The organism is Thalassotalea agariperforans (genome assembly GCF_053470345.1).
Window position 1 is genome coordinate 1 of the sequence record NZ_JBQMWH010000005.1, and the last position, 230,686, is coordinate 230,686.

Consider the following 230,686-nt stretch of genomic DNA (forward strand, 5'->3'; position numbering starts at 1 on the left):
GGCTAAAATCGCTTTACTCGGCGTTAAAAATTATTGGTTTAGATGACTAAACGACATAATTTCAGCCTTGATTAAAACGATTTTATCTCTCAGCTGAATTATTAAACAAAGATAAACAGACCCTAGTTTGTCTGTCTTTTATCGATTGCATGGCTGATGTACAATAAAGTTTAAGTATCAGACTATTAAATGTTATCGCTTCAATGTTAAAATCCACCTTCATTGACTATTTTAATCTTTTGAACTTTATCTCCTAGGAAACTAAATGAGCGCCGAATTATTTTTTATCTATGACAGTCACTGCCCGTGGAGCTACGCGGCAACCCAACTGGTAAATGAAGTAGCAAAATCACTTCCCGATATTAAAATTCATTTTTGGCATGGTGCTTATTTTGAAGGTGATGAAGGCGTTAGTAACAAACAAATTGCTTCCGTTCAACAAATGACCAATTTGTCTTTTGCTAAAAGTTATGAAATTCAATGCGACAAACCAAAAGATTCAACACTAGCAGCAAATGTATTAGCTTGGGCAGATCAAAAAGCGCCACACAGCACTTTAGCGCTATTAAACGCGATGCAAGAAGCGCACTTCCAGCAAGGGAAAACATTAACTGAAAAAACCGATGTTGAAGCTATTTGTACGCAATTAAAATTATCACCACCCGCAAAAGCGTTAACCACAGAAAAGTTAACTAAAGATGCCGAGCATAACATTCATGAGATCTTTGAAATGCAAGACATTATTGGCACCAAAGCTATTCCAGCGTTATTACTCGCGGTTAATGATAATTTAATATTATTAAACCACAGTTTATATTTATTAGAGCCGAAAGCCATTATTGATGCGATTTCAGCAGAACTTAAATAAGCTGACGATAACGTCAACATTCTAAAATGGTTGCTATTACTCAATACCTATTGCTCATTTGGCTTAAATTACCATTATGTAATTAGTCATTGGGAAGCAATCAAAAAACATGTAAAATGCGGCTATTAATTTAACATATCAAACAATGACACTTAAAATTCATGACCATCACAATTAAAAGCGAAGCTGAAATAGAAAAAATGCGCGTAGCCGGTAAACTCGCCGCTGAGGTATTAGAAATGATCGAACCTCACGTTAAAGCTGGGGTTACTACCAATGAATTAGACGCTATTTGTGCTGAATATACCGAAAAAGTACAAAATGCTATTTCTGCGCCACTGAATTATCATGGTTTCCCAAAGTCTATTTGTACCTCAATAAATCATGTCGTTTGTCACGGTATTCCTGACGATACCGTTTTAAAAAACGGCGATATCATTAACATTGATGTCACAGTGATTAAAGATGGCTACCACGGTGATACCAGTAAAATGTTTTTGATCGGCAATGTTTCACCTGAAGATAGCCGCTTATGTCGCCTTACCCAAGAAGCGTTATATGTAGGTTTAAAAAAGGTAAAACCTGGTAATACCTTTGGTGAAATTGGCACGGCCATTAGCAAGTTTATTAAAAAAGCAGGCCGTTTTGGTATTGTTAAAGAATTTTGTGGTCATGGTATTGGTGCGGTTTTCCATGAGGAACCGCAAATTGTTCATTATAAAAATAATGACAAAACCAAAATGGAAGTTGGCATGTGTTTTACTGTTGAGCCAATGATCAACGCCGGCAAAGCGAATACCATTGTTGATAAAGAAGATGGTTGGACTGTTTATACTGTCGATAAGAAAAATTCAGCCCAATGGGAGCACACCATAGTGGTTACTCGCACTGGCTGTGAAATTCTGACTTTACGCAAAGAAGAAAGTATCCCGAGATTACTCAATAATTAAACACAAAACCCGTTGTGCTAAAGCGTTATTAATTAACAAACAGATAAAAGGTTAATAAACTAATTATTAACCTTTAAAAATAGTTAAAACCTATATTTTCATTACTCGAGCACCTGTTAACTATGCCTTTTATTATTCCAGAGCAGTTTCACGAAAAATTATCGATTACCTCAAAAAGTGTAACCAGCGCCGAAATTTGTCAGTTAACCCTCGAGTTTAATGAATGGTTAAAGTCATGTTTCCCTGACGCGGATATGGAAACTATTGTCGCTTCTCGGGCACAATACGTTGATTTAATCTTATCGAAGCTTTGGTGCCAACATCATCTTGATGAATATCAAATTAGCTTAATGGCTGTTGGTGGTTATGGCCGTGCTGAACTACACCCGCATTCAGATGTTGATATTTTAATATTAACTCAAGAAGAAATAGATAAAGCACAAGAAGATAAAATGTGTGCGTTTATCACCCAGCTTTGGGATGTAAAACTTGATATCGGCTCTAGTGTTCGTTCAATCAATGAATGTATAGAGCAAGGGAAAAATGACGTTACCATTGCCACCAATTTAATTGAAATGCGCTTAGTTTGTGGTAATAAAATGCTTGCTGAGCAGCTTTACCCATTAGTATTAGAAGAAAACTTTTGGAATTCAAAAGACTTCTTTATTGCAAAACGTGATGAACAAATTAATCGTCATGATCAATACCACGGAGCCTCGTATACCTTAGAGCCTAACTTAAAAGCGAACCCTGGTGGTTTGCGTGATATTCAAACCATCGGCTGGGTTGCCAAGCGTCATTTCCAAGCAGACTCATTAGAAGAGCTTGTCGATCATGGTTATTTAACCCGTAATGAATATTTTGAATTAGTTGAATGTCAAGATTACCTATGGCGCATGCGCTTTGCTTTACACTTTGTTGCTGGCCGTAGCGAAAACCGCTTATTGTTTGATTATCAAGCCGACGTTGCCAAAATGATGGGCTTTGGTGATCAAGGTAAAGCAGTTGTTGAGCGTATGATGAAACGCTTTTTCAGAATCATTGCACGGGTTAATGAATTAAACCGCATGTTGTTACAACATTTTGAAAAAGAAATTATTAATAAAGATGTACCCGCAGTAGAAATTAAAATTGATGATGATTTTGTTATCAGTGACGGCTTATTAAAAACTACCGACAAACAGATATTTTTACGTCCAACTAAACTGATGGAAGTTTTTTTGATTATTGCTGAACGTGAAGAAATCAAAGGTTTTCATTCTGAAACCTTACGATTGTTACGTAACACCCGCCGTCGTTTAGTGTCTTGCTTAAACGATTACGATGGCTGTCGTCAAATCTTCATGAAGATCATGCGTCATCCACGCGGTTTAGGCTTAGCTTTTTCATTAATGCATCGTCAAAGTATCTTAAGTGCTTATTTACCTGAGTGGCGACAAATTGTCGGTCAAATGCAATTTGATTTATTCCACGCCTATTCGGTTGACGAACACAGTTATCGCTTGATCAAAAACCTATACCGTTTTAGTTTACCTAAATACAACCATCAATTTCCGCAATGCAGTAAAATAGTTCAGCGTATGCGTAAACCTGAAATGTTGTATATTGCCGGTATTTTCCATGATATTGCCAAAGGTCGTGGTGGTGATCATGCAATACTAGGAGCAGAAGATGCGTTAGTTTTTGCTAAAATGCATAATTTAAGTGATCATGATGGCCGTCGTATTTCATGGTTAGTTCGCCACCATTTAACCATGTCGGTTACCGCTCAGCGTAAAGATATTTCCGATGAGCAAGTGATCAAAGAATTTGCTGAAATAGTGCGTGATGAAGATAGTTTAGATAGCTTATATTGTTTAACTGTCGCCGATATGCGCGCTACAAATGAAAGTTTATGGAATAGCTGGAAAGCAAACCTGTTAGAAGAATTATATAACGCCACCAAACGTGCTTTACGCAGAGGCTTAGAAAAACCTGTTGATTTACGCTCAAAAATTCGTGAAAACCAACAATTAGCTATTGAAGCGTTGCAAGCCAATAATATCAGTAAAGAGCAACTAAAACCTTTATGGCAGCACTTAAAAGCGGATTACTTTTTACGTTATACACCTGAGCAAATCGCTTGGCATGCAGATCACATTCTCGCCAAGCTTGCTAAAGGGGATCACAGCTCCATTGTGTTGATCAGTCCTAAGCCTTATCGTGGTGGTACCGAAGTATTTATTTACACCGAAGATAAAAAGAATTTATTTGCTTATACCGCTGCATTTTTAGGTGCGCGTAAATTATCAATTCATGATGCTAAAATCATTACCAGTAAAAATGGCTATACCTTAAATACCTTTGTTGTCTTAGATCATCAAAATAAAGCAATTAATGACGCAGCAAGAGCAAGTGAAATTGCCGCCTCATTAGCCATGGCGATTGACAACAACGCCTTTAATAACATTAAAACGCAGCCAATATCAAAACGTTTACGCCAGTTTGAACGCCCTATTGAAGTGAACTTTGGCAAAACCAATAGTCAAAAGCGTACCCTGTTACAGATCACTGCCATTGACCGTCCAGGGTTACTTGCCAGTATCGGACAAGTATTTAATGACTGTAATATTCATATACATTCAGCTAAAATTACCACTTTCGGTGAACGTGCAGAAGATGTTTTCACCGTATCAAACAGTGAATACCAATATTTAACCGAGCAAGAACAACAATTGCTTGCCCAGCGCTTAAGCGCAGAAATAGATTAATTAAATAAAGCCTCAAAATTTAACACTAGGAAAAATAACATGAGTGAATTACAAACCATCATTGAACAAGCGTTTGAAGACCGCGCAAACATTACACCAGCAACCGTTTCAGCTGACGTTAAACAAGCGGTATTAGATGCTTTAGCAGCATTAAATAACGGTTCAGCCCGTGTTGCAGAAAAAATTGATGGTGAGTGGGTTGTTCATCAATGGTTGAAAAAAGCGGTACTATTATCTTTCCGTATTTGGGATAACGAAACGTTAGACGGCGCTGAAAGCAAGTTCTACGACAAAGTTCCAATGAAATACGCTGACTACGGCAATGCAGAATTTAAAGCTGACGGTGTTCGTGTTGTTCCTGGCGCTTCTGTGCGCACCGGTAGCTACATAGGTAAAAACGTTGTGGTAATGCCATCATTTGTCAACATTGGTGCTTTTGTTGACGAAGGTACTATGGTTGATACTTGGGCTACTGTTGGTTCATGTGCTCAAATTGGTAAAAACGTTCACCTTTCTGGTGGTGTTGGTATCGGTGGTGTTTTAGAACCATTACAAGCTGGCCCTACGATCATTGAAGATGACTGTTTCATTGGCGCACGTTCAGAAATCGTTGAAGGTGTTGTTGTTGAAAAAGGCAGTGTTATTTCAATGGGTGTTTACATTGGTCAATCAACTAAAATTTTAGATCGTGAAACAGGTGAAGTATTCTACGGCCGCGTACCTGCTGGCTCAGTAGTTGTTTCTGGTAACATGCCTTCTAAGTGTGGTACTTACAGCTTATATTGTGCCGTGATCGTGAAAAAAGTTGATGCTAAAACCTTAGGTAAAACAGGCCTTAACGACTTATTACGTTCAATTGATTAATTAACTTTATTTAATCGCTAATAAACCTAAGTTCTTCTTTAGTACTTAGGTTTTTTTATGCGTTAATTATTTTAGCTATTTCTATGAAAAAACTCTCAAAAGTTACCCTTAAACTCAATACCGCTTTACTTGCTGTACTCGACGAACTTAATCATCAATTACTTACCGAGCTAAACGGCTTTGTTAAACTAAATCATGAGGTTAAATTTGATAATTTTCCGGCCAGTATTTTAGTATATGGTTATCTTGATAATGAACAAAACTTAGCCGCAGCTAAAGATTTAGAAAAAGCCTATCAAAAACAACTAAAAGCACTCTTACTGAAAAAAGGCATATTGTTAAAAACAGCCAACCCTTTACAGTTTGTTTTAATGCCAACCTAGCCAGAGCATTAAAAATTCACTCGCTAGGTTGTCGTATCTTATGATGTAAACGGCACTTTTAAGTTAATTGAAAAACCGCTAATTGTTGACTGACTTGGTTAGCTGAAGCTTTCATTTCTTCACTCTTACTATTTGAGGTATTAATGGTATCAGCATTTCGCTCAACGACAGATTTTATTGTATGCATATTATTACTGATCTCCTGTGCCACAACACTCTGCTCCTCTGCCGCCGAGGCTATTTCTTGAGATTGCAAACTTACTGCTGAAACTTTTTCTTGGATCTCGCGCATTAAGCCATTTGAAGCTTCAATACGTTCATTTAAATTATTGGCAATTTGGTTACTTTTAGTCATTTGCTCTGATGCTGTATCACCTGCTGCAACTAAGCTCGTTAACATAGTTTCAATTTCATTAACTGAATTTTGAGAACGCTGCGCTAGCTGCCTTACTTCATCAGCAACAACAGCAAACCCCCGTCCTTGCTCTCCTGCTCTAGCAGCTTCAATTGCTGCGTTTAATGCAAGCAAATTAGTTTGCTCAGAAATCGCCTTAATGACATCTAAAATTTTATTGATACTATCGGTTTGTGCTTTTAAATCTTCAACTGTATTTACCGTGCTTGTAAAAGATGCCAATAGCGTTTCTATTTCATTCACCGATTGATTCGAGATCTGTAATGACTGAATTGCTACTTGATCAATTTCTTCTGCGGAGCTTGCCGTATTAGTAATATTCTCGGCAATACTTTGGCTTGTGACAGACATTTGTTCAATCGCTGTAACCGCTTGGTTGGTATTATCGGTTACTTCATCTGAATTTGCTTTCACATCTCCATTGTAATGCATAACTTCATCACTGTTTTTCGCCACAATATCGCTAGAATGATTAATAGTACTAATGATGGTTCGTAAGCGCTCAATAGTACTATTAAGGGCGTCACCTAACTCACCAAGTTCATCTTTACTGGTAACAGCCGCTTTAGTCACTAAATTCCCTTCTGATAACTTTTGAGCGGTAGATTTAAGGGTTTGAATTCCACGATTGATACCACTTGCTATCAATTGGCTCAGGACAAGTGAAATAACAAAAGCAACCACCAGCCCAAGCCAAAAAACTAGCTCGGCTTGTTCTATTGCGCTCCCTATTTCAAGTTGAGTTTGCTGAGTTGATTCATTTAAATATATTTCATAATCATCAAAAAACGTTGTTAGTGCATCATAACTATCAACAAATGCTTTAAAAACACTAAAAGGTGCTTTATTGTCTGGCGCTTCGTTCATTGCCGCAACAAAGGTAACGGCTTTTTCCTGAAAGTCATTAACCAAGGTATCAAATTGAAGAAACCTTGCCATATTAGCTGCCGATGTCGATTTTTTTAATGAAGCTAATAAGTTAGGGGTAATTTTATGATTCGATTTAATAATCGATTGATACCCTTGTGATTGCTCGTTCAAATTCAACAAATAACTAATTTGTAAACCTCGAATATTAAGCATGGTATCAACTTGTACTTCTTTAACACGGCCAAACTTTAAAAATACTTGAAAGTCTTGTTCATTAAATTCCGTAAACCGATCAGCTACAGTGTTATTGGCGCTTCGCATCATCAACATCGCACACGCAAAAATTGTAACAATAACAAGAACAAGCACATACATTTTATGTAAAATTGTAAACTTGAACGCTTTTGAATCAGTCATAATTATCTTATCCCTCTATTGCCCCGATATAATCTACTCAACTCACGCTGCTAATTTTTAGCCTAACCAACAACGTAGTAAGTAAACATCATTAAACGTTTTAACGATTCATATCGTAAGGCTTATTATTGTTCTTTAGCGAATCAACGGTTCAGCCTTTTTAAGGGGAACATTGAGATATTCGCTAACACTTAAATCACTAAGATCATTTTTACAAAACAACCTAAGTTATTTTACTTTAATACAATTCATAAATTATGCCTATAAATAATCAATAAAACCCAAACTAACAATATGTTATACCAATCCGTATAAAGAAGTGATCGCTTAGCGAGAATTTATACGGAATGGTATTAACTTAAGTTTTAACAATAGCTTTGGAAAAGATAAAAACTTAACTTAGGGCAAGTAATAAAGAGAAATAAAACAATAAAAAGCAAAAAAGCGAGATAAACTCGCTTTTTATTCACTGATGTCCGGTGTTAAATTATGCCGGTATAAAGGTGATTTTATATTTATCTATCCCTTCATATTCAATTTCACATTCAGCATTTAAATCAACCTCAACAATGCCCGCAAATGATCCTGTGATGATCGCTTGGCCCTTGGTAAAGCTAATGCCACGTTTACTCATGGTATCAATAAACCAGTGTACCGGCTGATAAGGAAGTTCATTTGGATGAACACCAGCATAATCCGTGGTTTCTCCATTTTGTGTCACTTTAATATTAATTTTATTGCTATTGTAAGCTAGCTTTTTATCAATAATAGGACCAATAAACATGCCTTGGTTAACTAAACAATCTGCTAATTTTTCATAAAAATCGGCTTCCGCACTTTCAGCAAAACGACTTTTCATTAATTCTAGCGCCATATGACAATTACCGACAGCGGCATCAATTTGCTCAGCTGTGTAACCTTCTTTTCTAGCTGGTAAATCTTTTGCTAACACAAAGGCAATTTCAGGTTCAATACGAGCTAATCCTTTATCAGGAACTATCTCACACTTTTTATCGCGGCGAATGGTATTAGCAAAAATTGGTGCGGCAATCCATTTATCTTCTGCTAATGGCAATAAACATTTCCAACCACCAACAGTATCTTCACTTTGTTTAATAAGTTCATCATGGATAGCAAATGCCTCGTCTAAATTAGTTGGACGATATGATTCATTTAAACGACCAAGCTGTTGGTCATTTTGACGACGGTTTAAAAGCTCAGTTGCGGCTTCGGCTGCAGGAGAAGTAGACATAAATTTCTCTAATTAATTCAAGTGACAAGATTCTATCGCTTTTATAAAAATAAGCAAAATATTAAAATTTAATTCTTACTATTAATGATTAATATAGGAAAAAAAATCCCGTATGATAAGCTCACAAACCCATAATGATTATAATTAACAAACATATGCAAAGTTTTAATTTTCGAAAACAACAACACCTGACATTAAGCGGTAAACTCAAAACATTTGTCACTTTCATCAGCCTCGCTTTTATCATGGCCGGTTGTCAAACAACCACGCAAAGTAGCCCGAACAAGGTGAATGGAAAAGAATATTTTTTAATTGGTAATATGAGTCCAAATGAACAACATGGTGTTACGCTAATAAGTTTAGATCACCAAAAACGTACACTAAATAACGAAGGCATTATTGCCGACGCTCAGCTTGGCTCGTATATAACATTAACTAAAGATCATAAAAATTTGTTTACCGTCATCGCTGATAACGTTGGTGGTGTTAACCATTTTAAATGGCACTCTGAGCAACAAAAATATTTATTAGAGCAAACGGTTAAAGTGCCTGGTAAAGGTACTTGCCATGTCGCATTAAATCACGACGAAAGCCAGTTGGTTATTTCAAACTATCGTTCTGGCGATGTTCACCTCTTTGATATTAATAAAAACAACCAGCATTTAACTGAAGTTGGTTATTTCAAAAACATGCCAAAAGATCAAAAAGCTATTCATCAATACCCTCGTATGCACTACAGCAACTGGGATAACAGTGGCAAATATTTATATTCAGTTGATTTAGGTACCGATGAAATCAAAGTATTTAATAGTCAAAGTCGTGAGTTTACCCCGACAGTAGCAGCACATCTTATTGATGGCGACGGCCCTCGTCACTTAGCATTTCACCCTGATCAGAACATTGTTTATGCTCTAAATGAATTTTCTAGTGATGTTGTGGTTTATCAACAAGATATGGCAAATGGTCAATTAAAACCAAAGCAGCGATTAACAGCTTTACCGGCAACTTATAAAACCGGTGATGTGCCTAAAATTGCAGCATCGGCAATTAGAATTTCACCTGATGGCAAATTTTTATATGCAGGAGTACGTGGTATAAACGCCATTGCAGTGTTTAGCATTGCCGATGATGGCAGCCTTAACATGATCCAATCACAAAGCAGCTTAGCTGACTGGCCTAGAGACTTGAACTTTTCAGCGCAAGCTAACTATTTACTGGTGGCGAACAAACGTGCTAATACCGTGACTGTGTTAGCACGTGATGTAAAAACCGGCTTATTATCAGCAACAGATATGAAGCTGGAATTGCCGATCCCGTCAGTGATCACCAGCTTTAACATCTTAAAATAATCACCGATATCGTATAGGTAGCTAATTTAAAAGCAGTGCTGTTTTTAATAGTACTGCTTTTTAGGTCTTTCAAGCTAACCGTAGAAGAAAAATTAGCTAACAACTTAAATAAATGAATTTTATAATTCTACTTCAATTAATTTAGCGATAGTGCCATCAGCAAGTAATGAATCTAAAATAATAGACAGTTGATTAACATCAAGCTTCGCGGCTGATTTTTTAGAAATGGCGATATACGAGTCATTCTTTTTATTATAAATATAAGGAGTAACAGCTAATTGTACGTTATAAATATCTTCACTCACCTGTTTTTTAATCGATAATTCACGCCCTAAAAAAGTATCAATTCTATTTTTTAGCAACATCTCGATTAGTTGGCGATGAGTGGTAATTTCAACTTTATTTAACAACGGATCTTGGTCAAAACGCGGAAAATAAGCAGCCCCTCTCAAGACCCCGATATTCAAGCCTTGTAAATCTTCATATTGATTAATATTTATCTGACGCCCTTTTTTTATATAAAAGCGCACAGGAGTGATTTTACTAGAAAAAGGCTGAGTTAAATAATCTAGATATTCTTGTCTTTTAGGCGTTTTATTAATTGCTACCATCATGTCGGCTTTACCATCTTTGGTCATACTTAAACAGCGAGCAAATGGGCAATAAATAAAAGTGGCTTTTTTCCCGATTGCTGCCGCTAGCCTTTTAGCAACAGCAACATTAGTACCGCTAAACTCACCATTTTTTATATATACCAGTGGCGGCTCAATATGGGTAGCAATAACAATGGTGTCATTCTCACTAGCATGAACAAAGCTAAAGAATAAGCTCAGAGCACTTATCTTTAATAATATCAGTAGCTTTAATGCTGTTCTAACACCCGCTATCTTAAAATTAAAAATTATTACCACATTATTCTCACACCACAAAATTGTTAACCAACTGGTAATGCATAATTTATTACCAATATTTAAAATGTAACATACAATTGCTGAGTAATGTTGAAAAATTTAACTTTATCCGCCAATAAAATCCTAACTTGTTGTAATAATTAATAACTTATAATATCGCGATAATGGCAGCTACTTTAATCTATCTTGTAACCAAGCAGAAATATCGGCTAATTGCTCAGGTAAAACACTGTGCGGCATAACATAACTTTGCCACTGCGTTTGATAACCTTGCCCCTGTAATAAGTCATAGGCCATTTTACCCGCCGACATAGGCACAACCTCATCTTCGCTACCATGATGTTGTAAAATAGCGGTATTTTTGTTTGCGTCATGTAGCTGTGCTGGTAATTTATCAGCAGTAGGCAAATAACAAGACAAAGCCATAATGCCCGCTAATGTTTGTTCAAACCTAAGACCGGTAAATAAACTTAAAACACCACCTTGGCTAAAACCAGCAAGAATAATTTTATTGGCTGGAATACCTGAAGCTATTTGTTCTTGAATAAGTGCCCTAACTAACAACTCTGACGCTTCAACACCGGCCATATCAGCGCGATTATGTAGGTCCATACTTTTAATGTCGTACCAAGAGCGCATCACGTAGCCGTTATTAATAGTTACCGCCTGCTCAGGGGCGTGTGGAAAAACAAAACGAATAGCGTGATCATTTGGCAAATTTAATACCGGCACAATTGATGCAAATCCAGCACCTGAGTCACCTAAACCGTGTAACCAAATAACACAAGCTGTTGCTTGTGAACTCGGTTCAATCACTATTTTTTCAAGAGGAGAAGACATATAACACCGCAAATATAAATAAAAGCGCTATCATACCTAGCAAGAAGAAATCTTTCGAGAGTTCTTTTAAAAGTGGCTAACAACAATGTGCTTTAACTGTACTTAGCATCAATCGCTTTTAAAGAGCGTAAAAATAAACCTAGCCCTCCCACCGATAGTACTAAAATCACAATCAAATCAAATGATGTCATCGTACGCAAACTAAAACGAACAGTTGATATAACACCAAAAATTAATGCCGTTAATGAACCTAAAGTTAATAACCAAGCAATAATATTTTTGGCGTTGTAAAAAATCAGCCCGACACCAAAAATAAATGGGATCATGATCATGCCACCGGTTAAACCAAAACCGGTACCAAAACCACTAATATGATACAAACGAGAACCCATACCAAAACTTGACGTAACGGTGATAGCATTTAGTAATAAATAAAAACCACCACACATCATGATCAAACCTATGAAAAAATGCCCTATACCACCCGAACTTCCACCTGCACCTTTCATTATTACTCCTGTTATAACACTTTCTTCATTATTTTATAAAATTATCATCTTTAACAATTAGCACGATAAAGTCACTACTGATTATGACTTTGTTAAGGGGATAATTTCTGCTTTTAATCGCTTTAATGCCGCTAATTGCTCAATCGATGTTTGGCTTGGCGCTGGGCTGCCTTGACGATTATGAGAATAACTCACCATTTTTAACGCCATTTCAACTTTACCTAACAAGGTTTTAGCATCCTCAGGGAGCGGATTAACCCACTGAGCCACGGTCACAAGATCGTCTTTGGCAGTTGCTGATAAAAGCTTCATTATTTCGTCAGAGTTCATGATAAAACCTTTTAATTTCAGATAAATAAAACAAAATTTAGAACACCTTACATATGTTCGCTACGTTCTTCAATACATTCATATGAGCCCATTTCAAACTCGCGACATACCCAAGGTCTGTTTTCATAAATAGTGCACATTAAAGTATCTCGATCTAACGCAGAGCACCAACCATCACTGGTTCTTCGCATCGTTTCTTTACCCCAGTCATCAACAGTAATATGTTTTTCAGGTACACCAGTATCGGTTAAAATCATCACTTCTAAGCGACAACAACATGCCTCACAGTTAGCGCAAGTTATCTCCGGTTCAACGATGTTTTTTACAGGAATACTCATAAGCTAATGCACTAGGTGATAAATTTTAACCACAGGATACGCTAATTTAGCGATTTACTCACCGCTAAATTAGCGGCCATTAACCTTTAGCTAAAATTTTGTCTAACCAAGTTATTGGCAAAATACGTTTAAAAATGGCCATTAAGTAAGTCGGCGTAGTCACGTAATAACGCGCCTTAGCTTTTTTACTCATTAAAGCATGTACCAATTTTTTAGTCACTGCGCTGGCAGGTAAAGTAAAACGCGTGCTCGACTCTTCTCGTTCTAAGCGAGCTATTTGTGGTAAATACTCCGCTTTATGCGCCGAATGTTCAACATCAATATATTCTTGTATTTTAGCTAGCGCATTGGCACGAAAGCGAGTTTCTATTGGCCCAGGTTCAATTAAGCTCACTTGAATATTGGTATTGCTTAATTCTAACCTTAAAGTGTCAGTATAACCTTCAATCGCAAATTTTGATGCGTTATAAGCCCCACGGTATGGCATAGCAACAAAACCAAGCACTGAGCTATTTTGAATAATACGGCCAAAACCTTGTTCACGCATGATCGGGATCACTTTCTGAGTTAATGAGTGCCAACCAAAAAAGTTAGTGTCAAACTGTGCTTTTAAAGCTTCTAAAGGTAAGTCTTCCAATGCACCTGGTTGGCCGTAAGCGCCATTATTAAATAGCGCATAAAGCGTACCGCCTGTTTCAGACAAAACCCATTTCACCGCATTATCAATTGACGCTTCATCCGTTAGATCAAGTCGCTTTGCTTTTAACCCCAATTCACGGAGTTTCTCCACATCCTGTTGTTTACGTGCTGTGGCAAACACCTCAAAATTTAAACTTTGCAGCGTTACTGCCGCATCAAAACCGATACCGGTTGAACAACCCGTGATCAAAACACTGGGTTTATTCCCTGCAACTAGAGTCATAGCTTTTATCATTCCTTTTTAGTTATTTAACTACATTCATCAATGTGCAATTTTACTGGGCGACATTTTATTACGCCATATTAACGCTTAATAGCTGATTAATCAGTAAAAAACCTAACCTGTGCTCAATATTAACAATCAACTCTTACCTCGCTTTACTCTCGCTTTCTTTTTCAGTAACCTGCGCAATCAGCAAAAAACATCGGCAATGAACTTCTTTAGGAACAACCTGTGAAAAATTACTTATTTTGCTTATCAATATTAATCACGTTAGTGGCCTGCTCTGGCCAAGATCAAGCAATTACCGAAATTGAACATTTTATCAAGCAACAAAACATAGATAAAAGTCAGCCCTCATGGAAAACCCAATTAGCCAAACCTGAGCTAGTAAACTTTAGTACAAATAAACGCTATATTTGGCAATTAGAAACTTCCCACGGTAAATTATCCTTGCTGCTATTTCCAGATGTTGCACCTATGCATGTCACCAGTACAATATATTTAACGCAACTGGGATTTTACGATGATATTACTTTTCACCGAGTTATCCCTCAATTTATGGCTCAAGGAGGTGATCCGTTAGGAAATGGCCGCGGCGGCCCTGGTTATTTATATGCCGGTGAATTTAACCTAGCCACTGATAACAAAGATAAAAACCTTGCCAAGCACCATAAAGCGGGCATGTTAAGTATGGCTAATCGAGGCCCTAATACCGACGGTAGCCAATTTTTTATTACGTTTAACGCCACACCACACTTAGATGGACGTCATACCGTTTTTGGTGAAGTGATTAACGATGTCGACAATGTTTTAGCAACAATAGAAGCTTTAGGTAGTCGCAGTGGCCAAACTTCAGAAACAGTAAAAATACTCAAGGCAAGTATTCTAGTTGAAGCCTTATAAAAATAATGAAATGGGTAAGCAAAAATCAAGTTTAAAGCGCTCATCTTCCGACAAAAAATGATTTTTGTGATAATGAACATAAGCCGGTGTTGACTGCATTTTAAAACCAGACGCCGGCAACCAACGTTCCAATATATTACTCAATTGTGGTAACAGCTCACCATATTTGCCTTCTAATTTAAACACTGCATGTAAACCACCCGGTATCGTTAAACTATTAACAATACCACGATGCTGTAAGGGTTTATCAATCCCTAGGCAGGCGACATAACGACACTTAGCTAATTCCACCCAAGCAGGATTGGAATGATGTAAACCATATTGCTCGGTAAAATCTCGCTGCTCGGCATTCGCCCATGCTTTTAATACTTGCCAAGCTGAGCTAATAGAACGCCCATAACCTAAGTGACGAACATACGCGACATGGCGATCCGGTAATTCTAGAAATTGAGCCTGTGGTAAAGCACGTTGATGAATACGCTGATAAGCATGCGCTATTTCAGCATCGGCTAGATAAGGTTTACCTTGTTGCTGCTCGCCACGATTACGCCACTGCCCAGGCGACATGCCAAAGGTTGCCTTAAAAGCTCGACTAAACGACGATAATGATGAAAAACCAGATTTAGTCGCAATATCTAACACTGAGGCATTCATATCAAACATTAATTGATTAGCGGCAAACTCCATTCGAATACGGCGAATATAACCATGAACAGGCTCCCCTACTACCGCTTGAAATATGCGATGAAAATGTTGCTCCGAATAAGCTGCAATACTAGCAAGCTGTTTGGCCGGTAATGGTTGGTTGATGTCTTTATGGATCATCACTAAGACATCATTGATACGTGATATTTGTTGGCTAGTTGGCATAAAAATAAGGCATTAAATTGCCATAAAAAGCATAAATGGACATATAACAAATCATAAACGGACAATTATTAATTAGCAAGTTTAAGTAGAATTTTGCCACTTTTAAATTTGCTAACTTCTACCAGAGTCACTTATGGAACTTGCGCAATCGTTACAACAAATACAACCATCTTACATTCGTGAAATTTTAAGTGCAGCTCAAGCTGAAGGCGTTATTTCTTTAGCTGGTGGTTTGCCAGATGGTGATAAGTTTCCATTAGCGTTAATGACTGAATCTCTGTTAGCATTGCCAAACCGGCCTGATCTTTTTCAATATGGTAATACCGCGGGTTACGCGCCACTGTTAAACCATTTTAAAGAAAAGTATCAATTGCCTGAAAACCAAAGTGCTCTCGTTTGTACTGGCTCTCAGCAAGGTTTAGATTTAATTGCCCGCGCTTTTATTAATCCAAACGATAATATTGTGATGGAAGCACCTAGTTATTTAGGGGCTTTACAAGTATTTGGTTTAGCGCAAGCTAATATCATCAGTGTTTCGCAACAAGCCGATGGCCCAAATTTAGCCGAACTTGAGCAATGTTTTGCTAGTCAAAAAGTGTCGATATTTTACGCGGTTCCAGATTTTCATAACCCTACTGGCGTTTCTTGGTCATTAGCTGTACGTAAAAAAGTTGCCGAACTTTGCCAGCAATATAAGGTAACTTTAATTGAAGATGTACCTTACCGTGAACTCCGTTTTAATGGTGATTTTTTACCGTTAGTTTCAAGTTTTTGTCCTGATAATGCGTTAGTGCTTCGTTCGTTTTCCAAAATTGCCACACCTGGCATTCGTTTAGGTTTGGTAACAGGTAAAACAGAGTGGATCAATCCACTGATCAAAGTGAAACAATGTGCTGATTTACACTCAAGTATTCCAATGCAGGCCGTGCTATTAGATTTGTTAAGTCATGATGGTTTTGAACAGCATTTAACTGATCTTCGTGAGTTATATCAATCACGTTATCAAGCACTGACGGAGCAGTTAGAGAAAAAATTACCTGCCGGTTGTCACTTTAATCAAGTAGACGGTGGTATGTTTATTTGGCTTACCTTGCCTGAATGTGATGACTTTGCCTTGGCTAAAGCTGCAATTGATAATAACGTTGCAGTTGTTCCAAGTAGTGTGTTTTATCAAAAAGGTCAAAAAATTACACCGGCGCTAAGATTAAACTTTACTAATGCCAGTGTTGAAGATTTAGCCATTGCGGTTGATCGTTTAGTTGCCGTGATCAAATCAGAATGCAACATAAAATAAGCCTTTGAATAATGCCCCGCTTTTTAAATCCTGCCAAGTGCAGGATTTTTTTTACCTAACCAGACCTGACTTCGGGACAAAAAGTTAGCTAACTACTTGTAATAATGTAAACCTGCCCAATACTATATTCATAACGAGCAAATGAATGTTCCCTTACGGTATCAAGTTTATACGGATTGGTATTAGTTTTTAACTTGGCCTGATCAACACGGAGTACACTATGGCACAACTTAAAATCAGTTATTTTGATGTAAATGGCGGTCGTGCAGAGCCGATCCGCTTAGCGCTTCACCTTGCAGGCATTAACTTTGAAGATCATCGTTTTCCTTTTAGTGATTTTGCACAAGAGCGTGAACAAACCCCACTTGGACAAGTACCTATACTAACCCTTGATGGTAAAAAAATAACACAATCAAATGCTATTTTACGTTATGTAGGTAAACAAGCTGAGCTCTACCCTAGCGATATTTATCAAGCCTTGTTGTGTGACGAAATTCTCGATGCGGCAGAAGATTGTATTAATAAAATCGTCGCGACCTTTCCATTAACCGGAGACTATTTAAAAACAGCCAGAGACAATTTAATTACTGGCGATCTCACCAAATATTTACGTTTCATTGAAAGTAAATTAATTGAGCAAGGCGGTGAGTATTTTGTTGCTCAAAAACTATCAATAGCTGATCTTAAAATAGTTCCTATCGTCGGCTGGATAAACTCGGCCATGTTAGAACACATTCCAACCGACTTAGTTGCAAAAGTAGCGCCTAAATTAAATGAACATTTAACACGTATTAGTAGCTTACCGGCAATAAAATCATATTATGAAAAACGATAATTAGAGCTAAAATCACTCTGTTTTCTCACCTGCCCTATCGCTTACTGATATTAATAACAGCAGGCGATGGCGAAAATTAGCCCGAGTTCAGGTTAAGTAAAGACAAATTATTCACTCAAAAGTGATCCAAGCACATAGACCAATGGTGCGTTCCAATTGATCGTGACTTCATTGGTTGAAAAACTACACCATTCATCAAGATAAGAACGTGCTGGTTCCAAATGTTCATAGCTACAACCATCTTGACGACCACTGTGCGGACCACCAACTAACATACCAGGGATAGGCGCAACGATATCATCTGCGGCACTAATACGGTGATGAGGAAACATGGGGGTTTTATCACCATAGCCGGTAACAAAGGAATAATCGGTTGGATTACGGCCTAAAACATAGTTTACATGTTCTAAAGCAACCGCTTTGTAATTTTCATCGCCGGATAAACGATACGCTTGCAATAACACTATCGCTTTATTTAATACCTGACCATTACTGCCCCAAACAAAATCAGAGGCCACTATCGCCACCGCATAATGATTATTTTCATATTGTGAAATAATGCTATCCGCTAAGGCTAATTGCGCGGTTTTAACCGATTGATAATCACTGGCATTAAGATAAGTTTCACCTTGTAATAACAAAGTGCTTGTTCCTAAATAGGCAACATTTGCCCATGATGGTACAGATTGCGCACCTGATTTTTCAAAGTAAGTTGTCAGGTAACTTTCCTGTTGTGTTGTAATAAATAACTCTGCCGCCGCCCAAGCAAACTCATCATCAAAATGGTTATCGCCATACGCACCACTATTAACATCATCCGGTTGTTGATACGCTAAATTTGGGTTTTCTACCGCCCAACGCCAAGCCGACTCTGCCGCGGTTAGCCATTGTTCACTTTTACCGGGAAACTCATCTTCGAATGGCTGATAGATTCTACTGGCCATTGATAAAACCGCAGCAAAATTTAACGCGGCTGCTGTTGATTTACCGATAAAAAAACGCTCTCTAGTATCTATATTTGGCATTTCGATACCTGGCCAATCAAGTGTTGTTAACTTATGGTAAACACTGCCATCTTGGTCTTGCATAGTTGCCAACCACTCTATATTCCATAAAGCTTCATCAAGAATATCTGGGATCTTATTATTAGATTCTGGAATATTGAGATCACGGTTTTGATAAAACATTGAAAAATGCTCATAAGCAGCAAGTAAGGTATAAGTAGAAATACCTGAATTAACAACATATTTGCCATAATCACCGGCATCATACCAGCCTTTAGCTGATGGTAGCACGGTAAGCGCTGGTCTTTGTGTTGATGCCCCTGAAGCATGTACTTTCACTTGCTCATCACTATGCCCTGCAGCACGAGCCCACTCCCCGGCATAAGTGCTCTCTAACGCCATACTTGAACGATTAAAATAATAATATTTTAATGCTGCATCATGTAAAGAAGAATAAACATCGGCATTGATCTCAAATTCAGCTGAATCCTCAACCCCAGCAACGCTTAATTTATACGTTCCAGGTTGAACAAATGCCGAGAAATCAGCTTGTTTAAATTGCTCATTGCCCGCTAATGACCAAGTTAGAGCATTTGATAAAGTTCCTTCAAAAACAACTTGTGCTGTTGTCGTTGAAATCACCGAAAATGAGGCACTGTTAACATTAGGAACAATTGCTATTTTTTGGGCATTAGGTAAATAGCCAAGTTGATTTAACTTAATTTTTATCGTGCTTGATTCAACAACTATAGGTTCGTTCTCTGGCGTTTGATTTTCACTTGGTTTTGAAGTTGCTGTGTTATTCGCATTATTACTTCCTGAACTGCCACATGCGCTCAGCAATAACCACATCGTTACCATCATTATCGATTGAAAATATTTCATTTTTTTCTCCTGCTCATCTTTGCTAGCGTCAATAATAATGACGCTAGCTTTCGCATTATTTTTTGAACATTTTGCCGAAGAAAAAAAATAAAATCGTTCAACTACACGTAATAAGCGTATAACTTTACTCAATGTAAAGTATTTGAACGCGAAAAATTCAGCTGCTATTTAAACATATTGACCACAACTTAAATCAAATAACAGTAACAAATGACTTAGCTACAGAGCTAAGCTTAACTTAGCTTTTCTTTAAAAAAGGCTAAGGTACGTTGCCATGCAAGTTCTGCATTTTCAGGATCGTAACGCGCTGTTGAATCGTTATGAAACCCGTGATTAGCATTTTTATACATGTGCATCTGATAAGGAGCATTGATAGCTTTTAAATCTAGCTCATATTCAGGCCAAGTATTATTTACTCTTTTATCAAGTTCCCCTAATTGAATGAGTAAAGGTGCCTTAATGTTTTTTCTTAATTCTTTCGCCGCTGGTGTTCCATAAAAAGGGACACCGGCATTAAGTAAAGTGGGATCAACCGCCGCAAGGTAATTCACCATATAACCACCAAAACAAAAACCAACTGCACCTAACTTGCCGTTACTATTTTTATACCCCTTTAAAAAATTAGCCGCAGCAATAAAATCTTGTTCAATTTTAGAGCGATCTAACGTTTTTTGCATTGCTCTACCTTCATCGTCATTGCCTGGGTAGCCACCTAAGGGAAATAAAGCATCTGGTGCAAAAGCAATAAAGCCAGCTTTGGCTAAACGGCGCGCGACATCTTTAACATACGGATTCAAACCGCGATTTTCATGAATAACCAAGACAACGGGTAATTGGCCCACTTTATTTTGTGGTAAAACTAAATAACCTTGCCCTTTACCATGACCTAAGGGCGAGTCAAACGTTTGATAACTTGCTTTAATCTCAGGGTCGTTAAATGAAACTTGCTCAGCCAAGGCATAGTTAGGTAACAAAGCCGAAGTTAACACTGTCATCGAATAACCTACCGCAACTAAGGTTCCTAATTTTTTAATAAAGGTTCGCCGATCCATCCCACCATGAGCATATTCATCGTACCAATCAAAAGCTTCTGCAGGAATTTCAGGATTAATTGTTGTTGACTGTTTTGACATAAATTACCTCAATAATAACCTTTTGCTAAAGTATTACCGTTCCAGTATAGCGATAATTTCCTCTTTGTTGCCAAGTTTTAAATTTTGATAAAAAAAGGGCTGATATGGTATTACCAAATCAGCCCTTTGTATTTAAATAACTAACAATAATGTTGCTATTTAATTTTTATGAGAATGATTACATTCTGTATTTCAAACCTAAGAATACTTTAGGACCACTGTATTCAATTTGGTTGAAAGCACCAGGAGCAACACGATATTGCACAGCAGGTTCATTCGTTAAATTGAGCATTTGCGCTTTAATACTTAAGTTTTTAGTAAATTTATAACCTAAGCTTAAATCTAATGATTTTTGGTCTTCAACAAAACGGTTAGTTTGGCCAAAATTAGCACCAAAAGGTTTTAAATAATCTGAACGATATTTATATGATAAGCGCACTGAGGCATTATCTCCTTCCCAATACACTTGAGAATTAGCAACATGCTCAGATAAACCAGGCAAGTTACCTGGTGTCACATTTGCACTTACTTCTGCAGGAATACTACCACCAGCTTCTGGCGTTTTATAATCAGAATCCGCGTAGTTATAACTTGCTGAAATACCTAAACCATCAAACGGTGCCGGTAAACTAGAAAATTGATGCGTTAGAGTCAGCTCTAAACCATTTATGTCTGATTTATCATCAAAAATAGTTGGCGTACCGATAACCTCAGCTTCATACGCTTGACCATCAATAATAACATCTTCAACATTATTTTCTGAGCCCATACGTGCCGCAAACGACTTACTATATAAAGCTAATGAAAACATCGACTCTTCTGCAAAATACCAGTTAACACCTAACTCATAGTTATTAGACTCTAATAATTCCAAATAAGGGTTACCACTTGAAGCTACATTACCGTCTGATAATGCGGCTTCCACTGTGCGATATTCACCGTCATTAAAGTCTTTAACATCACGGCCTGCACCATAAAACCACATATCAGGTCGTGATACGGCTTTATAAGCAGCTAAACGAAGTTCAACATCATCAAGTAATTCTAAGGTCATGTTAATACTTGGTAATAAGTTACTGAAACTATTGGTTAATGTATAAGTGTCAATCTCACCTTTGGCATTAAGATCAACAAAACCAGCTTCATCAGTAGTCACCGTATAACCTTGTGAAACACCGTGTGATGTAATGTCAGTTTCAACATAACGCAAGCCAACATTACCAGATAAATACATGCCACTCACTTGAGTTTCGAAGTCTGACATAACATAAAATGAGGTAACTTCTTCAACCATGTTAATATCATTTTCACTCGGTGCTTTAGGATCAGGCATTAATACCTCTCCTTCAGTGATGACATTATGCGCACAGAAAGTATCAATATAGGCCCATTCTGAAACAGGGCTGTTGGCATCATCACCATAATCTTTTTGTCGGAAGTCACTACTACAATTAGCAAGTGTTGCAGCTAAATTAGCATCAACATCTGCACTTGCACTTCTGGCTGTAATGCTTTCTTCGGCATAGTTTTGATGAGAGCGTTCGGAGTAAGCAATACCCGTATTTAAGTACGTGAAAATACCTTTATCTAGTAAATATACCGCATCAAGTTTAGCGCTGCGAATGCGATCATCAATATCAAAACGATATTTTCTGGCTTCACTATCAGCATCAAAAAATGCTAAATCTTTAACCTCTTCACGCCAGTCAACCGCAGAGCCCGTAGGATCATCTAAATCAGTATAAACATTGGTAATATCTGGAAATTGTGACGTAGTTCCTTGCTTCCAATCAAACCAAACACGATCGCTTCGAAAACGAGCACGTGTTTGATTTTGCCAGCGATTAGTACCAGAATAAGCGGCATCAAATATCAAGGCTAAATCTTCATTTGCTTGCCATTTTACATTTAAGCCTAAGCCTTTATATTCTTCATTACGATCACGGAATTCATTCGAGATACCAAGACGAGAATTACCAGTATAACTTTGTAAAACATGGTTTTCGTCAGTTAGCCAATTAGTGATTCTACGGCGACCATCATCAAACGATAAATCGTGACGATCTTCAAAATAATAACGTTCTGACCATTGGCCATCAACATTAATATCAATAGTGTCAGTTTTCCATTGCAGCGCCACAATAGCAGCATCATTATCTTCAATAGATTCTAGCTGACGAAAACTTTGCAAATTAGGAATAAAGTAATAATCACCATCTATCTTACTGCCGTTAACTGCCGCCGCATTGTCATCATCAAAACTACAGTTACTACCGCCGTCTAATGCATAATCTGAATTACATGGACGCAAAGTAGAACTTGTTAAATAAGTATCTTCCGGACGAGATGTTTTACCACCAGCATAACCAACAGCAAAACCAAATTCCGCTTCACTGACATCAAAGCTATTTACATAACTGAATGATTTTTTATGTCCTAAGCCATCGTGATCATCAAATTTAGCTTGGTATTCGTTATAAAGTCCTTTAATTTCAGCTTGAAAGCGTTCTTTACCATAATCAACAGGGCGAATAGTGCCCAAATCAATCGTACCTGAAACACCACCTTCTAATAAATTAGCTGACTGTGATTTATATACGGTTACCCCATTAACTAATTCTGATGGAAACTGACTAAAAGCAACACTACGATTACCACTACCTGATGAAATAGCACGGCCATTAATAGTCGACATGCCTAAAAATGGCCCTAAACCACGAATTGAAATTTCACTGGCATTACCTTTAAAACGGTCAGCAGATACACCAGTAATACGTTCTAACGTTTCAGCAACTGAGTTATCAGGTAATGCGCCAATGTCTTTTAAAGAAATAGAGTCAACAATGTTAGCAGCACCACGTTTGTTATTAATCGCACTACGGTATGATTCTCGAATACCAGAAACCGTGATCACTTCAACGTTATCGGCATCATCCGCTGTTTTTTGTTCAACTTCTTGAGCGTTAACACCCATAATATTCATTACGATGATCGAACTTAGCACTGTTCTTTTAAAGCAAGGAAAAGGCTTTTTAAATTTATGATTTGGCATATAACTCCCCTTTAACACATTTTTTATTAATTTTAAAAATCGTAAATTAATATATCACCATGCGGACTTAAGGTATAGTGACCTAGCGGCCTTACCAATTAAATTCTATTACCAATTTATCTAAGTTTCTGAATATAAAGAAATTAAAATTTTAAAAAAATTTAAAAGTTAACTTGTATGCTTATTGAATAAATATGGTATAAATAAAGAGGTTGAATAGAAGCAGAATCGCTCTAGCTAAAGGCTATAAAAGACTTTAGCGTTATTTGTTTTCATCAATACGTAAATAATGCTCGGTAGCATAAATCTCGTTTAGCATTTTATTAAATAGCTCCTTATTTCTAACATGATCTTTCGTTATCAAAAAAAAGATGTTGTAAAACTATGTTTAAAAAATTAGTTAAATTTTTATTTCCGTCAGCAAATAAAGGCAATAAACAAAACTTTTATTATTTTGAAGAAAATAGAAATACACATGCGGAAGAACAAGAAAAATCAGTTGCTGAGTTACAAACAGCACTAGCATCAAAATCAATTAACTTATATTCAACCGAAGAAAAATATCAGAAATTGTTTTATGATTTTCTATTTGGACAGTCACCGCCTAGTGAAAAATATGACGAGCTTTCTTTATATATCGCTAACCAAGTAGAAAAATTGTTAAGTAATCCCAAACATATTTTGGCATCGCTACCAGCAATTCCACCTTCTTTGGCAGCTGTACTAGAACAATTAAATGATAAAGAGTTTGATGCTGATGTGTTAGTTGACTTGATCAAACAAGAACCTATTATTGCAGCCAAAGTGATAGAGCTTGCAAATTCTTCATTTTACAACCGCAGCAGCAAAGAAATATCTGATCTTAAAACCGCTTTTATGTTGCTTGGTGTCAATGGCTTAATGGAGGGAGTTATTAATGGTTTTGTTAGCAAGTTAGCACCTCAAACATTAATTTATTTTAAGCAATATGGTACCAAAATATGGCAGCACAGCCTTGCTACAGGCGTTGTCGCTAAAACTTTGTTAAGTAAGTCACCTTATAAATCAGAAAGTGCACAAGGCTATTTAATCGGCTTAATTTGTAACTTAGGTGATATGATCATTTACCAGTTATTGATCGAGTCATTTTCTTTCGTCAACCCTGATTGCCAGCCCAACTCATTTGCTTTTAAAGATTTAATGTTTAAAAACTCGAAAAAAATCACTTATTTTGTTGCTAAGCACTGGAACTTTCCAAGTTCGATTTTAGATGCGCTTGCCCTACAGGCTAAGCTAACCAAATCGTCAATGTTATCTCCTGCCTTTAACAAACGACCTGTTGCTTGCTATATTTATGAGGCTAATTTTATTAGCGAAATTGAGATGATGTTTCAGCAGCAAGTAATCAACAACGATGATATTCATGAGGTTATTGAAAGTTTAGTATTCAGTAATGAAGCTAAAAACTACTTATCAGATTTTTTAAACAGAGAAGCCCTAGAAAAAGTTTAATTAAATAAATCAGGTATATAACTAAACGTTCATTAAAGCTCAGACATTAAAGATAATAAATTTAAGCCCTAAATTAATTATTAACCTGCATTGTTAAAGCCATTAACGCATTTTGTTTGACCTGAATAAGCCCTCGTTTTGGTCGGTCTAAGTCAATAATAATAAAAACAATTAAGGTAATTAATAACGACACTAAGATCACCGGCGCAATAATACGTTTACCACTTAGCCCCGCAGAGTAGCCCATGATGCCACCTGATGAAATAAAAACAATAAACAGTAAAATTAACACCACTTCCGGCACGTGCATGTCAAGTAACGCATTTCGCTTACCTTGTCGTTCAATTGCATCGTTCAATGCTTTGATAAAAGTACCAGTAGTAACTGAACGCGGATCGTCATTGGTTGCTGCAATCGCTAAAGTCCATAACTGATGCTGCAACGCAGTTATTTTTTTATTGTACGCTTGGCGCTCCGTTTGCTTAGTTAAATCTATTTTGCTGATAGCAACACGTAAATCAATATACTCAGTTAACAAACGATCCGCGCTTGCTTGATATGCTTCAGGTAAAAGTTGCACTCTTAACAAGGCACTGCTTATTGCGTTGGCTTCGTCTATCAACGCCATGCTTCTATTATCATAACGCTGCATTGACATACTAAATGTAAAACCAAGTAACAATGCCAATAAACCTAAAATACTCGCTTGAATAGAGCCCGTTAGTGTTTTCACTTCACTATCAATACGCGCCTGAATAAAACGGCCAACTCTAAAGCCTAATTCATTACATAAAATAATGGTCACAAAAAGCGTTATCGCGATGGTGACGCTACTAAAACCATATAATAATTCACCTTCGTACATAATATTGCTCTTAATTTATCGAGGACATGTGAACGGCTCACTTAACATCTTAAAGCATATATCAAATCTCGCTTAAAACTACATTTAAATCTCTAAATCTTTTCAAATATCAGCGTTGAATTCAAACCACCAAAAGCAAAAGAATTACTCATAACTCTTGTAACTGGTGTTGTGATCACTTGATTAACAACCAAGTTTAAATCACATAAAGGATCGGCTTGCTTATAATTTACGGTTGCCGGAATTTTTTGATGTTTAATTGCAAGGATACTAGCAATTGCTTCTAACGCGGCTCCTGCACCTAACACATGACCATGTATTGATTTTGTGGAAGAAACAAAAGGTTGTTTTGACGAACATTCAAATACGCTCTGTATTGCCTTAGTTTCCGTTTGATCATTGATCACTGTACCTGAGCCATGCGCATTAACATAGTCAATTGTATTCGCCGCTAAATTGGCATCTAATAGTGCCGCATTCATAGCATCTTCTGCCCCTTCGGCTAAAGGCTGAACAATATTATGGGCATCTGAACTCATGCCAATACCAGACAATTTAGCATGAATTTTTGCCCCTCTTTGCTTCGCATAGTCAGCTCGTTCTAACACTAATGTTGCAGCCCCTTCACCTAAAACCAAACCACTTCTATCAGCGGAAAAAGGTCGGCAATTATCATTAGAAATGACTCTTAAGCCCTCCCAAGCAAAAAAATTCCCCTGGGTAAGGCAAGCCTCTGAACCACCAACCACGGCTATATCAATTAAATTACAACGTAACATTAGTACCGCCATAGAAATAGCATGCCCTGCAGAAGCACAAGCAGATGAAGTGGTAAACGTAGGGCCTTTAATGCCATATTTCATCGCTATATGACTTGCTGCGGAGCTAGGTAACAACTTGGGAACGGTAAAAGGATGAGTACGTGATTTACCATATTCAAACAATTGCGAGTAAGAAGCTTCAATTGTTTCTTGCCCACCAATACTTGTGCCATGCACAACACTGACCCGTTTAAGGTTACATGTTAGCAAATTTAATGAAGCGTCCTTGATGGCTTGCTCTGCAGAAATCAAGGCAAATTGCGCATAACGATCAAGTAACTTCAACTCTGCTTTGTTAAAATATTGTTCTGGAACGTAATCTTTTACTTGCGCAGCAACCACATTTCGTCCGTCACTTGCCTTAAAACCATCAGCGGATCCAATTGCGGAACCCGCAGGAACAGAAAATAACATTTGTTCAAAAGTACTAACATCATGCCCCGCAGCAGAAATACAACCTAAACCTGTTACAACTATTTCCGACATTAGCCATTATCCTTAGTGATAAGCTGAGTCACCAATGCTACTAAGTCGTTGAAACTCGATAAATCGATATTATTCTCTGATAGTTCATTATCTTGTGGGATTTTAATATCAAAAGCTTCTTCAATATCAAAAACAATTTCAACTAAAGATAAAGAATCAATACCAAGCTCGTCAAAACTAGTTACTTCATCAAATTCTTCTGGGCTAACATCGGTATATTCAGCCACAATCGCAATGATGTTTTGCTTAATCTCTTGCACGGTTTCTTCTCCTGAAGACAATAACGGCACTAATAAACCAACAAAAATATTTAAATGCTTGAGGGTATTGTTGATAAAAACTTAACTCGGCAGTATGTGATAAATTAACCACAGCATAACTTTGAGTATTTTCTTGAATTATAGAACTAGGTGACATTTGACCACCCGCCGTAATTAAAGCGCTTTGCCCTGTATTGGTCACTCTAATTAAAGGTCTTCTATATTCAATACTACGAAATAACGACAACGCCAAATGTATTTTTACACCAGCTGTATTCACAAACCAGCCATCATTAACGCTATTTAATAAAACCTCTCCACCTAAGCCAACCCCTTTAGCAACAAAATCACTAAATACCGATTCATAACAAATTAATGGCACCACATTTAGGTTATCTTGTTTATTTTTAAATTGAAGCAAAATATTTTTATCACCCGAAAAATAGTTAGGCGCATAAGGAAAAAGCTGTTTTAACCACGGAAAATAGTCAACAAACGGAAGGTATTCGGCAAAGGGTAATAATACCTGTTTACGATAAGTGCGGGTAACTTGCTGCTGTTCAATAAACTCAATTGTGTTATAAAAACCAGCGTCATTGCTTAATTCATCTCCTATCGGTTCGATTGATGTTAACATTAATGCTTTATTTTCTATCGCTGCATTAAATATTTCTGCATCTTCAGCAAAATATTGATATGAAATTGGCACTGGCAATTCTGGCATTAAAAATACATCAACATGCTGTTTTTGATTAATGTCGTTGATCATTCGTGCAACATTAACTGATGCCCTTAACCAATCTTCTCTTGTTCTATTATCGACAGTAATATTAGGCTGAATTAATGCTGCCGTGATTATGCCCTCTTCTGGTTTAGCGTGATACTTTTCTAATTGATGCTCACCATAAAACTGATTAGCCATAAAAATAAACACTGCAAAAGCAAAACATTGTAAACTTTGTAATGGTTTTTTCTTACATAGCAAAATCCCATTGGCTAATAACAAATTCACCGCATGAATAATAAAAAACACCAGAGGAACACCGCCAATATCAGCCAGCTGAATAAAACGAGTTTCTTGATATAAAGCGTGTGCCAAATTTCCAGGCAGTATTTGCGGAAGATAGTTAATTAGACAGGTAAAAATGATTGCCGATGAAAAAGCACCAACAACACTGGTTGAAAAGCGAAAATAACAATGCAGCCAACAAGCAATGGCATAAGGTAAAGCAAACAGCAAACAACAAATAAATACGAGTGGAATAATAATGTTGAACGGTGTTGATGTTATCTCAGCTAAACTACCAACCAGCCAAAAAACACTCACCATCCAGCCAAAGGTTGCGGCTATTAAACTTAATAAAAAGACATAACCTTTCGGTCGATGATTAATAGCCAGCAACAGTGGAACCATCACAAACCAAGCAGCATGCCCGTAACCACCACTTGGAAATGCTAAATAAAATAAAAAAACACTCAAGCATGCAAGTGATAAATCAGCGATTTGCTGTTTAAGTGATAGTTCGACCAACATCTATTGTTACATCACTTTAGTCGCAATAATTATTTATTTTTACGATATATAAAGGCAATTACAGCGATTAAACATATTTCGATAATAATATGTAAGGCAGGAACTCTAGCACCCGCGTCTGCGCCGGGATCAACACCACCAGGCGCAGCGAAGACATAAGGTGTAAATAAAAACATAATAATTATATAAAACAAAATGTTAAACATACTTTCCTATCTATAAGTTAAACGTTCTTTGTTCAACACTTTTTTTATACCCCAAAGAACAATGAGCGCAGTAATAAAATTGAGACATTGCCAAACATAAAGATGATAAAAATCAAAGGCATTATTTGGCTTTTGTATTTCATAAAACAAATGACAAATTCGAATAATATTTTCAAACTGTAAAATAAGAAAAGCTGAAAAAATCATCATTATTTTAAGCTTAAACGGTTTTACCACTACAACAATCAAAGCACAAACGCTAGCTAATAACATAAAGCCGGTACAGCTATTATCAACAATAACATAACGATTTGATATTGTGTGAATAATTCTGTTTTCAGCAACCGCTACATTAACATCAAAATAACTATAAAACCATGCTGAAACCTGAGCAATAGTCACTTGAATAAACTGTGCGGTTATAGGGAATGTTTGTAAAATAAAAACAGCACTTTGCAACACAATTAACGCCACAATAAAGCGAATAAAAAATGATATGTTCAAAGTAGCAACCTTGTCATTAATCCTAGAACGAGTGGCATTTTACCTCATATTATACAAAGCACAAAGATTAGGTGCATTGACCTTTCGTGTATGATTTTTGTTCTAATCACCTTCTTCTATACATGAATATATAAACAATGAGTAACGCAGTGCTGGAGTGCTCAGAACGCTCCCAAGGAGAACATCTGTAGGCTTTGCTAGAAGTTATCGCTCATTTGTGTAGAACAACTACACTTCAATTGCTCTACCTTGGATAAAACCCATACAGCATGTTGAAAAAATATGCAGTGAAGATCAACACGCTCAAATAAGCTTAAGTCAACTATTCGCTTAATTTGTAAAAAATATATCTGATTAACTTAGTTTTACACTTTTTTATTGTATTTAAGCATTCAGATCTTCTATGGTGTTAGTATATATTTTTGTTACTTTTTAAATAGATAAAACATTTTAATTCAGGTACCTCAAAACTCACATTCATTTTCATTCTTTCATCAAACATAAGGACAAGCATATGTTATTTAATGACTCGTTTTCCACCGACTGTCCCATTCGCCAGAAGATTCGTGACTTTTATCGTATTGATGAAAATATCGCTGTTGATCACATCCTGCCCTTAGCTGAAGTTAATGTTAGCGCCCGCAGCCGAGCTTGGGAGCGCGCCCGTAAAATGGTATTAAAAATACGCCATGATCAAATCGATAATGGCGCCATTGATGCCTTATTAAATGAATATTCACTATCAAGTGAAGAAGGCGTGGTTTTAATGTGTTTGGCTGAAGCACTATTGCGTGTGCCAGATAAAGAAACGCAAGATATTTTAATTCGCGACAAAATATCACAAGGTCAATGGAGCACTCATTTAGGCAGCAGCGAATCGTTATTTGTTAATGCTTCTTCGTGGGGCTTATTGATCACCGGTGCTATGGTCAATTATGCCGATAAACGTAAACAAGACAGCTTTGGTTTACTCAAAAAAACCATTGGCCGTTTAGGCGAACCGGTTATTCGTAAATCAATGAATTACGCCATGAAAATTATGGGTAATCAATTTGTCATGGGTGAAACCATTCAAGCGGCGACCGAGCGTGCCGCCAACAAAGAACAACAAGGTTATGTCTATTCCTACGATATGTTAGGCGAAGGTGCACGCACTAGCGCTGATGCCGAACGTTATTTTAAAGCCTATCAAGATGCTATTGATGTTATCGGCGGTGTTGCCCAAGCTTCCGGTAAAAATGATCCACGACGTGTACCCGGAATTTCAGTCAAACTTTCCGCAATTCATCCTCGGTATGAATTTAGCCATAAAACCCGAGTAATGAATGAAATTGTGCCAAAACTGAAAGCCCTTTGTTTACAAGCAAAGCACTTTAATATTGGTTTAACCGTTGACGCAGAAGAATCTGAACGCTTAGATATTTCACTTGATATAATTGAAGCCGTTTTCAGCGATGACGATTTAGGCAACTGGCAAGGATTTGGTATTGCCCTACAAGCCTATCAAAAACGCGCGATTTTTGTTGTTGATTGGTTGCGAGAACTCACCCTTAAAACCAACCGAAAAATGATGGTGCGTTTAGTAAAAGGTGCGTATTGGGATACTGAAATAAAAAACGCCCAAAAAGATGGCCTACAAGATTTCCCTGTTTTTACTCGGAAATCATCCACCGATGTTTCTTATCACGCTTGTGCCAATAAATTACTCGCCTATCGCGACACCATTTACCCACAATTCGCCACCCATAATGCCTATACCGCAGCCACTATTGTTGAATTAGCCGGTGATGATAAAGAAGGCTTTGAATTTCAGTGTTTACACGGCATGGGTGACTCGTTGTACGATCAAATAGTCACTAGTGAAAGCATACAATGTCGCATCTATGCACCTGTTGGTCAGCACGAAGATCTGTTAGCTTATTTAGTTCGTCGTTTGTTAGAAAATGGCGCAAATTCTTCCTTTGTTAATGCCATAGTTGACGAATCACAACCGGTGGAGTCGTTGTTAGAAGATCCAGTTGAAAAAACTCAACGTTTAAAAGATAAATACAATCAACAAATTACTAAACCTATCGCTTTATATCACGACAAAAATGGCTTAGGACGTGATAATTCCAAAGGGCTCGACTTAACGGATATTAATGAATTGACCCCATTAAAAGCGGCTTTAGATGATTGGTTAAATCGTCATTTAATTAATGAGCAAAATCGCCCCCAAGCAATTGCGGAACATATCGCTATTAAAAACCCGGCTGATCACCATGAAATTATTGGCTTTCACCAACATCATGAGCAAGCCGACATGCAATTGATGATCAAAACCGCAGAAACCACGTTTGCTACTTGGTCACAAACGCCTGTTACCGAACGTGCCGCTTTATTATGCCGTATTGCCGATATTTTAGAGCGCCATCGTGACGAGCTGATCGCTTTATGCATCAAAGAAGCTGGTAAAATTGCCCAAGACGGCATTGATGAAGTACGAGAAGCGGTAGATTTTTGTCGTTATTATGCAGAGCGTGCAATTGAACTAGCTGAAGATGAACGCTTAGAAGCCCGTGGGGTTATCTTATGTATTAGCCCGTGGAACTTCCCTTTAGCGATATTTTTAGGACAAGTGGCCGCCGCCATTGCTACAGGTAATACCGTATTAGCAAAACCGGCCGAGCAAACCAGTTTAATTGCCCTGCGCACCATAGAACTGATGCAATATGTTGGCTTGCCTCATGGTGTTGTGCAAGCAGTTATTGCCGAAGGTAGTGAAGTAGGACGAGTCATCATTCCTGATAGCCGTATTCAAACGGTTATGTTTACCGGCTCAACAGCCACAGGTACCAGAATATCACAAACATTAGCTGAGCGAGGTGGCGATCAAGTACCATTAATTGCTGAAACAGGCGGCCAAAACTGCATGATAGTAGACTCAACCGCATTGCCAGAACAAGTCGTTGATGATGTTATTTCATCAGGCTTTCAATCTGCAGGCCAGCGCTGCTCAGCTCTACGGGTATTATTTTTACAAGATGACATTGCCGATAATATTATTACCATGCTCAAAGGCGCATTAGCCGAGTTACATGTTGGTGATCCGGCAAAATTAAGTACCGACATAGGACCTGTCATCGATCAAAAAGCCCTTGATGCCCTCAATGCGCACAGCGACTATATGCAAACACATGGCAAACTGCTGTATCAATGCAAACTTGCTGAAGATATCGCTGGTAAGGAGCATTATTTCTTTGCACCACGCCTATATGAAATTGACAATATCAGCGTATTAACACAAGAAGTATTTGGCCCATGTGTTCATATTGTTCGCTTTCAAGGCAATAACATCGAACAAGTGATCGATGAAATCAACAGCACAGGTTTTGGTTTAACCATGGGTATTCATACCCGTATTGAACATAGAGCCTTTGAACTAGCTAAATTATCACGTGCCGGCAATGTTTATATTAACCGTAATATGATTGGTGCCATTGTTGGCGTTCAGCCCTTTGGTGGTCGAGGCCTTTCCGGTACCGGCCCGAAAGCTGGTGGGCCTAATTATTTAACTCGTTTAGTTAAAGAAAAAGCCACACCTGACGCTGAGCAATTTAACTTATTGCCATCACAAATTACCGCCTTAACCGGCGATAAAACATCACATATCGAAGCTGAACAATTCATGAAAAAAGCCAATGAAGCTGAAAAGCATTGGCGCTTAACGGAATTAAATACACGTATTTCTGCGGTCCGTCAGTTATTAGCAAAAATTGCCCATGTTGAAATTGTTGATGATTTAGCAGACGATTTAAACCGCACGTTAAAAGCCGCCCGTTCACAGTTAATTGATATTGAAAAACGGTTAAAAAAACCAACCTTTTTACCTGGGCCAACTGGTGAATCTAACGTGCTTTATTTAGAAAATCGCGGCAATATTATTTGTTTTGCTGATGGCAATGTTAGCTTTCACTTTTGGGTGCTTTCTATTGTTACCGCATTAGCAACGGGTAATACCGTAATAACCGTAGTGTCTGATCTGTATTATGAAGAAGCGCTTGCCTTTCGAGACAAATTTATTGCTACCGGCGAAGACGAAAATGTTTTTCAGGTTGCGCGCCTACGTCATTTATCAACCATGCTAGCACATCCTGCACTATCAGGGGTTGTGGTTGATAGTCATTGTGATCGTAAACATTATATCAGCGAAAAACTAGCAGAGCGTCAAGGCGCTATTTTGCCCGTGATCAGCTCTGAATATTATGATCATTTAATACAGCGATTAGTAACAGAAAAAACCGTGAGTATTGATACCACAGCATCGGGTGGTAATACTTCACTAATGACCTTGGTGGAAGAAGAGGCGTAAACACTAAAACGTGGCCATCAAGTAAACCTGCTTGATGGCCTTTTTAGCCTGTTAAACTCTCATTGCTTAAACAGTAAAATTAAAAATATACTGCTGCCATTTTATTATGCAAGTTATTCAAGCCAAGCTGCATCTCATCAATAAACGCATGTAGCATTTCTTGCTTTAATGTCTCCGGCTGCGCAATCGTTAACTGCTGTTGCACAATTTGCAATTCATTACTTACCGCTTGATGATTTGGTAAATCGCTTAAACAATATTCCACTTGCTGCAAAATATGTTTAACCGCCCGTGGGAATTTATTATCAAGCAATAAAAAGCGTAAAACATCAGGTCGGGTAATACGTAAGCGCATCTGCCGACGATACATTTGATAACCGGTTAGCGATTTTAAAACACTCATCCATTGGATATTTTCAAACGGGGTACTTTCATTATCAACATCGGGTAATAAATTGGCCGAGCGCACATCAATAATACGTGTTGTCATATCAGCGCGCTCAATATTACGACCAAGTCGTAAAAAACTGTAGCCTTCGTCATGGGTCATAGTACCCGCTAAATTACCGGTAATCGCCTGCTGCATTTGAATAATTTTATTCAAATAATTATGACGATAACGGCCATGATGTATTTGCGTTTGCTGCTCTTTAGCTAATAAATAAATTGAATTAATTTGCTCCCATGCTTCTCGCGGAATAATTTCTCGAATAGTACGGGCATTTTCTCGTGCGGCCACTAAAGAGCTAATAATTGAACTTGGATTACGTAAGTCAGTTATTAAAAAAGCAACCACACTAGCTTCATCAGGCTCTTGATAATATTCATCAAAAAGCTGACGTGATGACATGATCTCAAGTATCGGAGCCCAACCTAGGCGTACATGTTTAGGTAAGTCGAGTAATAAATTAGCATTCACATTCACAATGCGAGCGGTATTTTCAGCACGTTCTAAATAACGGCCTAACCAATAAATATTTTCGGCAACACGTGAAAGCATACTCATAATGACTCCATATCAACAATCCAAGTATCTTTACTACCACCACCTTGTGATGAATTAACCACGGTTGAACCTTTACGTAATGCCACACGAGTTAAGCCACCAGTAGTTACCGAAACATTTTTGCCGGTTAAAATAAATGGCCGTAAATCTAAATGCCTAGGTTCAACAGTTTCATCAACCATGGTTGGTGCCGTTGATAAAATTAACATGGGCTGAGCAATATAATTGCGTGGGTTCGCCTCAATTAGTTTTCTAAATTCATCATGTTCTTCTACCGAGGCATGCGGCCCAATTAACATACCATAACCGCCAGATTCATTAGCCGGTTTAACCACTAACTTTTCAATGTTCTTAATAACATAGTCACGTTCTGTTGGGTTAATGCATTTGTAAGTAGGTACATTGGGTAAAATTGCTTTTTCACCTAAATAATATTCAATAATTTCAGGCACAAACGCATAAACCACTTTATCATCAGAAACGCCAGAGCCAGGCGCATTCGCTAATGCTACATTACCCGCTTGCCATGCCCGCATTAATCCGGGCACCCCTAAGGTTGAATCCGGATTAAACACTTCAGGATCTAAAAATAAATCATCAATGCGACGATAAATCACATCAACACGTGATAACCCCTCAATGGTTCGCATATACACGCAGTTATCATCTTCAACCACTAAGTCATCACCCACCACTAATTCTGCGCCCATTTGTTGCGCAAGGTACGCATGTTCAAAATAAGCGGAGTTGTAAATTCCAGGGGTTAGCACCACAATTTCAGGTTCTTTGATATCACGAGGAGAAAGCTCCGCCAGCATGTTGTACAATTCAGAGGCATAATCATCTACAGGCAAAATATTGTATTTATCAAACATTTCAGGAAAAACACGCTTCATTACCTGACGGTTTTCTAACATATAAGAAACGCCTGAAGGTACGCGTAAGTTGTCTTCAAGCACATACACAGTTCCGTCATTATCTCGAACAAGGTCGGAGCCACAAATATGCGCCCAAACACCTAGAGGTGGAGAAAAACCTTTACATTGCGGTAGAAAATTTTTTGATTTTTCAAGTAAATGTGCGGGAAAAACACCATCTTTAATAATGTTCTGTTGATTGTATAAATCATCAATAAACAGGTTTAACGCTTTAACTCTTTGTTTAAGCCCTACTTCAATAGTTTGCCATTCAGCTTTGTCAATTAAACGTGGAATAATATCAAACGGCCAAGCGCGATCAATTGAGCCTTCTTCATCATTATAGACTCGAAATGTGATCCCCATGGTTTGAATCGCAAGATCAGCGGCGGTTTTGAATTCTTTAATATCATCATCAGATAATGCGGACAGGTATTCACAGAGATCATTGGCAAAATGCCTTGGCGTATTCGCTGTTTTGATCAATTCATCATGAAAGTTGGCAACTTTATAGCTATCCCAACGAATGGCCATCTAATATTCCTTAATGCAGTATGTGATTTAAGTATAGGCGCAAAACAAAATAACCACAGCTTTACGCGTTGAATACATAAGGATTATTTATTACTTGGCATATTTAATCGCTTGATGTACAAACCTCAGTTTATCTAATGCCGTGATCGAGATGACAAACGGATAAGCATCATCATGCCCCATACTACGATTAATGGCATTAATGGCTTTTGTTAAGCGACACCAGTCATTAAATAGCTGAGTAAAGCTAATGGCCGTGTAAGCTTCATCAACATTGTCAGATTTTAACAGCGGATTTTTTACCTGATTACCAGCAATACTGAGCTCGTAATTGTTAGCCGTTTCTAACGTCGACACCATATGTAAATAATGCGCCCATGTTTCTGCCCAGTCTTCCCAAGGATGCATACTGGCATAAGCACTGATCCATACATTTTGCCAATTTTCAGCCGGACCATTTTGGTAATAATGCTCTAACGCTTGGGTATAATTCAAACGTTCATCACCAAACAGAGCTCTAAAGGGTTCAAGTAACGATGAGTGTTTGATCAAACGATCCCAATAATAATGGCCAGACTCATGTCTAAAATGACCAATAAGCGTGCGATAACGCTCATTCATTTTTTCACGCATTTCAATACGTGCACTATCTTGGGCTTCACTCAAGTTTAAGGTAATAAGGCCAGCGCTATGACCGGTAACTACATAATCTTTTACCGTTAATTCATTACCATATTCATCTTCAACTTGATCTTCTAAAAAAGAAAAACCTAAACCACTTACTGGCTCAATACTACGCCCCACTACAGGTAAGTTTAATTTATATAAGGTATACAAAAGGCCACGTTTTGACAGCTCCATTCGATACCATAACTTGATATTACCCGGCTTGTTTAAGTTTGGAATGGTAACATTCAAGCGGCACGACTGGCATAACTCATTAGGATCGTCTGCGGGCACCATCCAATTACAAACATCATGTTGCCAATAATTTTTACACTGTCGATACAAGTTATCGTTTGTTGATACCTTATATAATTTTTCAGGAGTAATGGTTAATGCGGTTAATTGCAGATCTTCCGGTACAAATCCAAGCATAGCATTACAGTTAACACATTTGGTATTAACAAAATGTAGGGTGTTACCACATTGACAAGTAAAAGTTTTCAAATGATCTTCCAAACAAAAAGCGGCTTTGATCTTCAGCCGTAACGACTTAGCTCGATAATAACAAGTAATAGTAGAACTGCAATTAAGTTAATAACGAAATGCGCATTTAGTGACACAGCGTATCCCTTTAGCATAAAGATGTTATTAAGCGATTTAACTACTTAACAAGTATTACGGTTTAGTTTACTATGCGCCACCGAAAATACTTCCGCTCAATTTCAGGCTAAAATGTCCGCCAACGCTTTATATACCGACCTCTCCGGTTATTACGATTTAATGTGCGCCAATATTAATTATCATGCGCAAAGTTACAGTATTAATAGATTACATCAAATATTCGGCAACAAGGGTAAATTACACCTTGATTTAGCCTGCGGTACTGGTCCGCATGTTCGTCATTTTATTGATTTAGGTTATCAAAGTTATGGGCTTGATCTTAATCAGCCCATGTTAGAGATAGCAAAAACACGTTGTCCAGAGGCCCATTTTAGCGAGCAAAATATGAGCGAATTTACCGTCATTGAACCTGTAGATTTAATCACCTGTTTTTTATATTCATTGCATTACAATGATGGCACGGAAAACCTCAAAGCCTGTATTTCAAGAGTCTACAATGCGCTCAACCCACAGGGTGTTTTTTGTTTTAATGCGGTTGATAAAGATAAAATTAGCAATAATCTATTTGTAAAACATAGTGCTGAACAAAATGGCTGTTTATTTACTTTTCAATCCGAGTGGAATTACTCTGGCCTTGGTGACAAACAATCATTAAAACTCAGTATTCAAAAAACGACAAGTGAAGATAAGCAAGTTTGGCATGATGAACATCCGATGGTTGCTTTTAATTTCAAAGAACTAAACGATATTCTACAGCCATATTTTGAAGTTCATGTCTTTGAGCACGACTACGATAAAATCATGCCTTGGCAGAAAAATTCAGGCAACGCCCTTTTTGTTTGTGTGAAAATTTAATCACGCATAACAGCGTACTTTAAGTGCAAACCGCGCTAGTGAAGGCTAGCAACTTTCAATATTGGGCTTTTAAAGAAACAAGCGATAAAAAACCTGAGCTCATTAACCCGAGCTCAGGTTCATTATTCTTTAATATTTTCTGGTGGTTATTAACTCTCTCGCACTAAATAGTCAAATGCTGACAGTGACGCTTTTGCGCCTTCGCCCATTGAGATCACTATTTGCTTATAAGGAACCGTGGTAACATCACCGGCAGCAAAAATTCCCGGCGCTGATGTCTGACATTTTTCGTCAATAATAATTTCACCATGTTGAGTACGTTCAACCACGCCATTTAAAAAGGCACTGTTAGGTAATAATCCAATTTGCACAAAAATGCCGGATAAACGTTGTTGTTTTAACTCACCGGTGTCTCTATCTTCATAAGCCAATGCCACCACTTTCCCATTTTCAGCAATCACCTCTTTGGTGGCGGCATTTTTGATAATGGTTATTCTATCGTGCGCCAGCGCTTTTTCTACCAGCACTTGATCAGCTTTTAATTGAGGTAAAAATTCAAACACTGTGACATGATTAACCATACCAGCTAAATCTAATGCCGCTTCAATACCCGAATTACCACCACCAACAACCGCAACATCTTTGCCCTTAAAAAAAGGACCGTCACAATGTGGGCAGTACGCAACACCTGCACCAATATTCTCTTTTTCGCCTGGCACACCTAGCTCGCGCCATTTTGCCCCTGTGGCAATGATCACGGTTTTAGACTCAATCACTTCACCACTAGAAAGATGTAATTTTTTTGGTGTTTTATTAACTGTGTCGCCTTTATCTATGTGATCAACACGCAAAAATTCTTTTATGGTAATATCGTAATCACTCAAATGAGCTTGCATATTACCCGTTAGCTCAGCTCCTGTTGTTTTAGGCACCGATATTAAGTTTTCGATCCCTACCGTATCTTTAACCTGACCACCAATTCGATCAGCGATCATAGTAACATTTAAACCTTTACGTGCCGCATAAATAGCTGCTGCCACGCCAGCAGGACCCGCACCAACAACCGTAACATCTTGCAATGGTAATTGCTCGGTTTCAGCCGCATTAACTATGTACGGAAAACGCTCAATCAGCTTATCAACTAACTGCGCAGTATCTATTTTACCATTAGCGAATAATTTGCCATTCAAATAAACACTTGGTACACCTTGAATATTGCGTTCATCAATTAACGTTTTAAACAAACCTCCATCAATCATTTCAGTAGTAATATTGTCATTTAATAACGCAAACTGATTTAACGACTGCACAACATCAGGACAATTATGACAACTAAGCGATATGAACACTTCAAAATGTAGCGGGTCAGTTATTTTGCGCACCATGTTAGTTAACGTGCTATCAAGTTTAAGTTCCGTGCCTGATGATTGTAAAATAGCTAAAATAAGTGAATTGAACTCATGACCACTTGGGATCCCCGAAAAATGAACACCATTATTTTTTCCTGCCACTTCTAAATAAAAAGTGATCGGGCTGCGTAGTCCTTCATCACGCTCAATCAGCGCTAAATTTTCAGATACGGAACATAATTGAGTTAGAAATTCTACTAACTCTGCACGTTTGTCATGCTCACCCGTTTGTATAACAAGTGAAACTTTATGGTTCATGTTTTGGGTATAATTTTTTAATGCGTTTAAAATTTCGTTGCTTAACATAGGGCGACCTTATTTACTGCGAACACTTGATTAACATAAAATAAGTATTCTGGTTGAAGAATATTAATGCATTGGCGGAAACCTAAGTTATCCGCCAAGCTTTACGATGAAGGAAGCGTTTAGATTTTACCGACTAAGTCTAAACTTGGTGTTAACGTAGCCTCACCTTGTTCCCAAGCTGCTGGACATACTTCGCCATCATTTTCGCGAACATACTGCGCAGCTTTCACATTACGCACCATATCTTTTGCACTTCGGCCAATACCACCAGCATGAATATGAGCAACTTGAATAACGCCGTCAGGATCAGCTAAAAAAGTACCACGATGTGCCATGTGATCTTCTTCAATCATGACATCAAAGCCACGTGTGATAGTGCCTGTTTGGTCCCCTAACATTGGAAATTTAATTTTACCAATCGCCTCTGAAGAATCATGCCATGCTTTATGTGAAAAATGCGTGTCAGTTGATACGGCATAAACCTCTACTCCCAACTTTTGCAACTCTTCATACTGATTTGCCATGTCTTCTAGTTCAGTTGGACAAACAAAGGTAAAGTCTGCTGGGTAGAACAAAAATATTGACCACTTACCTTTAACACTGTCTGATGTTACTTCAACAAACTCACCGTTATGGAATGCTTGCGCTTTAAATTCTGGGATAGTTTTGCCTATTTGAGCCATGAGTATTTCCTCGTTTATTGTTAGGGTTAATGACCCTAATTACTATTGTCTTTGCTTTGTTTCAAAAGCTGCTTTGCTTTCGATGTTGGTATATTAAAACGGCGGTAACGATAAATAAATTTGATAAAATTGATATTTACATTCTAAAAAACAGAACGTTAATTAATAACCTTGCGCTTGATAATATTGAATGTTCATCTAAGTTTATTAAGTAACCTAAACTCGAGATAAGTAGCTATCTATAACAACTAAGGATGAGGTCGATAATGTCTAAGAAAAAATTAACAACCGCTGTCGGTTGTCCGGTTGCCGATAATCAAAATGTGATGACCGCTGGGCCAAGAGGCCCTCAACTTTTACAAGATGTCTGGTTTTTAGAAAAATTAGCGCACTTTGATCGGGAAGTTATTCCTGAGCGCCGTATGCATGCCAAAGGCTCTGGCGCTTTTGGTAAGTTCACCGTCACTCATGATATAAGCCAATATAGTCGCGCTAAAATTTTTTCAGAAATAGGCAAAGAAACTGAATTATTTGCCCGCTTTACAACAGTTGCAGGAGAACGAGGCGCTGCTGATGCCGAACGTGATATTAGAGGATTTGCCGTTAAATTTTATACCGAAGAAGGTAATTGGGATTTAGTGGGAAATAATACGCCGGTGTTTTTTTTACGAGACCCACTTAAATTTCCCGACCTCAACCATGCAGTAAAACGTGATCCTAAAACGAATATGCGTAGTGCCACCAATAACTGGGATTTCTGGACATCGTTACCCGAAGCATTACACCAAATTACTATTGTTATGAGTGATCGAGGTATTCCTGCAACCTATCGCCATATGCATGGTTTTGGTAGCCACACCTTTAGTTTTATTAATGCTAACAATGAACGTTTTTGGGTCAAGTTTCATTTAAAATCTCAACAAGGTATTAAAAACCTCACCGACGCAGAAGCAGAAGCTGTTATCGGTAAAGACCGTGAAAGCCATCAAAAGGATCTTTTTGAGTCGATTGAAAATAAGGATTTCCCAAAATGGACTTTAAAAGTGCAAATAATGCCGGAAGCTGATGCCAAAAAAGTTACTTACAACCCTTTCGATTTAACCAAAATCTGGCCACATAAAGATTACCCGTTAATTGAAGTTGGTGTAATGGAGTTAAATCGTAATCCAGAAAACTATTTTGCCGATGTTGAGCAATCAGCTTTTAACCCGGCAAGTGTTGTTCCTGGAATAGGCTTTTCACCCGATAAAATGCTCCAAGGACGTTTATTTTCATATGGTGATGCCCAGCGCTACCGCTTAGGGGTAAATCATAACCATATACCAGTCAATGCACCACGCTGCCCCGTCAATAGCTACCATAGAGACGGATTAATGAGAACAGATGGAAACCAAGGAGCAACCATTGGTTATCAACCCAATAGTCATGGCGAATGGGCTGAACAACCTGATTTTTCAGAACCACCACTTGACATCACAGGTTATGCTGACCGCTGGGATCATCGGGAAGATGACGATTATTTTTCCCAAGCGGGAAATTTATTTCGTTTAATGACACCTGTTCAACAACAAGCGTTATTTGATAATACCGCGGGTTCAATGGCTGGCGTTCCTGATGAAATCAAATTACGACATATTAAACATTGTACGGCGGCTGATCCTGATTATGGTGCTGGTATAAAAAAAGCCCTTGGCCTATAAATTATTTGTTAAGTAGATAAATAAAAAATAGCGAGTACGCCGATAGCTGTACTCGCTAATAATTAAAAGACATTGCATCGGCTACTCACATACTTTTTATCCCATCATCTAAAAAACATATCCTTTTAGATATACCCTATCAGCATAGCCCTTAAAGCTGAATTCAATTTGAGATATTTGGTTAAACAATGGGCTAAACTGTTTTCTACGAACAGGTTAGAAATTAGCTTGAAGATAACAAACGATTTTTATCGTGCTTAATTTAGCATAACTAACTAAAATGACATTTACGTTCAATAAAATTAATCGTTCAAGATATGATTTCATTCAAACAGCTGCACTACGCATTAGCTATTGAAAAAACCTTACACTTTAAAAAAGCCTCTGAAGCATGTAATGTTTCTCAATCTGCATTAAGTACAGCAATCAATGAACTCGAAAAACAGCTAGGCACCACGATATTTGAACGAAATAATAAACAAGTATTAGTCACTAATAATGGTCAAAAAATTCTCGATAAAGCCAAAAAAATTAAATTAGAGTTAGACGAACTAATACAAATATCACAAGTCAATAAAGCCCCTTTTACCAGTTCAATGACCATAGGGGTGATCCCAACCATAGGCCCTTACCTTTTACCTAAAGTATTACCAGAGGTACGCAAACAGTATCCACACTTTCAATTAAGGATCATGGAAGAACAATCACACGACTTAATCGATATGGTTAAAAATGGCGATATAGATGCTGCAATTCTTGCTTTGCCTTACCCCATTGAAGGCCTGATGAGTTTTGAATTTTGGCACGAAGATTTTTATTTGGTTTGTCATCAAGATCACTGTCCAAACAAGTTACAAGAAATTACCAGCGAAGAATTAGAAATTGAAAAGTTAATGTTATTAAAAGAGGGTCATTGTTTAAAAGACCATGCATTAGCTGCTTGCCGGTTACAAAATAAAAAACAAGACGCCGACTTTAATTCAGCAAGTTTACATACGTTAATTCAAATGGTGGCTGGTAAATTAGGGACAACACTCGTACCACAAATGGCATTAGATCAGCTGATCTATAATGACTCCGAACTTAGTGCTATTCATTTAAATGAACCCGGCCCACACCGAACAATTGCTTTTGTGATTCGGCCTAACTATGTCAGAACCAATGAATTAACCTTACTTAAGGAAATTTTCACCCAACAACTCGCCGATAAATGCAGCCAAAATAATTAAATTAGCATTTAATTAACCTTAGTCTTCAGCGCTAACATAAAACGTTCATTCTATTTTTTAGAATTACATTATTGATTTATTAAATTTTACTGAACCTTATAATCAAGCAACAATGAGTTTGTCTTAACAAAACAAGGTGAATAAAATGAAAAATATTATCAACAATCTAAAAGCAATGTTTACTTCAAACAAACAGCCAAAAGCAGCGTTTACTTGTAACTATGCAAATAATTATTATGGTGATCAATATTGCCAAGCAAACCATAAATTAAAAACTAAGTAATCATGGACTTACTTGTTATATGTCAAAATAATACCAAGCGAAAAAACACTAAAAGTGTATTAAGAGAAAACTTTATTACTCATTTATTAATAAGTTATTACTAAAAAAGTTCACCTCTAAATAGCATTGTTAAAAACGATAGCGGCTTTTTCGCTTGGTACTTTATGATATCAACTTGGCTAATTAACACACCATCATCAGCACCACACTCAAGAAAACCACTACCTCATGGTTTTAAACTCGCTGTTTATTAAACATAGTATTTCACTAACCTGTCGATAGCCTATACACAAAAGGCTAACAGCGCGGCTTAGGTTTAGGTTTAGGTTTAGGTTTAGCTACATTGTTATATCATCAAGGACAATTTATTGAAAAATTTAGTCTTTATTAAAACTAGAATGGTTATACTACAGCTATAGTCATAAATGTAAGTAACATTGAATATCAATGGTAAAGCCGTTGAACTATGCTATTTTTAAAATGACGATGGTACGTAGATATTGAAATTATTTATTCCAGATTGGATCGGAGAGTGAACACGTTGACATATCAAACCTTAGCGTTAACGCAAAAAGTAAAAATTCACACGAATAGGTATTATTATTTATTTCAAAAATGTCTACTTTTAAGTTTTTTATTGTTATGTAACTATTCTGCATCCGCCAGCCAAATTATCAACAAAGTGCCAGTACACGCGCTATATGTTCCTTTAGCTGATCATTACGCCGGTATTGTTGCATATGAACGCTACCGTAGCACTTTCAAACATGCCGACTTTTCGCTTGAACAAATGCCAAATTGGGATCTATTGAGGGCAAAGTTTCTTACCGATGACATTGATATGGCTTTTGTTATGAGCCCATTAGCAATGGATATGTTTATGCAGAAACCTGAATTTAGGTGGATAGGCTTAATGCACCGCGATGGTAACGCTCTAGCAGTAAACCGTGTTTTATTAAAACACATGAGCTTACCTGAACAACGGATAAACCGTAAACCAAACTCAGAACTGGCCCAAGCGTTAAAAATAACCGCTCATAAAAACAAAGAGCAAACGCTGATAGGAATGCCCCACCTACTCTCAACTCATACAGTTGTATTATATCAATACTTAAAAGCACATGGCCTGACCATGTCACTAATGCCAAATACCAACACAGATGTCCTTGCTATTACTGTAGCACCATCTAAATCACCGGTATTTTTAAAAAGCCAAGCCAATCGCGCTTTAACCGCAGCATTTGAGCAATCATTACCTTGGGCTGATATTGTTGAAACACAAGGTTACGGTAAAGTTGCTTGGTACTCTAAAGATGTTATGAACTGGCCCGGCGGACACGTTGAATGCATTACAATTGCTTCAGACAATGCCATAGCAGAAAAGTCCTTAGCAATTAAAGAAGTTATGACGGCAATTCATATTGCTGGCCAAGATATTGAAAGCGCTCGCATGTCTGGTGGTGCAGCTCTTGACGAGATAGTCACCATTATTCAAAAACATATGCCAGCACATACTGAAGCATCTATAAAAGCAAGCTTAGATATTAATTTACAAGTTATTAATTATAAAAACCTCAATATAGATATTGACGGATTACGCTTAATTATGGACACCGCCGTTGAAGGAAAAATTCTAAAAAAACCAATAAATATTAACGATTTTGCTAACCATCAATTTAGTTTTAGCGCTCCTATAGAGCACAACTCAACCCAGATTGGTGATCACTAATATGCCTCAGCCACGACAACATGCTATTTTTCGCTCACTTAAAACAGAGCTGACTTGTTGGTTCTTATTATTAGCACTCGTACCGTTAGTGGTTGTTTCTTCCATTGGCTATTGGCAAGCAAGAGCAAGTTTAATTGAATCAGCTGCCGAGCAGTTAAAGCAACAGTCAGAAAATAAAAAGCTTTTTATTAACAGCTGGTTTGACTATCGCTGGATGGATTTAAACCATTTAGTAGATACCGAGCTAAATGTGCACTTTTTAGAGATTTTAAGCCAAAAAAGTATTGAGTCGAAGCTACCAGCTATTGAATTTGTCCATAGTTACACTTGGGCTAAATTAGCACACACATATCAAGCTGACTTAATTGAATTTGCCCGCCGTTATGATTACATTTACGATCTTTTCCTAATTGACTCATCTGGCAATATACTTTTTTCAGTTGCTAAAGAAAGCGACTTAGGTACCAATTTAATCAATGGTGCTTACGCAAATACTTTGTTTTCATCAGCCGTGCAACGAAGTTTAGCCACGGGTGAAACTGTTTTTTCTGATTTTGAGCGTTATGCGCCCTCCGCTGGTTTAGAAGCTGGCTTTATTTCTGCGCCATTGATTAATAGCCAAGGTGAAAAAATTGGTGCCGTAGCAATACAAATTCGTCTTGATCGTATTCAAAGTGCTTTTAATGTTTTAACCAAGCACGACACCTTACATTATTTAACCGCAAGCGATGGCATACTTCGCACCACTATTGATGATGAAAATGAAGTGCTGATTCGAAATTTAGGTAATACCAATTCAGCATTAGAACCGGAGTTTACATCGGAAGGAGCAAATGTAGTAAAAAGCTATACAGGTGCACGAGGCAATAAAGTGATTGGCATTACTCACCACATAAAAGTATGGAATGTCGACTGGATACTAGTATCTGAAATTGATCAAGCTAGCGCACTAGCATCTGCAAACTGGTTAGGTAAATTTGTTTTATTTGCATTATTTATCACCGCAATCTTGGTGACCTATTTAGCTTTAATTATTTCGCGCAGAATTACTCATCCGATCAGAGAACTGGCTCAGGCAACGGAACTTATGGAAAACGGTGAATTAGATAAGCCCGTAGTATTAAACGCCAGCAACGAGATTGGCCGTTTAGTTGATGCTTTTAATAAAATGATGATATCCCGAAAAAGTCATGAAGAAGCTTTATTAACAGAAAAGCTAAATGCAGAACAAGCCAGCATAGCAAAAAGTGAATTTTTAGCTTGTATGAGTCATGAAATTCGTACCCCAATGAACGGCGTTTTGGGGATGATCTCATTAACCCTGAACAGTGAGATTAGTGCTGAGCAAAAACGAAAACTGCTGATCGCACAAAGCAGTGCGCAATCGCTACTAACCTTGATCAACGATATTTTAGATTATTCGAAAATAGAAGCAGGCAAATTAGAATTAGAAATTCTAGACTTCAACTTATCCGACTTACTCGGTGAAATAGCCACAGCAAGTGCCCTTAAATCGAACGAAAATGGCGTAGAACTTATCTTAGATATAGGACAAATACCACCGGATATGACGGTAAAAGGTGATCCTAGTCGATTACGACAAATACTCGTTAACCTACTTGGCAACGCAAATAAATTTACCAATAAAGGCGAGATCATATTAAGCGCCAATATTGAAACCTTAGGTGACTCTTTACGATTAACCTGTGCGGTTACAGATACTGGGATTGGTATACCTGAGGATAAAATTGACCATTTATTTGATTCTTTTTCACAAGTAGATGCCTCAACAACCCGAAAATTTGGCGGCACAGGTTTAGGACTAGCCATTTGTTTACGGTTAATAAAATTAACCGGGGGTGACATAAGAGTACAAAGTAAATATGGTGTTGGCTCGACCTTTGAATTTGATATGTTATTAGCGCCATCTTCTGTCATCCCAGATGTAAAACCGGCGATTTCAGCACTAAATGCCAATATACTTATTATTGATGATAACACCACTAACCGAGAAATATTTAAAGCACAAATTGAAGGCTGGGGCGGACAAGTAACCGAAGCGAATAGTGTTGATGACGCCCTTGCTATATGTCATTCGGGCTTACACTTTGATGCGGCAATTGTTGATATGCAAATGCCCGATAAAAGTGGGATTGATTTTGCTAAAACAGTAAAAGCCAACCCAACCTTAGCCAACATGAAATTATTATTGCTAAGTTCAATTGATGAGCCAGCTAAATTACCACACTTAAAGGAGCTAGGGTTTTCTGCCAGCTTAACTAAGCCTGTGATCCCCTTAGATCTCTATGAAAGTTTGTCATTTTTATTAAACTCAAAAATGACATTTAACGATCCAAAGCAAATAATAACACCAACATACTTACGCAGCTTAAAAACGGCACCAACCGAAAACTTAGCACAAACCGCTAATTGGGCTCCTACTGTCAAAATACTGTTAGTTGAAGATAATCGAATTAACCAAGAAGTGGTAAAAGGCATGTTAAAACATTTTAATTTAACCTGTGATTTTGCTAACAATGGGTTAGAAGCGCTTGAAACGCTTTTAAAATCGGTTGAAACCTCACCTTACACACTAATATTGATGGATTGCCAAATGCCAGAGATGGACGGTTATCAAGCAACTAAAAACATTCGACTTGGTAAAGCCGGTGAGCATAATAAAAACATTCCGATAATTGCAATGACCGCAAATGCAATGCAAGGTGATAGAGAAAAGTGCCTTGATGCGGGTATGAATGATTATTTATCCAAGCCTTTAGATCCTGAAAAAGTGTTAATCACATTACGCCAATGGTTAGATCATGCAGTAAACGTTAAAAGCCAAGTTGCCCCTGAAAAGACACCAGCAAAGCATCTCGGCACTCCTGAATTAGCAACAGTCAGCCAAGTTAAAATTCCTGATAACCTGAACACATTTGACTTACATAATGCACCACCAAAACTCATTAGTCGTAACCCTAAATTATTCTTAACAATATTAGCCATGTATTTAGAAGATAATCAGCAGTTTGCTGACAATTTATTACGCGAAACTAAGGCCGCTGATTTCAAAGCAGTACGGCATTTAGTTCATTCAATTAAAGGTAGTAGCGGAAATTTAGGCATAGTTAACGTTTATAAATTAGCACAAAACATGGAAGAACAACTTATTGCTAATAATGCTATTTCAATTACATCTGCCGAACAACTGATTGAAATGGTTGAACAATCATTTTACGATGCCCGCCAAATTCTGAATGAAAACGGCCAAGCAGACAAACAAAACTAAATTCACAAAAAGTTCATTGCCTACCCCGTAAACTGAATCATTTTTTTGCAACGATAAGGTATACTTAACGCTCAACATTTATCAGAGTTAACATTATCAATCTAACAGCGCAAACCGACAAAAATCAGATGTTATCTTCAACAGCAACATCATCTGCAATAACAAATAGTCAGCTTAAAATTGCAACTTTTAATTTGTTTAACTACCTTGAGCCACCAAACGCTTTTTATGAATTTGAACGTATTTATAGTGCTGAACAGTGGGCGAAAAAACAACGCTGGATCACAGACTACTTAACACAATACCAACCCGATATAATTGGTTTTCAAGAAGTATTCAGCCCTGATGCTCTAAAAGCTTTAGTACAAAGCCAAGGTTACCTTTATTTTGCGGTGGTTGATGAGCCACAAGTAATTGATGATTTTATTTATCAGCGCCCTGTCGTTGCCATTGCCTCACGTTATCCTATTGTAGAAAGCGCAGCGGTACCCGTTAATACTGAGCTAGCAACAACTTTAGGGTTAAGCAGTGATTTTTCCTTTAGCCGTAAAGTTGTAAGAGCAACTATTGATGTACCACACCTTGGTCATTGCGACTGTTATGTTGTGCATTTTAAATCTAAACGTTCAATGATTGAGTTAGACGAAACACAAACTCATCACTCACCGGAAAAGGCCATTATTGAAAACCTAAAAGCCCAAATTGCTGGTAGTTGGGGCTCAACAATACAAAGAGGCAGTGAAGCCACCTTATTAATGATTGAAATGATAGCGCGACGAGAAGCCACTAACCAGCCGATGATTTTAATGGGGGATTTTAACAACACCTTAACCGATGGTGTATTAAGTCATTTACTCACCAATACCTTACGCTTTGTTTCAACCATAGACAGTAACGCTTACTTAGCTAAATATTGTTTACAAGATGCTTGGCATTTATTTGATATGGCAATGAGCAATGAAAATAAAGCACTCGCTGAAAATAATAATGAATGTGAGCCTAAAACCACAGGCGAAGCTAACAAACCGCAGCGTGCCCCGACCCATTATTTTGGCACGAGTAGTTCAGTGCTTGATTATATTCTTTTATCTTGTGAGTTTGATGCCAGCTATCACGACAGCCTGTATCAAGTAACTGACTACCACACTTATGATCGGCATTTAATTAATCCTATTTTTGAACGAGATGGCGAAAGTACAGATCATGGGATTGTGTTAGTGACATTAACGTTAAGAGAGTAAGGTTATAAATTGAAATAACAAATCAGAAAGCATTTATTCATACAGATTAAACTTAATGTAAAAATACTTTTAAGCTTAGTTTTCAATTAAAGTCATATTGCGGCGGTGGCCGCGGCACGTAAGAGGGAAAAAACGACTGTTTCCCTCTTACAACTCCCTCGTCGCCCAACTCAGCGGAAACATTAATTTTAATTTCGTAATTTTGCTTATTCCTGATGATGGCACTTCCCTGTGCCAGCATCAGTGTTCGACTTCCTGTCTCACATAAGCAAAATTTTCACTCAATAAAAATTAATCCGCTTCAATGGGACTGGTGTTGAATTATAAGCTCATTTCCTTTTATGTATTAAAACAACGACAAATAGATAATAAGATTCAGCGAAATCAACCAGCAACAACACCAAACTAAAACGAAGCATGATCCTGCTTGAACAAACGCCTGAATCGAATTTATCATGTAAGATCAGCATTTGTTAGCAGCGCTGGGGAGTCCAGAGGGGCGCAGCGTACCTTTGGGTCGACGGTATGGATACCGGAGGTAGAGCAACGCAGGAGCAGTTGCCGAGCCGTCGCCACCGCGACAATATAATCGAAATAATTATTTAGGTTTAAAAGTATTTATCAGGAAAAATGCATTTTAAGTATGATAATTCTTTTACACTTACTGACCTATGTTCATAGCACACTCGTCAAATAACAAGCCGTGATAGTATAATTATAGGTATAGTAAAATTGCCTGCTATTGTTATTATCTCGTTATAACGCCACACTTTAATTAAATTGTTATTACCACTTATTTAGGACTTCCCATGTATAAATTACTCCTGATACCTTGCTTATTTTTATCTCTGATTAGCTGTGTTAGCCAAAAAACAGCTCCTGTTGATACCTTAGATTTCAGCACTGACAATCAACACACTTTTACCCATAATCTATGGCAAGTTGAGCGAATTAATGAAACTGAAGTACCTAACAACATTAAAGCTACTTTATTAGTCGGTAATAACAATGACATCAGTGGTAACAGTGGCTGTAATCAATATCATAGCCAAATAACCCTAGATAAAAATCAGCTCAATATTAATCAGGGCATTTCAACCAGAATGGCGTGTTTACCCGCATTAATGACAATAGAAAATAACTTCTTAAACGCACTTAATGCATCGAAAACATATAACATTGATAACCATGGCAAACTTAACTTTTACGATATTCAAGGAAATAACAACTTAACCTTTAGCCAAGTAACAAATGCATACCAAGCGCTTTCTGGCTCAGTATATTACCGTGAACGCATCGCTTTACCGCCAAATGCCATACTCTCCATAAAGTTATTAGATGTTTCAATAATGGACGCGCCAGCCAAAGTCATCGCAACAAAAACATATAACTTAAAGGGTCAGCAAGTACCGATTAATTTTACGATTAAATACTTAACCGAAAAAATTAATAGCCGACATACTTATAGCCTACAAGCGCAGATAAAGCAGGATGATACGTTATTATTTACCAGTACAAGCGCAACTCCCGTTATTACGCGAACAGGTAAACAGCCAGTTAATATTTTGCTTGAAAAAGTTCAGTCAACAACATCTTCAAAATCAACTTCCGTCAATTACCTTTGTGAAAGAAACACATCATTAGCGGTTACTTTTGTTGATCAAACGACGGCTCAAGGTGAACAACAAAAAGCAGTTATTAACCTTGGCGACAACCAACCTTTAATTTTGCCACAAGCTCAGAGTGCCTCTGGATTTTTATATAGCAATGGTAAGTTTAGTTTAAGAGGAAAAGGTGATGAGGCGATATGGACAGTTGGTAGAATGAGAGGGTTACAGTGTAAAGTGGAATAATTATTTAAGTTTGAGGGTGTTTTTATTTGAATAAATAAACGAGGCTGCAGTATTTATCAGGAAAAATACTTTCAAATATGGTGATTCTTTATGACTTTATTGCAGCGGTGGCCGCAGCACACAAGGGGGAAAGAACACCCATTTCCCCCTTGCATCCCCCTCGGTGCCCAACTCAGCGGAAGACTTTGATAATAAGCTAGCGTATCTCTCGATTCCTGCCGAATGCTCGTCCCTCCGCACGGCAGTCCTCGACATCCATGTCTCGGATCGAGTGCTACCTTTACTAGCTGATTATCAAACCGCTTCAATGGGACAAGTGTTGAATTTAAAGTTCATTTCTTTTTAGAGTAAAAACCAATACAGCGAAATAAACCAGCAACAACACCAAACTAAAACGAAGAATGATCCTGCTTGAACAAACGCCTGAAATGATAAATTCGATTCACGTATTGCCATCAGGGATGATGGCAAAAGCTGGTGGCACATGGATGTGCCTTCCAGCTGGTACGTCGAAAATCGAATTTATCATGCAAGGTCAGCGTTTGTTAGCAGCGCTGGGGAGTCCAGAGGGGCGCAGCGTAGCGTCCCTTTGGGTGCCGTCGCCACCGCGACAATAATCTCAAATAAATATATAGGTTTGATAGTATTTAATATAGCCCTATCATTTCTTTAAAAATTATATATTTACAGATAATCTTGAATAAGTAATTATTAAGCCTTAGAGAAAAGGAATCGCATGAAAATTACATATGAAACTTTAAATTTACTATTATTATTAATCCCTGGATTATTAAGTAGCCGTATTATTCAATTAATGGAAAGAAAAATTGATCAAAACAACCTAAGAATAATTGTTGATGTACTTATGTACTCATTTTTAATTTACTTAGCTGTTGAAGTACTTTATAAGTGGAGTCCTATATTTACAATTACTAAAAATAATGATGGTACATTTTCATATCAATCAATAGCTGATTTTACTTCAGTCAGTATAACTATAATATTGGCTATTATTTTTCCTATAACTGTAGGGGCAATAAAGCACCGTGATTTACACATGTTATTATTAAGAGCAATAAGAGTTACAAATAAAACCTCCAGAGAAACGGCATGGGATGATGTTTTTACAAATAGCAATAGATACATAACAGTTCATTTTAAAGATGAACGACGCTTAACTGGTTGGCCGATGTATTATTCAAACTCCCCTGATGAAGGATTTATTTATCTATACGACGCAGCTTGGTTAGATGACAATAATAATTATATTGAAACTAATTCACACGGTATATTAATTAATAAAGAAGACGCTTTATTAATAGAATTTTTAAAACACGATAAGGAAAGACAAAATGAAGGATAATGATTCAAATGGAAATCACCCTGTTAACCAAAATACCAACTCAGGTAGAGAACATCTAAATAATGGATATAAACCGCCTAGCAACCAATCTAGACCAGCCCCTGCATCTAAGCCACCACCATCAAATAATAAATAACAAAAAACCCGCTAGTTAGCGGGTTTTTAAAAAGTTCACAAGCTGTAAGCTACTCGCTTACCAACCCGTTTTCTCTTTAAGAGCAGAACCAATCTCAGCTAAAGAACGAACAGTTTTAACACCAGCCGCTTCTAACGCTGCAAATTTCTCATCAGCTGTACCTTTACCACCAGCGATAATCGCACCAGCGTGACCCATACGCTTACCAGCAGGTGCAGTAACACCAGCAATGTAAGAAACAACAGGCTTAGTAACGTTAGCTTTGATGTATTCAGCCGCTTCTTCTTCAGCCGTACCACCAATTTCACCAATCATTACGATTGCTTCAGTTTGAGGATCGTTTTGGAACATTTCTAAAACGTCGATGAAGTTAGTACCTGGGATTGGGTCACCACCAATACCTACACAAGTAGATTGGCCGAAACCTGCGTCAGTAGTTTGCTTAACCGCTTCGTACGTTAATGTACCAGAACGTGAAACAATACCAACTTTACCTGGTAAGTGGATGTGACCTGGCATGATACCGATCTTAGTTTCGCCCGGAGTGATAACACCTGGACAGTTAGGACCGATCATGCGAACGCCAGTTTCTTCAAGCTTAACTTTAACGTCAACCATGTCTAAAGTTGGGATACCTTCAGTGATAGTAACGATAAGTTCAATACCTGCGTCGATAGCTTCTAAAATAGCATCTTTACAGAATGGAGCAGGAACGTAGATAACTGTTGCTGTTGCGCCAGTTGCTTCTACTGCTTCACGTACTGTGTTAAATACTGGTAAACCAAGGTGAGTTTGACCACCTTTGCCTGGTGATACACCACCAACCATTTGTGTACCGTATTCAATGGCTTGCTCTGAGTGGAATGTACCTTGACCACCAGTGAAACCTTGACAGATAACTTTAGTATCTTTGTTAATTAATACAGACATTATTTGCCCTCCGCAGCTGCAACAACTTTAGTCGCTGCGTCAGTTAATGATTCAGCCGCAATGATGTTTACATCTGAGCTTGCTAATACTTCACGACCGGCTTCTGCGTTTGTACCTTCTAAACGTACAACTACTGGTACTTTAACGCCTACTTCTTTAACAGCAGCGATAATACCTTCAGCGATCATGTCACAACGAACGATACCACCAAAGATGTTAACTAAAACCGCTTTAACGTTGTCGTCTGATAAGATAATTTTGAATGCTTCAGCAACACGTTCTTTAGTAGCACCGCCACCAACATCTAAGAAGTTAGCTGGCTTGCCGCCGTGTAAGTTAACGATATCCATTGTACCCATTGCAAGGCCAGCACCGTTAACCATACAACCTACGTTACCGTCTAATGCTACGTAGTTTAATTCCCATTGTGCTGCATGTGCTTCACGCTCATCTTCTTGAGATGGATCGTGCATTTCACGGATTTTTGGTTGACGGTATAAAGCGTTACCATCTACACCAATTTTACCGTCAAGACATAATAAATCGCCTGAGCCAGTAACAACTAGTGGGTTGATTTCTAATAATGCGAAATCGAAATCTTCAAACATTTTCGCTAAACCTAAAAAGATTTTAACGAATTGCTTCATTTGAGTAGGGTTTAAACCTAATTTAAAACCTAATTCACGGCCTTGATAAGCTTGTGCGCCTACTAATGGGTCAATTTCAGCTTTGTGAATTAACTCAGGTGTTTCTTCAGCGATCTTTTCAATGTCAACACCGCCTTCTGTAGAGGCCATAAATACAATTTTACGGCTACCACGGTCAACAACAGCACCAAGGTATAATTCGTTAGCAATGTCACATGCGTCTTCAACTAAAATTTTAGAAACCGGTTGGCCGTTCTCATCTGTTTGATAAGTAACTAAGTTCTTACCTAACCATTTTTGAGCGAACTCTTTGATTTCGTCTTTAGATTTAACTACTGCTACACCGCCCGCTTTACCGCGGCCACCAGCGTGAACTTGAGTTTTAACAACCCATACGTCGCCGCCAAGTTTATCGGCAGCTTCTGCAGCTTCTCTAGGTGTATCGCAAGCGAAACCTCTTGAAGCTGGTAAACCATATTCAGCGAATAATTGTTTCGCTTGATACTCGTGCAAATTCATGGTGTTTTATCCATTTATCTGTTGGTGATAGCAACGCATTTTCTATAAAAATATAGACCGCCCTGCCAGTGAAAATCGGACAAAGTATAGTACAAAAGCTCTAATGGCGATAGTCATACACCCTATTCGAATTTGTGATAATCGCTATAACCTATTGTGATAACAATTATCGTTTACTGTAATAACAAAAAACCCCTGAAAACACGCGGCGTTCAGGGGTTTATTAACGAATATTAAATTTAGATTAAATATCTAATAATAAACGTGCTGGATCTTCTAATAACTCTTTAATTGTTACTAAGAAACCCACTGATTCTTTACCATCAATCAAACGATGATCGTAAGATAATGCTAAGTACATCATTGGTAAAATTTCAACTTTTCCGTTAACCGCCATTGGACGATCTTGGATTTTGTGCATACCTAAAATTGCCGCTTGCGGTAAGTTTAAGATAGGCGTTGAAAGTAATGACCCAAAGACACCACCGTTAGTGATAGTGAAGTTACCACCTTGCATATCAGCCATGGCTAATTTACCGTCACGACCTTTGATAGCTAAGTCACGAATACCGTTTTCAATACCCGCCATGCTTAGTTGGTCAGCATCACGTAATACTGGTGTTACTAAACCACGTGGTGTAGAAACCGCAATCGAGATATCAAAGAAGTTGTGATAAACAATGTCGTCACCGTCAATTGATGCATTAACCGCTGGATAGCGTTTTAAGGCTTCAGTTACCGCTTTCACGTAGAAAGACATAAAACCTAAACGTGTATCATGCGTTTTCTCAAATAAGTCTTTATATTGAGCACGTAAATCCATGATTGGCTTCATGTTAACTTCGTTAAACGTAGTTAACATAGCTGTAGAGTTTTTCGCTTCTAATAAACGTGTCGCAATCGTTTTACGTAAACGTGTCATCGGTACACGTTTTTGGCTACGCTCACCACTTGCTTGTACTGCTGGCGCTGCCGCCGCCGGAGCTGCTGGTGCTGCCGCAGGTTTGTTAGCTGCTGCTTCAACGTCTTCTTTAGAAATACGACCACCTTTACCCGTACCAATAACATCAGCAGCCGTTAAGCCTTTTTCTGTCATTAAACGACGAACAGATGGACTTGCTAATTCATCAGCGCTGATCGCTTCTTCAGCAGAAGCCGCTGGTGCTGCACTTGCAGAAGCTGATGCACCGGCTAATAACTCAGCAATTTTTTGCTGACCTAAAACAGTATCACCTTCGCCATGGATGATTTTACCCATTACGCCAGCATCAGTTGCTGGAACTTCTAACACTACTTTGTCAGTTTCAATTTCAACTAATACTTGGTCAACAGCAACTGTGTCACCTTCGGCAACATGCCAAGTAGCAACCGTTGCATCAGCAACTGATTCTGGTAATACCGGAACCACTACATCAACTACTTTACCTGAGCTTGCTGGTGCTTCGTCGGCAGCTGGAGCTGCTGGTGCAGACGCTTCAGCGGCACCTTCGGCTAAAATAGCAATTACTTGTGAACCTAATACAGTTGCACCTTCAGGTTGTGAAATTTCAGTGATCACACCATCAGCAGTTGCTGGCACTTCTAAAACCACTTTATCAGTTTCAATATCTACTAATACTTGGTCACGAGAAACTTTATCACCTACTTGAACATGCCAAGTAGCGACAGTTGCATCAGCAACTGATTCTGGTAAAACAGGAACCTTAATTTCGGTTGTCATTTACTTTATTCCTTACTCACAATCTATAACCACTTAGGGTTTATTCAACAGTTAACGCGTCGTTTACGAGCGCTTGTTGCTCTTTAACATGGACTGACATATATCCAACAGCTGGTGCTGCTGAGGCTTTACGGCCGGCATAAGTCAAATAAGTTCCCTCAGGAATACACGCTCTAAAATGATGCTGTGAACAATACCAAGCACCTTGGTTTTGCGGCTCTTCCTGACACCAGACAAATTGTTTAACGTGTTGGTATTGTTCCAACTCTTTAATCAATTCTTCTTCTGGGAATGGGTATAATTGCTCAACACGGATGATAGCAATATTGTTTTGTTCGTTCTTACGACGTTGTTCTAATAGTTCGTAGTACACTTTACCACTACAGAAAATAACACGTTCAACATCTTTCGGGTTGATATCATCAATTTCACCAATCACGTTGTGATAGATACCTGTTGATAATTCTTCTAATGAAGATACCGCTAATGGATGACGTAATAACGATTTAGGTGACATTACCACTAATGGACGACGCATTGGACGCACCACTTGACGACGTAACATGTTAAATACTTGTGCTGGTGTTGATGGCACACATACTTGCATGTTGTGGTCGGCACAAAGTTGTAAAAAGCGTTCTAGACGAGCCGATGAATGCTCTGGTCCTTGCCCTTCATAACCGTGCGGTAATAACATAGTTAAGCCACATAAACGGCCCCACTTTTGCTCACCTGATGAAATAAATTGGTCAAATACTACTTGTGCACAGTTAGCAAAGTCACCAAATTGAGCTTCCCAAATGGTTAAACCGGCCGGCTCTGCTGTGGTATAACCGTATTCAAACGCTAATACAGACACTTCTGATAATACCGAGTCATGAACATCAAAAGGCCCTTGACCTTCACGCACATGCTTTAACGGCATGTATTGTGATGCATCTTCTTGACTATGTAATACCGCATGGCGATGGAAGAAAGTACCACGACCAGCATCTTGACCAGTAATACGAACACGTTCACCTGCGTCAACAACAGTAGCATAAGCTAAGTTTTCAGCCATACCCCAATCAAGTAACTTTTCACCTGAAGCCATTTTTTGGCGATCGTCGTATATTTTTTGCACACGACCGTGAACTTTATGGTCACTTGGGAAGGTAGAAATTTTACCCGCAAGTTCTTTTAGCTTTTCAACTGAAATTTCTTTCTTGTAATCGTCATCCCAGTCATGACCAATGTAAGGAGTCCAATCAACTGAATGCTCAGTCATCGGGCGCCATTGCTCAACCGTACACTGACCTTCGTCAAGTAATTTACGGTAATAAGCGGTCATTTCATCTGACTTGGCTTTAGTAACACTGCTTTCAGTCGCTAATTTATCAGCATATAACTGGCGCGGTGTTGGATGTTTTTTAACAATTTTGTACATAAGAGGCTGTGTTGCACTTGGCTCATCAGCTTCGTTATGACCGTGACGGCGATAACAAACAAGATCAATGACGACATCGCGTTTAAATTTATTACGGAAGTCTAAAGCAACTTGCGTTGCAAAGATAACCGCTTCTGGATCATCACCATTAACATGGAGGATAGGTGCCGACACCATTTTGGCGATTTCAGTACAGTATTCACCAGAACGTGTATCTTGCGGATTCGAAGTGGTGAAACCAACTTGGTTATTAACCACAATACGAATAGTACCACCCACTTTAAATGCCCGTGCTTGTGACATGTTAAAGGTTTCTTGCACTACACCTTGGCCAGCAATTGCTGAGTCACCATGTATCGTGATAGGTAATACTAAATCACCTTGGCTACAGTTACGGCGATCTAAACGCGCTCTTACTGAACCAATAACTACAGGGTTAACAATTTCAAGATGTGACGGGTTAAACGCTAACGCCAAATGTACATTGCCACCTGGGGTAACAAAATCTGACGAATAACCTTGATGGTATTTAACATCACCTGATGATTTAATTTCATCGTGCTTGCCACCGAACTCGTCGAATAGCTTTGATGGATTTTTACCCATCACATTCACAAGTACGTTTAAGCGACCACGGTGAGCCATACCAATAACAACTTCTTTTGTGCCATGAGTACCAGCGCGAGTAATTAACTCTTTCATCATGGGTATTAACGAATCACCACCTTCAAGTGAGAAACGTTTAGCACCAGGAAACTTAGCGCCTAGGTATTTTTCAAGGCCATCAGCAGCAATTAAACCTTTTAGAATTTCTTCTTTTTCTTCAACAGAAAACTTAGGCTTAGAGTTAACAGATTCAAGACGTTGTTGTAACCAGCGTTTTTCTTCCGTATCAGTGATGTGCATATATTCAGCACCAACAGAGCCACAATAAGTTGCTCTTAGGGCTTTATACAAATCACCTAACTTCATAGATTCTTGGCCACTGGCGAAAGAACCAACGTGGTATTCGTTGTCAAAATCATTTTCCGATAACTCGTGATGTGAAAGTTGTAAATCACGAACACGATCACGTTGCCATAATCCTAATGGATCTAAATTGGCATTTTGGTGACCACGGAATCGAAATGCGTTTATTAATTGAAGAACCTTAACTTGTTTAGCGTCAGTACCACCAATAACTACACTACGTGCTGGTTGTTTGGCGAGTTCTCTAAACTCATCGCGAATGGCAGAATGTTTATGTTCAACTTCTACACCTTCAACTTTTGGTAAGTTTTCAAAAACAGTTCGCCATTCAGCGGGTACTGATTCTGAATTTTCCAAATATGATTCATATAGTTCTTCAATGTAAGCAGCGTTGGCACCGCTTAAATGGGAAGACTCTATCCAAGCCTTCATGACACCTTCGGGCATTGCTAGTTCCTATAATGGTGAAAGCAATTAATGTGTGTTTAAACTTAGCAGAGCAATCGTTAAATTGCTCTGCCGACTTAATGTTTTATTAAATAAAAGGGATTAAGTTAGTTAAACTGCTCTTTTTAATAACATCGACTTAATATGGCCGATCGCTTTTGTTGGGTTTAATCCTTTAGGACAAACATCAACACAGTTCATAATGCCATGACAACGGAATACGCTGTAAGCATCTTGTAACCCATCTAAACGCTCTTCAGTTGCAGTATCACGGCTATCAATTAAAAAGCGATAAGCGTGTAATAAACCTGCTGGCCCGATGAATTTATCTGGGTTCCACCAAAACGACGGACATGAAGTAGAACAACAAGCACATAAAATACACTCGTATAAACCATCTAAATGTTCACGTTCTTCTGGTGATTGTAAATGTTCACGTGCTGGTTCGTTTTTACCGTCGTTAATTAAGTAAGGCTTAACCTTCTCATATTGACTGTAAAATTGCGACATATCAATAATTAAGTCGCGAACAACGGGTAAACCTGGTAATGGGCGTAAAACGATTTTTTTCGCTTTCAGCTCTGACAAAGGTGTAATACACGCTAAGCCGTTTTTACCATTCATGTTTAAACCGTCTGAACCACAAACACCTTCACGACATGAACGACGGAAAGATAAGCTTGGATCTTGCTCTTTTAACAAGATTAACGCATCTAACACCATCATGTCTGAGCCATCTGGAATTTCTAGCTCGTAATCTTTCATGTACGGGGCATTATCAACGTCAGGGTTATAACGGTAAATCGAAAAAACTTGTTTCATCGTTAATGCTCCTAGTAAGTTCTAGCTTTCGGTGGGAAAGCGTCACGGTGAACTGGTGTCATGTTTACTGCACGCTTAGACATATCTTCCGTGTCTGGTGAGTAAATTGAGTGACATAACCAATTGTCATCATCACGTTCGGTGAAATCTTGACGCGCATGGGCACCACGAGATTCAGTACGGAAGTTAGCCGCTTTGGCTGAACAGAAAGCTGTTTCCATTAAGTTGTCTAGCTCTAAACACTCAATACGTTGGGTGTTGAACTCAGATGACTTATCGTCAAGACGTGCATGTTGTAAACGTTCACGAATTTCCGTTAACTCTTTCATACCTTGTGCCATAGCTTCACCTTCACGGAATACCGAGAAGTTAAGTTGCATACACTGTTGTAAGTCTTTACGGATTTGTACTGGATCTTCACCTTTATCTGAAGATTCCCAACGGTTAAAGCGCGCTAATGAAGCTTCTAAGTCAGAGTCTGACGCTTCTTTACCAAACTGAGTACCGTTTAAGTAAGTACCTAAGAAGTTACCCGCTGCACGACCAAATACCACTAAATCAAGTAATGAGTTACCACCTAAACGGTTAGCACCATGTACTGATACACAAGCAATTTCACCAACCGCGAATAAACCTTCAACGATAGTTTCTGTACCATCAGCAGCAATTGAAATAGCTTGACCGTTAACATTACAAGGTACACCACCCATTTGATAATGACAGGTAGGTATAACTGGAATCGGCTCTTCAGCAGGGTCAACGTGAGCAAAGGTTTTAGATAAGTCACAAACACCTGGTAAACGTTGATTTAACGTTTCACGGCCTAAGTGATCTAGTTTAAGTTTGATATGAGGACCCCAAGGACCGTCACAACCACGACCTTCACGAATTTCTGTCATCATTGAACGAGCAACAACATCACGACCAGCAAGATCTTTGGCATTTGGTGCATATCGTTCCATGAAGCGTTCGCCGTCTTTATTAAGAAGGTAACCACCTTCACCACGACAACCTTCAGTAACAAGTACACCCGCACCAGCAATACCGGTTGGGTGGAACTGCCACATTTCCATATCTTGCATTTGTACGCCAGCACGTAATGACATACCAACACCGTCACCGGTATTAATGTGAGCATTAGTTGTTGATGCAAAAATACGACCTGCACCACCTGTCGCTAAGACTGTAGCACGTGCTTTAAAATAATTAACTTCACCAGTTTCAATACAAATGGCAGTACAACCAACAACAGCGCCGTCTGAATTTTTAACAAGGTCTAAGGCATACCATTCAGAATACACGTTAGTTTTGTTTTTAACGTTTTGTTGGTATAAACAATGAAGTAAAGCATGGCCAGTACGGTCAGCTGCTGCTGCAGTACGTGCAGCTTGCTCACCACCAAAGTTTTTAGATTGGCCACCAAATGGACGTTGGTAAATTTTACCTTCTTCGGTACGAGAAAAAGGTAAACCCATTTTCTCTAATTCGATAATAGATTCAGGACCGGTTTTACACATGTATTCGATCGCATCTTGGTCACCGATATAATCAGAACCTTTTACGGTATCGTACATGTGTTGTTCCCAGTGATCTTCATGCGCGTTACCTAACGCAACAGTAATACCACCTTGAGCAGATACGGTATGAGAACGAGTTGGAAAAACTTTTGAAATCAAAGCACACGACTGGCCTGATTCAGAAATTGCTAAAGCCGCGCGCATACCGGCGCCGCCTGCGCCAATTACGATGGCGTCAAATTCACGAACTGGAACGCTCACTTACACACCCCACACAGTTAATAAACCACTTACGAAATATGCTAATAACATAAGGGCAAAAATAAATTGTAAACCGCCACGAAGTGTCGCGCATTTAACGTAATCAGATAAAACCTGCCAAATACCAATCCACGCATGAATCAATACTGCTAAAATAGCTAGAATAGTAAAGGTTTTAAAACATAAGCCTGAGAATAAACCTTGCCATATGTCATAGGTTACTTCTGGCGTAACAATAAAAAAGCCAGCTAAAAATAAAGTATAAAGCGCTAAAATAATTGCACTAGCTCTAAGTAGGATAAAGTCATGAACCCCACTACGGCCGACAGTTGCTACATTATTTACCATAACCAAACTCCTGCTGCGATAGTTGAAAGAATCCAAAGAACGATGACAATTTTAGCAGAAACGTTACCAGAGACTTTTTCTTCAAAATAACCGATATCCATAAATAAATGACGAATACCGCCAAATAAGTGATACGTAATGGCTGAAATAATGCCAAGAATAATCAATTTGAAGAATACGCCGTCTAGCATTGCTTTTACTTGTGCAAAGCCTTCAGCAGAAGATAAAGATAAAGAAAGTGTCCACAATAAAATACCAAGGGCAAATACCATAATCACACCAGAGATACGGTGTAATATTGATGCATTCGCTGCTGGATGCATTTTAATTGTAGTTAGATCAAGATTTACAGGACGTTGTTTTTTCACAATTGTGCCTAAGAGCTCATAGAGCCTTCTACATTTTTCTTGTTACTCCCGAATCACTCAATTTTTTAACTTGAGCAATCCCCCAAGCGATACTGAAAGTTATTATGTAACCATTCATAACGATTTACATAAACGGACATTTCAGAACGAATAGATTATATAGTCGATATTTAATAATTACAATTCACGAACTATTATAAAGGCTTGCGAATATTAGTGATTAACCCATTACACTTTCAAATGATAAATTGCAATACGCAAATAGCACTAAAATTTTAAATTGACTTTCCACAGTCATTTTAGGTTAGAATGACGGCCTGTTTTTATATTCAGGTATTCGGCTAATTCTTTTTTAGAGCAATTAGTCCAGTTCAATAAATAGGGGAATATTAGTATGGCTGATTCAAAAGCCTCTCTGAGCATTGACGGTAAAGTTATCGCTGACTTACCAATTCTTTCAGGTAGCGCTGGTAATGATGTTATCGACATCCGCACATTAGGTAGCGCAGGCTATTTCACATACGACCCAGGCTTTTTAGCCACTTCATCATGTGAATCTGCAATTACCTTTATTGATGGCGGCAAAGGCGTTTTACAACACCGCGGCTATCCAATTGACAGTTTAGCTAAACAAGCTGATTTCCTTGAAGTTTGCTACATCTTATTAAATGGTGAAGCACCAAGTAAGGAAGAATACGCAGAGTTCACTAACGTTATTACAATGCATACGTTAGTACATGAAAAAATTGCACATTTTTTCCACGGTTTCTTACCTGATGCACATCCAATGGCTATGCTTTGTGGTGTTGTAGGTGCACTTTCATCGTTTTATCATGATGATTTAGACATTACTGACCCAGCTCAACGTATGCGTTGTGCTCATCGTTTAATTGCTAAAATGCCAACGATTGCAGCAATGACTTACAAGTATACATGTGGCCAACCATTTGTTTACCCTCGTAATGATTTAACTTACGCGGAAAACTTCTTACACATGATGTTCTCAGTACCTGCTGAAGAATATGTAGTAAACCCTGTTGCTGCTAAAGCAATGGACCGTATCTTTACTTTACATGCGGATCACGAGCAAAACGCTTCAACATCTACAGTTCGTTTAGCCGGTTCTTCTGGCGCTAACCCTTACGCATGTATTGCAGCCGGTGTTGCGTCTTTATGGGGTCCTGCTCACGGTGGTGCTAACGAAGCTTGTTTAAATATGCTTGAAGAAATTGGTGACCTTTCTCGTGTTGATGAGTTTGTTGCTAAAGCAAAAGATAAGTCAGACCCATTCCGTTTAATGGGCTTTGGTCATCGTGTTTATAAAAACTTCGACCCACGTGCAACAGTAATGCGTGAAACTTGTCATGAAGTTTTAGCTGAATTAGGTATTAATGATCCATTGTTAGATGTTGCAATGGCACTTGAAAAAGTAGCGTTAGAAGACCCTTACTTTGTTGAGAAAAAATTATACCCTAACGTTGATTTCTACTCAGGTATCATCTTAAAAGCCTTAGGTATTCCAACAAGTATGTTCACGGTAATTTTTGCTATGTCTCGTACCGTTGGTTGGATTTCTCACTGGGATGAGATGTTATCTCAACCAGGCCAAAAAATTGGTCGTCCTCGTCAGTTATATACCGGCGAAATTAATCGTGAATTTACCCCATTAAAAGACAGATAAGCGTCTTTTAATTAACGATATGATAAAAGGCAGCAGTAGCTGCCTTTTTTATTTTCATGACGTTATTAGCGGCTGTTGAGCTGTCAATGATGTTGTTAATGCACCTAATATTCTTAACAGAATCATCGAAAATATTACACAAAACTGTCACCTTTATTACATAAACCGCTTTATTAATTTTTCCTATTTTTAATATTCATAAAATAGATAATTGATTGATTGGTTAAAATACAGACAAAAATAGTCTGATAATCTCCATAAACAACAAAATCCTTGCCCCTTTATTCACCTTATTTATTACCGTTATCTTCGATATAAAAACTACTTATACTTGTTATTCCGGCCTTCAACCCTATTTTGTTCAAAATTCACTCAACAATAATAGTGCTATTTTCAGGTCAAATATGAAGTAACAGTAGCATGCTGTGAGTCATGTGAGAATTGCTCTTAAGCTTTTATAGCCGTTAATAACAATTAAGGTATAATTAACCTGAACTCGGGATAACAACTTGCTTTCTAGCAGCTGTTTTTCCTTATTACTGCGTTAAATTTAATTGCAATACGCCCCCATGGATGGGGAAGGTAGAGCGACGTTTGAACCAAAGCCGAGGCTCGCTATTGACGCTTAAATTTGCCTTGTACTAAGAAAAAACATCAAGCTAGAATATGTGAAATATCATAAAGTATATTTATTTCATATTGTTAGCTAATTTCTTATCCCGAGATCAGGTTAATTAGCACGTTTAATTTTAAGGTCTTAGGAAATGCAATGTCGGATTATCAATTAAGGTTTGGTGGTATTACACGCTTATATGGCAAGTTTGGCGCCAGTGTCATTCAAAACGCGCACTTTTGTGTTATCGGCATTGGTGGTGTTGGCTCTTGGGTTGCCGAGGCCCTAGCAAGAACAGGCGTTGGCGCTATCACCTTAATTGATTTAGATGATATCTGTATAACCAACACCAACCGCCAAATTCATGCATTAGCTGACACCATTGGCGAAAGTAAAGTTGAGGTAATGGCTGAGCGTATTAAAGCAATAAATCCTGACTGCCAAGTTAATGTTATTGAAGACTTTGTCACTCAGGAGAACCTTAGAGCGCTATTAGAGCAACCTTATGACTATGTTATTGATGCGATAGATTCCGTCAAAATAAAGTCTGCTATCATCGCGCATTGTAAGCGTAACAAGTTACCAATAGTGACTATTGGTGGCGCTGGTGGCCAAATAGACCCAACCAAAATCACCATAGATGATTTAAGTCGTACCTACCAAGATCCGCTATTAGCCAAAGTACGCAATCAATTAAGACGTGACTTTAACTTTCCTCGTAACGTTAAGCGCAAATTTAGTATCGATGCCGTTTATTCTACAGAGCAGCTTATGTACCCAGATGCAGATGGCGAGGTTTGTTATGCCAAACAATCGAACGAAGGCAGCATGAGGTTAGATTGTAGTGGTGGCTTTGGTGCTGCCACACACGTTACCGCCTCGTTTGCTTTTTTTGCCGTGAGTAAAGCACTCGAAAAACTGATCAATAAAAAGAAAAATTTGGTTAACCACAATTAAAGAATTTATCATTTTTGCGCTAATTCAGTGCGAAAAACTTGAATCTTGCACCACTTTGGTTAACCAAAAATATAATAAGAATTTAAAAAATATTTTTAAGTTTTTCATTCGCTCGCTTATTTAGATCTTTTTATAATTTAAATTAACTAAAAGTAATAAAAACGAGCGAACTCATCCGTCCTCTTTTGCTTTATCTATGCCAATAAGAGCTAACTTATTAAATAAAGTATTAAAAAAGTCTAAAAAAATTTAAAATAAATCGATTAACAGCCTTTTTTAATAAAATATTATCTTATTAAACGTTCACTAACTGCCGAATTCTATCAACAATGGCATTTAAACCATTACTTCTTGATGGACTTAAATGTTGCGTTAAGCCTAATTTTTCAAAAAAAACGTGAATATCGAATGCTAAAATTTCAGCGCTCGTCAAATTTTGGTAAGCAGATGTGGTAATAAACATTAGTCCACGAATGACTCTGGCATCACTATCACAATGAAACTGATATCGGCCATCAGATTGCTGCTCAGCAACCAACCAAGCCTTGCTTTCACAACCGGAAATTAAACAAGAATCACTACGTAAATTTTTAGGTAATCGTTTCAGTGCTTTACCATAAAGCATAATAGCTCTGTGCTTGGCATCCCAAGATTTAGCTTGATTAAACTCGGCGACAATAGCCTCAACAGCAGCCCTATCATCTTGAGTTGCCACCATCGCTAAGTTATGGTCATTAGCAACATTGTTTAGCTGATGTTCGTTACTAATAAACGATTTAAGTGCTGTTACAAGCTGGTCAATTTCAGCAATTGTATTGTAAGCCGTTAACGAAACTCGAATACAACCATCGAGGTTTAAATAGCGCATTAACGGCATCGCACAATGGTGGCCGCACCGTACAGCAATGCCCTGTGTATCTAAAAATGCCGCTACATCTTGATTATGGTGAGCATTAATAGTGAATGAGAATATAGACATATCTGGTTGTTTTTCAACAATAAACTTCAGTTCATCAATTAAACTAAGTTGTTGAAAAGCATAACGTGTAAGGGTTTGCTCATACGCTTGAATACTTGCAATATCCCAACGTTGAAAACTTCCTAATGCGCTTTTAAAACCAATAACCGCGGCAATATTAGGTGTTCCGGCTTCAAACTTAAAAGGTAAACTATTATAGCTTGTGCCAGTAAAGCTAACTTGCGCAACCATTTCACCACCACCTTGATAAGGTGGCATTTCCGTTAACAAGCTCTCTTTGCCGTATAATACGCCCAGCCCTGTTGGGCCATAAAATTTATGGCTAGAAAAAACATAAAAATCGCAATCTAATGCTTGTACATCAACCGTCAAATGAGCAATTGCTTGCGCGCCATCTATTAAGGTTTTTGCATTAACCGTTTTTGCTTTAGCAATAATACTCGCAATATCGTTTACTTTACCGATAACATTCGAAATATGGCAGCAAGCAACCAGCTTTGTTTTCTCGGTAATGTATTGCTCTAAACAGGTGGTATCAATACAGCCGTCAGGCAATAAAGGTAATACCTTGATCACTGCCCCCGTTTGCTCAGCGATTATTTGCCAGCTAACAATATTTGCATGATGCTCAGACTGGCTAAGCACTATTTCATCACCCGGTAATAAGTTGGCTCTTCCCCACGCATTAGCCACTAAATTAATGGCTTCGGTTGTGCCTTTTGTCCAAATAATTTCTTTTTCACTATTAGCATTAAGATAATTTTTAACCTCAATACGAGCTTGCTCAAATAAGGTCGTTGCTCGTGCACTTAACGCATACGACCCTCGATGCACATTAGCGTTATCATATTGATAATATTCATTTATTGCGTCAATGGTTGCACTCATTTTTTGAGTTGTGGCGGCGTTATCAAAATAACACAAGGTTTTATTATTAACCTTTTGTTTTAAAAGCGGAAAATCATCTCGAAAAGCCGAGATTTGAAAAGGATGCATACGTAATAATTCAGCCATTAAATTAGCGTTAAGTTGTCATAATTATACAATATTATATAGCGATAAGTTCACATTTACGTGTTTTATAGCAACTATAAATATATAGGTATTTTGGCAAAATGGTCTATACCTATAACAGTAATCAAAAAGGATAGTAGTATGGCTTTATATTCTTGGTTTGTAGATACTAACAATAGCAATAATAATATTCCTCCACAAAAAAGCTCAATGTGGCCAATAGCAAAAACTAAAAAAACTAATACTTTATTGCAGCGACATTTATCTCAAACAACACCCTTAAAAATTAAACAGCTTAAAGTAATCAATAATAAAAGCTAAGCTTGACTGCCTTAGCGTTAAAGTAACGCTGTCAGGTTTGACACTTTCATCTTTTATAGATGGTGGTTAAGTAACTTTAAATAGAGCTTAGGTAGTGGCATATCATCATATTCTAACAAGGTCAGCTTGCTAGTTGGTTTAAATGCCGCGACATTATTATTTGAGCAGGTACGGGCAGGAAACACTCCAACCGCCTTATTATGACTAATAGGTGTTCCTAATAACCATGCTTTTTGCTGGTGAATATTATCTTGCCTCACCTGTTGTTTAGTAAAAATGGGTGTCTTATCATCAATCCACTCTCCCCAAGGTAAATCATTGATGATCTGCTGACGTAGCTTGCTTCTGTCGCCATAATACAAACGCTCTTTTACTACCACATTTAATGATGATTCAGTCGAGCCTGCTTGGCAAAACAAGTGACCTTTCCTTAAAGCATATTCATCAACAAAGCCTAATAAATGGCTAAGTTCATGGCGAAAAACGTCAATATCATCATCACTATCTAAATAAACAATCTTTCGATGAACATTAGCACCACCTTCTGGCAGCATGATCCCCAAATACTGAGATTTCGTGTTAGTTACCCAGCTTGGCCAATTTTGTTCATGGCATTGAATAGCCTCTTCTCCTTGGTGATAACAAGCTAACACGGGTTTGGGGATATAGGCCACTGGCGCAAAACAAAAATACTCAGCAAGGGCATGAGCACGAAAACCCTCGATCAAACGAGTGATATGCTGTAAATCAGACAACCTAGTCGCATAAAATTGAATACTATGAGGACACGTAGGAGTAATTACCGAAGGAGACCAAAGCGGTTTGTTAGCATTTTCAGCGACAGTAATGATGTTAAATGTCAGCAGCTGTTGATATAAAGTTGTTAAGCTTGGCTGTGCTGCCAGCAATGGTGCTAGCTCAATGATCGCTTCACTATCGCCATGTTCAACCGCAAGTTCAATTGCTAACGTTAATACTTGCGGATGATTTAAAAATTGCGCTAATAACTGCTTCGCTTGCAGATACTGATCGGTTTCTGCATAGTTTTTGGCTAATAAATTCACAGCCCTTGGCTGTTCTAATTCAACCGCTATTTCAAGCCAGCGCAGAGCCTGTTTACCTTGTTTTGTTTGCAGATAAAAATGCGCTAACTCAACCGCAACCTCACCATGGTATGGTGCTAAAAAAGACGCTTGTTGCAACCAAGCAAGTGAATACTTTTCATGTTGCTCAAGCTCATGTAACAAAACAGGAAGATACCTGAGTTGTTGTGCGATCTTTATTTCATGTGCCGTTAATAAGCCAAGTTTTTGCTGGCCGACAAGATACGTTGACCAAAAAAAAGAGCTTGATGGTATTAATACCACCAAGCTCAATATCAGATAACGTAAGGTAAACATTGAATGCAACTATAGGTTAATTAGACTGGGTTTCAACCTGAGTTTCATTAATCAGATCAAGGGCTAATTTAGCGTATCTATGCTCTACAAACTCATAAACTTTGGTCGCTAAGGCAAGCTTAAAGTAATTTTCTGCTACAGGTTTATTACCGTTAATTTCATTTAATTTACCCAGATAAAAATACGCTTCACATAACTTTTCAATCAATTCTTTATGATCATTCACATTATTAGACACCAATGCTAATAATTTATCTTCCGGTAGATGACCTAAAAATAAATCAACGATATGAATTCCCCAAACATTATTTGGTAACGCTGCTCGCCTCATTGATAAGTTTTGCATCGCCTGTGGGTCATTCATTGCTTGTTCAGCAAAGTATAACCAAATAACACGATAAGGGTCTTTTGGCTGTTTATTTAAAAAAGCCAATAAATCTTCTTTTGCTAAGCTCGGACGATCAGCAAAATATAACGCTATACCTCTATTTAAGTAGGCATATTCATGCTCAGGGTCAAGATCTAACGCTGAGTCAAAGGCATCAAAAGCTTGGGTAAATTGTTGTAACTGGGTGAAATGAATACCAATAAAATTATAGGCTTCAACTAAGTCAGGCTTTAATGTTAAGGCATGTTTGAAATCAAAAAAAGCCAGTGTTCTTAAACCTACTTTGTCGTAATAAGTACCACGTTGATAATAAAACTCGGCACGTTGGGCATTACTGACATCAGCCCGCAATATCGCTTGCGATAAACTAGCAATAGCAACTTCATGTTTGTAATTAACCGGTAATGGTTCGGTGATCATTAATTGCTGCATCGCTTGGCGATTACTGAACGTTGACAGGTTAGTACAGCCTTGTACTAAAAAAAAGGCAGATAAAAGTAAATAACGGAATATCACTAAACAAGAAACCAAATATTTGAATTTTTTAAATTATATAAAAAAGGGAGCTAATTAGCTCCCTTTTTATTCGACATTAATTGGCTAAAATAAAACCTTACTTCTAGCCATTAAAGAACCGTGATTATTCAGCAGATTCTGTTGCAGCTGGTGCTGCTTCTGCTGGCTTTTCAACGGCTTCTTTCATACTTAAACGAACGCGACCTTGACGGTCAACTTCTAGTACTTTAACCGTTACTTCTTGGCCTTCAGTTAATACGTCAGTTACTGCATTTACACGTTCTTCAGAGATTTGTGAAATGTGTACTAAACCGTCTTTACCTGGAAGTACATTAACAAAAGCACCAAAATCAACGATACGTACAACTTTACCTGTGTACACTGTACCCACTTCAATTTCAGCGGTTAATGCTTTAATACGGTTGATAGCATCTTCAGCTTGCTCACCTGAAGTAGCGGCAATTTTAACCGTACCATCATCTTCAATTTCAATGGTAGTGCCCGTTTCTTCAGTAAGTTGACGAATAGTTGCGCCACCTTTACCAATAACGTCACGAATTTTATCCGCTGAAATTTTCAATGTGTGAATACGTGGAGCAAAATCAGAAATCTCTTCACGAGCACCACTAATTGCTTCATCCATTACACTTAAGATATGAATACGTGCGCCTTTCGCTTGGTTAAGCGCTGTTTGCATAATATCTTGAGTAATACCTTCAATTTTAATGTCCATTTGCAGCGCTGTGATACCATCTTTAGTACCAGCTACTTTAAAGTCCATATCACCTAAGTGATCTTCATCACCTAAGATATCAGAAAGTACAACGTGGCTGTCACCTTCTTTAACAAGACCCATAGCAATACCAGCAACAGAATCTTTAATTGGTACACCCGCATCCATAAGTGCTAACGATGTACCACAAACAGAAGCCATTGAAGATGAACCATTTGATTCTGTAATTTCAGAAACCACACGTACAGAATACGGGAATTCTTCCATTGTTGGCATAACAGCTAACATACCACGCTTAGCTAAACGACCGTGACCAATTTCACGACGCTTTGGTGAGCCAACAAAACCTGTTTCACCAACAGAATAAGGAGGGAAGTTATAATGCAACATAAAGTTGTCAGTCTTCTCGCCTAAAATAGTTTCAATACGTTGTGCATCACGAGCAGTACCAAGTGTAGCTGTTACTAAAGCTTGGGTTTCACCACGAGTAAATACCGCTGAACCATGAGTTCTTGGTAATACACCTGTCATAACATCTAAAGCACGGATCATTTCAGGATCACGACCATCAATACGAGGGTGACCTTGAGTAATACGACCACGTACAACAGTTTTTTCTAAATCGTGGAATAAGTCTTTTGCTTCTTGAACATTAAGTTCTTCGTCTTCCGCTAATAAAGCTTCAACTACAGCATTTCTGATCTCAGCAACTTTTTCATAACGTGTTGCTTTTTCAGTAATTTGGTATGCTTCATTTACTTGGCTTTCAGCAAGCTCAGCAATTTTAGCAATTAAAGCAGCATTTTTAACTGGCGCTTCCCATTCCCATGAAGGAGTGTTTACTTCAGCAGCAAATTCTTTAATTGCATTAATTGCAATTTGAGATTGCTCATGACCATAAACAACCGCACCTAACATTACATCTTCAGAAAGCACATCAGCTTCTGATTCAACCATTAATACAGCAGCATCAGTACCAGCAACAACTAAATCTAATTGGCTTGTTTCTAACTCTGATTGTAATGGGTTAAGAATATATTTACCGTCAGTATAACCAACGCGCGCAGCACCTACTGGACCACTAAAAGGTGTACCTGTAATTGCTAACGCAGCAGATGTACCTAATAATGAAATAATATCTGGAGAAATTTCAGGGTTAGCTGAAACAACCGTAATAATAACTTGGATTTCGTTCGTAAACCCTTCTGGGAATAAAGGACGAATTGGACGGTCAATTAAACGTGCAATTAATGTTTCTTCTTCAGAAGGACGACCTTCACGCTTAAAGAAACCACCTGGGATTTTACCCGCTGCATACGTTTTTTCTTGATAGTTAACCGTTAAAGGGAAAAAATCTTGCCCTTCTTTTGATTCTTTTTTAGCTACAACTGACACTAATACGCAAGTATCGTCCATTGATGCCATAACAGCAGCAGTAGCTTGACGAGCGATAACGCCTGTTTCTAAAGTTACGGTATGTTGACCGTATTCAAATGTTTTAGTTACCGGAGTAAACATTTTTTTTCATTCCTTATTTGAGACACTAATTTACCTATTTAAATTAGCTCTATTACTTTTATTTAATTTTTGCACGCTAATTATACTGACAAAGTATCGCTTTGCTAGCTTAATGGTGAATAAAGATAAAAATGTTATAAATTTCTGCGTTTTTTCTACTAACAGGAGTGAATAATAGCGAGTTTTTATAAAAATTTGGCAAAAAAAAAGAGCCAGCCGGCTCTTTTTATCAATCAAGTTACATCTTAACGACGTAAACCTAATTTAGCGATTAATGCACTGTAACGTTCAGTGTTTTTACGCTTTAAGTAGTCAAGTAATTTACGACGTTGACTAACCATACGTAATAAACCACGACGTGAATGGTGATCATGGATGTGCTCTTTGAAGTGACCTTGTAAGTGGTTGATTTGTGTAGTTAACAAAGCAACTTGTACTTCTGGTGAACCTGTATCACCTTCTTGTTGAGCATATTCAGCAACGATAGCTGCTTTTTGTTCTGCATTTAAAGACATAATTAATACCTTAGTTAGTGTTTTCTTAAATACCCACCAAGCCAAACACTAATTCAGCAAGGAGGAAAGAGCGCGCATTCTATATAGCTAAGGCTATAAATGCAAGCTAAATAAACAGGTTGAAACTATTTGTTTAACTTAATCAGCTCTTCATTAGGAACAATAATCCGTTTTGGGGCAACTAAACCGTTGTCATCAATAACCCCAACACCTAAAAATTCATCGGTGTCATCTTGGTAAACTTGTACTAAACCATCAACAGGCGCGCCAGCAGCTTGTACTGGGTTACCGTGACGTAAATACACAGTTGACGCTTCATCAACGGTTACTTTAGGCATACCAACTAAAGCGGTGTTCAGTGGTAATAACAAGGGGTCTAAATAAACAGATGGCGATACATCTTCCGCCTTGGCTTTTTCTAATAAGCTTTCTAACAGCTCAAACGTCACCATTTTTTCACGCGGATAAGAACCAACTGCAACACGACGCAGCATTGAAACATGCGCGCCACAACCTAACAGCTCACCTAAATCATCAACAATAGTACGAATATAAGTGCCTTTAGAAACATGAATTTCCATATCCACTTCATCACCTTCAAAGCGTAATACTTCTAACCGAAAAACGGTGATATCACGCGCTTCTCTAGGAACTTCAATTCCCTCTCGGGCATACTTATATAAAGGCTGCCCTTGATACTTTAAGGCAGAATACATGGATGGTACTTGTTTTGTGTCACCGCGAAAAGTATCTACAGCTGCAGCTAACTGCGCTTGTGTTACCGTTACCGGTTTTTCACTCACTATGTCACCATCAGCATCACTGGTGGTGGTTCTAACGCCTAATTTTGCGGTTACAATATAGGTTTTGTCAGTATCAAGTAAGAACTGAGAAAATTTAGTACCTTCACCTAAACAAACAGGCAACATGCCGGTTGCTAACGGATCTAAAGCCCCGGTATGACCCGCTTTTTGAGCAAAATAAATGCGTTTTACTTTTTGTAAGGCTGAGTTAGATGATATTTCTAATGGTTTATCAAGTAACAAAATGCCATTAATTGCACGGCCTTTTCTTCTTTTTGCCATTGAGCTAGTCTGCCTTTGGTTCTGCGTTTTCTTCACTCACTGAGTCGCTACCAGGTTCTTTACCTGAACGGCGTTCATCTTCTGCAACCGCTTGATTAACTAACGATGTCATACGCACACCTTCACTCATTGATTTATCAAAAACAAATCTTAGCTCAGGCATAATACGCGCTTTAATACGCTTAGCTAATAACGTACGAATATAACCCGCCGCATCATTTAATATTTTGGCCGACTCTTCTTCACATTGCCCATCAAGGGTAAAAAAGGTGACAAAAATTTTGGCATAAGCAAGATCACGGGTTATTTCAACTTCATTGACCGTTACCATGCCTAAGCGTGGATCTTTTACTTCGCGCTGAATAATCATCGCGATTTCTTTTTGGATTTGCTGACCTACACGATCAGTACGAGCATAATCTCTCGCCATCATAATTCTCCAGAATGGCTATAATTAGAATACCAATAACTATAGCTAAAAATGGGGGCTAAGCCCCCATTCTACATAGTCTTATAAATGAAACTTATAACGTTCGTTGAATTTCAACCGTTTCAAATACTTCGATTTGGTCACCAACACGAACATCATTGTAGTTCTTAACACCAATACCACATTCGGTACCGCTACGAACTTCTTGAACGTCGTCTTTAAAGCGACGAAGTGACTCTAATTCACCTTCGTAGATTACGATGTTATCACGTAATACTCGAATAGGAGCGCTACGCTTGATGTTACCTTCAGTTACCATACAACCTGCAATAGCACCAATCTTAGGCGATTTGAATACATCACGAACTTGTGCAAGACCAATAATCTCTTGTTTAAATTCTGGCGCTAACATACCGCTCATCGCTTGTTTAACTTCGTCAATCAATGCGTAGATAACACTGTAATAACGTAAATCAATTTTCTCTGATTCAATCACTTTACGTGCAGCTGCATCAGCACGAACGTTAAAACCAACAACAATTGCATTTGATGCTGCGGCTAATGAAGCGTCAGTTTCAGTAATACCACCAACACCTGAGCCAATGATTTTCACTTTAACTTCATCAGTTGATAATTTAGTTAATGAATCAGAAATTGCTTCAAGTGAACCTTGTACGTCAGATTTTAATACCACGTTAACTTCAGACACTTCACCTTCAGCCATATCAGAGAACATGTTCTCTAATTTAGATTTTTGCTGACGCGCTAATTTAACATCGCGGAATTTACCTTGACGATATAAAGCTACTTCACGTGCTTTTTTCTCATCTTTAACAACGGTAGCTTCATCACCTGATTGTGGAACACCACTCAAGCCTAAAATTTCAACCGGAATTGATGGGCCTGCTGATTTAATATCGCGACCTAATTCATCACGCATCGCACGAACACGACCGTACTCTAAACCACAAAGTACGATATCACCTTGGTTCAAAGTACCTTCTTGTACAAGTACGGTTGCTACCGGTCCACGACCTTTATCAAGCTTAGACTCAACAACAACACCACTTGCCATTTTATCAACAACAGCTGTTAATTCTAAAACTTCCGCTTGTAACAAGATGGCATCTAATAATTCATCAATACCTAAACCAGTTTTTGCTGAAACATGAACAAACTGAATGTCACCGCCCCACTCTTCTGAAAGCACGTCGTGTTGTGATAATTCACTTTTAACACGTTCCGGATCAGCAGTTTCTTTATCCATTTTGTTAACAGCAATGATAATTGGCGCATCAGAAGCTTTCGCATGTTGAATTGCTTCAATTGTTTGTGGCATAACACCATCATCAGCGGCAACAACAATAATTACGATATCCGTTGCTTTAGCACCACGAGCACGCATAGCTGTAAACGCAGCATGGCCAGGAGTATCTAAGAAAGTGATCATACCATGACCCGTTTCTACGTGATAAGCACCAATATGCTGAGTAATACCACCAGCTTCGCCAGAAGCAACTTTAGCTTCACGAATATGATCAAGTAATGATGTTTTACCATGATCAACGTGACCCATAATAGTAACAACTGGTGCTCGAGTAATTTCTTCACCCGCATGACCACGATCAGAAAGTACCGCTTCTTCAAGGGCATTTTCTTTTACTAGAATCACTTCACGACCCATTTCTTCAGCAACTAAAGCTGCTGTTTCTTGGTCAATAACTTGGTTAATGGTCGCCATAGCGCCCATTTTAAACATTACTTTAACAACTTCTGCGCCTTTAACTGACATTTTGTTAGCTAGCTCAGCTACAGAAATAGTTTCACCAATGCGTACTTCACTTATTTTTGCTTCAACTGGTTTTTGGAAACCATGTTGTAAGCTTTGTGGCGCAGATAACGTTTGCTTGCCTTTACGACCACGTTGATTTCTATCTTGTGCCGCCGGCTTTTTCTTCTTACGACGACGTCCGCCTTCATCAGCAGCATCTACTTTATCTTCAGCTTCTTGTGCATACTTAGACGAAGTAACATGAACAACATCATTTTCATGTTTTTGACGTTCTTCTGCTTCTGCTTTCCAGCGAGCTTCATTTTCTTCAGCGAGTTTTTTCGCTTCTTCCGCACTTTTCTTCGCTTCAGCTTCAGCTTTTGCTGCCGCTTCTTTTTCAGCAATTAAGCGAATACGCTCAGCTTCATCAGATGCTGCACGTTCTTCTGGTGTTTGATTCGCTTTCGCTTTTTCAATTTCTAACGCTTTTAAGCGAGCAGCTTCTTTTGCTTTTGCATCAGCTTCTGCTTTCGCTTTAGCATCGGCTTCAGCTTTTGCTTTAGCCGCAAGTTCTGCTTCGGCTTTCGCTTTAGCGGCGGCTTCTTCTGCCGCTTTTGCTTCTGCTTCAGCCGCAGCTGCCGCTTCTGCAGCTGCTTTCGCTTCTGCTTCAGCGATTTGCTGTTCTTCAATATCGCTACGTTTTACATAAGTACGTTTTTTGCGTACTTCTACTTGTACCGATTTTGCTTTACTACCTGAACCTAAAACTAAGGTCGACTTTTTCTTACGATTAAGTGTCATTTTGCTTGGTTGTGCTGACGAGTCATCGCCATGTTGCTTTTTCAAGTGCTCAAGCAAGATTTCTTTTTCTTGCTCTGTTACTGAATCAGCAGCAGATTTTACAATACCCGCATCTGCTAACTGGCTAACCAAACGATCGACCGGCGTACCAATTTCATTGGCAAGTTGTTCAACTTTTACTTCTGCCATCTATACTGTTCTCCCGGCGTTCTTATTCTTCATTAAACCAACAAATGTTACGAGCAGCCATTATTAACTCACCCGCTTTGGTTTCATCTAATTCTTCAATATCAGCAAGGTCATCAATACCTTGCTCAGCTAAGTCTTCAAGTGTACGCACACCTTTACTTGCTAAGACATAAGCTAAATGTTTTTCTAAACCTTCAAGATTTAATAAATCTTCTGCTGGTTCAGAGCCTTCAAGCGATTCTTCACTTGCTAAGGCTTGAGTCGTTAATGCCGCTTTTGCACGTTCACGAAGTTCTTCAACGATGTCTTCGTTCATACCGTCAATTTCAAGTAATTCAGCAACAGGAACGTAAGCAATTTCTTCTAACGTGGCAAAACCTTCATCAGCTAATAACAAAGCAAAGTCTTCATCAATATCCAATTTTTCAGTGAATAGGTTTAGCACTTTGTCGTTTTCAGCTTGATGTTTTTCATTCATCGCTTCAACGGTCATTACGTTAAGTTCCCAGCCAGTTAACTGACTTGCTAAACGAACGTTTTGACCACTGCGGCCAATCGCCATCGCTAAATTGCCTTCTTCAACCGCGATATCCATAGTGCCTTTGTCTTCATCAACAATAATTGATGCAACTTCAGCTGGCGCCATGGCATTAATAACGTATTGTGCCGGGTTGTCGTCATATAAAACGATATCAACACGCTCACCGCCTAACTCACCAGATACGGCTTGTACACGTGAACCACGCATACCAACACATGCACCTACTGGGTCAATACGTTTGTCGTTAGATTTAACGGCAATTTTTGCACGTGAACCTGGGTCACGAGCAGCGCCTTTAATTTCTAACATTTCTTCGCCAATTTCCGGTACTTCAACACGGAAAAGTTCAATCAACATTTCTGGCTTAGTACGAGAAACAAATAATTGTGCTCCGCGAGCTTCTGGCTTAATGGCGTATAACAAACCACGTACACGATCACCTGGACGGAAAACTTCACGTGGTAACATGTCGTCACGATAAATAATCGCTTCGGCATTATTACCTAAATCAATGATAATGCTTTCACGGCTTGCTTTTTTAACAACACCGGTAATTAATTCACCTAATTGATCCTGATAAGCATCAACAATTAACGCACGCTCAGCTTCACGTACTTTTTGTACGATAACTTGTTTAGCGGTTTGTGTTGTTATACGGTCAAATTTAACTGACTCAATTTGTTCTTCTACATAAGAACCTATTGTTACTTCTGGCGCTTCATATGAAGCAGCAGAAAAACTCATTTCAGCATATGGATTTTCCATTTCTGCGTCATCGGCAATAACTAACCAACGTCGAAAAGTGTCAAACTCGCCCGTTTTACGATCAATTTCAACACGAACAACGATATCGCCTTCGTATTTTTTCTTAGTTGCTGTTTCAAGCGCAGTTTCCATCGCTTCAAAAATACTTTCACGCGGTAATGCTTTTTCGTTAGAAACGGCATCTACAACCAGTAATACTTCCTTAGTCATGCTACCTAGCCTTTTACTTATTAATCTTCAAAATTCGGAACAAGGTTTGCCTTGTCGATGTTAGTTATTATTAATTGATACTCTTCGCCGTCAACGACAACAAAAATCGTATCATTTTCTATTTTTTCCAATACACCTTTAAATTTACGACGCCCATTTAATGGCACCCCTAATTTAACTTGTATTGTTTCACCAATTACTTGTTCGTAATGTGCTTTAACAAATAATGGGCGATCTAAACCTGGCGATGAAACCTCTAAATTGTATTCGGTACTGATTGGGTCTTCGACATCAAGAATAGCACTAACTTGACGACTTACTTCCGCGCAATCGTCAACATCAATCCCATTTTCATGATCAATAAAAATACGTAAAACAGATTGCTTACCCGCACCAATAAATTCTAATCCGAGTAATGATTTACCCGTTTCTTCAACAGCGGGTCTTAACATTTCTGTTAATTTATCTTCAAATTTAGCCAATCACTTTTCTCCAAAAACAAAAAAAGGGCATAATGCCCAGCGAATTTTCAACTGCTGTATTTATAATTTCTAAAAATTATAAATAAAAAAACCCCAATTTGGGGCCTTATCCACTGAACCCGAAAAATTTAATTAATGTTGTTTCAGTCTTTACATTAATTACCTACATTAGGTGCAGCTATCATTTAAAACAACCGTCAGTGACAACCTAATATACTTAGACGGCGAAATTATATAGTTCTGTCTATGCAACCGCAAGGATAAATCTGGTTTTATTGCTAAAAATAAACGATTAATTTCTAAATTGATGCTCTGAAATAAAAATATCCCGTTATAATAGAGTTATAACCACTATATTTTTATTAAACATTCAAAGTTAGTAGAGTTAGTATCTTGATTTTATTCATGATATAAATACGACAAAGTTTTCATAGCAAATTAAGAAATGAAATAATCTATGTATACATATTCCCAATTACTAGCAAGAAACACACTATACGGTATTGGCATCTTTATCATCGTTGCTATCGCGACCGTTTTCACTTTTGAGGGTTTTGTCCACCAGCAACAAAGCCAGCATAGTAAAACGTTAACTGCGGTTAGTGAAAATGTGTTAATCGAAAGTGATGTGAAAACATTAGCCATGTTATTGCGTAAAAGTAATGATTACCAACTATTATCGATTTCAACCAATAATGGTGAAAACCTCTATAATTACCAAAATGAAGATACGCATTTATTAACAAGTTTAATTTCTCCTGCCATCTCTCAAGTTCGAGTTAACGACATTGTCATTAATTATCAATTAAGTAGCTCACTGGTAAATTCTTTAATCACAATGTTGGTTGTTAGCTTTTTAGGTTTTACCTTATTAGTTGTGATCTTTTTATCTCTGGCGAGTAAAAAGCATTACACCCAATTATTTAGTAATGTTTGTGCTTATATAAAAGACGAATTAAACAATATCCATGAACCGAAAGAAAACCAACGCACTAGCAATATTCATATCCCTGAATTAAAAGAAGGTTTAGCAAGTATACGAGAAACCCTAGCGAAAGCAGAACAGCAATCTTCGGTATTAAAAGAAGAAGCTTATGTTGATCACTTAACCCATTTAGCTAATCGCAATGGCTTTATTAAATTTTTCCAAGCTAAAATTAGCCAAGGTGACGAGATTAAATTTGGCGTCATGTTAATTAGCCGCTGCTCTGAATTACAAACGATTAATAAAATTCATGGTTATAAAGAAGGCGACAATTATATTTGCCAAGTGTCTGACATTATTAAAAAAGAAATTGCCCGTTATAAAGGTGGAGAGATATTCCGCTTAAACAGTTCAGACTTTGCCTCTGTTATTCCAAATATAACGTTAAAAGAAGCAGAAAATTATGCGCAAGCACTGACAAGTGGTTTTAATGATTATCAGCAATCATCCGATTTAGATTCTGTCGCATTTACTGGCTTAGTTTCTTTTGATAATAAAAAACCGTTAGGTGAATTATTAGCATTAATTGATACCGCCATCAGTGTCGCACAAACTCAACACATGAATTCTTGGTATTCACAAACAGACTCAAGCATTTTAAATAACCCTAGTGCTAATTACGGTAACCAAAATTGGCGTCAAGAAATAGAAAATGTTCTTGAAGCACAGCGAGTCAGTTTAGTCATTCAACCTATACAAACCAATAAAGCTACCAATCGTATGTATGGCGAAATATTAGCGCGTTTCTTAAATGCTGATGGCTCAGTATTACCAACCGCCTCTTTTATTGCGATGGCTGAAAAACTCGATAAAATCGTAGCGGTTGATCGTATGATCATCGAAAAAACCATACAAGAAATCATCAATAAAAATCTTCAAAAGCAAAGCTTTGGTATCAATATTAGTGCCCGAAGCATTCATGACGAGCATTTTTTAATTTGGTTAGAACGACGTTTATTAAGAGATCAGAATATTGCCAGTAAACTAGTTTTTGAAATCACCGAATTAGGTTTACAGCAAAATATTAAAACCTCTAAACGCTTTATAGATATGATCCACCGTGTTGGCGCTAGAATTACCGTTGAACGTTTTGGCGTTGGTTTAACATCATTTAAGTTCTTTAAAGAATTAAAGCCTGACTTCATCAAAATGGACAGCAGTTATACTCGCGATATTGACGAAGATAAAAACAACCAATATTTTATTCGCGTTATGGTAGATTTAGCTCATCGTTTAAGTATTAATGTATTAGCTGAAAGTGTCGAAACGTTAGAAGAAAAACATGCCTTAGAGCAATTATTTGTTGACGGTTTTCAAGGCTATTACATTGGCAAACCAGAACCAATTTAGCCTTGTGTAATCAGTAATAAATGTCAAAAATAAGAGCCAATAAAATAATTTGTTGGCTCTTTTCTTTTTTGTCTAAAAAATAAAGCCAATACCCTTACAATTCACCGGTTGTTAATTGCCGAATAAAAACGGATAATACCCTTAATTTTCTAAATAAAACATGAGCAAATGACCGACTATCTTCTACTGTTAGTCAGTACCGTTTTAGTAAATAACTTTGTACTGGTAAAATTTCTTGGCTTATGCCCCTTTATGGGCGTTTCATCTCGTACTGAAACGGCTATCGGCATGTCTTTCGCCACCACATTTGTAATGACCTTAGCGTCGTTATTAAGTTATTTGGTTAATACCTATTTATTAGCTCCCCTTGGCTTAGAATATCTAACCACCATGGCTTTTATTTTAGTTATTGCTGTCGTAGTACAATTTACTGAAATGGTTGTTCACAAAACCAGTGCTAATTTATACCGTTTATTGGGTATTTTCTTGCCATTAATTACTACTAATTGTGCCGTTTTAGGTGTTGCCTTATTAAGCATTTATGAACAGCACAGTTTCTTCGAATCCATTGTTTATGGCTTTGGTGCTGCGGTTGGTTTTTCATTAGTATTAATCATGTTTTCAGCAATGCGAGAAAAGCTCGCTAATGCTGATGTACCAAAAGCATTTCAAGGTTCAGCTATTGCCATGATCACAGCAGGTTTAATGTCATTGGCCTTTTTAGGTTTTACAGGGTTAGTGAAATAATGCTAGATATTCTCATTGCTATTGTTGCCCTTGGTACTATCGCCGGCATCTTTGGTGCTATTTTAGGTTTTGCCTCAATAAAATTTAAAGTTGAAGGTGATCCTTTAGTTGAACAACTGGATGATTTATTACCACAAACCCAATGTGGTCAGTGTGGTTACCCTGGCTGTAAACCTTATGCTGAAGCTGTTGCCAATGGTGAAGCTATTAATAAATGTGCCCCTGGTGGTGACGACACCATCAAAAAAATAGCCGATTTAATGGGGGTAGAAGTGTTACCACTTGATGGTAACCATGAACAAGATAACACCCCAAAAGTTGCCTACATTATTGAAGAAGATTGCATCGGCTGTACTAAGTGTATTCAAGCCTGCCCTGTTGACGCAATTATTGGTGCCGCCAAACAAATGCATACCGTGATTATTGATGAATGTACGGGCTGTGATTTATGTGTAGCCCCCTGTCCGGTTGATTGTATTGAAATGCGTCCAATTAAAGAAACACCACAAACATGGTCATGGGATTTAAATTCTATTCCTGTGGTTAATGTTGATAGTTGAGGTGATAATGAATCCAATTATTGAACGTATTGAAAAAGGCCAGTTTTGGCAATTTCATGGTGGGGTTCACCCACTAGAGCAAAAATTTCTCACTAATGATAAGCCTATTCGTCCGTTACCTATTCCCGAGACGTTAATTATTCCCGTGCATCAACACATCGGGCAAGCAGGCAAATTAATTGTTAATGTGGGTGATAAAGTCCTTAAAGGACAAGCTCTAACGGAACCGAATTCACCAATGGCTGTGCCAATTCACGCAGCAACGAGCGGTACGATTAGCGCAATTAAAAATGCAACCATTGCTCACCCATCAGGCATGGAAGAAGTTTGTGTCTTTTTAACCGCTGATGGTGAAGACAAATGGCGCGAACGTGAAGTATGTGACGACTTTTATAGTTTAAGCCGCGAAGATATTATTACTAAAATTGCTCATGCGGGTATTGCTGGTATGGGTGGCGCAGGTTTTCCAACGCATTTTAAAGTAAACACCAAACCGGTAATTAATTATTTAATTATTAACGCTGCTGAGTGTGAGCCTTATATTACCGCTGACGATTTATTAATGCGTGAGCACTGCGCAAGTATTGTTGACGGTATAAAAATACTCGATCATTTATTACTACCTGAATTTATACTTATTGGTATTGAAGACAATAAACCTGAAGCCATTAAAGCTCTTCAGAACGAAACTAAAAATCTTGAAAAAGTCCGCGTTTGTGTTTTACCAACCATCTACCCTACCGGTGGCGAAAAACAGCTTATTCAAGTACTAACAGGTCAAGAAGTCCCTTCAGGTGTTTACCCTGCACAGCTCGGTATTGTCATGCAAAACGTGGCAACTTGTTTTGCCATCGCAGAAGCTGTGATCAATGACACGCCATTAATTAAGCGAGTTGTGACAGTAACTGGCCAAGCCCTTGATAAACCACAAAACGTTTGGGCTAAACTCGGAACACCAATTTCATTCTTGTTAGAACAATGTGGTTACCAAGCCAACAATAATAAACATTTGATCATGGGTGGCCCAATGATGGGCTTTAGCTTGCCATCAGATCAAGTGCCAATTGTAAAAACCACAAACTGTCTGTTAGTACCTAGTAATAAAGAAATACCCAATGAGTCAAAAGAAGTAGAGTGTATTCGCTGTGGTCAATGTGCCGAAGTTTGCCCAAGCCAGCTGTTACCACAAGAGCTACAATGGAGCGCAAAAGCAAAAGATTACGAACAGTTAAACAAACTGAATTTATTTGACTGTATTGATTGTGGTGCATGTGCGTATGTCTGCCCAAGCCAAATTCCGTTGGTACAATATTATCGGGTTGCCAAAGCTGAGATCCGCCACTTACAAATACAAGAAATTAAAGCAGATAAAGCAAAAGCTAGATTCGAAGCCAGAAAAGCACGCCTAGAACGTGAAAAACGTGCCCGCGAAGAAAAGAACCGCTTAGCGGCAGAAGCTCGTCGTGCCAAAATGAATGCTAAAACACCGGAAGCTGAAAATGCTAAATCTGCAGTAGCAGCAGCCCTTGCTCGTGTAAAAGCCAAAAAGGCAGCAAGCCAAAATCCAGCATCAAATACCCCGCCAGCACCACAAACCATAGAAAACAGCAATATTAATGAACAAAGTGCTGAAAAAGCGGAGCAAAAATCGCAAGTTGCCGCAGCAATAGCTCGGGCTAAAGCCAAGAAGTTGGCCGCCAAACAAGCAGCTGAACAAGAAACCAAACCGGCATCAACTAAGCCAGAGCCAACAGTTTCAACAAATGATGCTTCTGAAAGCAAAGTCGCTGATACACCTCCCGTAGCATCAGAAGGCGATAGCAAAAAATCAAAAATTGCCGCAGCCGTTGCGAAAGCAAAAGCCAAAAAGCTGGCCGCCCAAAAAGCAGCAGGATCGGAAGTAACACCCGAAGCTGTAGAGCAAAAATCGACAGCATCAACAAATAATACTTCAGAAAGTGAAGTCGCTGATACACCTCCCGTAGCATCAGAAGCCGATAATAAAAAAGCGAAAATTGCCGCAGCCGTTGCAAAAGCTAAAGCTAAAAAACTGGCAGAGAAAAAAGCTGAAGTGGCTGAAGTGGCTGAAGTGGCTGAAGTGGCTGAAGTGGCTGAAGTGGCTGAAGTGGCTGAGCAACAAACTAACAGCTCAGAGCTTGATAAACAAACTAAAATCAAAGCGGCCATCGCCAAAGCGAAAGCAAAACAACAACAAAAAGCCCTCGCCGATAAAAATGTCGCCACCGCGGAGCCCATACAAGCAACAGTTGCCGACAACAGCTCAACAACTGATGATAAGAAAAAACGTATCGCTGCAGCTATTGCAAAAGCTAAAGCGAAAAAACAACTGCAAGTAGAGTCAAAATAACATGGCATTTTGGATAGCAAGTTCGCCCCATAATCATATTCAAAATAAAACTTCCGCTATTATGCGACTGGTTATTTATGCTGCCATTCCAGGCATTCTCGCCCAATGGTATTTTTTTGGCTGGGGAAATTTAATTCATTTAGCAATTGCATTAACAACTGCTTTTTTGGCGGAGTTTTTTGCTTTATCAATGCGAAAAAAGGATATTCGACATCAAGTGCTTGATGGCAGTGCGCTACTAACCGCACTATTAATTGCTGTCAGTTTACCCGCTATAGCACCGTGGTGGATCACAGTATTAGGTTGCTTGTTTGCTATTTTAATCGTTAAACAATTATATGGCGGCTTAGGCCATAATCCATTTAACCCCGCAATGGCCGCTTATGTGATGTTATTAGTGTCATTTCCATTACAAATGACCAGTTGGCAACCTCCACTGGCGTTAATGACTATTGACCTCGACTTTACTAATACCGCATGGGTTATTTTCACCGGTTTTACCCTAGATGGTTATTCTATTGAACAGTTAAGGTCTCACGTTGATGGTTTCACGATGGCGACCCCACTCGACACCTTAAAAACCGATTTAACCATGGGATTAACTGCCACAGAAAGTTTTAAAAAATCGATCTTTGGGGAGCAAATTTCTTTTGGCTGGGAATGGGTCAATGCTGGATTTTTACTTGGCGGCTTATTTTTAATTGCTAAAAAAACTATTGATTGGGTAACACCTGTTAGTTTTTTAACTAGCATTTTTATCTGCTCATTTATCGCCTATAGCATTAACCCTGATGGCAATGCTTCCACCTTTTTCCATTGGTTCTCAGGCGCCACCATGTTAGCCGCATTTTTTATTTTATCGGACCCAGTAACAGGGGCAACTAGCATTAAAGGTCGTATTGTTTTTGCAGCGCTGGCCGGCTTTTTAGTGTTTATTATTCGTAAGTTTGGCGGTTACCCAGATGCGGTCGCTTTTGCTGTTTTATTATGTAATATGGCCGCGCCATTAATTGATCAATATACACGTCCGCGTACTTATGGCCACAAGGTTCAAATGTCAGCCAAGCAGGAAGGTAAATAATGAAAGTTGCCATCACCAATAATGCCAAGTTATTAGCAATTTTTGCCATTGTTTGCACCCTTATTGTTGCTGTTGTTAATGAACTCACCAAAGAGAAAATTAACCAACAAGCCGAGCAATACTTATTAACAACACTACACAGTATTATTGAACCAGAACGTTTAAATAATGACATGTATCATGACTGTTTAATGGTTTCAGATCCCTTACTCGGGAATAAAACTCAACAAACCATTTACCTAGCTCGATTAAATGAAACCCCCGTTGCCGCCGCAATTACAGCAACAGCACCCGATGGTTACAATGGCAATATAGAATTATTAGTGGCGATTAATGCTGATGGTAGCATTAGCGGTGTTCGAACCTTACAACACAACGAAACCCCCGGTTTGGGTGATAAAGTAGAATTGAGAAAATCGTCATGGATCACCTCATTTTCTGGCAATGTACTAGATGGTGAAAACGATAGCCGCTGGGCCGTTAAAAAAGACGGTGGTATGTTTGATCAATTCACTGGCGCTACCATTACCCCACGAGCCGTTGTTAAAGCGGTTCGTAAAGCGGTGATCTATTTTGAAAAAAATAAAACCTTCTTATTTAGCAACTCAAGCGCTGACAACAGCGCGTCTTGTCGAGGTTAAACGTGACAACTTCATTAACATCTGCCGATAACGCAGCTGAAAACTCAGTGACCACAACCGTAGAAAACGATAATACAACCGATCACAAACCCAAATTAAGTGATTACGAAAAGTTAGCCCAAAAAGAAGCCTTTAACAAAGAACTAAAAGAACTCGCCTTTCAGGGCTTATGGAAAAATAACCCCGGTTTAGTACAACTTTTAGGTTTATGTCCTTTACTGGCTGTAACTAGCACAGTTGCTAATGCGTTAGGCTTAGGTATCGCCACCATGCTGGTATTAATTGGCTCAAACTTAACCGTATCGTTAATTCGCCAATGGGTACCAAAAGAAATTCGCATTCCAATTTTTGTTATGATCATTGCAACCTTTGTAACCTGCGTACAATTATTAATGAATGCATACACTTACGGCATCTATCAATCGTTAGGTATATTCTTGCCATTAATTGTTACCAACTGCGCAATTATCGGCCGAGCAGAAGCTTATGCTTCAAAAAATCCCGCAAAACAAGCGGCCTTCGACGGTTTAATGATGGGCATTGGCTTTGCTCTGGTTTTACTCGCGTTAGGCGCGATCAGAGAACTACTCGGCCAAGGTACTTTATTTGACGGCGCTGAATTATTACTCGGAGAGTGGGCAACCATTTTACGCATTGAAGTGATGACCTTAGATAGTCAATTCTTATTAGCCATTTTACCGCCCGGTGCGTTTATCGCCATGGGCTTTTTAATTGCCATTAAAAATGCCATCGACAATCACTTAAAAGAACAAGCCCCAAAAGTTGAACAAAAAAGCATTGAGCGTGTTCGAGTGAACTTTGAGCAGTCTTAATTACGAAATGCTAAATACGATAAGTGAGTTAAAAAATACTGCTAAAATGGCCTATTTTCCCAACAAAAACTATAAAAATTAAAATGAATAAACAAAAGCGCTTAGAAATATTAACAAGGTTACGTGAGAATAACCCTCACCCAACCACAGAATTAAACTTCTCCTCGCCGTTTGAATTATTAATTGCCGTGCTGCTGTCAGCACAAGCAACCGATGTCAGCGTTAATAAAGCCACCGATAAACTATATCCGGTAGCAAATACACCGCAAGCAATCTTAGATTTAGGCTTAGACAAATTAAAAGATTACATCAAAACCATAGGTTTATTTAATACTAAGGCCGTTAACACCATTAAAACTTGCCAAATGTTAGTTGATTTACATGGCGGTGAAGTACCAGAAAACAGAGCAGCATTAGAAGCGCTTCCGGGTGTTGGTAGAAAAACCGCTAACGTAGTACTAAATACAGCTTTTGGCTGGCTAAAAGATAATGAAGGTAGATATTTTCTAGCTGTAGATACCCACATACAACGCCTCGCTAATCGTACTGGCTACGCCAAAGGAGCGACGGTTGAGCAAACTGAACAAGCCATAATCAAGAATACGCCTAACAAAACGGAATTCATGTTCAACCTGCATCACTGGTTTATCTTACACGGTAGATATACTTGTACCGCACGTAAACCAAAATGTGGTTCATGTATAATCGAAGACCTATGTGAATTCAAAGATAAAAGTGAATAAAGTGAACAAATGACTTTATAAGTCACTTGTTTTAACATTGAGAATAAACACCATCAAGAACCATACTTAACCCTTCGGAACTATCACCAGTATCATCAACCGTAAAACCTAAATTTGATAAGCCAATTCTCAAGCTTCGTCTTAATGATGTTGAGTCTACAATAATTAAAATTTTCAATGAAAAACCCCCTCTAAAAATATCAAAATAACAGATGAAACTTAAGATTTACTGATTTTACACTTAAGATATACTCTGAATGACTTAAAACATCTAAAAATTAAAATGATCTTTAAATGACATCCATAAAATAGAGTCTTAATCCGTTTTGTATTTTATTTGGTTTAAAATAAATCATATAGATACAATTCTAATATAGCTTAAATGAGAAGTTTCCAATTCATCTACATGAAAATTGAAAACTTCTGTTTAAAGTTAACTATTGTGATAACGCTTCAATTTTTGCTTTAGAAAACCACCTATACAAAACAGGTAATACAAATAAAGTGAGTAAGGTTGCCGTTATTAAACCTCCTACAATAACGCTGGCTAGTGGCCTTTGTATTTCAGCCCCTACTCCGTTGGACATTAACATCGGAATCAACCCTAAAGCCGAGGTTATTGCCGTCATCAAAACAGGTCTTAATCTTGATGTTGCCCCTTCAAAAACAGCGCTAGATGCATCTATGCCATCTTGGATGCGTTGGTTAATACTTTCCACCATGACAACACCGTTTAATACTGCGACGCCGAACAAGGTAATAAAACCGACAGAGCTTGGTACAGATAGGTACTGTCCTGAGATATACAAAGAAAAGATACCGCCAATCATCGCAAGTGGCACATTAATTAATATCAAGAAAGCCTGACCTACTGAGCCAAATGCAAAGTAAAGTAATAATGCAATTAGCGCCAATGACAGTGGCACGACAATCAATAACCTTTTTTGAGCACGTTCTTGGCTTTCAAATTGTCCACCTATTGAAATTGAATATCCCGCAGGCAAATCAACTTTATCAGCAATAACCTTTCTAATATCGGCAACAACACTGCCCATATCACGACCCTGAACATTAGCTTGAATAACTACGCGCCTTTGCACATCATCTCTTCTCACTTGTGGCGGACCTGACTCAAATGAAACTGTCGCAACATCACCTAATCGAACCCAAGCTCCCGTTGGAGATTGAATGCGAATGTCTGCAATAGCTTCTTGGTTATCTCTATAGGCTTCTTCAATACGAACATAAATATCATAGCGTTCATTGCCATTAATAATTTGTCCTGCTGCAATACCACCTATACCGTCTTGAACAACTTCCATTATGTCACCTACTGAAAGACCAAAGCGTGAAAGCTCTTGTCTGTTAGGCTTAACCACTAATTGAGCTTCACCTGCAATTTGCTCAAGTGCAACATCTCTTGCTCCATCAACCTCTTTAATTACCGCTTCAATTTCTTGGCCTTTTAAAGCCAATTGCGCTAAATCAGGACCAAATAGCTTTATCGCTAATTGTGCTTTAACACCTGATAAAAGTTCATCAACACGGGTTGCAATGGGTTGCGAGAAGTTCAACAAAAGACCAGGGAACTCTTCTAAGGATTGTTCCATTTTGTTTTGCAGCTCATAGCGGTTTGATGCACTTGTCCATTGTGATACTGGCTTGAGTCCAATATAGATTTCAACATTGTTGACCGGCTCTGGATCACCACCTATTTCAGCGCGTCCAATACGGCTAAGTGCATAGGTCACCTCAGGGAATTCCATTAACTTTCTTTCCAAAATAGGCGTGACCGATAGCGCGGTATCTAAGCTAGATGATGGTGCCAGCGTAGCCCTTAAGTTTATTGTTCCTTCTTCTAGCTCAGGCACAAATTCAGTACCTATATGTGGGATTAATGCGAAGGCTGATACAACTAATAATAAAGATATAGAAATAACTAACTTAGTTCGCTTAAGGGCAAAGCCTAGGCTATTTCTATAGAGTTTATCTAAAGGTTTTAAGACAAAACTTTCTCTTTCTCTGATACCTTTTTTAAACATGAACGTCGCAAGCGCAGGCACAATAAAAAGCGCGACTACGATGGCAGAGATCACAGCCAAAATGATACTAATCGCCATGGGTTGAAATAATTTAGCTTCAACACCTTCAAAGCTAAATAAAGGTAAGAAAACAACTAAAATAACAGACGCTGCAAAGAAAACAGGACGAGCCACTTCTTTACCCGCTTCTTTTAAACGTAACTCTATGCCGTGGTCATCACTTTCTACGTTATATGGATCAACATCATCAGCCGGCAGTCTTGACTGAACATCTTTGTTGTGGAGAGCATCAGGTTTGTTCAAATGTTTGAACATATTTTCAACCATTACCACAGAGCCATCAACTAACATACCAATTGCCACAGCAATGCCACCAAGTGACATTAAGTTTGCTGAAATCCCTGCCCAGGCCATTATCATTAGTGCTATACCTACAGATATTGGGATTGAAATAAGTACAAGAAACGTTGCTCTTAAGTTCATTAAAAACAGCGCAAGCACGATACAGATAAAGATAAATGCTAATACCAAAGCATTTACAACTGTATTGACAGCCTGTTCGATTAAATCAGCTTGATCATAAAAAGGTTCAAAGCTAACACCCTTTGGCAGCGCTTGGTTAATGAGTGGAATTCGAGCATTAATTCCATCAATGGTTGCTTTAGTATTTGATCCCATACGTTTAAGTACAATACCTGATACTACTTCCCCTAAGTTTTCAACTTTTCCATCAGCGGTTTTCCGTGTCATGGTGACAGCGCCTTGACGAATGTCACTGCCAATTTCAACGTTAGCAATATCAGAGACAGTGACAACTGTACCTTCTACTGTTTTAACAGGTACTTGTTTAATATTGCCAATACCTGCTTCACCACTTTCAAACCAGCCTGTACCTCTTATAACAAGCTGTTCTTGCCCACGATTCATATACCAGCCACCCACATTGGTATTATTGCTTTCTAGGGCTTTAACGATATCTTCTTGGGTTAACCCATAAGCTAATAACTTAGAAGGATCGACATTCACTTGGTACTGCTTCACATCACCACCAAAAGATAAAACATCCGTAACGCCATCAACAGGCATTAGCAGTAGTTTGATAATCCAGTCATTAAGACTTCTAAGTGCCATTGCGTCATAACCAGCCTCTTTATCAGACACTAATAGATATTGAAATACCTGACCTAAACCAGAAGTATTTGGTCCCATTTCGGGTGTGCCAACACCTTCTGGTATTAGTTCTTTGGCTGCTTGCAAGCGTTCAAAAACCAATTGCCGAGCAAAATAGATGTCGGTGCCTTCTTTGAAGACAACGGTTACACCCGATAAACCGGTCTTTGAAATAGAGCGAACCTGCTCTACATCAGGTAAAGCATACATTACTGCTTCAATTGGGTAGGTAATAAGCTGTTCAACTTCTTCAGCAGCAAGACCAGGTGCTTCAGTATTTACAGCAACTTGAACATTGGTTACATCAGGGAAAGCATCTAAGTTTAATTTTGGGATAACTAACGTTGCCCCAATAATGGTGGCAACAAGCGCAATCAGTATTAGCAGTCTATTGTTAACAGACCAATCTATAATTCGATTAAACATCATAGCGCTCCTAGTGGTTATGCGGATCAAATCCGCCTTTAGCTATTTCTGAGGCGACAAAAAATGCGCCCTTGGTAACCACACGAGTACCACTTTCTAAGCCAGAAATTTCTCTAAACTCTCCTAAAGAACGGCCTAATTCAACTTCTACAGCTTTAAACTCACCAGGGTGATCTTCTACAAATACAGTCCAGTCACCATCCGCGCTTCTAATTAAGGCATCTTCAGGAACTGCTAATATTTTATGCTGAGTTTTAAATTGAAATAAGACTTTTACAAACATGCCAGAATGAAGTTTATGCTCTTTATTATTCACCGATAATCTAATGATCCGAGTTCTCGTGGTGGGATCTATGGTGTGGGCTTCCTGAATCACTTTTGCTTGGTAATTCTCACCATTAAAGACAACAAGTGCAGGAGAATTAATGGCTAAATTGAGTTTTTTATTCGGTGATACTTTTGCTTCAATCCACAGCTGCTTTTCATCAGCTAAAAGCATAATCGTATCACCCGCATTAACACCTTGTCCTTGTATGAAATCATCCTGTAAGACAACTCCTTCTCTGTGTGCTGTTAATGAATACTGCCCAAATGCCGTAACATCTTTATTTGAAATCTCAGCGATAGCCTGCTTTGTTAAACCAAAAGCGATTAATTTACCATAAGAAGCATTAAATGCCGTTTGGGCTTGCAGTAAGCGACTTTCACTGACGGTGTTTTTACCTAGCTTTTTAATTCGCTGCCACTCTGTTGATGCAACGAGGTAATCTGCTTGTGCTTGCGCAACAGCTTCACTAAATAAGGTCACTAACTTTTGACCTTCTTCAACATGCTCACCTAGGGTGGCGTGTCTATTTATAACAACGGACTCTGTGCGAGGTGATACCACATAACTCTTGTACCCATTCGCTTTAACCTCTCCAGGTGCATAAATTGTACTGAATTGATATCCAGGTATTATTGTTGATACTTGGATGTTTGCCAGTGACATTTTTTTGGGGCTGAGGGTAATACCTTCTTCATGTTCTTCTTCAGCGGCATTACTTTCATTGCCGTGATCATGATCGTCATGTTCATCATGTCGCTCAGAAGAGTCTTCCGAGTGGTCACTATGTTCTACACCTTCTTCAGAGTGTTCACCTTCGTGATGCTCTTCTGTACCATGATTTTTACTGTCATGGTCGTGGTTGTGTTCATTATCCCCATGTTCGGCATGCACCTTTTCAGTGGTACTTGTATCAAGTGATTGAGCGTACAGGTCATTGCTTATAGCTCCACTTAAAAAAAGTCCACTAATTATCATTACTGATATCTTTTTGCTTAATAATGTATTCATGTTAATACCTATAAATTTTGGATATTAAGATTTAACTGGCAGTGATGCCTGTTTAAATCTCAAACTTAGATAATTGTCCGATACTCCAAATGAAGGATATTTCGGAAAGTCTAAAATCTTTTTCTAGTTGAATGCCTGAATGCAGCCCTTCAGCTTGTTGGCTCAAGGCTAATAAATAATCTGCTGTGTTAATATCACCAGCCTCCCATCGAGCGTTTATCAGCTTTGTACTCTTCTCAACTCGTTTTTGAATAAGCTGCTTCCATCGCTGATAATATTTCTGACTAATAAGAAGCGACTCATAGTTAGCTTGAGCTTCAAAAGACTGCTTCCGATATACAGAGCGAAAATTTGCTTCGGCAGCAATTGACTTTGAGTAGGCGGCATTGGTCGCATCTGAATAGTTATTTCGGATGTTTAAAGGGATTGAGAAGGTTAAGCCGACCGCACTTTCACCACCATCTTGTCCTGCACTCACCCCAAAAGAGGGGTTAGATTTATACTCTATAGTGGTTAATTCTGCTTTGGCTTGTTGCGCTTTCCATTGCGCTTTTGCTAGCTGCACAATTGGATGTTGCTCAACCCACTGAGCTTGATACTCATAGCTTGTTAAGCCAAATTCATATGAAGCTTTATTGGCAAATTCAGGTGTCCAATCAGGCAATAACTCACGTACCTTTAATTCAGCATTTTTGAGCTCAATTTGGTCGTTTGCTATTTCACTAAAAACTTGTGAAAGGTTTAAGTAAACTAGCTCAGTATCTAAAGGCTCAAGTAATCCGGCTGCTTGCTTTTCTTCTGTAATACTCAGTAAAGTTTGCAGTTGTTTTTCTCTCTCAATAGATAGTTGTGCTGTCTCCTTTGCACTTTTCCATATGGCTAAAGCTGTTAATACATCTGCTTTTTTTGAATCAAGCAATACTAATAATTGCTGTTCACTCGCATACACACCGATTTCACCTAGTGATGTATTGGTAGCTCTTTTATCCCAAAAATCGATTGTTTGCGATATACCGATAGAGTAATTATTGAAATTTCCGTTTCTCTCATAACTCGCTTCTAGTTCAGGGTTATAGACGGCTTTAGTTAAGTTCTTAGCCTCAAAGTTACTTGCTTTTAATAAGGCTTTAGCCTCGATAACTTCAGGATCTTTATTTACTTGGGCATCAAGCCACGAAATAGCTTTCTGCTTGCTGTAAGCGGGGGTTGAAATACTTACAGCTAAGCAAAAAGACAGGAGCACACCTGTATTTTTAATATATTTATACATAAGACTTCTTAATTTTTTTAATTAATATCAGCCAAATTCATCTTTATTGGTATGAATTGGCGGTAAAAAGAATTAAATAAAATAAGAAATAGGAGGACGCAAAATAGCGTCTAGTAATGCTTTAGATTGTACAAACTGATATGGAGTTTTGTTAAGTTCGAATGGCGAGGTTGCAGTATTACTTTTATTAAAGACAATCCATGATAAATGACTTCCATTACAATGCCCGCAATGGTGACAGTCTTTAATATCATGTTCCGCTTCTTCTAAATTATCATTTGAATGATGGAAATCACTTTTGTGATCATGTTGGGTTTGTATGTGCTCTATATCTAATTGGTGACTTTGTGATGTTGCGGAGACAACGGCAGTTAGTGACTGTAAAACAATCGAAACTAATAAAAGCATTTTAAGTACAACTGAAAATTTCAATTTAACCACCGAATAAAATTTGAGTAATAAGAATAACAGAATGTAAATTTTTGAGCTAGCCATCAATATTCTTTATTGGCTCATCCCTACATAATTCATCAGGAAACTCAAATTCGATAGTTGTATGGGATAAATGATAACAACTTAATTTAATTGCAATATTACGTTTTAACGTCATCAGGTCTTCAATAGATAGTTTTTCCTTTAATTCTAAATGAACCGTTAATACATGGCTTTCTCCATCAAGCGACCAGAAGTGCATATGATGAATTCCTCTTATTTCGGCAAAACTAAGTAATGCATTTTTTATGTCACCTTGCGTCTCTTGTTCAGGTGTAGCCTGTAGAAATAATGCCAATGTAGTTTTAAGATTTTTTAAGACATTAAATAATATAAACAAAGTGAACCCCACTGATAGCAGAGGATCTAGTATGGGTAATTCCACAAAAAACAATACGATTGACACGATAAGTACGGCTACCCAGCCTAAAACATCTTCCAGTAAGTGCCAAGTTAGAACCTTTTCATTTAAGGTGTTGCCCGCTTTTAATTTAAAGACTGCATATCCGTTTACGGCTACTCCTAATATCGCTAAACCGAACATTCCTTCAACCATCGGCATTTCTGGCTCTGATAATCTTGGTATTGCTTCAATCAAAACCCAAATAGAACCGACGATTAATACAATACTATTAATCAAAGCGCCAAAAAGCGTTAAACGTCTGTAGCCATAACTAAACTTAGCAGACGGTTTCTTATCTGAAAAATGACTTAATATCCAAGCAAAGCCTATTGAAAGACTGTCACCAAGGTCGTGTACTGCATCAGCCATAATTGCTGTACTGTTAGTTAACCATCCACCAATAAATTCAATGATAGTAAAAGATACATTAAGAAAAAATGTCCAGCCAATTCGATTATTCTTATCGTCTGTATTAACATGATTGTGTAAATGGTTGTGATTATGCATTGATTTACCTTTAGAGTTTATTGTTTCGGATCTTAACTACATTTCTATTAATCAAATGACGGATAACTTTTCGATATAAGCAGCGTTTTAATCCAGACAGATTAGTACCCTTTTCTTGATAGAATTCATCGGGTGAATCGTAAATACCAAAGTCATCATGAATTCCTTCTTTTTGGATATAAGTATCTTGCCCTTGCCACTCAGTATTAGGTGATGATAAACATTGTGTGGCAACACCATAACCACAGAACTCATTTTTAATTTGGCTAAATTTAATCTGTAAAGCGTTTAAGTATTGACGATCTAGAATAAACCCTTCTAAATTTACCCAACGTCCATTAAAATAAACTTCAACCCAACTATGTATAATATATTTAGGTGCTAACCAAAAAACATAGGCCGGAATAGCTCCTTTTTGTAACTGTTGTTCAATAGTAAACCCATGAAATCGACACTTAATTCCTAAACCTCTTAATAGCGCCATCAACAAATTGCTTTTGGTATTACATTGCCCATAACCATCTGCAAGTACCTCACTTGCAGGAATATCATCACTGTTGTTGTAGCCAAATTTAATTTCATCTTTAACGAAATCGTAAGCAGCACCAATTTTGTTAAACTCATCTAGCTCTTGCCAGCAGCGTCCTGAAATTAATGATTGTATTTCAGGATGATCAAAGTTAAGGATATTTGTACGTATCAATAGTTTTTCTTTCATAATAAAAACGTTATTTTGAACAACATGATGTTGATTTTTCATCTTTACTTTTTTGAACGCATGGCGACTTAGTTGCTGCTAATTCTTGTTTAGCATCAACTAATATCCTATAAGCCCCACGAAGAATTAATGCGGAAATGATGCTACCAATAACAATATCAGGCCAACGTTGCTGAAGCACCATGACCAAGACACCTGCGATAACAACACCAAGGTTTGCAATAACGTCATTAGCGGAAAATATCCAACTAGCTCGCATGTGTACTTCGTCATTATTGTGTTTACGAATTAAAATTAAGCAAATGATGTTAGCGACTAAAGCAACCATACCAACACTAATCATAAACCAGGAATGAGGCTCGCTTTCTCCGAATAACCGTCGTGCAATATCAAGCAAAATCAGTACACCTAGTATCAATTGAAAATAACCGCTTACTAAAGCTGCATTTGCTTTGTGTTGAATTGACTTACCTACTGCATATAAGGCAATTGCGTAGACAATAGCATCAGCTAACATATCTAAAGAATCGGCGATAAGCGCGGTTGATTCCGACAACCAACCAAAACCAATCTCAAAGACAAACATCACCGAGTTAATCGCTAACAACCAATAAAGTACCGTTTTTTGTTGGTTATTTTTTAATTCAACTTCGCATCCACAACCACTCATTTTTTTAACTCCTACCTACTTGTATATAATAACTATAAAACCTATAGTAACTATAGAGTCAAGCAATTAAGTGATTGTATGAAAATAGGTGAACTGTCGAAGGTTTCAGGCGCTTCAATACAAACGATCAGATACTATGAACGTGAAGGTTTAGTATCTGCGCCTGAAAGAACGGAAGGAAATTTTAGGTTCTATAATTCAAAATCAATAAAAGAATTAGAGTTTGTAAAACACTGCCGAAGCCTTGATATATCATTAGCTGATATTAAACGCCTAATTGAACTCAAAAATAAACCCGAAGAAAGTTGCTCCAGTGTTAATGCCCTGATTAATCGACAATTAATGTTAGTTAATCAACGAATGAAAGAATTAAAAGCATTAAGAAAGGAACTTCAGAACATGGCAAAATCATGTCCAAGCGACAATACTGTCGATGCTTGTAATATTATGAAATCACTTGATGGTTAAATTTCGATTGTGGTATTGAAATGCAACGCCCAGACTGAATAAAGTTATATATAAGCTTAAACGGCCAAGAAAAGTTATTGATTTGGGATAAAAACACTTTGAATCTATCATAGCCTCACAAATATATATGGCCGCTTTAAGCTCTGAGTTGTCGTTAGATGATGATTATTCTTTAAGGCAACAGCTAGCCAATAGTCGACATTGGCTTTTTGTGAATTCATGTTCAAACTCATGACAATTTCAACCAAATTTTACTGCTTGTTTGTGGGACTGGTTTAAGTTCACTGCGGTCGTTGAAATTATTGTTGATTGCCTGATAATAATAAAGTGTACCTGATCCCACTTAATATAAAGACCTATTTGATAATAAAAGTGTATTTCCGTGAAACCCATCCTGTCACCGACATATTATCACTATCGTACTCTACAAATAGCCAAGACTTATTTGATTTATCAAGAACTTCAACAAGAGAACCTATTTTTAATTTTGTAATTACTTCCCCTTTCATCGATGGCAGCTTGCGTATATATAAATTATCTCCTGATATTACTCTATAATCTTGTAATGCTGACTTATCAAAGTTTTTTGCTTTTCGAATTAATGATTTAACTTCTTGTTTATTTGTTGCTTGTTTCAGTTCGTTTTGTGCCGATATATAGTTTTCATATACATATGAAGAAACTAGGTTTAGAAACACTGTAAAAAACGCCATTAGTAATATGTTAGCTATTTTGCTTTCTAAAGCACTCAGAAATAACTCATAAAAGCCGTTAAGAATTATCGGGTTAGAATTTTCACCTTTACATTGATCTTCAATAGAAATAGATTCTGCAATTAATGGCTCTAGCCCACTAAACTTATCTAGTTGGACCCCTTGTTTGGATAGGTGTTCTTTAATATCTATAACATTCGAAATTCCGTGACTTTGTGTTTTTAAAATTTCACGAACATCATTAATTCTCTCCAGAGCTTGTTTTTGCTCTTTATACATTTCAGCAATAGATTGAAAGCCTGTCATCGAAGTGATTTGTTCTGACAGTTTTATGGCTGAGTTAGAATTGAATACCTTCATCTGCTCTTGCGCTAGTTTTAAAGCAGGACTGGTATCGTATGCCTTCATTTGCGCTTGCATTTGTTTCAAAGCAGAACTGGTATCGTATGCCTTCATTTGCGCTTGCATTTGTTTCAAAGCAGGACTGGTATCGTATACCTTCATTTGCGCTTGCATTTGTTTCAATGCGGGATTGGTATCAAATACCTTCATTTGTGCTTGCATTTGTTTCAATGCGGGATTGGTATCAAATACCTTCATTTGCGCTTGCATTTGTTTCAAAGCAGAACTGGTATCGTATGCCTTCATTTGTGCTTGCATTTGTTTCAATGCGGGATTGGTATCAAATAGCTTCATTTTCGCTTGCATTTGTTTCAATGCGGGATTGGTATCAAATACCTTCATTTGCGCTTGCATTTGTTTCAAAGCAGGGCTGATTTCGTATGCCTTTATTTGTGCCTGCATTTGTTTCAAAGCAGGGCTGATATCGTATGCCTTTATTTGTGCTTGTGCGAGTTCTATGGCTGACTTTTTTTCAATACCTAATTCTTTTTTTTTATTTTTTTTGGATGTCATTTATAGGCTCGCAATTAAAACTAGTTATTCCCTTATATAACAAGGTTTATATCATATTTTGAAGTAATTAATACTTTCAAATTGAGATAAAAACCTTGAATACAGATAACCAGCAATGGCTTTAATGGGAATAAAAGGGTGGTTTTAAAAAAACCTCGTTGAGGTAACTTATCGCTACCTCAATGAGTAAAGCTAATTCACACGCTATTTAACGCTTCAACTTTCGTATAAAGCTGATATAAATGTTGCGCTGACATATCTAATATAGGCTCATACATAAAGGAATTTAAGTGTATGTTTTCAGGCGTCATAAGATTTACCTGGTCTAAAATTTCAATGGATGTCGTCTCTGCACCAAAATCATTTATAAAGCGTTCAAATAAAGCATTAGTTTGATTTTTAGTGATACTGCCATAAAAATCTTGGTCATTAATTTTTTGAATCATAAACTCTTCTGCATGAAGCCTTATTGCAATAGATATAATAATTTTATCTTCAAGCTCTGCCTTATCGTTATTAGCTACAACTATCTCATTACTTACTTCAAACAGCTTATTTTTAATAGAATCTTGCCCATCAGGCAGTATTACTTCAGATTTATCCGCAAATACCCCTCTATATACCAACTGCAAGTCAGATAACAATAGATCACCAGTTTCAGGCTTCATATGAAGTAAAGCTGTCAATTTATTATATTGTTCTTCTCCCCCACAATACTCTGCTAAATTACGAGCAAATGGAATACAAGCCAGCACACACTTAATGTCTACAGATAACTGAGACTTCCAAAAAGTAAGGACATCTCGTTGGTAGCGCTCCTGCTCAAGAAGTATTTCTGTATCCGTTTTTAATGCAAATAAACGCTTAGCGCCATAAATGCCTATTCGACTACAAATTGTTCTATGAAAATCAAAGTTATGAGTTAAAAATAGAATCTTAAAATTTGGTCTTTCGGATAACTCTTTTAAGTATTCTATTATTGAGTATTTATTTTTGTAATCAAAAGAATCTGCAATATCATCAATGACAAATAAAACGTCACCTTCTTGTCGTTTCCTTACTTCAATTTCGAACAATAAATTAAGTATATATAAAGCACGTCGTTCTCCTTGACTAAGAACATCCATTAAGATTGCTTTACCAACATTTTTAACGTCTCTTCCGTCATCAAAGTCAAAGCTAATTGTTGGTGTAGCACTATTAAGAATTACATCTTCTTGATTCTTAACACTTAGGCTAAAAGGAACATTAAAACGTTTATTAAACACTTTAACTACTTCTTCCCAAGTCGTTTGTTCTTCTTTTGCTTTTTGAGTAATATCTAAAATCAGCTTTTTATTTGTGTCGTATATCTCAACGAGTTCGTTCGACATCCCTTTGTGCTGTTGTAGATAAGCTAACCACAACTTGTTCTGCAATGTTTTATAATCAGCCAATTCAGGCAATAACCATTTATGTTCGGTTAAGTAATCTCTTAGTTTTTTAGTATCAACATTACTTAATTTTTTATCTATTGCTGCAAACTTCTTTGCCAAGCCAGCATCACTTAGGACTTTAGCTTGCTCACCATCAATTAGCTGTTGTAACTCTTTATGAGTAAAAACCTCTTGTTTATTTCCATCTAGAGTCAAATTGACAGTATGTTTAGCACCAAAAAAACCAGTGTCATTAAGACTTTTTGAAATGCTATTAGCACTTTGATGGTTAAATGATTTTGAAAGAATTGGGGACTTATCAACTAGGTTTTCATATGTTTCAATATATTCATTAAGTTCTTTACTGAGATTACCTGAACTTATCAATTGCAAAGCTTTTTCATTAAACAGCTCGTTATAACTGATGTCAGATAATTGTGAAAAATCATCTTTTTGCTGATTTAATTCAGAAATCAAATCATAAAACTCCTTTTCACTTCTACCGAAACAATTACATAGCACTGATTCAACACTTTCCTTTCTTCCAGATATACCAGAGCTAGCCTTTAGGCTTTTTACAAACTCTACCCTCTTGCTTTGTATCTTTTTTAGGGCGTCGTCGTACTGTTGTTTTAAGGTGTCATTTACTAATAAAAGTGAAACTTGCTCCGAAGAGTAGCTTTCTTGATATGGTTTAATTACAAAAACATCGGCACTATCAATTGATCTACCATCTGACAACACATCACGTTTGGTGGCTCTTTCAGGAAAAATAACATCCTTACTTTCAGTTTTTGTAGCTATATCATCAAAGGTTCGAGCTAAAGAGCTTTTCATAAATCCATTTGGAGCATAGATAGAATAAACGCCTTTGCTCCTATGATTTACTGCGAGGTCAAATTCGAAATTTAGTTTACCTATTCCATAACAATTTTCTAAGGCTATATTTAGCTTGTCCATTTTTACTCCTGTTAATCTCGATTGACGAAAATAATAAAAAAGCGATTATCATATTACATCAGGGTATGAATATATTATTCAAGTGCAATCTAAGTTTTAAGTCACTTAGTTTGATCTGTATAAGGTTTTTATTAGAGGAGTTATTAAAGTGTACCTGTGGGGGCAGGTTCGTTAGAACGTCAGCAATGTTGTTTACTTCATTAACGTCTGATATTTTGAATTCATTTAAGTCTAATTTGTCGGTTCACTTGTCGTTAGATAATCTTAGGCTAATGTCCGTTCGTATCTAAGCGGACATTAGCTTCTTTATTTCTCGACAAATATTCCATAATTTTCACTAAATGATATACTGCTCAAATATACAGTGTTTTTTGTTTGGCGCTTTTATGAAAGTTATTCCTATTTATATTGAAGCCGGTATTTCTGGTTTTGAATCGCCTGCGGCAGAATATAAAGAGCTTGGCTTGTCACTCGACCAGTTATTAATTACTAAACCTGACGCAACCTTCATTGGTGTTGCGAAAGGACAATCAATGGTAGAAGTTGGCATTTTTGATGGTGATTTACTCATTGTTAATCGAGCTGAGCAGGTTAGAGATGGTGATGTTGTCGTTGCTAGCTTTAACGGCTGCTTTACTTGTAAGCTTATTGATACCCAGCGCGCCCAGCTTATTTCTGCCTCTAAAACCCATAAAACAGTAAACATTACTGAAGGTGATGATTTTCAAATTGAAGGCGTGGTAACACGCTCTATTCGTTTACACCGTCAAGCCAGTGAGTTAATAGCATGTATGCGTTAGTTGATGCGGTTTCTTACTATGCGTCAGCTGAAAAGGTTTTTGACCCATCGATAAGAAACAAACCCGTAGTTGTTTTAACCAACAACGATGGTTGTGTTTGTGCCGTTTGCCCAATTGCTAAACAGCTTGGCATTCCTAAGTTTAAACCTTACTTTCAAATCAAATATTTTTTAGATAAACATCACGTCGTTGTTCGTTCATCCAACTACGAATTGTATGCAGATTTAAGCGATAGAATGATGAATGTTATAGGCCGCTTTTGTGATAACCAATATGTGTATTCGATTGATGAATCATTTCTCTATTTCGAAAACTATCATGCAATCATTAATGACTGGCACAGCTACGGACATAAAATTGTTGATACTGTTTGGCAAGAAACGCGTTTACCCGTTGGTGTTGGTTTTGGCCCAACCGCAACACTTGCCAAAGCGGCAAATCATGCAGCAAAAAAGTTATCAGGCTTTAATGGTGTTGCGGTTATTGATACTGATAAATCAAGACAAGATATTCTTAAACGCATGTCAGTTACCGATGTTTGGGGCATAGGTAACAGGCTAGGTAAAAAGCTTAATTTACTTGGCATTAAAAACGCTTGGCAATTAGCGAACCAAAATCCGAAAGCGATGCGTAGCCAATTTGGTGTTGTCGTTGAGCGCACGGTTAATGAGCTAAATGGTATTAGCGCGTTATCGTGGGATGATGTAAAACAGCCGAAGAAAGAAATATTTTCAACTCGAAGTTTTGGCCAGCGAATTACCGACATTGATTCATTAAGAGCAGCGCTTGTTACTCATAGCAGTGTTGTTGCTCGAAAATTAAGAAAACAAACATCACTTGTTAAGCGATTACTAATTTTTGCTGCCAGCTCACCTCATGATGACAACTACGTAAAACGCTCGTTTATTTACACCTTTCCTTTAGGTACTGATAACTCATTAACCATGGCAAATGCGGTGTCAGCCATGGTGCCACATCTTTTTCAAGTAGGCGTACAGTATTATCGTTGTGGTGTTGGCGCTATTGAATTACATGACCAAGCCTTTACCCAGTATGATTTATTTGAAACACAAAAAGAATCACCTGAATTAATGTTCATGTTAGATAAAATCAACCATCGTTATGGCGCTGATACGTTAAAAATAGCAACCGAAGGTAAAGCAGAAAAATGGCAAATGCGAAGAGCATTCTTATCGCCAAGTTATACAAGCAAGTGGTCTGATATACCAAAAATAAACTGTTGAGGTAAATATGTGTGGTCGATTTAGTGTAGACAATGGGTTAACGCCAATAGTTAGCGAACTATTTAATACAAATTACAGCGTAGAAACTAACGATAATTTAAGTCCAAGCCAATCAGTTGCGACTATTGTTAAAACTAACTCAAACTATCAGCAAGTAAATGCCTTATGGGGAATTAAGCCGAGTTGGTCTAAAAAACTCATTATTAATGCTCAAGCTGAAAGCGTGGCAACTAAACCTACATTTAGGCAAGCTTTTCAAAGTCAAAGGTGCTTAGTACCTTGTAATGGTTGGTTTGAATGGCGCTTAGAAAATGGCAAAAAAGTAAAATACTTCTTTGAGCATGCCAATAAAATGCCTTTGTATATGGCCGGCATATTATTTCAACATGAGCATACCGAACTAGTCACCTTAACTACTCAGCCTAATGAAAAGTGCGCTCAATACCACAAAAGAATGCCCGCGTTGGTGTTAGCAAAAGATAAAGACTATTGGTTTAATTCCTCACCCTTGGATCTTGAACCATTACTACAACACGTGGAGGATAGGGTTATTAACATTGAGAAAAAATAAATTTAATTAGAACAACATATTTGTAGAGGTTAATACTGATAAAAGTGATTCTAAACATAATTACATGTTTTATAAAAATTCAGTATCTGCAATTATATTCAAAATAGCCAAACAACTTCATCCTTACATTAGAGTTAATATAATTTCATAAGCTTTCGCAGCCATTTCTTCAAATATGGCAATAGTAACGCCCCAACACCAAAACTTATCACTAAACCTATTAAGGCTATTTGAAAATTTGTCATTAATTTTCCTTTATAAAAAGGGCAAGAACGAAACGCCCCTGCCCTATAGATGATAGTCTAGCTGAAACTAGCTATTAGCAACATCTTTGAGTTCTTGGATAATTCTACTTGAAAAATCTTCTCTAAAATTACTGTCACCATTTCCTTGAACACGTACAGGGTAGCTAATTCTGTATTCAACTTTCGATTTCCCCCGATATAAAAACACATTTAACGACACCTTAGCGTTAACACCATTTAAATGAAGTGAAAAATTGTTTTTATAGGTTCTATCATGTTGACCATTGTTATCATTTTCACGATAACGAAATTTTCGTTCGAAGTTCGTTTGAACCGAGGCTGGGTCAAAATCTACATTAAACTCCCCTGACTTCACTATATCTTGTCTAAGCAGTGGTGCTGGTGCTTTTATAATTCTTTCCAATAATACAGCCAATTTTGCATCGCTCAGTAATGGCGATATAGGAACGAATGGCCCCATCCCCTGTTTAAGCTCAACTTTACTTGCCGGTTTCATGCTCACAGTGATAGTCGAATCATTTTCCGTCAACACATAAGGTAATGCCGTTGCTAACGTTGTTTTATAAACGTTGCCCGTTGAATAGTTCTCTTGGTTGACGTAGGTAAGAAGAATATTTTCTTCTGTTGATGCCACCTCAGTCCCCCATGATTCAAGCCCACCTCTTGAACACAAGCGAAAGCCACAATTACCATAACCTGCATATTGGCGAATATGCGATTCGAGTAATGTTCGTATATTCTCTTTGGTGGTAACAGATACACCATCCCCTGGCAGCTTTTTATAAACATACGTGGCACTGGTATTGGTCGGCGTTAATTGAATGGTTCTATCTTCCGCTGTCATTTTACACGCAGACACCATTGCAACTAGCGCACTCACAACCACGATATTCGTTAACTTCATTGATCACATTCCTTATTTAAAGATAAATTGATACCGGATAAAACACTGAAATAAAACTTAATATCCGATAATCGGATATAATAAGTATTAATATAGTCTTTGCAACCATGAAAACTATATTTGATGCAAATTACCGTAAATTAATTGGTTGGCTGATCGCTGAGCGCAAGTTCAAAAACCTCACACAAAGCCAAGTGGCCGAGAAACTGGGCTATCCACACCAAAGTTACATCTCTAAAATTGAAAGTTTCGAGCGTAAACTTGATGTGGCTGAGTATGTAAAACTATGTCAGGTGTTAGACGTTAACCCGCATGAAGGTATTGATATATTACTCAAACCAGCCTCACGGCATTTTTAAACGACTTCGTTTTTAAAACCACCGATAAAACAGCAAGGCATACAGCGTTTTAAAACAATGCTTGCCGTTGTTTTTCTCTTGAAATTGACTGTAGCGGACAAGCCCCCAACAGAACTTCATGAGGAGCAATAGATAACATGCATCAATAAACGGGGTATTAATGTAAACCTTAAGCACAAAATAAATAACACTCACTACGACCATGATAACGGTTAGTTGATTGACGATGCGTTTTTCTTCTTTAGTCAGCTCTTTGTTCATAATATCCTCCCTAAAAGTCATCCATACCGACATCACTACTAAAGCCATCATCCCAAGACATATGGCTCGACAAGTCATTAATATCGTCAAAAAGTGAGCTAAAAGGCGTTATCGATGAAACTTGGTTGGTATCATCAAGGGTGCTTGTACCGTAAAGATTTCCGCCGACATCGACCATTGAATTGTTTATACAGGGTAAACCGGTTGCCGGATTTATTTGGAGAATATCCTGGTCATCAAGGTGGATTGTTTCGGGGGTGTTATCATCCATAAAACCTACGGGCAATAAATCAGGCGCAGCCTGTAGATGATGAGCATATTGCTCAGATGACCGCTGATGAGCGTGCCCTTTACCGTGTATTGATGAGGTTTTAGCCTGGCGTTTTTTTGCAAGTAATTGCTTTTGGCGACGTTCGGCTTGTTTCGCTTTCACAAACTGCGCTCGAGCATACCCTTGCTGTGTTGGTTTTTTAATTACCGCCGGTAGTCGAGATTGGCTGTTACGTTGTGCCCGAGTTAATGTGGGCTGTTTGTTAGGTGATGTTTGATATCTGTCACTATCATCGTAAACAGGCACGGTAATATCACAAAACCCTTCGAGGCTGACAAGTGTTGAAGACATGAGTAACTCCTTTTTTTTAGTGGGTATTTTCAACGTTGTCTCGAATACCTTAATGAAAAAAAGTCACATTACAAACCTTAAATAATTTTTTTACAGCATGATAGGCTGCTGCCTTGGGGCATCAGTAGGTTATTCCTAATTGTCGATAATGTATGTCTTTTCGGGCTTTTTTCTTTAGGCTATCTCTTAAACAACACCTAATTGGCATTATCACCAGACAAGACAGCGTGATAAAGCAACGCGTAAAAAACGCCTTTTTATACCATAAAAAGGCAAAAAATAGCGTCTTTGCAAAAGACCAATAAGCGCGGAAGAAAAAACAGCATGAAATGCTTTTTTTTCGAGAGCAGCGCAAATGTGCAGACAGGTCTGTACCACCGTATTTTTATTTCACCTTGGTGAAACGGGTGTGTTGATTGGCACAATCAAGACGCTCGCCCTTTTATTTCGTCAGAAATAATAGCAACTGAAAAAGGCAAATAAAGATGGCACATCTTGCCTTGTCAGGCGCGGGGAAAAATGCGGTGGTACAGAGCGTAGCGATGGACATTTGCGCTGAGCGGATAACGCTAAAAGGCGCAGCCTGAAAAGACAACGCATTACGTAGTAATACCAGCGTTGGCGTGCGTTATCCGCTCATTAGGTGGCCGGCGAAGTCGGCTACCTAACCACCAACGGTGGCTATTTATTTAGCCATAACATGGCTAAATTCATCACAAGCTGCCAATCACACGATATCTCTACTTATCTTGCCATGAACGCGTCAATAAAAACGGAAGACTCTCATTAAGCGATAAAGTTTGCCCAAGGCAGACTTACCTAATAGTTCATTTACTTTAAAACATTTACCTTAAAATAATCAAGGAGCAAACATGAGTGAACTATCTCATCAATATCAGCGCTATTTTGACATTAACATGCGTTACACCAAAGGCTCGAGCAACCTTCAAACCTCACATTATCGTCAACGGCTAACCTGTTTAATTACCGTCAGGTTTGGTTTTATCTCTCCGGTTATCATTCGCAAGCTTTACCAGATTAATCAACATCAGACCTTGCAGCATTTAAATCGATTAGTGACGCTTGGGTTATTACGCTTGGTCAGAACTCATCGCAGTATTGATGGCCGGATTTATGTGCCGAGTTATCAAGGGGTAAAATTGGCCGAAGAGATAATGGCCATGGAAATTTATTTTCGTTCAAATGCGAACCCTGCCATGCAAGTTAACCCAAACAATATCATGCATGATTCAATGAACATGTTTATCTTATTGCTAGGATTACATCATGAGGATAATGATGGCAACAAGGCCCCTTTTTGGACTGGTTTTATCACCGAGCCTGAATACCGAAAAATCGGCGCTAAACATTCACGGAACGTCGATGGTTTAGTGCAAGAAAATGATGGCACCATCACCGCCATTGAAATTGAACATTCTTTTAAAAATAAAACAACGCGCCAAGGCATTTTACTGAAATACCTACATGACCTTAAACAAGGCTATTATCACAAGGTATTTTTCATTTCTCATGAACAGCAGATATTAAAGGATGCCAAACGGTTAAACGAGCAGTTAATTGGCGAGTTATTAACGGTCTACAACAAAAAGACCAAGGCGCCTTTTTTAAGTAATTCAGAGGCAGAGCTACTGTCATCAGCACTTGTTTACCGAACTAAGTTTTGCCAGATATTAACAACCCATTTTTATCCTGACTCGAACCTTTAGATTATTTGCATAAAATGAAAAAAGCGCCCTAAAGGCGCTTAACATTATTTGTAAATGGTATAGATTATGATTTGTTATCGTAGCGTTTCATGACAACATTTCTCATTAGCCAGAAAACATCCGATAATAAATAAGCGCCAATCCCTAAATACAACAAATCCTGCCAGGTACAACCAACCGGTGGTATCACTTGGATTAATCCAAGCCCAATACTCACGCTGAGGAATAAACAAAACTTGGCTGTCGTTCTAAATACCCCCATTAAATCCTCGAGTATTACCTTAAGCAGTGTGATTTTTTTTGACCTCATGCAATCTCTCCTTTCATTGTGTCTTGCATGAATTAAGTAGGTTTATCAAAAGGAAATTGTCTGCTTAGTATTCTGTTTGGTGTAAACAACACCTGGGAAAAACTGAAAAAAAGACATAAAAAAGCAAGCCCTAAGGCTTGCTGATTGTTCGGGCTCAGATGCTGTCTACCATCTTTAATGTGACGACACTTTGTGGTGACATTAAAAACGCTACTACCTAGGTAGCTGTTCTCACTTAGCTTAACGGTATCGTTAAGTGCAGATACCTTAAATAAGATAAAAAGTATCAATTTTACGCTTTTCTAGGAAAAAGCATTAGCATTGTTAGAGCATGGCGTGCTGTTATCGCCCTACACTGATATATACGTTTCAATAAGGGAAATTATGTCGTTTTTATCAAAACATCTTAAAAAAACTCAATCGATTGGAAAATCTGACAAGAAAAACTAACCTTATTATTACAACACAATGGAATGTGACATAACAATGGCAGCCTTACCCAATAGAATTTCACTCAACGCATGGATAGCAGAGTATCAAGCGGAATGTTCAGTAATAAATTCAATCCATTTACTGAATGAAAAACAAAATAAGTTTTTTATTGCTGTTACCTGGAAAGAAAAAAACGATAAACACTTCAATTTGTTTAAACATCAAGAACAAGCGGAATTGGCTTTATTTTGCCAATTTATCGCTCGTACCAATCAACACTGGCATGCTCAGTTATCGCATTGGTTAAAAAAACCAATGGCGCCACTCAAGTTAACGTAACAAGTATTATGTTATCGGCTACGTTTAGCCTTTGCACAACGTGCAAGATAAAGTGAACCAAACACTAATACAGCTAGCGGAATAAGTAATAATAAGTTTTCCATATAATGCTCACCATCATAAATTGATTATTTAGTATAGCTGCCGCAAGTCATAAATTAAAATAAGAAAAAGCGACCTAACGGTCGCTTCAGTTTTAGCTTTTAGACGTTAAACATCTCTTATGTGTGTAAACCATCTTAATTCCGCCGCTTCAAAGTAACTAATGGGGTCTAGGCCAAAAATGGCTTCAAACTCATCGGAGAAATGTTCACAAAATCGTGTGATTTCATCAATATACATTAATAAAAAACCATACATTTCAATCCCTGAAAGATACCGTGAATCAAAGTCTGGATTTGCATCAAGCAAAGCCTTACTGATACTAATACCTAAAATCCGACCTACTTCATCGCGGTGTAAATATACATAATTAACATAGTTTAATGTAATACCTGTTTTATTATGTTCGACATCAGCAAGTAATAAAATAGTTGAGTCATCAACATCTTTCCAAATACTTTTGCTTTGCCGTTTATATTTACGAATAAATTGAGATTGTGTGTCCTTCATTTTTATTTACCTTGTTAATGTTGTCCTAACACTAAAAAGGCTCAGGAAAAGGTAATTTCAGCTGTTTATCATTTTCATCGTCAATTTTTTTATTGGAACAATCACCTAAACTATTCGATTCTTTTTCAATACTTTCTGCGTAAATAGCAGCCACTTCGCTTATTAATACGCTAAATATGCTCTTTAGCGCTTGTTGTACTTCTATTTTTTCGTCCGATACCGGCAATGTTTTTGTAAGAAGCGCATCATATTCAACGTCATCGAAACTGCCCCATTCATACTCTTTAGTGAAGGGGTCTATCGATTCCATTGCGCTATGCAGTGTTTCTAATAAATGTAAGCCATAGTTTAAAATGATCTTGGTTTTTATATCGTCTTCCATCGTTAACTTCCTTTAATAATTTAACCAAATATAGAAAGTAACGTGAGATGCAGATTATTTATCTTTATAACTCCATTGTAAGGAGCCAAAAATCTAATATGAAAGTGAATTAAACACTGTACGTCCCATTTTTTATTAATTGACCATTAAAAAAATTATTTTTTTTTGAAGTTTATAGTATTTCGTGTATTTGATTTGGTTAATAATAATAACAAGTCCTCGGAAGATGATTTTTTAAATTCAATTCTATTCAATAAAATTAAATATGTAGGAACTGTTAAATGATAACTGCTAATAATACAAAATTAGTTTTACCTAAAGGTTTTATGCTTGCTTTCATTACTGAGGATGGTGATGTCATACAAAAAGGGATTGACGTTGAAATAGAAATTTTTTCCAATATGCAAAAGACAGTTGTTGAACAACTATTCTCACAATCAAAACCAATTGAAGCTTAAATCTATCAGCTCAGATATGTATTTAGAAAGTCATATCTGAGCTTTATAGGCAAACTTATAGGGAATATAAAATAACAAAGATAGCTTACCTTTAAAATTTTCATGATTGTTAACCCTTGAACTATATTTTATAGAACAAAAACCCTAATCTTTATCCTTACATACCTGGTCTGATAAACTTTTATCGGCTCATAATCTCCCACTATAATATTGCAATTAATTTCTTCTTTTATCTCAAGAATACTTATGGCTTAAATAAAGCAAGAAATAGTTATTATGATATTAAATTAACTTAGCCTTACTACTCATAGTTGCAAACTATAATTATATGTCCATTACTTACCTTCTATATTGCTTTGACATTATATTTTAGATTTTTCAAGTGTATTTTTCTTGGTTTATAAGAGATAAAAATTAAGAAAATATTTTTTTTTCATGTTTATAGTTTTTTGTGTATTTAATTTGATTAATAATATCATCAAGTCCTGAAGAGATGATTTGACACGCTGAATTCAACTCTTCTTTATAAAATTAAAGATGTAGGAACTGTTAAAATGATAATCGATCAAAATACAAAACTAGTTTTACCAAAAGGTATAATGGTTGCTTTAATTACCGAAGACGGTGACATATTAAAAAAAGGCACCGAGATCGAATTGGAGATTTTTTCCGCTATTCAAAAAGAAGTTTTTTCACAAGTTTTTTCAGGCTCAGTCACCAATTAATTCAAGATCAAAGCCTTTAATTAAGTCGCCCGTGTATTTATCAATTCGTATAGTTCTTATAAGACCGTTATGAAACTTCAATGATAAATCAACATAATTAGAAGAATTACTTTGCAATAATTCATCTCGATGCATAGCTATAGTTTTAGCTATGCCTTCAAGTGCTGGGGGAACAATTGGGTGCAAAGAGATGGACTCGAATGTATCTTTAACTAATAACCTGATCGTTAACCTTTCTTCACTTGTTAACTCATTCAGGTTATTAGTTAAGTTTTGCCATTTAGCTATAATTTCATCGCTATAAACATTTGTTACTTTTAATAACTTATTTTTATTTTCATCAATTAACTTATCGACTTCCTCCAACTCACCCTCCAATTGAGCTATTTTAGTAACAATAGTCTTAGTTTTGCTTTCTAATCCCATAATCGCACTAATAAGGTTGTCAATCTTAGTTTCAATTGTCCGTTTACGATCTAACAACTTCCTTTCTTTAGCTTTTATGTTTGATTGTTCATTATTTTCAGTCAGAATTCTTGTTAAATTAATTTTATCTTTGCAATACTTGACGATTGCAGTTTCTATAGCAATTACTTGAATTGTTTTCTTGTTGTTACAATTATTGTTTCTTCTAGCTTCTACACATCCATAACGTTTATGACTTTCAGGGATATCTTCAAGCTTTTTATTTCTTTGTACTACATGAGTTCCGACTGATTTACCACAATTCCCACATTTAAACACATTGATACCGGAACATATACCAACAAACTTTTGTGAATATTTTATGGCCCCTCGTTTTCTAGAATCGGTTATTAATAAATCAAACTCATCGTGAGTAATAAGTTGAGGATAATAATCAGATAATACATAATCGATTTCTCCTACCCGCACATTGAGCTCACCAATCAAAGTTCGACGCTTGACTTCTTTGTATACATTTGCGCCAGTATGATGTGTGGTTTTAGGACCAAACTCTTCATTTAATTTTTCAGCAATTTTTAAGCCTCCAAACCCTTTTTTAAATAATTCAATTTTCCTAAGCATTATTTGCTTTTCACGCTCTTTAAAAACAAATTTTTTATTTACTTTGTCCCATTGAACCCAATTTGGAGCCTTCCCACTACTCACTCTAATTCCGCGTTTACCAGCATTCCAATCGTCACATTGCTGTTTCAATACGTCCCTTACGCGCCTAGATTTTGTATCGCTCTCTTCATGTGCTCGAATAAAAATCGTCAGCATTCCAAATAATTCAAAAGGGCTTTTATCCAGTAATTCTTTGTTATATTCCTTATTATCTAATGCTGTAATCACAGTAATTCCAGCATTAATTATTTGGGTCATTATACTAGCGCAATCTGTAATGCCTTTTCTCGATACCCTATCCAAACTTTCAATTAGGAGTATAGATCCTGTAGGAACATTCCCTTCTTCTACCGCCTTCAAAAATAGACCAAAAGCTCCCTTGCTAATATTTGCGCCATGGTATGCACTAAGTCCCAAATCTCTCATAGAAAGTGACTCATCCAGTTGCAAGCCTCTTTCTTCTGCTACTGATTTCGCATAACTTAATTGTCGCTTTAACGAATGCCCTTTAGCTTGTTCTGGCGTAGAAAATCTAACATAACTATATAACAATGGTTTTTCAGACATAATTATCCTGGATTGATTATTAATATTTATTTGTTATACTAACCAAGTCTACCTTAATTGTAAATGGGCTGGCCGACCATAGCGGTAGATACCCATATCGACCGAGTATCAAATCGCACCAAGTTTGCCCCTGGCAAGAACGTTAAAGAAGTAGAAGAAAAACTACTAAAAGTGGTACCAGCTGAATTTAAAGTGGATGTTCACCATTGGTTAATTCTTCATGGCCGTTATACTTGTGTTGCGCGCAAACCTAAATGTGGTTCATGTATTATTGAAGATTTATGTGAATACAAAGATAAAACAGATTAACAGCGGGATAATTAACCTGAACTCGGTTTAATGGGGTTTGCAATAGTCTGATTTATAATAAATAATTTTAAAATTCACCTACTTGTTTTGTTGCACTTAGTTTATCTTAGACTCAATGATGAAATTTAAGTGGATATCAAGGCGTTTTTTCGCACTAATAGCCAGCTATTAGAAGGAAAAATAACGTAGATAGGCACTTAAATAGCGTTATTGAGCAAAATGGCTTAAACCGAATTCAGGATAATTAACTTAAATGAAATTTTTACATACTATGGTACGGGTTCTAGACCTTGACGCTTCACTACATTTTTATTGTGACTTATTAGGCTTAGTGCAAACTCGTCGGTTAGATTTTGACGAAGCCAAGTTTTCGCTGATCTATTTAGCCACTGCCGAAGGAGAGCCGGAAGTCGAATTAACCCATAACTGGGGTGAAACAACAGCTTATTCACAAGGTAACAACTTTGGTCATCTTGCCTTTGAAGTAGAAAACATTTACCAAATTTGCGAAAAACTACAAGCTGCAGGCGTGGTAATTAACCGCCCTCCTCGTGATGGTTATATGGCGTTTGTTCGTTCACCTGACGGTATTTCGATTGAACTCTTACAAGCAAATGATAAATTAGCACCACAAGAGCCTTGGTTAAGTATGGAAAATACCGGCACTTGGTAATGATGCTTTTATCATTTAAATAAAGAATAAGGATTTTAATGAATACTTTGAAAGCATTGACTAAAGCAAACCTATTAATTATCGCAATATTATTGAGTAATTTTAGTTATGCTCAAATTGATCTTAACAGCATGGAAAAAGATCTAACGTTTTTAGCAAGTGATGAATTAAAAGGCCGAGCCAGTTTTACCCCAGAAATTGATCTCGCCGCCAACTATATTGCTAAACGCTTTCAAAGTATCGGTTTAACGCCATTTAACCAATTATCAACACCTAATACCGATAACCACTCAATAACACCACAAGACTTTCTACAAACCTTTTCAGTACATCACATCTCACCTGAAGATATTTTTGTTGAAATCAACGGTCAAAGTTATCGCCAGCCGCATATTGCCATAGCCACCAATCAAGCTGAATTTCATTGGCAAAGTCTTGAAAATATTCAAGTAACTAAAGTACATAAACGAAAAGATTTATTCACAACACTTTCAACATTAAATGTTCAAGGTGGGCAACATTTAGTGTTAGTACACCCTGAGCATAAACACTTATTTAAGCAATACCGTTCGTTTTTTAAAAAAGGCAGTTACCGTTTAACCATTAAAGAACCTGCAACCATAGTAATGGTTTACTCTCAAGCCAAAGATATTAACACAATCAATATTCGCGCTAAAAACACCATACAAAATCGCTCATTGAGTAATGTTGTAGCAGTAATGCCTGGTACCACAAAAGCCGATGAATTTATTATTTTCTCTGCCCATTATGATCACTTAGGTGTAAAACCTGGTCGCCATTCACCAGATCATGATGTGATTTTTAACGGTGCCGATGATGACGCTTCCGGCACAACAGCCGTAATACAGTTAGCTGAACACTTTGCTAAATATAATGCTAACGTCAAGGGTGATATTAAAGAAAACCCTCAAAATCTAAATCAAAACCAACGAACCATTATTTTTGCCGCTTTTACTGCCGAAGAAATTGGTGGCTTTGGCTCTCAATATTTTGCTCAGCATTTACCTGCCGATAAAATTAAAGCGATGATAAACATTGAAATGATCGGAAAACCGTCGAAATTTGGCGAAGGCACTTTTTGGATGACAGGCTATGAACGTTCAGATCTTGCATTATTGATGAATGAAACATTAAAAAATTCGCCTGATAAGCAATTTTCTACCGCACGCGTATACGCCGATCCATACTTAAAACAGCAACTATTTTATCGTTCCGACAATGCGACATTGGCACGTTTAGGCGTACCAGCCCACAGCTTTAGTTCAACCCAGCTTGACCGAGATAGGCACTACCATAAAGTGTCTGATGAAGTAGAAAGTTTAACTTTAAGCTCAATGGCAAAAATAATTAATACTTTAGCCATAGCCAGCCAAGATTTAGTTAATGGCAGCAAAACACCAAGCCGAGTAGATACCTCGCAAGTAACACCAACAGGCAAAGTGTATTAAAGTTTTGAAGGCAGAAAGCTTGAGGCTTGAAAAACACAATGTAGAATGCAAAAGAAGTTATAAACTTTTTCGTCTTCTAGCTTCTAGCTTTAATCTAACGAATATTGCATTTGATATTCAATATCCGTTTCGCCAATCACTTGAAAACCTTTCGCTAAATAAAGCTTTTGCGCAGGGTTATTTAACAAAACATTCAAAGTAACAGGTAATCCCAACTGCTTTGCTTTTTTGATCACCACATCAATCACTCGGCCACCAATGCCTTTATTTTGAAATTGAGGCAAAATTTGTAACTGACGAATGTGTAATCTATCGCTTTGTTTCGACAGCTTAAGTAAGCCAATATTGTCATTTTCTAGCTTGATAAGTAACGAATCTTGAAATGCTTCGTTGATCCGCGCTAAATGATAGTCATCATTAATGTTAAAACCAGCTTTAAGTAAATATTCCGTCATCGTGACACGCCGAAGTGCCAATAAAAAAGGCACATCCCTTTTATGTGCGGTTATAAAGCTAAGTTTTACCAATTACTACTACCATTCAGGCCATGTATGTCGCTAACGTAATTAAACCATACTTATCAACTAAATCAATGACAGTATTCTGGTTTTAACCAAAGAGATTTAAATCTTTGTACTGCTCATTTATGCCTTCAAAAAATAATCACTCTAACTTATGCCTCATTTAATAGCTGAAATAAAAAAGCCATTCTTAAACAAAACCCGAGCTACTAACTAAATCACCACAATGACCAAAAAAGAAATTTAATGATTAAAAATATAAAACAAATATTTTCAATTAGATACAAGTAAAATTAACAAAAATTTAAAAAAACACTAACAAAATAGACTCATTGAGATTAATATTGATCACTTATGAATGTCGGTGACTGAGGTAATAAAGGTAAAAAACAGCCAATAAATATAAAAATTAAAATAATTAAATTAATAAAAATAGAACTAAGAAATAGGTACGAAAACATGACAAAACATAAAAGAAACTCCATGGTGAGAGGCCTGCTGTTGCTCGTTTCTTGCTTTACGCTTCCCGTACAACAAGCCAACGCAGAAGTCACTTTAGAAACACAAGTTAAAATAGCCGACAACGGGTTGCATTTTAATGGTGCCGACCTAGATTACGGCAACGTTGGCAATCCAGATACTTCTGCTGACACCTATGACTTTTTCTTTGGCCGTAACATTTCAGCTCATGGTGATGCCGTAAAAACCTATAAAAACTTTGTTTTTATGACTTGGTATCGTGGTGGTAAAGATGACCGTCACGTCATGTTATCTCGTTACAACAAAGATACAGGTACTGTTGCCACCATTGAATTCCCACACCAACATACAGGCTTTAGAGGCGACCCTCGTGTGGGTGAATCGCACAACACCATTGGCTTAGCAGTAAGTCCGGTTAATGGTACGATTCATATGGTTTATGATATGCATGCCTATGATAACAATAACCACGGTGGTAAATTCAAAGATGATTACTTCCGTTATTCTTTTAGTATTCCAGGCGCTGCTGAAGTAGCTGATAGTGATTTTACCTTAGCGCAATTTGTTAAAGATACCAGCAGTGTTAGCCAAGGTGATGATGACTACAAACATTTAACCATGACTGGCGACTTAGCTGATAAAGGCAATTTTGCCCGCTTAACTTACCCTAAATTTTTCACTAACACTGACGGTACATTGTTATTGTATATGCGTTTAGGTGGTAACAATAACGGTGCTTATGTATTCAACCGTTATGATGCAGAAAATAAAAAATGGTCAAAATTTACTTTCTTTAACCACAACAACCAAAAATCTAAAGGTAATGATTACAACTGGGGTTTATACGGCAACATGAAATATGTTAACGGTAAACTTCGTGTTGGTTTCCAGCAGCGTTCAAGCGACAATACCGACCGATATACTTATCAAAACGGTGTTTATTACGCATATTCGGATCAAGCAGAAGGCTTTGGTGAATGGAAAAACCATAAAGGCGAGCCCATGACCTGGCCACTGGTTAACTCAGACGAAATCAAAGTGTTTGAACCAGGTGATTATATTTCGCATCAAGAAGCCAACTCGGTTTACATTGTAGGAAGTTTTGATTGGACAGTAACCGCTAAAGGCGACATTCATATCATCAGCTTAGTTCGCTCTACTGATAGAAACCGTCCAGATTTTGAGCAAGTGTATATTCATTCATACAAACCAGCCGGTGCTGATGAGTTTATTCACTCAACTGATTTTGTTGGTGCAAGCAATATCTACACCTCAGGTGATAATGTTTACATCATTGGTTTAAGAAATGGTTACCCGTATGTAGAAAAAGCCGTAGGTGGTACTAACGATTTTGAACGTGTTTATGAGCAAACTGAAGGTACACAATTTGACCACGGCACTGTTTATATCAAAGATGGTAAAGTGTATTACTACCTAATGGAACGTTTTGCTAACGGCATTACAACATCTCAACCATTACACTTACAAATTATCGACTTAGACCTTGCTGCTGACGCAACTCGTCCTAGTGTTTCATTTACACAATCGGCAATGACAGTAGACGAAGGTTATGACAAATTATCATTAACCATTAATACCACAAGCCCAGTTGAAGATCGTACGATTGAATCGGTAACTTTATATCTTAATGGTGAACTAGTTCGTACAGACGACTCTGTTCCTTACTTATTTGGTCACGGTTCAAAGCCACATGAAACTGGCGCTATGGGCTGGTTAGAATCTCATACGCCAAACCCTAATCCATTAGGTGCAGGTGTTCACACTTTCAAAGCCGTTGCTGTTGATAGCGAAGGTCAAACTTCTACGGCATATATGCAATTAACGGTGAAATCAAAAGATCCCGTTGTTAGCTTTGCCAATCAAGAAATGACAGTAGATCTAGGTTATGAAAAATTAGCGTTAACTATTGAGGCAACAAGCCCAGTTGAAGATCGTACAATTGAATCGGTAACTTTATACCTTAACGATGAATTAGTACGTGTAGACGACTCTGTTCCTTACTTATTTGGTCACGGTTCAAAGCCACACGAAACTGGCGCTATGGGTTGGTTAGAAACTCATACGCCAAACCCTAATCCATTAGGTGCTGGTGTTCACACTTTTAAAGCCGTTGCTGTTGATAGCGAAGGTCAAACGTCTACGGCTTATATGCAGTTAACAGTAAAATCTAATGCGCCTTTAGTTAGCTTTGCAAATTCAGAAATGACCCTTGACTTTGGTTTTGAAAAATTAGCTTTAGGTATTGAAGCTTCAAGCCCAGATGAAAACCGCACCATTGATTCAGTAACTTTATACCTTAACGATGAATTAGTACGTGTAGACGACTCTGTTCCTTACTTATTTGGTCATGGCTCTAAGCCACATGAAACCGGTGCTATGGGCTGGTTAGAGTCTCATACTCCTAATCCAAACCCTTTAGTTCCTGGTGCTCATACTTTTAGAGCTGTTGTTCTTGATAGTGAAGGCGAAACAAGTGAAGCAGAAATGACCTTAACCGTTAATGGTTTACCTCAACCACCGACGGTTTCATTCCCTAAATCAGTTATAGAAGTTTATGAAGGTTATGAAAAATTAGGTATGACACTGACTGCTGAATCACCAGTTGAAGGCCGCTCTGTAGTGTCTGTTACGTTATACCAAAATGACGAACTTGTGCGTATTGACACAAGACCTGTTTGGAACTTCGGTCATTCACATGCTCCTTATGAATTTGGTGCAATGGGCTGGTTAGATACACATGAACCAAACCCTTCGCCATTAGGTGTTGGTGAGCATACTTTTAAAGCAGTTGCTGAAGATAGTGAAGGTTTAACCGGCGAAGCTTTTATGACCTTAATTGTAAAAGAATTACCAGCTCCTTCAATTAATTTTGTTGAATCAGATATTGAACTACTAACAGGTTATGAAGCACTTTCAGTTTCAGTGTCTGTTGGTGAAGATGAAACAACCGCGGAAGTCGTAAGTGTTGGTTTATACCTAGATGACCAATTAGTTCGTGAAAATTATGAAGCACCTTATGTTTGGGGTGATGAATACAATGCGAACGAGTTATTAGGTTTAGATGCTGGTAGCTACATTTTAAAAGCGGTATTAACGGATAGCTACAACCGTATGACTGAAGCAACTATCCGCTTAGATATCGCGTTATTTGGTGATATTGATGCTGACGGCGATATTGATGGTTTAGATATTAGAGCATTTAACATGCAATTAAGAACGAGTGAAATTACCGATTTACGCTACGACTTTAACAACGACGGTGTTGTTAATAATCGTGATGTACGTGGTATGGCTCAATTATGTTCTCGCGCACGTTGTGCCAATAACGATTAATAAAAGTAATAAAAGGTATAAATAATGAAATTTTTAACAGTAGTATTTTCTTTATTATTCACTATTAGCGCAAATGCAGCGCTGATCACTCATGTTAGCTCGACTGAAAATCAGGTAATTGTTGATTTTTCAATCACTGATTATAGTTCAGATATTTTTGACCTATACGCAGGTTTTGACTTTGATCCAAATCAACTTGAGCTTGCTAGTTATGTTGATTCTGATGATCTTATAGGAAATGGCGGTATTGCCTTTCCTGATGCAATTGGTGACGCTTATGTTATCGACCCAGGATTTTTAGAAGTAAGCTATATTTTCTTCGGCACAGATTTCGGTCCAGCTTTTGATTTAGGACAAGCTGTATTTGATATTCTGCCAAATACGAACATCAACCAACTATTTTTTAACGAGATATTTGTTGATGCTTTTGATGAAAACTTTGCTCCTGTAGCAATTAAATCAGAGCTTAGCGTAAGTGTACCTGAACCTTCAACCATTGCATTGTTCGCATTAATGGCTGGTTTTGTATTTATGCAAAAACGTAAAAAATCATAATATTGTTATACAACATATACTGATAATAAATTTTTCCCACAAAATTTTTAAATAATAGCAAAAATTAAATAGCCTTATTAACACCGTTTAATAAGGCTATTTTTTTATCATAACCCTGCCATTTTTAACGAATATAGAAATTATCTTTCCTCTAACGCTGATCTTAATGTGCCGCTATAGATCAAGCTCTCAAGCTTCAAGCCACAAGTCTTAAGTCAAAAGCCAAAAGCCAAAAGATTGATTGTGATTAAATTTGATGATATAAAGATTAAAATTGATTATTGAATTTCAAATATAATGAACGTAAACCTCACCGCGCTATTATTTACGGTATTTACACTTGCCGCTTGTAACACAACAACACCTACAACACCAACACCCCCTAAAACAATAAAGAACGAACAACAGCAAATACTTAAACTCAGTGCTGACTTTACTGATGCTAATCAACAACTAGGTGAAGTATTCGACTTTTTTGATGTTAGTGTTAGAACTCATAAAGGCTCTCCGCATTCTACACCGGCAACTTTCGGCAGACGAGCAAAAGTAAATACCGTAAGAATGTTAGGTGGCTGGGCAGATAAAAACATTTCTGCTGATACTTATAAATGGAATGGCAAAGAATTTGTTTATGACTTTGAGCAAGCTACCAAACGTATTGATAGTTGGCTTGATAACAACTGGGATATTTTTCAAATAGTATTAGATAACCCACCATGGGCATTTCAACACGGATTAACCTTTGTTGAACAAGCCAACGGCAAACATTATTTACAAAAAGATGCCAATGCCGTTTATGGCAACCCACTACCACCGGCAAACCCAAAAGCTTGGCAACAATATATTCAAGCGTTCATGCAGCATTTAGTCGCTCAATATGGCAAAGATACCGTACTTTCGTGGCGCTTTAGAGTTGGCTCTGAAATTGATACCCGCCCACAACATTGGGCAGCAACACGCGAAGAATTTTTTGCCCATTACCAAAATACCGTAAACGCCATTCATGCCGTATTGCCAACAGCAAAAGTTGGAGCGCACTTTCGAGAAGCCTCTTTTAAAGGCAACTACCTAGATTACACCGGTAATACCGAAGACGCATACGCACCACATTTTATCAGCTGGGCCAAAAAGAATAATGTACCCTACGATTTTCTTGCCATTTCGTATTACCCACATATTACCAAACCACACGAATTAGATATGGCAGCTGTTTATCATCATGATATGGCACCTATTCAACATCACCCAGATTGGAATACTAAAGCGAGTTTTGAAATACATGAATATAAACTTATTTCCAAAATGCAACGTGCTGGTTTTATAAGTGTTGCTACCTCACACAGCTCCGCCTTTTTTGCCATGCTTTCTAAATTAATGTTAGAAAAAAACATTATGGAAATATTCCAATGGGGTACAGCCCGTGACGGCAATTACATACCTGAAGCCATGACCCAGCTCGCATTACACTCCATGGTGGGCAATGAACTGTTCAAAAATAATGTATCTGGTGCAACCCTAGTTAAAGATAACAACGTTAATGGCATATTTACCAAACAGCCTTCACAAGCTGCATACGACCTACTGCTATTTAACTTTAATAAAAACAACCTCACCTATCAGCAGCCTGAAAATGTGAATATTTCACTTAAAGTAAAACAAGCTATAGGCACAAAATATCAATACCGGTTAGGGCGTATTGATGATACCAGCAATATTGAACAAAGGTTTATGGCGGAATTTCCAAAAGCCAATATTCCTGTTGAGCAAGGTGGCTGGAGAAAATCAGATATTCATGTTACTGCCTCAGTAATGAAAGCATTGAATGATGAAGGTAAAAAAGTTTTTCTAAAAAACAGAGCCAAATATGGAAAATCAGATACGTTAATTTGGAGTAACTGGAAAACGGCTGAAACCGTAACAGGTAACGTGGAAAATAATAATGACCAATCAAATATTATGTTCGAAACATCACTACCCTCTTTTTCTGTTCATAAGTATGAAATACGAATGTTAGCGGATTAACTAAAACAAATATTTCAGTCACTAAAAAGCCGACATAAACGTCGGCTTTTTCAAATACTTAGAACTTAAAATGGCATTTTCATCCCTGGCGGCATTTGCATACCACCGGTAACTCCAGCCATTTTTTCTTTATTGGCTTCTTCAACACGGCGTACGGCATCGTTAGTTGCGGCAGCAACAAGGTCTTCAACCATTTCTTTGTCGTCTTCCATTAAACTATCGTCAATTTCAACACGACGCACGCTGTGGCTACCTGTCATGGTTACTTTAACCATACCAGCACCAGCTTCACCAACAACTTCCATGTTGGCTAATTCTTCTTGTGCTTTTTGCATTTTAGCCTGCATTTGTTGGGCTTGTTTCATTAAGTTGCCCATTCCGCCTTTCATAGTATTTCCTCTTTAAAACTATTCTTTAAAACAATTAGCGCAACCTTACTGGTTGACATAAAAAAATTCAAGCATTATACCATTCCGTATAAAGTGTTTACCTAGCGACAATAGATGATTCATCCATGGTAGCCTGAAAATGATTTTGTAAGTGCTGTACTACTTTATCTTCTTTTAATAAGGTTTTTGCGTATTCATAACGTTTATCGTCAATCTCGCTTTGAATTTGATAAGGATCAGCTACCGTTTCTTCAACAACCACAATTTCTACGGTTATATTACGTTGTAATAAATTTGATAAAGCCTGCTCTAATTGGCTATGGGCTGCTTCACTTTGCAAATGTTTTGTTGATTGATTTAACTGTAAAACCAAGTGGTTATCGTTAGAACCTTGACCAATAGTGGCATGAATTGCTAACTGCCTTAAACGGCCATTCAGCGCCATATGATCGATCATGTTAGCCCATTTATCTACCTGATTCGCCGAACGTATAGTGGCAGGGTCAATAACTTCAGGCGTAAATTCTTGCTCTGGTATGTCAGTAAACTCAGGTAAGTTTTCATCTTTTTTTGGCAAGGTTACAGCAGGTGTTTTTTGGCGTTCTGCTGCGCCATCAAACTTTTTTTCTTTCGGCTCCAACTGCTTCTTTTTACTACGCAACATATTACGTGAAGCGAGTATGGCAGCTACCGGTGAATCAAGGTTACCAACATTTTCTGTAGCAGGATTTGCTAAGGGTTGTTGCTCAACCTGCTCTGCAATAGGTGCTGCCGATGCTTGATTGACTGGCTCAGCATTTGTATTTACTGTATTAGCGAAATTATCTACATTGTTGGTGTTTTCTGTTGCCGGAAAATCTGGGACTTGCTGCGCCATGTCATTATTAAAAGAATGGTTTTGAAAACCTTGCTCGATAGCACTTTGTTCGATTTGTTGCTGTTGTTGAAACAACATAGCCTCATTCGGCTCACTTAACGAAGGTTGCGGCTCAGCTAAAAACTGGTTTGTAGGATCTTCTTCGTTATTAATAACCTGTGCGTCAATAGATGGTTCTTCGGCCGCAGCAGGCTGTTGTTGAGTACTTTGGGTACTTGCCTGAGGTGTTAGCTCGGTAACAGGATTGTGGTGCAGTGCTGCTTGTGTAACGTCTGAATCCGCTAAAGCAATATCAGTGAAATCAACCTCGGGCGCTTTAACTTCGCTGTGTTCAACAACATTATGTTGCGTTGCCGGTTTAAAAGCCGCTAAACGTAATAATGTCATATCAAATGCCGCTTGCTCATCTATGGCGTAAGGTAAGTCTTTGCGTCCGTTTAAGGCAATTTGATAATACAGTTGGACATCTTCTGGTGACATCGCCTGACAGAACTTCGCTAATAACTTTTCATGCTCAGGCGCTAAGTCAAATTGACATTCAATCACTTGTGCCATGGCAACTTGATGGAGCAACTGGATCAGTTCAGCTAATAATCGACTATAACTAGGTGAATAAGAGGCGATCTCTAATGATAATGTCATTAACGCTTGGTGATCTTGTTTGATCAGCGCTATTAAGATTTTATACGGCCAATGTTGATCAATACCGCCTAACATTTGCTGCACATTAGCAAAGTTAATACTACCTTGACCTTGGGCGATGGCTTGATCAGTTAAACTTAAACCATCTCGCATACTGCCTCTGGCAGCTTTTGCTAATAAGCTTAACGAGCCTTGATCAACTTCCACTTGTTCAGCTGATAAAATTTGTACTAATTGCTGCTTAATTTGAGCAACTGTTAATGCTTTAAGATGAAATTGTAAACAGCGTGATAATACGGTAACCGGCAATTTTTGTGGGTCGGTAGTCGCTAATATAAATTTTACATGCTCAGGTGGTTCTTCTAAGGTTTTTAACAAGGCATTAAAACTACTTCGAGAGAGCATATGCACTTCATCAATCAAGTAAACTTTGTAGCGTCCTCGACTTGGCGCATATTGAACGTTGTCTAATATTTCCCGCGTATCATCAACTTTAGTACGTGAAGCAGCATCAATTTCAAGTAAATCAACAAAACGCCCTTGGTCAATATCAACACAAGTATCACAAGTGCCACATGGCTCAGACGAAATGCCCTGCTGACAATTTAAACTTTTTGCAAAAATGCGAGCAATGGTGGTTTTACCAACACCACGTGTACCGGTAAATAAGTAGGCATGGTGTAACCTTTGTTGAGCTAAAGCATTAACTAACACGCTAACAACGTGATCTTGTCCCATCAGTTCTTGGAACTTTTTAGGTCGCCACTTTCTAGCTAATACTTGATAGCTCATTTTAATTATTCACCTTCAAATTGGAGTAGTGAGTAAACATCTAGCCCGGCATCTGCCAATACTTTTTCGCCACCAAGATCCGGTAACGAAATAACAAAGGCCGCGGCAGTCGCTTCAGCACCAAGCTGTCTAACGAGTTTAGTTGTAGCTGCTATTGTGCCACCGGTTGCTAATAAATCATCAACAATGAGTACTTTATCTTCTTTAGATAAAGCATCTTGATGAATTTCTAATGTGTCTTGACCATACTCTAACTGATAATCTTGTGAATAAGTCGCTCTTGGTAATTTTCCTGGTTTGCGAACAGGAACAAAGCCAACACCTAGTGCGAGCGCAAGGGGTGCGCCAAATAAAAAACCACGAGCTTCAGTGCCTACTATTTTAGTAAAGCCTTGATCTTGGTATTTTTTTGCAAGTAATTCGATGGTTAATTTAAAAGCCTGAGCATTTTCTAAAATGCCCATTACATCACGAAATAATATCCCTTCAATAGGATAGTTTGGAATAGTATGAACGGCGTTTTTAATGAGAGTAAGATCTTGATTCATTTCTAATAAGTTGTAGCTAAATATAGCTACAGGATAAATCAAATAACATCTTTTTTATAGAGAAAGATTTACACTATTTTTAGTGGCATAACCTTTTAGTAGCTCAGCAAGCTTCTCAAAATTAATCGGCTTGCTTAGTAAATGATCAACAAATTGGTTTTCTGCCAAATGTTCAATTGATTTTATATCTTGTGTAGACATAAAAAGAATAGGTAAATCAGCTGTTTGGTCTTGTTTTTTTAACCTTTTGGCTAATTGAATACCGTCCATCACAGGCATTAAATGGTCAATAATAAATAAATCAAAATCATTTACATGCGTTTGTTCAAAAGCTTGTAAACCATTTAATGCGGTCGTTACATCATGCCCTTCATCTTGGAGAAAAGCAGAAATAGAACTCAGTACTGTTTTTTTATCATCAACCAATAAAATATTCATGTAAATATTAACCTAAGAAAGTATACCAACCCATTAACATAGGTAATAAAGGCATAGCTAACATAACGGTTAATGCTAAAAATAAATGGCGCTTAGAAGCTTGTTCTTTAAAATTATCTTGTTCTGACATTTTAATACCTTAATTCGACTTATAAGAGGCGCGCATGATACCTAAAACATCCTCTTTTTGGTAGTCTATTTTGATGTAGATCAATAATTTCATATATTGATCATAAAAAAACCCGTCGAAACGGGTTTTTTATTATCAAGATTGAAAGTTTTATTTTTTACCTTCGCCACACTTGCCTTCGCCACATTTAGCTTTGGCTTTGCCTTCACCACACTTGCCTTCGCCACATTTAGCTTTGGCTTTGCTTTCACCGCACTTGCCTTCGCCACATTTAGCTTTGGCTTTGCTTTCTCCGCACTTGCCTTCGCCACATTTAGCTTTGGCTTTGCTTTCACCACACTTGCCTTCGCCACATTTAGCTTTGGCTTTGCTTTCACCACACTTGCCTTCACCACATTTAGCTTTTGAATCACTGTCACTAGCAAAATGCATTACACTTTGATCGGCAAAAGGATTAACCTCAGCTTTTGCTGGCATGCTTAGTAAAAATGCCAATGATAAAACAGTAAACATTACCGCAGAAATTGATTTTTTTAGTATATTCATATTTATTTCCTATAAAATTGTAAAAGCTTCATTAATATAAGCACAGTCACTATTTAAGACCATAGCCATTAAAAATAAATTTCACAATAATTAAAATTTTATTTTTTACACTCATTTCCCAAATTATTAGATTAGTACTAACTTTATGACCATAAAAGCAAAAAAGCTTATCCTTGCACCAATGGAAGGAGTTATTGATGCGCTCATGCGTGAACTCTTAACTTCGATAAATAATTATGATTTATGCATTACTGAATTTATTAGAGTGGTAGATGCTTTAGTTCCGAAACATACCTTTAATAAAATATGTCCTGAGTTAAGCGCTGGTGCTAGAACCCTCAGCCAAACCCCGTTAAGAATTCAACTCTTAGGCCAAGAGCCGTTCTGGCTTGCTGAAAATGCAGTTAGAGCGATTGAATTAGGCTCTCATGGTGTTGATGTTAATTTTGGTTGCCCTGCTAAAGCAGTAAATAAAAGCAAAGGTGGTGCGGTATTGTTAGATGATCCTGAATTGATTTATCAAATAATACATCATATTAAGCAGGCAGTAGGTAGTGAGGAGCTTGTTTCAGCCAAAATACGCTTAGGATTTAACGATAAAGAGAAGTTTTTTGATGTGGTAGACGCGGTCAAATCAGCCGGTGCAAATATGTTAACGATACATGCGCGAACTAAAAAAGACGGCTATAAACCTCCGGCTTATTGGCATTATATTGGCGAATTACCCCGTTATACTGATATGGATATTATTGCGAATGGTGAGATATGGTCAAAAAGTAGTGCTATACAATGTATGCAACAAACAAATACCAATTTATTGATGTTAGGCCGTGGCGCTTTAGCTATGCCAAATTTAGCTAACGTTATAAAAAATGATGAAAAAATAATGCCTTTTACAACAGTAAAAACCTTGCTGATCCGTTACAGCTTATTAGATCATAATAATCATTCATATTATTTTTCTAGCCGCCTTAAACAGTGGTTAAAATATTTAAAATTACAATATCCTGAAGCAGAGCAGCTATTTAATACCATCAAGACCTTATCTGATAAAGAAACTATCATTAAGCATATTCAAGCCATTTAACTTGCCCACGCTGAATTAGCGATTAGCTAACTTGCACCTAGGATAACAAGTTATTTTATAGTCCCTGTTTGTCCTTATTTTCAGCTAAATTTTAAGCATAAAAAAACCAGCAATAAGCTGGTTTTTTAACAATAGATAAAATCAAGTTAGATAGCTTTACCTTTGCGTTGGGCAGTATCTTTTATGAAACCTTCCCAGCTTTTAGCTGTTTTACGCGTTTGAGGGTATTCCATCGCTTTCTTGATAGCTGCATAAGCTTGTTTGAACTCACCTAAATAAAAGTGTGACTCAGCAATACTCATATGAAGTCTTCCTGGGCTTTTAACACCTAAATCTAAAGCTTTAGTTAAGGCAGCAATACCTGGCTTAAATTGCTCATCTTGAACTAATAAAACACCTTGCTTTTGATAATGCTTAGCGTCGTTAGTTAATTTTGCAACTTCACCAAAAACCTTAGCGGCATCAGCAATATGCATAGCGGCATGCCAAGCATTTGCTAATGTTTCAAGGTTTTTATCATCACGTGTTATTAAACCTTCGTTCATGTGTTTTTCAAGTAATACAGCTGCCTTGTATGGCATTTGATTAGATGAATATAACTGAACAAGTGTTTTAACTTCTGACTCTTTTACAAGATGACCTTGAATATAAGCAAGTTCTAAAGTCGCTAATGATTTAGCATAATCTTCTACTAACAAGTAAAACATACCTAACTGAGTCCACCACTGTTTTTCGCCAGGGAAAACCTGAACAACAGTTTCAAGCACATCAATTGCTTCTTTGTATTTTTTACGTTCGTAGTAAGACGTTACTTTAAGAATATAAGGGTTTTGACTAGGCTTTTTCATCGCCTTAATCGCATTATCAGCAGGCTCAATCATTTTATCGAGTTGTTTTAACTCGTAATAAGCTTGTGATATTTTAACCCAAGTATTACCGTCATTTTTACAGGTGAAATCCATCCACTTGTAATAGTTGGCAACAGCTTCTTTATATTGCTTTTCTTGCATTTGCAAATCAGCTAATAACTTTAATGATTCGCCATGATCAGCTTCAGTAAGTACGTTAGGGGCAATAGCCTCTTTTAAGTACTTCATCGACTCATCCCAAGCATCACCTTTTTGGGCGTACATTACCGCTAAGTAACGTGCTCGGGTAGCTTTATCAAAGATCTCATCATCGTCAACATCAATATCTAATAAGATTTGAATAGCGCCATTGATATCATCAGCTGTATAAGCGTCAAATGCCGCTTGTACTTTTTTACCTACTGACGGGCCCATTAATTGAGTTTTACGTTTTTTACCATCAATTAAAGAACCTGGACATAGCGGCGCAGGTGCTGGAGCTGCATTTGCCGCTTCAGCTGCATGCACAACTGATAACGACGAACTGCTCATAATTACAACAGCGGCAACCATAGAGGTTGATAATTTTTTAAACATTATTGACCTCCGTCCATTTTAAAGTCTAATTGTACTGTTAAACCTGTTTGTCTTAATGGCTTACCATCAACAACTTTTGGTTTGTATTTCCACTTACGAAGCGCACGTTTGGCTTCTTTATCAAAAATACGTTTAGGTTCAGCTTCAATAACTTCAACATCTTCAACACCACCGATTTCATTGATACTAAATGAAAGTTTAACCCAACCTTCTTTACCATCACGAGCCGCTGATATTGGATATTTAGGTTCAATACGCACGATAGGCGTAGCATCACCATCTCGACCAAATGCGCCTGGAGCCGAAATACCTGTATTTGCACCTGAAAGTTGTACACCAGGTAAATTAAATGTTAATCCACCTTGCACATTACTTACCTCTGGCTCAGGAGCTTGAGGCTTAGGCGGAGCTTTAGGCGGCGGAGGCGGCGGCGGCGGTACACGTCGACGCTGCTCTGCTGCTGATTTTGGCGGCGTTGTATTTACTTCAACAATAATATTTTCTAATTCTTCATCTGGTCTAGCGTCACCGCTAGAAACTAGATAAGCCATAAAAGAAAATAAAGCAAAAGTTACTGCCGCCCCTAGTAAAATAGATACTAAAAAGCGAACCATATTTTAACCCTTAGCTGCTGCGATAGAAATACGATCAATGCCTGCTTCTTTAATAGCATCCATTACCTTAACAACAACACCATGTTTAGCGTCTTTGTCAGCTTGAATAATTACAACGTCAGTAGGCTGCTCTGCAAGTAGCTTTTCGATGTTCGCTGCAACACGTTCAATGTCAACTCTACGCTTATCTAACCAAATTTCACCAGTATCTTTAACTGCAACAAAGATGTTTGCTGATTTTTGTTTAGACTGATTAGCTGCATTAGGTTTATTAACTTCAATACCTGCTTCTTTAACAAAAGAAGTAGTTACGATAAAGAAAATCAACATGATGAATACGATGTCAAGCATCGGAGTCATATCAATTGCTGCTTCTTCTTCTTCACGAATACGTTTACGTGCCATTACAATATCTCTCTAGTGATGAGGTAAACTGTCAACCAGTTTAGCCTTTGCTAGTTTAACTTTTGCGTCTAGTCTCGAGCTGAAAAATACGCCTGATAACGCTGCAACCATACCTGCCATAGTAGGAATTGTTGCCATCGATATACCAGAAGCCATTAGACGCGGATTACCAGTACCTTGTTGCGCCATCACTTCGAAAACGCCAATCATACCCGTAACCGTACCAAGTAAACCAATCAGTGGACACATAGCCACTATGGTTCTAATAGTAAGCATATTCTGCTCAAGTTTTTCTGTCGCTTCGGAGATCCATGTATCTCTTATACGGTGTGCATACCAAGATGTAGTATCTTCTCTAGCATCCCATTCACCAATAATGCTATCACGCATTTTTGGATAAACTGACGCTAGGAACCAATATCTTTCAATCATTAATATCCACATCAATAAGAGCGCGAAGGCAACAAAATATAAAACATCGCCACCTGTCGCAACAAAACTCCTGACAGATTCAATAAGCTCTATCAGGAATAACATTATTTAGATTCCTTCTCTGCAATTGCAGCAATTAAACCAGCGCTTTGCTCGTCTAATTTATGAAGCACAGATTTACTCTTACCAGCAACAATACTGTGTACTAAGATTAGAGGTAATGCCGCGATTAAACCTAACGCTGTTGTAACTAACGCTAGAGAGATGTTACCCGCCATAATTTTCGGGTCACCTGTACCGAACAATGTAATTGTTTGGAACGTTAAAATCATACCGATTACTGTACCTAATAGACCCATTAACGGGGCAATAGCAGCAAACATTTTGATTAAAGTAATACCACGATCAACTTTTGGTGTTTCACGTAAAATAGCTTCATCAAGTTTAAGTTCTAATGTTTCAGCATCAGCAGTCTTGTTGTCTTGATAAACTTTTAATAAACGACCAAGTGGGTTGTTAGTGTTAGGGTTAGAAAGATCTTTCGCTTGAGCTTTCATTTTAGCGCTTAATGCACCAAGAACAACAAAACGTTCTAAGGCGATTAAGAAACCTAAGATAAGTAATACAGTGATTGCGTAACCAACTGTGCCACCTTGATGGTAGAATTCTTCAAGAGTCTTCTTACGTGTTTCTAATGCTAAGATAGCACCACGTGAAGGATCTAAGTATACCGGAGCATAACCAGATGATGTGTTGAAGAAAGCTGGCGCTGTTTCAGCGATGTAACCTGCTGGTTGCTTAGCTAAAGGTTGAATTTGCTCAACTTCATCATTGTAGTTTAAGTAACCACTGTCAGATACTAAGTTAAAAGTACCAATACGTGTGATTGTTTCTGTTGACTTAGAACCATCTAATTTAGTTACTTCAGCAGAGAACTGAGAAACTTTACCTGATTCTGTCATTTCGTTTTGTAATGCAAACCATAACTCTTCTAAAGCAGGTAAGTCTGGTAATTCTTTCGAATTAGCAATACGCTCTACAGCTTCACCACGACCTGGGAACTGAGCACTTACGATAGAAGTAGAAATTGCACCATAGGCATCAGCAGCTGCAGCTCGAGTAACACCGAACATTTCACCTAATGTACCTTTTGCGTTGTCTAACTCAGTTTCTTTCTGCGCTAACGTAATTTCGTTGGCAGCATATTCTTTAGTTAAACGTGTATTTCTGTCTTGTTGAGCTTTTAACTCTTTTTCTGCTTTGTTTAATAAAGCTTGTTTATCAGCACGAGCAGATAAGAACTCAGCTTCACGTTTTTTATCTAACTTAGCTTCTGAGATACGATTTTCTTTAACTTGCTTAAGTAAATCATCTAACTGATTAGCATTTGAAACGGCTGAAAAACCTGCTGACATTGAAGCAGCAAGTAAAACAAAATTAAGTACTTTTTTCATTATTTTGCTCCTGCTGCGAATACTGGTAATTTAGTTAAATCCATTGGTAATTGCTTACGCGCCATACGGATTGTATCTGTAATAGACTTCAAGTATTCGTCACCTAAAGCATCCCAGTTGCGAGTTTCGTTATTCCAAACCCATGCATTTTTGAAGTCTAAAGACTGAGCAACTAATGCAATACGGCCCATATGAACGAAGTCAACAGTAAGCTTACGATCACCTAAATCAAGTTCACCTTGGTACGAATCGAAAATTGTGCCGTAACCTGCTTCAATTTCATATGCTTCAAGTACTAAACGGAATTGCTCAGAAGTTGTTACATTTGAATTGGTCATTACTTCACGTAAACCTTCGATACGCTCTAAACGCGCTTCAAGGTTAACTGGAACATCAAGCTTCACAAAGGTTTCTAATGTATCGATCATTTTATACATTAAAGGAACAACACCTTGCTTCACTTTATCAATACCAGCAATTTGACGTTCTAAAGAAGCGATATTAGCTTTTTGGTCATCAACCATGCGTTGAACATGATCGTTATAGCCTTTAAGTACATCAGCTTCATCAACGACATTACGATATTGCGCAAGTAAATCTTGCGTTTGCTCATAAATAGAGTTGATTTTGTTTTGAGATTTAACAGATGCTTTGAAAGTAGTAGCTTCTGCAGCTTGTAGATCTTTAAGAGCATCAGCAGCAGCAATGTTACTAACTGATAATGCAAATACGCCCGCTATCGTCGTTGCGATAAGGCTTTTTTTACTTAATTTGGACATAGTTCCCAACCAATTGTCTTTAATTTAATAACAAAAAATTTTGTTAACGCAGTATTCGACTCTGCTATAGTTTTTATTGTGCAAGAATAAAACTAGCCAATATTCCCAAACGACAGTCAAACTGTCAACTGAGGATATTAAAAAGATAGCCTAATTTGTCGTTAAATAAACAAATTAAACATATTTACTATCTAAACTTACCACCCTTAATTCGATAACTAAATAAATTAATCAATTTAAGTGAGATAAATTTTTCAAGAAAACATTTGTAACAATCTTCCATTCACAGAAAATTTACCGTGTGTTGTTTTACTAATTGATTCGTAGTAAGTCAATTATTTTCAGCTAAATAAGTTAAAACTCGGTGTGTTAGCTCAAAAAACAACCGCATGCAGAACTAAATGGCGTTGTAAACACAAAAATTCACTTTAAATAAATTGCGCTGAAAATAATAAACTCGCCATTTACCACCAAAATAAGGTAAATTTACCTTCTAGCTACTTCTTATTTTTGAAAACACTTATGTCTTTCGCTGCAATTAATAAACTCACTGATTTACTTAACTCACTAAAAAAAACAGCTAACGATATAGATAATTTAAACGAGTCAAATAAAGCGCACCGGATGATAGAAAATAATTCAATATTTTCGATCAACTTATTTCGAACCCAAAGTGATAAATTTTTTCCTTATTTAATTGAAGTAGAAAAAAATATTAATGAGCTAGATTATCTTCTCAAGAAAAAGAAAAATGATTTTTCGCATGCCCTGCTCTTAACAATAGAACAACAACTTAATGCTTTATACAATGCGATATCTTCCAACACTGTGATCCATAACGCAGCAGAAATTCAACAAAGCCAGTTAAAAAAAATAAAATATCGCAATATGGCTAAAAAACTCATGTTATCTAGTCATGAGCTTTATAAAAAACTCTCTGAATACCAAGAGTTTGAAAGAAGGTTGTTGGATATGTTGCACGAAAAAAATAGCCTCGCCACAGGAAAAAATCAAGCTAAATACACTGAAGAAGCGCTCGTTATTCATCAACGTTTAGGCCGTTGCCGACAAGCAATATCAAAAGTTGAACGCGAAATAGAGCTTAGTGAAAAATCGCAATTAAGTTAATCCTACTAAAGTTATAAATATTAGCTATTATCAATAAGATACTATTGCTAATTGACACCTACACAGCGACAAGTTAGCTTATATCAAATTGATTAAATTCATCACCATTTAGTTTTGGTTAAGTTAGCGTTATATTTACGCTAAAGGTGAAACAACTTAATCAAGTTGGTCTTACTTAAACGTAATAAAAGAGAGTAAATTGATGAGAATTTCAGACGATATCCATAACTATTATGAAAAATTAGTCGTACAACATTTTTCGTTAATGAAATTAGATGAAAAACATGACAGTGATTATATAGCCGATTTAACTTGCGTGGTATTAAACCAACTACCGTCACGATATATCCGACATGAAGTTGATATGGCCTTTTACCTTCCGGCTTCTGAACGCTTTGAAATGGAAAATAATGTTAAAATTGCCATTAGCAAAGCCTTAGACTTTATGAAGTCACAAGGCCGATAAATATTATAAATTAGGCTCGATCTGCAAGTGTTCTAATAAAGTTAGCACTTGCGATTCGGCATCAATAAATTGAATACCAACACTAACCCTGCCATTTTGATTTCTACTATTACAGACTTTTGCAGGTATTCTTTCTTCCCCAGTGACTGGGTTATGAATACTGACAATAACCTCACAGGTGTTTACTCTCACTTTATCGTTATCAACTTTAAATGAAAAACCACAACCTTTAGCATTTATATCACTAATAATCCCCTTAATTTTTGACTCCGTCGTATTACCGTCTTTAGCTAATAAGCTAATAGAAGCAGGTATATGAGTTACTTGCCGACGCTGTCTTCTTAGTTCTCTGTTTTCAAGGGTTTCAGGGTAAGCAATAAAAATAAGTTTTTCAGGAAACTGAACAATATGTTTGATAGTTGAACGAAAGGCATAACATTTTCCAGCACTGCCCTCTAAGAGATAACGTACGATAATAACATTACCTTCAACCAATACATCTTTGTAATCACTCGAACGCACGACTTTAGGGTACTTTAAGATAAGGTATTTCCCTAGTTCATAACCTACTAGCATCGCTTTTTGGCGAATAGTAACCGGATGATTAATTTGAATATCTAATATTTTTCCTGGAAGTAATTCAAAGTACTCATCTGATGTTGATACATGTTCTGCCAGCATAATACCTTTACCTTAATTAACTCTTTGTTCTATTTTATAAAAATGACACTATCTCCAACAAAACACCATAATATATTCATTAAAATCAATCAATAACAATTAGTCTTAAAAATTAAATTTATTGGGAAATATGAGCACCCAAAGCTATAAAAATATCACCTTGGGTTTCATACAAATACTTAAAAGTAGTTGGCATTAATACAACAATGTTAAATAGTCCTGAATACTATTTTCCCACGTAAAGCGTTGTTGTTTGGCACTATCACAAAGTGCTTGCCATGCTTTTTGATCTTTTGCGAACAAAGATAACGCCTGGGTCAGTTCAATTTTTAACGATGATATTTGCTCGGTTTTATTCACACCTGAGAAACAAAATCCCGTTTTACCATGCTGTACTGTATCTTTTAAGCCGCCGATTTCATGCACTAGACAAGGTTGTCCTGCTCGCATTGCTAACATTTGGCTAATACCACAAGGTTCAAACGAACTTGGCATTAAAAATAAATCGCCTTGAACATAAATAGCTTGCGATAAGGCATCGTTATAACCATTTAAGAAAACAAAATGATCATATTCGGCCATTAGCGCGGTCATTTTTTGCTCTAGCACTGGGTCGCCTGAGCCTAAAATAATAAGCCGCCCTTTGCACTCTTTAATAATATCTAATACTGAGGCAAGTGCCAGTTGCTGCTGGTCATGTTCCATTAACAAAGCAACTTTTTGTAACGTTAAACGGCCAACACTCGTCACTAAAGGACCGGTTGAATTTTTCTCAGTTTGCCATCGTGTTAAACGTTCAAAAGCAATTAAATGCGCCGAAGTTACTTGCGCATGTTTTGCCATCCACTGCATCAACACATCTTTCATTTGTGAAATGAATTTCGGCATACTTTGTTTTTTGGGTAGTTTAATGTCGTATTGACAACCATTTAAAATACCAAATAACTTTTTCTCACCGGCAATTCGCTGTAAATCACACTCTAATCCTTCACCACCGATAAAACCTAGCGCTTCATTTGACGGTTTCACAACTTCCGTTGCATAAGTTGGCGAGACCACATGCACGGCATCCGAAAGATTAATACCGGCTCTAGCAGGATTAATACAATTACTATATTGCGGATCTACAATTAAGCTTTGCTCAACGTTTAAGTTAGGAAACCAAGCTTGAAATGAAGATGGGTCATCCGCAAAAGGTCTTGTGCCTTGTAACGCTAAATTATGCACAGTATAAACACAGCGCATTTTTTGTAAGATCTTAAATTCAGGGTTTAAAGCTCGGTGTAAAGCAATAAACGCGCTATGCCAATCATGCAAATGAATAACATCGTAATAACTATGCCAATGCTGCTTTAATAACTCACATACAGCTGTTGAAAACAACGCGAATTTAGTGGCATCACTAGCAAAAGGTCGATCAGCTCCATCGTCACAATAAATATTGCCAATGCCGGCATTAGCAAATAATTCATGCTCAAGGACAAACTGACTGACGCCGGAGGTGCCATCAAGATGTAGTTTAAACAGCTGAATTTTTTCTTTTTGTCCTGCAAATATTACATCAAAATCAAATAAATGCTCAGCATAGTGAAAGGTTGATTGATATAAATAACCTGGGGTTATTACTGAAACTTGTTGGTTGGATAAAGCTAAATATTTAGGGATGTCACGAATGACATCCCCTATTCCGCCTACTTTTCCTTTAGGTAGTGCGTCGTTTTCAGCAGCTACCATTAAAATGTTCGACAAAGTAAAACTACTCCTTTGTAACGCTATCTTTTTGCTTTTCTAAGTATGCGGTGATCATATCACGAGTGACCAAAACAACGCCTTTTTTCGTTACTCTGAAACCATTTGCTGCATCAGCTTCGTGATCAAAACCAATTTCTAAACCTTCAGGTATTGTACAATTTCTGTCAATGATCACTTTTTTCAGTTTAGCTTTTGCCCCAATAATAGCGCCAGGTAAAACCACACACTGTTCAACGGTACAATAAGAATGAACCCGCACTTTTGAGAATAGTAGCGACTTTCTGACAATTGAACCTGAAACAATTGCACCACCTGAAACGGTAGAGTCAATGGCACAGCCACGTCGTCCTTCGGAATCATGAACAAATTTAGCCGGAGCTGTTTGCTCTTGGTAGGTCCAAATAGGCCATTTTTCGTCGTACATGTTTAATTGTGGCTCTGGTTCAACAAGCTCCATATTGGCTTCCCAGAATGAATCTAAGGTACCAACATCACGCCAATAAGGTTGTCTGTCAGAGTCTGGATCTCTAAATGGAAAAGCGAAAACATTATGAGATTCGATAATAGAAGGAATAATATCATGACCAAAGTCACCACTTGAGCCTTCTTCTTCAGCATCTTTTTTCAATTCTTGAAATAAAAATTCGGTATTAAAAACATAATTCCCCATCGATGCCAAAGTAATACCCGGCTTACCTGGAACTTCAGATGGATGTGCTGGCTTTTCATCAAAACGGCGAATTTGATTGGTTTCATCAACCGTCATTACACCAAACGCACCAGCGGCTTCTTCAACAGGTACCTCAATACAACACACGGTCATATCAGCACCGGTTTCAACATGTTTTGCTAACAGTTCACCGTAGTCCATACGGTAAACATGGTCACCAGATAAAATCATCACGTATTTAGGTAATTCATGACGAATAATATCAATATTTTGAAAAACAGCATCGGCTGTTCCTGCATACCAACCATCACCACTACGTTGTGACGCCGGTAAAATTTCCACTGACTCACCAAGCTCTTTTTTAAAGTGGCCCCATGCTCGATGAACATGGCGAATTAATGAATGTGATTTATATTGGGTTGCAATACCAACACGGCGAATACCCGAGTTGATGCAGTTTGAAAGGGGAAAATCAATAATTCTAAACTTACCACCAAAAAAAGTAGCAGGTTTAGCACGCCAATCCGTTAACTCATGTAATCTCGAACCTCTGCCTCCAGCTAATATAAGTGCGTATGTATCTTGGGTAAGTGAACTAATAAAACGATTTTGGTATTGAGGCATGTCCTCTCCTTGAGTGCATTTGTTTTTATTATCAATTAATAATGCAGACTAAATAGAAAAAAGTCTATCGACTTAGCAAGCTAATATTAAATACCAAGCCGATAGTTGAAGATAAATTTATACGTGTGTACTAACAACACTGTTTTCTGTGCCAAAAGCATTAGGTAAGTACTTATCTGCCTGTGCATCATTTTCCCATTCACTTTCATCAAGTAAGTAACGAAAATGAAAATCACTATCTTTAGGTAAACGAACTTTTGTACGAAAGACTTTTAGTTTTTTACTATAAGTCATTTCCATCGGTTGCCAATCATTAAATTCGGCAACTAACGAAACAGAACTGACATTATCACGGCTAAACTCAAATGTAACTTCGGCTTCGCCTTTCGTTTTATAAAACTTCTTAGTTAACATAATTTGCTCCTTGTGTAATAAACAATAACAGAATTAAATACTATGATTGCGGATTCACATTGTGCAAATTTCACACACAGATGCACACATATAATGCAAACCTAACAATTTTATAGTTATAAAACCCCGCATTTATTAATTTTGCATAAACTATTCCAGAATGAGTTTATTTTCATAAAGTGACAGTTTTTTTACCACTCTTAAAATATTAGCTAAATAATTAAAATTTGCTACGTAAAATCAATAATTAAGAGGAGAATAATAATAAAAAGCTGATTTGAATTAAGAAATAGCAAACTATTTTGTTAACGGAGCAAGTTATTAGCGAGATATAAATGGTAAATAGAAGTAAAAATGGGAGTAGAAATGGGTTTAAAAAATAGTGAGTAGATTAACTTAATTAAAAAATATAATTAACTTTGACTGATACTTGCTTTTGTAACCAAACGTCATTTTCAACGTTCAGCTGACAAATATCATTAACGCAGTAATTATTTGTTTGGCCATCAAAATAAGTACCATAAAATTTTGAATCAATGTTTACTGAAAAACGTTTATTAACTGAGTATTGAGAATGAATACCAACACTAAAAGATAACGCCATATCATCTTGGTATAAGCCACTTTCACTATCAAAATAAGTAAAACCAGCGCCACTGTAAAACCATGTAGTTTGGTCAGCAGTTAGTGGCGTATTTTGACCAAAATGTAAGTAGTGCAGTGCCACTTGATTTTGATCTTCTGTTTGGAAAAGCTCAGGCTTAAAGGGTGACTTATGATGAGTAAAAATTAAGTTATGATAATATGTTGTCGTATCTGTATAAGTACTGCGCTGAAATGGCGCTTGTTTGAAAAAAGTAAATTCTTCATTTTTATTAAATAGTGGTACTGATATTTCAGATTGGTAACCCAACATTGCTAAATTAAAGTATGAATTAATTGATGAAAAATGAATAATATCATTTGATGTTGGGGTTTCAGCGGGCAGGTTTGCTAACGTATTACCTAAAGTAGACGCTGTATTAACAGCCTGAGCATGAGAAGAAATCAATACAAATATGCAGATAACTAAACTACGCATAACAACTCGCCGATTCAAAAGGTGACCTGATTATTGAACAAAAAAAATGCGATGTCTAACAGTTTATGGTCAAATTTATTTACACTTTTTGTTAAACAACTATTATCTCAATGATTCCTATAGCTTAATTTTTTTCATTTTTTGATCTTAATATTTTTCAAATCAAATAAAACATTAGCTTTATTAACATTTAAATAACAAACCTATCAGTAAGAAACCAGATACTATTTAAAATTACAAACCGAAAATGTAACAAATAGTGATATTCGATTTTATTGCTCTATCATCTTTATAATTTATTTAGCGCTTATTCAGCAATAAAAAGCATCCATTTTTATATTCGCTGTTACAGTTTCTAAAATAAACGTATAATGCCCTGCTCAAATACATGGCAACTGAATGTATTAATCCAAGTAACTCTCAAACTATGATAGGAAAAATCAGTGACTAATAACGATATTTTAAGGCGTTTACGTTTTAGCTTTGAATTCAATGATAAAAAAATGCTCGCGTTGTTTGCTCTTGCTGATTTAACAGTTACTTTTGAACAATTAAAAAGCTGGTTAAAAAAAGACGACGATGCCGACTTTGTGATGCTAACCGATGTGCAGTTTGCCACTTTTTTAAATGGTTTAATTTATCAAAATAGAGGTAAACAAGACGGTTCTACTCGGCCACCTGAAAAACGTTTAAGCAATAATATTATTTTAAACAAGCTTAAAATCGCATTAAATTTAAAAGCCGAAGACATTATTGCAATGCTTGCTGAAGCTGGTTTTAATTTATCAAAACCTGAATTAAGCGCTATGTTTAGAAAGCCGGATCACAAACACTATCGTGAATGTAAAGATCAATTATTACGCAATTTTTTATCTGCAATTCAAATTAAATACCGTAAAAGTCCAATCAAGAAGACACCGGTTAATAACACTGAGTACAAAGCTAAATTTGAGAATAGAAAACCCGAAAATAATAAGTTCGACAAAGCAGAAAACAGCTCAACAGGAAAAACTGCCCGCCCACAGGCAAGTAAACCATATATAAATCCAAAGGCGACTAAAGCTGAAGACAAAACACCAAAACGAAAAGTTTTAAAAATTTCGCCTGACGAAATATGGAAGAATAGTTAACCCGATCTCTAAATAAAAATTAGCTATCAGCATACATCAAAAAAGGGCTTTAAGCCCTTTTTTGATGTTTACTTCGCTAAGTATTAATAGACGCTGAGATTAATCGTCTAAATCAAATTCAGGCTCAGTACCACTAAATTGACGAACTTGTGCTTTGGCAATAATTTCGACATAAAAACGTAAAGCACCGCTTTCAACACTCGCGTCAATCGCTTTATTGATAGCTGATAAATGGATCACTTCTGCAACTTCTTCGGTATCACCAAATTTACAATCAAAATCCCAATAATCGGTATCAAGCGGTAATTTTTTATTACGCTCACGCTTAACATATTTTTTTATATCATGCTTTATCGCATCAACCATACGCGCTGGTTTAATTTTAGGGTGCGTTAACTCAAACGTTTTTTTCATTATTTTCCTTTGGAAAAAGCCACTTTAAAGCAAGTGACGTCTCTATCTTTATAATTAACCTGAACTCGGGATAATTAGCATTTTACGTTATTTAAATAAGAGTAGCGACAATAAAAATTATTTCCAGCTGTTAATAATCGGCCTAAAAACGTCTTAGTTTTTCAACAGCGATTTTAAATCCGCAAACGGATTATATGTTGCGGTATCTTGATTAGTATCACCCGCTTTAATTTCTGTTTGATACTGAGCATGGTCGGTATACTTTGCATGTTCATTATCATGACAATAAATACATAATAATTCCCAATTGCTACCGTCATTTGGGTTGTTGGTATGATCGTGATCAATATGATGAACGGTTAATTCTTTAATATTAGAATAAACAAATTCACGAGCACAACGGCCACAAACCCAAGGATAAAGCTTTAAAGCGCGATCACGGTAACCCTGCTCTTTTTGTTTATAGTTTGCGCTTGTACCAAAGCGATCTGATGACATTATATTTACCTATCTAAAACAACTTAAAAATGAATATTAAATAAGTACAAGGTGGTTTGTACACAAGAAAAACCTTTTTACTTATATTTATTAACCTGAGCTCAGGTTAATTATGTGGCTGATAATGATTAATCTAATTCATTGCCTTGCATCACATCTTCTAATGCTTGAGTAAGTTCCGGCAGTAAGTCAGCTTTTGAACGATGTATATAATGAAAAGCTTGATAATGTGCTAACACAATACTATTAAAATTTTCAGGATTTTCTTTCATATAAGAGCCCAAATCGGTTTTATCTAAACTAATTAGATAAGGTAAACGTTGTTTCAAAAACATTTTTTCCGCTTGTTCAAATGTCGAAATTTCATAAGTACTCGCTCGCTTGCCAGCCATGACCTTATTCGTAAAATTAATCCCTGAAAATACACCGATAATATTATTAGGGTTATCCAACTCGGTTTCGTGACAAACCACGTTTTTATGACAATACAATACCGCTTTTCCTTTAGCTAACAGTACTGGCACACGGATAAATTCAGGCATTTGCTCTTCAATGGCAGATATTCGAATTAACATCGCATCCACTTGCCCTTTAGTGCCTAAGTTTATTGCTCTGCCAAAAGGTAATTCTTTAAAAATCACCTTATACCCGATTTGTTGATAAGCTGACCCAATATAACGCTTATAGGTATCAAGTACCGTCGTGTCGGGAACTAAACTAACAACGATAGGTTTTTGGCTATGTGGGGTTTGTGTAGAACTTTCAAAGTCATTTGCTATCGTTCCCGCAGAAAATAGCAAAAAAAGAAACATCGAATAATAATATTTATACTGGTGATAATGCATGCAGACTCCTTTGCAACGACAAATTAAATCAATATATTAATGATTAACCTAAACGATAACGTTTAAAAAATCACCTATTATTTGTACTACCTTCCAAAAATGTATTTAATAAAATAGTTAATTTAGCAAAATAAACAGCTTGCCAGCGAGCCTTTTAATAATAGTTATTATGTCAGCGTCAGCCACTACAGTATGTCTGCAATCCGTGGCTGTTGTTGATCATGTTGCGTATTATTTCAATTTTTGATTAAGAAAAGCAAAAACTTGCTGATAAATATCTTGAAACTGCTGCTCTGAAAAACCTAAATGACGGCCACCTTTGATACGGACTAATTGATTGTTAACGCCTGCTTGGCTTAATTTTTGGTGCAGCACTTCAGATTGCTCAATTGGCACAACTTTATCAGCATCGCCATGAATACTAATAACCGCTGGCGATTGGGCATTAACATAACGAAGGGGTGAATAATCGGCAATGATCAATTCCAACATATCATTATTTCCGGCCCATCTTGAAGGATAATTCCACTGGTTATTATCATCTAAATAATCATTTAATAAGCCGATATCAGCTATACCAAACCAATTAACAATTGCTTTAATTGTTAATTTATCACCTAAATAGGCCGGATTTTTTGACTCAGTAGAAACGAAGCCAGCTAATAACGCTAAGTGGCCGCCAGCAGAGTCACCTGAAATGACAATATTATTACGATCTATCGCATATTCATCAGCATGTTCAGCTAACCATTTCATTGCTAATAAAACATCATCCGCCGCTTGTGGTGCAGTATTCCCCCCAACCCGATATTCAACATTTACTACTTGCCAACCTTTTTGGATGTAAGGCATTAAAGACCAAAGAGCTGACTCTTTCACCCCACCATGCCAAGCGCCACCATGAATATAGATAAGTGTTGGTTTAGCTGTAGTATTAGCAACAAAATACTTTGGCGGCCCTTGCCATTGTCCTTGTTGATAAATATCTAAGGTTTGGCGAGGTAATTCGCCATACGCAATGTTACGTTTTGCGTTAAAGCGATGAGACCAATATTCTCCGGTTTGACTTTGCTCTACCGAGACAGAGCTAGCTTTGCTATTGTGGCCAACATTGACCACACACCCCTGCAGGAGTTGAGCAAACAACATGGCTAAAAGTACTAACGTCTTATTCATAATTAATTCTTATCTTATTTAATACCATTTCGGATAATAACATTCTAGGTAACACTTTACCTGCTTGATTGAAACCGAGCAAATACCGAAAATTAACTTTTTTAAATGAAAAATTTAAAAGTTTTTCTGCTCTTCCATCGGCTCAATATTAATAATTTTTGACCGGTTCATGGTAATTTTAAAGCGCTGGGCATACTCTTCACCAACTTTGTTATTTTGCACTATCACTAAATTAAGCTGATATCGGCGCTCTACACTTTGGTTCGAAATTTTGTTGCCGTCAGCTGAATATAAACGCCCTTCTCCTTTTTTTAAGAAACGAGTAAACGGCGTTAAACTAAACGACAGTTGACTTTGGATCTCTTCAAAGCCAGGCATAAATTCTTTTACCAGCACCCGCGTATCACAACGAAAATGCAATAACTTAGCTGCTTGTTTATTTTGTTGCCGGCGTTTTCGCAACATATTGTTAGCGCGTTCAGATAAGTCTTTTTTATTAATATATTCTAACCAAATGGTTTGATAAGCCATTTTGGTTTGCGTTAAGCTGTTGAAAAAAACATGTTGCCATTTTGGCCGACCTCGCTGAATTTTTCGCCAAATATAATGGGTTAAGTCTTCTTTAAATATTTCCCGGATGCCATAAACACCCCCTAATAACACAATAAGTACCAAGGTAACTTCGGTAAACGCTGAGCGAGCATTTAACACTACCGCCATAACAAAGGTCATAATAATAGCGGTAACCATACCTCGAACAAGCCGCTTTAAATTAGCATCTAAATTACGTGTTTTGGTGGTAAATACCACGCCATATTCACTTAAACGCTGTAATAAACGCATTTTATTGGTGATGCGGTTAGGATCTTCTAAGGTAATATTAGAGTTATATTGATTATCCACCCGATGTTTATTTTCTTGCTGACAAAAAGCGAATAATGCCTCACGCTCAGCAGTAAATTCGCTACTTTTGGGCCCGTTAGCTAATAAGTTTAAAAACGACTGCTCTGTATGCCAACTTAAATAATTGTCGGTATTTTCAAAATATGAACTTAACTTTTTATCTGGTGGCGTATAACGGCGCAGTTTTTTTAATAAACCTTTCGTTTGCTCCGCAAGCTCAGTTGCTAAAACATAAAACTCGCTAACATCCGATATCTGCAATGTTTGTTTAATGTCGGTTTCTAGTGCCGTTTTAAATTGATAAGAAAATAAATTTAAATTACTGCGGTAGTCACTTTGCTCACCTTTATTTTGGCTAACAAAACGGCTGCGCACTAACGGCAAGTGTACTTGTTCAGAATAATAAGCAAGGTGTGAACGAATACTGCTGTGAAAATAATTGTCTTCACTTAAGGTACGCGCATTAATACCTATATCTTCCGGGATCGAAAAATATAAATCTAATGTTTGATAAGCTTGTGGTAATAACTCTTGGCTAATTTTAAATGATAAATTTTCATCTTGCACAAGGGTAACTTTTTTCATGGCTCCCTCCTATGAATTTATCGAAAGATCTAACAATGAATTAGCGCTCATACCTTAAGTATCAGCTACTTCTTAGCTTAATGCCATAACCCTAATGCGTATTGAACTTTTTGGTGTATTTTTTAAGCTAACTGTGTAAATTTACTACAATTACGCACCAAAGCCGATTGCACATCTAAATATAGCGGGCAATTATAAGGTAATAAAAATATTGCCGGAAACAGCCAAACCGCTTAAATCAATGGTTACTAAATAACTTTTTAATGACGGTAAAAAAACTGTCTTTATTGGTTTTTATTTCACCCGCACAGTAAGTATCAATTAATGCCGTTAACCGTAAAGAAACTGTACCACCATGACCCCAAGGCCACCAAATAGCAACTAACATAGGTTTATCTTCAGTTGCAGGACTGGTAAAAATAACTTGTTTATCTTTTAACGTAGTTAATTTACCCAATTGAATTTTTAATGCTGCTGGTGCATAACGAATATTCTTTTTATCCCATTTATGATCAAACAACTCTTCTAATTGCGCAAAAATTTTGTCTTTTTTATTGCTGGCAAACTCTGACAATCTAAGATTTTTTTGTTCGTCCCAGCGCCAAGGATAATCATCACCAAAGGCATCAACTAAATCTTGCGTAACTTTTTCAATGTCATCTTGTTTTAACGACATAACGACTAACAACCTTTTATTTATTATTAACTTGCAGTATTTTATTTATATCATAAATTAACAATAAGGTAAGTTTTTTATCTACAGTAACCGCTATTTTTTGTTGCTTGCTCTTTAAATAAAATTACTTGCCCCAACCTTAGCTGTTTCTAAAAAACATTCAAAAAATTATGCGCCTATTAAAAACTGCTGTTCACCCTGAGGTAAACACAAGTTCAAATACCATTATTAAACGTAAAGCGGCTCGGGCTATTGTTTTAAAAGATGACAACATTTTATTGTTATATACAGCCCGTTATCACGACTATACCCTACCAGGTGGTGGTATTGATGACGGTGAGTCACAAATTGACGGCTTAACTCGAGAGTTAATTGAAGAAACCGGCGCACAAAACATTAACAATATTCAAGCCTTTGGTTTATACGAAGAATATCGCCCTTGGTATAAAGATAATGCCGATGTGATGTATATGCAGTCTTATTGCTATGTTTGTGATATTGACGATGAACTGCTATCACCAAGTTTTGAAGCGCACGAAGTGCAAAATGGTATGAGGCCGGTTTGGAAAAATATTTATCAAGCCATTGCCCATAACGAGCAAACGATGGCAAATAGCGATAAAAAAGGCTTATCGATTGAACGCGAAACTTTTTTATTAAAATTAATTGTCAAAGAGTTAATTGTTAAATAATTCATTAAAAGTAAAAATATGGCATAAAAAAGCCAGCAAATTACTTAGCTGGCTCATTTGGTTATTTTGCTAACAGTTATGCTCTACTCATAAACTTCTGTTCAGCAGTATTTACCTTAACTTTATCGCCAGTCGAAATATATTCAGGTACCTGAATAACCACGCCAGTTGATAACGTTGCCGGTTTAGTACGTGAAGTTGCTGACGCACCTTTAATTGATGGGTCAGTTTCGGTAACTTCAAGTTCAACACTTGATGGTAATTCAATACCTACTGGACGACCATCTACTAAAATTACTTGTAAACCTTGAGTATTTTCATCAATAAAGCTTGCTTCATCGGCAATACTTTCTTTATTTAAGTTATATGGCGTGTAATCTTCATTATCCATAAAAATTAATTCGTCACCATCAACATAAGAAAACATCACTTGACGACGAAGTAAGTCTGCTAGGTTTAGCATATCGCTGTCTTTAAAAGTTTCATCTACTTTACCGCCACTAACAACATCGTACATACGCATGCGGTATAAACTACCACCAGCACGGCCTTGTGGTACTGAGCGCTCAATGTCTCTGATAATATAAACACTGTTGTTGTATTCTATTGCGGTATTTTTTTTAACATCACTTGCCTTTGGCATGACTAAACTTCCTAATTATCTATCTAATTTTTAACTACTTTCTAACTTATTTTTACAATCTACAAAACGCTACGAGCGCGCACTGACAAAAGTACAAGAAGTGAAAAATAGCACGAAGCTATTTCCTTGCAAATAACTTTTGAATTTTATCACGGATTACTTCAATAATTCGTGATCTGCCGGTAACTGCTTCGAAATCCAAACCACTAAACGATGCTTTAAACTGGCTAAGTCTTCTTTATCTTCTGGCAGTGGTGGAATTAATTTATCGTGTACTAATAAACGATATAAACTTTCGATTTTTTGTTTAGCTGAATCGGTAGCTGAAAACTCTTTATATCCCCGATTTTTGGCATACTTTTCAGCCACGGTAATCGCCTTTTTTAACAACGCGGTTTCATTTTTTATTTTTTTCATCATTTAACACTGAATTAAACACAATTAGTGCCTCCATCATAATGGAAGTAAATAAAATAGCACCATTTAAACCCTGATAATTTAAATAAAATACCATTCTAAGCACAATAATTAACCAAGCCATTTTTCAACAGCTATACGATTTCATTTTAAGCTTGCTTGGTAGTTGGTAGTTAGTAGTTGGTAGTTGGTAGTTGGTAGTTGGTAGTTATTGATTTTATTAGCTATGATTAAAAATCAATAACATAGCTTTATGCGATGACACTTTAACTACGTTAAAACGATAAGGATTTTATGAAGTATTTAACCTCTTTGATATGTTTCATACTAAGCAGTAATTGTTTAGCTGAAACTTTATGGTCTGACGTTAGCGCCAGTTTATTAAAAGGCAATAATTATCAAGTTGGTGATAATAACAGAACCGTATTCACTTTTGAGCACGCTGCTGGCTACAGTTGGGGTGATAGCTTTTTGTTTATTGATCGGCTCCAATCCAATAATGGCGATAAAGAAACCTATGCTGAAATAGCCCCTAGATTTCAATTATCAGCGTACCAAAACAAGCTGCTAAAAAACATTTACCTTGCCACAACTATTGAAATTGGCGATGGCTTTACCCATTATTTATATGGCATTGGCACCCAACTTAAAGTACCGCATTTTAAATATGTTAATATCAATGTCTATCATCGTAATAATGACAGCGGTGATAATAGCCAACAAGTGACATTAACTTGGGCACTTCCTATTAACCAATTACTCTATGATGGTTTTATTGATTTTGTACCATCAAACGACAATAAAAGCACCAGCTTAAACTTTACCTCACAATTAAAATATAGCCTTTCAGAGCACTTAAACTTAGCGACTAAATTGTATGTTGGTGTCGAATATAATTATTGGCTGAATAAATTTGGTATTGATGGTGTTGATGAAAAAAATCTCAACTTATTAGTTAAATATCACTTTTAATCCATTGCCTCCGATAACGCTGAAAAACAGTTTTTTTTTCAGCGTTAAAATCACGTTTAAGGTTGTTTGAGCTTGCTTTCAAAATCAAATTTTAACCATAATTCTTTTCGATCAACGGGGGTTTTTTGAGGTAAGTATTTATTACCTATATTGATAATTTTACGATTGGATAAATTAGCTTTTTTAATAAAAGCCGCGTAATGATCATCAAACATTTGTTGCAATATACCAGCGGAGATCATTTTTTCGAGGCCATATTCAATTCTTTCAGCAATTTTAGGGTATTTAGGAGAAACAAAAATATAATAAGGTTGAGGAATATAAATAGCTAAATTAGGCTCTATCATCAGGTTTTTTAATTCATGTTTTCTCAACGATATTTCGTCATAAGCTTCATGTATTCCTCGAAGTAAGTAATCAAAACGCTGCCTATCTAACATTTTAAAGATGCTATCATAGGTTAGCCCTTCAATTAAAATAAAGCCCTCGTCTTCAAGCAAGGTATTCATAATCCAATCTTTTTGTACTCCCGTCGTTAATAATTTTAATTCTGCTAGTGTGCTAATATTGGCAAACTTATCACTATTATTTTTATTTATAGTCAGTAAACGATAACTTCCTACCCCTCTACGAATAGGAATACGAATTGGTAATGCGAGATATTCCCAATCAGGAGATGTCATCGCCATGGCTAAATTAATATCTTCACCGTCATGCAAGCTAATAATTTTTTGCTCGTTAAAGATAGTTTCTTCAATAATTTCAATTTTATACGGGCCATATTTATCACTGCTGAGTGCTAAAGCTTTATTTAACACCGCTAACGTGTATTTCGGGCGAACATCTAGATCTGATTCGCTTTGAGTTAACTTGATAATGTCAACAGCGTTAGCGTTAAAAGAATAAAGCAAAAAAGTAACCAAGATGAGCGCGGCAATAATACAACCATAACGAATATTTGAATTACCTCGTTTCATTTTCACTAAGCATAAAAGTACACAAAAAGTAACAATGGTTAAAATAATATAGGTATTTTGCGTTTTTAAGTCAGTGATCGTTTTTTCTTTTTCAAGTAAATGTAGCTGATTTTCTTTATTGGCTAACTCTAATGAAATAAAGGCTTTTTCACGTTTTAATAATTCAAACGCTTTTTCTTTGTTTTCAATATCTAAAATAATATGTATTTCAGCCAATCGCTGATTAATGGCATCCGTTTTAATTTCATCATTTAAGGCTTGTTTTTTTTTTGAATAACTCAAAGCTTGTTGATAATTTTCGCGTTTTTCTTCCGCTAAAATTAACGCGCTATATGCTTGCACTGCAATAGATTTAGCGCCAATTTGGGTAGCGAGAGCTAAACTACTTTGGGCAAATGAAACCGCCTGTTGGATATCAACATCAACAAGCACTGTTGATAAGTATGCTTTACTCTCAGCTTCATTCCAAACATCACTCAACGATTGAAAAATAGTAATAGCTGTTTGATAGGCAAGAATGGCTTCACTTAAATTACCCATTTGGGAATATATATAGCCAATATTTTTTTGTACCGTGGCAACACCATTCCTATCGCCTATTTTTTCATAAATGGTAAAAGCTTCATTTGATAGTTCCAGCCCTCGATGATTTTGCTCTTCCATAAAAATCAACTTACCTAAACCTCTAAGTGCAGCCGCTCGATATTTTGCATTAATTTTATGCTCAGGTAAGTTTATAACTTGGATAAAATAACTTTTGGAATTTTCAGCTTGCTCAAGGTGGGTATAAATAAGCCCTACAGCATTTGCAGCAGCCGCTATACCATTAATGTCGTCATTTTTTTGATAGATGGCTAATGCTTCAAGGCCATGGTGTAATGCTTCTTCGTAACTGCTTAATTTACGATAAATAATTGACAGTACAACTAAAGACTTCAATTCCTCTTTTTCTTCCTTGTATTCACGCGCAAGCGCTAAAGATCGCTTAGCACTTTCCAAGGCTTCAGAATAATCACCAATTTTGGCGTACGTTTTAGCAAGTTCAATCAAGGTATTTGGCATAGCACTAAGCTCATTCTGCTCAGTCAGAACGCCAAGTGCTTTTTTATAATAACGAATGCCCGACATATGCTCATTCACTTTATTATACGCATTTGCGATGTCACGCAATAAACTCACTTGATCTGTATATGGCACGCTGGAAATGTAACGCTGTGCTGATAAAAAAGCAGTAACGGAGTCATCAAAGCGTTTAATTTTTTGTAGTAACGAACCTTTTATTTGCAAACACCTGAAAATCAATTTTGGCTCTCGGCTTTCGCTCGCAATAGCCAGCGCTCTTTGCACGTATTCCATACTGCTATCTGGATTTTTTAAATAAAGTTGTATCGTCGACATATTAGTTAAAATATATACCGACAATTCATTACTATTTAATATCGGCAGCATATCTTCGGCTTTATTTAAGTACTGCTGCGCTAAAAAATAATCTCTGCTAAGTTTGGCGGTTTGTGCTTGTTCTAATAAAATTTTAGCGATTAACGCGGTATTATTTTGTTTTTTGGCTAGCAAATACGCTTTTTCTAGCGCTGAATATGCTGCTGCAGGTTTTGTTTTTTGAAGGCTTATGGCGAGATCAATATATTCTTGGAGATTTTCTTTGGCTTGCTCAGCACGGCAATATAATGAAAAAACAGCGATTAACAATACCCAAAACAAACGATAGAGCATTTCTATTCCTCAGGTTCACAACAATAACTTATAACTGTTTAGTCCGCTAAAGTAACCCTATCGTCAGTGATAATCACAGTAATAACATACTTAAAACTAGTTTAAATATTTAATGGCTGCAACATACATTGATTATTTAACTTAAGTTCAAAAGAAAAAGTTGCTAACAGAGATATTTTTATATGATTTTCAAGCTAACTGATTACGATAGTAATAACTCAAGATAAAGACCATTACAGCAAGGTAAACAAGGGATATTGGTTGCAAGCATGTAGCAGCTCATGTAGCAAAATAGCTAAAAGGTGTGTAAGTCATTGATAACTAAGAATTGGGTGGTCCCCCTTCCAGCCACACTTCGGCACATGAGTCATCTGCTACGGTTGCTTCCTTCCGGACCTGGCCGGGTTAACAGACTATCATTGCGAAGGGACCGAAAGGGGCACCATAATCGCTCGAAAGCGCGCGAATTATCGCTAATCAGTGACGAGGTTGCAAGGACAAGTTGATAAAAATAGCTCGGTTGCTGTTTTTTTAAACGTCTTAGCCATTATTCGCTCTAGATAGCTTGTCGTTTATTTCTAAAAGCACCGATTTGATCACTAAAATATTTTCTTTACCTATGCGTAATAATAACTTATCGGCATCATCTAACGCTTCTAACTCTTCATCTTGATATTTATACATTACACTTGGACGGGTTAATTGTGGTGTATGCTCTGGCAGTTGCATATCTAACACGCGAATAATTGACGCTTGTAATACATGGGTAAAATCTTCTTCAGGGTAGCCTAATTCTTGGTACGCTTGGTCAATTAACGGTTTTATTTCATAATAAAAACTCACTAATTCGCCGCTATCCATTGAGCGTAATAAATCCACGTATAAACTAAAGCGGCGGGTACTGCTTTCATCCCATTGCCATGCTGCTTGATTGTTTGCCTCATCGCTAATATTCTCAGCAAAAAAACGTTCTACCGGAACAATAAAAGGGCTATGGTCGTAAGATAAGCTACCTTGAGCAAAGTTATCAGTAAAAACAACAAAACGTCGAATAAGATCTTCTGTAACTAATAACTTTAATAACTCTTTCCGCCAAGTAAGATCGGGCAGTTTTTCAATCACCACGTTATCACTGTCATTTAAATCCGGTAGTTTTGGTAACTCGGGTTCAACAACCGGTTCCGGTATTGGTTCAATAGTCGGTTCAGGCTCATCTTCAACCATAGGGAGAGGGTCAAGTTTAACCGTTTCTTCAACCACCTCTTCCTGAATAACAACAGGCGCAGGTGCTTCAGGTTCGGAATTATCCACTAACAACCAAACCACCAAAGCCAATACTGCCACAATAATAACGGCGATAACTGACCAAGAAACTTGTTTTTCTTCTTGAATTTCTGGGTTCATAAATAAACCTTAAAGATATTAACGAAAAATACTCAATAAAACGTAACGGCGATAAACCATGCTTTAAACACTTAACAATAACCTGCCAAAAAAGTCCGTTTTTCAATCTTGCTGAGCATAACATTAGCTATGATAGTAGTTATATTGTACGGCTATTATTGGCTTATTCATAACTATCATTTGTTATGTAATCAGTATAGCGTCAATTGCTTGGAAAGAAACGCAGTTAAACGTAAAACTTTATTGCTATTACTTGGGCCTATACTTTTTTTAATTTGTTCATTTTGATTTAATTAACAAAGCTTTCACTTGTGTTAATAATGACTTACGGACATTTGATAGTTGCGGCGCTTGCTCAATAAACGGCAGCGGTCGACAGGTTTTTATGGTATTTAGCCCTAAACGTGCGGTTAACATGCCGGCACCAAAGCCTTGTGCTAAACGACCGGAAAACTTACCTAATAAATCAGCACCTAAGGCTTCCGTACCTAAATCAACTAACACTTCGCTGGCACCAACAAAAATCATATTAGAAAAAACTTGTTTAATTAATTTTATTCGGCTCCAGTAGCCTAATTTAAGGCCATATAGTCCCGATATTTTGTCAATCATACGAATGTTTCGCCATACCATGATCATCATATCCATTAATGCCAGCGGGCTAATTGCCACTAACACCATAGCTTCTGAAGAATATTTTGCGATGTCAGCAATCGCTTTTTGATCTACCTTACTCAATATTTGTAAATCATATAATTGAATAATTTCTTGTTCACTTAGGCCATTATTCACTTGTTCTAGCCATTGATGCTCAAGTGGCTCAGGTAAGTCATAACTAAGCTGCTGGTGTATATTTTTACATAGCTGAGTTGCTGAGCCTGAAAATTCACCAGATAAAATATCTTTTGCTTGTGCTCTTGAGCTGTCTTGTCTTTTTAAGAGTCGTAAACCTCGGAACTCTTTTATGACAGTACTTACCGCTAAAACTGATAAACAGGCAATCAACAAGGCGTAAATACTGGTAATGATGGGCGAATTGCTAAAACCTGTTAACAAAAAGTCAGTGGTTTCAATGCTAGTAATAATAATGAGTAAAACAATAATGATGCGCCACAACCAGCGAGGTTTTTTTTCGCTTTCAAGCAGCTCTTCATTTTCTTGATAATTTAGCTGTGCATCTTGATAATCTTGATTATTAAAAACAATCGCTGAATCTAATTTATGCTCAGATTCGGCTGTTTTTAATTCAGGTTCATCAAATAAAATTTGCTGATGAAAGCTGTTGTTATCATCACTCATAACATTTTATCTCCTAACAGAAACTGCATCACTTGGTCCATTCGTAAATGCGGTAAAGCTTCATGGCTTGCTATCGTTTGCAATGGCGCAAAAGCAACATAATTAAACCCTTGTGCCGGCCAATTGTCTTTGTGAGGTAATTTATTGGGGACAGAACCTGGGAATAAAGTGATCAGCTTTTCATCACTTAATTGACGCCCTTGTAATACGGCAATTTCTTTACCTTGATATTGGCTTTTACCCGCTTTAGTGGCTTGTACTGATGCTAATGCCAGTGTTTTCATGGCCACACTTTCGTAATTTAAATCAACTTTGGCTTGATGAACCAATTGATTTAACAACGCGACTAACCGGCTATGTTGCTCAGCAGTAACATGATCCGCTTTTGTCGCCGCAAACAGCAGTTTATCTATTTTCGGAGAGAACAAGCGGTTAAACACACTCGATTTACCATAATCAAAGCTTTCCATAATTAAACTTATCGCTAGCTGTAAATCAGCAAAGTTTTCAGGGCCATGATTTAACGCTGACAAACAATCCGCCAAAATAATTTGACGATCAAAGCGGCTAAAGTGCTCTTTATAAAACTGTTTAACTACTCGTTCTTTGTATTCAACAAAACGTGCTCGTAACATACCTATAAAACTATCATCGGCAGCGTTTTGGTATTGATTCGCATCGAGGGTGGCGATGTTCGGAAATGGAAAAAATTGCAAAATAGGAGCATCAGCATATTCACCTGGCAATATAAACCGTCCTGGTTGGATCACCGACAATCCTAATTGGTGACGAAAATATTCTAATAGCTCAGTATATTGTTGTGATAATTCCGCCAGCTGCTCTTCATCTGCCACAGCAAAAACATCAATATCAGCAAGTTTTGCTAAAAAAGGCTGGGCATGGGTTAAGCGTGGCTCTTGCAGTAATAAACTTGCCATTTGCTCAGACCATTGCTCATAGGTTTGATTTAGCATAGGTAAATCTAATAACCATTCGCCAGGATAATCTGCAATATCAATATATAACGTGGCTGAATCCGTCGCATATTTTAAAATAGAATTTTTCGGTTGATAGCGAATAGCTAAACGTAATTCGCTGATCCCTTTAGTAGGCTCAGGCCATTTCGGTGGTGATTCGCTAAAAGATGACATTGATTTTTCGTAGTCAAAACGCGGTATGTGCAGATGTTGTTGAGGTACCCGTTTAGCGGCAATAAAGCGCTCTTGTTGAACCGGTTTAAAAAACGATAAATGTGTACCCTCTCCTTCATTTAATAATTGATTAACTAAAGAGGTAATAAAAGCTGTTTTACCACTGCGGCTTAATCCTGTCACTGCAATAGTAATATGCTGATCAATGCCACGATTGATCACCTCAGTTGCTTTTTGTTTTAACTTTTTTAAAGTTGCTTTATCAAACAATGCCATGGATGAATAATATAATAAATTTGCAATAGCTATACGCTACTGCAATAAAAAGAAAAAAGCGACTGCTATCGCTGATGATATTCACCTATGCTGCACAAAAATTATAATTGGTTAATTTCGCGCGCAACGGTAAATTCGGTGGAAGTAACATAACGTTCAATAGTAATAAGCTGGCCTTCTAAGCGCTTAAATTTATTTTGAATATCATGAAATGCTTGTTTTGGTGGCTCACCTGCCTGCCAAATCCGCGCTTTTACCCGAATAGATTCGTTTTCATCAGGTGCGTTATCAGTACCATGACCGCCTGCTGAAGTTTGCGCGTATTGACTGGTATTGCTTGGGCTAACTTTATCTTTTAACCTGTCTTTCTTTTTATCTAGAATGAACCAAGCAGCAATATAAACAACAAATAAAAACCCTGAGCCTAATAAAATACCCGATAGAAACACAATTCTTACCAGCCAAGTTTCCCAGCCAAAATAGTCAGCTAAGCCAGCACATACACCTGCTACCTTGCCATTTTTTGTGTCGCGATATAATTCACCTCGATTTTTAAAACTCATCGTTTATTCCTCCAACCAGGGCTCTCCGCATCAAGAATTGATTCTAAGGTATTGATGCGTTCAGCCATTTCGTCGGCAAGTTCAGACAATTGCGAAAGTTGAATGTATTCTTCTTCACTCAAGCCTTGGCTAATTTGTCGTTTACTACGGTAATGAAGCACCAACCAAATCGGCGCTACCACCACCAAAAAAATAATGATTGGTGGTAAAAAGAGATCTTCCATTTTATATCCCCTAATGAATTTTTATTATTAATCAGTGTCGTGTTTTATCTTACAAAACAAAGCTACTTGTTTGTTTTCATTTTAGCCTTTAACTGGGCTAATTCATCGTCAACTTGCTCGCCAGAGGCTAACTCGGCAATTTCATCCGCTAACGATTTAGCACCTAAATCATGAGACTCAGCTTGCGCTTCAATGTCATCAATTTTTCGTTCATAGCGCTCAAAACGCGTTAATGCATCATCAACTTTGGTTGAGGTAATTTTACTTTTAACTTTCAAACGTGATGTTGCAGTTTTTTCGCGCATAATAATGGTTTTTTGGCGTGCTTTAGCATCTGCCAGTTTATCTTGTAATTGACCAATTTCGTCACGTAGCTTAGCTATATGTTCATCAATGTTGGCTAATTCATTCGCTAATACGTTGGCTTGATCCGCCGATTTTTTCTTTTCTAATAAAGCTGCACGAGCTAAATCTTCGCGATCTTTGCTTAATGCCAATTCCGCTTTATCTTGCCACTGTTCGGCATCATTTTCATAACGAGCGATTTGACGTTGTAACTCTTTTTTATCCGCTAACGTTTTAGCTGACGATGAACGTACCTCAACTAGCGTATCTTCCATTTCTTGAATGATCAATCTGACCATTTTTTTAGGATCTTCTGCTTTATCAAGTAAGTTGTTGATATTTGAATTAATAATATCTGTAAACCGTGAAAAAATACCCATAATGCTGTCCTCAAACAATAAATAACTAGGGAAAGTTGAAGATTAATATTCATGTTTTGCGCCAAGTTAACTACAATACACTAACTTGCTGTTTTATATAAATTAAAAAGTATTATTAAATAATCCTTTATCCCATACACTTGTTCAAATACACTACTTGTTAGTGAATTAAACCAAAAATAGGTTAGCGATGGCACGCTTTAATCAACAAGACAATCTTATTGGCCAATCTAATAGCTTTTTAGAAGTATTAGAGCAAATATCACAAATAGCGCCATTAACCAAACCTGTACTGATTATTGGTGAGCGTGGTACCGGTAAAGAGCTGGTTGCTGCTCGCTTACATTACTTATCAAAACGCTGGGATCAAACCTATCTAAAGCTCAATTGTGCAGCGTTAAACGAAAACTTATTAGAAAGTGAATTATTTGGTTATGACAGTGGTGCCTTTACTGGCGCAACTAAACGCCACGAAGGTCGTTTTGAGCGAGCAACTAATGGCACTTTGTTTCTTGATGAAATTGCTAATACTTCCGGTTTGATCCAAGAAAAACTGCTACGTGTAGTGGAATACGGTGAGTTTGAACGGGTTGGTGGTTCGCGCACTATTAAAACCGATGCTCGCTTAATTGCCGCTACCAATGAAGATTTACCGGCACTGGCTGATTCTGGTGAATTTCGTGCTGATTTATTAGACCGGTTAGCCTTTGATGTTATTACCTTACCGCCCTTACGCGAACGTTACGAAGACATTTTAATGCTTGCTGAGCATTTTGCTATTAATATGGCGCGTGAGCTCGACTTTGAACTATTCAGCGGCTTTACTGAAAAAGCAAAACGCGATTTATTAGCTTATCACTGGCCTGGTAATATTCGTGAACTAAAAAATGTAGTTGAGCGTAGTGTATATCGTGCCAATAACCCACATGTACCAGTGCACGAGTTAGTTATTGACCCTTTTGAATCACCCTATCGTCCGAAAAAACGGGTAAAAACTCAAGACCGAATTTTTGATAATTCAGCCAATAAAGAAGTATCGCAGACTGATAATCCAGCAGCTTCCACGCCGCAAAATAGCTCAATACCTACGGCAAATGTTAAACAAAAAGTGAATTTTCCTGTTTCGTTAAAAAACTTATCACAACAATATGAAGTTGAATTAATAAAAGACGCTCTGTCTGCCAATCAATATAATCAGAAAAAAACCGCTGACGCCTTAGAATTAACCTATCATCAATTACGTGGTTATTTAAAAAAGTATAATTTATTAGATGGTAATTTAGCTGATGAATAAATTTATCTCATTAAATATAGCTACAGCTTTCTCTTTAACTTCTGTTATTGCCAAACAAAAAAAGTTAAATTCTTTGAATACCGCTTGGCCATGTTGTTTTGCTCTTTTTATTAGCAGTTTATTATCAGCTTGTATTGATAGCAGTAGTGTCAGCTCATTAACCAAAAAAAGTTTAATTTATTGCTCAGAAGCGTCACCGGAAAGTTTTAACCCTCAAACGAGTCTTAATCAAACTACGCTCGATGCCACATCAAACCAAATTTATGATCGGTTAATTACCATAGACCCAAGTGATAATACCCTTAAACCATCGCTTGCTAAATCTTGGCATGTAACCCGTGACGGCACCAAAGTGACCTTTTATTTACGTAAAGATATTCAATTTCATGCCACGGATTACTTTTTCCCAAGCCGAACCTTAGATGCCGATGATGTTATTTTTAGTTTTCAACGAATTTTAAACCCAGAGCACGATTTTCATTATGTTTCTGGCGGCCATTACCCTTATTTTGAACAAATCAAATTTAATAAATTAGTATCATCCGTTGAAAAAATTAACCAATATACCGTGCGCTTTAATTTACACGTGCCTGATGCCTCATTTTTAGCTCATTTAGCCACACCTTATGCGGTAATTTTATCAAGTGAATATGGCAGCATATTAACTGAAAAAAATATGCGCAGTTATATTGATACCCACCCTATTGGCACCGGCCCTTTTAAGTTACAAGAATTTCGTGCGGGCTCGTTAATTCGCTTTTATCAACATAAAGATTATTGGCGTAAAAGCATGCCTTTTGAGCAGCTTGTTTACGATATCACCACCAGCAATACGGGACGATTAACCAAATTAATGACTGGCGAATGCGATATTATTTCAGATCCTATTGGTCATAATAAAATTACAGAACGAAAAGATCTTACTTTAGAGTCAGTAACCTCATTAGATGTTGCCTATTTAGCCTTAAATACTTTAAAAACACCATTAAACGAGCCTTTAGTAAGACAAGCCATTAACCTAGCTATTAACAAAGAAGCTATTATTAATGCCACTTATTTAGGCCATGCGGTTGTCGCCGATTCCTTATTACCACCAACATCATGGGCATTTCAAACCAGCTACAACAATAAAGAATATAACCCTGAAAAAGCTAAAGCATTATTAGCACAGGCCGGTTTTGAGCAAGGGTTTGAAATGGATTTATGGGCGCCGCCAGAAACAACCAGTTATAACCCCAACTCCTTAACCATGGCGATTTTGATCCAAGAAGATTTAAGAAGCATAGGAATTACGGTTAATATTATTCATGATCACCCGCCAGTGATCATCGGGATGTCGGAACCCGCAAACTACGACAGCATGTTATCTGGATGGTCTGCTAATCATCCTGATCCAGATAATTTTTTCAGCTATTTATTAAGCTGTGACGCTACCCTAACTGGTTCCAATCGAGCTTTTTGGTGTCATCAAACCTTTGATAATTTACTTGAAAAAGGCTTACACACAGCACAGATTGAGCAACGGAAATATCATTATCAACAAGCACTTAATTTATTAGCGACCGAAATGCCGATTATTCCCATTGCGCATTCCAAAACCTATAAAGCTAAAAACAATAAAATTAGCGGCAACTTTTTTAATAATTTTGGCGTTAACTTTATTAATGTGAGTAAAAAATAACATGTTAATTTTTACCTTAAGACGCCTTAATTTATTTTTTCTAACCATGTTAGTGTTATCACTATTGTCGTTTAGTTTGTCTTTTTTATTCCCCGGTGACGCACTAATTAACCGTACTGGCCAAATTAATGCTAATACCGAACAACTCGCTGTATTAAGTGATAAACACCAAAGCAATAACCATATTATTGCGCAATACTTCGCTTACCTAGAAACCGTGTTTGAAGGTGACTTAGGTATTTCAATGACTAGCCACACGCCAATTAATCAAGAAATATTAAACTTATTACCTGCCACCATAGAGTTAAGTTTAGTTGCCTTGTTTATTGCTATGATTACAGGCATTCCCATCGGTTTTTATGCTGCGATAAAACATAACAAAGCGCAAGATAACCTGATTTTGTCGCTTTCAATGATTGGTTATTCTATTCCTGTTTTTTGGCTTGGTTTATTAGCCATTCTTATTTTTTCAATCCAACTTGGTTGGTTACCGGCAGCGGGACAATTAAGTTTAATTTATGAAATAGACCACAAAACCGGTATTTTATTGTTTGATATATTATTAAGTGACAGCTCGTATAAATGGCAAGCGTTCCAAGATGCAACCAAGCATATTATTTTGCCCGCCAGTGTTGTTGCGCTTGCGCCAGCAACCGTATTTGTGCGCTTAGCAAGAACGGCAATGTTAGAAGTATTAGATACCCGATATATTCGCGCCGCAAAAGCCAAAGGCTTAAGCTTTTATCAAATTATTTTTAGGCATGCGGTACGTAATGCCTTGATCATGATCATTCGCCATGTTGGTTTACAATTTGCCAATTTGATCACCCTTGCCATGGTAACAGAAGTTATTTTTAGTTGGCCGGGTATAGGTCGTTGGTTAATTGAAAGTATTTATCAACGTGATTACACCGCCATACAAAGTGGTTTATTAGTATTATCGAGTTTTATTTTTATTATTCATATTTTATCTGATTTTATTTACGCCGCGCTCAACCCGCTTGCAAGAGGCCAAAAATATGGCTCGTGAAAAAATTTATCAAGAAGAAGAGTTCCCATCGCCGCTACTATACTTTTGGCATAACTTTAAACAGCCACCCGTAGTCATGATTGGTTTTTGCTGCTTTGTGTTATTAGTGGTGTTGGCAATATTTTCACCTGTGTTAACTCCCTACTCAGCGGTAGAGTCACATTTTGATCAAATATTATTACCACCAGCATGGGATGGCGAAGGTAATATTAGTTATTTATTAGGCACCGATAATTTAGGGCGCGATATGATGTCGCGACTTATCCACGGTACGTCATTAACTTTCGGGTTAAGTTTTGTTGTGGTAATTATTGCCTTAATTTTTGGCGTTGTCATTGGTGCGATTTCGGCTTTAACCCACGGCATAAAATCCAGTATCCTAAATCACTTTCTTGACGTTATTTTATCTATTCCGTCATTATTATTAGCCATTATTATTGTTGCAATTCTAGGGCCTGGTTTAGCTAATACCCTGTTTGCTATTGTTATTGTTTTAATCCCTCAATTTGTGCATGTCACTAAAAATGCCATTAAAGAAGAGTTTTCCAAAGAATATGTTTTAGCCTCGCGTTTAGACGGTGCTAGCCCATTTCGCTTATTAACTTATTCCGTATTTCCTAACATTATTGATAAGCTGATCATTCAAGCTACCCTCGCCCAATCAGCGGCGATTTTAGATATTGCCGCACTCGGCTTTTTAGGGCTTGGTGCAACGTTCCCATTACCTGAATGGGGCGCAATGTTATCAAACGGCTTAGATTTATTTTATATTGCCCCTTGGACAGTATACTTACCTGGCTTAGCAATACTGTTTACGGTTGTTGCCATTAACCTAGTTGGTGAAGGTGTGCGACACGCGATAAAAGTAGGGAAAAACAACTAATGAATTTATTAGATGTTAGAAATTTATCTATTGAACTCACTTCAACACAAGAAAATATTTTAGCGGTTGATAAAGTCAGCTTAACCATGAAAGAAGGTGAAGTTCGAGGTTTAGTTGGCGAGTCTGGCTCTGGTAAATCGTTATTAGCACAAGCGGTAATGGGAGTGCTTGATGATAAATGGCAAGTCACCGCGGATCGTTTTCACTGGCGTGGTATTGACCTGTTAAGATTATCGCCGCAAGAGCGAAAAAATATTATTGCCAAAGACGTCGCCATGATTTTTCAAGAGCCGATGGCTTGTCTTGATCCAACCAAAAAAGTAGGTGAACAAGTAGAAGAAGCTATTGATAATAAATTATTAACTGGTTTTTTCTGGCAAAAATCAAAACAGCGTAAAGAAGAAGCAATAAAACTATTGCATAAGGTTGGTATTAAACATCATAAAACCTGTATTAACAGTTACCCCCATGAGTTAACCGAAGCGTTATGCCAACGAGTAATGATTGCCATTGCCCTTGCACGTAGGCCAATTTTATTAATTGCCGATGAACCGACAGCTGCCATGGAAAGCACCAATCAACGACAAATATTTCGCTTATTGTCGAGTTTAAATCAATTAAAAAACATGTCGATATTGCTGATCAGTCATGATTTAGAAAACCTAACTAACTGGACCGATAGCATTACCGTGATGTACAGCGGGCAGTTTGTTGAAGCAGGCACCACCAAACAAATTTTTGAGCAACCTTTTCACCCTTATACCCGAGCATTAGTAGATAGTAGCCCTAAAGCGAATCGTCATTTACCCCCAAAATCACGGTTAACTTCATTACCGGGCAGTATCCCAATTTTAAAACATTTACCAATTGGTTGTCGTTTAGGGCCTAGGTGCCCAAGAGCCCAGAAAAAATGTGTTATAGCACCAAAATCAGTGAATCATCATGGCCATTATGTTAGTTGTCATTTTTCGTTAAAAGGTTTGTATAAATGACCAGTTTAGTTTCTGTTGTCGATTTAAGTAAAACTTACAAGCTCAAGCTGTTTGGCTTAACACGTAAAGTGATCCCAGCGCTTGAACCTATTTCTTTTAATTTAGAAGCTTATAAAACCTTAGCTGTTGTCGGTGAGCTCGGCTCAGGAAAATCAACCTTAGCTAAACTACTGGTCGGCGCGGAAACACCAACAACCGGTTATATTAAACTTAACGGTGAAGAGCTAATTGATGGTAACTTTAAACAGCGTTGCCAGCATATTCGCATGATTTTTCAAGACTCAGGTACCACCTTAAATCCCAGCTTAACCATTCAACAAATTTTAGATGAACCGTTAAAACTCAATACCGCATTAGAGGCCAAAGAGCGCGCTCAATTGATCCGCGAAACCTTACAAAAAGTGGGTTTGTTAGCTGAGCACATGAGCTTTTATCCCCACATGATGTCTGGTGGTCAAAAACAGCGGGTTTCATTAGCCAGAGCTATTATTTTAAACCCTCAGGTGATTATTTTAGATGAAGCTCTGGCGTCATTAGATCCGTCGCTGCGTTCGCAAATGATCAATTTATTATTAGATTTACAGCAACAAATGGGCTTAGCATTTGTGCTCATTTCTCAAAATTTGGGGATTGTTCGTCACTTTAGTGATGAGATCATGATTTTATCGCATGGTAAAGTGGTGGAGCAAGGTGATACTAAAACGGTATTAACTAAGCCCAAGCACAAGTACACACAAAAGCTTATTACCAGCCAGCATTATGCTATTTTAAATTAACCCAAATTAGGAATAAATTAAGCTGGCCGTTAAATGCCTGCTAATTCATAAGTACAAAAAAGTACCTTATTGCGCTATTTCAGCAAAATGAGCCGCCGTTAAGCTTTTTAAATCGTTAGGGCTTAATTCAATTTCTAAACCTCTACGACCAGCACTAACAAAAATAGTTTCATGGTGTTCTGCAGAGCTATCAATGACGGTTTTTAATCGTTTCTTTTGCCCTAGCGGACTAACACCACCTAAAACATAACCGGTTGCGCGCTCTACTTCTACCGGAGCAGCCATTTCTGCTTTTTTAGCTCCGGCAGCCTTAGCAAATTTTTTCATGCTAAGAGTTGCTGATACGGGGATCACGGCAACTGCTAACTCTTTAGTGTTAAGGCTCACCACTAAAGTTTTAAAGACACGCTCTGCTGGCACAGCTAATTTTTCCGCCGCTTCTAAGCCATAAGACTGACAAGCTAAGTCATGACTATACTCATGCACTTTATGTGCAACTTTGTGTTTTATTGCAACATTAATCCCTGGCGTCATTTTTCTCTTTTAAAACCCCATGTAAAATTATTTAAACGACCCAACCTTTAAGTTAAGTCGTTTGTTAATGCTATTTTAATGTTAAAGTTTTGATGCTAAGGCGCTTATTCAGTAATTAATGGCTGAAAGCTTTTTACTAAATCATCTATCGCTTTCATTTGTACTAAATAAGGCTCTAATTTATCTAAAGGTAATGCACATGGGCCGTCACATTTTGCTTGATCCGGATTTGGATGCGCTTCAATAAATAAACCAGCAATACCAATCGCCATACCGCTGCGAGCTAATTGTGCCGCTTGTGCTCTGCGGCCATCAGCCGATTCACTGCGACCACCAGGCTTTTGTAAAGCATGAGTTGCGTCAAAAATAACTGGCGCCATGCCTTTCATTTCATCCATAGCTAACATATCAACCACTAAGTTGTTATAACCGTAACAACTGCCACGCTCACATAAAATTACTTGCTCGTTACCCGCTTCAGCAAATTTAGTAATAATATGACGCATTTCATGAGCAGCTAAAAACTGAGGTTTTTTCACATTGATCACGGCACCGGTTTTTGCCATCGCCACCACTAAGTCTGTTTGACGCGCTAAAAAAGCGGGTAGTTGAATAATATCAACCACTTCGGCGACAGGCTGACATTGATAAGGTTCATGAACATCGGTGATCACAGGCACGTTAAAGGTATCTTTAATTTCTTGAAATATCTTTAAACCTTCTTCCATCCCTGGGCCTCGGTATGAGTTTACTGATGAGCGATTGGCTTTATCAAACGAAGCCTTAAATACGTAAGGAATATTTAATTTTTGGGTTACTTCAACATACTTTTCCGCAATGCTCATCGCTAAGTCACGTGACTCAAGTACATTCATACCACCAAACAAGGTAAAAGGTTTATCATTTGCACACTGAATGTCTTGAATTTTGATCGTTTTCATTTTGTTTCCTTAAATTTTATTTAAACGGCGATAGCTTGCATTAACAAACCACAAATATACGCCATATATGTTCCAACGCCATACCCTAATACGGCTAATAAAACACCAACGGGAGCTAGGGATGGATGAAAAGCAGATGCAATCACGGGGGCAGATGCCGCCCCGCCTACATTCGCTTGTGAGCCAACCGCCATAAAAAACAATGGCGCTTTAATTAATTTTGCAACAACTAACATTAAACAGGCATGAATTAACATCCATAAACAGCCAACCGCAAAATACAGCGGTGTTTCAGCAATGGCCAGAACATTCATATGCAAACCAACCGCTGCAATTAAAATGTATAAAAAGCTGGTACCTATTTTACTGGCACCATATTGCTCAATGTCACGTGCTTTCGTAAAAGACAGTGAAATACCAAGCGTGGTGACAATCACAATCAACCAGAAAAATGAACTGGTTAAACTATATTTAGCCGACCACGGATGATGTAACGAAAAATACGGCGCTAATATATCCGCACAAAAATGTGCCAAGCCAGTTATGCCAAAAGCCACCGCGAGTACTGTCATATAATTTGCTAAACTGGGCGGCGTTAACTGCTGTGCTTGTAACTTAGTGACTTTAGTTTTTAAGGCTTCAATCGCACTAACATCAGCGCCTGTTTTTGCATCAATTTTTTTATGATTGGCCGCCAGTATTAATAAAACAGCCACCCAAATATTGGCAACTAAAATATCAACCGTCACCATGGCCGAAAAAATATCACCACCAACATTAAACATTTCTTTCATTGCCGCTTGATTAGCACCACCACCAATCCATGAGCCCGCTAGTGTTGCCATACCACGCCAAACGGCATCAGGGCCATCAACACCAATCAATTCGGGCGCAAAATAACTAAGCGTTAATAACGCAATAGGGCCACCAATGACAATGCCTAATGTGCCGGTTAAAAATAAAATTAACGCTTTCGGACCTAAACTTAAAATGGCTTTAAAATCGATACTGATTGTTAAAAGCACTAAACATGCCGGTAATAAATATCGTGATGCTACGTAATAAATTGATGAGGCATTGCCATCAACAACATTAAAGGTATTTAATAATGAGGGTAAAAAGTAACATAGTAATAAGGCAGGAACATAACGATAAAAACGTAGAAAAAACGGCCTTTGACTTGCCTGAGTTTTAAAAACAAGTCCTAATATAACAGCCAATAACCCTAAGACAACGGCATCATTAGTGATCATGGCTGAAGAAGTCATTTAAACTTTAAACTCCAATACTGAAGCTCCACTGTTAAGTGTGCTATTAATGTAAAATGGTGTCATTAACCGTAATGTTGTCTAACTGATGTTTTAATAATTGTGCCGCTGGATCTTGCGGGCACTGCTCAACAAAAAAGCGGTAATCATCGTAAGCCACTTTAAAACAATCGAGTTGATGAAGCAAAAAACCACGGTCACGACGTTCAAACGGATCATCGGGTCGCATCGCTAATAAAACATCAACACATTTTAACGCTTTATCAAATTGTAATTCATTGATCAGTGAATCTTTTAATGACGACACGTATTTATACAAAATATCCTGCGTATCAATAGATTGCACAAAATCATCATGAGGTTCGTTATCAAAATCCGTTAAGCGATCATCTAAGTCTTGCCACGACAACGACTCTCCAGTAACGGGATCAAAAACAATGGCAAAATCATCATCACAGGTAATTCTGACCATCACTTTTTCAGGTACAAACACTATATCCGTGTCAAAACCACTACGTTCAATAATATACTGCAACATGATCGACTTTAATACTGGCGCCATAATACGATAAGACAAGGCATTATGAATTTGATGGCTTACCACCGGCCAAACATGACGTTTATTATCAATAAATAATTGATGAACATAAATTTCATTAATGACTTGCTCGGCTCGTTCCATTGTATTTTCAATATCGGCGACTTCTTTTTGACAATGCTCTGCTAATAGCTTCACTTCGTCGACATCAACTTTATGATCAAAAATAAACTTTTCAATCAAAGCAACGGCTTCAAGCGGCTCAACAGCCTCATGATTAATTTCTGATAACAACAACTCTTTCATGCTTTAAATACAACTAACTTAACACGTAAATTTATGGCTTTTATATGGGGATTAACGCTAAGCGTTTAAAGGAAATAAGCTTCTTTACTCATCGCCACTCGCACAATTAACATAACCCAACCAATAGCACCTAAATACCCAAACACCTTCATGGTATTATTACGAGCAAATTTCAAGGTATAAATTCCGGTAAAAATATAAGCTAATACCGCTAATAGCTTTTCGGCAAACCACATTTGCTCAAGTGGATTTAACGCTAATTGTATCCACATCACAACACCAACAGCTAATAAACAAGTATCAACAACATGCGGGGTAATTTTTACCCATTTTTGTTGTAATTTAGGCGAGTTCATTAAGCTCCAAATAAAGCGTAAGGTAAATAAACTGACGCTGATCAGCGCTATGGTCATGTGTAAATGTTTCATTTGTGATCCTTATTTTTTGTATTTATTATTAATCGTTTAATTTTTAAGGTATTGCCCGTAAGTAATACGATCATTACCAGCTAAATCTTGTTGTGTTTGTACTTGTTGATAACCATATTGACAAAAAATGGCTTGTACTTGCTGTGCTTGTTCAAAGCCATGTTCAATATATAAGTAGCCATGTTCAGTAAAATAGCTTCTAGCATGTTCAACTATATGGCTAATATCAGCATAACCTTGTTCTTTAGCCACTAACGCTGATAACGGCTCAAAGCGCACATCCCCTTGTGATAAATGATGGTCATTTTCATCAATATAAGGCGGATTGCTGACAATAATATCAAAACCCTGATGTTTATTTACCTGACTAAACCAATCACTTTGATAAATTTCAACTTGGTGAAGCTGATTTTTCTGTCCATTTTTTTGCGCTAACAAAACGGCGTCGTCATGATAATCAACCGCATGTATTAACCACTTTTTACGTTCACTTGCTAATGCTAACGCAATAGCGCCAGTACCAGTACCAAGATCTAAACAAGCCAAATTAGCGTCATTATGATTAGCAAGTACTAACTCTACTAAGGTTTCAGTATCGGGACGCGGAATTAAAGTTGAGGGCGCAACGTTTAAGGTTAACGACCAAAACTCTTTTTCACCGACCAAATACGCAATCGGCTCACCATTTAAGCGTCGCTTAAGTAATTGCTGAAATTGCTGCTCTTGAGGCTCACTTAGTTCATGTTCGGGCCAAGTAAATAAATAACTGATTGGTTTATTAAGCACAAAGCTCAATAGCACTTGGCTATCAAGCTTGGCTGAGTCAGAGCTGTGTTGCAGTGTTTGCTGACCATGTCGGAGCAAACACTTAATCGTATATTCAGACAAATTTTATAACAACGCTTTTAATAATGGTGCTTACCAGGCAGCAATAAAATTTAATTTTGATCAGCAAGTGCCGCTAATAAATCCGCTTGGTTTTCTTGTAATATTGGCTCAAGTACTAGCTGTAAGTTACCTTCGATCACTTCATTTAAACGATACAAAGTTAAGTTAATACGGTGATCCGTCATACGGCCTTGTGGGTAGTTATAAGTACGGATACGTTCAGAACGATCACCACTTGCCACAAGATTACGACGAGAAGATTCTTCTTCGCTACGGCGCTTTTCATCTTCCGCTTGTTGTAAACGTGCTTGTAGTACTGACATCGCTTGGGCGCGGTTTTTATGTTGTGAACGTTGATCCTGACATTCAACCACAACACCGGTAGGAATATGGGTAATACGAATAGCTGAGTCAGTTTTGTTAACATGCTGACCACCAGCACCCGAAGCACGGAAAGTATCTACTTTTAAATCAGCTTTGTTGATTTCAATTGCTTCAGACTCTGGAATTTCAGGCATAACAACCACAGTAATAGCTGAGGTATGAACGCGGCCTTGTGATTCTGTTTCAGGTACTCGTTGTACACGGTGACCACCTGATTCAAATTTCATTTGACCATACACGCCTTCACCATCAATTTTCATGATGATTTCTTTAAAGCCGCCCTGCTCACTTTCGTGTGAGTTCATTAATTCAACACGCCAGCCTTGTTTTTCAGCATAACGAGTGTACATACGGTAAATATCACCAGCAAATATCGCCGCTTCATCACCACCGGCACCGGCACGAATTTCAACAAAACAGTTGTTGTCATCTTTTGGATCGGTCGGTAATAATAAAATTTGTAATTCGCTTTCTAAATCTTCAACCGCTTGTTTAGCCGCTTTAAATTCTTCTTGCGCCATGTCACGCATATCAGGGTCATCATCTTTTAGCATTTCTTCTGAAGTGGCTAAATCATCTTCCGCCCCTTGGAAGGCATGAAAGGCATTAACAACAACTTCTAGTTTTTTAAACTCTCTTGATAATGCTTGAAATTTTTCCTGATCAGCAATCGTTGCTGGATCAGATAACAAGGCTTGAACTTCTTCGAAACGCTCAACTAAGCCTTCCAGTTTTTGATAAACAGATTTATTCATTAATGTTTCTTATTTCTTGTTTTTAATTAGGTCTGCATTATTTTCGTGACGATTAATATCAACATCAATATCAAAGACATCACGTAAATAAACAAGTTTGTCGAGCTCGCCACCTTGAGCTGCTGTTTGTATAGCCGTAGTGGGGGCATGCATAAATTTATTGGTTAATTTGGTCGCCAATTCAGCAACAACCGCTTCTGGCGATTTATTGTTTTGTAATTGACTTAGGGCTTTTTCTAATAATTCATCACGATGTATTAAACACTGTTTACGATAACTCACTACCGTATCTTGCGTATTTAAGCCACGTAACCAAGCCATAAAGCTATTAGCTTGTTTATTAACAATCGACTCAGCCTCAACCGCAGCTTGACGACGACTGTCTAAATTTTTAGCAATAATGCTTTGTAAATCATCAACGGTATATAAAAACACGTCTTCTAATTCACCTACTTGTTCTTCAACATCCCTTGGTACCGCTAAATCAACCATAAAAATTGGTTGATGCTTACGTTGCGTTAACGCATGTTCCATCATGCCCTTACCAATAATAGGTAAGGTACTGCCCGTAGAACTAATAACAATATCCGCATTGGCAATTTGCTCAGGAATTTGCGCTAAAGTAACCACTTCAGCGCCAATTTGCTTCGCCATCACTTCTGCGCGTGTAATGGTGCGATTGGCTACGGTAATTTTACCAACATTATTTTCATATAAATGTTTCGCCACTAACTCAATGGTTTCACCGGCACCAACTAACAGCACTCTTGATTTATCAAGCTTGCCAAAAATATGTTTTGCTAAATTAACCGCGGCAAAAGCCACAGAAACGGCACTTGAACCAATTTCAGTTTCAGTACGCACTTGTTTCGCCACACCAAAGGTGCGTTGAAATAAACGATCCATAACTAAAGCCATGGAACCGGCCGCTTTTGCTTGGCTATAAGCTTGTTTCATTTGGCCAAGAATTTGCGGTTCACCTAACACTAACGAATCTAAACCACAGGCAACCCGCATCATGTGATTAACCGCTTTTACGTCATGATGCCAATACAAGCTAGGTAAGATAGTGGCAGCACTTACTTGATGATGCTGTTCTAACCAACGCACAATTTTTTCTTTGGTACGTTCAACATCACCTTCTTGAACAAGATATAGCTCGGTACGATTGCACGTTGACAGGATCGCAACTTCTTTACAATTAACGTAATTAAGCATTTCATCCAGGGCATTACTCAATTTGTCAGGATTAAAAGAAATCTTTTCCCGAACAGCAACTGGTGCAGTTTTATGATTAATACCTAAAGCAACGATGGACATAGTGTGAACAGTTCAACCTTTGAAACAACCGATAAAAAAGCTGGAAAGTGTTTTCTCGGTAGTGTGCTTTCTACTGAAATACAGTAAACTTAACAACACATAAAAAATTAGCCTAATTTTACGAAATATCCATGCTGATTGAAAGCTTATTACTCACACAAAGCAAAGATAACCCCGCTTTTATAGAAAATATCCGACGATTACAGGATTACCAGATAAAATGACCGCTAAATTTTGCCTTTTTTTGTTATTCATTTTATTTCTGCATGGCTGTTCTCTTGTTTCAAACCAACCAAACAATGCAACCACTGTACTTAATCAAACCCTAAAAGAGCGCAATCAACAAATGAAAGCGCTAAGCCAATGGCAAATTAGCGGTAAAATAGCTTTTATTCAACAAGATAAACGCGACAGTGCTAACCTTTTTTGGCAACATCTCGATGCACAAAATCAGCGTTTAAATTTAACAACTTATTTAGGCATTAATGTTTTAAAACTGGAAAGTAAAAATGGTTTACATACCTTAGAAGTTGATGGCAAAACATACCAAGGTGATGATTTATCCGTACTGATTTATCAATTAACCCAACTGCCATTACCAACTAAAGCCCTACATTATTGGCTAAAAGGGTTACCTTATTTACAGACAGATCAAATAACCCTTGACGAAAAAACCTCCCTGCCTAAGTTATTAACTAGCACTTTTAATCAACAAAAATGGCAAATTAGTTACCAAGGTTATCAAACCGTTAATAGTCATCAACTGGCAACTAAGTTAGTCATTAAACAAAAGCAGTTAACGATAAAAATCAATATTAATGAGTGGAAATTATAACCGTGTCATCATCCAATTCAGCGCTTGAAAATTCTCAAGTCACTAATTTTTATCTCGATAAAAGCTATCAATTTCCGTCGCCGGCAAAACTAAATTTATTTCTTCATATCGTTGGTCAGCGTCCTGATGGTTATCATGATCTACAAACACTTTTTCAATTTTTAAATTATGGTGACACCATCACGATCACCCCAACCCGTGATAATAAAATAACCTTACTTACTGAATTTAAAGGGGTGCCTGAAGAAAGTAATTTAATTGTTAAAGCGGCAAAAATTTTACAACAACACAGTAAAACCTCATTCGGTGCCCAAATCAGTATTGATAAAATTTTACCTATGGGTGGTGGTTTAGGGGGTGGTTCGTCAAATGCCGCCACAATATTATTAGCACTCAATGCACTATGGCAAACTCATCTTAGTAGCCATGAATTAGCCCAAATGGGGTTAGCGCTAGGTGCTGACGTACCTATATTTATTCATGGCTTTGCTGCTTTCGCCGAAGGTGTTGGTGAACAATTAACGCCGGTTCAACCTAGCGAACATTGGTATTTAGTGACGAAACCTGACATCAGTATTTCTACCGCCGCCGTTTTTACTGCCAAAGACTTAACGCGCAATACCCCTAAAATCATCTTCACTGATGATAATATCACCGACAATCTCGACAACTTACAAAATGATTGTCAAACATGGGTAATAAAACACCATCCTGAGGTTGCCAAGCTACTGGCTTGGTTGGTAGAATACGCGCCATCTCGAATGACTGGTACTGGAGCGTGTATTTTTTCACGTTTTGCATCAGAACATGAAGCTATTGCCGTAAAAAATCAGTTGCCTAAAAACACCTATTCTTTTATTGCACAAGGGATAAATACTTCTCCCTTGATACAAGCTATTAACGATTTACCGGTTAAGAGTATGGCTAATTAATGTCTTGTTGTTTTCAATAACAAGTTATTAAAAAGCATTACTGTTAACCTAATATTAATGTCAAAAAAGTTTCTGAGGAACTGACCGTGCCTGACATGAAAATTTTTGCGGGTAACGCCACCCCTGAACTGGCTAAAAAAATTGCAGACCGTCTATACATTAGTTTAGGCAAAGCAAAAGTAGGCAGTTTTAGTGATGGTGAAATTAGCGTTGAAATCACTGAAAACGTTCGTGGTGCAGATGTTTTTATCATTCAATCAACCTGTGCACCAACTAACGATAATATTATGGAATTAATTGTGATGATCGACGCTTTACGTCGTGCATCAGCCGGCAGAATTACCGCCGTTATTCCTTACTTTGGCTATTCACGCCAAGATCGTCGAGTGCGTAGTGCTCGTGTACCAATCACAGCAAAAGTAGTTGCTGACTTCTTATCAAGTGTTGGTGTTGACCGTGTATTAACTGTTGACCTTCATGCTGAACAAATTCAAGGTTTCTTTGATGTTCCTGTAGATAACGTGTTTGGTACGCCAATTTTATTAGACGACATGATCAACAAAAACTTAGACAACCCTGTTGTTGTTTCACCTGATATTGGTGGTGTTGTTCGTGCCCGTGCGGTTGCTAAATTATTAAATGATGCTGACCTTGCTATTATTGATAAGCGTCGTCCAAAAGCTAACGTTGCACAAGTAATGCATATTATTGGTGATGTTGAAGGCCGTGACTGTATTATTGTTGATGATATGATCGATACCGGCGGTACTTTGGCAAAAGCGGCAGCAGCATTAAAAGAGCACGGTGCTAAAAATGTTTATGCTTATGCAACCCATCCAGTATTATCAGGCAAAGCCGCTGAAATTTTAGGTGAGTCAGTGATTGATGAAGTTATTGTGACTGATTCAATTCCTTTATCACCAGAAATGAAAAAGTTGAAGAAGATTCGCCAACTAACCTTAAGTGGCATGTTATCTGAAGCGATCCGTCGTGTTAGTAACGAAGAATCTATCTCTGCGATGTTTGAAGCTTAATCTTCGCTTAGATTGTCAGTTTTAAAAATCCGATCAAGACACTAACGCGTAAGCTTAGTGTCTTTTTTATTACTCTCTTATTTCGTCTCTTAACTACCCTCTTATTATTTCGCTTTTTTCTTCCGATATTATTCGATTCATCAGCAAAAAATAACAAATTATTCTCAATCATAATAAGTCGTTGGCTTTAAGTCGCTCAAGTGTTATCATGCCGCGCCTTTTTTGCTAGAAGTCGTTTCTTACATTATAAGAAGATACTTGGCAGGATCGGCAAACATAGTTGTTTTTGGTCGCAAAAAACAACAAAACTTTAATTTAATTATGAGTATATAATCATGACTGATATTTTTACTTTGGAAGCTGAAGTACGTACAGACTTAGGGAAAGGTGCGAGCCGCCGCCTACGTCACGCGAACAAAGTTCCAGCTATCCTTTACGGTGAAGGCAAAGAGCCTGTTTCTTTAACATTAGCACACAACAAAGTTTGGCGTGCACAACAAGAAGAAGCGTTTTACTCACATGTTTTAACTTTAAACGTTGACGGCAAGCCTGTTGAATGTTTAATCAAAGACATGCAACGTCACCCGTACAAAAACTTAGTAATGCACTTAGATTTTTTACGTGTTGATGCTACACACGCTGTTCATACTAACGTACCAGTTCACTTCATCAATGAAGAAGCTGTTGCTAAGAAAGGCGCTACAGTTGCACATCACGTTTCTGAAATTGCTATTTCATGTTTACCAGGTAAATTACCTGAGTTCATCGAAGTAGACGTAGCTAACTTAGAAGTTGGTCAAACACTTCACTTATCTGACGTTAAATTACCAGAAGGCGTTACTTCTGATGAATTAGCAAAAGGTGCTGAACATGACCTAGCTGTTGTTACTGCTAATGCTCCAAAAGGCAAAGCAGATGACGAAGCTGAAGAAGAAGCTGCTGAAGCATAATTAAGGCTTTCCTTAATGACTATTCAGTTAGTTGTGGGGCTAGGTAATCCTGGCCCCGAATATACCAAAACCCGCCACAATGCTGGTGTCTGGTTCGTAGAAGAACTTGCCGCTCGTTATAACATTTCACTCAAACCTGAAAAGAAATACTTTGGTCATTATGGCAAAGGCTATATTGGCGAAGAGTTGGTGCATTTATTAATTCCCACGACTTTTATGAATCGAAGTGGTCAGGCAGTAGCACCCTTAGCGAATTTCTTTCGAATTCCTGTTGAAAACATGCTCGTTGCGCATGATGAACTCGACATTGAACCGGGCATTTGTAAAATAAAAAAAGGCGGTGGCCACGGTGGTCATAATGGCTTACGAGATATTATCGCTCGTATGGCAAACAATAAAGATTTTTACCGTTTACGCATTGGTATTGGCCACCCAGGTCATCGTGATCGCGTAACTGGACATGTACTAGGCAAAGCGCCTGCCAACGAGCAAAGCTTGATCGAAGAAAGCTTAGATGAAGCCAGCCGTTGTTTTGAAATATGGCTTAAAGACGACTTAAAAAAAGCACAAAATCGCTTACATTCGTTTAAAGCACAGTAAAATAGCAAATTAACTTATTTTAGGAACACATCATGGGATTTAAATGCGGCATAGTTGGCTTACCCAACGTTGGAAAATCAACTCTTTTTAATGCCTTAACTAAAGCAGGTATTGAAGCAGCTAACTTTCCATTTTGTACAATAGAACCAAATACAGGTGTTGTACCAGTACCCGATCCTCGTTTAGATCAATTAGCAGCAATTGTTAATCCTGAACGTGTATTAGCAACCACTATGGAATTTGTTGATATTGCCGGCCTTGTCGCTGGTGCTTCTAAAGGTGAAGGTTTAGGAAATAAGTTTTTAGCTAACATTCGTGAAACAGATGCGATTGGTCATGTGGTTCGCTGTTTTGAAAACGACAACATTATTCACGTTGCCAATAAAATTAGCCCTGTTGATGATATTGACGTAATTAATACAGAATTAGCCTTAGCGGATATGGACACCGCAGATCGCGCTATTCAACGCCAAGCAAAACGTGCTAAAGGTGGTGATAAAGACGCTAAATTTGAAATCCCTGTATTAGAAAAAATATTAGCACATGTTGAAGAAGGCAATATGATCCGCTCTTTAGATTTATCTAAAGAAGAAAAAGCAGCGGTTGCCTATTTAAACTTCTTAACAATTAAGCCTACTATGTACATTGCTAACGTTAATGACGACGGCTTTGAAAACAACCCTTATTTAGATCAAGTAAAAGAAATTGCGGCCAAAGAAAATGCCGTAGTAGTTGCTGTTTGTGCCGAAATTGAAGGCGAACTTTCTGAAATGGAAGATGATGACCGTGAGTTATTCATGGCAGAAATGGGCTTAGAAGAGCCAGGATTAAACCGTGTTATTAATGCGGGTTATTCTTTATTACATTTACAAACTTACTTTACCGCTGGTGTTAAAGAAGTACGGGCATGGACAGTTAAGCAAAATGCAACCGCGCCTCAAGCCGCTGGTGTTATCCACACTGACTTTGAAAAAGGTTTTATCCGTGCTGAAGTTATCGGCTTTGATGACTTTATTCAATTTAACGGTGAATCTGGCGCGAAAGAAGCCGGTAAATGGCGTTTAGAAGGTAAAGACTATCTAGTAAAAGATGGTGACGTGGTTCACTTTAGATTTAACGTGTAATCGCTAAAGCTATTTATTTCAATAGTTAAATAAATATTTGAATACATCAAGGAGCTTCGGCTCCTTTTTTATTATTGTTAATAAAATTTCCCCATCTAACCTAATACCAATCCGTATAAGTTCGAGATAATAAATTATCAAATTAAATAAAACTTCATCCTTTCAAAATAACTAAATATATTTAAAAAGTATTTTTTTAAATATGCCACTGACAATAAATAGCGACAGCTTAGCTAACAAAAAACTAAAAGTGAGATCCTACAAGCACTTTTTTGCATAGATTTACGCCATTATGCTGACTATTTAGGCAAACAAATAAAAAGTCTGTTTTTTTTCAAAAAAACGGTTGACGTAGGTCGGCGACATTTGCATAATACGCGCCACTTGCTGAGAGGCAAGATTGGAAAGGCTACATAGCTCAGCTGGTTAGAGCACATCACTCATAATGATGGGGTCCCAGGTTCAAATCCCGGTGTAGCCACCATTCTTTCTAAGCGAGTTATTGAAAATGCGGGGTTGGCGGAATTGGTAGACGCGCTGGATTTAGGTTCCAGTATCGCAAGATGTGAGAGTTCAAGTCTCTCACCCCGTACCATTTCAATAGTAATGTTATTATTCAAATAATATTACAAAGTAAGTTACATTGCAGGGGTATAGCCAAGCGGTAAGGCAGCGGGTTTTGATCCCGTCATTCAGAGGTTCAAATCCTCTTACCCCTGCCACTTTCTTATTTATCTAATGTCTAGCTCAAGTATCTAGTTTAAATATCTAATAAAGTAACTCAATGTAACCTACATCAAAATTTCTGCAGGGGTATAGCCAAGCGGTAAGGCAGCGGGTTTTGATCCCGTCATTCAGAGGTTCAAATCCTCTTACCCCTGCCAACTTTTGTTTTATCACTTTCTTTATTATTTTCTCTTTTTCACATATCTATAATATATCTATAGAAAATTTTTATTCTTAGATAATACCATTTTGTATAAAGTTATTTTTCTATAACCGTTCCAATGTGTCACGTACCGTTAAGTTAAGCCACACGCATAAGCTAATGCTTTATTTTTTATCTGTTTATTAAGCACAGGTACATGATTAACAGCCATCAATCCAAGGTTTCTTAACCCTTTAATAATCGGTGATGGATGTGAAAATGTTTTATAAAGCGCGTCCATGGTCGACATCATCAATAAATTATCTGTTCGCCTTGCACTTTCATATCGACTTAATGTTTTAGCGCTATACCACGACTCTCCTTCACCAATTGCTGTTGCTAATGCTAACTGCAAAGCTTTTACATCTTTAAAGCCTAAATTAACGCCCTGCCCCGCTAATGGGTTAATGGTATGGGCAGCATCACCTAATAAGACAATACGGCCTTTAACATATTGATTAGCATGACGGCGGGTTAAGTTAAATGGCGCTTTGTTGATCACTTTAACATTCCCTAATCGACGAGGAAAATGCTGATGGATCTCTGCTGTTAAGGCGTCATTTGATAAGCCACTTAAGCGTTTAATTTCTGCTTTTTGATGATACCAAACCAAAGAGGCATTATTTCCCGGCAGTGGTAACATCGCTACCGGCCCCGTTTGAAAAAATTGCTGCCAAGTAATATCTTGTTGCTCAAGTGAGGTTTCAACATGAATTAACATGGCTGACTGTTGGTAATCCCAGCCGGTTGTGCCTATTTGCGCTAATGATCTCACTTGCGAATTAGCACCATCGCTCGCAATTAATAATTTAGCGGTGAGCACCTGCTCTGTTAAAGTTAATTTAACCTCATCAGCAAGCTGTTCAAAACCTTGCAACTGCTCAGGGCATAATAAGGTGATTTTACTTTGCTGCTGCACTTGTTGCCAAAGTGACAGTTGCAATAAACGGTTTTCAACAATATGCCCTAAATGAGCTTGTTGAATATCAGCACTATTAAATTCTGTATAAGCGTTTTCTTGCTCCCATACTCCCAAACGTTGGTAAGGGCATAAACGCCAATCAAGCAATTGTTGCCAAGCACCTAATTGTGTTAATAATTGTTCCGAGGCAAGCGAAATTGCAGAAACTCGTAAATCAAATGTTTGCTCTGGCGAAAAATCTGTCACAGGATATTTATCAATCAGTACTACCTTTAAACCAATATCGGCTAATGCAAGCGCCGTGGTTGCTCCCACCATACCAGCACCAATAACAGCACAATCGTAATCTGACATCGTTTATTATCCTATTTAGCAACTTATTCTAACGGTTATTATCGCCTAAGCGCTTGATTAAAAACCAACATTATATCGCTTTTAATCACGTTTATTTGTTTTAAATTAAATCAAGCTAAAAAATAATACAGCACACCCGTTTTATTTTGACGCGATAGCTTTGATCTCTGTCTACTTTATACCATTGCGTATAAAGAAGTGCTCACTTAGAACGGTATGGGCGGCATTAGAACAAACAAAATTTGTGAAGATATAGTTATTCTACATCAAATAAATTTTGTGCAGTTATCATGTTGCCCATACGTTCCCAAAGGGCGAGTTTTAAAGGCTTATATGCTGCGTTATTGATTTTGACAAGGGAATAACCATTCTCTTCAATCATTGCCTTGCCTCTAAGCCTTTAAATTCTCGCTAAGCGATCACTTTCTTATACGGATTGGTATTACTAGCACATTGCCGAGATAAAGAGTAAAATACGCGTCCATTATTGAAATGGCCGATAATAATTTAGCTAAGGGCTTTAAACGCCGTACTTTATTGAGGTCTTTCAAATTGAAATTAGTAATTTTGTAGGCACTGATCGAATGAGCAAAAAGCTGTATATTAAAACTTGGGGCTGCCAAATGAACGAGTATGACTCGCAAAAAATGGCAGAACTTCTTGATTCAACCCATGGTTATGAATTAGCGGAAGAAGCAGAAGATGCTGACGTTATTTTATTAAATACCTGTTCGATCCGTGAAAAAGCGCAAGAAAAAGTATTTCATCAACTTGGTCGTTGGAAAAACCTTAAAAAAACCAACCCAGATTTATTAATTGGTGTTGGTGGTTGTGTTGCTTCGCAAGAAGGTGACGCCATTCGTCAACGCGCACCTTTTGTTGATATGGTGTTTGGGCCACAAACCTTGCATCGTTTACCTGAAATGATCAAACAAGTGACTGGCAACAATGAGTCCGTTGTTGATGTTAGTTTTCCTGAAATAGAAAAATTTGATCGCTTACCTGAACCTAAAGCTGAAGGCGCAACAGCCTTTGTTTCGGTTATGGAAGGCTGTAGTAAATATTGTACTTTCTGTGTTGTTCCTTATACCCGTGGTGAAGAAGTTAGCCGTCCGCTTGATGATGTCCTTTATGAAGTGGCACAACTGGCTGAACAAGGTGTTCGTGAAGTTAATTTATTAGGCCAAAACGTTAATGGTTACCGCGGTGAAGCCCATGATGGCAGTATTTGTCGTTTTTCTGAATTATTACGTTTAATTGCCACCATTGATGGCATTGACCGTATTCGTTATACCACATCGCATCCCATCGAATTTACTGATGACATCATCGAAGTGTACAAAGATGTGCCGGAATTAGTAAATCATTTACATTTACCAGTACAAAGTGGTTCCGATCGCATTTTGGTACAAATGAAGCGTGGTCATACAGCATTAGAATATAAATCACAAATTCGTAAATTGAAAAAAGTACGCCCTGATTTATGTATGTCTTCAGACTTTATTATTGGCTTCCCTGGTGAAACCGACCAAGATTTTGAAGCAACCATGGATTTAATTAAAGCGATAGATTTTGATCTTAGCTTTAGCTTTATCTACAGTGCTCGACCAGGTACACCAGCAGCTGATTTACCTGATGATGTAAGTGAAGAAACGAAAAAACAACGCTTACAAATATTACAAGATACCATCAGTAATCAAGCATTGCGTATTGCCCGCCAAATGTTAGGGACAGAGCAACGTATTTTAGTGGAAGGTCCATCCAAGAAAAATCCAATGGAATTGCGTGGTCGTACTGAAAACAATCGTATTGTAAACTTTGAAGCACCCCATCATGTGATTGGTCAATTTGTTGATGTAAAAATTACCGATGTTTATTCAAACTCGTTACGTGGTGAACTAGTGCGTGAAGAAAAAGATATGGGCTTACGTATTGCCCATTCACCTGCCGATATCTTGGCAAACAACCATCACAACAAGCCAGCAGCTGGTGCCGATGTGTTGGGTGTAACTACCTTTACCCCTTAATTAATTCATTCTATTGCTCGGAAAATATTCTTGACTCAAACAATTATTAAAGAACTCAGCATTGAGCCTATCGACAACGATAGGCTTGCCAATTTATGTGGCCCGTTAAATGACAACATTAAAACTATTGAACGCCGTTTAGGGGTTGAAATTAATGTTCGTCATAATGATTTTAGGATCACAGGTGAACCTAATAACTGTGAAGCTGTTGCTAAGATACTAAAAAGCCTTTACATAGAAACTGCCACCGTTAAAGGGCAAGTAAAAGATATTTCACCTGATATAGTACATTTAGCGATCCTTGAGTCGAATGTCTTAGAGCAAGCCCCAACTGCACACGAAGCTGATTTCACTAAAATGGTTACCATTAAAACCAAACGCGGTATTATCAAGCCCCGTAATGGTAATCAATCGGCTTATGTGCAAAATGTCTTAACTAATGATATTAGCTTTGGTATTGGCCCTGCCGGTACCGGTAAAACCTATTTGGCAGTTGCATGTGCTGTTGATGCCCTAGAGCGCCAAGAAGTTCGCCGTATCTTATTAACTAGACCAGCAGTTGAGGCGGGTGAAAAATTAGGTTTTTTACCGGGTGATCTATCTCAAAAAGTAGACCCATACTTACGCCCACTTTATGACGCTTTGTTCGAAATGTTAGGTTTTGAAAAAGTTGAAAAACTGATCGAACGTAGTGTGATTGAAGTAGCGCCACTTGCTTATATGCGTGGTCGTACTTTAAACGATGCCTTTATTATTTTAGATGAAAGCCAAAACACCACCACAGAGCAAATGAAAATGTTCTTAACCCGTATCGGTTTTAATTCCCGTGCGGTGATCACCGGTGATATTACTCAAGTGGATTTACCACGCGGAGTAAAATCTGGTTTACGTCATTCAATTGAAGTATTAAATGATATTCCAGGGGTTAGCTTTAACTTTTTCCAATCGAAAGATGTAGTACGTCATCCCGTTGTTGGCCGTATTGTTGATGCTTATGAAAAACATGAGCAAAAAATACAAGCTATAAAAGATGCGTTAAAAAAAGAAAAAACCGCTGATGAGCAAGCAAAATCAGCAGATAATGCGGCAACGAATAAAGCAGAACAAGCATAGTGAGCATTACCTTAGATTTACAAGTTGTGCACCCAAGTGAAAATCTGCCAACAGCGCAAGAGTTTCAAACTTGGGTGGATACGGCATTATTACCTTATAATAAGCCTTTTGAGCTCACTATTCGCATTGTCGCGAACGATGAAAGCCAACAACTTAACCATCAATACCGCGATAAAAATAAACCTACCAATGTTTTATCGTTTCCTTTTGAAGTACCTGATGGTATTGAGCTAGACTTATTAGGCGACTTAGTTATTGCCGCGGATGTGGTGAGCCAAGAAAGTATTGAACAAAACAAAAGTTTAACCGCCCACTGGGCACATATGGTTATACACGGATGCTTGCATTTATTGGGATTTGATCATATAAGTGATGATGAAGCTGATGAAATGGAAAGCATTGAAATTCAATTATTAGCTAAATTAGGGTTTAAAAACCCATACGAAGCAACAATATAACGTGTTTTACACAATTTTATAGGAAATACAAAGGCTCTATGAGCGACGATAACCCCCACTCTAGCAACGGTTCCTCGAATAAATCATTTTTGGATAAAATATTTCAAGCATTTACCGGAGAACCGCAAAATAAAGAAGAATTGGTTGAAGTATTAAATGACGCAAAAGACCGCGATTTAATTAATCCTGAAACCAAATTAATGATCGAAGGCGTACTAGAAGTATCTGAAATGCGCGTTCGAGAAATCATGATCCCACGTTCACAAATGGTGACATTAGATATCACCATGAAAATTGATGAGTTTTTACCGACTATTCTTGAATCGGCACACTCTCGCTTCCCTGTTGTGAATGACGATATTGATCATGTTGAAGGTATTTTATTAGCTAAAGATCTACTCGCTTATGGCTTTAAACAAAAACACCAAGATTTTTGTTTAGCCGACATTATTCGCCCTGCGATCATCGTTCCTGAAAGTAAAAAAGTTGAACCTCTACTGAAAGAATTTCAGTCACAACGTTACCATATGGCAATTGTTGTTGATGAATACGGCGGGGTTTCAGGTTTAGTTACTATCGAAGATATTTTAGAACTCATTGTTGGTGAAATTGAAGATGAAACTGATGATGAAATTGAAGAAGATATTAAACATCTTGCCAGCAATGTATATAACGTTCGAGCATTAACGGCCTTAGATGACTTTAATGAATTCTTTAATTGTGAATATAACGAAGAGCAAGCAGATACTATCGGTGGTATTGTGCTACATCAATTTGGCCATATGCCAAGAAAAGATGAAACCGTTGCTATTGACGATTTTGAGTTTAAAATCACGGCTGCCGACAGCCGCAGAATTCAATCGTTACAAGTTACCATTCCAAAAGACCACGTCATTTTAGGCAAAAAGAACGACTAACATCATGTTAAAAAACATGTTTTCAGCTGTTTTAGCCTTTGTTAAAAACAAAACAAACTGGCTCAGCTTTATTGCTGGGCTAAGTTTAGTTTTTGCTTATGCCCCTTTTGAACAATGGTGGTTACCTTTAATCATCATTCCTTGCTGGTTATTTTTACTCGATAAAAATAATACTAAACCAGTTCAAGCCTGTTATGCGTTTGCGGTTGGTTGGTTTACCAGTGGTATTAGTTGGGTTCATGTCAGTATTGCTGACTTTGGCGGTATGCCATTGTTGGTGTCATTATTATTGATGTTTTTCCTTTGTTTATACCTTGCTTTATATCCAGCCTTAAGCTGTTGGTTAAGTATTAAAACCGCACGCTATCTTAACTCTGAACAAAAATTAAACCTTTGGTTATTAGCCCCCTTTTGGTTATTAACCGAATACTTTCGAGAACATTTTTTAACTGGTTTTCCTTGGCTTTCTTTAGGTTACAGCCAAATAAATAGTCCGTTAAACAGCCTTGCTCCTATTGTTGGTGAAACCGGTATCACCTTAGTGCTGTTATTATTAAGTATTGCATTAGTGCGCTTGTTCCAAGCTAAAGAGCGCATATTAAGTGCATTGATCATAATATTTTGTGGTGTCAGCATAGTGTTCGCATCAACACAAAGCTGGGTAACCGTAACCGGAAAAACGATCAAAACAGCGTTAGTACAAGGTAATATTGCGCAAGAGTTAAAATGGTTACCCGAAAAAGAATGGCCAACTTTAGAGCTTTATTTATCATTAACCGAAGCGACTCAAAATATTGATATTTTTGTTTGGCCTGAGTCGGCAATCCCAGCATTAGAGCCAAGCGTGCAAGATTATTTAAAAGTAGTAAACGAGCATGCAAATAGCACAAATAGCGCGGTGATCACCGGCATCATTAATTATAACTTTGAGCAACGCAGTTTTTTTAATAGCGTTATTGTTTTAGGTAATAAAACCGATCAACAAGCGTTTGGAAATTATTTATATGGCCATGAAAATCGTTACAGCAAACATCATTTATTACCTATTGGTGAATTTGTCCCGTTTGAAGATTGGCTACGACCAATAGCACCACTGTTTAATTTACCCATGTCTTCGTTTAAACGAGGCGATTATATACAGCCAAACCTGCAAGCTAAAGATATTCAAATACTTCCCTTATTATGCTTTGAAATCGCGTTTCCTGAGCAATTAGCCGCTAACTACACTGATAACACTCAATTATTATTAACCGTGAGTAACGACGCTTGGTTTGCCGATTCACATGGCCCACATCAGCACATGGAAATTGCTCGCATGCGTGCGCTGGAATTTGGCCGACCATTAGTCCGTTCAACAAATACAGGGATCACCGCTGCGGTTAACCATTATGGCCAATTCATCAATCAGTTACCGCAATTTGAACAAGGGGTGTTAATTTCAGATATCGCCTTGGTTGAGGGGATAACACCTTACGCAAAATGGGGACGAATGCCCATTTATAGTTTTGCATTTGGCTTTTTATTGCTGATGTTATACCTTGCTCGACGTCAATCTCGGTGCCAACCTAACCTAAGCAAACAAGACTAAAAATAACTATCTAAGCTTAGCTTCAGCACTTAGGGCGTTAACTTAAGTGCTGTTTTACCCAAAGTTGCTGCGCTGATGGCGACAAAAAGCTCCAACAAATAACACGGGTAACTTTTTGCCCTTGCACCATTTTTAATATTTTTATTTGGCTTACTTTCGCTTTTTTCAGTGACAACTTCAGGGCACTTAAACTGTCTTTTTTTGACACCAGTGAAGTAAACCATAACACTTGTGAACGAAACGCTTTACTATCGCGGATCATATTGCGAATAAACTTCACTTCACCACCTTCACACCACAACTCAGCATTTTGACCACCAAAATTAAGCGTTTTAACACTTGTTTGCTGCTCTTTGCCCTTAGCGGCTTTCATTAAGTTTTGCTGCTTCTTAATACTGCCTTGACTAGCTTCTAGCTGGGAACGATGAAATGGTGGATTAGATAAGGTAAAGGTAAAATATTCATTAGCTTGGATAATACCGTGAAAAATGCAGTCTTTATCCGCTTGTAATCGACAGTCTATTTGCCCTTGTAAGCCAGTATTATTTGCAATTATCTTCTTAACATTTGCTAATGACGGTGCCGAAATATCACTTGCCACAAACTGCCAAGCATATTCAACAACCCCAAGAATTGGGTAAATAGCACTAGCTCCGGTACCAATATCAAGTGCTTTGATTTTCTTATTCTCTGTCAGCTTAATATCGTTATACTCAGCTAATAAGTCGGCTAAATAATGTAAATAATCCAGTCGGCCAGGAACACCTGGGCATAACGCGTTGGCGGGTAGTTGCCAGTCGTTAATTTGATACGCACTTTTTAATAATGCCGTGTTTAACGCCAGTACCGCTTGAGGTAAAGCAAAATTAATGGAAGCCGTTTTGTTTATCGTTTGAATAATAAAAGCTTTTAATGGCGGATAAGCTAACGCTAACTGGTGCAGATCATAGCCTTTGGCAAAACGGTTATTGGCATGCAAAGACACCGGCTTAGCCACAATTAAGCCTTATTGCCAATTTTAAACGTACCATTTGAAAAGAACTGTACCGCTTGTTGACGCTTTTTACCGATCAGTATGGTGCCGTCATCCATAAATAAGAAGTTTTTCCAGCAACGTTGAAATACTGCCCAAGTGGTTTCAATGACTTTTTCACGACTTGAACAAAAATAAACAACGGTATTTACATCCCAAGCTAAATGTTCAGTTACAAGCTCCGGTAAGTCAGGCTCATCACTGTCCCAAATACCTTCCCATTTTCCGGTATCAAGCCAGGTGTTTTTTTCAAACGGCCAATCACCCGCTTTAAAAAAATCAGGATGATCCACTTGTTTGCTAATAAAAGCATCCCAAACCTGCATTGCCCGCGCGGCAGACATTGGCTTGATTTTCATTAAATCATCAGGAGTTATTGGTAAACTTTTGTGGCGAAATATCCAAGCGTTTTTCAGCTCATCAAGACTAATATATGACATGAAACCTATCTAAAAAATTATAAACACGCTAATTATACGTTAACCCCGCTAAGATGCGAGTGCCGTGAACAACGAAAGGCTCTAATGAACAGTACGTAAAAATACTTTCGTATTTGCTAGTTCAGCAATGGTAGTAAGCAATTTTTCTTCTAATGGTACCAGTTGCACAATAGCTGGACACAAGGCTTTAGCTTTTTGCTCTATCTCTGCCTTTTTAGTGGTCATGGCGTTATTAATTTCACTCTTTAATTTAGCAACTTTCGCTTCAACCGACGACATTTTTTCACCCGAAAACAAAACGCCTTGCAGTAAGCTCGCCATTGATTCCGCTAACGCAGAGGCGATAATTTTTTGTGCTCGCAACTCCACATCACCTTGATAAAACTCAGCTAAAAAATGGCCTTCTTGATCTAGATAAACGGTATTATTACCATCAAGTCGGTAATCAATTTTTTTATTAATCAAGGTCAATTCATTTCTTATATCAGCTAAGGTTGCACTGTTATTACCTAAAAAACTGGTAAAGCTATTAGCTGTTGCTAACGCGATACTGATGATGTCGTGACTCGTTTTTTTAATTTTAGGGATAAGGGCACGAATATGTTGCTGATAAGCTGCCAGATGTTTTTGCTGCTGCAAAGTTAATTTTATTTTTTGCTGTTTTATTAATAACTGGTTGTTAGCCGCTATTTGATAAACTACTTGCTGGTTACGATAAAAAGTGATGGTTGAAGGTGTAATTTCAACATCACTTTTTAAACGAATACCACAAGCGGTATTATATTTTGGTGATTCGGTTAGCTGATTCATCGTTGCCGTTTGCGCTGCTAGCTGTGTTTCTGGCAAACTTAACGCTGAAGCAATATTAACAGTTAACCCCACAAACCAACTAAGACTGGCTAGCACTATAAATTTTTTCATGTAAATCCTTTTATAAATAATGTTTTATAAAGCAGGGTTTAGACGGCATTTAACCATATAACTAGCCACACAGCCAAAGGTTAGCTTCATCTTCATTACGAAAGTTTCGTAATAAAATATTTTTGTTACTGGCTAACTCTTGTAAAAAAGCGTTTTTCCTAAATTGATTATTCACTAAACGAGCAACTTTAAAAGGGGTTAATTTTTTCTCTAATATCGTCATCACATTAAGCATATCATAAGATTCATAGCCCATATAAAGCTCACGCATATCAATTAAGATTTTTTCTGCCCCTTCCATTTTGGCAATTTCAATAGCTTCATAATAACTATTTAGCATATCCACAGCTAAAGCATGGCCGCTAACTTTAACAGACAATAAAGGTTGTTTTACGGTGATATGACAAGTAAAGCTTGCCGCTTCATGCACTTTAGACATTACGATCACCTTTCAAATGTAACCGTTCAGGACAAGAAGAAGTGCGAGCTATGCTCAATGTTTTTTGACACTGAAAAGTTTCAGCGCATGAAAGAGTAAGTACTGATTGCTCAGTACCTAAAAAATATTTCTGTTTTTTGACCAATACCATAGTAACTTTAAACAACTTCTATAAAAGTTACGTGTAAAAGAGAATTTAAGTTAAAAATAATCAGAAAATACAGATTAAGCTTAATACCAAGTAAAAATTCTAGCGCTTTTACTCGTCATTAACCCTGACTTAACGATTTATTAACTAATCTATCCTAGGTTGCTCTTTAAACCCGTGATTTTATGCAATATCGACCTGATATCGCGAATTAAGCCGACATGATATTACATTTTAACGACATTATCAATTTCCCATAATGTCGTTAATTTACAAAAAACCGGCTCAATTTAAAGCAAATTAAAGCAAAGTTATCGCAAACTTAAAGCAGGTGCATCAAAACTAACACCAGCCCAACCTGATACCATAAAGTTACGAATATTGGCGTGATCATTTGCCTCTGGGTGCTCTAAAACATCTTCTCGGTAATAATGACCAAAACACGCCAATGTTGCTTGCTCAGATAAACCATTTAATTTCGCAAAAGCAAAAATCTTACATGAGCCTTCATTTGTGCCTTGTTCATTCACCGCGTCACCATTAACAAAACGTGTTGGTGTGTAATGATAAAAATCGTTAATAACGGCGATAACTTCGTCGAAATTAACCTCATCGGGAGAATTTGATAAACGTTCTAGCAAAATAGCAACTGACATAAAAAACCTTACATAAGAAAATAAAAATAAAGCCGCTATTTTGAGGCAAAAGCGATCATAATAAAAGCACCTCCCTGAGTATTTTTATCGTCTTACGCTATTGTATTTTTATGCTCACGCCCTTATGTTGTAAATAGTTTGAACAGGCTATGATCAGGGTCTGTTTTATATTTTTACTATAATTAAAAAACACTATGCGCCAACCGAGAATTTATCAAAATCAACCACTGAATGTGGCTGAAACCATTACCCTTGATGATAATGCAATAGCTCATCTCATCCGGGTGCTGCGCTTACCCGAGCAGAGCCCGATTATCTTATTCAATGGTGATGGTAATGACTATCACGCAACCCTTTGCAACGTGAGTAAAAAATCAGCACAAGCAGCTATTAATCAGGTTGAAGAAAAGCGCGCTGAATCGCCATTAAATATTCATTTAGGCCAAGGTATTTCTCGTGGTGATAGAATGGATTTTACCTTGCAAAAGTCGGTAGAATTAGGGGTAAATACCATCACCCCATTATTTACCGAGCGTTGTGGCGTAAAACTAAATAAAGAACGATTAGCGAAAAAAGTCGAGCAATGGCAAAAAATAGTGATCAGTGCTTGTGAGCAATGTGGTCGTAGTACGATACCCGAAGTAAAAGAGCCAATAACATTAACTGAATGGCTAGCTCAGCAAACAGATGCCCTGAAGCTCAATTTACATCCTAAAGCTGAACATTCAATTATGTCGTTACCAATAGAGAATCAACGAGTGCGTTTATTAATTGGCCCAGAAGGTGGATTAAGTGATGATGAAATAAACCAAGCAAGCCAAGCGAACTTTATTGACGTTTTACTCGGTCCTAGAATATTAAGAACAGAAACTGCGGCTCTCACCGCCATAACGGCATTACAATGTCGATATGGTGATTTAGCTTAAATAGCCCCTAATTTGGAATAAATTATGACAATTAAACTTGGTATAGTGATGGATCCCATCTCAGCCATTAAAGTAAAAAAAGACTCTTCACTGGCAATGATGCTTGAAGCACAAAAACGTGGTTATGAAATTTATTACATGGAAATGCAAGACCTTTATTTGCAGCAAGGTCAAGCGCGTGCCAATACTAAAAAAGTTACCGTTGCTGATGATGAAAGCAATTGGTATCAATTCGACGCAGAGCAAGATATTGCTTTAAGCGAATTAGATGCCATTTTAATGCGTAAAGATCCCCCATTTGATACCGAGTTTATCTACGCAACTTATATTCTAGAACGTGCAGAAGTTGCCGGTACTCTGATTGTTAATAAACCGCAAAGTTTACGTGACTGTAATGAAAAACTGTTCACCGCTTGGTTTGCTGAGTTAACGCCAAAAACCTTGGTAACTCGTAATGCCAAACAAATACGCCAATTTCTAGCGCAAGAAAAAGACATGATCATTAAACCACTCGATGGTATGGGTGGCTCTTCGATTTTCCGCGTACAAGAAAATGATCCTAATGTTGGGGTGATCATTGAAACCCTAACCAATCACGGCCAGCAATATACTATGGTGCAAGAATATATGCCGGCCATTAAAGACGGTGATAAACGGATTCTTATCGTCAATGGTGAGCCAATGCCTTATTGTTTAGCCCGTATTCCTGCACAAGGTGAAACACGCGGTAATTTAGCAGCCGGTGGCCGAGGTGAAGCTAGACCATTATCTGCCAGTGACAAATTAATTGCTGAAACAATTGCACCTGAATTGAAAAAACGTGGGCTATACTTTGTAGGATTAGATGTTATTGGCGACAAAGTGACTGAAATCAATGTTACTAGCCCAACGTGTATTCGCGAGATAGAGGCCGCTTATCCAATCAACATCAGCGGTAAACTGATGGATGCGATTGAAGAGCAACTGGGCCAATAACCATTTTCAACTAAGAGGTAAGAGGGTATGGAAAGTTTAGAGAACCAATTATTAATTGCTATGCCTTCGCTTGACGATCCTATGTTCACAAAAACAGTGACCTACATTTGTGAACATAACGATGAAGGCGCTATGGGGTTGATCATTAACTTACCGATAAACGTTACCGTTAATGAACTATTAGCCGAAATAAATGCCGATAAAGCACAGCAACCTAAGCTTGATCAAAAAGTCCTTACTGGTGGGCCGGTATCACCGAACCGAGGTTTTGTGCTACATAGCCCACAAGGTGGTTGGTCGAGTTCATTAGCACTTAGCGATGAAGTGATGATCACTACATCAAAAGACATTTTAGAAGCGCTTGGTACCGACAAAGAACCACCACAATATATGGTAACTTTAGGTTATGCCGGCTGGGGTCCTGGCCAGTTAGAGCAAGAATTACAAGCTAATTCTTGGCTAACCATTCCGGCAGATAATCAAATATTGTTTGAAACCCCCATTGAAGAACGTTGGAAAAAAGCCACTGAAAAGTTAGGTATAGATATCGCTCATTTGTCTTCAGATGTGGGACATGCTTAATGGCTAATAAAACCAAAGAAATGGGTCAGCGCTCGGTTTTAGGCTTTGATTTTGGCAAAAAGTTTATCGGCATTGCCATTGGTCAAGAACTTACCGGTAGCGCTTCCCCCTTAGGCTCAGTAAAAGCCAATGATGGCATTCCTAATTGGGATAACATTGAAAAATATTTAAAAGAATGGCTACCTGACTACCTCGTGGTCGGTTTACCGCTCAATATGGACGGTACTGAGCAACCGCTAACCAAAGCGGCAAAAAAGTTTGGTAATCGCCTGCATGGTCGTTTTGGGCTACCGGTTGAATTTCAAGATGAAAGGCTAACCACGGCAGATGCCAAAGAACGTTTATTTGCCCAAGGTGGTTATAAAAATTTAACAAAAGATAATGTTGATGCCCTGTCCGCATCGCTGATCATTGAAAGCTACTTTGAGCACTTATACTCAAACGACGGCTAAAGGTTTTAAACAACTAAATTTCAGCATGTGTAAAAATTATCTCGACTAGGCATTCTTTGCTAGGAATTCTTTACTAGGTATTCTTTACCAGGTATTACTGGCAATTAATGCCTATCTCCTATTCAAATCAATCACAAAGTAACGACATGCCTGCATTAACAGCTCTTGTATTGAATGCATTGCATAGCTCATATGAATAGCACGTATGTATAACTCATATGTATAGTAATTAAACAGACCCTAAGATTAATATCAATAAAAATAAAATAAATAAAAATAAAACTTGTAATTTATTTCATTATCCCCAAATCTATAGGTGAGGTAACAACAAAAGGAATCCTTATGAAAATAAATCTTTCTGGTCACCACATAGACGTTACTCCTTCAATTACAGAGCACGTAGAAGAAAAATTTCAAAAAATTGCTAACCATTTCCCAACCCTTATTGCTGTAGATATGATCCTGTCTAAAGAACATGGAAAAGTTCAGCTTGAAATCACCGCAAATTATGAAGGTGCAAGAATTTCAGCCGCCGCTAGTGACGATGTTATGTATCCTGCTATTGCCAGCGCAATGAAAAAATTTGATGCCGCATTGAAGCATCGTAAAGGTCAGTTAAAAGCTAATTTACATTCAAAGCCGATCAGCAGCGCGCCTGATATTGCACATGAAAAAGTGCAAGAAATGCAACTTAACTAATTGATTCAAAGTAGCGGTTAACGCAATCATACCAACCGCTACTTACACATTAACTTCCTATCATCGTTAAAAAATAGTAACGATAAAATAAAAAAAGTCTGAACCATGGTTCAGACTTTTTATTTAGCTCAAAACCCCGTTGGTTTATTCTTTCGGAGCTAAGCCATCTAATGTCACACCACTTAACGAACCTGAACCACCTTGGTCATTACTACGTAACTTGATCATTAAGCGTAAATCGTTCGGTGAATCAGCATGATGCAGTGCATCAGCATAGTTAATAGCACCACGTTGATAATGGTTAAATAAGGCTTGGTCAAAGGTCTGCATACCTTGATCCGTTGATTTTTGCATCACCTCTTTAATTTCATCAACCGCACCTTTTTTGATTAACTCAGAAACGTAAGGTGAATTAAGTAAAATTTCAATAGCGGCAACACGACCATGACCATCTTTAGTTGGAATTAACTGCTGGGCAATAATGCCACGTAAGTTTAACGCCAAATCAAAAAGTAATTTACCATGCTGCTCTGCTGGTACTAAATGCATAATACGGTCAATAGCTTGGTTAGCATTATTCGCATGGAGCGTGGCAATACATAAATGGCCAGTTTCGGCAAAACTTAACGCATGTTCCATGATCTCTTGGCTACGAATTTCACCAATTAAAATGACATCAGGTGCTTGTCGCAGTGAACTTTTCAGAGCAGCATCAAAGCTTTCTGTATCAAGGCCAACTTCACGTTGCGTGATCATACATTTTGCATGTTCGTGGACAAACTCCACCGGATCTTCAATCGTTAAAATATGCCCTCGTGAGTTACGATTACGATAACCGATTAACGCAGCCATTGAGGTAGATTTACCGGTACCGGTACCACCAACAAATAACACTAAGCCGCGTTTCGACATCACCACTTCTTTTAATACCGAAGGTAAGCCTAAATCATCAACATCAGGAATTTCAGTAACAATACGGCGAATAACCATGCCCGCCATATCACGCTGCCAAAATGCCGAAATACGAAAACGGCCAATACCATCAATTGATATAGCAAAGTTACACTCTTTCTCTGTATCAAATTGTAGCTTTTGCTTTTCATTCATCGAATTATGAACTAGCCCTAACGCGGCATCAGGCGATAAAACCTGATCATCAATTGGCTGTAATTCACCATTAATTTTGGCACTAACCGGTAATTTAGCGGTAACAAACATATCGGATGCGCCCGCTTTTACCATTTTTTGTAATAAATCATGAAAATTCATAACGTCACCTAATTAATAACCGCCAGAAAATTGATTTTTATCATGCGCTTTTGCGGCAGCATCTTGGCGACTGATCAAACCACGATTCACTAAGTTTAATAAACATTGATCCATCGTTTGCATACCATGTGACATACCAGTTTGAATAGCTGAATACATTTGAGCAATTTTATCTTCACGAATTAAATTACGGATCGCCGGCACACCAATCATAATTTCATGGGCTGCCACTCGGCCACCCCCCACTTTTTTCACTAAGGTTTGCGATATAACAGCACGTAATGATTCTGATAACATTGAACGCACCATAGATTTCTCTTCCGCTGGGAAAACATCAATAATACGGTCAATGGTTTTTGGTGCTGAGGTAGTATGCAAAGTACCAAACACTAAATGACCTGTTTCTGCAGCTGTCATAGCAAGGCGAATAGTTTCTAAATCACGCATTTCACCCACCAATATCACATCGGGATCTTCACGTAACGCTGAACGTAATGCATTACTAAAACTTAAAGTATCGCGGTGAACTTCTCGTTGGTTGATCAAACATAATTTATTCTCATGAACAAATTCAATAGGATCTTCAATGGTTAAAATATGGTGATGTTTATTGGCATTAATATAATCAACCATAGCAGCTAAGGTTGTAGATTTACCCGAGCCGGTTGGCCCAGTCACTAACACTAAGCCACGAGGGTTGTCGGCAATATCACGGAAACTGTCAGGACAGCCTAATTGTTCCATGGTTAATACGGTACTAGGAATGGTACGAAAAACTGCCGCAGGGCCGCGATTTTGGTTAAAAGCGTTAACCCTGAAACGCGCTAAATTAGGTACTTCAAATGAAAAATCAACTTCTAAATGTTGTTCATATTCTTTGCGCTGACGGTCATTCATAATATCATAGACCAAAGCGTTAACGTCTTTTTCATCAAAAGCTGGTATATTAAGTTTCCTTACATCACCATCAACACGAATAGACGGTGGTGTACCAGTAGATAAATGTAAATCAGATGCGCCGTGTTCAACACTAAACGCTAAGAGTTCTGTAATATCCATAAAAACCTCTTTTAACAATTAAAATATCAAGCATGATTAACATTAAAGATAACCTTGCAAAGGTAGAACAGCAAATAAAACAAGCTTGCCAATTGGCAAATAGAGACGCTTCTCAAGTACAATTGCTTGCAGTTAGTAAAACAAAACCTAATGCGCAAATTGAACAAGCTTATTTTGCTGGTCAACGACAATTTGGTGAAAGTTACATTCAGGAAGCGGTTGAGAAAATTGAGGCGCTGCCACACTTACCAGAGATCGTTTGGCATTTTATTGGCCCTATTCAATCGAATAAAACCAAGTATATTGCCAGTCACTTTTCTTGGGTACATAGTGTCGACAGAGTCAAAATTGCACAACGACTGAATGAACAACGTGGTAGTGAAGATACCCCGCTAAATGTTTGTTTACAAGTCAATATTAGTGATGAAAGCTCAAAATCCGGCGTCACTTTAGATAAACTGGCGGAATTAGCAGCAAGTGTAGCTACGTTGCCTAATTTAAGCTTACGCGGGTTAATGGCAATTCCCGAAAAAAACGCCAGTGATGAAAGTTTTCTTAAAATGCAGCAAGTCTTCATTGAATATCAGAAAAAATACCCAACTATAGATACATTATCTATGGGTATGTCGGCAGATTTAACACCGGCCATCGCAGCAGGTTCAACCATGGTTAGAATTGGCTCAGCCATTTTTGGTAGTCGATAGCTCAAAGCTTCTAGCTTCTAGCTTCTAGCTTCTAGCTTCTAATAAAGTAAAACACAACGTAATTAAGGTTCCCAATGAGTAAAATAGCATTTATCGGCGCAGGTAATATGAATAGCGCAATTATCTTAGGATTATTAAATAGTGGCATGAACGCCAAAGATATTATTGTTGCTAACCCTTCGCCAGCAAAACGTGAAGCATTAGCTGAGCAGCATGGCATTCTCCAAACCGCTGATAATAACGAAGCTGTTGCTTTTGCCGATGTTATTGTACTTGGTGTAAAACCCCATTTAATTAGTGATGTTTGTCAGCAAATCAGTCAGGAAAATGATGTTAGCCAAAAATGCTTTTTATCAGTTGCCGCTGGTACCCTAGTTTCAACCATACAACAAGCGTTAGGTGGTAACGTTGCCGTAGTTAGAACTATGCCAAATACCCCTTCTCAGCTTGGTTTAGGTATTACCGGTGCTTTTCCATCACCAGAAGTAACTGCTGAGCAAAAAGCCATCAGTGAACAATTAATTAAAGCCGTTGGCGAAATTGTTTGGTTAACCGAAGAAGCACAAATTGACCAAATTACGGCTGTATCAGGTTCAGGCCCTGCTTATTACTTTTTATTTATGGAAGCGATGGAAAACAAAGCAAAAGAATTTGGTTTCACGCCAGAACAAAGCCGTTTATTAGTACAACAAACAGCATTAGGCGCAGCAACCATGGTTGCAAAAAATGATATTTCTATCGGCCAATTAAGAGCCAACGTGACCTCTAAAGGTGGTACCACACAAGCCGCATTAACTTCATTTATTGACGGCGGGTTGGCTGAATTAGTTGAGAAATCAATGGACGCTGCCGTTGCCAGAGCAAAAGAAATGGCTAACAATAGCTAAAAACGACTAAAAATTTCACCTTATTAGTAGGAGTTATTAATGCAAGCCATTAATTATTTACTTGATTTTATCTTTGAAGCCCTTGTTGTTGTGCTTATTTTGCGTGTTTGGTTACAAGCCGTTCGTGCTGATTTTTATAATCCATTAAGCCAATTTATTGTCAAGGTAACTAACCCAGTAGTTATCCCTTTTCGTCGCGTCTTGCCAAGTATTGGCGCTTTAGACACAGCAACCTTGTTATTAGCGTTTATTTTCTCAGCGTTAAAGTTCATTGTTATCCCTTTAATTAATGGCGCGGGTCTTGATTTATTTACCTCGTTCTATTTAGGGTTTATCGCCTTAATCAAACAAACCGGTGTGTTATTATTTATGCTGATGTTAGTGATGGCAATTATGAGTTGGGTTGTGCAAGGTTATAACCCTACCCTCGCAATATTCCATCAATTAACCGAGCCGTTTTTAAAGCCTATTCGCAATATTATTCCAAGTATTGGCGGTTTAGATTTATCTATTTTAGTGGCATTTTTACTGCTCAATGTTATTAATATTTTGCTATCTGGTGCCGTACCCTACTGGGGAGTTATTTAAGATATGAGCCTTAATAAACGTTTGTTTACTTATGTTATTAGTTTGTCTGCCCTGCTTTTATCAATAGCGGTGCCCGCACAAAACATGCAAAAACTTGGTAGCTTAGATGTTCATTATATTGCCATAAATTCAACCTTTTTAACGCCAGATATTGCCAAAACTTATGGCATTACCCGTAGTAAAATTAATGCCCTGATTAATATCTCGGTGTTAGATAATAGCCTTGCGGGTAAGCCGACTAAAACGGCAAATGTCTACGGCACTGCCACCAACTTATTAGGGCAAAGTAAAACCTTAGAATTTGTTGAAGTAAAAGAAGGTGACGCTATTTATTATTTAGCTGAGCTGAATTTTTCAAACGAAGAAATATTTCGCTTTGATATTAAAATTAATACTCAAGACAGCAATGAAACCTTGAAGTTTCAACACAAGTTTTATGTCGATTAGTGCAACCGAGAATATTATGTCTAAAACCATCGTACTAGCCACGGGAAACCCGGGTAAAGTAAAAGAGTTATCACAATTATTATCACAGCATAATATAAAGATAGTGCCACAAAGTGACTTTAATGTGCCTGACGTCCCAGAAACAGGTACTACCTTTGTTGAAAATGCAATAATTAAAGCGCGACATGCCGCTAAATTAACAGGCTTAGCTGCTATTGCTGATGACTCTGGCTTAGAAGTTGATGCCCTCAATGGTGAGCCTGGTGTCTATTCAGCTCGTTATGCTGGTGACAATGCTACGGATGAAAAAAATAACGCCAAATTATTAAATGAATTAAAAGACATTAAAGCAGATAAACGCACTGCTCGTTTTCATTGTGTTTTAGTTTATTTACGCCATGAACATGATCCAACCCCCGTGATTTGTCACGGCGTGTGGGAAGGCAGTATATTAACTGAACCTCGTGGCGAACAAGGTTTTGGTTACGATCCTTTATTTTGGCAAGAATCATTACAATTATCATCGGCAGAATTAGATCGCGATGTCAAAAACAGCTTAAGTCATCGTGGTAAAGCATTAGCTGAGCTCGTTAAACACTTTTAATGATTTCATTTTTTGTTAAAGGCAAGCTAAAACTTAAGCATGTCTTTAACATCACCATATTACTGCATAGGTAGTCTCCATTTGTTAACTCAGCAACCTTTATCCCTGTACATTCATATTCCTTGGTGTGTTCAAAAGTGTCCTTATTGTGATTTTAATTCGCATGCCCTTAAACACGAAATTCCTGAGCAAGATTATGTACAAGCGTTAATTAAAGACTTAGACGATGATATTGAACGCTTTGCTTTGCATAACCGAGCACTGCACAGTATTTTTATTGGTGGCGGTACTCCAAGCTTATTTTCCGCCAATGCCATCGACAGCTTATTAAGCCAAGTACTTAGCCGTTTTAACTATCAAGCCGATATTGAAATAACCTTAGAAGCAAACCCTGGTACCGTAGAAGCGGATAAGTTTATTGGTTTTGCCAAAGCAGGCGTTTCTCGGCTTTCTATTGGGGTGCAAAGTTTTGAGTCAGAAAAGCTAATTAAACTTGGCCGAATTCACGATAATCAACAAGCAAAACGCGCTGCAGAGCTAGCAAAAAGCTGTGGAGTTAAAAGTTTTAATTTAGACCTAATGCACGGTTTACCCAATCAAACGGTGGAAAATGCCTTAGACGACCTCAAACAAGCTATTGCGTTAAAGCCTGATCACCTTTCTTGGTATCAATTAACCATTGAACCTAATACGGCCTTTCATTCCAAACCGCCTAAGCTACCGGTTGATGAAACCTTGTGGGATATTCAAGAGCAAGGCATTGCGCTACTGGCTGAAGCGGGTTATCAACAGTATGAAATTTCCGCCTACAGTAAAGCCAATAAACAAAGCCAACATAATTTAAATTATTGGCAGTTTGGTGATTATTTAGGTATTGGTTGTGGCGCTCACGGCAAAATAACCGACATAAACACTCAAAAAGTATTTCGTACGGTAAAAGTAAAACACCCTAAAGGTTATTTAGATAAAACCCGTGCTGCCCTTGATCATTTAACCGAAGTTAAGCAAGCAGAATTACCTTTTGAATTTATGATGAACCAATTAAGGCTACATCAGGCGTTTAACTTAGCGCACTTTGAAAATACAACCGGCTTAAATCAGCAGGTTATTTTACCTTTACTTAAGCAAGCAAAAGATAAAAACTTAATGACTGAGCATAATGGTAATTGGCAAGTTTCACTACTTGGCCAACGTTATTTAAATGATTTATTAGAAATGTTTTTATAAGTAGCTAATCCATGACTTTATCAATAGATAATAAGCAACAGCCAAACACACAATGTGCTGAAGAACGTGCTGGAGAATGTGCTGAAAATAGCGAACAAACAAAAATTGATGCCGCCTTTATGGCGAAAGCTTATGCCCTAGCACAGCAAGCTGAAGCGATTAATGAAATTCCAGTTGGTGCGGTTGTGGTGGCTAACGGTGAAATTATCGGCCAAGGTTATAATCAGTCAATCACCTTAAATGATCCGTCAGCACATGCTGAAATGATCGCCATTCGCCAAGCTGGTGAGCATCTTAAAAATTATCGTCTTATCGACTGCACCCTATATGTTACCTTAGAGCCTTGCCCAATGTGTGCTGGTTTATTAGTACACAGTAGAATAAATCGCTTAGTGTTTGGGGCACCAGATGCCAAAACCGGCGCGGCAGGCTCAGTAATGAACCTAGCCTGTCACGACAAATTAAACCATCAAATCAACATTGAATCAGGGGTAATGGCTGAGCAATGTAGCCAGTTATTATCTGATTTTTTCAAACGTCGACGAAAAGAAATCAAACAACAAAAAGCCGCTCTCAAACAAGCACAGCTGCATAGCACTGAAAAAGAAAAAGAAAAAGAAAGCAAACTTACAAAGTAACACCTGGAATAGCAACTTTTAACGAAAACAAACCCTTGCCGGTTGTGATCAACAAGGTTTTCATATCTGCCCCACCAAACGCTAGGTTAGTTAAGCTTGGGCCAACCTTAATTTTATCAAGCTGTTTACCTTGCGGTGAATAAACATAAATATTGCCTTCACTATGGCTAGTAGCATATAAATTTCCGGCACAATCAACCGCCATACCATCTGGCGATTGAATAGTAACAAACGTTTTTCGCTCACCAACACTACCATCATGGTGGACTGGATACGTGCTAATTTTATTGCCAAAATCACCAACATAAAGTGTTTTTTGATCTGGTGATAAAACAATGCCATTCGGCTTAATTAAGGTTTTATCTATCAGCGACACCTCACCATTAGTATTTAGCCAATAAACGCCAGTAAAAGGTGTTTCTTGCCTTCTGTCACCTAATTGCCAGTTAGGATCAGTAAAATAAATATGACCGGCTGAATGAAGGGTTAAATCGTTAGGTGAATTAAAATGCTGTCCTTTAAAATTATCCACCAGTACTTCACGTGTTTTATCGGGTAATTTGAAACGAGATAATGAACGCGTACCATGATTCATCGAATATAAAACATTAGCTTTTGCGAGTAAGCCATTTGAACCACTGTTTTCAATAAAGCTTGTAATATTCGCAGGTAATGTTAATTGATAAATGGTTGATAATGGCCCAGTTGATTGCTCACTGTTAAAGTTCATTTCTGAAAAATAAAAAGCTTGTGTTTGACTCGACCAAGTTGGCCCTTCTAAAAATAAAAAGTCTTTGCTTATCAGGGAAACGGAGGAGTTTTTCTGGGCATCATAACTAGCAAGGCATGCGTCATTGTTTACTTTGCTAATATTCGATTGCAGCTCATCACTTAAGACTGAGCAGCTAGTTGCTAATAAAAAAATGGGGGAAAGCCACAATAACAAGTTTTTAGGCAGTTTTTTCATTCCGTGTTCAACCATAAAAAATAATAATGGCTTATCCTAGTAACTTGCCTCGTATTAATCAAATAACACCTAGTGAATAGCGATTTTTCGTAAAGAAGATAACATTTCCGATAAACTAGGTAATTATCTGTAATTACCTACGGTTTAAGTACAAAAAAACAATTATAAAAAATAAGTACAAAAAAGCCGACATCTGCCGGCTTAGTATTATTTCCCTTAAAAACTCGGTACCGGAGATAATAACCTTGCATGTACAGTAACTTCTTCACGGTCATAATATAAATGCTTAGCATACAGTTCATATTTTACTTTATGCTCAGCAAAAATATCTTTAATGGTTTGTAAGTCGTTTGTTACTTGTTGATAGCGCCCTTTCATTGGCAGCTTTAAGTTAAACATCGCTTCTTTACAATGGCCATTAACCAGCCATTCAGCCATTAATTTTGCCACTCGCTGTGGTTTTTCAATCATGTCACAAACTAACCAATAAACATTTTGTTTAGCCGGCACAAATTTAAAACCGTCCATTTGATAATGTTTTACTTGCCCTGTTTCCATTAACGACTCAGCCATTGGGCCATTATCAACCGCTGACACCATCATGCCACGGCGTACTAGTTGATACGTCCAACCACCTGGTGCCGAGCCTAAATCAACCGCACGCATGCCAGAAGTTAAACGCTCGTCCCATTCTTCTTTTGGAATAAAGTATAAAAAAGCTTCATCTAATTTTAACGTTGAGCGACTAGGTGCCTCGTTAGGAAATTTTAAGCGATGAATCCCCATAACATGCGGCGAGCTATTAGTACCTAATGAATAACCTAAAATAACTTGTTGCCCTGAAAAAAATAACGCGTGTAAGTTCGCGCCACTGTCATCACTTTTTGCTGTGAGTATTTTATTTTTTCGTAGCTGCTGACGTAATGGCACCGCTAATTTACGACAAAATTTAGATAACTCTTTGCCATCATTAGTATCTGCCGTTTCCATTCGTAAATCAGTATATTGCCAATCTGTGCCTAACGCTTCCACAATAGCTTCAACCCGATTTGATGCTGGTAAATCTATTTTTTCGGTTAACGTTAAAAACCACTGACGGGCAAAAATCAAACGTTTTAATGGCATGGTTTCAATCAGCTTTTCACCATCTTCGGCATTATGTAGATGAAAAAAGACAATGCCTTCTTTTTTGGTTAGTTCTAAATAACCATAAACTTCATTCCAAGCTGCTTTTTCTTGAATTTCAGCACCACATTCTTTTTCGAATCCTGGGCGACAATATAAAACAATACTGGTCATGTGTTTTTTCTACCTGCAAATGCAACAAAGAGCCATGATAAAGCCAAAATTGAACCACCAATAGGAGCCAATTTGCCAATGTCATCGATCATTAAAAATGTTTTTAAATACAAACTACCACTAAAAGCTAAAATCCCCAGCGCAAAACCACTGGCGGCCATCATTAAACTTTTAGACGCTTGCTGTTGATACCAAATAATCACGGCTAATAAAGCAAGTGTATGAATAAATTGATATTGTAATGCTGAAGCTAACCGTGTTTGCACGCTAAGCTCAAGCGCTTGGCCAGCATGGGCTAACCAGGCGCCGAATAGTACAGAAAAACAGCCACTAATACCAACAAAGACCACTAAAAAGCGTAAATAATTAGCAATGTTCAAAAATAAACTCCTGAATAACTTTAGCTGTGGTTATTTTATGTTGTTGATGGCTAAAACCCGATTTAACTCGCGGTTTAAGATCATGATCACCATCGGGCAAATACACCACTTGGCAAAAGTCAGCTAATTGATAACTACTAATTTCATCCTTATTCCCTAAAGCATCACGATCGCCTTGGCATATCAGCACTGGCCGTTGGGTTGCTTGTAATGGTGTTAGGCGCAAGTTTTCTGGCTTTTTTTGTGGATGAAAAGGATAGCCAATGCAAATGCCGCCTTTAATATCGATCACTTGCGGCTCGGCCAATAAGGTGGCCGCTACTCGGCTCCCCATCGACTTACCACCAATAAATACCGGTAGTGATGTCTTAAGCTCAGTTAATACTTGCTGATAATGCGCTAATAAAGCAGGAAAACGATCCGGCGGTCTGCGTTTACCATCTTCTTCACGTTTACGCATATAAGGAAAATTAAAACGTACCACACTTATTTGCTTAGCTAATAATAACGCCGAAAGCTCTTGCATAAAGGCATGGTCTTTTCCTGCACCTGCGCCGTGGGCAAACACAAACACCGCTTTGGCATTATCGGCTTGATAAAAGTCAAATAGCTCAGTCATGATTTTACCCCTTGCTTATTTAACCTCAAACCAAAGTACCATCTTCAATGTTTTCTTGCTCGCTTTCTACCGTTTCTAAAATCCACTGGCGAAAGGCCGCTATTTTGCCAACATCGGCTTGGTTTTCACGACAAACCACATAAAAAGCGCTTTTATTAACTAATACTTCTGAAAATGGACAAATTAAACGGCCAGCATCAATATCTTGTTTAGCAATAATATTATGGGCTAAAGCAATGCCTTGGCCGTGAATTGCCGCTTGTAAGATCATTGATGAATGACTAAAAATCGGCCCGTGGTTTACATTCACTGATTTAATATCTAACTGCCTAAACCAGCGTTTCCAATCACGTCGCGAACTATCATGTAATAACGTATGGTGAGCTAAGTCTTCCGGCGTATCGAGCGGCTTAGTACCATTAAAAATTAATGGCGAGCACACCGGAATTAAATATTCGGTATGCAATTTATCTGCTTTTACTTTTGGCCATTGGCCACGGCCATAATAAATTGCCACATCAACATCTTCAGTTAACAAACCATCAGATTGATCAACCGCTTTAATACGAACGTCAATATCAGGATGTAATTGATTAAAAGCACTTAAACGCGGTACCAACCAATGAATAGCAAAACTCGGCGGTAAACTTAAGGTAATAGCCCCTTTGGCACCACGGCTTAATAATTTTTCGGTGGCTTCTAAAATAGAAGTAAAAATATCTTTAATATCGAGAAAATAAGACTGGCCTTCTTCTGTTAATAACAAGGCACGATTTTTACGCATAAAAAGTTTTATGCCTAAATGCTCTTCTAAAGATTTTATTTGATGACTAATTGCTGCCTGAGTGACAAACAATTCATCAGCAGCACGGGTAAAGCTTAAATGCCTTGCGGATGCTTCAAATGCTCGTAAGGCGTTAAGTGGTGGGAGTCTAGCTGCCATTTTATTTTAATGTTAATCCGTATTGAAGTAATGTTACAACTGAATGAAATAATACATTAGTTTTTCTAATGCGTCAGATTATAAATGGTCGTTTTAAATATTGCTATAACTTCTTTATACTTCAAACCGTAGATGAAGGACATCAAATTAACAAGTTATTACGTGCAAGGGTAACAAGTTAAGAAATCTAACGAAAAATGATTCCCAACCCATTTTTCAAAGAGCTCAAGTTAGTTCTGGATCATCTATGTAGTCAATGAAGATAAATAGGTGCAAACATGAAAACATTAACATTTTTACCAACTCTCGTATTAGCAGCATTAACTGCTATTTTCCCAGCTCAAGGTGTAGAATTAGTTAAAGCAGAAACTATTGATAGCAAAGCATTAACAATTCAAGCGAAGCAAATGCTAACAATAGAAATTCAGCAAATGCATGTAAAAGTTGACGCAACTGAAAGTTTAACAGTGGTGAAAAACAACCTTGATAAACAAGCTAAAGTCGCTGAAAAGCTAAAAGCGAAAGAAGCTACTTACGCAGTAAACTTTGCTGAATAATTTAGCAAAACGCTTTATTGATAGCTGTTTATTAATTGTTAGTTGCTTAATTATAGCAAATAACAAGTAAATAGCCCTGAGTAAACAATTGCAACGAATCCGAAATACCTGCTTAGTTCGCTAAGCAGGTATTTTTTTGCTCAAAAATAATGAAATATTCGATATAGCTAATTTAGCTAGTGCTACTTGAAACTAACTATGTAGGTATCTGAAACATAATCCAACAGAAAAATTAGATACATTACCAAATTATTAGAAAGCTATCTGTAAGGTTTTATTGAAAGTGTGCACTACCCTAGTAAGTTTAAAAATATTACATAGGTTTACAAAATGAAAATGAAAATGAAAATAGAAAAATTTAAACAAAGTAAGTTATGTAAACGTATTCTAAAGGTAGGGATTATCTATATTGCGCTAGAACTTGTTATCGCTATCGGAGTGATTTTTTTCGTTGCTGAAAAAGTAACCATATAAGAATTTAACACTAGTAATAGCTAAAAATAATAAGACCAATATAAAAAGATAGTCATTATTTTTTGTTTAATAATTGTAGCTATAATCAAATATTATGAAAGATAAAGAACTCGAAGCATTTTGGCCAAGGCTTGCACGCATTGCAACATCATATGAAGCGATACCTCAATTACAGGAAGAACTTCAGCAGGAAATGGCTATTGCGATTTGGCAAGCTATGGATCGTTACCGTGGAGAAAGTTCGTTATCAACCTTTTTGTATAAAATTTGCCACAATGTAGCGGTTGGCCATATAAAAAAGCAAATGAAGCAAATTAAGACTTTGAGCCAAAATGATGACATTTCAACAAGTCGTTCTCTTGCTCAAGACTTCTCACAAAAACAGGAGTTGAACTGCTTGTTAACTGCTATCAGGCAGTTACCATTAATTCAACGACAGTTAATTACATTGTATCTCGATGGTGTTAAACAGCAAGATATTGCCGAGATTATGGGTATTTCTGAAAATAATGTCGCCGTCAGTATAAATAGGGCAAAAAAGTCCCTTCAACAAATAATGACAAAAAATTCAACAGAAAATACGCAACGGAGCATTGAACATGAATAACGATTTTGAATCCTTGTCTAAAGCCTGGCAATCGCAACCATTAAGCAGTAACTTTGATCGAAAAGAGTTAAAGAAGAATTTGTTCTTTAAACGGTTAGGGCTTTTACTTACTTCCTTAGTAGAGCTTCTCATCATTGCTGTAGTTATTTGGCTTTTAATCGATGCATTCACACAATCGCGCGCAATTCATCTGAAAGTCTGGTTTATATTGGCTTTAATTTGTGGCGTTATAGCAATGATAGTTTCGATAAAAAGTCGCTTTAAGAGTTTAAAAATGCTCACTAGTTCAACGCAAAGCTGGATCGAATTTGAACAAAAAATGAGCCACGAAGTTCTACGCAGAGTTATGGTCACCCGTTATCTAATGTTGATTTTTTGTATTGCCTTAACGGGGCTTTTTATTTACGAGATCATCTTCCTTAACTACCTTATGAACGAGCTAATACCACGCTATACCTTCGGTATTTTATGGCTTGGGATCGTATGGTTTATCAATCGCCATCAAATGAAAAAGCACCAAAATTTTCTTAATAGACTAAAATAAATTTAATTTTTTGTAAGGTTTATTTGTACTGCCCCACTGAAGTAAAAAGTAACTATCAATTTTTATCAGTGGAACCAAATGACTATAACAAAATACATAACTACCTTTATATGCTTGCTTTCGGCCCCCCTAGCTCTTGCAAGTATGCCTGTAAACGAAAGCTATCAATCTTTTCGTAATATCAATATTGTTGATGTAGAAAAAGGAACGGTTAATAAAAATAACTTTTTGATTATTCGTGGTAAAAACATTGAATATGTAGGAGCCTCTTTACCTCAACAATATTTTCTGGAAAAAACACAAGATGCAAAAGGCGTGTTTGTAATCCCGGGTTTAATTGATACTCACGCACATATTTCTTTAGGTGAGGTAACCTTTAAAAAAATAAGGGGAAAACTCGCTATTAATGCCCATAACAGTGACGATATTTCTTCATGGAACGCAGCTGAATTATTGAACTGGGGCGTTACATATATTAGAAATCCAGGTGGTAGCTCTCAACATAATGTTCACTACAAAAATCAAATCGCATCAGGCGAAATAATCGGCCCTGGAGCTAAAGTTGCAGGAGAGCTTCTCGATACAAATATTTTTGATGGTCTAACTGTTAACATCGATGAAAACATGACATTAGCCAAAGCTATTCAACAGCAAAAAAATGCAGGGGTAGATATTATAAAACTATATTCAGGCTTGTCTGAACAGCAAGTTAAGGAAGCAATAAAAATTGCTCATAACTTGAATATGAAAGTAGCCGGTCATCTTGATGATGTTAGCTGGACAGATGCCGCCAACTGGCAAATAGATAGTTTGGTACATGCTATGCCCGGTTCAGAAAAATTGTTAGATGCTCAAGAAAAGCAGAGATATATAAATACATCTCGACCTGGTACTTTTGCCTTTTTTGAATGGTATGAAAATCTAAATTTAAACTCAAAACCAATGATAGAAATGTATCAGGCATTGCGTGAAAACAAAGTGTATGTTGATCCTACATTGATTGTTTTTAAAAATACTTTTTTCGGAAATAGAAAAGACATCATCACGCACCCTCAACTTTCAAAAGTACACCCTGAATTACTCAACAATTGGAAAACCTTCTTTACCTTTAACCTAGGTTGGAAAGAAGACGACTTTATTCGAGCACAAAAAGTATGGCCAAAAGTACTCCAGTTTGTAAATAGACTCCATCAAGAGGGAGTTTTGCTTACCATTGGAAGTGATTTAGGAAACCCATGGGTTATTCCCGGTTTAAGCGTACATCAAGAAATGCAATTGTTCTCAGAGGCAGGTATTTCTAATCAAGACATTATCAGAATGGCCACGGTAAACGCTGCTAAGCAACTTAATATCTTTGATACTCAAGGAACCATTGAAAAAGGCAAAATAGCCAATTTGGTTTTTTTAAAAAAGAACCCTTTCGAAGATATTGCTAACACACAATCAATTTCTCAAGTTTATTTACTGGGTAAACAAGTACACCGCAATACAGATAATTCAGCTTTTATATTAAAACCACAGCAATAGCATCATCTAAAATAAAAAAGGCGCCTAAATTTGATTTAGGCGCCTTTTTTTATAACTTAACGATTGGTATTAAACTAAGCGTTTAATGCCAAGCTTAATAAGCTGGGTTAGCTACGTCAGTTAAGGTACGACGAGTTATCTTAGCTTGCTCTGATAATGCGCCAATATAGCTAACATAAGCAGAACGTGATAATTGTGCCGCAAATTGCTCAGCTAATTGTGGTGCAACTGTTTCCGCGTTGCCTGGTTTAACCGCTTGAATTTCAACAAGGGCAATATCACCATTGCTTAATGAAATATTAGCCGCTGAAACAGTGCCTTCGGCTGGGTGAGGTAATGTAAACGCTTTACGAACAATAGTACCGTCAACATCACTACCAAAACGAGCAACATCCGCTTTAACTTCAAACTGGCTATCAAGCTCAGTTAAACCAGCGGTAATATCTTCACCTGCGGTAAACTTAGCTAATAATTCATCTGCAGCAACTTGGGCTTTTTCGTTAGCTTTTTGCGTTAATAGTTTTGCTTTGATCTCAGCGCTAACAAGTTCAAGTGCTTTAGTTTCTGCTGGTTGGTATTCATTAATATGAACAACAATGGCTAACTCGTCAGATACTTCAATAACTTCAGAGTTTAAGTTTTCCGAGATAACCATATCAGAAAATACTGCGTTAATTACATCGCTGTTATTAAATGGCGCAGGGTTTTGATTGCGTGTTAACCAATCAGAGGTCATTACTTTGGCTGACACAACTTCAGCTGCTTCATCTAAGCTATCAGGCACTTCAAAACTTACACGGCCTAATTCATCTTTTAATTCAAAAAACTTGTTCTGAGCAGCGTCTGTAGCTGCTGCTGCCATAATTTCTGCTTTTGCTTCTTCAAAAGGTGTAATTACTTCAGCTTCAAATTCCGTTAATTTAATAATATGGAAACCAAATTCGGTTTCAACAACGTCTGAAACATCGCCTACGTTTGATAATGCCATGGCCGCTTCTTCAAACTCAGGTACCATAACACCGGCTTCTAACCACTCTAAATCACCGCCATTTTCAGCACTGAAAGTATCCGCTGAGTTTGCTTTGGCTAATTCAGCAAAGTCACCGCCCGCTTTAATTTGTGCTAATAAATCGTTGATTTTAGTTTCAGCATCATCAGCCGGCTCAATTAAAATATGAGAAATACGGCGTTTTTCAGCTTGGGTATAGCTAGCGATGTTGTTTTTATAAAAAGCTTCAGCATCTTCGTCTGTTGTTTCAATTGTTTTAGCAATGTCGTTCACGTCTAGCACAACATAGTTAACTTTAGCTTTTTCAGCATGTTGATAAGCCGCTTGGTTTGCTTGGTAATGACTTTTAATTTCTTCGTCTGTTACTTCTACTTGGGCTTTAAATTGCTCAGCAGCAATTACGGCAAAGCGTAAATCACGTTTTTGATCACGTAATTTAGTTACCATTTCCGTTTCAAACGGTAGGCTAAATTCAGTAGCAACTAAACTTTGCGTTAATTGCTGACGCGCCATTTCAACACGTAAATAATCACGAAAGTTTGACGATTCTCTAAAGCCGGCTTGGTTAATCAAGGCTAAATAACGGTTGTTATCAAAAACACCATCCACGTGGAATTCTTTCATTTCAACAATTGTTTTTTTAATACGTTCGTCTGAAATACGAATGGCTAAATCTTGCGTGTTTTGGTCAAGCAACTTTTCGTTAATTAAGCTATTTAACACATCATTACGTAAGTTATTTAAATAAGTAGGATCAGCTAATAACGATTCAAACATTTCACCGTACTGTTGCGACATACGATTACGTTGTTGTTGAAAGGCTTGCTCAAAATCTTGCTGAGATATTTTTTCGCCGTTAACTTCTGCTACCGAGGTATCAACAGAGTTGGTGTAACTTCCAATGCCAGCAAAAGCAAAGGTTAAGATAATGAGGCCAAGAATAACTTTGGCGGTCATACCTTGTGATTTTTCACGGATATTTTCTAACATTTTTTTCTCTTAAAAAACCGAAAGGTTATACAATGGAGGCGATTCTATCAGAAGCACGCTGGTGCTTGAAGTTGAATTGTTAATTAATTAAACATTACTCGAAAGAAAAAGCTTCATAAAAAACAAAAAACCACCTTATTGGTGGTTTTTTTAAACTTATACTAAATATTTAAAATAAATATTAGTTACAAGCGTCTTTTAATGCTTTACCAGCTTTAAAAGATGGAATTTTAGCTGCAGCAATTTCAATTGTTGCACCAGTTTGTGGGTTACGGCCTGTGCGTGCTGCGCGATCACGTACAGAGAAAGTACCAAAGCCAACTAATGCTACTTGTTCACCAGTTTTTAATTCTTCAGTTACAGCTTCGATAAACGAATCTAAAGCACGACCAGCAGCAGCTTTAGAAATATCAGCGCCAGCAGCAATCTTCTCTATTAGTTGAGACTTATTCACAGTGTCTTCCTCTTCAATTTGTTATTATACAGCGCTATCATCATTGTTAGCGTTCAGAAGAAACTTTATATCAAGCTTCTTTTGGAACTTCAAGCACCAAGTTAAGATAAATAAAAATATATTAATTTTTTCGTATTTCACTAAAACCCTTATAACATACGGCCTTAGCTCAATTAGCGTAGTTAACTTACCATAGTTTTCACGTTTGAAAAGAAAAAAATGCAAATTTTTCGATATTTTTTGCATTTTTTTCTAATTTTGCTACTTAAGCATCCATTTTAAGCGTCTATTGACCATTTCTCGTACGGATGTTCAAGCGCAATCGTTAGTACTTCATCAATCCATTTTACTGGGTGAATCGCTAAATCCGCTTTAACATTGTCTGGAATTTCTTCCAAATCACGTTCATTGTCTTTTGGAATGATCACGGTTTTAATACCACCTCGGTGAGCAGCTAGTAGTTTTTCTTTTAAACCACCTATCGCTAATACTTCACCACGTAAGGTAATTTCGCCCGTCATTGCCACATCAGCTTTAACCGGATTACCGGTTAAACTAGACACTAATGCGGTACACATACCAATACCGGCACTTGGGCCATCTTTAGGCGTTGCTCCTTCTGGAACATGCACGTGAATGTCGCGTTTTTCATTAAAGTCGTCATTTATACGTAGCTTTTCAGTACGGCTACGAACAACCGTCATGGCAGCCTGAATAGACTCTTGCATAACGTCACCTAATGAGCCGGTATAAGAAAGTTTACCTTTACCTGGCACTGACGCTGTTTCTATGGTTAAAAGCTCACCACCGACTTGTGTCCAAGCTAAACCGGTAACTAAACCAACACGGTTTTCGTCATCAGCCTTACCATAATCAAAGCGCTGCACACCTAAGAATTCACTTAAGTTGTCTTGATTGATGGTAACTTTTTTCAAGCCTTTATCTAATAAAATGGCTTTTACCGCTTTACGACATAATTTTGAAACTTCACGTTCAAGGTTACGAACGCCCGCTTCACGAGTGTAATAACGAATAATGCCAATAATTGCACTATCATCAATTTCAATTTCGCTGGCTTTTAAGCCGTTACGTTCAATTTGTTTTTCAACCAAATGTTGTTTGGCAATGTTAAGTTTTTCATCTTCGGTGTAACCCGATAAACGAATAACTTCCATACGGTCTAATAACGGCCCAGGAATGTCCATACTGTTAGAGGTTGCGACAAACATCACATCAGATAAGTCGTAATCAACTTCTAAATAATGGTCATTAAAGCTGGTGTTTTGCTCTGGATCTAACACTTCTAATAAGGCAGAAGCGGGATCACCACGCATATCAGAGGCCATTTTGTCGATTTCATCTAACAAAAACAGTGGGTTTTTAACACCAACTTTTGCCATTTTTTGAATTAATTTACCCGGTAAAGAACCAATATACGTTTTACGATGACCACGAATTTCGGCTTCATCACGCACGCCACCTAAGGCCATACGAACATATTTACGACCGGTTGATTTAGCAATTGACTGACCTAGTGACGTTTTACCCACACCTGGAGGCCCTACTAAACATAAGATAGGCCCTTTTAATTGGCTAACACGTTGTTGTACGGCAAGATATTCTAAAATGCGTTCTTTAACTTTATCTAAGCCGTAGTGATCTTTATCTAGTACTTCTTGCGCAAGTTTTAAGTTTTTCTTTAACTTGCTGCGCTTTTTCCATGGCACACTCGTCATCCAGTCAATGTAACTACGAACAACCGTGGCCTCAGCCGACATTGGCGACATCATTTTTAATTTTTGTAATTCAGCTAAGGTTTTTTCTTTAGCTTCTTTTGGCATGCCCGCGTCTTCAATTTTTTTAGTGTAAACTTCACCTTCATCAGGTACTTCGTCCATTTCACCTAATTCTTTTTGAATCGCTTTCATTTGCTCATTCAAATAGTATTCGCGTTGGCTTTTTTCCATTTGTTTTTTAACGCGGGTACGGATTTTTTTCTCTACTTGCAGTAGATCAATCTCTCCTTCCATTTGCGCCATCAAATACTCTAAACGCTCAGCAACATTGATGATTTCTAATACTTTTTGTTTATCCGCTAATTTAAGCGGCATGTGAGCTGCCATGGTATCAGCAAGTTGTTCTGCTTCTTCAATACCTGAAACTGACGTTAATACTTCCGGCGGTATTTTTTTATTTAATTTAACGTACCCTTCAAACTGGGAAATAGCTGAACGTACTAATACGTCAAAATGCTCATCTTCATTTGTTTCTGACGTTAAGTACTGAATTTCAGCTAAAAAATGCTCTTCGGTTTGGGTAAACTTAGCAATTTCAGCTCGTTGTAAACCTTCAACTAACACTTTAACCGTACCGTCTGGCAGTTTTAGCATCTGTAATATCGTTGCTACTGTACCCGTTTGATAAACATCATCCGCTGTTGGGTCGTCAATAGCGGCATCTTTTTGGGCAACAAGAAAAATTTGCTTGTCGGTTTCCATCGCTATGTCTAAACAACGAATAGATTTTTCACGACCAACAAATAATGGAATAACCATTTGTGGATAAACCACGACATCCCGTAAGGCTAATACGGGGGTTTCAACGATACCTGATAACGTTTGGCTCATAGATACTCTCTCGGAATTTTTAATGAAGAGCTGACACATTTAATTTTATAAATGTGAGTAATGATAAGTATATGGGGATATTAAAAAAGGTTTCAATAAAGCAAACAATAAAAATAGTAATTAACATAATAGTTGGCTAATAAGTAAGCACATATCTCCTATTCAATGTTATCTGCGCTAAACCGAAAGTCTCTTAAATAGCTAGCTTGTTAATTCAACTAGCATTAAATGCTGAGTTATTCGTATAATAACCTTCTTAAATATTTTACCGCTAGGTTAATCAATGGATCTTAACGAACAACAAGAAAAACTTGCGCTATTTACCGAGTTTTTTACCATTAACCACAACTTTTCTGTCAACATTGAAAAACAGCCACAAAGTTACACCCAAGAAAACTTTGAAGCTGCTATTCCATTACCTTTTAAGTTAGCGAGTGATAAATCAACGATTGATCAGAAAGCCTTACGCCCTTTACAAAACTTAACTGGCGTTGCTAGCCAATTAGTGGATTATTTACATCACCAAGCCAATAAAATTGACCTCTTAGTTAATTATATTCTTAGTCAGCATGATGATGACAAACAGCGTTTTCAAGGCACTGAAATTGGTGGTGGTGGTTTTAGTTTTACTGCAAATGAAGATTTTTCCCTCGCTGATAAACTTATTGTGAAACTGTTTTTATTAGAAGAAAATTGTGCGGTTTATTGCCACGGTGAAGTGATCGAAAAAACAGCCACTGATAACTCAAATTTTAACTATAAAGTTCTGTTTGAAAAGATCAGAGAAGAAGACCGTGAATCGTTAGTGAGAACCAGCCTACATTTACAATCAAAACAATTGCAATCTTTAGCCCAGCAACGTAACCAAGCCGCTAAAAATTAATCTCGAGCCTTTTTAATTATGAATAACTTTTATTTACCTGCTGAGTGGTATCCACAAGATGCGGTATTAATGACTTGGCCACATGCGGCAACCGACTGGCAACCACTACTAGAGAAAGTTGAACCGGCTTTTATCAATATTGCTAAAGCCATCACTGATCGCCAAAATCTGATTATTAACTGCCATAATGAAAACTTACAGCAGCATATAAAAGCGATATTTAAACAGGCAAATATTAAGCTTGAACAAGTTAACTTTGTACTGGCAGCCAGCAATGATACTTGGGCTAGAGATCATGGCCCTATCACGCTCGTTAATCATGAAGGTAAGATTAAATGTTTAAACTTCATTTTTAATGGTTGGGGTAATAAGTTTGAAGCAAGTTTAGACAACCAGTTAAATTTAGCTTTATTTCAACAGCTAGAATTAACAGAGCAACAGCAGAAAAGTATTAATTTAGTGCTTGAAGGTGGTGGTATTGAATCTGATGGTCAAGGTCATTTGTTAACCACCTCAAAGTGTTTATTAAACCCTAATCGCAACCCAGCATTAACGAAACAAGACATTGAAACTCAACTGTGCTCATTATTTGCTAGTAAAAAAGTGCTTTGGTTAGATTCCGGTGACTTAATCGGGGATGACACCGATGCACATATTGATACCCTATGCCGCTTTGCACCAAACAACAGTTTAGTTTATGTTCGTTGTGATGATGAAAATGATGCGCACTTTGCCGAATTGGCAGAAATGGAAAAAGAACTTCAGGCGTTACGTACGCTTGATAACCAAACGTTTAATTTGATCCCATTACCTTGGCCGTCAGCAAAATTTAATCAAGACGGTGATCGCTTACCAGCCACCTATGCAAATTATTTAATTATTAATCAAGCGGTGCTGGTACCCACCTATCAAGATAAAGCTGATGAAACGGCATTACGCCAAATTCAACTAGCCTACCCTGAACATGAAGTTATCGCGATTGACTGTTTAGCCGTTATTGAACAGTTTGGTAGTTTACATTGTTTAACTATGCAATTACCAAAAGGTGTTTTACCTGCTTAACCTTTATTGATTAAACAGCAAGTCAACATAAAAAAGGCTCACTATTTTTAAAATAGTGAGCCTTTTTATTGGTTAATTATTAACGGCTAAACACAAATTCGGCTTAACGTGGCGTCAACTTGTTGCGATGTGCCTTTTTGTTGTTCGGCATGTTGTGAGGCAATACTCAAGCCTTGGTTAATTTCTCGGCTAATATCTACCATCATGCTCATGTTATCGTTTAATGACGCCGTAGATTGTTGTTGATCTTCTGTACCACTAGCAATCTGTGTGGTTAAGGCATCAACTTCTTGGAAAACGTCTTTAATTTTTTGCAAAGCATCTACTACTTCTGCCGAATGACTTAAACTCTCTTGCGTTAAATCTTGTCCTCGAGAAATGGCATTTACTGCATTGGTTGATTTTTCTTGTAAGCCTTCAACCATAGATTGAATTTCTACTGTTGCTTCTTGTGTTCGATGAGCTAATGCTCTTACTTCATCAGCAACAACGGCAAAACCTCGACCTTGCTCACCAGCTCGAGCCGCTTCAATTGCCGCATTTAATGCTAATAAGTTGGTTTGATCGGCAATGCCGCGAATAACATCTAATACTGAACCAATACGTGCCGATTCACCTTGTAATAACGATAAATCATTCGCCATACTGGTCACTTCATTAGCAAAAGATTCAATTGAATGTTGGCTAGTAGATGACGACTGGGTGCCTTGTGCCAAAATATCAACAACTTGGCTAGTGGTTAAACTAACTTGCGAAGCATTTTCAAATAACACCGATGAAGTTGATGCCACCTGCTCAATAGAATGTGCCATTTGCTCAATTTGGTTGGTAGAAGCGTCAACGGAACGAGATGCCTCTTGCATTTGGTTAGACAGCTGAGTTGAACCCTGATGTAACATTTCAGATTCAGCTTTTAACTCTTCAATAACATCCGCTAAATTAGTAACAAAATCACTCAATTGATTGGTAACATGAGCCAACTCATCGGAACCACTATCTTTTAACGCTTTTTCCGGTGCATCTTCGCTACTTATCACTAACGCTAAATAGTTTTGTAAGGCATCAAGACGTTGATCCAAACATTTAGTATTCATAATAAAGCTAGCGATGGCTTGAACAGCTACCACAGCTAATAATACAAAAACCACTGCCATTGCCGTTAATGACTCAGCAAAGATCATGATCAGCAGTATGGCAATCAAAGAGGCAACAATTTGCGGTAATAGTAATTTAACACTTAAACGATTTAACATAACTTACTGACCTTATTATTAGATATTTTTTATGGACGCTTTAAGTATTTATATCAGGGGACTTAATGAAATGAAATATAATCTGTTAAAAAATCAGCTGTTTTTGTAATTTAATCTAAACACGCACCCTGTTGTATAAAAAAATAGCAAAAATACAAGGCATTTAAATGCTTTAGGTGATGATTTTTAATGATAGTATGAATAATAAGTTTTCTAAAAGTTAAACAATTAAAGGATAAACCATGAGTATTTCTCTCGCCTTGTTAATTATTGTCATCATAGGTTTTATTTTTAGTGGTGTTATCGTGCTTAAACAGTCAGCCAAAAAATTTAACTTAACCGACGAACAATTAAAAAACATTAAAGAGCGTGAAAAAAAGTTAAGTGCGGAAGATAAAGAAAATGAGCGGTAACATCAGATGTCGCTACATTTAATTTCGATATAAGGTTTTAATTAAATGATAGCCAAACTGGGTTTTAACCGGACCATGTACTTTATATAACTCTTTTTTAAACACAACATCATCAAACGGCTTCACCATTTGACCACGACGAAATTCACCTAAATCTCCGCCTTTTTTACCTGAAGGACAAAGTGAATGTCTTTTCGCAAGTTGTGCAAAGTCTTTACCTTTACCCAGTTGAATTAATAACTCTTTTGCTTGTTTTTCGGTTTTTACTAAAATATGTAATGCGCCAGCAACTGCCATGGTTTCTTCCCCTGCCTTATTTAATCTGCTAATTGTACACAAAAGTTAACGCTTGATTAATCACTTAAATAAACTTTTGCTTTACTTGTTTAAAGATAGCCATAAAATGTCAAAAATTATTTACTTAAATCGGTAACTCTTCATGTCATCAATCAAGCATTTATTTGATAATAACTACCTTTGGGCCAATAGCGTAAAAGATAAAGATCCTAATTTCTTTAAAAATTTATCTGATCAACAAACCCCTGAATATTTATGGATTGGCTGCTCAGATTCTCGCGTACCTGCCAATGAACTGCTTGGTATGGCACCAGGTGAAGTGTTTGTGCATCGTAATATTGCCAATCAAGTTATTCATACCGATCTCAACTGTTTATCAGTGCTGCAATATGCGGTCGATGTGTTAAAAGTTAAAAATATTATCGTTTGTGGCCATTATGGCTGTGGTGGTGTCGCGGCATCACTTGAAGATAAAAGTTTAGGTCTCATCGACAACTGGTTACGCCATATTCAGGATGTTTACCGCTTTAATAAAGAAAAATTTAATCAAGTAACAGATCCAAAAGAACGAGTAAATTTATTGTGTGAGTTAAATGTAATGGAGCAAGTTGCTAACGTTTGCTGCACAACCATCCTTCGCCGTGCTTGGGAAAATGGTCAAGATATTACCGTACATGGTTTAGTTTATAATTTACATGACGGCATTCTTAAAGACTTAAACGTCAGTGTTGACGGTATTGAGTCAGGTACTTGTTTATTTAAATAAGCTGATAATAAAAAAGGCGCTAACTGTTCAATGCTAGCTCATTAATACCCGCTTGCAGAAGGCATAACTCTGCTTGATAAAATGTCTGAATGAAAAATCAATATCAGCTAATGCCGTCATGGATGATGGCAAAGCGCAGTGGCACATGGATGTGCCATCTAAGCGTTAGCTCGATATATTGAGTTTTCAGGAAGGTTAACATTTTATAGCAGCGCCATGGGGTTCCAAGGGGATAGCGGCGTTAGCATCCCCTTGGGTGTAGTCGCCACCGCGACAATATCATGTTGAAATAACTCAGTATATAAAGTATTTAAGTTGTTAATAACACTTAATTAACTGACATTAGGCTAACGGCACCTTTGTTTTATTTTTTCAGTTTTTTCAACCGTATTTTTAACTTGGAAAAATACGGTTATTCTGCCAAAGCTTACCCACGATAGCTTCCACTGATAATGACGCCGCTTTAGATAATTTTTCAGCTAAGCCTTTTTTCGTGGCATATTTAATCGCTAAAATCTTTTTATCTTTGCTTGCTTGCATCAAGTAATCATCGCTGGTTTGAATAGTATCAACTAAGCCTAATTCATGCGCTTTAATACCAAACCAATGTTCACCGGTTGCCACTTTCGCAATATCTAACGATGGACGATGCTCAGTAACAAAGGTTTTAAATAGTTCATGAGTTTCTTCTATTTCTTCTTTGAACTTTTCACGAGCTTTGTCGGTATTTTCACCAAACATGGTTAAAGTACGTTTAAAATCACCTGCTGTGATCTGTTCAAATTCAACGTCATTTTTCTTTAAAATTTTATTAAAATTAGGAATTTGAGCAATCACCCCAATTGAACCTAAAATCGCAAATGGCGCTGAAATAATGGTATTAGCAACACAGGCCATCATATAACCACCACTAGCTGCTACTTTATCAACTGAAATAGTTAACGGAATATTTTGTTGACGAATACGATCAAGTTGTGAAGATGCTAAGCCATAACCATGCACCATACCACCACCACTTTCTAGTCGAACAAACACTTCATCTTCAGGTTTTGCCACCATAAGCACCGCGGTAATTTCTTCTCGTAATGAAGAAACTTCTTTGGCATCAATACTGCCTTTAAAATCAAGTACAAAAACACGGGCTTTAGGGGCCGGCTTTTCTTTCGATTTAGCCTGTGCTTTCGCCGCTTTTTTATCTTCTTTTTCTTTTTCTTTTAATTCATCTTTTGTTAATAAATGATGAATAACTTCTTCTTCAACCTCTTCAAATTGCTCTGACAGATCGGTAATTTCTAATTCACCTTTTTTATGCTTTTGTTTAACCGCCGCAGCCGTAATTGCAACTATAATTGCGATCACAGCAAAGACAAAAGTAATTGCTTTCGCTAAAAAAAGTCCGTATTCGTACAAAAAATCCAAGAGCCACTCCATCAATTTATTTATTAAGCCTGGTTGAGGTTCCGTTATATAGCAAAGGCTAAAATGAACATGCAACCGCTTTAGCTAAGTTTTATATTGCCGATGATTCTACACCAGTTAAAAAATTTTCACAGCTCAAATTATGCAACAAAAAAGCCCTCAGTTGTTGAGGGCTCTTTACTATCACACTATAGCTAGCTGTACTTACTGGACAACAGCACTGTCAGTAACTTTAATTTGTTGTCCACCACTAAGGACAAATACTGCTGCTTGCGATTGCATTTCTTGTGTTGCTCTCGCACTTAAAGCCGCATCAGGCGAACTTGTTTGCGCGCTTGGCGATAAGATCGAACTATGATGACCATTTAAAAATCTGACCGCACCTGAGCCCGTTGATGTTTCACTAACGCTTGGTAATGCTAACAAGGCTATCGCCGCTTCCGTACCCGCAAGTGGTGACGTTGAAACAAAATTAGGAATAACTTGATCCGATAAGTTACTGCCGCCATCACCAACCACTTCAATTAAATGTAAGGGTGTTTCTGTACCCGCTAACATAGGAGCATAATTTACCGGATCACCAGCATCAATAATTGATTGCGCGGCAAAAGTAAAACTAGCAAAGTTTGTTTGTAAACTTGCGATTTGCTCTTCAGTTAAAGCAGCTAAAAATTGTTGATAAACACCAACCAATTCAGCTTCTGAATAATCAGCTTGTGGATATAAAGAGGCAACTAATGCCTGAAAATCACTGGATAAATTTAACGTTAAGTTAGCTTTAATTAAATTTCCAAAAGCTGGAGATTCCATTAAGAAGTTAGCCACACCAACACCTGGCATCGCAAAACTGCCTGATTGAATCGCAAATAATGTATCTAGTGCATCAGAGGCATCAACCCCTGCATTTAATTCCTGATTAGCTAACGCCAGCGTATTTATACCGGAGATAGCACCAAGTGAATGACCAATAAAACTAACATTCGTGCCATCTATATCAGCACCAACAACCGCGTTTAATGACAAACGTAAGCCAAGTGTATCAATGCTACTTTGACGTAAATTATCCCGTGTAGTTAATAAACTCGCTAAGTTCATATAATGTGTCGCCGAGACAGTAGAAGCATTAATATCATCCGTACCATCATTATCAATATCAAAACCACGTGAACCATGTAATGGATGATCTATTGCCACCGTGGCATAACCAAAAGCAGATAAAATCCCCGTAATCGCTAACATATCTTCTTTTTTAGAGGTAATACCGTGTTGTAAAATCACCACTGGCCAACCATTATCAGGAGCCGAGCTTAACGCCGGTAAACCATAACTAGCGCGCACGGCATCCGTTGTTGGTGAAATATCAGGAATTGTCATCTGAACATCAATCACCCCAGGGTGATTAATATAAGGAATATCACTCGCCGCTCTTGCTCGTGGGATAGGATTAAATTTAGTTAAATGACGGTCACTATCAAGTGTTACGGCTGTACTCAAATCTCGTAAACCTACGGTCATACACGCACCATCAGCGCTTGATAACGGTCCTGCTGGTAAAGTACTTGCGTCAATGGCGGATAAGGTAGCGCCTGAATCACATAATGCTTTCCACCAATCATTCACCGGTGCTTGCGGATTGCTAGAGGTTGGAATACCTAAATAATAAGGCAAGGTGACTGAACCTTGATACAAATTAGCCGTTGAATAAAGCGCTTGTAATTGCGCTGATAAAGTAATGCCTTGTAATTGCAATGCTTGAGCGACAGATAGCGTTGTATCTTGAACAACAATTGGCTCAGGTGTGCCACCTGATGCAATCGGTGCTACCAATAATTTTTTCGCTGTGGTTAAAACATCATCGACTGACTGTGTTGTCATAGCCATAGTATAAATAATACTTGCTTTATCAACACCACTGCCAGCAACCACATTTTCAAAACTATTGATGACTCCTTGCAGTTGCAATTGTGAGGCACTACCTAAAGGTTTTTCACTAATGTCTTGTTTTACTAGGGTATAAGTTGATGACGCTTCAACACTATTACCATTTGAATCAAATAATTGATCGGTTAATACCACAACATAAGTGGTTTTCGCTTTAAGTGGTTTAGTCGGCACAATAACAATATTATTGCCTTTAGCGGTACTGATAAAATCTGTTTGAAAATTAAGTTCGGCAACCACTTCACACGCAACACCTGAAGGTAATTGAGCACAAGCACCAGCAGACGTTGGCCCGCCCATTAGCACTTCAAAAATTTTCACTGAAGCAGGATTACTTACCGAGGCCGCGTCTAAGCTAACACCTACGGGTAAATCAACTGCAATAGAAAATGGGTTAATGGTTGACCAACCATCAAGGGCATTTAATGCAACTTGTGGGTCAGCATAATTGGTTGGATCATCAAGCGGTATATTTAAGGTACCATCAATGGTGCCAGAAAATAACAAGTCATTCGGCACAGATAAAATGCCATTACTTGGATCAAAGGCGATTCTCGATTTAAGTACCACCCCACTATTGTTACTTTCTACAGATTTTTCAACATCGGTAAATGTTTCATCGTCACAAGCTGATAGTGTAAAAACAGCTGATACGATTATTCCTCGAATTATCGTTTTCATTTTTCACCCCGAATTAACCATTATTATTATATTTTTAGTTAATAATAATTAATTTAAAACACAACAAGTGGACAGACCTCCACTGGTCACATGAGTTAAACTTACCTGATGATTTGTTAACTTGCCAGTAATTTATAAAAAAATTATCAGAATAAATTCGTTAATTCATTAACTCGTCACAAAAGTATGATTTACAAAAAACAACATCACTTGGCTAAAATACCGCCAGTTATTGACTTTATACGAACTTTTACTCGCCAGTGAGATCCCCAATAGAGTAGAATTAGCCGATAAGTTTCTCAAAAGTCATCAATATGTTTGAATATACAATTTCTGAAAATTGCCTAAATAATAAAGTTATTTTAGTAACCGGTGCTGGTGATGGCATTGGTAAACAAGCCGCGCTTACTTATGCAAAACTCGGTGCAACCGTTATTTTGTTAGGTAAAACCGTTGCTAAATTAGAATCGGTATATGATGAAATTATTGCAAATGGCTCCCCTGAGCCGGCCATCGTCCCATTAGATTTAAAAGGGGCAACTAAACAGCACTATATTGATATGACAGCAACCATTATTAACCAATTTGGTAAATTAGACGGTGCTTTGTTAAATGCTTCAGTGTTAGGTGAATTAACACCATTTACACAAATTCATCAACAAATTTGGGATGATGTTATGCAAGTTAACGCTAATGCTCAATTTTTATTAGCGCAAGCACTTGTTCCAGCAATGCAAAAAAATGATCATGCCTCACTCATTTTTACCACCTCTGGTGTTGGTAATAAAGGTAAAGCTTTTTGGGGCGCTTATAGTGTTTCCAAATTTGCTACCGAAGGCTTAATGCAAATTATTGCCGATGAATACAGTAATACCTCATTACGAACTAATGCTATTAATCCTGGTGCTACCGCAACAGCAATGCGCGGTGTGGCATATCCGGGTGAAGATCAAAAAACCTTAGCAACCGCAGAAGAAATCATGCCGCTATATGTTTATTTAATGTCTGATGACAGTATCGGTACTAATGGCCAACGATTAAACGCACAATAAAAAACTTTGGTGCGCAAACCAACAAAAAACCCGCATCAGTTTAACTGATGCGGGTTTTTTTAGCCTTTTAGCCTTTTAGCCTTTTAGCCTTTTAAGCTAACGTAATTCTCTGCGTAAAATTTTACCAACGTTACTCTTAGGTAACTCATCTTTAAACTCAACAATTTTAGGCACTTTATAATTAGTTAGGTTTGCTTGGCAATGTTTAATAATGTCAATTTCAGACAAACTCGGATCTTTTTTAACAATAAAAACTTTCACGGTTTCGCCACAAACATCGTTAGGAATACCAATAGCTGCCACTTCCAAAACACCTGAGTGCATAGCAACTACATCTTCAATTTCATTAGGGTAAACATTAAAGCCAGACACAATAATCATGTCTTTTTTCCGGTCAACAATACGGAAAAAACCTTGTTCATCAACCGTTGCAACATCACCAGTGGCAAACCAACCGTCTTTGAGCACTTCATCCGTTGCTTCAACACGATTATAATAACCTTTCATCACTTGTGGCCCTTTCACCCACATTTCACCAGGTTCATTAAAGCCGGCTTCATTACCTTCGTCATTAATAATTTTAATATCCGTTGAGGGGGCTGGCACACCAATTGTGCCATTAAAGCTTTGTTGGTTGTAAGGGCTCATACATACTAGTGGTGCACACTCAGTTAAACCATAACCTTCTAACAAGCGAGTGTCGGTTACCTTTTGCCATTCTTCGGCAACAGCTTTTTGCACAGCCATACCACCACCAAGTGACAATTTTAAATGCTTAAAGTTTAAGTTTGAAAAGCCAACGGTATTTAACAAACCGTTATATAATGTGTTTACACCGGTAATGGCAGTAAAGGGATATTTTGCTAATTCTTTAACAAAATTTGGCATATCACGCGGATTAGTAATTAATAAATTCGTACCGCCTATTGTCATAAACATTAAGCAATTCGCCGTTAACGCAAAAATATGATAAAGCGGCAGCGCCGTTACCACCAATTCTTCACCTTCGTTGAGGATGTTTTTTAACATGCCTTTTGCTTGTTCAAGATTTGCGACCATATTTCTATGGGTTAACATGGCTCCTTTCGAAACCCCCGTGGTACCGCCGGTATATTGTAAAAAAGCTAAATCATCACCGGTTAATAACACTGGCGTATAAGGCAAGGCACTGCCCTTGCTTAAAACCGCATTAAATCGAACGGTATTTTTTAGCGAAAAAGAAGGTACTAATTTTTTCACATATTTCACCACCGTATTCACGACAAGGCTTTTCGGAAAGCCTAAACGATCACCTAACGAGGTTAAAATAATATGCTCAACCGGTGTATTCGCTAGCACTTTTTCTAGCGTATGGGCAAAATTTTCAATGATCAGCATCGCTTTTGCACCAGAGTCTTTCAACTGATGCTCAAGTTCACGCGCAGTATAAAGTGGATTAACGTTCACAACCGTTAATCCCGCTAATAAAGCGCCAAATAAAGCAATAGGGTACTGCAAAGTATTTGGTACCATAATGGCAAATTTATCGCCTTTAACTAAACCAAGTTCTTGTTGCAGGTATGCGGCAAACGCTTGCGCTTGTTGTTCTAATTCTTGATATGAGATTTCGGCTCCCATATTGATATAAGCGGTTCTTGACGCATAAACTTTGACATATTTATTAAACATATCAGTTAATGAGGAATATTTATCCGCATTAATTTCAGCTGGAATACCAGGTGGGTAGCTTTTTTCTAGCCAGATTTTTTCCACAATTTTCTCCCCAATTTAGCTTTTTACACAGTCCATATTATTTTAATAGTATCAGTACTTTGAGATTGAGCCATCAGATAACAAAAAATTTCTTAAAAAATCTTCTATTAAGTGAGCAACTTGCTCTGGTTCTTCCATATGAACATGATGTCCTCCGACCAGATGATGACATGACATATCTTGAAATAAAGGTTGATAAATAGCAATAGCGGGTTTAACAAAGTTTGCACCACTGTTGCCATATATTAATAAACAACGGCAGCGAATATGCTTGACCAGCTCAATGGCTTGCGCTTCAGAGAACCGATAGGGAGATACTAATTGTAACTTACGATCATAACGCCAGCTAAAACCATGCTCACTTTCTTGCAAGCTACGTTGTACTATGCGTTTCGCATTATCATAAGTTAAATCACTTACTTTTATCCGCGCCTGTACGGCAGAATCGAGCGTTTCGTGATATTTTTTATTGCGATAAGGTAGTTTTGCCCGATTTAAAAGCCCCTCACGTAGCTGCTGACAGGTATCCGAAACCGGTGTAGTGATAAAGCCGATAGAGTCAATTAAAGTTAACGATTTAACACGCTCTGGCAAAGCAGCAGCAAAAGCGCTGGCAATCATAGCCCCCATGGAATGGGCGACAATATCAAGTGCCTGCCATTGCTGCTGTTCAAACAAGGCATGCAAATCACTTAGCCAATCAACAAAATGATAATAGGCATCTGCGCTGCGATGATCTGAATGACCATGGCCGGCCAGATCAATGGCAATCACATGATATTTACTTAAATATTGACTGAGCGGCTCAAATGAAGCCGCATTATCTAACCAACCATGTAGGCATAATAATACCGGCGCTTTTTCATTACCATTTGATAAGCCATGTAGCGTTAAATGCGGTAATTGAAACGTAATGGGCTGCATTAACAATGCCTATTTCGATTTTTTGCTAGCTGTAGAACTTGTCTGTTTAATGATAACCCTTGGTGGGTAGGCGTATCCACGATGATAAAACGGGTCATAAAATGGTGACATTAACGGATCTTGTCTCACCCTAACATTAACTTGCGGTGTCTCTTTCCATAAATAAATGCCTGTCGCCATTAATACCGGAAATTGATATTCCAACTCACCTATCTTGCCAGATTCAGGCGCAGCAATAACACCAACAGCGGTAACACTTTTCCCTTTTTGATAAATCACCGGATCTAACAAACCTTTATAAAAAACTTTAAAACGCCCTTGCGATTCATTCGCGGTGATCGGTTTCGCTGAATGTGTCAGTTTAAAGTTTACTACTTCAAGTACAGTATATTCTTTTTGATTTTCGACTTTCGCAATCACCCCTCCCCAACGGGCTGTTGCCGCCTGCTTGGCATTAGGATCAAGTTTAACTTCCGCATAAGACACTAATGCTTGCTCATCGGCAATTCTGACCTGCTCAGGGATCGTGCTACAAGCTGATAAAATTAACGATAAGGCTGCAGTTACTATATGACATTTTTTCATTTTGATTTTCCTAATTTATATAACACACTGACACCTAAAACAGACCAAATGATGACCCAGAAAATTTCAGGTATACCTGTTAACGATGCTAGCGCTGCACCATCACCTAAATGGCGACCATCTAATAAATGTAATGGGCTTAAAATAGCGTTTAACAGTACTAAAATACCGGTTAACTGTAATAAAATAGCGACATACTGATTATTTAATTTAATTTTTAAATAAAACAATACCATAAGTAATAAAACAATAAAAAAAGTTAATATATCTCTCACCCAAAAAATCACACTTAACGCTAAGATAAGCAACAAAGCTTGAGCGAAAAACTTTAACCAACTTTGCCTCGCAAGTGCCATTTTATAGATAGCGCCACCCCATAGAATTGCGCCTAAATAGCCCATAAAGCTAATTAAAAACCGATTACCTCCTAAAGTGGTACACAATCCAGCACCATTGGTAAATAGCTCTATTTTAATAATACTACCGCCGGTTACTATTGCGGCAAGCCCATGACTTAATTCATGAAAATAACTTTCAAGCCAATTAAAAGGAATAGAAATTATCGGTAAACGTGAAACAACAACGGCAACAATTAATAAAATAATTAAGCGATATTGGTTAAAAAATGAAGCAGAACCGGAGGTTGGGGATGTCATATTAAGCGTATAAATCGACACCGAACAATTGCTGCACAGCCGCTTTTTTCGCTTGATTATCAACTGACTCGTATGCGGCTACCGCTGTTTGATTTTGACGGCTAGGATTATCGAAAGCAGTTGTTGATTGGTTTTGCCCTGCGTTATTCGCATTATTACTTTGCCCTGCTTGAGCATTATATTCTTGCTCAACTAAAGCTAATGCTTGTTGGTCAACATCAAAACGTTCTTCACGTGCTGGTTGTTGAACCGTCTGCTGCTGACCATTATTTTGCTCACGCTCACGCTCAACCTTACGAACAGGTTGTTGGTTATTGATACCTGAAACACCTTGTGTCAGCTGAGCAGGTATTTGATTAGACGTGGATATATTCATTCTTTAAATTTAACAAAGTTTTTAAACTAATGCCAAGTTATCATTAAATAAACTTGGCTAAATTTGTAACACTTTTATTCTCGCCCTGGCAATTTTTTCCAAGAAACCGTATCTCGTACATATACAGGTTGAGCATGTTCGGCACTAACACCTTTGCCTTGTTCAAAAGCAGCAATACCTATTTTCAACATGGCTTGCGCGGTTGGAAATAAAATTTCCGGCGATTCTGTTTGTTTTTTTAAAGGTGATAATGCAGGGGCATAAGCATCCCAGCCCGTACCAACAACAAAACTTGGCAACAAAAATTGCTGATAATGTGCGGCTAATAATTCAGGCTTCAATACCGCTTCTTCAATTTGAGGTTGCATAATGCCATGCTCATCAGCTACATAATAACCGGTGTAAACTTCTGACATGCGTGCATCTATCGCTGCTAACACCTGAGTTTGTTGTTGCTCATCAAATGCTATTTGCGCCATGGCTTGTAAAGTTGAAACGCCAACCACAGGAATTTCAGCTGAAAACGCTAAACCTTGTGCTACACCAATGCCAATTCTAACTCCTGTGAAACTGCCCGGACCTTGACCATAAATTAAAGCATCTAAGTCTTGCACTTTACAGCCAGCTTCTTTTAATACGTCATCAACCATAGGCAACAATTGTAAGCTATGCGATTGTGGACATAATTCATAACGACTAAATAATTGCGCTTTGTTTTCTGTGTCGCTGATCAATAAGGCAACGGAACAAGCTTCGGTAGAAGCGTCAATAGCTAGGTATTTCACTAATTTATTCTCAATCTATTTGTTGTTAATGTATTCTAATAATGCCGTAGCTTTAGGTAAATCACGGCTACGGTACATAGGTGGTAAACTTTTTAAAAACACTTGGCCATAGGGACGATTAACTAATCTATCATCACAAATGGCTAATACACCGCGATCTTTAACATCACGGATCAAACGACCCACCCCTTGCTTTAATGCGATCACCGCCTGCGGTAATTGAATTTGCGCAAAAGGATCACCGTTTTGTCGTTTTACATCTTCACTTCGTGCTTGTAACAAGGGATCATCCGGTGAAGCAAATGGTAACTTGTCAATAATAACACAAGTTAGCTTGTCACCTCTAACATCAACACCTTCCCAAAAACTGGCAGTAGCTAATAATACTGCTTGCTCTTGCTTAACAAATTCTTCTAATAACTTTCGTTTTCCCATTGTGCCTTGCAGCAATAAGGGATTTTCAATTTGCCCTGCCAATAACTCCGCGACCATATTCATCATGCGATAACTGGTGAACAGTAAAAAACAAGCGCCTTTGCTCGCTTTAATTAACGGCACTGCTAGCTCAACTAAGGCTTTTGGTCGATCAGGGTGATTGGCAGCAGGTAAATAGCGTGGAATAAAAA

216 protein-coding genes, 4 tRNA genes, 1 other RNA gene and 2 pseudogenes (1 of these 223 cut by a window edge) are annotated in these 230,686 nt (G+C 37.6%); 95 read left to right on the plus strand and 128 right to left on the minus strand.

Going from position 1 to position 230,686, the window contains the following annotated elements; all coding sequences use genetic code 11:
* Positions 1 to 265 precede the first annotated feature (265 nt).
* The 5 genes from ACSLUO_RS08575 to ACSLUO_RS08595 all read left to right on the plus strand — a co-directional run bounded on the left by ACSLUO_RS08575 (position 266) and on the right by ACSLUO_RS08595 (position 5,815).
* Positions 266 to 868, plus strand: coding sequence for a DsbA family protein (locus ACSLUO_RS08575; RefSeq protein WP_448247952.1), 603 nt, complete (start codon positions 266 to 268; stop codon positions 866 to 868).
* Positions 869 to 1,029: 161 nt separating this feature from the next.
* Positions 1,030 to 1,818 carry a type I methionyl aminopeptidase gene (map, locus tag ACSLUO_RS08580; protein ID WP_448247954.1) on the plus strand — a complete coding sequence of 263 codons (789 nt, stop codon included), beginning with the start codon at positions 1,030 to 1,032 and terminating at the stop codon, positions 1,816 to 1,818.
* A 122-nt stretch (positions 1,819 to 1,940) separates the two neighbouring features.
* Positions 1,941 to 4,568, plus strand: a complete 2,628-nt coding sequence (gene glnD / locus ACSLUO_RS08585) for a [protein-PII] uridylyltransferase (RefSeq protein WP_448247956.1) — start codon at positions 1,941 to 1,943, stop codon at positions 4,566 to 4,568.
* Positions 4,569 to 4,607: 39 nt separating this feature from the next.
* Positions 4,608 to 5,432, plus strand: a complete 825-nt coding sequence (gene dapD / locus ACSLUO_RS08590; RefSeq protein WP_448247958.1) for a 2,3,4,5-tetrahydropyridine-2,6-dicarboxylate N-succinyltransferase — start codon at positions 4,608 to 4,610, stop codon at positions 5,430 to 5,432.
* 83 nt (positions 5,433 to 5,515) lie between these two features.
* Positions 5,516 to 5,815: a hypothetical protein gene (locus ACSLUO_RS08595; RefSeq protein WP_448247960.1), complete on the plus strand. Its 300-nt coding sequence runs from the start codon at positions 5,516 to 5,518 to the stop codon at positions 5,813 to 5,815.
* A 58-nt stretch (positions 5,816 to 5,873) separates the two neighbouring features.
* Here the strand turns inward: ACSLUO_RS08595 and ACSLUO_RS08600 are convergent, their stop codons facing one another.
* Positions 5,874 to 7,517: a methyl-accepting chemotaxis protein gene (locus ACSLUO_RS08600; protein WP_448247962.1), complete on the minus strand. Its 1,644-nt coding sequence runs from the start codon at positions 7,515 to 7,517 to the stop codon at positions 5,874 to 5,876.
* A gap of 487 nt (positions 7,518 to 8,004) precedes the next feature.
* On the minus strand, positions 8,005 to 8,769 hold the full coding sequence (locus ACSLUO_RS08605; RefSeq protein ID WP_448247964.1) for a hydratase: 765 nt from the start codon (positions 8,767 to 8,769) through the stop codon (positions 8,005 to 8,007).
* Positions 8,770 to 8,924: 155 nt separating this feature from the next.
* Between ACSLUO_RS08605 and ACSLUO_RS08610 the strand changes: the two genes are divergently transcribed.
* Positions 8,925 to 10,118 carry a lactonase family protein gene (locus ACSLUO_RS08610; RefSeq protein ID WP_448247966.1) on the plus strand — a complete coding sequence of 398 codons (1,194 nt, stop codon included), beginning with the start codon at positions 8,925 to 8,927 and terminating at the stop codon, positions 10,116 to 10,118.
* 119 nt (positions 10,119 to 10,237) lie between these two features.
* Here the strand turns inward: ACSLUO_RS08610 and ACSLUO_RS08615 are convergent, their stop codons facing one another.
* The 6 genes from ACSLUO_RS08615 to ACSLUO_RS08640 form a co-directional block, all read right to left on the minus strand.
* Positions 10,238 to 11,029 carry a substrate-binding periplasmic protein gene (locus tag ACSLUO_RS08615; protein WP_448247967.1) on the minus strand — a complete coding sequence of 264 codons (792 nt, stop codon included), beginning with the start codon at positions 11,027 to 11,029 and terminating at the stop codon, positions 10,238 to 10,240.
* Between the two features lie 171 nt (positions 11,030 to 11,200).
* A complete protein-coding gene (locus ACSLUO_RS08620) occupies positions 11,201 to 11,869 on the minus strand; it encodes an alpha/beta hydrolase (RefSeq protein WP_448247969.1) in 669 nt (222 codons plus the stop codon).
* A gap of 92 nt (positions 11,870 to 11,961) precedes the next feature.
* On the minus strand, positions 11,962 to 12,378 hold the full coding sequence (locus ACSLUO_RS08625; RefSeq protein ID WP_448247971.1) for a hypothetical protein: 417 nt from the start codon (positions 12,376 to 12,378) through the stop codon (positions 11,962 to 11,964).
* Positions 12,379 to 12,459: 81 nt separating this feature from the next.
* Positions 12,460 to 12,708, minus strand: a complete 249-nt coding sequence (locus tag ACSLUO_RS08630) for a hypothetical protein (RefSeq protein ID WP_448247973.1) — start codon at positions 12,706 to 12,708, stop codon at positions 12,460 to 12,462.
* Between the two features lie 47 nt (positions 12,709 to 12,755).
* Positions 12,756 to 13,046 carry a YkgJ family cysteine cluster protein gene (locus tag ACSLUO_RS08635; protein ID WP_448247974.1) on the minus strand — a complete coding sequence of 97 codons (291 nt, stop codon included), beginning with the start codon at positions 13,044 to 13,046 and terminating at the stop codon, positions 12,756 to 12,758.
* A gap of 79 nt (positions 13,047 to 13,125) precedes the next feature.
* Positions 13,126 to 13,968 (minus strand): SDR family oxidoreductase, encoded by an 843-nt coding sequence (locus ACSLUO_RS08640; RefSeq protein WP_448247976.1) that lies wholly within the window; start codon positions 13,966 to 13,968, stop codon positions 13,126 to 13,128.
* A 231-nt stretch (positions 13,969 to 14,199) separates the two neighbouring features.
* On the opposite strand from ACSLUO_RS08640, the gene ACSLUO_RS08645 reads away from it, so the two are divergent.
* Entirely contained in the window at positions 14,200 to 14,871 is a 672-nt protein-coding gene (locus ACSLUO_RS08645) for a peptidylprolyl isomerase (RefSeq protein ID WP_448247978.1), read from the plus strand.
* Here ACSLUO_RS08645 and ACSLUO_RS08650 read toward each other — a convergent pair.
* Positions 14,866 to 15,741, minus strand: a complete 876-nt coding sequence (locus tag ACSLUO_RS08650) for an AraC family transcriptional regulator (protein ID WP_448247979.1) — start codon at positions 15,739 to 15,741, stop codon at positions 14,866 to 14,868. The two genes, ACSLUO_RS08645 and ACSLUO_RS08650, sit on opposite strands and share 6 nt — an antisense overlap.
* 133 nt (positions 15,742 to 15,874) lie before the next feature.
* Between ACSLUO_RS08650 and ACSLUO_RS08655 the strand changes: the two genes are divergently transcribed.
* Positions 15,875 to 17,035: an aminotransferase-like domain-containing protein gene (locus ACSLUO_RS08655; protein ID WP_448247981.1), complete on the plus strand. Its 1,161-nt coding sequence runs from the start codon at positions 15,875 to 15,877 to the stop codon at positions 17,033 to 17,035.
* Between the two features lie 220 nt (positions 17,036 to 17,255).
* Complete coding sequence (locus ACSLUO_RS08660; RefSeq protein WP_448247983.1) at positions 17,256 to 17,870, plus strand: glutathione S-transferase; 615 nt, start codon at positions 17,256 to 17,258, stop codon at positions 17,868 to 17,870.
* A gap of 107 nt (positions 17,871 to 17,977) precedes the next feature.
* On the opposite strand, the gene ACSLUO_RS08665 is transcribed toward ACSLUO_RS08660, so the two are convergent.
* The 3 genes from ACSLUO_RS08665 to ACSLUO_RS08675 form a co-directional block, all read right to left on the minus strand.
* Positions 17,978 to 19,759 carry a glycoside hydrolase family 9 protein gene (locus ACSLUO_RS08665; protein ID WP_448247985.1) on the minus strand — a complete coding sequence of 594 codons (1,782 nt, stop codon included), beginning with the start codon at positions 19,757 to 19,759 and terminating at the stop codon, positions 17,978 to 17,980.
* Between the two features lie 233 nt (positions 19,760 to 19,992).
* Positions 19,993 to 20,892, minus strand: coding sequence for a dienelactone hydrolase family protein (locus ACSLUO_RS08670; RefSeq protein ID WP_448247987.1), 900 nt, complete (start codon positions 20,890 to 20,892; stop codon positions 19,993 to 19,995).
* Positions 20,893 to 21,070: 178 nt separating this feature from the next.
* On the minus strand, positions 21,071 to 23,944 hold the full coding sequence (locus ACSLUO_RS08675; RefSeq protein ID WP_448247989.1) for a TonB-dependent receptor: 2,874 nt from the start codon (positions 23,942 to 23,944) through the stop codon (positions 21,071 to 21,073).
* Positions 23,945 to 24,328: 384 nt separating this feature from the next.
* On the opposite strand from ACSLUO_RS08675, the gene ACSLUO_RS08680 reads away from it, so the two are divergent.
* A complete protein-coding gene (locus ACSLUO_RS08680; protein ID WP_448247990.1) occupies positions 24,329 to 25,435 on the plus strand; it encodes an HDOD domain-containing protein in 1,107 nt (368 codons plus the stop codon).
* Between the two features lie 73 nt (positions 25,436 to 25,508).
* On the opposite strand, the gene ACSLUO_RS08685 is transcribed toward ACSLUO_RS08680, so the two are convergent.
* The 6 genes from ACSLUO_RS08685 to ACSLUO_RS08710 all read right to left on the minus strand — a co-directional run bounded on the left by ACSLUO_RS08685 (position 25,509) and on the right by ACSLUO_RS08710 (position 30,111).
* Positions 25,509 to 26,300, minus strand: a complete 792-nt coding sequence (locus ACSLUO_RS08685; RefSeq protein ID WP_448247991.1) for a bestrophin-like domain — start codon at positions 26,298 to 26,300, stop codon at positions 25,509 to 25,511.
* 92 nt (positions 26,301 to 26,392) lie between these two features.
* Positions 26,393 to 27,607 carry a beta-ketoacyl-[acyl-carrier-protein] synthase family protein gene (locus ACSLUO_RS08690; RefSeq protein WP_448247993.1) on the minus strand — a complete coding sequence of 405 codons (1,215 nt, stop codon included), beginning with the start codon at positions 27,605 to 27,607 and terminating at the stop codon, positions 26,393 to 26,395.
* Positions 27,607 to 27,867, minus strand: coding sequence for an acyl carrier protein (locus tag ACSLUO_RS08695; protein WP_448247995.1), 261 nt, complete (start codon positions 27,865 to 27,867; stop codon positions 27,607 to 27,609). The genes ACSLUO_RS08690 and ACSLUO_RS08695 overlap by 1 nt, the downstream gene beginning before the upstream one ends.
* On the minus strand, positions 27,854 to 29,401 hold the full coding sequence (lnt, locus tag ACSLUO_RS08700; RefSeq protein ID WP_448247997.1) for an apolipoprotein N-acyltransferase: 1,548 nt from the start codon (positions 29,399 to 29,401) through the stop codon (positions 27,854 to 27,856). The genes ACSLUO_RS08695 and lnt (ACSLUO_RS08700) overlap by 14 nt, the downstream gene beginning before the upstream one ends.
* 29 nt (positions 29,402 to 29,430) lie before the next feature.
* Positions 29,431 to 29,607, minus strand: a complete 177-nt coding sequence (locus ACSLUO_RS08705; RefSeq protein ID WP_448247999.1) for a hypothetical protein — start codon at positions 29,605 to 29,607, stop codon at positions 29,431 to 29,433.
* Between the two features lie 6 nt (positions 29,608 to 29,613).
* Positions 29,614 to 30,111, minus strand: coding sequence for an archaeosortase/exosortase family protein (locus ACSLUO_RS08710; protein ID WP_448248001.1), 498 nt, complete (start codon positions 30,109 to 30,111; stop codon positions 29,614 to 29,616).
* A gap of 514 nt (positions 30,112 to 30,625) precedes the next feature.
* Between ACSLUO_RS08710 and putA the strand changes: the two genes are divergently transcribed.
* The gene (putA, locus tag ACSLUO_RS08715) at positions 30,626 to 34,462 is read left to right on the plus strand and encodes a bifunctional proline dehydrogenase/L-glutamate gamma-semialdehyde dehydrogenase PutA (RefSeq protein WP_448248003.1); all 3,837 of its coding nucleotides are present in this window, start codon (positions 30,626 to 30,628) and stop codon (positions 34,460 to 34,462) included.
* Between the two features lie 79 nt (positions 34,463 to 34,541).
* On the opposite strand, the gene ACSLUO_RS08720 is transcribed toward putA, so the two are convergent.
* The 3 genes from ACSLUO_RS08720 to ACSLUO_RS08730 all read right to left on the minus strand — a co-directional run bounded on the left by ACSLUO_RS08720 (position 34,542) and on the right by ACSLUO_RS08730 (position 38,089).
* Entirely contained in the window at positions 34,542 to 35,468 is a 927-nt protein-coding gene (locus ACSLUO_RS08720) for an alpha-E domain-containing protein (protein WP_448248004.1), read from the minus strand.
* Positions 35,465 to 36,919 carry a circularly permuted type 2 ATP-grasp protein gene (locus ACSLUO_RS08725; RefSeq protein WP_448248005.1) on the minus strand — a complete coding sequence of 485 codons (1,455 nt, stop codon included), beginning with the start codon at positions 36,917 to 36,919 and terminating at the stop codon, positions 35,465 to 35,467. Before ACSLUO_RS08725 ends, ACSLUO_RS08720 begins: the two co-directional genes overlap by 4 nt.
* Before the next feature lie 90 nt (positions 36,920 to 37,009).
* Entirely contained in the window at positions 37,010 to 38,089 is a 1,080-nt protein-coding gene (locus tag ACSLUO_RS08730) for a zinc-binding metallopeptidase family protein (protein ID WP_448248007.1), read from the minus strand.
* Positions 38,090 to 38,317: 228 nt separating this feature from the next.
* Here ACSLUO_RS08730 and ACSLUO_RS08735 point away from each other — a divergent pair, with 228 nt between their 5' ends.
* A complete protein-coding gene (locus ACSLUO_RS08735) occupies positions 38,318 to 39,061 on the plus strand; it encodes a class I SAM-dependent DNA methyltransferase (protein WP_448248009.1) in 744 nt (247 codons plus the stop codon).
* Positions 39,062 to 39,210: 149 nt separating this feature from the next.
* Here the strand turns inward: ACSLUO_RS08735 and ahpF are convergent, their stop codons facing one another.
* A complete protein-coding gene (ahpF, locus tag ACSLUO_RS08740) occupies positions 39,211 to 40,776 on the minus strand; it encodes an alkyl hydroperoxide reductase subunit F (protein ID WP_448248011.1) in 1,566 nt (521 codons plus the stop codon).
* 119 nt (positions 40,777 to 40,895) lie between these two features.
* Positions 40,896 to 41,459, minus strand: a complete 564-nt coding sequence (gene ahpC / locus ACSLUO_RS08745; RefSeq protein WP_448248013.1) for an alkyl hydroperoxide reductase subunit C — start codon at positions 41,457 to 41,459, stop codon at positions 40,896 to 40,898.
* A gap of 266 nt (positions 41,460 to 41,725) precedes the next feature.
* On the opposite strand from ahpC, the gene ACSLUO_RS08750 reads away from it, so the two are divergent.
* From ACSLUO_RS08750 to ACSLUO_RS08785, 8 genes are all read left to right on the plus strand, one after another.
* Positions 41,726 to 43,159: a catalase gene (locus ACSLUO_RS08750; RefSeq protein ID WP_448248015.1), complete on the plus strand. Its 1,434-nt coding sequence runs from the start codon at positions 41,726 to 41,728 to the stop codon at positions 43,157 to 43,159.
* Between the two features lie 317 nt (positions 43,160 to 43,476).
* Positions 43,477 to 44,388 carry a hydrogen peroxide-inducible genes activator gene (locus tag ACSLUO_RS08755; RefSeq protein WP_448248017.1) on the plus strand — a complete coding sequence of 304 codons (912 nt, stop codon included), beginning with the start codon at positions 43,477 to 43,479 and terminating at the stop codon, positions 44,386 to 44,388.
* Between the two features lie 145 nt (positions 44,389 to 44,533).
* Complete coding sequence (locus ACSLUO_RS08760) at positions 44,534 to 44,671, plus strand: hypothetical protein (RefSeq protein ID WP_448248019.1); 138 nt, start codon at positions 44,534 to 44,536, stop codon at positions 44,669 to 44,671.
* Between the two features lie 532 nt (positions 44,672 to 45,203).
* Positions 45,204 to 46,400 (plus strand): ABC transporter substrate-binding protein, encoded by a 1,197-nt coding sequence (locus ACSLUO_RS08765; protein ID WP_448248021.1) that lies wholly within the window; start codon positions 45,204 to 45,206, stop codon positions 46,398 to 46,400.
* Position 46,401: 1 nt separating this feature from the next.
* The gene (locus tag ACSLUO_RS08770; protein ID WP_448248022.1) at positions 46,402 to 49,689 is read left to right on the plus strand and encodes a hybrid sensor histidine kinase/response regulator; all 3,288 of its coding nucleotides are present in this window, start codon (positions 46,402 to 46,404) and stop codon (positions 49,687 to 49,689) included.
* A 128-nt stretch (positions 49,690 to 49,817) separates the two neighbouring features.
* Positions 49,818 to 50,930: an endonuclease/exonuclease/phosphatase family protein gene (locus ACSLUO_RS08775; RefSeq protein ID WP_448248024.1), complete on the plus strand. Its 1,113-nt coding sequence runs from the start codon at positions 49,818 to 49,820 to the stop codon at positions 50,928 to 50,930.
* A gap of 809 nt (positions 50,931 to 51,739) precedes the next feature.
* On the plus strand, positions 51,740 to 52,783 hold the full coding sequence (locus ACSLUO_RS08780; RefSeq protein WP_448248026.1) for a YbaY family lipoprotein: 1,044 nt from the start codon (positions 51,740 to 51,742) through the stop codon (positions 52,781 to 52,783).
* A 736-nt stretch (positions 52,784 to 53,519) separates the two neighbouring features.
* Positions 53,520 to 54,146 (plus strand): DUF6338 family protein, encoded by a 627-nt coding sequence (locus ACSLUO_RS08785; RefSeq protein WP_448248028.1) that lies wholly within the window; start codon positions 53,520 to 53,522, stop codon positions 54,144 to 54,146.
* A 193-nt stretch (positions 54,147 to 54,339) separates the two neighbouring features.
* On the opposite strand, the gene sucD is transcribed toward ACSLUO_RS08785, so the two are convergent.
* From sucD to sdhC, 8 genes are all read right to left on the minus strand, one after another.
* On the minus strand, positions 54,340 to 55,212 hold the full coding sequence (gene sucD / locus ACSLUO_RS08790) for a succinate--CoA ligase subunit alpha (protein WP_448248030.1): 873 nt from the start codon (positions 55,210 to 55,212) through the stop codon (positions 54,340 to 54,342).
* The gene (sucC, locus tag ACSLUO_RS08795; RefSeq protein ID WP_448248032.1) at positions 55,212 to 56,378 is read right to left on the minus strand and encodes an ADP-forming succinate--CoA ligase subunit beta; all 1,167 of its coding nucleotides are present in this window, start codon (positions 56,376 to 56,378) and stop codon (positions 55,212 to 55,214) included. Before sucC ends, sucD begins: the two co-directional genes overlap by 1 nt.
* Before the next feature lie 244 nt (positions 56,379 to 56,622).
* Entirely contained in the window at positions 56,623 to 58,098 is a 1,476-nt protein-coding gene (gene odhB / locus ACSLUO_RS08800) for a 2-oxoglutarate dehydrogenase complex dihydrolipoyllysine-residue succinyltransferase (RefSeq protein ID WP_448248034.1), read from the minus strand.
* Positions 58,099 to 58,138: 40 nt separating this feature from the next.
* Positions 58,139 to 60,940 carry a 2-oxoglutarate dehydrogenase E1 component gene (locus ACSLUO_RS08805; RefSeq protein WP_448248036.1) on the minus strand — a complete coding sequence of 934 codons (2,802 nt, stop codon included), beginning with the start codon at positions 60,938 to 60,940 and terminating at the stop codon, positions 58,139 to 58,141.
* Positions 60,941 to 61,051: 111 nt separating this feature from the next.
* Positions 61,052 to 61,762 (minus strand): succinate dehydrogenase iron-sulfur subunit, encoded by a 711-nt coding sequence (locus ACSLUO_RS08810; RefSeq protein WP_448248038.1) that lies wholly within the window; start codon positions 61,760 to 61,762, stop codon positions 61,052 to 61,054.
* 11 nt (positions 61,763 to 61,773) lie between these two features.
* Complete coding sequence (gene sdhA, locus ACSLUO_RS08815; protein ID WP_448248040.1) at positions 61,774 to 63,540, minus strand: succinate dehydrogenase flavoprotein subunit; 1,767 nt, start codon at positions 63,538 to 63,540, stop codon at positions 61,774 to 61,776.
* Positions 63,541 to 63,888 (minus strand): succinate dehydrogenase, hydrophobic membrane anchor protein, encoded by a 348-nt coding sequence (sdhD, locus tag ACSLUO_RS08820; protein WP_448248042.1) that lies wholly within the window; start codon positions 63,886 to 63,888, stop codon positions 63,541 to 63,543. It lies immediately after the preceding gene.
* On the minus strand, positions 63,882 to 64,256 hold the full coding sequence (gene sdhC, locus ACSLUO_RS08825; protein ID WP_448248044.1) for a succinate dehydrogenase, cytochrome b556 subunit: 375 nt from the start codon (positions 64,254 to 64,256) through the stop codon (positions 63,882 to 63,884). The genes sdhD and sdhC overlap by 7 nt, the downstream gene beginning before the upstream one ends.
* A 394-nt stretch (positions 64,257 to 64,650) precedes the next feature.
* Between sdhC and ACSLUO_RS08830 the strand changes: the two genes are divergently transcribed.
* Together ACSLUO_RS08830 and tcdA are read left to right on the plus strand one after the other, a co-directional pair.
* Positions 64,651 to 65,937, plus strand: a complete 1,287-nt coding sequence (locus ACSLUO_RS08830) for a citrate synthase (protein WP_448248046.1) — start codon at positions 64,651 to 64,653, stop codon at positions 65,935 to 65,937.
* A gap of 769 nt (positions 65,938 to 66,706) precedes the next feature.
* Entirely contained in the window at positions 66,707 to 67,507 is an 801-nt protein-coding gene (tcdA, locus tag ACSLUO_RS08835; protein WP_448248047.1) for a tRNA cyclic N6-threonylcarbamoyladenosine(37) synthase TcdA, read from the plus strand.
* A gap of 295 nt (positions 67,508 to 67,802) precedes the next feature.
* On the opposite strand, the gene ACSLUO_RS08840 is transcribed toward tcdA, so the two are convergent.
* Entirely contained in the window at positions 67,803 to 69,500 is a 1,698-nt protein-coding gene (locus tag ACSLUO_RS08840; RefSeq protein ID WP_448248049.1) for a SufS family cysteine desulfurase, read from the minus strand.
* A gap of 93 nt (positions 69,501 to 69,593) precedes the next feature.
* On the opposite strand from ACSLUO_RS08840, the gene ACSLUO_RS08845 reads away from it, so the two are divergent.
* Positions 69,594 to 69,821 (plus strand): hypothetical protein, encoded by a 228-nt coding sequence (locus ACSLUO_RS08845; RefSeq protein WP_448248051.1) that lies wholly within the window; start codon positions 69,594 to 69,596, stop codon positions 69,819 to 69,821.
* 53 nt (positions 69,822 to 69,874) lie between these two features.
* On the opposite strand, the gene ACSLUO_RS08850 is transcribed toward ACSLUO_RS08845, so the two are convergent.
* The 9 genes from ACSLUO_RS08850 to rimP form a co-directional block, all read right to left on the minus strand.
* Positions 69,875 to 71,221 (minus strand): tetratricopeptide repeat protein, encoded by a 1,347-nt coding sequence (locus ACSLUO_RS08850; protein ID WP_448248053.1) that lies wholly within the window; start codon positions 71,219 to 71,221, stop codon positions 69,875 to 69,877.
* 16 nt (positions 71,222 to 71,237) lie between these two features.
* Positions 71,238 to 72,125: a protease adaptor lipoprotein NlpI gene (nlpI, locus tag ACSLUO_RS08855; protein ID WP_448248055.1), complete on the minus strand. Its 888-nt coding sequence runs from the start codon at positions 72,123 to 72,125 to the stop codon at positions 71,238 to 71,240.
* Positions 72,126 to 72,249: 124 nt separating this feature from the next.
* The gene (gene pnp / locus ACSLUO_RS08860) at positions 72,250 to 74,376 is read right to left on the minus strand and encodes a polyribonucleotide nucleotidyltransferase (RefSeq protein WP_448248057.1); all 2,127 of its coding nucleotides are present in this window, start codon (positions 74,374 to 74,376) and stop codon (positions 72,250 to 72,252) included.
* A gap of 245 nt (positions 74,377 to 74,621) precedes the next feature.
* Positions 74,622 to 74,891: a 30S ribosomal protein S15 gene (gene rpsO / locus ACSLUO_RS08865; protein ID WP_448248059.1), complete on the minus strand. Its 270-nt coding sequence runs from the start codon at positions 74,889 to 74,891 to the stop codon at positions 74,622 to 74,624.
* A gap of 125 nt (positions 74,892 to 75,016) precedes the next feature.
* Positions 75,017 to 75,976, minus strand: coding sequence for a tRNA pseudouridine(55) synthase TruB (truB, locus tag ACSLUO_RS08870; protein WP_448248060.1), 960 nt, complete (start codon positions 75,974 to 75,976; stop codon positions 75,017 to 75,019).
* Positions 75,977 to 75,980: 4 nt separating this feature from the next.
* On the minus strand, positions 75,981 to 76,406 hold the full coding sequence (gene rbfA / locus ACSLUO_RS08875) for a 30S ribosome-binding factor RbfA (RefSeq protein ID WP_448248357.1): 426 nt from the start codon (positions 76,404 to 76,406) through the stop codon (positions 75,981 to 75,983).
* A 94-nt stretch (positions 76,407 to 76,500) separates the two neighbouring features.
* A complete protein-coding gene (infB, locus tag ACSLUO_RS08880; RefSeq protein ID WP_448248061.1) occupies positions 76,501 to 79,167 on the minus strand; it encodes a translation initiation factor IF-2 in 2,667 nt (888 codons plus the stop codon).
* 22 nt (positions 79,168 to 79,189) lie between these two features.
* On the minus strand, positions 79,190 to 80,683 hold the full coding sequence (nusA, locus tag ACSLUO_RS08885) for a transcription termination factor NusA (RefSeq protein WP_448248063.1): 1,494 nt from the start codon (positions 80,681 to 80,683) through the stop codon (positions 79,190 to 79,192).
* A gap of 20 nt (positions 80,684 to 80,703) precedes the next feature.
* Positions 80,704 to 81,165, minus strand: a complete 462-nt coding sequence (gene rimP, locus ACSLUO_RS08890) for a ribosome maturation factor RimP (protein ID WP_448248065.1) — start codon at positions 81,163 to 81,165, stop codon at positions 80,704 to 80,706.
* 457 nt (positions 81,166 to 81,622) lie between these two features.
* Between rimP and ACSLUO_RS08895 the strand changes: the two genes are divergently transcribed.
* From ACSLUO_RS08895 to nth, 8 genes are all read left to right on the plus strand, one after another.
* The gene (locus tag ACSLUO_RS08895; protein WP_448248067.1) at positions 81,623 to 83,500 is read left to right on the plus strand and encodes an EAL domain-containing protein; all 1,878 of its coding nucleotides are present in this window, start codon (positions 81,623 to 81,625) and stop codon (positions 83,498 to 83,500) included.
* Between the two features lie 168 nt (positions 83,501 to 83,668).
* Positions 83,669 to 84,247 carry an electron transport complex subunit RsxA gene (rsxA, locus tag ACSLUO_RS08900; protein WP_448248069.1) on the plus strand — a complete coding sequence of 193 codons (579 nt, stop codon included), beginning with the start codon at positions 83,669 to 83,671 and terminating at the stop codon, positions 84,245 to 84,247.
* Positions 84,247 to 84,807, plus strand: coding sequence for an electron transport complex subunit RsxB (gene rsxB / locus ACSLUO_RS08905; protein WP_448248071.1), 561 nt, complete (start codon positions 84,247 to 84,249; stop codon positions 84,805 to 84,807). The genes rsxA and rsxB overlap by 1 nt, the downstream gene beginning before the upstream one ends.
* A 7-nt stretch (positions 84,808 to 84,814) precedes the next feature.
* Positions 84,815 to 87,175, plus strand: coding sequence for an electron transport complex subunit RsxC (rsxC, locus tag ACSLUO_RS08910; RefSeq protein ID WP_448248073.1), 2,361 nt, complete (start codon positions 84,815 to 84,817; stop codon positions 87,173 to 87,175).
* 1 nt (position 87,176) lies between these two features.
* Positions 87,177 to 88,256, plus strand: a complete 1,080-nt coding sequence (rsxD, locus tag ACSLUO_RS08915; protein ID WP_448248075.1) for an electron transport complex subunit RsxD — start codon at positions 87,177 to 87,179, stop codon at positions 88,254 to 88,256.
* On the plus strand, positions 88,256 to 88,897 hold the full coding sequence (rsxG, locus tag ACSLUO_RS08920) for an electron transport complex subunit RsxG (protein WP_448248077.1): 642 nt from the start codon (positions 88,256 to 88,258) through the stop codon (positions 88,895 to 88,897). The genes rsxD and rsxG overlap by 1 nt, the downstream gene beginning before the upstream one ends.
* A gap of 2 nt (positions 88,898 to 88,899) precedes the next feature.
* A complete protein-coding gene (gene rsxE, locus ACSLUO_RS08925; protein WP_448248079.1) occupies positions 88,900 to 89,730 on the plus strand; it encodes an electron transport complex subunit E in 831 nt (276 codons plus the stop codon).
* A gap of 83 nt (positions 89,731 to 89,813) precedes the next feature.
* On the plus strand, positions 89,814 to 90,473 hold the full coding sequence (gene nth, locus ACSLUO_RS08930; protein ID WP_448248081.1) for an endonuclease III: 660 nt from the start codon (positions 89,814 to 89,816) through the stop codon (positions 90,471 to 90,473).
* Positions 90,474 to 90,516: 43 nt separating this feature from the next.
* Here nth and ACSLUO_RS08935 read toward each other — a convergent pair.
* The 8 genes and pseudogenes from ACSLUO_RS08935 to ACSLUO_RS08970 form a co-directional block, all read right to left on the minus strand.
* Positions 90,517 to 90,651 (minus strand): annotated as a pseudogene (locus ACSLUO_RS08935) (response regulator transcription factor); the annotation flags it as partial.
* Between the two features lie 259 nt (positions 90,652 to 90,910).
* On the minus strand, positions 90,911 to 94,111 hold the full coding sequence (locus tag ACSLUO_RS08940; RefSeq protein ID WP_448248358.1) for an efflux RND transporter permease subunit: 3,201 nt from the start codon (positions 94,109 to 94,111) through the stop codon (positions 90,911 to 90,913).
* A 10-nt stretch (positions 94,112 to 94,121) separates the two neighbouring features.
* Complete coding sequence (locus ACSLUO_RS08945; RefSeq protein ID WP_448248083.1) at positions 94,122 to 95,447, minus strand: efflux RND transporter periplasmic adaptor subunit; 1,326 nt, start codon at positions 95,445 to 95,447, stop codon at positions 94,122 to 94,124.
* 52 nt (positions 95,448 to 95,499) lie between these two features.
* Complete coding sequence (locus tag ACSLUO_RS08950; protein ID WP_448248085.1) at positions 95,500 to 96,717, minus strand: TolC family protein; 1,218 nt, start codon at positions 96,715 to 96,717, stop codon at positions 95,500 to 95,502.
* Between the two features lie 72 nt (positions 96,718 to 96,789).
* Positions 96,790 to 97,212, minus strand: a complete 423-nt coding sequence (locus ACSLUO_RS08955; RefSeq protein WP_448248086.1) for a hypothetical protein — start codon at positions 97,210 to 97,212, stop codon at positions 96,790 to 96,792.
* Positions 97,205 to 98,119 carry a cation diffusion facilitator family transporter gene (locus tag ACSLUO_RS08960; RefSeq protein ID WP_448248088.1) on the minus strand — a complete coding sequence of 305 codons (915 nt, stop codon included), beginning with the start codon at positions 98,117 to 98,119 and terminating at the stop codon, positions 97,205 to 97,207. The genes ACSLUO_RS08955 and ACSLUO_RS08960 overlap by 8 nt, the downstream gene beginning before the upstream one ends.
* A 10-nt stretch (positions 98,120 to 98,129) precedes the next feature.
* Entirely contained in the window at positions 98,130 to 98,837 is a 708-nt protein-coding gene (locus ACSLUO_RS08965; RefSeq protein ID WP_448248359.1) for a transglutaminase-like domain-containing protein, read from the minus strand.
* A gap of 10 nt (positions 98,838 to 98,847) precedes the next feature.
* Complete coding sequence (locus tag ACSLUO_RS08970) at positions 98,848 to 99,507, minus strand: cation efflux transmembrane domain-containing protein (protein ID WP_448248090.1); 660 nt, start codon at positions 99,505 to 99,507, stop codon at positions 98,848 to 98,850.
* Between the two features lie 78 nt (positions 99,508 to 99,585).
* Here ACSLUO_RS08970 and ACSLUO_RS08975 point away from each other — a divergent pair, with 78 nt between their 5' ends.
* A complete protein-coding gene (locus tag ACSLUO_RS08975; RefSeq protein WP_448248092.1) occupies positions 99,586 to 99,975 on the plus strand; it encodes a Cd(II)/Pb(II)-responsive transcriptional regulator in 390 nt (129 codons plus the stop codon).
* A gap of 356 nt (positions 99,976 to 100,331) precedes the next feature.
* Here ACSLUO_RS08975 and ACSLUO_RS08980 read toward each other — a convergent pair whose 3' ends face one another.
* A complete protein-coding gene (locus tag ACSLUO_RS08980) occupies positions 100,332 to 101,603 on the minus strand; it encodes an SH3 domain-containing protein (protein WP_448248094.1) in 1,272 nt (423 codons plus the stop codon).
* A gap of 197 nt (positions 101,604 to 101,800) precedes the next feature.
* Positions 101,801 to 103,978 carry an AAA family ATPase gene (locus ACSLUO_RS08985; protein ID WP_448248096.1) on the minus strand — a complete coding sequence of 726 codons (2,178 nt, stop codon included), beginning with the start codon at positions 103,976 to 103,978 and terminating at the stop codon, positions 101,801 to 101,803.
* A gap of 386 nt (positions 103,979 to 104,364) precedes the next feature.
* Between ACSLUO_RS08985 and ACSLUO_RS08990 the strand changes: the two genes are divergently transcribed.
* From ACSLUO_RS08990 to ACSLUO_RS09000, 3 genes are read left to right on the plus strand one after another with little or no spacing between them, the layout of a single operon-like run.
* The gene (locus tag ACSLUO_RS08990) at positions 104,365 to 104,778 is read left to right on the plus strand and encodes a LexA family protein (RefSeq protein ID WP_448248098.1); all 414 of its coding nucleotides are present in this window, start codon (positions 104,365 to 104,367) and stop codon (positions 104,776 to 104,778) included.
* Positions 104,766 to 106,022, plus strand: a complete 1,257-nt coding sequence (locus tag ACSLUO_RS08995; protein WP_448248100.1) for a Y-family DNA polymerase — start codon at positions 104,766 to 104,768, stop codon at positions 106,020 to 106,022. The genes ACSLUO_RS08990 and ACSLUO_RS08995 overlap by 13 nt, the downstream gene beginning before the upstream one ends.
* 7 nt (positions 106,023 to 106,029) lie before the next feature.
* Positions 106,030 to 106,593 (plus strand): SOS response-associated peptidase, encoded by a 564-nt coding sequence (locus tag ACSLUO_RS09000; protein WP_448248102.1) that lies wholly within the window; start codon positions 106,030 to 106,032, stop codon positions 106,591 to 106,593.
* 312 nt (positions 106,594 to 106,905) lie between these two features.
* Here the strand turns inward: ACSLUO_RS09000 and ACSLUO_RS09005 are convergent, their stop codons facing one another.
* Positions 106,906 to 107,763 (minus strand): hypothetical protein, encoded by an 858-nt coding sequence (locus tag ACSLUO_RS09005; RefSeq protein ID WP_448248104.1) that lies wholly within the window; start codon positions 107,761 to 107,763, stop codon positions 106,906 to 106,908.
* A 107-nt stretch (positions 107,764 to 107,870) separates the two neighbouring features.
* Between ACSLUO_RS09005 and ACSLUO_RS09010 the strand changes: the two genes are divergently transcribed.
* Positions 107,871 to 108,122: a helix-turn-helix domain-containing protein gene (locus ACSLUO_RS09010; protein ID WP_448248105.1), complete on the plus strand. Its 252-nt coding sequence runs from the start codon at positions 107,871 to 107,873 to the stop codon at positions 108,120 to 108,122.
* 12 nt (positions 108,123 to 108,134) lie between these two features.
* On the opposite strand, the gene ACSLUO_RS09015 is transcribed toward ACSLUO_RS09010, so the two are convergent.
* Both ACSLUO_RS09015 and ACSLUO_RS09020 read right to left on the minus strand, forming a co-directional pair.
* On the minus strand, positions 108,135 to 108,383 hold the full coding sequence (locus ACSLUO_RS09015) for a hypothetical protein (protein WP_448248107.1): 249 nt from the start codon (positions 108,381 to 108,383) through the stop codon (positions 108,135 to 108,137).
* Positions 108,384 to 108,393: 10 nt separating this feature from the next.
* Complete coding sequence (locus ACSLUO_RS09020) at positions 108,394 to 109,005, minus strand: hypothetical protein (protein ID WP_448248108.1); 612 nt, start codon at positions 109,003 to 109,005, stop codon at positions 108,394 to 108,396.
* A gap of 872 nt (positions 109,006 to 109,877) precedes the next feature.
* Here ACSLUO_RS09020 and ACSLUO_RS09025 point away from each other — a divergent pair.
* Positions 109,878 to 110,732, plus strand: a complete 855-nt coding sequence (locus ACSLUO_RS09025) for a hypothetical protein (RefSeq protein ID WP_448248109.1) — start codon at positions 109,878 to 109,880, stop codon at positions 110,730 to 110,732.
* A gap of 64 nt (positions 110,733 to 110,796) precedes the next feature.
* Here the strand turns inward: ACSLUO_RS09025 and ACSLUO_RS09030 are convergent, their stop codons facing one another.
* Positions 110,797 to 111,042, minus strand: coding sequence for a hypothetical protein (locus ACSLUO_RS09030; RefSeq protein ID WP_448248111.1), 246 nt, complete (start codon positions 111,040 to 111,042; stop codon positions 110,797 to 110,799).
* Between the two features lie 486 nt (positions 111,043 to 111,528).
* Between ACSLUO_RS09030 and ACSLUO_RS09035 the strand changes: the two genes are divergently transcribed.
* Entirely contained in the window at positions 111,529 to 111,813 is a 285-nt protein-coding gene (locus ACSLUO_RS09035) for a hypothetical protein (protein ID WP_448248112.1), read from the plus strand.
* A 210-nt stretch (positions 111,814 to 112,023) separates the two neighbouring features.
* Here the strand turns inward: ACSLUO_RS09035 and ACSLUO_RS09040 are convergent, their stop codons facing one another.
* Together ACSLUO_RS09040 and ACSLUO_RS09045 are read right to left on the minus strand one after the other, a co-directional pair.
* Positions 112,024 to 112,425: a hypothetical protein gene (locus tag ACSLUO_RS09040; RefSeq protein ID WP_448248114.1), complete on the minus strand. Its 402-nt coding sequence runs from the start codon at positions 112,423 to 112,425 to the stop codon at positions 112,024 to 112,026.
* 31 nt (positions 112,426 to 112,456) lie between these two features.
* Complete coding sequence (locus tag ACSLUO_RS09045) at positions 112,457 to 112,807, minus strand: hypothetical protein (protein ID WP_448248116.1); 351 nt, start codon at positions 112,805 to 112,807, stop codon at positions 112,457 to 112,459.
* A gap of 281 nt (positions 112,808 to 113,088) precedes the next feature.
* Between ACSLUO_RS09045 and ACSLUO_RS09050 the strand changes: the two genes are divergently transcribed.
* Together ACSLUO_RS09050 and ACSLUO_RS09055 are read left to right on the plus strand one after the other, a co-directional pair.
* Positions 113,089 to 113,265 carry a hypothetical protein gene (locus ACSLUO_RS09050; protein ID WP_448248118.1) on the plus strand — a complete coding sequence of 59 codons (177 nt, stop codon included), beginning with the start codon at positions 113,089 to 113,091 and terminating at the stop codon, positions 113,263 to 113,265.
* Positions 113,266 to 113,819: 554 nt separating this feature from the next.
* On the plus strand, positions 113,820 to 113,990 hold the full coding sequence (locus ACSLUO_RS09055; RefSeq protein WP_448248119.1) for a hypothetical protein: 171 nt from the start codon (positions 113,820 to 113,822) through the stop codon (positions 113,988 to 113,990).
* Here the strand turns inward: ACSLUO_RS09055 and ACSLUO_RS09060 are convergent.
* Positions 113,976 to 115,646, minus strand: coding sequence for a recombinase family protein (locus tag ACSLUO_RS09060; RefSeq protein ID WP_448248121.1), 1,671 nt, complete (start codon positions 115,644 to 115,646; stop codon positions 113,976 to 113,978). The genes ACSLUO_RS09055 and ACSLUO_RS09060 overlap by 15 nt on opposite strands.
* 66 nt (positions 115,647 to 115,712) lie before the next feature.
* Here ACSLUO_RS09060 and ACSLUO_RS09065 point away from each other — a divergent pair.
* The 3 genes and pseudogenes from ACSLUO_RS09065 to ACSLUO_RS09075 form a co-directional block, all read left to right on the plus strand.
* Positions 115,713 to 115,955: pseudogene (locus tag ACSLUO_RS09065) on the plus strand (endonuclease III domain-containing protein); the annotation flags it as partial.
* 253 nt (positions 115,956 to 116,208) lie between these two features.
* Positions 116,209 to 116,628, plus strand: a complete 420-nt coding sequence (locus ACSLUO_RS09070; RefSeq protein ID WP_448248123.1) for a VOC family protein — start codon at positions 116,209 to 116,211, stop codon at positions 116,626 to 116,628.
* A gap of 38 nt (positions 116,629 to 116,666) precedes the next feature.
* Positions 116,667 to 118,097 carry a M28 family metallopeptidase gene (locus tag ACSLUO_RS09075; protein WP_448248125.1) on the plus strand — a complete coding sequence of 477 codons (1,431 nt, stop codon included), beginning with the start codon at positions 116,667 to 116,669 and terminating at the stop codon, positions 118,095 to 118,097.
* A gap of 89 nt (positions 118,098 to 118,186) precedes the next feature.
* Here the strand turns inward: ACSLUO_RS09075 and ACSLUO_RS09080 are convergent, their stop codons facing one another.
* On the minus strand, positions 118,187 to 118,552 hold the full coding sequence (locus tag ACSLUO_RS09080; RefSeq protein ID WP_448248127.1) for a GNAT family N-acetyltransferase: 366 nt from the start codon (positions 118,550 to 118,552) through the stop codon (positions 118,187 to 118,189).
* A 525-nt stretch (positions 118,553 to 119,077) separates the two neighbouring features.
* Between ACSLUO_RS09080 and ACSLUO_RS09085 the strand changes: the two genes are divergently transcribed.
* The 3 genes from ACSLUO_RS09085 to ACSLUO_RS09095 all read left to right on the plus strand — a co-directional run bounded on the left by ACSLUO_RS09085 (position 119,078) and on the right by ACSLUO_RS09095 (position 125,029).
* Complete coding sequence (locus ACSLUO_RS09085) at positions 119,078 to 122,452, plus strand: BNR-4 repeat-containing protein (RefSeq protein ID WP_448248128.1); 3,375 nt, start codon at positions 119,078 to 119,080, stop codon at positions 122,450 to 122,452.
* Positions 122,453 to 122,476: 24 nt separating this feature from the next.
* Positions 122,477 to 123,007: a PEP-CTERM sorting domain-containing protein gene (locus tag ACSLUO_RS09090; RefSeq protein WP_448248130.1), complete on the plus strand. Its 531-nt coding sequence runs from the start codon at positions 122,477 to 122,479 to the stop codon at positions 123,005 to 123,007.
* Positions 123,008 to 123,304: 297 nt separating this feature from the next.
* Entirely contained in the window at positions 123,305 to 125,029 is a 1,725-nt protein-coding gene (locus ACSLUO_RS09095) for a GH39 family glycosyl hydrolase (RefSeq protein WP_448248132.1), read from the plus strand.
* Between the two features lie 65 nt (positions 125,030 to 125,094).
* On the opposite strand, the gene ACSLUO_RS09100 is transcribed toward ACSLUO_RS09095, so the two are convergent.
* From ACSLUO_RS09100 to ACSLUO_RS09125, 6 genes are all read right to left on the minus strand, one after another.
* Positions 125,095 to 125,418 carry a YbaB/EbfC family nucleoid-associated protein gene (locus ACSLUO_RS09100; RefSeq protein WP_448248134.1) on the minus strand — a complete coding sequence of 108 codons (324 nt, stop codon included), beginning with the start codon at positions 125,416 to 125,418 and terminating at the stop codon, positions 125,095 to 125,097.
* A 97-nt stretch (positions 125,419 to 125,515) separates the two neighbouring features.
* The gene (gene dnaX / locus ACSLUO_RS09105) at positions 125,516 to 127,729 is read right to left on the minus strand and encodes a DNA polymerase III subunit gamma/tau (RefSeq protein WP_448248136.1); all 2,214 of its coding nucleotides are present in this window, start codon (positions 127,727 to 127,729) and stop codon (positions 125,516 to 125,518) included.
* Between the two features lie 5 nt (positions 127,730 to 127,734).
* The gene (apt, locus tag ACSLUO_RS09110; protein WP_448248360.1) at positions 127,735 to 128,277 is read right to left on the minus strand and encodes an adenine phosphoribosyltransferase; all 543 of its coding nucleotides are present in this window, start codon (positions 128,275 to 128,277) and stop codon (positions 127,735 to 127,737) included.
* A 54-nt stretch (positions 128,278 to 128,331) separates the two neighbouring features.
* Positions 128,332 to 128,715, minus strand: coding sequence for a response regulator (locus ACSLUO_RS09115; RefSeq protein WP_448248137.1), 384 nt, complete (start codon positions 128,713 to 128,715; stop codon positions 128,332 to 128,334).
* A gap of 7 nt (positions 128,716 to 128,722) precedes the next feature.
* Entirely contained in the window at positions 128,723 to 128,845 is a 123-nt protein-coding gene (locus ACSLUO_RS09120) for a hypothetical protein (RefSeq protein WP_448248139.1), read from the minus strand.
* A gap of 150 nt (positions 128,846 to 128,995) precedes the next feature.
* A complete protein-coding gene (locus ACSLUO_RS09125) occupies positions 128,996 to 129,391 on the minus strand; it encodes an HvfA family oxazolone/thioamide-modified RiPP metallophore (RefSeq protein WP_448248141.1) in 396 nt (131 codons plus the stop codon).
* Between the two features lie 145 nt (positions 129,392 to 129,536).
* Here ACSLUO_RS09125 and ACSLUO_RS09130 point away from each other — a divergent pair, with 145 nt between their 5' ends.
* The gene (locus ACSLUO_RS09130; protein WP_448248142.1) at positions 129,537 to 130,478 is read left to right on the plus strand and encodes a tRNA-dihydrouridine synthase; all 942 of its coding nucleotides are present in this window, start codon (positions 129,537 to 129,539) and stop codon (positions 130,476 to 130,478) included.
* A 146-nt stretch (positions 130,479 to 130,624) separates the two neighbouring features.
* Here ACSLUO_RS09130 and ACSLUO_RS09135 read toward each other — a convergent pair whose 3' ends face one another.
* The 6 genes from ACSLUO_RS09135 to ACSLUO_RS09160 are packed head-to-tail and all read right to left on the minus strand — an operon-like array spanning position 130,625 to position 135,607.
* Positions 130,625 to 131,923: a tetratricopeptide repeat protein gene (locus ACSLUO_RS09135; RefSeq protein WP_448248144.1), complete on the minus strand. Its 1,299-nt coding sequence runs from the start codon at positions 131,921 to 131,923 to the stop codon at positions 130,625 to 130,627.
* A complete protein-coding gene (locus tag ACSLUO_RS09140) occupies positions 131,923 to 132,537 on the minus strand; it encodes an energy transducer TonB (protein ID WP_448248145.1) in 615 nt (204 codons plus the stop codon). Before ACSLUO_RS09140 ends, ACSLUO_RS09135 begins: the two co-directional genes overlap by 1 nt.
* 3 nt (positions 132,538 to 132,540) lie before the next feature.
* Positions 132,541 to 132,942, minus strand: coding sequence for an ExbD/TolR family protein (locus ACSLUO_RS09145; protein ID WP_448248146.1), 402 nt, complete (start codon positions 132,940 to 132,942; stop codon positions 132,541 to 132,543).
* Between the two features lie 12 nt (positions 132,943 to 132,954).
* The gene (locus ACSLUO_RS09150; RefSeq protein WP_448248148.1) at positions 132,955 to 133,479 is read right to left on the minus strand and encodes a MotA/TolQ/ExbB proton channel family protein; all 525 of its coding nucleotides are present in this window, start codon (positions 133,477 to 133,479) and stop codon (positions 132,955 to 132,957) included.
* A complete protein-coding gene (locus ACSLUO_RS09155; RefSeq protein ID WP_448248149.1) occupies positions 133,479 to 134,828 on the minus strand; it encodes a MotA/TolQ/ExbB proton channel family protein in 1,350 nt (449 codons plus the stop codon). Before ACSLUO_RS09155 ends, ACSLUO_RS09150 begins: the two co-directional genes overlap by 1 nt.
* Complete coding sequence (locus tag ACSLUO_RS09160; RefSeq protein WP_448248151.1) at positions 134,828 to 135,607, minus strand: DUF3450 domain-containing protein; 780 nt, start codon at positions 135,605 to 135,607, stop codon at positions 134,828 to 134,830. Before ACSLUO_RS09160 ends, ACSLUO_RS09155 begins: the two co-directional genes overlap by 1 nt.
* Before the next feature lie 522 nt (positions 135,608 to 136,129).
* On the opposite strand from ACSLUO_RS09160, the gene priC reads away from it, so the two are divergent.
* Together priC and ACSLUO_RS09170 are read left to right on the plus strand one after the other, a co-directional pair.
* Complete coding sequence (gene priC / locus ACSLUO_RS09165) at positions 136,130 to 136,735, plus strand: primosomal replication protein PriC (RefSeq protein WP_448248152.1); 606 nt, start codon at positions 136,130 to 136,132, stop codon at positions 136,733 to 136,735.
* 202 nt (positions 136,736 to 136,937) lie between these two features.
* Entirely contained in the window at positions 136,938 to 137,201 is a 264-nt protein-coding gene (locus ACSLUO_RS09170; protein WP_448248154.1) for a late competence development ComFB family protein, read from the plus strand.
* A gap of 3 nt (positions 137,202 to 137,204) precedes the next feature.
* On the opposite strand, the gene ACSLUO_RS09175 is transcribed toward ACSLUO_RS09170, so the two are convergent.
* The 5 genes from ACSLUO_RS09175 to ACSLUO_RS09195 all read right to left on the minus strand — a co-directional run bounded on the left by ACSLUO_RS09175 (position 137,205) and on the right by ACSLUO_RS09195 (position 142,423).
* Positions 137,205 to 137,882 (minus strand): flagellar brake domain-containing protein, encoded by a 678-nt coding sequence (locus ACSLUO_RS09175; protein WP_448248155.1) that lies wholly within the window; start codon positions 137,880 to 137,882, stop codon positions 137,205 to 137,207.
* 195 nt (positions 137,883 to 138,077) lie between these two features.
* On the minus strand, positions 138,078 to 139,631 hold the full coding sequence (locus ACSLUO_RS09180) for a glycogen synthase (protein ID WP_448248157.1): 1,554 nt from the start codon (positions 139,629 to 139,631) through the stop codon (positions 138,078 to 138,080).
* Between the two features lie 7 nt (positions 139,632 to 139,638).
* Complete coding sequence (glgC, locus tag ACSLUO_RS09185; protein WP_448248159.1) at positions 139,639 to 140,928, minus strand: glucose-1-phosphate adenylyltransferase; 1,290 nt, start codon at positions 140,926 to 140,928, stop codon at positions 139,639 to 139,641.
* A 117-nt stretch (positions 140,929 to 141,045) separates the two neighbouring features.
* Positions 141,046 to 141,342 (minus strand): isoamylase early set domain-containing protein, encoded by a 297-nt coding sequence (locus ACSLUO_RS09190; protein ID WP_448248160.1) that lies wholly within the window; start codon positions 141,340 to 141,342, stop codon positions 141,046 to 141,048.
* Positions 141,343 to 141,742: 400 nt separating this feature from the next.
* Positions 141,743 to 142,423 (minus strand): hypothetical protein, encoded by a 681-nt coding sequence (locus ACSLUO_RS09195; RefSeq protein WP_448248162.1) that lies wholly within the window; start codon positions 142,421 to 142,423, stop codon positions 141,743 to 141,745.
* A gap of 443 nt (positions 142,424 to 142,866) precedes the next feature.
* On the opposite strand from ACSLUO_RS09195, the gene ACSLUO_RS09200 reads away from it, so the two are divergent.
* On the plus strand, positions 142,867 to 143,553 hold the full coding sequence (locus ACSLUO_RS09200) for a YehS family protein (RefSeq protein WP_448248164.1): 687 nt from the start codon (positions 142,867 to 142,869) through the stop codon (positions 143,551 to 143,553).
* A gap of 99 nt (positions 143,554 to 143,652) precedes the next feature.
* On the opposite strand, the gene ACSLUO_RS09205 is transcribed toward ACSLUO_RS09200, so the two are convergent.
* The 6 genes from ACSLUO_RS09205 to ACSLUO_RS09230 form a co-directional block, all read right to left on the minus strand.
* Positions 143,653 to 143,967, minus strand: a complete 315-nt coding sequence (locus tag ACSLUO_RS09205) for a DUF6172 family protein (RefSeq protein WP_448248166.1) — start codon at positions 143,965 to 143,967, stop codon at positions 143,653 to 143,655.
* 153 nt (positions 143,968 to 144,120) lie between these two features.
* Positions 144,121 to 144,465, minus strand: a complete 345-nt coding sequence (locus ACSLUO_RS09210; RefSeq protein ID WP_448248168.1) for a YajD family HNH nuclease — start codon at positions 144,463 to 144,465, stop codon at positions 144,121 to 144,123.
* A 128-nt stretch (positions 144,466 to 144,593) separates the two neighbouring features.
* On the minus strand, positions 144,594 to 145,310 hold the full coding sequence (locus tag ACSLUO_RS09215) for a transporter substrate-binding domain-containing protein (RefSeq protein WP_448248169.1): 717 nt from the start codon (positions 145,308 to 145,310) through the stop codon (positions 144,594 to 144,596).
* A 231-nt stretch (positions 145,311 to 145,541) separates the two neighbouring features.
* Positions 145,542 to 146,486 (minus strand): alpha/beta hydrolase fold domain-containing protein, encoded by a 945-nt coding sequence (locus tag ACSLUO_RS09220; protein ID WP_448248171.1) that lies wholly within the window; start codon positions 146,484 to 146,486, stop codon positions 145,542 to 145,544.
* A gap of 114 nt (positions 146,487 to 146,600) precedes the next feature.
* A complete protein-coding gene (locus tag ACSLUO_RS09225; protein ID WP_448248173.1) occupies positions 146,601 to 147,974 on the minus strand; it encodes a hypothetical protein in 1,374 nt (457 codons plus the stop codon).
* 238 nt (positions 147,975 to 148,212) lie between these two features.
* Positions 148,213 to 148,650: a hypothetical protein gene (locus tag ACSLUO_RS09230; protein ID WP_448248175.1), complete on the minus strand. Its 438-nt coding sequence runs from the start codon at positions 148,648 to 148,650 to the stop codon at positions 148,213 to 148,215.
* A gap of 170 nt (positions 148,651 to 148,820) precedes the next feature.
* On the opposite strand from ACSLUO_RS09230, the gene ACSLUO_RS09235 reads away from it, so the two are divergent.
* Complete coding sequence (locus ACSLUO_RS09235; RefSeq protein ID WP_448248177.1) at positions 148,821 to 149,342, plus strand: NUDIX domain-containing protein; 522 nt, start codon at positions 148,821 to 148,823, stop codon at positions 149,340 to 149,342.
* 76 nt (positions 149,343 to 149,418) lie between these two features.
* Here the strand turns inward: ACSLUO_RS09235 and efpL are convergent, their stop codons facing one another.
* The gene (gene efpL / locus ACSLUO_RS09240; protein ID WP_448248179.1) at positions 149,419 to 149,985 is read right to left on the minus strand and encodes an elongation factor P-like protein EfpL; all 567 of its coding nucleotides are present in this window, start codon (positions 149,983 to 149,985) and stop codon (positions 149,419 to 149,421) included.
* A 156-nt stretch (positions 149,986 to 150,141) separates the two neighbouring features.
* Complete coding sequence (locus ACSLUO_RS09245; RefSeq protein WP_448248361.1) at positions 150,142 to 150,402, minus strand: DUF5062 family protein; 261 nt, start codon at positions 150,400 to 150,402, stop codon at positions 150,142 to 150,144.
* A gap of 294 nt (positions 150,403 to 150,696) precedes the next feature.
* Here ACSLUO_RS09245 and ACSLUO_RS09250 point away from each other — a divergent pair, with 294 nt between their 5' ends.
* Positions 150,697 to 151,374 (plus strand): outer membrane protein OmpK, encoded by a 678-nt coding sequence (locus ACSLUO_RS09250; RefSeq protein WP_448248181.1) that lies wholly within the window; start codon positions 150,697 to 150,699, stop codon positions 151,372 to 151,374.
* A 56-nt stretch (positions 151,375 to 151,430) separates the two neighbouring features.
* Here ACSLUO_RS09250 and ACSLUO_RS09255 read toward each other — a convergent pair whose 3' ends face one another.
* The 8 genes from ACSLUO_RS09255 to pspA form a co-directional block, all read right to left on the minus strand.
* A complete protein-coding gene (locus ACSLUO_RS09255; protein WP_448248182.1) occupies positions 151,431 to 154,082 on the minus strand; it encodes a tetratricopeptide repeat protein in 2,652 nt (883 codons plus the stop codon).
* Positions 154,083 to 154,421: 339 nt separating this feature from the next.
* Positions 154,422 to 154,518: signal recognition particle sRNA small type (ffs, locus tag ACSLUO_RS09260), an RNA gene on the minus strand.
* Positions 154,519 to 154,622: 104 nt separating this feature from the next.
* Positions 154,623 to 155,486, minus strand: a complete 864-nt coding sequence (locus ACSLUO_RS09265) for a DUF3014 domain-containing protein (RefSeq protein ID WP_448248184.1) — start codon at positions 155,484 to 155,486, stop codon at positions 154,623 to 154,625.
* A gap of 279 nt (positions 155,487 to 155,765) precedes the next feature.
* Positions 155,766 to 156,785, minus strand: coding sequence for a YcjF family protein (locus ACSLUO_RS09270; protein WP_448248185.1), 1,020 nt, complete (start codon positions 156,783 to 156,785; stop codon positions 155,766 to 155,768).
* A complete protein-coding gene (locus ACSLUO_RS09275; RefSeq protein ID WP_448248187.1) occupies positions 156,782 to 158,212 on the minus strand; it encodes a YcjX family GTP-binding protein in 1,431 nt (476 codons plus the stop codon). The genes ACSLUO_RS09270 and ACSLUO_RS09275 overlap by 4 nt, the downstream gene beginning before the upstream one ends.
* A gap of 101 nt (positions 158,213 to 158,313) precedes the next feature.
* Positions 158,314 to 158,775 carry an envelope stress response membrane protein PspC gene (gene pspC, locus ACSLUO_RS09280; RefSeq protein ID WP_448248189.1) on the minus strand — a complete coding sequence of 154 codons (462 nt, stop codon included), beginning with the start codon at positions 158,773 to 158,775 and terminating at the stop codon, positions 158,314 to 158,316.
* On the minus strand, positions 158,772 to 158,999 hold the full coding sequence (gene pspB, locus ACSLUO_RS09285; protein WP_448248190.1) for an envelope stress response membrane protein PspB: 228 nt from the start codon (positions 158,997 to 158,999) through the stop codon (positions 158,772 to 158,774). Before pspB ends, pspC begins: the two co-directional genes overlap by 4 nt.
* A 62-nt stretch (positions 159,000 to 159,061) precedes the next feature.
* Positions 159,062 to 159,724, minus strand: coding sequence for a phage shock protein PspA (gene pspA, locus ACSLUO_RS09290; RefSeq protein WP_448248192.1), 663 nt, complete (start codon positions 159,722 to 159,724; stop codon positions 159,062 to 159,064).
* Between the two features lie 190 nt (positions 159,725 to 159,914).
* Here pspA and pspF point away from each other — a divergent pair, with 190 nt between their 5' ends.
* Genes pspF through ACSLUO_RS09320 form a run of 6 tightly spaced genes read left to right on the plus strand, consistent with a single transcriptional unit; the run spans position 159,915 to position 166,380 of the window.
* Entirely contained in the window at positions 159,915 to 161,018 is a 1,104-nt protein-coding gene (gene pspF / locus ACSLUO_RS09295) for a phage shock protein operon transcriptional activator (protein ID WP_448248194.1), read from the plus strand.
* Positions 161,011 to 162,699: an ABC transporter substrate-binding protein gene (locus ACSLUO_RS09300; RefSeq protein WP_448248196.1), complete on the plus strand. Its 1,689-nt coding sequence runs from the start codon at positions 161,011 to 161,013 to the stop codon at positions 162,697 to 162,699. The genes pspF and ACSLUO_RS09300 overlap by 8 nt, the downstream gene beginning before the upstream one ends.
* Before the next feature lies 1 nt (position 162,700).
* Entirely contained in the window at positions 162,701 to 163,729 is a 1,029-nt protein-coding gene (locus ACSLUO_RS09305) for an ABC transporter permease (RefSeq protein ID WP_448248198.1), read from the plus strand.
* Complete coding sequence (locus ACSLUO_RS09310; RefSeq protein WP_448248200.1) at positions 163,719 to 164,612, plus strand: ABC transporter permease subunit; 894 nt, start codon at positions 163,719 to 163,721, stop codon at positions 164,610 to 164,612. The genes ACSLUO_RS09305 and ACSLUO_RS09310 overlap by 11 nt, the downstream gene beginning before the upstream one ends.
* Complete coding sequence (locus ACSLUO_RS09315; protein WP_448248202.1) at positions 164,612 to 165,604, plus strand: peptide ABC transporter ATP-binding protein; 993 nt, start codon at positions 164,612 to 164,614, stop codon at positions 165,602 to 165,604. Before ACSLUO_RS09310 ends, ACSLUO_RS09315 begins: the two co-directional genes overlap by 1 nt.
* Positions 165,601 to 166,380, plus strand: coding sequence for a peptide ABC transporter ATP-binding protein (locus ACSLUO_RS09320; protein WP_448248204.1), 780 nt, complete (start codon positions 165,601 to 165,603; stop codon positions 166,378 to 166,380). The genes ACSLUO_RS09315 and ACSLUO_RS09320 overlap by 4 nt, the downstream gene beginning before the upstream one ends.
* Positions 166,381 to 166,446: 66 nt before the next feature.
* Here ACSLUO_RS09320 and ybaK read toward each other — a convergent pair whose 3' ends face one another.
* From ybaK to hemA, 8 genes are all read right to left on the minus strand, one after another.
* Entirely contained in the window at positions 166,447 to 166,914 is a 468-nt protein-coding gene (ybaK, locus tag ACSLUO_RS09325; protein ID WP_448248206.1) for a Cys-tRNA(Pro) deacylase, read from the minus strand.
* Positions 166,915 to 167,018: 104 nt separating this feature from the next.
* On the minus strand, positions 167,019 to 167,855 hold the full coding sequence (kdsA, locus tag ACSLUO_RS09330; protein WP_448248208.1) for a 3-deoxy-8-phosphooctulonate synthase: 837 nt from the start codon (positions 167,853 to 167,855) through the stop codon (positions 167,019 to 167,021).
* 20 nt (positions 167,856 to 167,875) lie between these two features.
* Positions 167,876 to 169,123, minus strand: a complete 1,248-nt coding sequence (locus ACSLUO_RS09335; protein WP_448248209.1) for a DUF819 family protein — start codon at positions 169,121 to 169,123, stop codon at positions 167,876 to 167,878.
* Between the two features lie 46 nt (positions 169,124 to 169,169).
* Positions 169,170 to 169,967: a tetratricopeptide repeat protein gene (locus ACSLUO_RS09340; protein WP_448248211.1), complete on the minus strand. Its 798-nt coding sequence runs from the start codon at positions 169,965 to 169,967 to the stop codon at positions 169,170 to 169,172.
* A 65-nt stretch (positions 169,968 to 170,032) separates the two neighbouring features.
* The gene (locus ACSLUO_RS09345; RefSeq protein WP_448248213.1) at positions 170,033 to 170,395 is read right to left on the minus strand and encodes a SirB2 family protein; all 363 of its coding nucleotides are present in this window, start codon (positions 170,393 to 170,395) and stop codon (positions 170,033 to 170,035) included.
* 36 nt (positions 170,396 to 170,431) lie between these two features.
* Positions 170,432 to 171,283, minus strand: coding sequence for a peptide chain release factor N(5)-glutamine methyltransferase (gene prmC, locus ACSLUO_RS09350; protein ID WP_448248215.1), 852 nt, complete (start codon positions 171,281 to 171,283; stop codon positions 170,432 to 170,434).
* A gap of 50 nt (positions 171,284 to 171,333) precedes the next feature.
* The gene (gene prfA, locus ACSLUO_RS09355; protein WP_448248217.1) at positions 171,334 to 172,422 is read right to left on the minus strand and encodes a peptide chain release factor 1; all 1,089 of its coding nucleotides are present in this window, start codon (positions 172,420 to 172,422) and stop codon (positions 171,334 to 171,336) included.
* Positions 172,423 to 172,431: 9 nt separating this feature from the next.
* The gene (gene hemA, locus ACSLUO_RS09360) at positions 172,432 to 173,742 is read right to left on the minus strand and encodes a glutamyl-tRNA reductase (protein WP_448248218.1); all 1,311 of its coding nucleotides are present in this window, start codon (positions 173,740 to 173,742) and stop codon (positions 172,432 to 172,434) included.
* Positions 173,743 to 173,962: 220 nt separating this feature from the next.
* Here hemA and lolB point away from each other — a divergent pair, with 220 nt between their 5' ends.
* The 10 genes from lolB (at position 173,963) to ACSLUO_RS09410 (ending at position 180,101) form a co-directional block, all read left to right on the plus strand.
* Positions 173,963 to 174,577 carry a lipoprotein insertase outer membrane protein LolB gene (gene lolB, locus ACSLUO_RS09365; protein ID WP_448248220.1) on the plus strand — a complete coding sequence of 205 codons (615 nt, stop codon included), beginning with the start codon at positions 173,963 to 173,965 and terminating at the stop codon, positions 174,575 to 174,577.
* 2 nt (positions 174,578 to 174,579) lie between these two features.
* Positions 174,580 to 175,509, plus strand: a complete 930-nt coding sequence (gene ispE / locus ACSLUO_RS09370; RefSeq protein WP_448248221.1) for a 4-(cytidine 5'-diphospho)-2-C-methyl-D-erythritol kinase — start codon at positions 174,580 to 174,582, stop codon at positions 175,507 to 175,509.
* 86 nt (positions 175,510 to 175,595) lie between these two features.
* Complete coding sequence (locus ACSLUO_RS09375) at positions 175,596 to 176,543, plus strand: ribose-phosphate pyrophosphokinase (protein WP_448248223.1); 948 nt, start codon at positions 175,596 to 175,598, stop codon at positions 176,541 to 176,543.
* A gap of 335 nt (positions 176,544 to 176,878) precedes the next feature.
* Entirely contained in the window at positions 176,879 to 177,493 is a 615-nt protein-coding gene (locus tag ACSLUO_RS09380; protein ID WP_448248225.1) for a 50S ribosomal protein L25/general stress protein Ctc, read from the plus strand.
* 15 nt (positions 177,494 to 177,508) lie between these two features.
* Positions 177,509 to 178,093, plus strand: a complete 585-nt coding sequence (gene pth / locus ACSLUO_RS09385; RefSeq protein ID WP_448248226.1) for an aminoacyl-tRNA hydrolase — start codon at positions 177,509 to 177,511, stop codon at positions 178,091 to 178,093.
* Between the two features lie 32 nt (positions 178,094 to 178,125).
* A complete protein-coding gene (gene ychF / locus ACSLUO_RS09390) occupies positions 178,126 to 179,217 on the plus strand; it encodes a redox-regulated ATPase YchF (RefSeq protein ID WP_448248228.1) in 1,092 nt (363 codons plus the stop codon).
* Positions 179,218 to 179,624: 407 nt separating this feature from the next.
* Positions 179,625 to 179,701, plus strand: a tRNA-Met gene (locus ACSLUO_RS09395).
* A gap of 26 nt (positions 179,702 to 179,727) precedes the next feature.
* Positions 179,728 to 179,812: transfer RNA gene (locus ACSLUO_RS09400), tRNA-Leu, on the plus strand.
* Positions 179,813 to 179,864: 52 nt separating this feature from the next.
* A tRNA-Gln gene (locus ACSLUO_RS09405) sits at positions 179,865 to 179,939 on the plus strand.
* A gap of 87 nt (positions 179,940 to 180,026) precedes the next feature.
* A tRNA-Gln gene (locus tag ACSLUO_RS09410) sits at positions 180,027 to 180,101 on the plus strand.
* 138 nt (positions 180,102 to 180,239) lie between these two features.
* Here ACSLUO_RS09410 and ACSLUO_RS09415 read toward each other — a convergent pair.
* Both ACSLUO_RS09415 and ACSLUO_RS09420 read right to left on the minus strand, forming a co-directional pair.
* Complete coding sequence (locus tag ACSLUO_RS09415; RefSeq protein ID WP_448248230.1) at positions 180,240 to 181,421, minus strand: FAD-dependent oxidoreductase; 1,182 nt, start codon at positions 181,419 to 181,421, stop codon at positions 180,240 to 180,242.
* Positions 181,422 to 181,677: 256 nt separating this feature from the next.
* The gene (locus ACSLUO_RS09420) at positions 181,678 to 181,803 is read right to left on the minus strand and encodes a hypothetical protein (protein ID WP_448248232.1); all 126 of its coding nucleotides are present in this window, start codon (positions 181,801 to 181,803) and stop codon (positions 181,678 to 181,680) included.
* A 202-nt stretch (positions 181,804 to 182,005) separates the two neighbouring features.
* Between ACSLUO_RS09420 and miaB the strand changes: the two genes are divergently transcribed.
* The 5 genes from miaB to lnt (ACSLUO_RS09445) are packed head-to-tail and all read left to right on the plus strand — an operon-like array spanning position 182,006 to position 187,524.
* On the plus strand, positions 182,006 to 183,448 hold the full coding sequence (gene miaB / locus ACSLUO_RS09425) for a tRNA (N6-isopentenyl adenosine(37)-C2)-methylthiotransferase MiaB (protein WP_448248234.1): 1,443 nt from the start codon (positions 182,006 to 182,008) through the stop codon (positions 183,446 to 183,448).
* A gap of 30 nt (positions 183,449 to 183,478) precedes the next feature.
* Positions 183,479 to 184,561 (plus strand): PhoH family protein, encoded by a 1,083-nt coding sequence (locus ACSLUO_RS09430; RefSeq protein ID WP_448248236.1) that lies wholly within the window; start codon positions 183,479 to 183,481, stop codon positions 184,559 to 184,561.
* Positions 184,561 to 185,019, plus strand: coding sequence for an rRNA maturation RNase YbeY (gene ybeY / locus ACSLUO_RS09435; protein ID WP_448248238.1), 459 nt, complete (start codon positions 184,561 to 184,563; stop codon positions 185,017 to 185,019). The genes ACSLUO_RS09430 and ybeY overlap by 1 nt, the downstream gene beginning before the upstream one ends.
* A gap of 38 nt (positions 185,020 to 185,057) precedes the next feature.
* Positions 185,058 to 185,936 (plus strand): CorC family transporter, encoded by an 879-nt coding sequence (locus ACSLUO_RS09440; protein ID WP_448248240.1) that lies wholly within the window; start codon positions 185,058 to 185,060, stop codon positions 185,934 to 185,936.
* Positions 185,937 to 185,940: 4 nt separating this feature from the next.
* The gene (lnt, locus tag ACSLUO_RS09445) at positions 185,941 to 187,524 is read left to right on the plus strand and encodes an apolipoprotein N-acyltransferase (protein WP_448248242.1); all 1,584 of its coding nucleotides are present in this window, start codon (positions 185,941 to 185,943) and stop codon (positions 187,522 to 187,524) included.
* A 37-nt stretch (positions 187,525 to 187,561) separates the two neighbouring features.
* On the opposite strand, the gene rlmF is transcribed toward lnt (ACSLUO_RS09445), so the two are convergent.
* The 5 genes from rlmF to ACSLUO_RS09470 form a co-directional block, all read right to left on the minus strand.
* Positions 187,562 to 188,521 (minus strand): 23S rRNA (adenine(1618)-N(6))-methyltransferase RlmF, encoded by a 960-nt coding sequence (gene rlmF, locus ACSLUO_RS09450; RefSeq protein WP_448248243.1) that lies wholly within the window; start codon positions 188,519 to 188,521, stop codon positions 187,562 to 187,564.
* Between the two features lie 2 nt (positions 188,522 to 188,523).
* A complete protein-coding gene (locus ACSLUO_RS09455; RefSeq protein WP_448248245.1) occupies positions 188,524 to 188,997 on the minus strand; it encodes a DUF2947 domain-containing protein in 474 nt (157 codons plus the stop codon).
* A gap of 81 nt (positions 188,998 to 189,078) precedes the next feature.
* Complete coding sequence (locus ACSLUO_RS09460; RefSeq protein ID WP_448248247.1) at positions 189,079 to 189,918, minus strand: DUF2884 family protein; 840 nt, start codon at positions 189,916 to 189,918, stop codon at positions 189,079 to 189,081.
* 61 nt (positions 189,919 to 189,979) lie between these two features.
* Entirely contained in the window at positions 189,980 to 190,357 is a 378-nt protein-coding gene (locus tag ACSLUO_RS09465) for a hypothetical protein (RefSeq protein ID WP_448248249.1), read from the minus strand.
* Positions 190,358 to 190,816: 459 nt separating this feature from the next.
* Positions 190,817 to 191,161: a HopJ type III effector protein gene (locus ACSLUO_RS09470; RefSeq protein ID WP_448248251.1), complete on the minus strand. Its 345-nt coding sequence runs from the start codon at positions 191,159 to 191,161 to the stop codon at positions 190,817 to 190,819.
* 194 nt (positions 191,162 to 191,355) lie between these two features.
* On the opposite strand from ACSLUO_RS09470, the gene rsmE reads away from it, so the two are divergent.
* The 5 genes from rsmE to hpf all read left to right on the plus strand — a co-directional run bounded on the left by rsmE (position 191,356) and on the right by hpf (position 194,795).
* Positions 191,356 to 192,087, plus strand: coding sequence for a 16S rRNA (uracil(1498)-N(3))-methyltransferase (gene rsmE, locus ACSLUO_RS09475; RefSeq protein WP_448248253.1), 732 nt, complete (start codon positions 191,356 to 191,358; stop codon positions 192,085 to 192,087).
* A 24-nt stretch (positions 192,088 to 192,111) separates the two neighbouring features.
* Positions 192,112 to 193,062, plus strand: coding sequence for a glutathione synthase (gene gshB, locus ACSLUO_RS09480; protein WP_448248255.1), 951 nt, complete (start codon positions 192,112 to 192,114; stop codon positions 193,060 to 193,062).
* A 27-nt stretch (positions 193,063 to 193,089) separates the two neighbouring features.
* A complete protein-coding gene (locus tag ACSLUO_RS09485) occupies positions 193,090 to 193,644 on the plus strand; it encodes a YqgE/AlgH family protein (protein WP_448248257.1) in 555 nt (184 codons plus the stop codon).
* Positions 193,644 to 194,096, plus strand: coding sequence for a Holliday junction resolvase RuvX (gene ruvX / locus ACSLUO_RS09490; protein ID WP_448248259.1), 453 nt, complete (start codon positions 193,644 to 193,646; stop codon positions 194,094 to 194,096). The genes ACSLUO_RS09485 and ruvX overlap by 1 nt, the downstream gene beginning before the upstream one ends.
* A gap of 342 nt (positions 194,097 to 194,438) precedes the next feature.
* On the plus strand, positions 194,439 to 194,795 hold the full coding sequence (gene hpf / locus ACSLUO_RS09495) for a ribosome hibernation-promoting factor, HPF/YfiA family (protein WP_448248261.1): 357 nt from the start codon (positions 194,439 to 194,441) through the stop codon (positions 194,793 to 194,795).
* A gap of 144 nt (positions 194,796 to 194,939) precedes the next feature.
* Here hpf and ACSLUO_RS09500 read toward each other — a convergent pair whose 3' ends face one another.
* Entirely contained in the window at positions 194,940 to 196,064 is a 1,125-nt protein-coding gene (locus ACSLUO_RS09500) for a PilT/PilU family type 4a pilus ATPase (protein ID WP_448248263.1), read from the minus strand.
* A 12-nt stretch (positions 196,065 to 196,076) separates the two neighbouring features.
* The gene (locus ACSLUO_RS09505; protein WP_448248265.1) at positions 196,077 to 197,123 is read right to left on the minus strand and encodes a type IV pilus twitching motility protein PilT; all 1,047 of its coding nucleotides are present in this window, start codon (positions 197,121 to 197,123) and stop codon (positions 196,077 to 196,079) included.
* A gap of 32 nt (positions 197,124 to 197,155) precedes the next feature.
* Here ACSLUO_RS09505 and ACSLUO_RS09510 point away from each other — a divergent pair, with 32 nt between their 5' ends.
* From ACSLUO_RS09510 to tadA, 7 genes are all read left to right on the plus strand, one after another.
* The gene (locus tag ACSLUO_RS09510; RefSeq protein ID WP_448248266.1) at positions 197,156 to 197,827 is read left to right on the plus strand and encodes a YggS family pyridoxal phosphate-dependent enzyme; all 672 of its coding nucleotides are present in this window, start codon (positions 197,156 to 197,158) and stop codon (positions 197,825 to 197,827) included.
* 74 nt (positions 197,828 to 197,901) lie between these two features.
* A complete protein-coding gene (proC, locus tag ACSLUO_RS09515; RefSeq protein WP_448248268.1) occupies positions 197,902 to 198,714 on the plus strand; it encodes a pyrroline-5-carboxylate reductase in 813 nt (270 codons plus the stop codon).
* Between the two features lie 39 nt (positions 198,715 to 198,753).
* The gene (locus tag ACSLUO_RS09520) at positions 198,754 to 199,302 is read left to right on the plus strand and encodes a YggT family protein (protein ID WP_448248270.1); all 549 of its coding nucleotides are present in this window, start codon (positions 198,754 to 198,756) and stop codon (positions 199,300 to 199,302) included.
* Positions 199,303 to 199,305: 3 nt separating this feature from the next.
* A complete protein-coding gene (locus ACSLUO_RS09525) occupies positions 199,306 to 199,749 on the plus strand; it encodes a DUF4426 domain-containing protein (protein ID WP_448248272.1) in 444 nt (147 codons plus the stop codon).
* 16 nt (positions 199,750 to 199,765) lie between these two features.
* Positions 199,766 to 200,353 (plus strand): XTP/dITP diphosphatase, encoded by a 588-nt coding sequence (locus ACSLUO_RS09530; protein ID WP_448248274.1) that lies wholly within the window; start codon positions 199,766 to 199,768, stop codon positions 200,351 to 200,353.
* A 39-nt stretch (positions 200,354 to 200,392) separates the two neighbouring features.
* Positions 200,393 to 201,580, plus strand: coding sequence for a radical SAM family heme chaperone HemW (hemW, locus tag ACSLUO_RS09535; RefSeq protein ID WP_448248275.1), 1,188 nt, complete (start codon positions 200,393 to 200,395; stop codon positions 201,578 to 201,580).
* Positions 201,581 to 201,591: 11 nt separating this feature from the next.
* Positions 201,592 to 202,218, plus strand: coding sequence for a tRNA adenosine(34) deaminase TadA (gene tadA / locus ACSLUO_RS09540; RefSeq protein ID WP_448248277.1), 627 nt, complete (start codon positions 201,592 to 201,594; stop codon positions 202,216 to 202,218).
* Here tadA and ACSLUO_RS09545 read toward each other — a convergent pair.
* The 5 genes from ACSLUO_RS09545 to gcvA form a co-directional block, all read right to left on the minus strand.
* The gene (locus ACSLUO_RS09545; protein WP_448248279.1) at positions 202,208 to 203,185 is read right to left on the minus strand and encodes an SMP-30/gluconolactonase/LRE family protein; all 978 of its coding nucleotides are present in this window, start codon (positions 203,183 to 203,185) and stop codon (positions 202,208 to 202,210) included. The two genes, tadA and ACSLUO_RS09545, sit on opposite strands and share 11 nt — an antisense overlap.
* Before the next feature lie 216 nt (positions 203,186 to 203,401).
* On the minus strand, positions 203,402 to 204,484 hold the full coding sequence (gene rlmM / locus ACSLUO_RS09550) for a 23S rRNA (cytidine(2498)-2'-O)-methyltransferase RlmM (RefSeq protein ID WP_448248281.1): 1,083 nt from the start codon (positions 204,482 to 204,484) through the stop codon (positions 203,402 to 203,404).
* The gene (locus ACSLUO_RS09555; protein WP_448248283.1) at positions 204,481 to 204,864 is read right to left on the minus strand and encodes a DUF423 domain-containing protein; all 384 of its coding nucleotides are present in this window, start codon (positions 204,862 to 204,864) and stop codon (positions 204,481 to 204,483) included. Before ACSLUO_RS09555 ends, rlmM begins: the two co-directional genes overlap by 4 nt.
* Positions 204,851 to 205,483 (minus strand): alpha/beta family hydrolase, encoded by a 633-nt coding sequence (locus ACSLUO_RS09560; protein ID WP_448248285.1) that lies wholly within the window; start codon positions 205,481 to 205,483, stop codon positions 204,851 to 204,853. The genes ACSLUO_RS09555 and ACSLUO_RS09560 overlap by 14 nt, the downstream gene beginning before the upstream one ends.
* Before the next feature lie 25 nt (positions 205,484 to 205,508).
* Positions 205,509 to 206,426, minus strand: a complete 918-nt coding sequence (gcvA, locus tag ACSLUO_RS09565; protein ID WP_448248286.1) for a transcriptional regulator GcvA — start codon at positions 206,424 to 206,426, stop codon at positions 205,509 to 205,511.
* 278 nt (positions 206,427 to 206,704) lie between these two features.
* Here gcvA and ACSLUO_RS09570 point away from each other — a divergent pair, with 278 nt between their 5' ends.
* From ACSLUO_RS09570 to ACSLUO_RS09590, 5 genes are all read left to right on the plus strand, one after another.
* Positions 206,705 to 206,983 (plus strand): hypothetical protein, encoded by a 279-nt coding sequence (locus ACSLUO_RS09570; RefSeq protein WP_448248288.1) that lies wholly within the window; start codon positions 206,705 to 206,707, stop codon positions 206,981 to 206,983.
* Positions 206,984 to 207,313: 330 nt separating this feature from the next.
* Positions 207,314 to 207,457 (plus strand): hypothetical protein, encoded by a 144-nt coding sequence (locus tag ACSLUO_RS09575; protein ID WP_448248290.1) that lies wholly within the window; start codon positions 207,314 to 207,316, stop codon positions 207,455 to 207,457.
* Positions 207,458 to 207,551: 94 nt separating this feature from the next.
* Positions 207,552 to 208,064 (plus strand): RNA polymerase sigma factor, encoded by a 513-nt coding sequence (locus ACSLUO_RS09580; RefSeq protein ID WP_448248291.1) that lies wholly within the window; start codon positions 207,552 to 207,554, stop codon positions 208,062 to 208,064.
* Positions 208,057 to 208,608, plus strand: a complete 552-nt coding sequence (locus ACSLUO_RS09585; protein WP_448248292.1) for a hypothetical protein — start codon at positions 208,057 to 208,059, stop codon at positions 208,606 to 208,608. The genes ACSLUO_RS09580 and ACSLUO_RS09585 overlap by 8 nt, the downstream gene beginning before the upstream one ends.
* A 78-nt stretch (positions 208,609 to 208,686) precedes the next feature.
* Positions 208,687 to 210,135, plus strand: a complete 1,449-nt coding sequence (locus tag ACSLUO_RS09590) for an amidohydrolase family protein (protein ID WP_448248293.1) — start codon at positions 208,687 to 208,689, stop codon at positions 210,133 to 210,135.
* 94 nt (positions 210,136 to 210,229) lie between these two features.
* Here the strand turns inward: ACSLUO_RS09590 and ACSLUO_RS09595 are convergent, their stop codons facing one another.
* The 3 genes from ACSLUO_RS09595 to lon form a co-directional block, all read right to left on the minus strand.
* Positions 210,230 to 212,134: a SurA N-terminal domain-containing protein gene (locus ACSLUO_RS09595; RefSeq protein ID WP_448248295.1), complete on the minus strand. Its 1,905-nt coding sequence runs from the start codon at positions 212,132 to 212,134 to the stop codon at positions 210,230 to 210,232.
* Between the two features lie 181 nt (positions 212,135 to 212,315).
* Entirely contained in the window at positions 212,316 to 212,606 is a 291-nt protein-coding gene (gene hupB, locus ACSLUO_RS09600; protein WP_448248362.1) for a nucleoid-associated protein HU-beta, read from the minus strand.
* A gap of 260 nt (positions 212,607 to 212,866) precedes the next feature.
* Positions 212,867 to 215,215 (minus strand): endopeptidase La, encoded by a 2,349-nt coding sequence (gene lon, locus ACSLUO_RS09605; protein WP_448248297.1) that lies wholly within the window; start codon positions 215,213 to 215,215, stop codon positions 212,867 to 212,869.
* A gap of 283 nt (positions 215,216 to 215,498) precedes the next feature.
* Here lon and ACSLUO_RS09610 point away from each other — a divergent pair, with 283 nt between their 5' ends.
* Entirely contained in the window at positions 215,499 to 216,098 is a 600-nt protein-coding gene (locus ACSLUO_RS09610; RefSeq protein ID WP_448248299.1) for a PilZ domain-containing protein, read from the plus strand.
* An 18-nt stretch (positions 216,099 to 216,116) separates the two neighbouring features.
* Positions 216,117 to 217,160: an agmatine deiminase family protein gene (locus ACSLUO_RS09615; protein WP_448248302.1), complete on the plus strand. Its 1,044-nt coding sequence runs from the start codon at positions 216,117 to 216,119 to the stop codon at positions 217,158 to 217,160.
* A gap of 86 nt (positions 217,161 to 217,246) precedes the next feature.
* Here ACSLUO_RS09615 and ACSLUO_RS09620 read toward each other — a convergent pair whose 3' ends face one another.
* Positions 217,247 to 218,413 carry a methyl-accepting chemotaxis protein gene (locus tag ACSLUO_RS09620; RefSeq protein WP_448248304.1) on the minus strand — a complete coding sequence of 389 codons (1,167 nt, stop codon included), beginning with the start codon at positions 218,411 to 218,413 and terminating at the stop codon, positions 217,247 to 217,249.
* 242 nt (positions 218,414 to 218,655) lie between these two features.
* Here ACSLUO_RS09620 and ACSLUO_RS09625 point away from each other — a divergent pair, with 242 nt between their 5' ends.
* On the plus strand, positions 218,656 to 218,826 hold the full coding sequence (locus ACSLUO_RS09625) for a DUF2897 family protein (RefSeq protein ID WP_448248306.1): 171 nt from the start codon (positions 218,656 to 218,658) through the stop codon (positions 218,824 to 218,826).
* Positions 218,827 to 218,844: 18 nt separating this feature from the next.
* On the opposite strand, the gene ppiC is transcribed toward ACSLUO_RS09625, so the two are convergent.
* Complete coding sequence (gene ppiC, locus ACSLUO_RS09630) at positions 218,845 to 219,123, minus strand: peptidylprolyl isomerase PpiC (protein ID WP_448248308.1); 279 nt, start codon at positions 219,121 to 219,123, stop codon at positions 218,845 to 218,847.
* 142 nt (positions 219,124 to 219,265) lie between these two features.
* Here ppiC and can point away from each other — a divergent pair, with 142 nt between their 5' ends.
* On the plus strand, positions 219,266 to 219,889 hold the full coding sequence (gene can, locus ACSLUO_RS09635; protein ID WP_448248310.1) for a carbonate dehydratase: 624 nt from the start codon (positions 219,266 to 219,268) through the stop codon (positions 219,887 to 219,889).
* A gap of 393 nt (positions 219,890 to 220,282) precedes the next feature.
* On the opposite strand, the gene sohB is transcribed toward can, so the two are convergent.
* Together sohB and ACSLUO_RS09645 are read right to left on the minus strand one after the other, a co-directional pair.
* Positions 220,283 to 221,308: a protease SohB gene (gene sohB, locus ACSLUO_RS09640; protein ID WP_448248312.1), complete on the minus strand. Its 1,026-nt coding sequence runs from the start codon at positions 221,306 to 221,308 to the stop codon at positions 220,283 to 220,285.
* A gap of 204 nt (positions 221,309 to 221,512) precedes the next feature.
* Positions 221,513 to 223,930 carry a VolA/Pla-1 family phospholipase gene (locus ACSLUO_RS09645; protein WP_448248313.1) on the minus strand — a complete coding sequence of 806 codons (2,418 nt, stop codon included), beginning with the start codon at positions 223,928 to 223,930 and terminating at the stop codon, positions 221,513 to 221,515.
* Between the two features lie 314 nt (positions 223,931 to 224,244).
* On the opposite strand from ACSLUO_RS09645, the gene ACSLUO_RS09650 reads away from it, so the two are divergent.
* Positions 224,245 to 224,982, plus strand: coding sequence for a YciK family oxidoreductase (locus tag ACSLUO_RS09650; RefSeq protein ID WP_448248314.1), 738 nt, complete (start codon positions 224,245 to 224,247; stop codon positions 224,980 to 224,982).
* 96 nt (positions 224,983 to 225,078) lie between these two features.
* On the opposite strand, the gene fadD is transcribed toward ACSLUO_RS09650, so the two are convergent.
* The 7 genes from fadD to yoaA all read right to left on the minus strand — a co-directional run.
* Entirely contained in the window at positions 225,079 to 226,734 is a 1,656-nt protein-coding gene (gene fadD, locus ACSLUO_RS09655) for a long-chain-fatty-acid--CoA ligase FadD (protein ID WP_448248315.1), read from the minus strand.
* A gap of 51 nt (positions 226,735 to 226,785) precedes the next feature.
* Positions 226,786 to 227,658, minus strand: a complete 873-nt coding sequence (locus ACSLUO_RS09660; protein ID WP_448248316.1) for an alpha/beta fold hydrolase — start codon at positions 227,656 to 227,658, stop codon at positions 226,786 to 226,788.
* 9 nt (positions 227,659 to 227,667) lie between these two features.
* A complete protein-coding gene (locus tag ACSLUO_RS09665) occupies positions 227,668 to 228,243 on the minus strand; it encodes a Slp family lipoprotein (RefSeq protein ID WP_448248317.1) in 576 nt (191 codons plus the stop codon).
* Positions 228,240 to 228,920 (minus strand): M50 family metallopeptidase, encoded by a 681-nt coding sequence (locus tag ACSLUO_RS09670; protein WP_448248318.1) that lies wholly within the window; start codon positions 228,918 to 228,920, stop codon positions 228,240 to 228,242. Before ACSLUO_RS09670 ends, ACSLUO_RS09665 begins: the two co-directional genes overlap by 4 nt.
* Positions 228,901 to 229,275 carry a hypothetical protein gene (locus ACSLUO_RS09675; protein WP_448248319.1) on the minus strand — a complete coding sequence of 125 codons (375 nt, stop codon included), beginning with the start codon at positions 229,273 to 229,275 and terminating at the stop codon, positions 228,901 to 228,903. Before ACSLUO_RS09675 ends, ACSLUO_RS09670 begins: the two co-directional genes overlap by 20 nt.
* Positions 229,276 to 229,349: 74 nt before the next feature.
* Entirely contained in the window at positions 229,350 to 230,060 is a 711-nt protein-coding gene (gene tsaB / locus ACSLUO_RS09680) for a tRNA (adenosine(37)-N6)-threonylcarbamoyltransferase complex dimerization subunit type 1 TsaB (protein WP_448248320.1), read from the minus strand.
* Between the two features lie 15 nt (positions 230,061 to 230,075).
* Positions 230,076 to 230,686: the 3' end of a DNA repair helicase YoaA gene (gene yoaA / locus ACSLUO_RS09685; RefSeq protein WP_448248321.1), read on the minus strand. 1,309 nt of this gene lie beyond the right edge of the window; only the last 611 of its 1,920 coding nucleotides appear in the window; the start codon falls outside the window, past its right edge — the gene reads right to left on this strand; it ends in the stop codon at positions 230,076 to 230,078.

What these genes read in the sequence shown, in the direction of transcription:
- ACSLUO_RS08575 (WP_448247952.1), top strand. Translation starts at nt 266, where the DNA reads ATGAGCGCCGAATTATTTTTTATCTATGACAGTCACTGCCCGTGGAGC.
- map (WP_448247954.1), top strand. Translation starts at nt 1,030, where the DNA reads ATGACCATCACAATTAAAAGCGAAGCTGAAATAGAAAAAATGCGCGTA.
- glnD (WP_448247956.1), top strand. Translation starts at nt 1,941, where the DNA reads ATGCCTTTTATTATTCCAGAGCAGTTTCACGAAAAATTATCGATTACC.
- dapD (WP_448247958.1), top strand. Translation starts at nt 4,608, where the DNA reads ATGAGTGAATTACAAACCATCATTGAACAAGCGTTTGAAGACCGCGCA.
- ACSLUO_RS08595 (WP_448247960.1), top strand. Translation starts at nt 5,516, where the DNA reads ATGAAAAAACTCTCAAAAGTTACCCTTAAACTCAATACCGCTTTACTT.
- ACSLUO_RS08600 (WP_448247962.1), bottom strand. Translation starts at nt 7,517, where the DNA reads ATGACTGATTCAAAAGCGTTCAAGTTTACAATTTTACATAAAATGTAT.
- ACSLUO_RS08605 (WP_448247964.1), bottom strand. Translation starts at nt 8,769, where the DNA reads ATGTCTACTTCTCCTGCAGCCGAAGCCGCAACTGAGCTTTTAAACCGT.
- ACSLUO_RS08610 (WP_448247966.1), top strand. Translation starts at nt 8,925, where the DNA reads ATGCAAAGTTTTAATTTTCGAAAACAACAACACCTGACATTAAGCGGT.
- ACSLUO_RS08620 (WP_448247969.1), bottom strand. Translation starts at nt 11,869, where the DNA reads ATGTCTTCTCCTCTTGAAAAAATAGTGATTGAACCGAGTTCACAAGCA.
- ACSLUO_RS08625 (WP_448247971.1), bottom strand. Translation starts at nt 12,378, where the DNA reads ATGAAAGGTGCAGGTGGAAGTTCGGGTGGTATAGGGCATTTTTTCATA.
- ACSLUO_RS08630 (WP_448247973.1), bottom strand. Translation starts at nt 12,708, where the DNA reads ATGAACTCTGACGAAATAATGAAGCTTTTATCAGCAACTGCCAAAGAC.
- ACSLUO_RS08635 (WP_448247974.1), bottom strand. Translation starts at nt 13,046, where the DNA reads ATGAGTATTCCTGTAAAAAACATCGTTGAACCGGAGATAACTTGCGCT.
- ACSLUO_RS08640 (WP_448247976.1), bottom strand. Translation starts at nt 13,968, where the DNA reads ATGACTCTAGTTGCAGGGAATAAACCCAGTGTTTTGATCACGGGTTGT.
- ACSLUO_RS08650 (WP_448247979.1), bottom strand. Translation starts at nt 15,741, where the DNA reads ATGCCAACTAGCCAACAAATATCACGTATCAATGATGTCTTAGTGATG.
- ACSLUO_RS08655 (WP_448247981.1), top strand. Translation starts at nt 15,875, where the DNA reads ATGGAACTTGCGCAATCGTTACAACAAATACAACCATCTTACATTCGT.
- ACSLUO_RS08660 (WP_448247983.1), top strand. Translation starts at nt 17,256, where the DNA reads ATGGCACAACTTAAAATCAGTTATTTTGATGTAAATGGCGGTCGTGCA.
- ACSLUO_RS08665 (WP_448247985.1), bottom strand. Translation starts at nt 19,759, where the DNA reads ATGAAATATTTTCAATCGATAATGATGGTAACGATGTGGTTATTGCTG.
- ACSLUO_RS08670 (WP_448247987.1), bottom strand. Translation starts at nt 20,892, where the DNA reads ATGTCAAAACAGTCAACAACAATTAATCCTGAAATTCCTGCAGAAGCT.
- ACSLUO_RS08675 (WP_448247989.1), bottom strand. Translation starts at nt 23,944, where the DNA reads ATGCCAAATCATAAATTTAAAAAGCCTTTTCCTTGCTTTAAAAGAACA.
- ACSLUO_RS08680 (WP_448247990.1), top strand. Translation starts at nt 24,329, where the DNA reads ATGTTTAAAAAATTAGTTAAATTTTTATTTCCGTCAGCAAATAAAGGC.
- ACSLUO_RS08685 (WP_448247991.1), bottom strand. Translation starts at nt 26,300, where the DNA reads ATGTACGAAGGTGAATTATTATATGGTTTTAGTAGCGTCACCATCGCG.
- ACSLUO_RS08690 (WP_448247993.1), bottom strand. Translation starts at nt 27,607, where the DNA reads ATGTCGGAAATAGTTGTAACAGGTTTAGGTTGTATTTCTGCTGCGGGG.
- lnt (WP_448247997.1), bottom strand. Translation starts at nt 29,401, where the DNA reads ATGTTGGTCGAACTATCACTTAAACAGCAAATCGCTGATTTATCACTT.
- ACSLUO_RS08705 (WP_448247999.1), bottom strand. Translation starts at nt 29,607, where the DNA reads ATGTTTAACATTTTGTTTTATATAATTATTATGTTTTTATTTACACCT.
- putA (WP_448248003.1), top strand. Translation starts at nt 30,626, where the DNA reads ATGTTATTTAATGACTCGTTTTCCACCGACTGTCCCATTCGCCAGAAG.
- ACSLUO_RS08720 (WP_448248004.1), bottom strand. Translation starts at nt 35,468, where the DNA reads ATGAGTATGCTTTCACGTGTTGCCGAAAATATTTATTGGTTAGGCCGT.
- ACSLUO_RS08725 (WP_448248005.1), bottom strand. Translation starts at nt 36,919, where the DNA reads ATGGCCATTCGTTGGGATAGCTATAAAGTTGCCAACTTTCATGATGAA.
- ACSLUO_RS08735 (WP_448248009.1), top strand. Translation starts at nt 38,318, where the DNA reads ATGTCCGCCAACGCTTTATATACCGACCTCTCCGGTTATTACGATTTA.
- ahpF (WP_448248011.1), bottom strand. Translation starts at nt 40,776, where the DNA reads ATGTTAAGCAACGAAATTTTAAACGCATTAAAAAATTATACCCAAAAC.
- ahpC (WP_448248013.1), bottom strand. Translation starts at nt 41,459, where the DNA reads ATGGCTCAAATAGGCAAAACTATCCCAGAATTTAAAGCGCAAGCATTC.
- ACSLUO_RS08750 (WP_448248015.1), top strand. Translation starts at nt 41,726, where the DNA reads ATGTCTAAGAAAAAATTAACAACCGCTGTCGGTTGTCCGGTTGCCGAT.
- ACSLUO_RS08755 (WP_448248017.1), top strand. Translation starts at nt 43,477, where the DNA reads ATGATTTCATTCAAACAGCTGCACTACGCATTAGCTATTGAAAAAACC.
- ACSLUO_RS08760 (WP_448248019.1), top strand. Translation starts at nt 44,534, where the DNA reads ATGAAAAATATTATCAACAATCTAAAAGCAATGTTTACTTCAAACAAA.
- ACSLUO_RS08770 (WP_448248022.1), top strand. Translation starts at nt 46,402, where the DNA reads ATGCCTCAGCCACGACAACATGCTATTTTTCGCTCACTTAAAACAGAG.
- ACSLUO_RS08775 (WP_448248024.1), top strand. Translation starts at nt 49,818, where the DNA reads ATGTTATCTTCAACAGCAACATCATCTGCAATAACAAATAGTCAGCTT.
- ACSLUO_RS08780 (WP_448248026.1), top strand. Translation starts at nt 51,740, where the DNA reads ATGTATAAATTACTCCTGATACCTTGCTTATTTTTATCTCTGATTAGC.
- ACSLUO_RS08785 (WP_448248028.1), top strand. Translation starts at nt 53,520, where the DNA reads ATGAAAATTACATATGAAACTTTAAATTTACTATTATTATTAATCCCT.
- sucD (WP_448248030.1), bottom strand. Translation starts at nt 55,212, where the DNA reads ATGTCTGTATTAATTAACAAAGATACTAAAGTTATCTGTCAAGGTTTC.
- sucC (WP_448248032.1), bottom strand. Translation starts at nt 56,378, where the DNA reads ATGAATTTGCACGAGTATCAAGCGAAACAATTATTCGCTGAATATGGT.
- odhB (WP_448248034.1), bottom strand. Translation starts at nt 58,098, where the DNA reads ATGACAACCGAAATTAAGGTTCCTGTTTTACCAGAATCAGTTGCTGAT.
- ACSLUO_RS08805 (WP_448248036.1), bottom strand. Translation starts at nt 60,940, where the DNA reads ATGCCCGAAGGTGTCATGAAGGCTTGGATAGAGTCTTCCCATTTAAGC.
- ACSLUO_RS08810 (WP_448248038.1), bottom strand. Translation starts at nt 61,762, where the DNA reads ATGAAACAAGTTTTTTCGATTTACCGTTATAACCCTGACGTTGATAAT.
- sdhD (WP_448248042.1), bottom strand. Translation starts at nt 63,888, where the DNA reads ATGGTAAATAATGTAGCAACTGTCGGCCGTAGTGGGGTTCATGACTTT.
- ACSLUO_RS08830 (WP_448248046.1), top strand. Translation starts at nt 64,651, where the DNA reads ATGGCTGATTCAAAAGCCTCTCTGAGCATTGACGGTAAAGTTATCGCT.
- tcdA (WP_448248047.1), top strand. Translation starts at nt 66,707, where the DNA reads ATGTCGGATTATCAATTAAGGTTTGGTGGTATTACACGCTTATATGGC.
- ACSLUO_RS08840 (WP_448248049.1), bottom strand. Translation starts at nt 69,500, where the DNA reads ATGGCTGAATTATTACGTATGCATCCTTTTCAAATCTCGGCTTTTCGA.
- ACSLUO_RS08850 (WP_448248053.1), bottom strand. Translation starts at nt 71,221, where the DNA reads ATGTTTACCTTACGTTATCTGATATTGAGCTTGGTGGTATTAATACCA.
- pnp (WP_448248057.1), bottom strand. Translation starts at nt 74,376, where the DNA reads ATGTTTACTCCGGTAACTAAAACATTTGAATACGGTCAACATACCGTA.
- rpsO (WP_448248059.1), bottom strand. Translation starts at nt 74,891, where the DNA reads ATGTCTTTAAATGCAGAACAAAAAGCAGCTATCGTTGCTGAATATGCT.
- truB (WP_448248060.1), bottom strand. Translation starts at nt 75,976, where the DNA reads ATGGCAAAAAGAAGAAAAGGCCGTGCAATTAATGGCATTTTGTTACTT.
- rbfA (WP_448248357.1), bottom strand. Translation starts at nt 76,406, where the DNA reads ATGGCGAGAGATTATGCTCGTACTGATCGTGTAGGTCAGCAAATCCAA.
- infB (WP_448248061.1), bottom strand. Translation starts at nt 79,167, where the DNA reads ATGGCAGAAGTAAAAGTTGAACAACTTGCCAATGAAATTGGTACGCCG.
- nusA (WP_448248063.1), bottom strand. Translation starts at nt 80,683, where the DNA reads ATGACTAAGGAAGTATTACTGGTTGTAGATGCCGTTTCTAACGAAAAA.
- ACSLUO_RS08895 (WP_448248067.1), top strand. Translation starts at nt 81,623, where the DNA reads ATGTATACATATTCCCAATTACTAGCAAGAAACACACTATACGGTATT.
- rsxA (WP_448248069.1), top strand. Translation starts at nt 83,669, where the DNA reads ATGACCGACTATCTTCTACTGTTAGTCAGTACCGTTTTAGTAAATAAC.
- rsxB (WP_448248071.1), top strand. Translation starts at nt 84,247, where the DNA reads ATGCTAGATATTCTCATTGCTATTGTTGCCCTTGGTACTATCGCCGGC.
- rsxC (WP_448248073.1), top strand. Translation starts at nt 84,815, where the DNA reads ATGAATCCAATTATTGAACGTATTGAAAAAGGCCAGTTTTGGCAATTT.
- rsxD (WP_448248075.1), top strand. Translation starts at nt 87,177, where the DNA reads ATGGCATTTTGGATAGCAAGTTCGCCCCATAATCATATTCAAAATAAA.
- rsxG (WP_448248077.1), top strand. Translation starts at nt 88,256, where the DNA reads ATGAAAGTTGCCATCACCAATAATGCCAAGTTATTAGCAATTTTTGCC.
- nth (WP_448248081.1), top strand. Translation starts at nt 89,814, where the DNA reads ATGAATAAACAAAAGCGCTTAGAAATATTAACAAGGTTACGTGAGAAT.
- ACSLUO_RS08940 (WP_448248358.1), bottom strand. Translation starts at nt 94,111, where the DNA reads ATGTTTAATCGAATTATAGATTGGTCTGTTAACAATAGACTGCTAATA.
- ACSLUO_RS08945 (WP_448248083.1), bottom strand. Translation starts at nt 95,447, where the DNA reads ATGAATACATTATTAAGCAAAAAGATATCAGTAATGATAATTAGTGGA.
- ACSLUO_RS08950 (WP_448248085.1), bottom strand. Translation starts at nt 96,717, where the DNA reads ATGTATAAATATATTAAAAATACAGGTGTGCTCCTGTCTTTTTGCTTA.
- ACSLUO_RS08955 (WP_448248086.1), bottom strand. Translation starts at nt 97,212, where the DNA reads ATGGCTAGCTCAAAAATTTACATTCTGTTATTCTTATTACTCAAATTT.
- ACSLUO_RS08960 (WP_448248088.1), bottom strand. Translation starts at nt 98,119, where the DNA reads ATGCATAATCACAACCATTTACACAATCATGTTAATACAGACGATAAG.
- ACSLUO_RS08965 (WP_448248359.1), bottom strand. Translation starts at nt 98,837, where the DNA reads ATGAAAGAAAAACTATTGATACGTACAAATATCCTTAACTTTGATCAT.
- ACSLUO_RS08970 (WP_448248090.1), bottom strand. Translation starts at nt 99,507, where the DNA reads ATGAGTGGTTGTGGATGCGAAGTTGAATTAAAAAATAACCAACAAAAA.
- ACSLUO_RS08975 (WP_448248092.1), top strand. Translation starts at nt 99,586, where the DNA reads ATGAAAATAGGTGAACTGTCGAAGGTTTCAGGCGCTTCAATACAAACG.
- ACSLUO_RS08980 (WP_448248094.1), bottom strand. Translation starts at nt 101,603, where the DNA reads ATGACATCCAAAAAAAATAAAAAAAAAGAATTAGGTATTGAAAAAAAG.
- ACSLUO_RS08985 (WP_448248096.1), bottom strand. Translation starts at nt 103,978, where the DNA reads ATGGACAAGCTAAATATAGCCTTAGAAAATTGTTATGGAATAGGTAAA.
- ACSLUO_RS08990 (WP_448248098.1), top strand. Translation starts at nt 104,365, where the DNA reads ATGAAAGTTATTCCTATTTATATTGAAGCCGGTATTTCTGGTTTTGAA.
- ACSLUO_RS08995 (WP_448248100.1), top strand. Translation starts at nt 104,766, where the DNA reads ATGTATGCGTTAGTTGATGCGGTTTCTTACTATGCGTCAGCTGAAAAG.
- ACSLUO_RS09000 (WP_448248102.1), top strand. Translation starts at nt 106,030, where the DNA reads ATGTGTGGTCGATTTAGTGTAGACAATGGGTTAACGCCAATAGTTAGC.
- ACSLUO_RS09005 (WP_448248104.1), bottom strand. Translation starts at nt 107,763, where the DNA reads ATGAAGTTAACGAATATCGTGGTTGTGAGTGCGCTAGTTGCAATGGTG.
- ACSLUO_RS09010 (WP_448248105.1), top strand. Translation starts at nt 107,871, where the DNA reads ATGAAAACTATATTTGATGCAAATTACCGTAAATTAATTGGTTGGCTG.
- ACSLUO_RS09015 (WP_448248107.1), bottom strand. Translation starts at nt 108,383, where the DNA reads ATGAACAAAGAGCTGACTAAAGAAGAAAAACGCATCGTCAATCAACTA.
- ACSLUO_RS09020 (WP_448248108.1), bottom strand. Translation starts at nt 109,005, where the DNA reads ATGTCTTCAACACTTGTCAGCCTCGAAGGGTTTTGTGATATTACCGTG.
- ACSLUO_RS09025 (WP_448248109.1), top strand. Translation starts at nt 109,878, where the DNA reads ATGAGTGAACTATCTCATCAATATCAGCGCTATTTTGACATTAACATG.
- ACSLUO_RS09030 (WP_448248111.1), bottom strand. Translation starts at nt 111,042, where the DNA reads ATGAGGTCAAAAAAAATCACACTGCTTAAGGTAATACTCGAGGATTTA.
- ACSLUO_RS09035 (WP_448248112.1), top strand. Translation starts at nt 111,529, where the DNA reads ATGGCAGCCTTACCCAATAGAATTTCACTCAACGCATGGATAGCAGAG.
- ACSLUO_RS09040 (WP_448248114.1), bottom strand. Translation starts at nt 112,425, where the DNA reads ATGAAGGACACACAATCTCAATTTATTCGTAAATATAAACGGCAAAGC.
- ACSLUO_RS09045 (WP_448248116.1), bottom strand. Translation starts at nt 112,807, where the DNA reads ATGGAAGACGATATAAAAACCAAGATCATTTTAAACTATGGCTTACAT.
- ACSLUO_RS09050 (WP_448248118.1), top strand. Translation starts at nt 113,089, where the DNA reads ATGATAACTGCTAATAATACAAAATTAGTTTTACCTAAAGGTTTTATG.
- ACSLUO_RS09055 (WP_448248119.1), top strand. Translation starts at nt 113,820, where the DNA reads ATGATAATCGATCAAAATACAAAACTAGTTTTACCAAAAGGTATAATG.
- ACSLUO_RS09060 (WP_448248121.1), bottom strand. Translation starts at nt 115,646, where the DNA reads ATGTCTGAAAAACCATTGTTATATAGTTATGTTAGATTTTCTACGCCA.
- ACSLUO_RS09070 (WP_448248123.1), top strand. Translation starts at nt 116,209, where the DNA reads ATGAAATTTTTACATACTATGGTACGGGTTCTAGACCTTGACGCTTCA.
- ACSLUO_RS09075 (WP_448248125.1), top strand. Translation starts at nt 116,667, where the DNA reads ATGAATACTTTGAAAGCATTGACTAAAGCAAACCTATTAATTATCGCA.
- ACSLUO_RS09080 (WP_448248127.1), bottom strand. Translation starts at nt 118,552, where the DNA reads ATGACGGAATATTTACTTAAAGCTGGTTTTAACATTAATGATGACTAT.
- ACSLUO_RS09085 (WP_448248128.1), top strand. Translation starts at nt 119,078, where the DNA reads ATGACAAAACATAAAAGAAACTCCATGGTGAGAGGCCTGCTGTTGCTC.
- ACSLUO_RS09090 (WP_448248130.1), top strand. Translation starts at nt 122,477, where the DNA reads ATGAAATTTTTAACAGTAGTATTTTCTTTATTATTCACTATTAGCGCA.
- ACSLUO_RS09095 (WP_448248132.1), top strand. Translation starts at nt 123,305, where the DNA reads ATGAACGTAAACCTCACCGCGCTATTATTTACGGTATTTACACTTGCC.
- ACSLUO_RS09100 (WP_448248134.1), bottom strand. Translation starts at nt 125,418, where the DNA reads ATGAAAGGCGGAATGGGCAACTTAATGAAACAAGCCCAACAAATGCAG.
- dnaX (WP_448248136.1), bottom strand. Translation starts at nt 127,729, where the DNA reads ATGAGCTATCAAGTATTAGCTAGAAAGTGGCGACCTAAAAAGTTCCAA.
- apt (WP_448248360.1), bottom strand. Translation starts at nt 128,277, where the DNA reads ATGAATCAAGATCTTACTCTCATTAAAAACGCCGTTCATACTATTCCA.
- ACSLUO_RS09115 (WP_448248137.1), bottom strand. Translation starts at nt 128,715, where the DNA reads ATGAATATTTTATTGGTTGATGATAAAAAAACAGTACTGAGTTCTATT.
- ACSLUO_RS09120 (WP_448248139.1), bottom strand. Translation starts at nt 128,845, where the DNA reads ATGTCAGAACAAGATAATTTTAAAGAACAAGCTTCTAAGCGCCATTTA.
- ACSLUO_RS09125 (WP_448248141.1), bottom strand. Translation starts at nt 129,391, where the DNA reads ATGAATATACTAAAAAAATCAATTTCTGCGGTAATGTTTACTGTTTTA.
- ACSLUO_RS09130 (WP_448248142.1), top strand. Translation starts at nt 129,537, where the DNA reads ATGACCATAAAAGCAAAAAAGCTTATCCTTGCACCAATGGAAGGAGTT.
- ACSLUO_RS09135 (WP_448248144.1), bottom strand. Translation starts at nt 131,923, where the DNA reads ATGTTTAAAAAATTATCAACCTCTATGGTTGCCGCTGTTGTAATTATG.
- ACSLUO_RS09140 (WP_448248145.1), bottom strand. Translation starts at nt 132,537, where the DNA reads ATGGTTCGCTTTTTAGTATCTATTTTACTAGGGGCGGCAGTAACTTTT.
- ACSLUO_RS09145 (WP_448248146.1), bottom strand. Translation starts at nt 132,942, where the DNA reads ATGGCACGTAAACGTATTCGTGAAGAAGAAGAAGCAGCAATTGATATG.
- ACSLUO_RS09150 (WP_448248148.1), bottom strand. Translation starts at nt 133,479, where the DNA reads ATGTTATTCCTGATAGAGCTTATTGAATCTGTCAGGAGTTTTGTTGCG.
- ACSLUO_RS09155 (WP_448248149.1), bottom strand. Translation starts at nt 134,828, where the DNA reads ATGAAAAAAGTACTTAATTTTGTTTTACTTGCTGCTTCAATGTCAGCA.
- ACSLUO_RS09160 (WP_448248151.1), bottom strand. Translation starts at nt 135,607, where the DNA reads ATGTCCAAATTAAGTAAAAAAAGCCTTATCGCAACGACGATAGCGGGC.
- priC (WP_448248152.1), top strand. Translation starts at nt 136,130, where the DNA reads ATGTCTTTCGCTGCAATTAATAAACTCACTGATTTACTTAACTCACTA.
- ACSLUO_RS09170 (WP_448248154.1), top strand. Translation starts at nt 136,938, where the DNA reads ATGAGAATTTCAGACGATATCCATAACTATTATGAAAAATTAGTCGTA.
- ACSLUO_RS09175 (WP_448248155.1), bottom strand. Translation starts at nt 137,882, where the DNA reads ATGCTGGCAGAACATGTATCAACATCAGATGAGTACTTTGAATTACTT.
- glgC (WP_448248159.1), bottom strand. Translation starts at nt 140,928, where the DNA reads ATGCCTCAATACCAAAATCGTTTTATTAGTTCACTTACCCAAGATACA.
- ACSLUO_RS09190 (WP_448248160.1), bottom strand. Translation starts at nt 141,342, where the DNA reads ATGTTAACTAAGAAGTTTTATAAAACGAAAGGCGAAGCCGAAGTTACA.
- ACSLUO_RS09195 (WP_448248162.1), bottom strand. Translation starts at nt 142,423, where the DNA reads ATGCGTAGTTTAGTTATCTGCATATTTGTATTGATTTCTTCTCATGCT.
- ACSLUO_RS09205 (WP_448248166.1), bottom strand. Translation starts at nt 143,967, where the DNA reads ATGAAAAAAACGTTTGAGTTAACGCACCCTAAAATTAAACCAGCGCGT.
- ACSLUO_RS09210 (WP_448248168.1), bottom strand. Translation starts at nt 144,465, where the DNA reads ATGTCATCAGATCGCTTTGGTACAAGCGCAAACTATAAACAAAAAGAG.
- ACSLUO_RS09215 (WP_448248169.1), bottom strand. Translation starts at nt 145,310, where the DNA reads ATGCATTATCACCAGTATAAATATTATTATTCGATGTTTCTTTTTTTG.
- ACSLUO_RS09220 (WP_448248171.1), bottom strand. Translation starts at nt 146,486, where the DNA reads ATGAATAAGACGTTAGTACTTTTAGCCATGTTGTTTGCTCAACTCCTG.
- ACSLUO_RS09225 (WP_448248173.1), bottom strand. Translation starts at nt 147,974, where the DNA reads ATGAAAAAAGTTACCCTTGTGCAAGATGAAAATTTATCATTTAAAATT.
- ACSLUO_RS09230 (WP_448248175.1), bottom strand. Translation starts at nt 148,650, where the DNA reads ATGTCGTTAAAACAAGATGACATTGAAAAAGTTACGCAAGATTTAGTT.
- ACSLUO_RS09235 (WP_448248177.1), top strand. Translation starts at nt 148,821, where the DNA reads ATGCGCCTATTAAAAACTGCTGTTCACCCTGAGGTAAACACAAGTTCA.
- efpL (WP_448248179.1), bottom strand. Translation starts at nt 149,985, where the DNA reads ATGCCAAAGGCAAGTGATGTTAAAAAAAATACCGCAATAGAATACAAC.
- ACSLUO_RS09245 (WP_448248361.1), bottom strand. Translation starts at nt 150,402, where the DNA reads ATGAAAAAAATAAAAAATGAAACCGCGTTGTTAAAAAAGGCGATTACC.
- ACSLUO_RS09250 (WP_448248181.1), top strand. Translation starts at nt 150,697, where the DNA reads ATGAAGTATTTAACCTCTTTGATATGTTTCATACTAAGCAGTAATTGT.
- ACSLUO_RS09255 (WP_448248182.1), bottom strand. Translation starts at nt 154,082, where the DNA reads ATGCTCTATCGTTTGTTTTGGGTATTGTTAATCGCTGTTTTTTCATTA.
- ACSLUO_RS09265 (WP_448248184.1), bottom strand. Translation starts at nt 155,486, where the DNA reads ATGAACCCAGAAATTCAAGAAGAAAAACAAGTTTCTTGGTCAGTTATC.
- ACSLUO_RS09270 (WP_448248185.1), bottom strand. Translation starts at nt 156,785, where the DNA reads ATGAGTGATGATAACAACAGCTTTCATCAGCAAATTTTATTTGATGAA.
- ACSLUO_RS09275 (WP_448248187.1), bottom strand. Translation starts at nt 158,212, where the DNA reads ATGGCATTGTTTGATAAAGCAACTTTAAAAAAGTTAAAACAAAAAGCA.
- pspC (WP_448248189.1), bottom strand. Translation starts at nt 158,775, where the DNA reads ATGAGTTTTAAAAATCGAGGTGAATTATATCGCGACACAAAAAATGGC.
- pspB (WP_448248190.1), bottom strand. Translation starts at nt 158,999, where the DNA reads ATGGAAGATCTCTTTTTACCACCAATCATTATTTTTTTGGTGGTGGTA.
- pspA (WP_448248192.1), bottom strand. Translation starts at nt 159,724, where the DNA reads ATGGGTATTTTTTCACGGTTTACAGATATTATTAATTCAAATATCAAC.
- pspF (WP_448248194.1), top strand. Translation starts at nt 159,915, where the DNA reads ATGGCACGCTTTAATCAACAAGACAATCTTATTGGCCAATCTAATAGC.
- ACSLUO_RS09300 (WP_448248196.1), top strand. Translation starts at nt 161,011, where the DNA reads ATGAATAAATTTATCTCATTAAATATAGCTACAGCTTTCTCTTTAACT.
- ACSLUO_RS09305 (WP_448248198.1), top strand. Translation starts at nt 162,701, where the DNA reads ATGTTAATTTTTACCTTAAGACGCCTTAATTTATTTTTTCTAACCATG.
- ACSLUO_RS09310 (WP_448248200.1), top strand. Translation starts at nt 163,719, where the DNA reads ATGGCTCGTGAAAAAATTTATCAAGAAGAAGAGTTCCCATCGCCGCTA.
- ACSLUO_RS09315 (WP_448248202.1), top strand. Translation starts at nt 164,612, where the DNA reads ATGAATTTATTAGATGTTAGAAATTTATCTATTGAACTCACTTCAACA.
- ACSLUO_RS09320 (WP_448248204.1), top strand. Translation starts at nt 165,601, where the DNA reads ATGACCAGTTTAGTTTCTGTTGTCGATTTAAGTAAAACTTACAAGCTC.
- ybaK (WP_448248206.1), bottom strand. Translation starts at nt 166,914, where the DNA reads ATGACGCCAGGGATTAATGTTGCAATAAAACACAAAGTTGCACATAAA.
- kdsA (WP_448248208.1), bottom strand. Translation starts at nt 167,855, where the DNA reads ATGAAAACGATCAAAATTCAAGACATTCAGTGTGCAAATGATAAACCT.
- ACSLUO_RS09335 (WP_448248209.1), bottom strand. Translation starts at nt 169,123, where the DNA reads ATGACTTCTTCAGCCATGATCACTAATGATGCCGTTGTCTTAGGGTTA.
- ACSLUO_RS09340 (WP_448248211.1), bottom strand. Translation starts at nt 169,967, where the DNA reads ATGAAAGAGTTGTTGTTATCAGAAATTAATCATGAGGCTGTTGAGCCG.
- ACSLUO_RS09345 (WP_448248213.1), bottom strand. Translation starts at nt 170,395, where the DNA reads ATGAAACATTTACACATGACCATAGCGCTGATCAGCGTCAGTTTATTT.
- prfA (WP_448248217.1), bottom strand. Translation starts at nt 172,422, where the DNA reads ATGAATAAATCTGTTTATCAAAAACTGGAAGGCTTAGTTGAGCGTTTC.
- hemA (WP_448248218.1), bottom strand. Translation starts at nt 173,742, where the DNA reads ATGTCCATCGTTGCTTTAGGTATTAATCATAAAACTGCACCAGTTGCT.
- lolB (WP_448248220.1), top strand. Translation starts at nt 173,963, where the DNA reads ATGACCGCTAAATTTTGCCTTTTTTTGTTATTCATTTTATTTCTGCAT.
- ACSLUO_RS09380 (WP_448248225.1), top strand. Translation starts at nt 176,879, where the DNA reads ATGACTGATATTTTTACTTTGGAAGCTGAAGTACGTACAGACTTAGGG.
- pth (WP_448248226.1), top strand. Translation starts at nt 177,509, where the DNA reads ATGACTATTCAGTTAGTTGTGGGGCTAGGTAATCCTGGCCCCGAATAT.
- ychF (WP_448248228.1), top strand. Translation starts at nt 178,126, where the DNA reads ATGGGATTTAAATGCGGCATAGTTGGCTTACCCAACGTTGGAAAATCA.
- ACSLUO_RS09415 (WP_448248230.1), bottom strand. Translation starts at nt 181,421, where the DNA reads ATGTCAGATTACGATTGTGCTGTTATTGGTGCTGGTATGGTGGGAGCA.
- ACSLUO_RS09420 (WP_448248232.1), bottom strand. Translation starts at nt 181,803, where the DNA reads ATGATTGAAGAGAATGGTTATTCCCTTGTCAAAATCAATAACGCAGCA.
- miaB (WP_448248234.1), top strand. Translation starts at nt 182,006, where the DNA reads ATGAGCAAAAAGCTGTATATTAAAACTTGGGGCTGCCAAATGAACGAG.
- ACSLUO_RS09440 (WP_448248240.1), top strand. Translation starts at nt 185,058, where the DNA reads ATGAGCGACGATAACCCCCACTCTAGCAACGGTTCCTCGAATAAATCA.
- lnt (WP_448248242.1), top strand. Translation starts at nt 185,941, where the DNA reads ATGTTAAAAAACATGTTTTCAGCTGTTTTAGCCTTTGTTAAAAACAAA.
- ACSLUO_RS09455 (WP_448248245.1), bottom strand. Translation starts at nt 188,997, where the DNA reads ATGTCATATATTAGTCTTGATGAGCTGAAAAACGCTTGGATATTTCGC.
- ACSLUO_RS09460 (WP_448248247.1), bottom strand. Translation starts at nt 189,918, where the DNA reads ATGAAAAAATTTATAGTGCTAGCCAGTCTTAGTTGGTTTGTGGGGTTA.
- ACSLUO_RS09465 (WP_448248249.1), bottom strand. Translation starts at nt 190,357, where the DNA reads ATGTCTAAAGTGCATGAAGCGGCAAGCTTTACTTGTCATATCACCGTA.
- ACSLUO_RS09470 (WP_448248251.1), bottom strand. Translation starts at nt 191,161, where the DNA reads ATGTCAGTTGCTATTTTGCTAGAACGTTTATCAAATTCTCCCGATGAG.
- rsmE (WP_448248253.1), top strand. Translation starts at nt 191,356, where the DNA reads ATGCGCCAACCGAGAATTTATCAAAATCAACCACTGAATGTGGCTGAA.
- gshB (WP_448248255.1), top strand. Translation starts at nt 192,112, where the DNA reads ATGACAATTAAACTTGGTATAGTGATGGATCCCATCTCAGCCATTAAA.
- ACSLUO_RS09485 (WP_448248257.1), top strand. Translation starts at nt 193,090, where the DNA reads ATGGAAAGTTTAGAGAACCAATTATTAATTGCTATGCCTTCGCTTGAC.
- ruvX (WP_448248259.1), top strand. Translation starts at nt 193,644, where the DNA reads ATGGCTAATAAAACCAAAGAAATGGGTCAGCGCTCGGTTTTAGGCTTT.
- hpf (WP_448248261.1), top strand. Translation starts at nt 194,439, where the DNA reads ATGAAAATAAATCTTTCTGGTCACCACATAGACGTTACTCCTTCAATT.
- ACSLUO_RS09500 (WP_448248263.1), bottom strand. Translation starts at nt 196,064, where the DNA reads ATGAATTTTCATGATTTATTACAAAAAATGGTAAAAGCGGGCGCATCC.
- ACSLUO_RS09505 (WP_448248265.1), bottom strand. Translation starts at nt 197,123, where the DNA reads ATGGATATTACAGAACTCTTAGCGTTTAGTGTTGAACACGGCGCATCT.
- ACSLUO_RS09510 (WP_448248266.1), top strand. Translation starts at nt 197,156, where the DNA reads ATGATTAACATTAAAGATAACCTTGCAAAGGTAGAACAGCAAATAAAA.
- proC (WP_448248268.1), top strand. Translation starts at nt 197,902, where the DNA reads ATGAGTAAAATAGCATTTATCGGCGCAGGTAATATGAATAGCGCAATT.
- ACSLUO_RS09520 (WP_448248270.1), top strand. Translation starts at nt 198,754, where the DNA reads ATGCAAGCCATTAATTATTTACTTGATTTTATCTTTGAAGCCCTTGTT.
- ACSLUO_RS09525 (WP_448248272.1), top strand. Translation starts at nt 199,306, where the DNA reads ATGAGCCTTAATAAACGTTTGTTTACTTATGTTATTAGTTTGTCTGCC.
- ACSLUO_RS09530 (WP_448248274.1), top strand. Translation starts at nt 199,766, where the DNA reads ATGTCTAAAACCATCGTACTAGCCACGGGAAACCCGGGTAAAGTAAAA.
- hemW (WP_448248275.1), top strand. Translation starts at nt 200,393, where the DNA reads ATGTCTTTAACATCACCATATTACTGCATAGGTAGTCTCCATTTGTTA.
- tadA (WP_448248277.1), top strand. Translation starts at nt 201,592, where the DNA reads ATGACTTTATCAATAGATAATAAGCAACAGCCAAACACACAATGTGCT.
- ACSLUO_RS09545 (WP_448248279.1), bottom strand. Translation starts at nt 203,185, where the DNA reads ATGAAAAAACTGCCTAAAAACTTGTTATTGTGGCTTTCCCCCATTTTT.
- rlmM (WP_448248281.1), bottom strand. Translation starts at nt 204,484, where the DNA reads ATGACCAGTATTGTTTTATATTGTCGCCCAGGATTCGAAAAAGAATGT.
- ACSLUO_RS09560 (WP_448248285.1), bottom strand. Translation starts at nt 205,483, where the DNA reads ATGACTGAGCTATTTGACTTTTATCAAGCCGATAATGCCAAAGCGGTG.
- gcvA (WP_448248286.1), bottom strand. Translation starts at nt 206,426, where the DNA reads ATGGCAGCTAGACTCCCACCACTTAACGCCTTACGAGCATTTGAAGCA.
- ACSLUO_RS09570 (WP_448248288.1), top strand. Translation starts at nt 206,705, where the DNA reads ATGAAAACATTAACATTTTTACCAACTCTCGTATTAGCAGCATTAACT.
- ACSLUO_RS09575 (WP_448248290.1), top strand. Translation starts at nt 207,314, where the DNA reads ATGAAAATGAAAATGAAAATAGAAAAATTTAAACAAAGTAAGTTATGT.
- ACSLUO_RS09580 (WP_448248291.1), top strand. Translation starts at nt 207,552, where the DNA reads ATGAAAGATAAAGAACTCGAAGCATTTTGGCCAAGGCTTGCACGCATT.
- ACSLUO_RS09585 (WP_448248292.1), top strand. Translation starts at nt 208,057, where the DNA reads ATGAATAACGATTTTGAATCCTTGTCTAAAGCCTGGCAATCGCAACCA.
- ACSLUO_RS09590 (WP_448248293.1), top strand. Translation starts at nt 208,687, where the DNA reads ATGACTATAACAAAATACATAACTACCTTTATATGCTTGCTTTCGGCC.
- ACSLUO_RS09595 (WP_448248295.1), bottom strand. Translation starts at nt 212,134, where the DNA reads ATGTTAGAAAATATCCGTGAAAAATCACAAGGTATGACCGCCAAAGTT.
- lon (WP_448248297.1), bottom strand. Translation starts at nt 215,215, where the DNA reads ATGAGCCAAACGTTATCAGGTATCGTTGAAACCCCCGTATTAGCCTTA.
- ACSLUO_RS09610 (WP_448248299.1), top strand. Translation starts at nt 215,499, where the DNA reads ATGGATCTTAACGAACAACAAGAAAAACTTGCGCTATTTACCGAGTTT.
- ACSLUO_RS09615 (WP_448248302.1), top strand. Translation starts at nt 216,117, where the DNA reads ATGAATAACTTTTATTTACCTGCTGAGTGGTATCCACAAGATGCGGTA.
- ACSLUO_RS09620 (WP_448248304.1), bottom strand. Translation starts at nt 218,413, where the DNA reads ATGTTAAATCGTTTAAGTGTTAAATTACTATTACCGCAAATTGTTGCC.
- ACSLUO_RS09625 (WP_448248306.1), top strand. Translation starts at nt 218,656, where the DNA reads ATGAGTATTTCTCTCGCCTTGTTAATTATTGTCATCATAGGTTTTATT.
- ppiC (WP_448248308.1), bottom strand. Translation starts at nt 219,123, where the DNA reads ATGGCAGTTGCTGGCGCATTACATATTTTAGTAAAAACCGAAAAACAA.
- can (WP_448248310.1), top strand. Translation starts at nt 219,266, where the DNA reads ATGTCATCAATCAAGCATTTATTTGATAATAACTACCTTTGGGCCAAT.
- ACSLUO_RS09645 (WP_448248313.1), bottom strand. Translation starts at nt 223,930, where the DNA reads ATGAAAACGATAATTCGAGGAATAATCGTATCAGCTGTTTTTACACTA.
- ACSLUO_RS09650 (WP_448248314.1), top strand. Translation starts at nt 224,245, where the DNA reads ATGTTTGAATATACAATTTCTGAAAATTGCCTAAATAATAAAGTTATT.
- ACSLUO_RS09660 (WP_448248316.1), bottom strand. Translation starts at nt 227,658, where the DNA reads ATGCAGCCCATTACGTTTCAATTACCGCATTTAACGCTACATGGCTTA.
- ACSLUO_RS09665 (WP_448248317.1), bottom strand. Translation starts at nt 228,243, where the DNA reads ATGAAAAAATGTCATATAGTAACTGCAGCCTTATCGTTAATTTTATCA.
- ACSLUO_RS09675 (WP_448248319.1), bottom strand. Translation starts at nt 229,275, where the DNA reads ATGAATATATCCACGTCTAATCAAATACCTGCTCAGCTGACACAAGGT.